Annotated in this window: 137 protein-coding genes and 2 pseudogenes; 95 read left to right on the top strand and 44 right to left on the bottom strand. The window is 60.5% G+C overall.

Features of this window, described 5'->3' with window-relative positions:
• Nucleotides 1-438 precede the first annotated feature (438 nt).
• The 5 genes from BHC62_RS10180 (at nucleotide 439) to BHC62_RS10160 (ending at nucleotide 5,160) form a co-directional block, all read left to right on the top strand.
• Entirely contained in the window at nucleotides 439-1,386 is a 948-nt protein-coding gene (locus BHC62_RS10180) for an AraC family transcriptional regulator (protein ID WP_070994936.1), read from the top strand.
• Between the two features lie 107 nt (nucleotides 1,387-1,493).
• Complete coding sequence (locus BHC62_RS10175; RefSeq protein ID WP_070994935.1) at nucleotides 1,494-2,870, top strand: Rieske 2Fe-2S domain-containing protein; 1,377 nt, start codon at nucleotides 1,494-1,496, stop codon at nucleotides 2,868-2,870.
• Nucleotides 2,867-3,355, top strand: a complete 489-nt coding sequence (benB, locus tag BHC62_RS10170; RefSeq protein ID WP_070994934.1) for a benzoate 1,2-dioxygenase small subunit — start codon at nucleotides 2,867-2,869, stop codon at nucleotides 3,353-3,355. The genes BHC62_RS10175 and benB overlap by 4 nt, the downstream gene beginning before the upstream one ends.
• Nucleotides 3,356-3,365: 10 nt before the next feature.
• Entirely contained in the window at nucleotides 3,366-4,388 is a 1,023-nt protein-coding gene (gene benC / locus BHC62_RS10165; RefSeq protein ID WP_070994933.1) for a benzoate 1,2-dioxygenase electron transfer component BenC, read from the top strand.
• 10 nt (nucleotides 4,389-4,398) lie between these two features.
• Nucleotides 4,399-5,160, top strand: a complete 762-nt coding sequence (locus BHC62_RS10160; RefSeq protein ID WP_029290639.1) for a 1,6-dihydroxycyclohexa-2,4-diene-1-carboxylate dehydrogenase — start codon at nucleotides 4,399-4,401, stop codon at nucleotides 5,158-5,160.
• A gap of 87 nt (nucleotides 5,161-5,247) precedes the next feature.
• On the opposite strand, the gene BHC62_RS10155 is transcribed toward BHC62_RS10160, so the two are convergent.
• Together BHC62_RS10155 and BHC62_RS10150 are read right to left on the bottom strand one after the other, a co-directional pair.
• A complete protein-coding gene (locus BHC62_RS10155) occupies nucleotides 5,248-10,128 on the bottom strand; it encodes an RHS repeat-associated core domain-containing protein (RefSeq protein WP_070994932.1) in 4,881 nt (1,626 codons plus the stop codon).
• Between the two features lie 288 nt (nucleotides 10,129-10,416).
• On the bottom strand, nucleotides 10,417-11,295 hold the full coding sequence (locus BHC62_RS10150) for a LysR family transcriptional regulator (protein WP_029290644.1): 879 nt from the start codon (nucleotides 11,293-11,295) through the stop codon (nucleotides 10,417-10,419).
• A 131-nt stretch (nucleotides 11,296-11,426) separates the two neighbouring features.
• On the opposite strand from BHC62_RS10150, the gene BHC62_RS10145 reads away from it, so the two are divergent.
• From BHC62_RS10145 to BHC62_RS10105, 9 genes are all read left to right on the top strand, one after another.
• Nucleotides 11,427-12,293 carry a hydrolase gene (locus BHC62_RS10145; protein ID WP_070994931.1) on the top strand — a complete coding sequence of 289 codons (867 nt, stop codon included), beginning with the start codon at nucleotides 11,427-11,429 and terminating at the stop codon, nucleotides 12,291-12,293.
• Nucleotides 12,294-12,418: 125 nt separating this feature from the next.
• Nucleotides 12,419-13,987, top strand: a complete 1,569-nt coding sequence (locus BHC62_RS10140; RefSeq protein WP_070994930.1) for an ABC transporter substrate-binding protein — start codon at nucleotides 12,419-12,421, stop codon at nucleotides 13,985-13,987.
• A gap of 11 nt (nucleotides 13,988-13,998) precedes the next feature.
• On the top strand, nucleotides 13,999-14,940 hold the full coding sequence (locus BHC62_RS10135) for an ABC transporter permease (protein WP_070994929.1): 942 nt from the start codon (nucleotides 13,999-14,001) through the stop codon (nucleotides 14,938-14,940).
• The gene (locus BHC62_RS10130) at nucleotides 14,937-15,806 is read left to right on the top strand and encodes an ABC transporter permease (RefSeq protein ID WP_070994928.1); all 870 of its coding nucleotides are present in this window, start codon (nucleotides 14,937-14,939) and stop codon (nucleotides 15,804-15,806) included. Before BHC62_RS10135 ends, BHC62_RS10130 begins: the two co-directional genes overlap by 4 nt.
• 2 nt (nucleotides 15,807-15,808) lie before the next feature.
• On the top strand, nucleotides 15,809-17,440 hold the full coding sequence (locus BHC62_RS10125) for an ABC transporter ATP-binding protein (RefSeq protein WP_070994927.1): 1,632 nt from the start codon (nucleotides 15,809-15,811) through the stop codon (nucleotides 17,438-17,440).
• A 129-nt stretch (nucleotides 17,441-17,569) separates the two neighbouring features.
• Entirely contained in the window at nucleotides 17,570-18,850 is a 1,281-nt protein-coding gene (locus BHC62_RS10120) for an OprD family porin (RefSeq protein ID WP_070994926.1), read from the top strand.
• A 67-nt stretch (nucleotides 18,851-18,917) separates the two neighbouring features.
• Nucleotides 18,918-20,435, top strand: coding sequence for a serine hydrolase (locus tag BHC62_RS10115; RefSeq protein WP_070994925.1), 1,518 nt, complete (start codon nucleotides 18,918-18,920; stop codon nucleotides 20,433-20,435).
• Nucleotides 20,432-21,757, top strand: coding sequence for an aminotransferase class III-fold pyridoxal phosphate-dependent enzyme (locus tag BHC62_RS10110; RefSeq protein WP_070994924.1), 1,326 nt, complete (start codon nucleotides 20,432-20,434; stop codon nucleotides 21,755-21,757). The genes BHC62_RS10115 and BHC62_RS10110 overlap by 4 nt, the downstream gene beginning before the upstream one ends.
• 14 nt (nucleotides 21,758-21,771) lie before the next feature.
• On the top strand, nucleotides 21,772-23,190 hold the full coding sequence (locus BHC62_RS10105; protein ID WP_070994923.1) for an aldehyde dehydrogenase family protein: 1,419 nt from the start codon (nucleotides 21,772-21,774) through the stop codon (nucleotides 23,188-23,190).
• A 22-nt stretch (nucleotides 23,191-23,212) separates the two neighbouring features.
• Here BHC62_RS10105 and BHC62_RS10100 read toward each other — a convergent pair whose 3' ends face one another.
• The 10 genes and pseudogenes from BHC62_RS10100 to BHC62_RS10060 form a co-directional block, all read right to left on the bottom strand.
• Nucleotides 23,213-23,788 (bottom strand): TetR/AcrR family transcriptional regulator, encoded by a 576-nt coding sequence (locus BHC62_RS10100; RefSeq protein ID WP_070994942.1) that lies wholly within the window; start codon nucleotides 23,786-23,788, stop codon nucleotides 23,213-23,215.
• 11 nt (nucleotides 23,789-23,799) lie between these two features.
• Nucleotides 23,800-25,440, bottom strand: coding sequence for an AMP-binding protein (locus tag BHC62_RS10095; protein WP_070994922.1), 1,641 nt, complete (start codon nucleotides 25,438-25,440; stop codon nucleotides 23,800-23,802).
• A 78-nt stretch (nucleotides 25,441-25,518) separates the two neighbouring features.
• Nucleotides 25,519-25,773, bottom strand: a pseudogene (locus tag BHC62_RS29300) (methyl-accepting chemotaxis protein); the annotation flags it as partial.
• Between the two features lie 30 nt (nucleotides 25,774-25,803).
• Nucleotides 25,804-26,784 (bottom strand): annotated as a pseudogene (locus tag BHC62_RS10090) (PAS domain-containing protein); the annotation flags it as partial.
• Nucleotides 26,785-26,812: 28 nt separating this feature from the next.
• Complete coding sequence (locus BHC62_RS10085; RefSeq protein ID WP_070994920.1) at nucleotides 26,813-28,063, bottom strand: GTP-binding protein; 1,251 nt, start codon at nucleotides 28,061-28,063, stop codon at nucleotides 26,813-26,815.
• The gene (gene nthB / locus BHC62_RS10080; protein WP_070994919.1) at nucleotides 28,060-28,722 is read right to left on the bottom strand and encodes a nitrile hydratase subunit beta; all 663 of its coding nucleotides are present in this window, start codon (nucleotides 28,720-28,722) and stop codon (nucleotides 28,060-28,062) included. The genes BHC62_RS10085 and nthB overlap by 4 nt, the downstream gene beginning before the upstream one ends.
• Nucleotides 28,723-28,761: 39 nt before the next feature.
• Nucleotides 28,762-29,364: a nitrile hydratase subunit alpha gene (gene nthA, locus BHC62_RS10075; protein WP_070994918.1), complete on the bottom strand. Its 603-nt coding sequence runs from the start codon at nucleotides 29,362-29,364 to the stop codon at nucleotides 28,762-28,764.
• An 80-nt stretch (nucleotides 29,365-29,444) separates the two neighbouring features.
• On the bottom strand, nucleotides 29,445-30,959 hold the full coding sequence (locus BHC62_RS10070) for an amidase (RefSeq protein ID WP_070994917.1): 1,515 nt from the start codon (nucleotides 30,957-30,959) through the stop codon (nucleotides 29,445-29,447).
• Nucleotides 30,960-31,076: 117 nt separating this feature from the next.
• Nucleotides 31,077-31,946: a transporter gene (locus tag BHC62_RS10065; RefSeq protein WP_070994916.1), complete on the bottom strand. Its 870-nt coding sequence runs from the start codon at nucleotides 31,944-31,946 to the stop codon at nucleotides 31,077-31,079.
• Nucleotides 31,943-33,010, bottom strand: coding sequence for a phenylacetaldoxime dehydratase family protein (locus tag BHC62_RS10060; RefSeq protein ID WP_070994915.1), 1,068 nt, complete (start codon nucleotides 33,008-33,010; stop codon nucleotides 31,943-31,945). The genes BHC62_RS10065 and BHC62_RS10060 overlap by 4 nt, the downstream gene beginning before the upstream one ends.
• Nucleotides 33,011-33,532: 522 nt before the next feature.
• On the opposite strand from BHC62_RS10060, the gene BHC62_RS10055 reads away from it, so the two are divergent.
• A complete protein-coding gene (locus BHC62_RS10055; protein WP_070994914.1) occupies nucleotides 33,533-34,468 on the top strand; it encodes a helix-turn-helix domain-containing protein in 936 nt (311 codons plus the stop codon).
• Nucleotides 34,469-34,518: 50 nt separating this feature from the next.
• Here the strand turns inward: BHC62_RS10055 and BHC62_RS10050 are convergent, their stop codons facing one another.
• Nucleotides 34,519-35,559: a zinc-dependent alcohol dehydrogenase family protein gene (locus BHC62_RS10050; RefSeq protein WP_070994913.1), complete on the bottom strand. Its 1,041-nt coding sequence runs from the start codon at nucleotides 35,557-35,559 to the stop codon at nucleotides 34,519-34,521.
• A gap of 195 nt (nucleotides 35,560-35,754) precedes the next feature.
• Here BHC62_RS10050 and BHC62_RS10045 point away from each other — a divergent pair, with 195 nt between their 5' ends.
• The 4 genes from BHC62_RS10045 (at nucleotide 35,755) to BHC62_RS10030 (ending at nucleotide 39,837) form a co-directional block, all read left to right on the top strand.
• A complete protein-coding gene (locus BHC62_RS10045; RefSeq protein WP_070994912.1) occupies nucleotides 35,755-36,237 on the top strand; it encodes an Lrp/AsnC family transcriptional regulator in 483 nt (160 codons plus the stop codon).
• Nucleotides 36,238-36,345: 108 nt separating this feature from the next.
• The gene (locus BHC62_RS10040; RefSeq protein WP_070994911.1) at nucleotides 36,346-37,548 is read left to right on the top strand and encodes a GGDEF domain-containing protein; all 1,203 of its coding nucleotides are present in this window, start codon (nucleotides 36,346-36,348) and stop codon (nucleotides 37,546-37,548) included.
• 77 nt (nucleotides 37,549-37,625) lie between these two features.
• Entirely contained in the window at nucleotides 37,626-38,246 is a 621-nt protein-coding gene (locus BHC62_RS10035; protein ID WP_029290660.1) for a TetR/AcrR family transcriptional regulator, read from the top strand.
• Nucleotides 38,247-38,565: 319 nt separating this feature from the next.
• The gene (locus BHC62_RS10030; protein WP_070994910.1) at nucleotides 38,566-39,837 is read left to right on the top strand and encodes an OmpP1/FadL family transporter; all 1,272 of its coding nucleotides are present in this window, start codon (nucleotides 38,566-38,568) and stop codon (nucleotides 39,835-39,837) included.
• Between the two features lie 103 nt (nucleotides 39,838-39,940).
• Here BHC62_RS10030 and BHC62_RS10025 read toward each other — a convergent pair whose 3' ends face one another.
• The gene (locus tag BHC62_RS10025) at nucleotides 39,941-40,726 is read right to left on the bottom strand and encodes an SDR family oxidoreductase (RefSeq protein ID WP_070994909.1); all 786 of its coding nucleotides are present in this window, start codon (nucleotides 40,724-40,726) and stop codon (nucleotides 39,941-39,943) included.
• Nucleotides 40,727-40,813: 87 nt separating this feature from the next.
• Nucleotides 40,814-42,274: an efflux transporter outer membrane subunit gene (locus BHC62_RS10020; protein ID WP_070994908.1), complete on the bottom strand. Its 1,461-nt coding sequence runs from the start codon at nucleotides 42,272-42,274 to the stop codon at nucleotides 40,814-40,816.
• 207 nt (nucleotides 42,275-42,481) lie between these two features.
• Between BHC62_RS10020 and BHC62_RS10015 the strand changes: the two genes are divergently transcribed.
• From BHC62_RS10015 to fabF, 3 genes are read left to right on the top strand one after another with little or no spacing between them, the layout of a single operon-like run.
• Nucleotides 42,482-43,591, top strand: coding sequence for an efflux RND transporter periplasmic adaptor subunit (locus BHC62_RS10015; protein ID WP_070994907.1), 1,110 nt, complete (start codon nucleotides 42,482-42,484; stop codon nucleotides 43,589-43,591).
• On the top strand, nucleotides 43,588-46,698 hold the full coding sequence (locus BHC62_RS10010) for an efflux RND transporter permease subunit (RefSeq protein ID WP_070994906.1): 3,111 nt from the start codon (nucleotides 43,588-43,590) through the stop codon (nucleotides 46,696-46,698). The genes BHC62_RS10015 and BHC62_RS10010 overlap by 4 nt, the downstream gene beginning before the upstream one ends.
• A gap of 10 nt (nucleotides 46,699-46,708) precedes the next feature.
• Entirely contained in the window at nucleotides 46,709-48,007 is a 1,299-nt protein-coding gene (gene fabF, locus BHC62_RS10005; RefSeq protein WP_029290667.1) for a beta-ketoacyl-ACP synthase II, read from the top strand.
• 395 nt (nucleotides 48,008-48,402) lie between these two features.
• On the opposite strand, the gene BHC62_RS10000 is transcribed toward fabF, so the two are convergent.
• From BHC62_RS10000 to BHC62_RS09990, 3 genes are read right to left on the bottom strand one after another with little or no spacing between them, the layout of a single operon-like run.
• Nucleotides 48,403-49,737 carry an MFS transporter gene (locus BHC62_RS10000; protein WP_029290669.1) on the bottom strand — a complete coding sequence of 445 codons (1,335 nt, stop codon included), beginning with the start codon at nucleotides 49,735-49,737 and terminating at the stop codon, nucleotides 48,403-48,405.
• A gap of 21 nt (nucleotides 49,738-49,758) precedes the next feature.
• Nucleotides 49,759-51,321: a class I adenylate-forming enzyme family protein gene (locus BHC62_RS09995; RefSeq protein ID WP_070994905.1), complete on the bottom strand. Its 1,563-nt coding sequence runs from the start codon at nucleotides 51,319-51,321 to the stop codon at nucleotides 49,759-49,761.
• Between the two features lie 2 nt (nucleotides 51,322-51,323).
• On the bottom strand, nucleotides 51,324-52,502 hold the full coding sequence (locus BHC62_RS09990) for an acetyl-CoA acetyltransferase (RefSeq protein WP_070994904.1): 1,179 nt from the start codon (nucleotides 52,500-52,502) through the stop codon (nucleotides 51,324-51,326).
• A 145-nt stretch (nucleotides 52,503-52,647) separates the two neighbouring features.
• Between BHC62_RS09990 and BHC62_RS09985 the strand changes: the two genes are divergently transcribed.
• From BHC62_RS09985 to BHC62_RS09970, 4 genes are all read left to right on the top strand, one after another.
• Entirely contained in the window at nucleotides 52,648-53,211 is a 564-nt protein-coding gene (locus BHC62_RS09985; RefSeq protein WP_029290675.1) for a LuxR C-terminal-related transcriptional regulator, read from the top strand.
• A gap of 239 nt (nucleotides 53,212-53,450) precedes the next feature.
• Nucleotides 53,451-54,356, top strand: a complete 906-nt coding sequence (gene gcvA, locus BHC62_RS09980; RefSeq protein WP_029290677.1) for a transcriptional regulator GcvA — start codon at nucleotides 53,451-53,453, stop codon at nucleotides 54,354-54,356.
• A gap of 74 nt (nucleotides 54,357-54,430) precedes the next feature.
• On the top strand, nucleotides 54,431-55,258 hold the full coding sequence (locus tag BHC62_RS09975; RefSeq protein WP_070994903.1) for a DMT family transporter: 828 nt from the start codon (nucleotides 54,431-54,433) through the stop codon (nucleotides 55,256-55,258).
• Between the two features lie 29 nt (nucleotides 55,259-55,287).
• Nucleotides 55,288-56,049 carry an SDR family oxidoreductase gene (locus tag BHC62_RS09970; RefSeq protein WP_070994902.1) on the top strand — a complete coding sequence of 254 codons (762 nt, stop codon included), beginning with the start codon at nucleotides 55,288-55,290 and terminating at the stop codon, nucleotides 56,047-56,049.
• Nucleotides 56,050-56,077: 28 nt separating this feature from the next.
• Here BHC62_RS09970 and BHC62_RS09965 read toward each other — a convergent pair whose 3' ends face one another.
• Entirely contained in the window at nucleotides 56,078-57,046 is a 969-nt protein-coding gene (locus BHC62_RS09965) for an AraC family transcriptional regulator (RefSeq protein ID WP_070994901.1), read from the bottom strand.
• Between the two features lie 102 nt (nucleotides 57,047-57,148).
• Here BHC62_RS09965 and BHC62_RS09960 point away from each other — a divergent pair, with 102 nt between their 5' ends.
• From BHC62_RS09960 to BHC62_RS09950, 3 genes are read left to right on the top strand one after another with little or no spacing between them, the layout of a single operon-like run.
• Entirely contained in the window at nucleotides 57,149-58,399 is a 1,251-nt protein-coding gene (locus BHC62_RS09960; protein ID WP_070994900.1) for an MFS transporter, read from the top strand.
• A gap of 47 nt (nucleotides 58,400-58,446) precedes the next feature.
• Entirely contained in the window at nucleotides 58,447-59,778 is a 1,332-nt protein-coding gene (locus BHC62_RS09955; RefSeq protein WP_070994899.1) for an MFS transporter, read from the top strand.
• Between the two features lie 14 nt (nucleotides 59,779-59,792).
• Nucleotides 59,793-61,457: a N,N-dimethylformamidase beta subunit family domain-containing protein gene (locus tag BHC62_RS09950; RefSeq protein WP_083335428.1), complete on the top strand. Its 1,665-nt coding sequence runs from the start codon at nucleotides 59,793-59,795 to the stop codon at nucleotides 61,455-61,457.
• Between the two features lie 640 nt (nucleotides 61,458-62,097).
• Here BHC62_RS09950 and BHC62_RS09945 read toward each other — a convergent pair.
• Nucleotides 62,098-62,478 carry a type II toxin-antitoxin system RelE/ParE family toxin gene (locus BHC62_RS09945; protein ID WP_070994898.1) on the bottom strand — a complete coding sequence of 127 codons (381 nt, stop codon included), beginning with the start codon at nucleotides 62,476-62,478 and terminating at the stop codon, nucleotides 62,098-62,100.
• 2 nt (nucleotides 62,479-62,480) lie between these two features.
• A complete protein-coding gene (locus BHC62_RS09940) occupies nucleotides 62,481-62,771 on the bottom strand; it encodes a type II toxin-antitoxin system ParD family antitoxin (protein ID WP_070994897.1) in 291 nt (96 codons plus the stop codon).
• A 301-nt stretch (nucleotides 62,772-63,072) separates the two neighbouring features.
• Between BHC62_RS09940 and BHC62_RS09935 the strand changes: the two genes are divergently transcribed.
• Entirely contained in the window at nucleotides 63,073-64,044 is a 972-nt protein-coding gene (locus BHC62_RS09935) for a 5'-nucleotidase (RefSeq protein WP_070994896.1), read from the top strand.
• Between the two features lie 74 nt (nucleotides 64,045-64,118).
• Here BHC62_RS09935 and BHC62_RS09930 read toward each other — a convergent pair whose 3' ends face one another.
• The 6 genes from BHC62_RS09930 to hxsD form a co-directional block, all read right to left on the bottom strand.
• The gene (locus tag BHC62_RS09930) at nucleotides 64,119-64,808 is read right to left on the bottom strand and encodes a DUF5710 domain-containing protein (RefSeq protein ID WP_218124024.1); all 690 of its coding nucleotides are present in this window, start codon (nucleotides 64,806-64,808) and stop codon (nucleotides 64,119-64,121) included.
• 140 nt (nucleotides 64,809-64,948) lie between these two features.
• The gene (locus BHC62_RS09925) at nucleotides 64,949-65,362 is read right to left on the bottom strand and encodes a hypothetical protein (protein WP_070994894.1); all 414 of its coding nucleotides are present in this window, start codon (nucleotides 65,360-65,362) and stop codon (nucleotides 64,949-64,951) included.
• A gap of 50 nt (nucleotides 65,363-65,412) precedes the next feature.
• Nucleotides 65,413-66,021 carry a His-Xaa-Ser repeat protein HxsA gene (gene hxsA, locus BHC62_RS09920; protein ID WP_070994893.1) on the bottom strand — a complete coding sequence of 203 codons (609 nt, stop codon included), beginning with the start codon at nucleotides 66,019-66,021 and terminating at the stop codon, nucleotides 65,413-65,415.
• A complete protein-coding gene (gene hxsC, locus BHC62_RS09915; protein ID WP_070994892.1) occupies nucleotides 66,018-67,253 on the bottom strand; it encodes a His-Xaa-Ser system radical SAM maturase HxsC in 1,236 nt (411 codons plus the stop codon). Before hxsC ends, hxsA begins: the two co-directional genes overlap by 4 nt.
• A complete protein-coding gene (gene hxsB / locus BHC62_RS09910) occupies nucleotides 67,253-68,740 on the bottom strand; it encodes a His-Xaa-Ser system radical SAM maturase HxsB (protein WP_070994891.1) in 1,488 nt (495 codons plus the stop codon). Before hxsB ends, hxsC begins: the two co-directional genes overlap by 1 nt.
• Entirely contained in the window at nucleotides 68,737-69,036 is a 300-nt protein-coding gene (hxsD, locus tag BHC62_RS09905; RefSeq protein ID WP_070994890.1) for a His-Xaa-Ser system protein HxsD, read from the bottom strand. The genes hxsB and hxsD overlap by 4 nt, the downstream gene beginning before the upstream one ends.
• A gap of 585 nt (nucleotides 69,037-69,621) precedes the next feature.
• On the opposite strand from hxsD, the gene BHC62_RS09900 reads away from it, so the two are divergent.
• Both BHC62_RS09900 and BHC62_RS09895 read left to right on the top strand, forming a co-directional pair.
• On the top strand, nucleotides 69,622-70,023 hold the full coding sequence (locus BHC62_RS09900) for a DUF3320 domain-containing protein (RefSeq protein ID WP_070994889.1): 402 nt from the start codon (nucleotides 69,622-69,624) through the stop codon (nucleotides 70,021-70,023).
• Between the two features lie 335 nt (nucleotides 70,024-70,358).
• Nucleotides 70,359-74,279, top strand: a complete 3,921-nt coding sequence (locus tag BHC62_RS09895; RefSeq protein WP_070994888.1) for a hypothetical protein — start codon at nucleotides 70,359-70,361, stop codon at nucleotides 74,277-74,279.
• Between the two features lie 360 nt (nucleotides 74,280-74,639).
• On the opposite strand, the gene BHC62_RS09890 is transcribed toward BHC62_RS09895, so the two are convergent.
• Nucleotides 74,640-75,554, bottom strand: a complete 915-nt coding sequence (locus tag BHC62_RS09890) for a LysR substrate-binding domain-containing protein (protein WP_070994887.1) — start codon at nucleotides 75,552-75,554, stop codon at nucleotides 74,640-74,642.
• 247 nt (nucleotides 75,555-75,801) lie between these two features.
• Between BHC62_RS09890 and BHC62_RS09885 the strand changes: the two genes are divergently transcribed.
• The 4 genes from BHC62_RS09885 (at nucleotide 75,802) to pgm (ending at nucleotide 82,144) form a co-directional block, all read left to right on the top strand.
• The gene (locus BHC62_RS09885) at nucleotides 75,802-76,824 is read left to right on the top strand and encodes a zinc-dependent alcohol dehydrogenase family protein (RefSeq protein ID WP_070994886.1); all 1,023 of its coding nucleotides are present in this window, start codon (nucleotides 75,802-75,804) and stop codon (nucleotides 76,822-76,824) included.
• A 700-nt stretch (nucleotides 76,825-77,524) separates the two neighbouring features.
• Nucleotides 77,525-78,937: a hypothetical protein gene (locus BHC62_RS09880; RefSeq protein ID WP_104912321.1), complete on the top strand. Its 1,413-nt coding sequence runs from the start codon at nucleotides 77,525-77,527 to the stop codon at nucleotides 78,935-78,937.
• Between the two features lie 43 nt (nucleotides 78,938-78,980).
• Entirely contained in the window at nucleotides 78,981-80,381 is a 1,401-nt protein-coding gene (locus BHC62_RS09875) for a PLP-dependent aminotransferase family protein (RefSeq protein ID WP_070994884.1), read from the top strand.
• 113 nt (nucleotides 80,382-80,494) lie between these two features.
• Nucleotides 80,495-82,144, top strand: a complete 1,650-nt coding sequence (gene pgm / locus BHC62_RS09870; RefSeq protein WP_029299995.1) for a phosphoglucomutase (alpha-D-glucose-1,6-bisphosphate-dependent) — start codon at nucleotides 80,495-80,497, stop codon at nucleotides 82,142-82,144.
• Between the two features lie 58 nt (nucleotides 82,145-82,202).
• Here the strand turns inward: pgm and BHC62_RS09865 are convergent, their stop codons facing one another.
• Complete coding sequence (locus BHC62_RS09865) at nucleotides 82,203-82,898, bottom strand: pirin family protein (protein WP_070994883.1); 696 nt, start codon at nucleotides 82,896-82,898, stop codon at nucleotides 82,203-82,205.
• A 227-nt stretch (nucleotides 82,899-83,125) separates the two neighbouring features.
• Here BHC62_RS09865 and BHC62_RS09860 point away from each other — a divergent pair, with 227 nt between their 5' ends.
• Entirely contained in the window at nucleotides 83,126-85,591 is a 2,466-nt protein-coding gene (locus tag BHC62_RS09860) for a UvrD-helicase domain-containing protein (RefSeq protein WP_070994882.1), read from the top strand.
• A 226-nt stretch (nucleotides 85,592-85,817) separates the two neighbouring features.
• Here BHC62_RS09860 and BHC62_RS09855 read toward each other — a convergent pair whose 3' ends face one another.
• The gene (locus tag BHC62_RS09855) at nucleotides 85,818-86,090 is read right to left on the bottom strand and encodes a DUF1652 domain-containing protein (protein ID WP_070994881.1); all 273 of its coding nucleotides are present in this window, start codon (nucleotides 86,088-86,090) and stop codon (nucleotides 85,818-85,820) included.
• 257 nt (nucleotides 86,091-86,347) lie between these two features.
• Here BHC62_RS09855 and BHC62_RS09850 point away from each other — a divergent pair, with 257 nt between their 5' ends.
• From BHC62_RS09850 to BHC62_RS09835, 4 genes are read left to right on the top strand one after another with little or no spacing between them, the layout of a single operon-like run.
• Nucleotides 86,348-87,172, top strand: a complete 825-nt coding sequence (locus BHC62_RS09850; RefSeq protein ID WP_070994880.1) for an AraC family transcriptional regulator — start codon at nucleotides 86,348-86,350, stop codon at nucleotides 87,170-87,172.
• 49 nt (nucleotides 87,173-87,221) lie between these two features.
• Nucleotides 87,222-88,628 carry an FAD-binding oxidoreductase gene (locus BHC62_RS09845; RefSeq protein ID WP_070994879.1) on the top strand — a complete coding sequence of 469 codons (1,407 nt, stop codon included), beginning with the start codon at nucleotides 87,222-87,224 and terminating at the stop codon, nucleotides 88,626-88,628.
• A gap of 27 nt (nucleotides 88,629-88,655) precedes the next feature.
• Entirely contained in the window at nucleotides 88,656-88,997 is a 342-nt protein-coding gene (locus tag BHC62_RS09840) for a cupin domain-containing protein (protein ID WP_070994878.1), read from the top strand.
• A 60-nt stretch (nucleotides 88,998-89,057) separates the two neighbouring features.
• Nucleotides 89,058-90,137, top strand: coding sequence for a polyamine ABC transporter substrate-binding protein (locus tag BHC62_RS09835; protein WP_029299982.1), 1,080 nt, complete (start codon nucleotides 89,058-89,060; stop codon nucleotides 90,135-90,137).
• Between the two features lie 214 nt (nucleotides 90,138-90,351).
• Here the strand turns inward: BHC62_RS09835 and BHC62_RS09830 are convergent, their stop codons facing one another.
• On the bottom strand, nucleotides 90,352-91,146 hold the full coding sequence (locus BHC62_RS09830) for a helix-turn-helix transcriptional regulator (RefSeq protein WP_029299980.1): 795 nt from the start codon (nucleotides 91,144-91,146) through the stop codon (nucleotides 90,352-90,354).
• Between the two features lie 298 nt (nucleotides 91,147-91,444).
• On the opposite strand from BHC62_RS09830, the gene BHC62_RS09825 reads away from it, so the two are divergent.
• The 10 genes from BHC62_RS09825 to BHC62_RS09780 all read left to right on the top strand — a co-directional run bounded on the left by BHC62_RS09825 (nucleotide 91,445) and on the right by BHC62_RS09780 (nucleotide 109,231).
• Nucleotides 91,445-92,809 carry an APC family permease gene (locus BHC62_RS09825; RefSeq protein ID WP_029299978.1) on the top strand — a complete coding sequence of 455 codons (1,365 nt, stop codon included), beginning with the start codon at nucleotides 91,445-91,447 and terminating at the stop codon, nucleotides 92,807-92,809.
• A 9-nt stretch (nucleotides 92,810-92,818) separates the two neighbouring features.
• Complete coding sequence (locus tag BHC62_RS09820; RefSeq protein WP_029299975.1) at nucleotides 92,819-93,913, top strand: P1 family peptidase; 1,095 nt, start codon at nucleotides 92,819-92,821, stop codon at nucleotides 93,911-93,913.
• 533 nt (nucleotides 93,914-94,446) lie between these two features.
• On the top strand, nucleotides 94,447-95,895 hold the full coding sequence (locus BHC62_RS09815) for a serralysin family metalloprotease (protein WP_070994877.1): 1,449 nt from the start codon (nucleotides 94,447-94,449) through the stop codon (nucleotides 95,893-95,895).
• A gap of 218 nt (nucleotides 95,896-96,113) precedes the next feature.
• Nucleotides 96,114-96,482: an AprI/Inh family metalloprotease inhibitor gene (locus BHC62_RS09810; RefSeq protein WP_071610022.1), complete on the top strand. Its 369-nt coding sequence runs from the start codon at nucleotides 96,114-96,116 to the stop codon at nucleotides 96,480-96,482.
• Between the two features lie 177 nt (nucleotides 96,483-96,659).
• Nucleotides 96,660-98,411, top strand: a complete 1,752-nt coding sequence (locus BHC62_RS09805; RefSeq protein WP_070994875.1) for a type I secretion system permease/ATPase — start codon at nucleotides 96,660-96,662, stop codon at nucleotides 98,409-98,411.
• Nucleotides 98,408-99,730: an HlyD family type I secretion periplasmic adaptor subunit gene (locus tag BHC62_RS09800; protein WP_070994874.1), complete on the top strand. Its 1,323-nt coding sequence runs from the start codon at nucleotides 98,408-98,410 to the stop codon at nucleotides 99,728-99,730. Before BHC62_RS09805 ends, BHC62_RS09800 begins: the two co-directional genes overlap by 4 nt.
• 2 nt (nucleotides 99,731-99,732) lie before the next feature.
• Entirely contained in the window at nucleotides 99,733-101,070 is a 1,338-nt protein-coding gene (locus BHC62_RS09795; RefSeq protein ID WP_029299966.1) for a TolC family outer membrane protein, read from the top strand.
• A gap of 93 nt (nucleotides 101,071-101,163) precedes the next feature.
• Nucleotides 101,164-104,088: an autotransporter serine protease gene (locus tag BHC62_RS09790; RefSeq protein ID WP_070994873.1), complete on the top strand. Its 2,925-nt coding sequence runs from the start codon at nucleotides 101,164-101,166 to the stop codon at nucleotides 104,086-104,088.
• A gap of 115 nt (nucleotides 104,089-104,203) precedes the next feature.
• Nucleotides 104,204-107,281 (top strand): autotransporter domain-containing protein, encoded by a 3,078-nt coding sequence (locus BHC62_RS09785; RefSeq protein ID WP_371128912.1) that lies wholly within the window; start codon nucleotides 104,204-104,206, stop codon nucleotides 107,279-107,281.
• 102 nt (nucleotides 107,282-107,383) lie between these two features.
• Entirely contained in the window at nucleotides 107,384-109,231 is a 1,848-nt protein-coding gene (locus tag BHC62_RS09780) for a polyurethanase (protein ID WP_070994871.1), read from the top strand.
• An 87-nt stretch (nucleotides 109,232-109,318) separates the two neighbouring features.
• On the opposite strand, the gene BHC62_RS09775 is transcribed toward BHC62_RS09780, so the two are convergent.
• Complete coding sequence (locus BHC62_RS09775) at nucleotides 109,319-109,543, bottom strand: YgdI/YgdR family lipoprotein (RefSeq protein WP_070994870.1); 225 nt, start codon at nucleotides 109,541-109,543, stop codon at nucleotides 109,319-109,321.
• A 188-nt stretch (nucleotides 109,544-109,731) separates the two neighbouring features.
• Between BHC62_RS09775 and BHC62_RS09770 the strand changes: the two genes are divergently transcribed.
• The 3 genes from BHC62_RS09770 to BHC62_RS09760 all read left to right on the top strand — a co-directional run bounded on the left by BHC62_RS09770 (nucleotide 109,732) and on the right by BHC62_RS09760 (nucleotide 114,645).
• Nucleotides 109,732-111,381 carry a VRR-NUC domain-containing protein gene (locus tag BHC62_RS09770; RefSeq protein WP_070994869.1) on the top strand — a complete coding sequence of 550 codons (1,650 nt, stop codon included), beginning with the start codon at nucleotides 109,732-109,734 and terminating at the stop codon, nucleotides 111,379-111,381.
• Nucleotides 111,378-113,630 carry an ATP-dependent DNA helicase gene (locus tag BHC62_RS09765; protein ID WP_070994868.1) on the top strand — a complete coding sequence of 751 codons (2,253 nt, stop codon included), beginning with the start codon at nucleotides 111,378-111,380 and terminating at the stop codon, nucleotides 113,628-113,630. Before BHC62_RS09770 ends, BHC62_RS09765 begins: the two co-directional genes overlap by 4 nt.
• A 79-nt stretch (nucleotides 113,631-113,709) precedes the next feature.
• The gene (locus tag BHC62_RS09760; protein WP_070994867.1) at nucleotides 113,710-114,645 is read left to right on the top strand and encodes an alpha/beta fold hydrolase; all 936 of its coding nucleotides are present in this window, start codon (nucleotides 113,710-113,712) and stop codon (nucleotides 114,643-114,645) included.
• On the opposite strand, the gene BHC62_RS09755 is transcribed toward BHC62_RS09760, so the two are convergent.
• The 3 genes from BHC62_RS09755 to BHC62_RS09745 all read right to left on the bottom strand — a co-directional run bounded on the left by BHC62_RS09755 (nucleotide 114,642) and on the right by BHC62_RS09745 (nucleotide 117,643).
• The gene (locus BHC62_RS09755; RefSeq protein ID WP_029299952.1) at nucleotides 114,642-115,073 is read right to left on the bottom strand and encodes a nuclear transport factor 2 family protein; all 432 of its coding nucleotides are present in this window, start codon (nucleotides 115,071-115,073) and stop codon (nucleotides 114,642-114,644) included. The two genes, BHC62_RS09760 and BHC62_RS09755, sit on opposite strands and share 4 nt — an antisense overlap.
• 207 nt (nucleotides 115,074-115,280) lie before the next feature.
• Nucleotides 115,281-116,231: an alpha-E domain-containing protein gene (locus tag BHC62_RS09750; protein WP_029299950.1), complete on the bottom strand. Its 951-nt coding sequence runs from the start codon at nucleotides 116,229-116,231 to the stop codon at nucleotides 115,281-115,283.
• 2 nt (nucleotides 116,232-116,233) lie between these two features.
• A complete protein-coding gene (locus BHC62_RS09745) occupies nucleotides 116,234-117,643 on the bottom strand; it encodes a circularly permuted type 2 ATP-grasp protein (protein WP_070994866.1) in 1,410 nt (469 codons plus the stop codon).
• A gap of 376 nt (nucleotides 117,644-118,019) precedes the next feature.
• On the opposite strand from BHC62_RS09745, the gene BHC62_RS09740 reads away from it, so the two are divergent.
• From BHC62_RS09740 to BHC62_RS28910, 3 genes are all read left to right on the top strand, one after another.
• Complete coding sequence (locus tag BHC62_RS09740) at nucleotides 118,020-118,565, top strand: hypothetical protein (protein WP_029299945.1); 546 nt, start codon at nucleotides 118,020-118,022, stop codon at nucleotides 118,563-118,565.
• 85 nt (nucleotides 118,566-118,650) lie between these two features.
• Nucleotides 118,651-118,869: a hypothetical protein gene (locus BHC62_RS09735; protein ID WP_029299943.1), complete on the top strand. Its 219-nt coding sequence runs from the start codon at nucleotides 118,651-118,653 to the stop codon at nucleotides 118,867-118,869.
• 4 nt (nucleotides 118,870-118,873) lie between these two features.
• Complete coding sequence (locus tag BHC62_RS28910) at nucleotides 118,874-119,005, top strand: hypothetical protein (protein WP_256324310.1); 132 nt, start codon at nucleotides 118,874-118,876, stop codon at nucleotides 119,003-119,005.
• 41 nt (nucleotides 119,006-119,046) lie between these two features.
• Here BHC62_RS28910 and BHC62_RS09730 read toward each other — a convergent pair whose 3' ends face one another.
• Nucleotides 119,047-119,490 carry an Lrp/AsnC family transcriptional regulator gene (locus BHC62_RS09730; RefSeq protein WP_070994865.1) on the bottom strand — a complete coding sequence of 148 codons (444 nt, stop codon included), beginning with the start codon at nucleotides 119,488-119,490 and terminating at the stop codon, nucleotides 119,047-119,049.
• Nucleotides 119,491-119,621: 131 nt separating this feature from the next.
• Between BHC62_RS09730 and BHC62_RS09725 the strand changes: the two genes are divergently transcribed.
• A complete protein-coding gene (locus tag BHC62_RS09725) occupies nucleotides 119,622-120,530 on the top strand; it encodes a DMT family transporter (RefSeq protein ID WP_070994864.1) in 909 nt (302 codons plus the stop codon).
• A 71-nt stretch (nucleotides 120,531-120,601) separates the two neighbouring features.
• Here the strand turns inward: BHC62_RS09725 and BHC62_RS09720 are convergent, their stop codons facing one another.
• Together BHC62_RS09720 and BHC62_RS09715 are read right to left on the bottom strand one after the other, a co-directional pair.
• Nucleotides 120,602-122,605, bottom strand: coding sequence for a U32 family peptidase (locus tag BHC62_RS09720; RefSeq protein ID WP_070994863.1), 2,004 nt, complete (start codon nucleotides 122,603-122,605; stop codon nucleotides 120,602-120,604).
• Between the two features lie 94 nt (nucleotides 122,606-122,699).
• Entirely contained in the window at nucleotides 122,700-123,080 is a 381-nt protein-coding gene (locus BHC62_RS09715; RefSeq protein ID WP_029291714.1) for a RidA family protein, read from the bottom strand.
• Nucleotides 123,081-123,236: 156 nt separating this feature from the next.
• Here BHC62_RS09715 and BHC62_RS09710 point away from each other — a divergent pair, with 156 nt between their 5' ends.
• Nucleotides 123,237-123,881 carry a dTMP kinase gene (locus tag BHC62_RS09710; RefSeq protein WP_029291712.1) on the top strand — a complete coding sequence of 215 codons (645 nt, stop codon included), beginning with the start codon at nucleotides 123,237-123,239 and terminating at the stop codon, nucleotides 123,879-123,881.
• Between the two features lie 181 nt (nucleotides 123,882-124,062).
• Here the strand turns inward: BHC62_RS09710 and BHC62_RS27345 are convergent, their stop codons facing one another.
• From BHC62_RS27345 to BHC62_RS09695, 3 genes are all read right to left on the bottom strand, one after another.
• Entirely contained in the window at nucleotides 124,063-124,497 is a 435-nt protein-coding gene (locus tag BHC62_RS27345; protein WP_083335431.1) for a hypothetical protein, read from the bottom strand.
• 610 nt (nucleotides 124,498-125,107) lie between these two features.
• Nucleotides 125,108-125,287: a hypothetical protein gene (locus tag BHC62_RS09700; RefSeq protein WP_070994861.1), complete on the bottom strand. Its 180-nt coding sequence runs from the start codon at nucleotides 125,285-125,287 to the stop codon at nucleotides 125,108-125,110.
• A 248-nt stretch (nucleotides 125,288-125,535) separates the two neighbouring features.
• Nucleotides 125,536-126,315: a FadR/GntR family transcriptional regulator gene (locus tag BHC62_RS09695; protein WP_070994860.1), complete on the bottom strand. Its 780-nt coding sequence runs from the start codon at nucleotides 126,313-126,315 to the stop codon at nucleotides 125,536-125,538.
• Between the two features lie 165 nt (nucleotides 126,316-126,480).
• On the opposite strand from BHC62_RS09695, the gene BHC62_RS09690 reads away from it, so the two are divergent.
• From BHC62_RS09690 to BHC62_RS09625, 14 genes are all read left to right on the top strand, one after another.
• Entirely contained in the window at nucleotides 126,481-127,791 is a 1,311-nt protein-coding gene (locus tag BHC62_RS09690; protein ID WP_070994859.1) for an MFS transporter, read from the top strand.
• A 15-nt stretch (nucleotides 127,792-127,806) separates the two neighbouring features.
• Complete coding sequence (gene denD, locus BHC62_RS09685; RefSeq protein ID WP_070994858.1) at nucleotides 127,807-128,781, top strand: D-erythronate dehydrogenase; 975 nt, start codon at nucleotides 127,807-127,809, stop codon at nucleotides 128,779-128,781.
• 19 nt (nucleotides 128,782-128,800) lie between these two features.
• Nucleotides 128,801-130,093, top strand: coding sequence for a 3-oxo-tetronate kinase (gene otnK / locus BHC62_RS09680; RefSeq protein ID WP_070994857.1), 1,293 nt, complete (start codon nucleotides 128,801-128,803; stop codon nucleotides 130,091-130,093).
• Nucleotides 130,090-130,728 carry an aldolase gene (locus tag BHC62_RS09675; RefSeq protein ID WP_070994856.1) on the top strand — a complete coding sequence of 213 codons (639 nt, stop codon included), beginning with the start codon at nucleotides 130,090-130,092 and terminating at the stop codon, nucleotides 130,726-130,728. The genes otnK and BHC62_RS09675 overlap by 4 nt, the downstream gene beginning before the upstream one ends.
• A 39-nt stretch (nucleotides 130,729-130,767) precedes the next feature.
• The gene (gene otnI, locus BHC62_RS09670) at nucleotides 130,768-131,574 is read left to right on the top strand and encodes a 2-oxo-tetronate isomerase (protein WP_070994855.1); all 807 of its coding nucleotides are present in this window, start codon (nucleotides 130,768-130,770) and stop codon (nucleotides 131,572-131,574) included.
• A gap of 132 nt (nucleotides 131,575-131,706) precedes the next feature.
• The gene (locus tag BHC62_RS09665; protein WP_070994854.1) at nucleotides 131,707-132,432 is read left to right on the top strand and encodes a molecular chaperone; all 726 of its coding nucleotides are present in this window, start codon (nucleotides 131,707-131,709) and stop codon (nucleotides 132,430-132,432) included.
• Nucleotides 132,433-132,455: 23 nt separating this feature from the next.
• A complete protein-coding gene (locus BHC62_RS09660; RefSeq protein ID WP_070994853.1) occupies nucleotides 132,456-133,442 on the top strand; it encodes a fimbrial protein in 987 nt (328 codons plus the stop codon).
• A gap of 64 nt (nucleotides 133,443-133,506) precedes the next feature.
• Entirely contained in the window at nucleotides 133,507-136,317 is a 2,811-nt protein-coding gene (locus tag BHC62_RS09655; protein ID WP_070994852.1) for an ATP-binding protein, read from the top strand.
• A complete protein-coding gene (locus tag BHC62_RS09650; RefSeq protein WP_029291689.1) occupies nucleotides 136,304-137,497 on the top strand; it encodes an EAL domain-containing protein in 1,194 nt (397 codons plus the stop codon). Before BHC62_RS09655 ends, BHC62_RS09650 begins: the two co-directional genes overlap by 14 nt.
• An 82-nt stretch (nucleotides 137,498-137,579) precedes the next feature.
• Complete coding sequence (locus BHC62_RS09645) at nucleotides 137,580-140,762, top strand: hybrid sensor histidine kinase/response regulator (RefSeq protein WP_070994851.1); 3,183 nt, start codon at nucleotides 137,580-137,582, stop codon at nucleotides 140,760-140,762.
• 40 nt (nucleotides 140,763-140,802) lie between these two features.
• A complete protein-coding gene (locus BHC62_RS09640) occupies nucleotides 140,803-141,450 on the top strand; it encodes a response regulator (protein ID WP_029291685.1) in 648 nt (215 codons plus the stop codon).
• A gap of 146 nt (nucleotides 141,451-141,596) precedes the next feature.
• Nucleotides 141,597-142,202: a fimbrial protein gene (locus BHC62_RS09635; RefSeq protein ID WP_070994850.1), complete on the top strand. Its 606-nt coding sequence runs from the start codon at nucleotides 141,597-141,599 to the stop codon at nucleotides 142,200-142,202.
• A 74-nt stretch (nucleotides 142,203-142,276) separates the two neighbouring features.
• Nucleotides 142,277-143,023 (top strand): molecular chaperone, encoded by a 747-nt coding sequence (locus BHC62_RS09630; RefSeq protein WP_029291681.1) that lies wholly within the window; start codon nucleotides 142,277-142,279, stop codon nucleotides 143,021-143,023.
• Nucleotides 143,024-143,112: 89 nt separating this feature from the next.
• Nucleotides 143,113-145,680, top strand: a complete 2,568-nt coding sequence (locus BHC62_RS09625; protein ID WP_083335427.1) for a fimbria/pilus outer membrane usher protein — start codon at nucleotides 143,113-143,115, stop codon at nucleotides 145,678-145,680.
• A 111-nt stretch (nucleotides 145,681-145,791) separates the two neighbouring features.
• On the opposite strand, the gene xerC is transcribed toward BHC62_RS09625, so the two are convergent.
• Nucleotides 145,792-146,706: a tyrosine recombinase XerC gene (xerC, locus tag BHC62_RS09620; protein ID WP_029291677.1), complete on the bottom strand. Its 915-nt coding sequence runs from the start codon at nucleotides 146,704-146,706 to the stop codon at nucleotides 145,792-145,794.
• 108 nt (nucleotides 146,707-146,814) lie between these two features.
• Entirely contained in the window at nucleotides 146,815-147,609 is a 795-nt protein-coding gene (locus BHC62_RS09615) for a M949_RS01915 family surface polysaccharide biosynthesis protein (RefSeq protein ID WP_070994849.1), read from the bottom strand.
• Between the two features lie 453 nt (nucleotides 147,610-148,062).
• On the opposite strand from BHC62_RS09615, the gene arnC reads away from it, so the two are divergent.
• From arnC to BHC62_RS09555, 12 genes are all read left to right on the top strand, one after another.
• Nucleotides 148,063-149,097 carry an undecaprenyl-phosphate 4-deoxy-4-formamido-L-arabinose transferase gene (arnC, locus tag BHC62_RS09610; protein WP_070994848.1) on the top strand — a complete coding sequence of 345 codons (1,035 nt, stop codon included), beginning with the start codon at nucleotides 148,063-148,065 and terminating at the stop codon, nucleotides 149,095-149,097.
• Nucleotides 149,094-151,097 carry a bifunctional UDP-4-amino-4-deoxy-L-arabinose formyltransferase/UDP-glucuronic acid oxidase ArnA gene (gene arnA / locus BHC62_RS09605; protein ID WP_029291671.1) on the top strand — a complete coding sequence of 668 codons (2,004 nt, stop codon included), beginning with the start codon at nucleotides 149,094-149,096 and terminating at the stop codon, nucleotides 151,095-151,097. Before arnC ends, arnA begins: the two co-directional genes overlap by 4 nt.
• Nucleotides 151,097-151,981, top strand: coding sequence for a 4-deoxy-4-formamido-L-arabinose-phosphoundecaprenol deformylase (arnD, locus tag BHC62_RS09600; RefSeq protein ID WP_070994847.1), 885 nt, complete (start codon nucleotides 151,097-151,099; stop codon nucleotides 151,979-151,981). The genes arnA and arnD overlap by 1 nt, the downstream gene beginning before the upstream one ends.
• The gene (gene arnT, locus BHC62_RS09595; RefSeq protein WP_070994846.1) at nucleotides 151,978-153,633 is read left to right on the top strand and encodes a lipid IV(A) 4-amino-4-deoxy-L-arabinosyltransferase; all 1,656 of its coding nucleotides are present in this window, start codon (nucleotides 151,978-151,980) and stop codon (nucleotides 153,631-153,633) included. The genes arnD and arnT overlap by 4 nt, the downstream gene beginning before the upstream one ends.
• Entirely contained in the window at nucleotides 153,630-153,977 is a 348-nt protein-coding gene (gene arnE / locus BHC62_RS09590; protein WP_070994845.1) for a 4-amino-4-deoxy-L-arabinose-phosphoundecaprenol flippase subunit ArnE, read from the top strand. The genes arnT and arnE overlap by 4 nt, the downstream gene beginning before the upstream one ends.
• Complete coding sequence (gene arnF / locus BHC62_RS09585) at nucleotides 153,974-154,387, top strand: 4-amino-4-deoxy-L-arabinose-phosphoundecaprenol flippase subunit ArnF (RefSeq protein WP_070994844.1); 414 nt, start codon at nucleotides 153,974-153,976, stop codon at nucleotides 154,385-154,387. The genes arnE and arnF overlap by 4 nt, the downstream gene beginning before the upstream one ends.
• A complete protein-coding gene (locus BHC62_RS09580) occupies nucleotides 154,384-155,757 on the top strand; it encodes a UDP-glucose 6-dehydrogenase (protein WP_029291660.1) in 1,374 nt (457 codons plus the stop codon). The genes arnF and BHC62_RS09580 overlap by 4 nt, the downstream gene beginning before the upstream one ends.
• Nucleotides 155,758-155,769: 12 nt before the next feature.
• Nucleotides 155,770-157,365, top strand: coding sequence for a glycosyltransferase family 39 protein (locus BHC62_RS09575; protein ID WP_070994939.1), 1,596 nt, complete (start codon nucleotides 155,770-155,772; stop codon nucleotides 157,363-157,365).
• Nucleotides 157,366-157,521: 156 nt separating this feature from the next.
• Nucleotides 157,522-157,740 carry a type VI secretion system contractile sheath small subunit gene (locus tag BHC62_RS09570; protein WP_032866388.1) on the top strand — a complete coding sequence of 73 codons (219 nt, stop codon included), beginning with the start codon at nucleotides 157,522-157,524 and terminating at the stop codon, nucleotides 157,738-157,740.
• Nucleotides 157,741-157,964: 224 nt separating this feature from the next.
• Nucleotides 157,965-158,669, top strand: coding sequence for an HPP family protein (locus BHC62_RS09565; protein ID WP_029291657.1), 705 nt, complete (start codon nucleotides 157,965-157,967; stop codon nucleotides 158,667-158,669).
• A gap of 159 nt (nucleotides 158,670-158,828) precedes the next feature.
• Nucleotides 158,829-159,935: an enoyl-CoA hydratase/isomerase family protein gene (locus tag BHC62_RS09560; RefSeq protein WP_070994843.1), complete on the top strand. Its 1,107-nt coding sequence runs from the start codon at nucleotides 158,829-158,831 to the stop codon at nucleotides 159,933-159,935.
• 3 nt (nucleotides 159,936-159,938) lie between these two features.
• Entirely contained in the window at nucleotides 159,939-161,090 is a 1,152-nt protein-coding gene (locus BHC62_RS09555; protein WP_029291653.1) for an acyl-CoA dehydrogenase family protein, read from the top strand.
• Between the two features lie 57 nt (nucleotides 161,091-161,147).
• Here BHC62_RS09555 and BHC62_RS09550 read toward each other — a convergent pair whose 3' ends face one another.
• The gene (locus BHC62_RS09550) at nucleotides 161,148-161,579 is read right to left on the bottom strand and encodes a hypothetical protein (RefSeq protein ID WP_143007517.1); all 432 of its coding nucleotides are present in this window, start codon (nucleotides 161,577-161,579) and stop codon (nucleotides 161,148-161,150) included.
• A 226-nt stretch (nucleotides 161,580-161,805) separates the two neighbouring features.
• Here BHC62_RS09550 and BHC62_RS09545 point away from each other — a divergent pair, with 226 nt between their 5' ends.
• The 10 genes from BHC62_RS09545 to BHC62_RS09500 all read left to right on the top strand — a co-directional run bounded on the left by BHC62_RS09545 (nucleotide 161,806) and on the right by BHC62_RS09500 (nucleotide 174,332).
• The gene (locus tag BHC62_RS09545; RefSeq protein WP_070994842.1) at nucleotides 161,806-162,255 is read left to right on the top strand and encodes an SRPBCC family protein; all 450 of its coding nucleotides are present in this window, start codon (nucleotides 161,806-161,808) and stop codon (nucleotides 162,253-162,255) included.
• A gap of 166 nt (nucleotides 162,256-162,421) precedes the next feature.
• The gene (locus BHC62_RS09540) at nucleotides 162,422-162,868 is read left to right on the top strand and encodes a DUF411 domain-containing protein (RefSeq protein WP_029291648.1); all 447 of its coding nucleotides are present in this window, start codon (nucleotides 162,422-162,424) and stop codon (nucleotides 162,866-162,868) included.
• A gap of 3 nt (nucleotides 162,869-162,871) precedes the next feature.
• Nucleotides 162,872-163,303 (top strand): YqaA family protein, encoded by a 432-nt coding sequence (locus BHC62_RS09535; protein WP_070994841.1) that lies wholly within the window; start codon nucleotides 162,872-162,874, stop codon nucleotides 163,301-163,303.
• A gap of 64 nt (nucleotides 163,304-163,367) precedes the next feature.
• Nucleotides 163,368-164,381 carry an alpha/beta fold hydrolase gene (locus BHC62_RS09530; RefSeq protein ID WP_029291643.1) on the top strand — a complete coding sequence of 338 codons (1,014 nt, stop codon included), beginning with the start codon at nucleotides 163,368-163,370 and terminating at the stop codon, nucleotides 164,379-164,381.
• Nucleotides 164,382-164,407: 26 nt separating this feature from the next.
• A complete protein-coding gene (locus BHC62_RS09525; RefSeq protein WP_070994840.1) occupies nucleotides 164,408-165,361 on the top strand; it encodes a D-2-hydroxyacid dehydrogenase family protein in 954 nt (317 codons plus the stop codon).
• Between the two features lie 560 nt (nucleotides 165,362-165,921).
• Complete coding sequence (gene glgA, locus BHC62_RS09520) at nucleotides 165,922-167,481, top strand: glycogen synthase GlgA (RefSeq protein ID WP_070994839.1); 1,560 nt, start codon at nucleotides 165,922-165,924, stop codon at nucleotides 167,479-167,481.
• 14 nt (nucleotides 167,482-167,495) lie between these two features.
• On the top strand, nucleotides 167,496-169,253 hold the full coding sequence (gene treZ / locus BHC62_RS09515) for a malto-oligosyltrehalose trehalohydrolase (RefSeq protein WP_070994838.1): 1,758 nt from the start codon (nucleotides 167,496-167,498) through the stop codon (nucleotides 169,251-169,253).
• Nucleotides 169,250-171,334 carry a 4-alpha-glucanotransferase gene (gene malQ / locus BHC62_RS09510; RefSeq protein ID WP_070994837.1) on the top strand — a complete coding sequence of 695 codons (2,085 nt, stop codon included), beginning with the start codon at nucleotides 169,250-169,252 and terminating at the stop codon, nucleotides 171,332-171,334. The genes treZ and malQ overlap by 4 nt, the downstream gene beginning before the upstream one ends.
• Nucleotides 171,331-174,078, top strand: a complete 2,748-nt coding sequence (locus tag BHC62_RS09505; protein WP_070994836.1) for a malto-oligosyltrehalose synthase — start codon at nucleotides 171,331-171,333, stop codon at nucleotides 174,076-174,078. Before malQ ends, BHC62_RS09505 begins: the two co-directional genes overlap by 4 nt.
• Before the next feature lie 23 nt (nucleotides 174,079-174,101).
• Nucleotides 174,102-174,332, top strand: coding sequence for a DUF2934 domain-containing protein (locus BHC62_RS09500; protein WP_029291629.1), 231 nt, complete (start codon nucleotides 174,102-174,104; stop codon nucleotides 174,330-174,332).
• Nucleotides 174,333-174,334: the final 2 nt, after the last annotated feature.

Raw genomic sequence — 174,334 nt, 5'->3', positions numbered from 1 at the left:
CAATAGCCTCACCACGGTCTGCCAGATATACCGGGATGGCTGGTTTTGGGGCTGCGTTGCAACCCAGCGGGGGACAAGCCCCCTAGCCACAGGGGGGGGCAGCTGGCTTTTCGTGGCGAGCGGGCTTGCCCCGCGCTGGGCGGCAAAGCCGCCCCAATAGCCTCACCCCGTTCTGCCAGATATACCGAGGTGGCTGGTTTTGGGGTTGCTACGCAACCCAGCGGGGGACCCCCTCTCCGCAAGTCGGCATCGGCCAACACGTATCAAGACGTGTCGCCATGCAGCCGGTGGCCCGCCGCCTGATGCCCGGGCTAGTGCGCATTATCAAGCCGCAATCAGCCCACCATACCTCCAGGGTATCCCTTTAGACCTTATCCATATTGGACGCTCGCCACGCCACGCCTCAGCCTGAGGCCAATAACTATAAAGAGGCGCACCATGACCGTGCTATTGAGTGAGCGCAGCCAGATTTTCCAGGGTGCCGATGCCTATGCCGTGTCGGATTACGTCAATCAGCATGTGGGCAGCCACTGTATCCGCCTGCCACCCAAGGGCCGGCCCATGGCGAGTATCAGCCACCGGACTTTTTCCAGCCTGGACCTGTGCCGTATCAGCTACGGCGCGCCGGTGCAGGTCACGTCGGTGGCGCTGGAAACCATTTACCACCTGCAGATCCTGCTGACAGGCCACTGCCGCTCCAATTCCCGGGGTGAGGAGCTTATCTTCGGGCCGGGCGAGATCCTGCTGATCAATCCCGATGACCCGGTGGACCTGACCTATTCCGCCGATTGCGAAAAATTCATCATCAAGTTGCCGGTGCGCCTGCTGGAAAACGCTTGCCTGGCGCAGCACTGGACACTGCCCCAAGCGGGTATCCGGTTTGCCGCGGCGCGCCATGCGTTGAGTGAAATGGACGGCTTCCTACAGTTGCTCGGGTTGATCTGCCACGAGGCGGAAAACGCCGCCGAGCCGCAAGTACAAGGCCTGTACGAGCGGATCGTGGCCAATAAGCTGTTGGCGCTGTTGGCCTGTAACGTGTTGCGGGTGGTGCCCCAGGCGGGTCAAGGCGGCGGCTTCGAGGCGGTGCGCGAGTTTATCGAGGAGCACTTGAGCGAAGACATCTGCATCGAGCAACTGATGGCCGTGGCCAAGGTCAGCGAGCGTTCGCTGTATAGCCTGTTCGAGCGCCAGGTCGGCCTGTCGCCCCGTGACTATGTGCGTCGGCGCAAGTTGGAGCGGGTGCATGCGCGCCTGCAACTGACCAGCGCGCGTAGCGTGACCGAGGTGGCGCTGGACCATGGCTTTGTGCACTTGGGGCGTTTTTCCGAGGCCTATCGCAAACGCTTTGGCGAGCTGCCTTCGCAGACCTGGAAGCGCCATCGCTGAGCCGCTTGCGCCAGCCGGATACAGATTTGCAGGAAGTGGATATTGGGGCAGGGGACGAACACGTACGGTGAGGGCGCCTGATACAAGAACAACGGAGGGCCTGCCCCATGACCAGTACACTCGACCGCCTCGCCGTACAACTGCGCGAGTCCGTCCAGGAAGACCCCGCGACCGGGGTGTTTCGCTGCCGCCGCGACATTTTTACCGACCCCGACCTGTTTGCCCTCGAGATCAAGCACATCTTCGAAGGCGGTTGGATCTACCTGGCCCATGAAAGCCAAGTGGCCGAGATCAACGACTACTACACCACCTGGATCGGCCGCCAACCGGTGGTCATCACCCGCGACAAACAGGGCACCCTGCATGGCCTGGTCAACGCCTGTGCCCACCGTGGCGCCATGCTGTGCCGGCGCAAACAGGGGAACAAAGGCTCATTCACCTGCCCATTCCACGGCTGGACGTTCAGCAACGCCGGCAAGCTGCTCAAGGTCAAGGACGGGAAGACCGGCACCTACCCGGACAGCTTCGACTGCGAGGGTTCCCACGACCTCAAGCGCCTGGCGCGCTTTGAAAACTACCGCGGCTTTTTGTTCGGCAGCCTCAGCGAGGCGGTGCCGGAACTGAGCGATTACCTGGGCGAAACCCGAGTCATCATCGACCAGATGGTCGACCAGGCGCCCCTGGGCCTGGAGGTGCTGCGCGGCAGTTCGTCCTATGTCTACGACGGCAACTGGAAGCTGCAGATCGAGAACGGCGCCGATGGCTACCACGTCAGCTCCGTGCACTGGAACTACTCGGCAACCATGGGCCGGCGCAATTACGAGGCCGAAGGCACGCGCACCGTCGATGCCAATGGCTGGTCGAAAAGCCTGGGCGGGGTCTACGCCTTCGATCATGGGCATATCCTGCTGTGGACGCGCCTGCTCAACCCCGAGGTGCGGCCGGTACATGCCCACCGCGCGGCATTGGCCGAGCGCCTGGGTCAGGAACGCGCCGACTTTATCGTCGACCAGACCCGCAACCTGTGCCTCTACCCCAATGTGTACCTGATGGACCAGTTCTCCACGCAGATCCGCGTGGTGCGGCCGCTGGCGGTGGACAAAACCGAGGTGACGATCTATTGCATGGCGCCGATTGGCGAAAGCCCCCAGGAGCGGGCGACGCGGATCCGTCAGTACGAAGACTTCTTCAACGTCAGCGGCATGGGCACTCCAGATGACCTGGAAGAGTTCCGTGCCTGCCAGACCGGCTACCAGGGCGCGAGCACCTTGTGGAATGACCTGAGCCGGGGTGCCAAGCAGTGGGTCGAGGGGGCGGACGACAACGCCAGGGCCATGGGCATGCAGCCGCAATTGAGCGGGGTGAAGACCGAAGACGAAGGCTTGTTCGTACGCCAGCATGCGCATTGGGCCCAGAGCCTGCAGCGCGCGATCGAGCGTGAACAGCAAGGCCTGATCGCCAGCGACCGGGAGGTGCAGCCATGAGCCTGTCCCGTGAGCGCCTGCTGGACTTTCTCTACCGCGAAGCGCGCCTGCTGGATGACCGCCAATGGGATGAATGGCTGGCGTGTTATTCCCCCAAGGCGCAGTTCTGGATGCCCGCCTGGGATGACTACGACACCCTCACCGAAGACCCGCACAGCGAAATCTCGCTGATCTACTACCCCAGCCGTGACGGCCTGGAAGACCGCATCTTCCGCATCAAGACCGAGCGCTCCAGCGCCAGCACGCCCGAGCCACGCACCGTGCACATGCTGTGCAACCTCGAAGTGCTGGCCGACGATGGCGCCCAGGTCGAGCTGCGCTTCAATTGGCACACCCTCAGCCACCGCTACAAGACCACCGACAGCTACTTCGGCACCTCGTTCTATGCCTTGGATATACGCGGCGAGCAGCCGCTGATCACGCGCAAGAAGGTGGTGCTGAAAAACGATTACATCCACCAGGTCATCGACATCTACCACATCTGAGGACACCGCCATGACGTATGCCATTGCCCTGAACTTCGAAGATGGGGTGACCCGCTTCATCGACTGCAAGGTGGGAGAGAAAGTGCTCGACGCCGCCTTTCGCCAACGCATCAACCTGCCCATGGATTGCTCGGATGGCGTCTGCGGCACCTGCAAATGCCGCTGTGAAACCGGCGCCTACGACTTGGGCGACGACTATATCGAAGACGCCCTGAGCGCGGACGAAGCCCAGGAGCGCCAGGTACTGACCTGCCAGATGGTGCCGCAGTCCGATTGCGTGATTGCCGTGCCCGTGCCGTCCAGTGCGTGCAAGACCGGCACCACGCAGTTTGTCGCGACGCTGGCCGGCATTACCCGCCACGCCGATGCCGCACTGCAGGTGAGTTTCGAACTGGATCAGGCTCCGGTGTTTCTCCCAGGCCAGTACGTGAATATCGGCGTGCCCGACAGCGGGCAGACGCGCGCCTATTCATTCAGCAGCCGCCCTGGCGATACCCACGCCAGTTTCCTGATCAAGCATGTACCGGGCGGGTTGATGAGCGGTTGGCTGGAGCGTGCCCAGCCAGGCGATAGCGTAGCGATGACCGGGCCGTTGGGCAGTTTTTACCTGCGTGAGGTGCAGCGGCCGCTGCTGCTATTGGCCGGCGGCACCGGCCTGGCACCGTTTCTGTCGATGCTTGAAGTGCTGGCCCTGCGCGGGGAAACCCGGCCGATCACACTGATCTACGGCGTGACCCGGGATCAGGACCTGGTGCTGGTCGAGGCCCTGGAGGCCTTCGCCGGGCGGTTACCCAACCTCACGCTTGTCACCTGCGTGGCCGACCCGCAGACCGCGCACCCGCGCCAGGGCTATGTCACCCAGCATATGGCCAGCGACGTTCTCAATGGCGGCGATGTGGACGTTTACCTGTGCGGGCCACCGCCGATGGTTGATGCGGTGCGCCAGTACTTCAAGCAGATGGGTGTGACCCCAGCCAGTTTTCATTACGAGAAATTTACCCCCAACGTTGTCGCCAGCTCTGATGCGGCCTGAGGAAATCAGCATGACTCCACGTTTTGACGCCAAGGTTGCGCTGGTCACCGGTGCCGCCCAGGGCATCGGCCGGCGCGTTGCCGAACGGTTGCTTGGGGAGGGCGCCTGGGTGGTCGCCGTCGATCGCTCGGAACTGGTGCACGAGTTGCAGCACGCCCGGCTGCTGGCCCTGACCGCCGACCTTGAGCAGCATGCCGAGTGTGCCGAGGTAATGGCCGCCGCCAAGGTACGGTTTGGGCGCATCGACATTCTGATCAACAACGTCGGCGGGACCATCTGGGCCAAGCCCTTTGAGTACTACGAGGTGGCGCAAATCGAAGCCGAAGTGCGCCGCTCGTTGTTCCCCACCCTGTGGTGCTGCCATTGCGTGCTGCCCTACATGCTGGAGCAGGGCAGCGGCGCCATCGTCAATGTGTCTTCGGTCGCCACGCGCGGGATCAATCGCGTGCCCTATGGCGCGGCCAAGGGCGGGGTGAATGCCCTGACTGCCTGCCTGGCGCTGGAAACCGCTGGCAGTGGCATCCGCGTCAACGCCACCGCGCCCGGTGGCACCGAGGCACCGCCGCGGCGCATCCCGCGCAATAACCAGCCGCAGAGCGAGCAGGAGCGCGTGTGGTACCAGCAGGTCGTCGACCAGACCCTGGATAGCAGCCTGATGAAGCGCTACGCCAACATCGACGAACAAGTGGGCGCAATCCTGTTCCTGGCCTCTGACGAAGCCTCCTATATCACCGGCGTGACCTTGCCGGTAGGCGGTGGTGACCTCGGCTGATTCGCGTTTTACCTGCAGACATTGACGCACAACACCAAGCGGGCAGGGCGTCAGGCCCTGCTCGCTTGAGTGCATCTGGGGCCTGCGTCAGCGGCCCCTGATCGTCAGCCATAACCCGCCCCAACTGCCGAAGGGCAGCCAGGTGATATCACCGACGAATGTGTCGGCCAGTTGAGCGGGTTCTGACTCCAGGAGCCCCAGATTTCCCAGGACGCCGGAGGTTACGAACGAGAGCGTATTGGCATCACCGAGGTCGAACAGTCCAGAAAGCCCCTTTTGTGACGTCAGTGAGCTTTCAATGTAGTAAGCACTCGTGGCGAGGGCGGGCTTGGGCAGTACTTTTACCCAAAAGCGTTCAAGTCCCCGGCCCAGGCTGGACTGCTTCAGCGGGCTGATCACCGCCCTGGATGCCTTGCTGATCAGATCCCTGGCGACTGCCGGTAACGACCGTCCCAGGTACCCGGTCAACTGCGCTGCTTTGCCTGCCAGTGTTCCCAGGCCGCCTAATGCTCCGGTGCCCAGTGACACCCAGGCCAGGATGCTTGACGCGTCGGGGTCATTGTCTGCGACCAGCACGGAGGTGACGCCGGTGGCAAGCGAGGTCGCGGCAAGCCCGACAAGGGCCGCTGTCAGCAACAGCGAGGTACCGCCTGTCATTACTGCGGTCATCACGCCGATCCCACCCCATAGCAACGTGTTAATCAACGCTCCTTCTCCTCCCTTGAACCCCAACGGCTCTGGCAGCGTGTCCCCCCAGATCTCCCGTAGCCGCTTGTCCACGGAAAAGTGCCCAGTGGGGTCCTGATAATTCACGGGATCGCCTTCGGCACAGTAGGCATAGAGATTAGGCCCACCTTTGCCGAACGGGCTCAGTTCATCGGGGGCGTTAAAGCGCATGCTGGCGGCGTCATACCAGCGCACGCCCATCCCCAGGGGGTACTGGACGTCACTGTATTCACCGTTGAAGCCCAGCAGCGAGTCGGGCTCATCGGAAAAGTGTTCGCCATAGGCGGTGTAGGCGTGGTGCTTGAGGGTTTGTGCCTGTACGTCGTAGCTGGCCAATACGCTGCCACTCCTGTCCCGCAGCTCGAACAGTGTGCGCTCGACGCCTGAGCGCTTGACCCGTTGCGCGGTACAGGCGGTGCTGCCAGGGTTGAGGTTGCGGCTATTGGCGTTGGTCCCAGGCGAATAGTCGCCGCAGGCCTTGAGTCCGTCGTAGAGCACCTGTTGGGGGCCTGTGCCCTCATCACGGGTCATCAGGCGGCTGGCCGGATCGTAACGATAATGTGTGCTCCCGGCCCGGATCAGCCGGCCCAGCCAGTCATAGCTGTAGGTCTTGCCCGACTGGTCCTGGGTTAGCCGCCCGGCGGCGTCATAACTCAACGTGGCAGACGCGGTGTAATCCCCATGGCTGTTCATGACTTTGACCAAACGGTAGCCATTAAGCGCGTCGTAGGTGTAGGTGGCGGTGTTTTTCGCGGTGCCAAAGGTGGTCACGCAGGTGAGGACGTCACCCAGTGCATTGTAAGTAAATTCCTGCTTGTCGATGGCTTTGTGCGCGGGCGTCTTGGGCCGCCAGACGCCGGTGGTGGTACAGGACTTGAGGCGGCCTGCGGGGGTATAGGTCAGGCTGCGCGAGCCCAACACAGTGGCGCCCTGTTTCAACTGCACCGACTTGAGTTTGTCGTCGGCGTAGTAGGTATTTTCCAGCAGAAGGTCGACTTGGCCGCTGAGGGTGAAGTGGCGGCGGGTTTCGCGCTGCTGGGAGTCGTGGGTGTACTTCACAAGAAAGGTGACGGGTGACGCGGGCGCGAGGTTATAGGGCCCAGCAATGATTTCTTCGTTAAACCGCCCCTGGTCATCGTAGGAATGACTGGTGGTGAAATGAAAGTTGTTGGCCGCGTAGCGTTGCCCGGTCGAGCTATACGAGAACAGGGTCTGGTTGCCCAGCGCATCGGTGCTGTTGAGCAGCCGCGAACCCAGCGAGTGGGTGTAGAGCAGGTCCTTGCTCTGGCCGGGCGCGGTTTGCACATGCTGTCGGCTGACCCGCAGATAGAGGTCATGGTCGTATTGCAGTAAGCGGTCACCCTCGCTGGCCGTCGCAACATCTTGCATGCCAAAGGCATAGGCAAAAGACGTGTGTGCACTGGCGTCTGCGGTGCTGGTCTTGGCCAGGCGATTGCCCAACTCCTTGATGTAGTCATGCTTCAGGGCCTGGCCATCGGCGGTCAGCGTCGTTGCCGGCACATGGTTGGTACCGTCGTAGGTATAGGTTTCGGTGCTACTGCCTCGGGTCAGCGAAGTGACTCGCCCCCAGCTGTCAACGCTGCGCTTGCCCAGGATCTGTCGAGTGCCGCCCGTCTCGATCTCGATCTGCGTCGCGTCCAGTAACAGCCAATGCACTGGGTAGGTGTAGTGATAGGTGTAGACAAAGGGAAGGTCGAGCAGGCCCCGGCCTTTTTCGCTGTGTCTTTCTTTCAGCAGGCGGCCGGCGCTATCGAAGGTGTAGTCGAGGGTGGTGAAACCGAACTCGTTGTCGATTTTCAGTTGCTTGACGCGCTTGGACGGGGTGTAGCCAAACGTCTGGGTCTGGTAGACCTGGCCGGCCTGGTCTTTCCATTCAATCTTTTTGATAGTCTCGTCCACGTTGTAGGACGTTACGATTGCATGCTTGTCAGTGGCCGTGCCGGTCCATTGGGCGCGAGTCAGGGCGATGGGGTCGTACAGGTTGAAGGTCTGCCGGCCATCGCTGTAACGCTGGCTGCTGACCTCGTTCCAGTCGTCATAGTGCGCTTGCTGCCAGTGCACCAGTTGATTCCCGGCAGCGTCGTAATCGAACTCGGACCGGCGCAGTTCACGGCCCAGGCTGTCATAGGTGACGGCCTTGGTCTGCTTGCTCTGGTTACCCTGCAGCAGGTGCTCGCTGACCAATTGGTCCTGGCCGTCGTATTGGCTCAAGCGCGTCTGGCCGTTGGGGGCGGTGATCTTTATCTGGCCGGGGGCGGGATAGGCATAGGTGGTGACCTGACGATAGGTGGTGCTTTGGGCGCAGACGGTCAGGGTAATCAGTTGACCGAAGTTGTTGTAGGCGTACTCAGTCCGGTTGCCGTCGGCATCCACCTGGCGCACCAGGCGCCCACTGAGGGTGCTCTGGGTTTGCGACGAGGTTCGGGTTTTGCCGGTTTCATCGGTGTCGGTGATGGTGGTGGTCAACTCGGTGTTACCGGCCCCGCCCAGTACATAGCCAAAGGTACGCGCGGGGTCGGAAGCAATCGGTCGCTGGTCACCTGTCCCCAGCGTGCTACGGGTCAGTGTCTTCACGCGGCCCTTGCGAAAGTCGTCGCCTTCGAAGTACTCGATACGCTGGCCGATCAGCGCGGCGCCAGAACGGGCTGCAAAGGTGAGGCTTCCTTGTAAAGTGCTGCTGATTTTCGACTCGCGCAAGCCTGGTATGTCTTTGTAGGCGTGATACTTGAAACTTGAGACGTTCAGAAGCTCAGGCAGTAAGCCGGGCAACAGTTCTGGAATGAGTGCCAGCAGGCCTGGGTTCTCGACGATTTCGGTGTCCAGATAAGTTGAAGGAAACAACTCATTAGGGATTAACTGAATAGGGGTCCATGAGGTGTCGACTTCTTGGTTGGTCTGCTGGGTTGACGCTGATCGGATCAAACTCAGCAAGCTCAGCAATGTATTTTCGCTGTCTGAGGGGCCGTGACTCGAGCCCCCTGGAATCGCCACTGGGGCAGGAATGTAATCCAGTGCCGTGGTGATTCTTTCTTGCCGGTTTTTGACCAGCATGGAGTGAGCATTGAAGCGGTTTTCATTTTTTTCCTCCCTGCTTGTACCCGCCTTTGTATAGGTGGTGGAAATCGTGCGGCTAAGCAATTCTTCCTGCACCTGCATCGTGTATCTTTTTTCGGTTTTAGCCGCCCCCTGAACCAGGACTTGCGATGTGACGTCGTGTTTTGCGTTGTAGTTATAAGTCGTCGTGCGAATCGTCGGATCGCCCTCACGCACGATGGTGCGGTAGTTGTCTTCATCCTGGCGCTCATAGACATACCGGGTAATGACCGGCGTCCCGCCACCATTGGGGGTGCGGGTATGGGTGCTGACACAGGGCAACGCCGACAACTGGGGGTTGTCCGGGAAGGTCAGGCCGTTGTCCTCGTATTGCACCTGCTCCTGGAGCCCCTCGAAGTGGGTGATTTTGGTCAACAGCCAGCCACAGGTGGGGTGATCGTCGTACTCGAAACTGCTTTTGATAGTCGCACCCAGGCTGACGGATTTGAGTGCGTAATTTTCGATGGCCAGGGCGTAGTCCAGGGTTTCACTTGCGTCATCGGGCCAGAACGTCAGGTTGGCTGCGCTGATGACCGTCGCGGCATCGGGGTCGCCGGGGGTGTATTGCACCTTGAGCAGGCTGCGGGTGGCGTCGCGGATTTCGCTCAACTGGATCTGGTAATAGGTCTTGCCGTCAATGACATGGGGGGTATGCATCCAGCTCAGGGTCAGGCTGTTGTAACCATCGGTGGTCAGTGATTCGGGCACATAAATCCCTGTGTTCCCCACCGCCGCCAACACCTCCTTGCGGCCACCTCTGCGCTGGACCGTCAACTTGCCTGCACTCCATTGCGCAATAATCGCGGACTGCTTGAGATCTTTATCTTTTTCCATTGCCAACACTTCACCGGAATGCAGCGTGAGCTTCTTGTGGTGCTCGCTGAAAGTGGTCATGCAATAGAACCAGCCATCCCCCAGCGCGGCCTCGTTATTGACCACCGGCGTATTGTGCAGGCTCATTTCAATGACCGGTCCATTGCCGGCGTTGCCGATCACCGAGGGCAAGGGCACATAGACTTCAAATAGACCGGTGCGTGGGTCGACGACATTGCGCTTCTGGGTCGTCGCATTGAAGATCGGATCGTTTTCGTCGTCGGTTGGGTCGGTGCCCATAGGGTTATGCGCCATCATCCTCTCCTTGTGTGGGGTAGCCCTGTTTTTACCCAGAAACTACGGGCTCGGCGCCGAGGATGTAACTGTCATATTTCACAGTCGTTTATATCGTCTGGTAATAAAAGCGGGCGTTTTTAAAGCTGGATTTTGGAGAGGGGGCTGGTCTGAGCACTGTATCGCCCGGTGGGGCTAGGCAGAGGATCGCAATGTTCCAGGGTGATCCTTTTCTCCCGGGCTACAGCAGCTTGCCTGGTCAAAAACTCGGCTTCTTCAGGTGAACCTCAGACCGCCGCCCGGTTACGGTCACTTCGCCACCGCCGACATCAGCAACTTGCGAATCTCCCCGGTAATCGCGCTTTTGGTGCCTTGCTCCAAAATCCCCACACGGCGTACCGCCAGATCACCCGGCAGCGGTAATACGCGCAGGCTGGGGTCTTTGTGCCAGTCAAAGTTCTTCAGCAGCGGCACGATCGCCACGCCAACTTGCTGGCGCACCAGGTCGGCGATGCCGATGATCGAGTTCAGTTCGAGGATTTCCAGCGGTTCGACCGATTCGCTCTTGATGATCGACTGCACCTTGCGGCCTACCGCGGTGGAGCGGTCATAGCGAATGAACGGCTGGGTCCTGAGCAATTCCACAGCGTCGTCGATGCCGGCGGTCTGGGCGGTGTTGGCGAGCATGACGATGGGCTCGTTGTAGAGCAGGGTCCAGCTCAATCCATCGAAGTTCTGCCGCGCCGTCTCGATCAGCAATGCCGCGTCGAGCTTGGCGGCGTGGACCAGGTTGACCACTTCGTCGGAGCGGGCGGTCATCAGGTTGACCGATATGCGCGGGTGCAGCTTTTTCAGTTGCACCAGGCAATTGGCGAGCAGGCCCATGCCGGAGGTAATGCCGCCGATGGACACTTCACCCTCCATGGCCATGCCATCGGGCGCCTCGGCAATCATTTGCTCGTAGTCCGCCAACAGGCGCTTGGCCTTGGGCAGCAACAACACGCCATCACGGCTCAGCTTGATCTGCCGCTGGCTACGGTCGAACAGCGGTCGGCGCATCTCTTCTTCGAGGGCGCGCATTTGCTGGCCGACGGCGGCGTTGGTGAGGGCCACACGGTCGGCGGCGGCGGCAAAGCTGCCGTACTCGGCGACGGCGATAAACGTCTTGAAGAAACGAATGTTGCTCATGGGTAGGCCCGCGCTCATGGGTACGCCGGCATCGTAAAGCTTTTGTTTACTCTGGTTAAAGTTAAATTAGTTTTTCTTTTTATAGTGCTCGACCAATACTCAAGTCCGAACTGACTCGGCGAACTTTCCAAATGAGCAATCCAGATATCAGCCCTGAAGACGCAGCATTACGTGCGGCAAAAAACGTGTATCACCTCGGCGCCACCACCGTGTACTCCCACTATGAGGACAGCCGGTTTGCCTACACCCTTTATGTGCCTGAAAGCATCGAGGACCGCACCCGGCCGGTAGACCTGGTGGTTTCGCTGCACGGCTCGACCCGCGCGATGGAGATTTACCGCAATGGTTTCGCGGAATTTGGCCGCTGGAACGATTGTGTGATCCTGTCGCCGCTGTTCCCGGTCGGCGTGTTGGGCGACGGCAATGGTGATGGCTACAAGCAGATGGTCGAAGGCGATATCCGTTACGACCAAGTGCTACTCGACATGATTGCCAGCGTTGGCAAGCGCTACGGTCGCAGCTTCGATACCTTTGCACTGTTCGGCTATTCCGGTGGTGGGCAATTCACCCATCGCTTCTGCTACCTGCACCCCGAAAAACTCTGGGCGGCGTCCATCGGCGCACCGGGTTCGGTGACCCTGCTCGATGCCGATCAGGACTGGTGGGTCGGCGTGCGGGACTTTGCCACGCGCTTTGGCAAACCGTTGAACCTGCCAGCCTTGCAGCGGTTGCCCGTGCATATGGTGGTGGGTGATTCAGACCTCGAAACCTGGGAAATTACCCACCGTGAAGGCGGTAAACACTTCATGGCCGGTGCCAACGCTGCCGGGCGTACGCGACCCGAGCGCCTGGCTACCTTGAAGGCCAGCTTCGAGGCCGCCGGTGTGCAGGTGCACTTTGACCTGCTGCCCAACGTCGCGCACCAGGGCATCAAGGCCATGCCGGCTGCCCAGGACTTTTTCGCCAAGGTGTTGCGCCACAAGCGCAGCCTGGGCTGATACACCGCAAGTGATGCACTCAGAACAGACCGCATAACAATAACCAAGGATTCACTCATTCTGATGCCGGTCCTGCCTTGGCTCCCGCCACTGACCGGAAAATTCCTTCAAGGAGTCTTTCTCCCGTGAATAGTTACGTAAAGACGGCATTGGCCGTCGTAATGTCGGCGTGCACCGTCTCCATGGCCGTTGCCCAGGACAAGGTCATCAGCGTTGGGATCAACGGTGATATCCGCAGCACCGACCCTGGCGTTAACCGCGACGACAACACCGACGCGGTGATGATGCATCTCGTCGAAGGGTTGGTGGCGTACCGTGAAGACACCAGCATCGCCCCGATGCTAGCCAGCGCGGTTGACGTGTCGGCGGATGGCCTGCGCTACACCTTTACCCTGCGTGACGGCGTGCACTTTCACAACGGCCAGCTATTGACGGCCAAGGACGTGCAATGGACCTGGCAGCGCTACCTGGACCCCAAGACCCAGTGGCGCTGCCTGGCGGAGTTCGATGGGCGCGGTGCGGCCAAGATCGTTGATATCGCCAGCCCCGACCCGAAAACCGTGGTGTTCACCCTGGATCAAGCCAATGGCTTGTTCCTGGCTGCCATGGCCCGCCCGGATTGCGCGGGCAGCGGCATCCTGCACCCAGACTCCCTGGCCGCCGATGGCAGTTGGCGCGCACCGATTGGCACTGGCCCGTTCACCCTGGGCAAATGGCAGAAGGGCCAGTACGTCGAACTGGATCGCTTCAAGCAATACACCCCACGCGCCGAAGACAAGGCGGACGGTTACACCGGCAACAAGCAGGCGTTTGTCGACACCGTGCGGTTTGAGGTGATCCCCGATTCGGCCTCGGCCAAGGCGGCGCTGCTGTCGGGTGGCGTGGACCTGCTGCCGGACGTGACCGCAATGGATGCCGCACAACTCAAGCAGGTCAAGAACCTGCAGATCCAGGTCAGCCCGATCATGACCATCAGCGGGCTGTTGTTCCAGACCCGCGACCCGCTGCTCAAGGACGTGCGCATCCGTCGCGCCGTGGCGTTGTCCCTGGATTACGCGCAGATGGTGGCGGCGTTGTCCGATGGTTTATCGGTGGTCAACAACTCAATCATTCCCACTGCGAGTCCGTACTACGACAGCACCGCGCACCAGGGCTATACCTACAACCTCGACGAGGCCCGGAGCCTGCTGAAGGAAGCCGGCTACCGCGGTGAAAAAATCCGCATGCTGGTCAACAAGCGCTACCCGCAGATGTTCGACATGGGCTTGCTCAGCCAGGCCATGACCCAGGCGGCAGGGCTGAACATCGAGATGGAAACCCTGGAGTGGGGCACACAGTTGGAGCGTTACCAGACCGGTAGCTACCAGATGATGTCGTTCTCCTACTCGGGACGTTTTGATGCGGCACAAAGCTACGAGTCGGTGATCGGCGACAAGGCCAAGGAACCGCGTAAGGTCTGGGACAACCCCCAAGCCCTGGCCATCTTGCGTGAGGCCCAGCGTGAAGTTGACCCAGCCAAGCGCCAGCCACTGTTCGACCAGCTGCACACGCTGATGCTCAAGGATGTACCCATGGTAGTTATCTACAACGGCACTGCCATCGGCGCCATGGGCAAGCGCGTCGAGGGGTATCGTTCCTGGCCGGTTGCCAAGCCGCGCCTGTGGGGCGTGAAGCTGGCCGACACTTCCAAGTAAGGCGTAGCGCTATGTTTCGATTCATATTGCACAGGCTCGGCATGGCGGTGCCGACCCTGTTGCTGATCTCGGTGATTGTGTTTGCCTTGATCCGCCTGATCCCCGGCGACCCGGCACTCTTGATGCTCGGCGACATGGCCGACCCGCAAAGCCTGGCCGATATGCGCAGCAGCCTGGGGCTTGACCACTCAGTGGTGACCCAGTACCTGATCTGGATCAAGTCGGTGCTCAGTGGCGACCTCGGCGTGTCCATCAGCAGCCGCCAGCCGGTGTTGGAGTTGCTGCTCGAGCGCTTCAGCGTCAGTGCAACCGTGGTGCTGGTGGCGGTATTGCTGGCGACCCTGCTTGCAGTGCCAGTGGGTTTGCTCGCAGCCTGGAAGCAAAACAGCGCGATGGACCTGGGCCTGGTGGCGACGGCAACGTTGTTGCTGTCGGTCCCCAGCTTCTGGTTGGGTCTGTTGCTGCTGTATGTCTTCGGCATTCAATTGGGCTGGTTGCCGGTGATCGGTTACGTCGGCTTTGCGACCGACCCGATGAAAGCGCTGACCTACGTGGTGCTGCCGATCATCACCCTGACGCTGGTGGAGTTCGGGGCCATTGCCCGGATGGCACGGGCCAGCACCATTGAGGTGCTACGCCTGGAGTACATCGCCCATGCCCGGGCCAAGGGGTTGTCGGAAGGCGCGGTGCTGTGCAGGCACGCCTTGCGCAACGCGTTTGCACCGACCTGGACCCTGATTGGCCTGATCCTTGGCAACTTGCTGGGCGGCATTGCGGTGCTGGAAACGGTGTTCACCCTGCCAGGTATCGGCCGGTTGATGGTCGATGCGATCTTCTCCCGCGACTACCCGGTGTTGCAGGGTTGCCTGCTGCTGGTCACCTGTATCTATGTGTTGGTCAACCTGTTGGTGGATCTGCTGTATCCGCTGTTCGATCCAAGGGTGAAGCTATGAACCTCAAGACTCCTGCCTTGCCCACCGTGGCAGCGGTTCCGCCCCGGCGGCGCCGGCGTTACCCGCCGCTGAACGCCCTGATCGGCACCAGCCTGCTCGCGGCACTGGTGTTGCTGGCATTGCTCGGCGTGGTGTGGACACCTTATGACCCGCTCAAATTGGACCTGCTCTCACGCCTGCACGCACCGAGCGCCGTGCACTGGCTGGGTACCGACGAATTTGGCCGCGATGTGTTCAGCCGCCTGATCATTGGTGCGCGTACCAGCCTGTGGATCAGCCTGCTCTCGGTCAGCGTAGCGGTGATCTGCGGCACGCTGATCGGCATGCTCGCCGGTTACCTGCGCGGCTGGACCGACCGGGTGCTGATGATGCTCAACGATGCGTTGCTGGCATTCCCCGGCATCCTTATGGCCCTGGGCATCATGGCAATTGTCGGCGCCAGCCAGTACGGCATCGTGCTCGCCCTGGGTATCGCCTACACCCCTTCGGTGGTGCGGGTGGTACGTGGCAGCGTGCTGTCGCTGCGTGAGTTGGAGTTCATCGAGGCCTCGCGGGTGATCGGCAACTCCGAGCTGTACACCATGTTCCGTCACATCACCCCCAACTGCCTGGCGCCGCTGTGTGTCTTGGCCACCAGCATGTTTGGCTGGGCGTTGCTCTCGGAGAGTGCGCTGAGTTTCCTCGGTCTTGGGGTTCCACCGCCGGCCGCCACCTGGGGCAGCATGCTCTCGGCCAGCCGCACTTATATCTCGACGGCGCCGTGGCTGGGGATCTTCCCGGGCATCTTTATCAGCCTGACGTTGCTGGCTATCAATCTGTTCGGCGATGCCTTGCGTGATCGTCTCGACCCGCGCATGAGGAAATGAGCATGAGCGCTCCAGTGCCTTTACTGGCCGTTGAAAACCTACAGATTCGCGTCGGCGTGGACGGTCCGCTGGCCGTCGATGACTTCAGCTTCACCATGGCCCCCGGCGAGATCGTCGCACTGGTGGGCGAGTCGGGCAGCGGCAAGACCATGGCCGCGCGCGCTGCCATTGGTTTGCTGCCAGCACCGATGCAGGTGTGCGGTGGGCGCATCATCTTCCAGGGCCAGGCCCTGGACAGCAGCAATGCCAAGGCCATGCGTGAAGTGCGTGGCGCACGGATCGGCATGGTGTTCCAGGAGCCGATGGTCTCGCTCAACCCCGCGCTGACCATTGGCCGGCAGATGAGCGAGGCACTCAAACTGCATACCACGCTGGATGCGGCGACGATCCGTGAGCGCTGCATCGCCATGCTGCAACGCATCGGCATCAAGGGCGCCGAAAAGTGTCTGGCGTCCTACCCGCACCAATTCTCCGGTGGCATGCGCCAACGCATCATGCTGGCCTCGGTGATGCTGCTGCGTCCGGCGCTGCTGATTGCCGACGAACCCACCACGGCCCTGGATTGCCTGGCGCAACTGGACGTGATCGAGTTAATGCTGGAACTGACCCGCGAGCAGGGTACCGCGATTCTGTTTATCAGCCACGACCTGTCTTTGGTCGCGCGTTATGCCCACAAAGTCGTGGTGATGCGCTCGGGCAAGGCGGTAGAGCAGGGCCGTATCGAAGACATCCTCTTTGCCCCCAAGGCCGAATACACCCGGCAATTGCTCGAAGCGCTGCCACGGCGCGGGGAACTGGTGCCCGTGCCGGCGGCCGACAGCGCGTTGTTGCAGGTCCGGGATGTGTGTATCGAACACCCGGGGCCGCGCAGCTTCTGGGGGCGTAGCGTGCCCAAGCGCGTGGTGCACTCGGTGAACCTGAGTATCGCGCCGGGCGAGACCCTGGCCCTGGTCGGTGGCAGCGGTTCGGGCAAGACCACCCTCGGGCGTGCGGTCGTCGGCTTGGTCAACCCCTGTGCCGGGGCAATCCTGTTCCAGGGCGTGGATATCCTCAAGGCCGCCAATCGGGCACATCGCCTGCAATGCCAGATGATCTTCCAGGACCCGTATTCGTCCCTCGACCCGCGCATGACTGTGGGCCAGATCCTCGCCGAACCGCTGCGCCATGAACCCGCCCTGACGGCTGCGCAAAAGCGCCAGCGGGTCACCGACACCCTGGTCGATGTGGGCTTGCCCGAACAGTTTCGCGAGCGTTTTGCCCACCAACTTTCCGGTGGTCAGCGCCAGCGCGTGGCGATTGGCCGGGCGTTGGTGCGCCGGCCCAAGCTGGTGATTGCCGACGAGCCGATTTCGGCACTGGACATGACCATCCAGAAGCAGATCCTCGAACTGTTCGAGCGCTTGCAACGCCAATACGGCTTTGCCTGCCTGTTCATTTCCCACGATCTTTCGGCGGTGGAACGCATCGCCCACCGTGTGGCGGTGATGAACCAGGGCGAGGTGGTCGAAATGGGCCCGCGTGACACGATTTTCGACGCCCCACAACACCCTTACACCCGTCGGCTACTCGCCGCGGCCAGCCCCTTGGAGAAACGTGCGGACGGCAGTTACCGCCTCCGTGCCAGCGTGATTTAGGTACTGCTGCACCCCAGGCCACGGCATTAAACCCAACCCTTCGCAAATCGACGATTTGCGAAGCGGGCGAAGCCATGGCCGAAGAAAACAAAAACAACCCCACTCAACCTGTCTGCCAGGAACCTACACATGAATAACCGCATCAACAAAGTTGTCGCCAGTGCCAGCGTCATGGGCGCCGGTTTCATGCCCTTGTTTGCCCAGGCCGACTTCGTCGCCGACAGCAAAGCGGCGCTGGAGTTGAAGAACTACTACTTCAACCGCGACTACCGCGAGTCCAGCGGGCAGAACAAGCGTGCCGAATGGGCGCAGGGTTTTATCCTCAAGATCGAGTCGGGCTTTACCGACGGTACCGTGGGTTTTGGCCTGGACGCGGTGGGTATGTTGGGCATCAAGCTCGATTCGAGCCCGGACAACTCCGGCACCGGGCTGCTGGCACGCTCCAGCATGGCCGAGCCAGGCTCCCCCAGCTACGCCCGCCGCGCCCATGACAACTACTCAAAACTGGGCCTCACCGGCAAGGCGCGCCTGGCCAAAAGCGAGTTGCGCGTGGGTTACATGGTGCCTGACCTGCCGACGCTGCAACCGAACCTGAGCCGCCTGTTCCCGCAGAGTTTCAGCGGTACCGCAGTGACCTCCAAGGACATCGACAAGCTGACACTGAGCGCGGGCCAACTGGACCAGGTCAAGCAGCGCGACTCAACCCATTACGAGGATATGGGGCTTACCAGCCAGTACGGCGCCTACAAAAGCAGCGCCAAGAGCGATGAGTTCCGCTACGCCGGCGGCGAGTACGCACTCACGCCGACGACCTTTGTGACCTATCAGTTCGCGCAACTGGAAAGCCTGTACCAACAGCATTACCTGGGCTTGAAAAACAGCTTCAAGTGGGGCCCGGGCACGTTCAAGACCGATATCCGCTACTTCAGCGCCAGTGAAGACGCTGCAGGCCTGGCCGGCAAGGTGGACAACCGGGCGTTGAGCACGCGCATCGGCTATGGCCTCTACGGCCACAACCTCAGCGGCGGTTACCAGGAACAGTACGGCTCGACACCGTTCACCTATGTGGACGGCACCAACACCTACCTGTTCACCGAGTATCAACTGGCCAACTTCTCCCAGACGGGCGAGCGCGTGTGGCATGCCCGCTATGACTATGACTTCGCCTCGCTGGGCATTCCGGGCCTGCTGTTCTCGACGCGTTATGCCAAGGGCGACAACGCCAAGGTCATCGGCTTCAACGGCGAAGGGCGCGAGTGGGAGAGGGACTTGAGCCTCGGCTATGTGGTGCAGAGCGGCACGTTCAAGGATGTTTCGCTGCGTTGGCAGAACGCCAGCGCGACGAGCAACTTCGCCCGTGACACCAACGAAAACAGAGTGATCCTGGGCTACACCGTGGCGCTCTGGTAGCGGTAATGGCGTGCAACAGGAACAGCCTGTTGCACGCCCAAGCAGTGGAAATGAGGGGATAGATCAGATGACGAGTTTGCCGTTGCGGCGGGCACTGCCCAGTCAACAACGCGTATCGGCGCGTGGCGTAAGTGATTTCATCGAAGCGGTGAACGCTGCGGACCTGGAGTTGCACAGCTTCATGCTGTACCGCGATGGCGCGGTGGTAGCTGAAGCGTTTTGGGCGCCTTATTGCGCCGAACGCCTGCATGTCCAGCATTCGGCGACCAAAAGCTGGGTGTCCATGGCCGTCGGGCTGTTGGTGGATGACGGCGTGCTGTCGCTGGACGCCAAGGTAGTGGATTTTTTTGCCGCCGATTGCCCGGCATCCATCAGCGCCAACCTGGCGGCCATGACCGTGCGGGATCTGCTGACCATGCGCACCGGCCATCGCCAGGGCATTTCTGGTGGCGCCTGGCGCGGGCGCAGTGACAGTTGGGTACGGTTGTTCCTCAATGAGCCGGTCGAAGACCCGCCAGGGCACCGGTTTATCTATAGCAGTGCGTCGAGCTTCATGCTCTCGGCGATTGTCAGCGTGGTCAGCGGCCAGACGGCGTTCGAGCTGTGCGACGCACGTATCTTCCAACCCATGGGCATGGGCCCCATCGAGTGGGACCTGGCTCCTGGCGGTTTCAACACCGGTGGCAATGGCCTCAGTTGCCGCACCGAAGACTTGCTCAAATTCGGCGTGTTGCACTTGCAACAGGGCAATTGGCAGGGGCAGCAATTGCTATCGCGCGAATGGGTAGCCGAAGCGACCCGTGGGCACGTCGATGATGTTTGGATGGGTGCCTTCGATGGCAAGCGCTACCTGAGCCGCGACGAGTCGAGCGACGCGGCTGTCACGCGCCGCGAAGGCTACGGCTACCAGTGGTGGATGACCCAGCACGGTGGGTATTACGCCTCCGGCGTGTTTGGCCAGCAGTGCATTGTGTTACCGCGCCATAACGCGGTGATTGCGTTTACCGCAGGCCTTGCCCTGGGCGAGCGGCGCTTGCACAGCCTGCTCTGGGAGCATCTTTTGCCGGCGCTGGACGTACCCAGCGAAGGCTCGGCGGATGCCGCGCTGGCGGCGCTGCTGGCCCATCAACAACGGCCGGTCATGTCTGGCGCCGCCAGCTCGCCGCGTCAGGCTGAATTCAGCGCGACGTTTGCCATGCAGGCCAACGAAGACCAGGTCAGCGAAGTGCGGCTGGAGTTCGGGCCTGAGCATTGTGACTTTTACCTCACCGACCCCCGTGGCACCCATTGCATCCGGGCCGGGCTGAGCGCCGGCATCGAAACCCAGACCAGCATGACCGGCCACTATCTGCATCACCAATACCAGCCGGCCCTCACCCCGGTGGTGGCGCAGGCGCGCTGGACCGAAGACCGGGTGTTGAGCATGACCTGGCAGTTTGTCGAAACGGCGTTTTGTGATCGGGTCACCTGCCGTATCGAACACGGCACCTTGTACCTGGACCGCAGCGTCAACGTAAACGCAGGCCCGTTGCAGCGCCCGACGCTGACCGGCCATCCAACCCTCGCTTTGCAGGAGTCGCCATGAACGATCTTTCCAACCCTTCAGTTTCCGCGCGCGGCGCGTTCTGGGCGCCATTTACCCCGATGCGCCAGTTCCAACAACAACCGATGATGTTCGCCAGCGCCGACGGTATGTACTACACCACCACCGATGGGCGCCGCGTACTCGACGCAATGGCGGGGCTATGGTGCGTGAATGCCGGGCATGGCCAGCCGAAAATCGTCGAAGCCATTCGCGAAGCGGCGGGGCGCCTGGACTTTGTCTCGTCGTTCAAGATGAGCCACCCCCAGGCCTTGGAAATGGCCGAGCGCCTGATCGACATCAGCCCCGCCGGTATGGAGCAGGTGTTCTTCACCAACTCCGGCTCTGAAGCGGTGGATACCGCGCTGAAGATCGCGCGGGCGTATCACCAGGCGCGTGGTGATTGCCGTCGGACCAAATTTATCGGGCGTGCCAAGGGCTACCATGGCATGGGCTTCGGTGGGCTGTCGGTATCCGGTATCGGCCGCCAGAAACGTGACTTTGGCCCACTGCTGGGGGAGGTCTCGCACCTGCCATTGCCCTATGACGCAAGCATGCGTTTCAGCGCCGGGCAGCCGCAGCAGGGCGCCAGTTACGCTGATGCGCTGACACAACTGCTGGATATCCAGGACCCGAGTACCGTGGCTGCGGTGATTGTCGAGCCGGTGACCGGCTCCGGCGGGGTTTATGCGCCGCCCCAAGGCTATTTGCAACGCTTGCGCGAGATTTGCACACGGCATGGCGTGCTGTTGATTTTCGACGAGGTAATCACCGGTTTTGGCCGCGTCGGCGCGCCCTTTGCCGCGCAAGCCTTTGGCGTGCTGCCGGACCTGATCACCACCGCCAAGGGCCTGACCAACGGCGCCGTGCCCATGGGCGGCGTGCTGGTCAGTGGCGCGGTGTATGAAGCGTTCATGGCCGGCCCACAGAATGTCATCGAACTGATGCACGGCTACACCTATTCAGCGCACCCATTGGCGTGTGCGGCCGGGTTGGCGACCCTGGAGGTGCATCGTGAATTGGGCATCAACCAGCACGTCAACGCGGTGAGTGGGCTGTGGCAGTCGACCGCACTCGCGCTGCAAGGTGTCGGCGCGGTGCTGGACGTCCGCGCGATCGGTCTGCTTTGCGCGGTGGAACTCGAGCCGCGCCCAGGTTTCCCCGGCGCGCGTGGCAGTGAGGTTGCGCAGTGGTGCTTCGACAACGGCGTGCTGGTGCGCGGCTCGGGTGACACCATTGTGATTTCGCCGCCGCTGGTCATCAGCCCGCAGGAGATCGCCCAGGTGTTCGACACCCTGGCGAGCGCCCTGAAACACGTCGCCTGAAGGGAGCCCAAGGTATGTCCGATCTGTTTGAGTTCTACATTGACGGTGCCTGGGTCAAGCCCCACGGCACGGCCGTTGAAACCGTGGTCAACCCGTCCACCGAGCAGGCGGTTGCGCGCATCATCCTTGGCGACAGCCACGATGTGGACCGCGCAGTCGGCGCGGCCAGGCAAGCGTTTGCGGGGTTCGCCGCCAGTTCGCTGGAGGCGCGTATCGAGCTGCTGCAACGCATAATCCAGGCCTACCAGCGCCACAGCGAAGCGCTGATCGAAGCGGTTCACCTGGAAATGGGCGCGCCGCTGTCCCTGGCCCGCAGCGCCCATGTGCCGGCAGGCCTGGGCCATCTGGTGCAGGCGTTGAATGTGTTGCGCGAGTACCGCTTCGAGCGTCGGGTGGGCAATACGTTGGTGGTGCGCGAGCCGATTGGCGTGTGCGCCCTGATCACGCCCTGGAACTGGCCGCTTAATCAACTCACCTGCAAACTCGCCCCCGCGCTGGCCGTGGGCTGCACCGTGGTGCTCAAACCCAGTGAGCGGGCGCCGTTGTCAGCCCGGATCATTGCCCAGGTGCTGCATGAGGCCGAGGTGCCAGCGGGGGTGTTCAACCTGGTCAACGGCGACGGCCCAGGGGTGGGTGCCGCGTTGGCGCGCCATGCCGAGGTGGACATGGTGTCTTTTACCGGCTCAACCCGTGCCGGCGTTGCAGTGGCCAAGGCGGCGGCGGATACGGTCAAGCGTGTGTCCCAGGAACTGGGTGGCAAATCCGCGAATATCCTGCTCGACGATGCCGACCTGCCCAGCGCGGTACGCCATGGGGTGTTGGGCTGTATGCGCAACAGCGGCCAATCGTGCAATGCCCCGACGCGGCTGTTGGTACCGCGTGCGCAGCAACCGGCGGTGATTGAGATCGCCCGGCAAGTACTTGCGCAGGTGTGCTACGACGACAGCAACCCCATCACCGCCATCGGCCCTCTAGCCAACGCCATGCAGTGGGAGCGGGTACAAGACATGATCGCCCAGGCCATCGCCGAAGGTTCGCGGTTGATCGCCGGTGGGCTGGGGCGGCCAGCAGGCGTTGAGCGTGGTTACTATGGGCGACCGACGCTATTTGCCGACGTCACACCGGATATGCTGGTGGCACGCGAAGAAATCTTTGGCCCGGTCTTGGCGATCATCCCGTATGACAGCGAAGCCGAGGCAATCGCCATCGCGAACGACAGCCCCTACGGCTTGTCCGGTTACGTCACCTCGGCCGACCTTGAACGCAGCCGCCAGGTCGCCCGGCAACTGCGCACCGGCATGGTCCACCTCAACGGCGCCCGCGCCGACCAGGCCGCGCCGTTTGGCGGCTACAAACAGTCGGGCAACGGCCGCGAGTGGGGGGAGTCCGGGTTTGACGAGTATCTGGAGAGCAAGTCGCTGTTTGGCTACTGATTTCACCGCTGGCGAGGGGCGCTCAAGGAAGAGCGTTTATTGCTCGTACTACCGCATCGGCGATGGTCTTTGTAATAACGCGACGCTGAGCGTTGTCAATCATGGGGCTTAACCATGCAGGCAGGCTGTTGAGCATCGGCAAAATGGCTACGAGCGCTCCCTCGCGCAACGGCCCGCCGGGCTGATGGCCTAGCTGGCCGACCAATTTCATGAATTCTGCCTCATAGGCCAGCCTCAACCGCTCGACGCTTGCCTGCATCGGGGCGCCCAGACAATGGGCATCCCTGACTGCCAACGTGAAGTGCCCGGTCATGTGTTCATGCAGTTGAAGATGACCTTCGATCAGCTTCGTCAGACGTTGTGCGGGCGTCAATCTTCGCGTTTTGACCAGCTCGACAAGGGACAGCAACGCCTGGTACAGCTCCATCAGCCATTCAAACAGCATTGCCTCCTTGCTCTCTACATGGTGATAAATCGCTCCCGGGCTGATGCCGACATGCGACGCCAGTTCACGCATGCTGACCTGACTGAAACTACGCTCCTTGAACAACTCCAGGGCTCTGCGCTGAAACTCCGATCGGCTCAGCACAGGCACCATCCGCCCATTGGTCATGTGTCGAGTGCCTGCTGTTTGGCTATTTCCTGATTGCGCAGAATGAACCGCTGCAACTTGCCACTGGGGGTCTTGGGCAGCTGTTCGACGAACTCGATTTCCCGGGGGTACGCATGTGCGGCCAGGCGCTGTCGGACATGCAGACGCAGGACCTCCGCCAGTTCGGCGCTGGGCTGGTACTGACAGTTGAGCATGACAAACGCCTTGATGAGTTCGGTGCGTTGCGGGTCGGGCTTGCCGATCACCGCGGCTTCGACGACTGCAGGGTGTTCGATCAGCGCACTTTCGACATCGAAAGGTCCGACGCGATAGCCGGACGTGGTGATCACGTCGTCGTTGCGGCCGACAAAACTGATACTGCGGTCGTCATTAAGCTCGACGATATCGCCGCTCAAATAATAGCGGTCGACAAACGCCTTGGTGGGCATGCCGTAGTAGCCATTGAACCAGCACAGGGGCGAGCGCTCACGATCCACCGCCAGCACGCCCGGCTGACCCGTCGGTAACTCCCGATGGGCATCATCGAGCACGACAATCCGGTACCCCGGCACCGCATAACCGGCTGAGCCCTCGCGTATCGCATGGCTTAGCCCGTGGTGGTTGCACAGCACCATGCCGATCTCGGTTTGGCCGTAATGATCATGAATGACCACGCCGAGCTGTTCGCTAAACCAACGAATGACTTGCGGGTTGAGCGGCTCGCCGGCGCTGCTGACGACACGCAGATGGCCGCGCACCGCGTCGGCGAACTCGGCCTGCGCAGCGATCAGCAGGCGATACGCTGTCGGCGAACCGGCCAGGTTGCTGATCGCATACTTGTCGATGACTCGGCAGGTACTTTCGACACTGAACGGGCCATCATAGAAGAGGGTGGCCCGGCCGCACGCCAGTGGCCCGGTCACTGCGTAATAAAGGCCGTACGCCCAGCCCGGGTCGGCGAGGTTCCAAAAACGGTCGTCCTCGCGCAGGTCGATGGCGTCGCGCATATAGCCCTTGAACGCCAGGATGGCGCTTAAAGGCACCTCCAGCGGCTTGGCCGGCCCAGTAGTGCCCGAGGTGCACATCAGCAGGAAAGGAGCGTTGGCGTCCAGCAACTCAGGCGCGCAATCCGCTGGTTGGCGCTCCAATGCGCTCCAGAAGTCGTAGTCGCCGGGGCGCTGCGGCGCACCGTCGGTCACGATGATGGACGGGCAGTCAGTGACGTCGTCCAGCTTGGGGCGGTTTTGGGCGTCGGTCACTATCCAGCGCGCCTCGGAGCAGCCCAATCGCTGCTCGATGGCCTTGGGACCGAAGGCGGTAAAGAGCGGCTGGTAGACCGCCCCGATGCGCCAGGTGCCCAGAATGGCAATCAACAGTTCAACCGTGCGTGGCATCAGGCCCGCGACACGGTCTCCCGGGCGCACCCCTTGCTCCCGCAGAAAATTGCCAAAGCGCGCAGCGTGTACCTGCAGCTCGCTGAAGGTGTGGTGCGTGGCACGGCCGTCCCGGGTTTCGCAGTACAACGCCACGGCATCCCCGTGGGCGTGCCGGTCGCAGCATTCGATGCACGCGTTCAAGGCATCCAGCTCGCCGTGCAAGTCCTGGGCGGCCAGTTGCAGATAGTCGAAGGAGGTCACTGCTGAGTCGTAATCGCGCATAACATACCTGATTGTTTTTGTTGAAATATGCTCTGCACCCGCGCCCATCGCGCAGGTGTCCGGGTGTGGCTAGCTGTCCATCATTTCGGCCGCTTGCTGGGTCGCCTGGCTGGTCCGGGTGGCCAGTTTGCGTACTTCATCTGCGACCACCGCAAACCCGCGCCCGGCGTCGCCGGCCCGTGCGGCCTCGATGGCGGCGTTCAACGCCAACAGGTTGGTCTGGCTGGCAATGCCCTGGATGGTGGAGACGATCTGCGTCAGCTTGCTGAGGGTTTCCTGCATCACCCGATGCTGCTGTGCCTGCGCCTCGCGCATCGTGCTTTCTTCATGGTGGGCATGGATATCGGTGATGGCGCCCACCACCCGTTGCGGGGACCCGTCCTGGGCACGGCGCGTTTGCCCACGGCCGCGAAACCAGCGGTAAGTGCCATTTTTGTGCTTGAGTCGATAGTCCACATCGAACGGCGTTTTACCGCTGCGGTCGTCGACGTGTGCCACAAACGCCGCAATGGCCCGTGCGCTGTCGTCGGGATGCAAGCGCGAGGTCCAGCTCTCCAGGGTGTTAGGAAACTCCTCAACGGTGTTGCACCCCAGTAACCGGCGCATTTGTGAAGACCACCAAATGGTGTTTTTCGGGTTCGCCGGGTCGCCGGCCACCACCTCGATATCCCAGAGCCCGTCATGCAGCATTTCCCGGGAGATATCGAAACGTGTGGCGGCCAGTTCGAGCGCTTCGTTGTGCAGGTGCTCTTCATGCACGTCACGCACGCTTCCGCCGATGGCCAGCGCCACGCCTTGCGCGTCGCGTCTTGAAGCACCGCTGATCCTGCACCAGCGATAGTCACCACCTGTTGCAGGCTTCATCCTCGCGAGCAGCGTAAAGGGGGTGCGTTCGCTGCGATCGGCCAGGTGCCTGGCGAGCGCCTCCAAGTGCGGTTGCCGGTCAGCCGGATGCAACCGTTCGCCCCAACTCCCCAGTTGATCTGGGCCTTCGCCCGTCCACGTCAGCGCAGATTCCGGCGCAGGTGCACCAGCCCCATTCAGCTCCAATGACCAAAACCGTTCGCCTGCGCCGTGGCTTATCAGCGCCCAATGCGCCTGCGCTTGGCGCAATGCCTTGTCGCTACCAGCAAGGCGCTCCTCCAGTTGACTGATTTGCAAGGTCTGCGCCCGGGCCTGCTCCTTGAGGTCCCGTCGCTCTTGCAGCAGGTGCTCGACGCTTGCCAGGATGGGGCGCAACAAGGGGTTGCTTGATGATAAAGGCGTGCTCGCCTTGTCAGGCTGCTCCAGCCTGTCTGCGAGTGACGCCAGAACCCAGCGGGTGGTTCGGCTAAAAAAAAGCATGGAACACCTCTTTCACGGTCAAATGGGGTCAGCTTGCAAGGCGGGACGTAGGGCGTGCTGATAAGGCCCGAGCGTCAAAAGCTTGCGCCCCCGGCAGGGCTTGCCAGGCCGAGGGGCCGTCGGCAATTTCCCGAGCACTCAGCAGGCAATTGTCGAGCTCGCGCTGCAACGCGTGGGTGTCCAGGTTCTGGCCAATAAAGACCAACTCCTGCCGGCAGTCGCCGACAACGCTGTCCCACTTGGCCATGATCCTGTGCAACCGATATTCATCCCGTGGCCATTGCGGCTGCTCGATGAAGTTCCACCAGTGCCCTACGTAATCCCATTGGAACTGTTTGCCGCTTTGTACCAGCAGGCCGGTTTCCAGGTGTCGGCTGGCGAGCCAGAAGTAACCTTTGCTGCGCAATAACTGCCCGTTGCGCCAGGGGCGCTCGAGAAAGTCGAGCAAGCGCTGTGGGTGAAAGGGCGCTCGTTCGCGGTACACCCAGGAAGTCACGCCATAGGTGTCTGATTCGGAGGCGGGTGCATCGCTGGCCTCCATGCTTTTCATCCAGCCCGGCGACGCCGCAAGGCTGGGTAAATCAAACAGGTGCGTACCGAGGATGGCGGGCAGCTCAACGTTGCCGTGGGCCATCGGCACGATCCGCGCACTGGGGTTGAGACCGGTGAGGATTGCGTGCAACGCCTGGTAACCGGCCTCGTCGATCAAGTCCAGCTTGTTGACAAGAATGACGTTGGCGTACTCCACCTGCTCAATCAGAAGATCGGCCAGATGGCGTTGGGGGGCGTCTTGCTGTGCGTCATCGCGGGCCACGGTATCCGGTGACTCCAGCAGCGCCTGGAAACGGCTGGCATCGACCACTGTCACCAAGGTATCGAGCCGCGCCAGTTCGCTGAGGCTGAAACCCTGGGCGTCAAGGAAGGCGAATGTCTCTGCGACCGGCATCGGTTCGGAAATCCCCGTGGACTCGATCAGCAGGTAATCGAAGCGCTGCTGACGTGCCAGGGCACTGATCTGCTCCAGCAAATCAGCGCGCAGCGTGCAGCAGATACAGCCATTGCTCATCTCGATCAATTCATCCCGGCCACGGTGCAGCGACACATCGCGCTGCACCTCTGCGGCATCGATGTTGACCTCGCTCATGTCATTAACGATGACCGCTACCCGCAGCCCTTCGCGATTGCGCAGGATATGGTTGAGCAGGGTGGTCTTGCCGGCGCCGAGGAAGCCGGAAAGCACGGTCACCGGCAGTCGGCCCGCCTGGGCGCCGTCCATCATACGTTCACCGCTCGATTGCCCTGGGCGTGGTCCAGGTAGCTTTCGAACAGGTCGACCACCACGAAGCCTTCGTCTGCCGCATCGCCCCACAGGTCTTTGGTGTGGAACTCGACATGGTAGGTGGGCTGATGCGCCGCGCTCGTATCGCCATGGCCAATGGCGTCCGGGAATGGCCATTTTTCTGATGTGCGATGCAATACCACGCCTTGCTTGCCGCGCACGTAGGCCGGCATGCGGATATGCCCGGCCACGTATTCGTCCCGCACCACCACTCGGTCGCCGACCTCAAAGGGGGCGCGACCGGTGATCGCCGCTCGACCTTGAGCGTGCGCCGGGTTCGCCAGCTTGAAGTGCGAACCCAGCGCCTGGTCGAGTTCAGCCTGGGTGATGACACCGGTTTCGACCAGCAGGGTGGCGGTCGCGATAACGTAGCGTTCGTAGTACTGGGTGCCGACATGTTGGCGAACATCCAGGCGTTCGACGGCGTGACGCACTTCGTCCACGCTGAACTTTTTCAAGTGATCGGCACCGATAAACATCAAGCTGTAGGCCAGGTGCTCCCAGTCCTGCTTGAACACCTGTTTGTAACTCAGGCTGTTGATGGTGTGAGGGACTGTGCCAAAGCCTTGGAAACCGCCGAGATCGTGAAAGCCATCCATAATAGAAACTCCGGGAATTGAACGAAGATGCGCTGTTTTTCAGTCAGCGCGGGGCAGGGCGACGCCGATCAGCACGTCTTTGGTCACCAGCGTCTGAAGCTGCTCCTCACTCATGTGCTCGCAGCCTTCAGGCCTTAGCGGCAACACCAGATAGCGGGTTTCGGCGCTGGTATCCCAAACCTTGACCACCACGTCACTGGGCAACTCGGTGCCCAGTTCGCGCAGTACGGTGCGGCCCTCCCGGACCAGGCGCGCACGGAACTCGAAGCCCTTGTACCACTCAGGTGGCAGGCCGAGCACAGGCCAATTGGTGCAGGAGCACAGGCTGCAGACAATGACGTTCTTAACCTCAGGCGTATCTTCCAGGGCGACGATGTATTCGCCCTGCGGGCCGGTATAGCCGAACTGGGCGCATGCAGCGGTGCCGTCCTTGAGCAACTGCGCCCGGAACTGCGGATCGACCCAGGCCTTGGCGACCACGCGGGCGCCGTTTTGAGGGCTCCAGCCGTGTTCCATCAGTTGCGTGAGCTGCTCGACGTAGCCCTGCGGGATGAGTTCCTTGCTCTTGAGCACTTGAAACAATGCCCAGGCCCGTTCACCGGGGGTTGAAGTGCTCGCAGGCGTAGAAGTGGATGCACTCATGGGGTATCTCCTATCAGTCAACGCGGTTGTGGTGTGATTGAAACGTGCCGGTCTTTGTTATTGTTTTTCAGGTAAGCCACTCAGAGCGTGCGCCAGTCCGCCGAGGCCTCAAATGCCGCCGCCGCTTGGTAAATCGTGCCTTCGGCATAGTGTTTGGCGACCAGCATCAACCCCACGGGCAGGCCGTCTACCAGGCCGCAAGGGATCGACATGGCCGGATGCCCGGTGATGTCTTGTGGCGCTGTGTTGCCGATCATTTCCAGTGCCCGCGCCACGTATTCGCTGATCGAACAACCTGCGGCCGGGTGGGGTTGGGCCGTGATGGGGGTGGTTGGCATCACCAGCAGGTCATAGGTTTGCAGTGCCTTGTCATAGCTTTGTCGGGCGAAGCGGGCGAGGTTTTGTGCCTTGGCGTAGTAACGCCCGTTGTAGTGGTTCAGTCCGTATTGGCCGACGAACATGCACAGCTTGAGCGATGCGGACAATTGGTCGGCCTGCTCGCGCCAACCGGCTTGTTTGTCCAGCAGGCCGACGTCGTACAGGCCTTTCCAGTTAAAGCCCGCGCCGTTGCCATGCATCATTTGCATGGTCAAGCCTTCGCAACCGATGGGGTGCCACAGCGCCCCGGCCAAGTCGTGTTCGGGAATGGATACCGGCTCGATATGCGCACCCAACGCCTCAAGGCGGGCGATAGCCTCACGCACCTTGTCCGCCACACGGGCATCCTGGTTGGCCAGCGCGAATCCCTCCTGCAGCACACCGATTCTGAGTCCGCTCACCCCCCGTCCCAGGTAGCTGCAATAGTCATCGACCTGAGGCGCCGCCTGGCGCGGGTCGAGACCATCCGAACCGGCCATGGCCTGCAACATCAGCGCGTTGTCGCGCACGTTGGCGGTGATGGGGCCGACATGATCGATGGTGGCTTCAATCGCCATGATGCCGGTGTAGGGCACCAAGCCATGGGTCGGCTTCATGCCGTAGGTCCCGCAGAACGCCGATGGGATGCGTATGGAGCCGCCCTGATCACCGCCTACGGCGATGTCCACTTCGCCGGCGGCGACCAGTGCGGCACTACCCGACGACGAGCCGCCCGCGGCATAACCGTGGCGGTAGGGGTTGTGCACCGGGGCGGGGTCGGAAGTGTGGCTGCCGCCTGACAGGCAGTAGTGCTCGCACGTGGCTTTGCCGAGGATGGTTGCGCCGGCATTGAGCAAACGCGTGACCACGGTGGCATCAAAACCCGGCACAAAACCTTCCAGCGGTGCGGCGCCGTTCATCATGGGCACGCCGGCCAAGGAGACGTTGTCTTTGAGCGCGACGGTTTTGCCCGCCAGCAGGCCGTCGCGGGCGCCATTGACTTCGGTGCGGTAATACCAGGCATTGAGCGGGTTCTCCCTGTTCGAGGGACGATAGCCCGCACTGCGGTCGTAACGGATGGGGGGCACGAAATCACACAGCTCGTCGACCAGGTCGTATGCATCGAAACTCGATTGCATCAGCTCCAGGTAGGACGCCGCCTGCTCGTGGGTCAGCTGCATGTTCAACTGCGCCGCGATGGCTAGCAGTTGATCAAGTGTGGGACGAATAATGGCCATGATTTTCCTGTCTTTTATCAGTTCAGTCCGGGTAGCAATAGCGACCAAATTAGGCATCTATTGCCGTATGCGCATGGTTGAGCAGGACACTCATTTGGCTGAGAAAGACATCGGGACTCAGAACACTTTCAACACGCGCAGATTCAAGCGCGCGCCTTCCTTGAAGCCTTGCTCAACCTCGATGTCCTTGCCCAGCTGGGCCTGGATCTGCAGGGTTGGGTCGATGAAATGAGTGACCGTGAAGCGGGCGTAGGAGGTCGAGACACCATCGTGCTGGTCAACACCGTCCACGGTGGTCGCGGCCCCGCTGACGTAACCCCCGCCGAGTGCGAATGTGGTGCTTGGTGTCCAGTTGTAGCGCACGGCCGCCTGGTACTCGTAGCGCGTGTTTTCTTCGAGTTTTGCGCGGGTGGCGCCGAAGTCGTTATTGGCCGAGACCCAGGACACGTCGGCGACGGTGTCCAGCGCCCACTGAGCGGAGAAGTGGTGGATATAGGCCGCTTGTAACGTCGCCCGCCAGCGGTTCTCGCCCAGGTTCAAGCCATCGTTTTTGTTGTAGCTGCCGACGGGGATGTAGAGGTAAGGGGCGATGGCAAACACATCTTTGTTTGCGGTAGGTAATGTCCACTTCAGAGGGGCGGTGATGATCGGGTCACCCACGCCATGGGTGTGGCCCAGCGCGCCGACATCGCCCGAGGCGTTCATATAGCCGAACGGCAGCAGAATCTGCGGTTCCCATGAAAGGTTCTCGGAAATCCCTATGGCATGGATATAACGCAGGATGCCCACGTCGGAGCTGAGCTTGGCGTTGTCGGAGGTTCGATGGCCGTTGCGATAAAGATCGGACCTGTCGGCGTGTTGGTAGTAAAACAGCACGGCATCGGCCCCTGCGGGCAGCGGTTCGAAATCCCCCGGCGATACTTCAAGGGCCTGGCTTTTTGCAAACGGCAACATCCCCAGCACAAGTACGAGTCGACTCAGTTTCATGGTCGCTCTCCTTGCGCGACAGCAGCATCGCGTAGCATTCCGGTGTGCGGGTGGCAGTTGATGTACTCGAAAATCTGGCTTTTGGCGTCCGATACCGACACTTCGTGGTACAGCCGCAACTTCTGCAAGCCCGCGGCCACGCGGAAGAACGTCACGAAGATACGCAGGTGGGTGGGGTGGGATTCGGCCCAGCGTTCGAGCTTCTCCACCGAGCGCCAGTGACCGATGTTGTAGCTGACGTCGAGAAAGTTGCCGTCCAGGTCGATATTGCGCACGAACCGGTTGCTGTAGCAGCCCAGCGCTTGGCCGTTGTCACGCAGGAAGTCCATGCCGTCCTGCAACGTCGGCAGGATCTCGTCGAGGTACAGTGAGCGCTCGTGCGCCTCGGCGTCGGCCCAGTCCTGGCCGGAACGAATCAGGGTGAGGTTGTCATGCCCCAGCACCACGACCCGTCCGCCTTTGGCAGGATCACCGGCGATCACTTGCAGCTCGCTCGTTGGCTTCATCCAGTCCGTTTGCGAGATGGGGAAACGGTCGCGCATCGAACCCCAGTAACCGTGCTCTTCGATTTCGCCGCTGGTTGTATCCATGACTGCGCCGACACCGGGCAGGTTGTCCTGGAAGGCGTAGAGTGTTTCGAACTGCTCAGCACGCGGTGCGCTGATTTCACGGAAATAGCCCAGGCCGTCGTTGAGCCTGTCCTGTGACGTCCACCAATCGTTCACCGGCGCGCAGCGCAACCAGCGGCAGTGGGCCGCCGGGCTCTTCCAGTAGCCGACCACTATCAAATTATCAAAGCCGCGGCTGTCGGTGTGGTGGGTCAAATCATGGGTCTGTGGACCATCGGCCAGGTCGAAACTGGCGACGATGTGCCGCATGGCCTGGAGTGCCGTTGCGCGCTGCGCCTCGCCTCGATACTGCACGCCGAGGTAGGCCATCACCACTTGTTCCAACTGCTCGTCGGCGCGTGCGACCCACATCGGGAACGGCGGTTGATACTCGTCGGGCACACGGCGCGATAGAGTGCGTGGGCATTTGAGATGTGTGTCGATTGCAGATTCCATCTTGAGCTCCTCGTTATTTTGGTTCAGGCCTACGGTTGGGCTTCAGTGCTTGCTTGATTGACCGCGCTTGGCGGTCTGGCGTCGGTGCAGCAGCTTCATGGACCCCCACTCAATCAACCAACAAGCCGACTCTTCGGGGGCCAGATCGCGCCTGTGCAAAAGCCAGGAGGAATCAGCCAATCGTTGTGAATAGTCTCGATGCATGGCGTGCCTCATCAGCGGGGAAGGGCTGCTGTGAGGAGAAAATTAGGCGTGACGGCGAGGGGCCGCTTGGTTCGTCGAGACAACCGCTTGGTTGGAAAAGACAACGCCGCAAGGGGCGCCACAGCGGTGATCGGCGTTGGTGCACCAGCCCCCAAAGCCAGGGTTCTGTGCCTCTTAATGGTGACGCAAAGGGGGCAGGGCGCCGCGATGCACACGTGAGCGCGACCCTGATTGTGCTTGGCCTGTTAATTGCTAGCGCTGACACGCCGGTTACACTTTTTCCAGCGCTTACTGCATTGCTGTACCGAGGCCAGTGCCATGAATCCAAGCACTCAATATTCAACCCTTGCCGTTGCTGCACCACGTCGCTTTGATTACTGGAAAGAAGTGGTCTGCCGCCACTGCCTGGCGGCCGATAGCAAACCCTTGTCCCAGAGCAGTTTCGATGGCGCGCTGGCGATCAACAGCCTGGGCGGTCTGGACATCTGTTCACTGTCATCGCCACTGCATTATTGGGAACGCTCCGAACGGCATTTGCGCAGTGGTCCCGCCGAAGATTTATGGTTGGGTTTCGTGCGAAATGGCCATGGCCAGATTGAACAGGGCGCAAGAAAAGCCAGCCTGGCAGTTGGCAATTTGTTTCTTTATGACGCAACTCAAGCGTTCCGATTCAGCTTCGGTGGTACCGAAAACCACCTGGTCCGTATTCCCCGAGCGTTGCTGACCGAACGCCTGCCGCGTATTGCGGAATACACCGCGATGGTCCTCGACGACCGCAGGCCAGGGGTGATCCCTTTGCGCGAAATGTTGCGCCAGGCGGCGAGTGCCCCGGCTTCGTTGCAGGATGATTCCATCTCCAATCGTTATTCAGAGGCGTTGCTCGACCTGCTGGTAATCAGCCTGGAGCTCCAGGACCTGAAGGCTACCCACCAGGAACTGGACCTCTATGGCCGCATCATGCAGTACATTCAACGGCACTTGACCGAGCCGGACCTGTCGATTGAAGTCATCGCCCAGGCCCACAATGTGTCCACCCGCACCGTCACGCGGGCCTTTGCGCGCTACCAGAAAACCCCCGTTGCAGAGATTTGGAAGGAACGCCTGAATGCTAGCCGTGAAGCGATCGAGCGCGGCCAGGTGCGCAGTGTCTCCGAGGCGGCGCTGGACTTCGGGTTTTCTGATTTCTCCCATTTCAGCCATGCGTTTCGCAAGGCGTTCGGTGTGGCGCCGAATACGCTTTTACGCCGCGATTGAAACTGCCAGACACTGACAATTTCCCTGTGGCAAGCGGGCTTGCCACTGCATTAAAACTCGGTAATGACCGTTACCCCAGCCGTCTCGAACCGGTCCATATTGGTCAACGCGTCGATAGATTGCTCCAGGCTGATGGTCTTACCCACGAGTTTTTCAGGCGCCAGCTTGCCTGAGGTGATCATCTCGATCATTGCCCCATAGCGATGCGCTTGCATCCCGTGGCTACCGTAGATTTCAAGTTCGTGCGCGATAACCTTGCTCATGGGGATTGCCGGCGTGGCGTGATCAGCCAGCATCAGCCCCACCTGGACGTGCTTGCCGCGACGGCGCAGGTTGTTGATGGAGTTGAAACACGTGGTTGGGTGACCCAATGCGTCCAGCGATACGTGGGCACCGCCCTGGGTGATTTCCAGCACGGCTTCGGTGACGTTCGCGACGCACTGGGCATTCAGGGTGGCGACAGCGCCGAGTGCGCGTGCCAGGTCGAGTTTATCCTGGGAAATATCGATGGCGATCACGTTCGCGCCGATGGCGTGGGCGATCATCACCGCAGACAGACCTACTCCGCCGCAACCGTGAACCGCGACCCATTGACCGGCGCTGACTTTGCCTTGGTCAACCACTGCACGGAACGAGGTGGCAAAGCGACAACCCAGGCTTGCAGCGGTAGCAAAATCCATGCTTTCGGGCAGCGCGACCAGGTTCAGATCGGCCTGATGGATACCGACGTATTCGGCAAAAGAGCCCCAATGAGTGAAGCCTGGCTGGAACTGCGTGTGGCACACCTGTTGATTGCCGCTGTTGCACTCGGCACAAGCACCACACCCGCCCACGAACGGCACGGTCACGCGGTCACCGACCTTCCATCGCGTGACATCGTTACCCACCTCGGCCACGATGCCCGCCAGCTCGTGCCCGGGTACATGCGGCAGTTCAATATCGGGGTCATGGCCTTTCCAGCCATGCCAGTCGCTGCGGCATACGCCGGTGCCAAGCACTTGAATCACCACACCATGCCGTTGCGCAGAAGGATCTGCCACGTTCATCAGGCGCGGCGGTTTGGCAAAGGCTTCGTAGACGACTGCTTTCATTCAAATTACCTATGTTTGGATGGGCGGTGCGACTCAACCGGCTGCTGGTCATCCTCGGTTCGCTTCGAAACGTGATGATCCAGGCATTGCCAATTATGAATGAACGCCTTGAAATTACCCTTCAAGTTGCAATTGACGGATCAACAAATCTGAAATTAATCTTCGTTTTTTGGCCTTAATATGAGGAGTTATTTCATGATCGAGCAGCTCGATAAGGCGGACATTGCAATAACGGAACGTTTGCAACGCGACGGCAAGCTGTCGAATGTCAAGCTGGCCGAGCAACTGTCCCTCAGTGAAGCATCCTGTTGGCGCAAGCAAAGACGGCTTGAGGAATGCGGTGTTATCGAGGGGTACCAAGCCATTCTCAATCGAAAAAAACTAGGGCTAGGCCTGAAGGCCTTTGTTCAGATCTCTTGCACTGATCACAGCGAAGAAGCCACGGCGACGTTCGAAAAGATTATTCTGGCGGCCCCACAGGTCCTGAGTTGCCACAACACGACGGGCGAGGCGGACTTTTTGCTTGAGGTAGTTGCCCGGGACCTGGACAGCTATAGCCGCTTTGTCGAAAAAGTGCTGAGAAAGCTCCCTGGCGTTTTAAGTATTCGCTCCAACCTCTCCCTGCGAGAGGTGAAGACCACCAATCGGCTGCCCGTCAGCGAGCTCTTGAGTATCTGAATGCTGTCAGGACAGGCGCGAAGATAATGCTGCAGGTGGCTGACAAACTGACAGCCGACTCAACTAAACTCCACCAGAGCTGCTCCCGACAGCGCCTGGTGAGACGTCATGATTGCCCATACCCCCACGCTATTTGCCTGCGTCGCCTTAGTGGCGACGATCATGGCGTTTTGTCTGATATTGGTCGGCCAGTTCAACCAGCGTGACGGCTTGCTGACCATTGGCTTTGGTTTGCTGGCACATGCCCTGGCCTATATTGGATATACCTTGTACGGCCACGCCCCGCTATGGTTGACCTATGGGGCTGCGAACACATTGTTGGCGGTCGCGCTGGCCTTTTACGGGGCCAGCGTATTTCGGATCGTTGAGTTGCGCGTCTGCTGGTGGCAGATATTTGCACCTGCCGCATTGATGCTTGTGTTGATGGTCAGTCTGATCGACACGCTGGAGCCGCGCATGCTCGCCGCCACGCTTGTGTTGATGGTGCAGTGCGCCCTGATCATCTATTGGACGCGTCGCTACATACCCGCTCAGGGGCGTGCGCGCATGCTGTTGATCATCGGCTCAAGCATCAGCCTGATCGGCCTGGGCATGCGGGTGATCGCCATCATCGGCGGAGGGGCTGCCGAGATGCGCTATGACGTCAGTAACCTTAAGCAAACCATCTCAGTCAGCATCGGCACGTTCACCGCGATGATGATCTCCCTCGGGCTGGTGCTGCTGGCCAAAGAGCGCAGTGAGTCGTTGTTCCAGCGCCTGGCGTTGCGTGACGTGCTGACCGGCATTCTCAATCGCAGAGCCGTCCTCGAGCAATTTTCCAAAGAACTGGAACGCGCGCGTCGAGACGCTTCTTACCTGGCAGTGGCGATGGTCGATATCGACCATTTCAAGCAGATCAATGATGTGTATGGGCACCTGGCGGGTGATGAGGTGATTTGCCACTGCGTCAATCAACTCACCCAGCGAATTCGTGAGTCCGACAGTATCGGGCGTTACGGTGGCGAGGAGTTTCTGGTGCTGCTTCCCCGCACCAGCCCCGAAAACGCCGTGGCAGTCCTGGACCAATTGCGCGCGTCGGTCGCTGAGTCACCGGCTCGGTTTGGCGAGGCAAGCATCTCATTGCGCATCAGTATCGGTGTTTGCTGCGTGGTGCCAAACGAAGATGACACCACGGCCAGCCTGCTTGCCCGTGCGGATGCCGCTCTTTATGAAGCCAAGGGTTTGGGGCGCAATACCTTGTGTTTGACACCGCCGCAGGAGCATCGCGAGAACACGGCCCCGTTCACGTCATTGAGTACTGAACGGGAGTAGAGGTGAAAATGCCTTGTAACCATGTTGAAAATCGGTCACAAGTTGTCAACTGCGACCTGGATCCGTAAGCTACGGACATGAACCAGCCATCTATTTCCTCGCCCGGCGTTCGGGGCCCAGCCGATCATGACATTCGAGATCAGATCGTCGCGGCGGCCAACGAACATTTCAGCCAGTACGGTTACAGCAAAACTACGGTTTCTGATCTGGCCAAAGCCATCGGATTTTCCAAGGCTTACATCTACAAATTCTTTGATTCCAAACAGGCGATCGGTGAAGCCATATGCGCCAATTGCTTGGCGGAAATTGTTGCTGCCGTTGAAAAGGCCATTGATGTCGAGAACATTTCGTCCACCGAGCGGTTTCGGCGTCTGGTCAGAACCCTGATCTCCACAGGTGTCGACCTGTTCTTCAATGACCGAAAACTCTATGATATCGCCGCGTTTTCGGCGTCGGAGAGCTGGCCCAGTTCACAGGTCTACGATGCACAGATCAAACGCTTCGTATTGCAGATCGTGCGTGATGGGCGCGAGAGTGGCGAATTTGAACGCAAGACTCCATTGGACGAGACGGTAGACTCCATCCATTTTGCGTTGCGGCCTTTCGTCAACCCTTTGCTGCTGCAATACAATCTTGACTTCGTTGAGACAGCACCCACGCTCACCTCAAACCTGATATTGCGCAGCCTCATGCCGTAATTCCAGGCTGCGCATTCTGCGCAGCTTTCATGTGAGCGTCGAAAAAATACCTTTTCAGTTTTAGCCATTGCATCGAGCAGTGGCGTATAGGCTTTTGTCTGGATAGTGACTATTGACATAAATGGTCACATGACTAAACATGACGCCTCAGCTTCGCAGGCATTGCCATGATTCAGCGCCGCTCTGTTACTTGCGTGGCGGTCGCCCGGTCCTTTGGGCGCGCCAGACAGTGGCCTTTTTACGTGATGCAAACGAACTGAACCCCCCAACAAAACTACGGCTAACCGGCTCTTTCCGGTGATCACGAAGAGTTCCAATAATGAAAAGAAAATTGCTCAAGCGTCCACTTGGACTGGCTGTCGTGCTTGCTTCCTCTAATGTGCTGGCGAGTGGTTTTGCGCTCAACGAACAAAGCATCAGCGGGATGGGCTCCGGGTTTGCCGGTCGCTCTTCTGCGGCTGAAGATGCGAGCACGGTCTTCGGTAATCCGGCGGGTATGGCTCGCTTGAAGGGCGAGCAGGTCAGCGTGGGCGGCGCGACACTGTTCGCGAAGTCGGATATAAGCCATACGCGCAGTACATTCGGCGGTCAGGAAGACGGCGACATGGTGCCAGTGACCACGGTACCGATGGGGTACTACGTCAAGCCTATTGATGAGCATTGGGCATTCGGTGTGGGGTTCTACGTGCCGTTTGGTCTGATGACCGATTACGGCAGCGGTTTTGCTGGCCGGTACTATGCCAACAAAAGTGAAGTCACGACCCTTACGTTTCAGCCCACCGTCAGCTATGCGTTTAACGAAAAAGTATCGATCGGGTTTGGTCCTACCATCAACCGCATCAGTGGTGAACTGTCCGGGATGGTGCCAAATCCACTGAGCCCCGGGCGCAATGACGGCAAACTCAAAAGTACTGGCGATGACACGGCTCTGGGTTTCAACGTCGGTATTTTGGTGCAGGCTACAGACCGAACCCGCCTGGGGATGACTTACCATTCCAAGGTCAGCTACCGTCTGGATGCCAAGACCAAGGTCACTGACGGTCTCTTTAGCGTGCTGGGGGTGAGTGGTCGCAGCTATGACGCTTCGTTGGAAGTGGATACTCCAGAGTCGGTGGACATGTCGTTGACTCATCAACTGGATGATCACTGGACCCTATACGCTGGGAGTACCTGGACGCGGTGGAGTCGCTTCAAGGAATTGACCAGCGAGACCAAAGGGTTGCCTCCTTTGTTGAATGCTCAGCTAGGTTCCGTCACCGAAGAACAGAACTGGCATGATACGTGGGCTCACGCGATCGGTGCGGCGTACAAGCTAAACGATCAGTGGGTGCTTCGTTCTGGCTTCTCGGTCGATCAGTCGCCGACTAATAACACCGATCGAGGGCCACGCATTCCTACGGGCGACCGGAAGGTGTTCAGCGTCGGCGCAGGCTGGACCCCGGTAGACAATGTCACGATCGATGTCGCTTACTCTTATCTGTGGGAAGAGAGTGTTCAGATCAACCACGTCTCCGCGACCAGAGGTACCTACAGCTCCAAATACAAGAACAGCGCAAGCGGTCTTGGAGCATCGCTCAGTTATCGGTTCTGATTGGCTGCGGTTCCACACATCGGCCGGAAGTCGCGCATTACTTCCGGCCGTTTACAACATTCCCAACGCTTCCCGTTGGTAAAGGCCATTTTTTATCTCGCGCTCAGACGCCCATCACGTGCTCCATAAGCCCCTGATGAAACCGACGAGGCGTGGCCCAGGTCAGGACGCTAATGGCCTTGTTGCCGAAACCCGGCACAACGCTCATTCGTCCCGCTTGCAGTGCGCGGATTCCTGCTTGTACCACGGGCTGGGGTTGCATCATCACCCTACGCAAGAGGGGTGTGATCTTTTGCTTGGCGTTTGATGCAAAGCCTGTGTCAGACATGCCTGGACACAGCGCAGTGACGACGACGCCGTCACGTTTGAGTTCGCGATGCAGCGCATCGGAAAATCTAAGCACATACGCCTTGGCTGCAGAGTAAACGGCAAAATTCTTGACGCCCTGATAGGACAACAAGCTGGCAACCATCAAAATATGTCCTTTTCGCCGTGCTCGCATATCCCCGGCAAAGAGGCGGGTCATGGCGGTCAGACTGGCGATATCCAAGTCGATCATAGCCAGGGAGCTTTCCAGGGGGGCGTCCAGGAATGCGCCCTGTAGGCCATAGCCGGCGTTGTTGATCAGTATGTCGACGACAATATTGCGGTCATGCAGATCCCGATGCAGATCGATAATCACATCAATGGATGACAGGTCCGCCTGTTGCACCAACACATCGACGGCGTAACGTGCGCGCAACTCTTCAGCGAGCATTTCAAGTTCATTCAGCCTGCGCGCGACCAGGATCAGTGATCTTCCTTCGGTAGCATATTGTTGCGCAAACTCTCTGCCGAAACCGCTTGATGCACCGGTAATGAGTACCCATGAATTATCGCTCGACTGCATAGTAATGTTCTCCGACGGATTACTGTTGTGTGGTTCGGCAACTCGCTGGCCTGGCCGCCCAAGGGCCGCCAGTCGCTCCTGCGTGGCTCATCGGGTCGCCACAGGCTTGGGTTCAGGCGCTTGCCAGCCACCGCCGAGCGCTCTGAATGCGGCGACCGCCGCCCGTGCCGATTCTGTTCGAGCTTGCGCGCGAGCATCGGAAGACCGCAGCAGGGTCTCGTCGGCGTGCAGAACATCGATCAGGCTGGCTGTGCCCTTTTCATAGGCTGTGAACGACGATTGGCGTGCCTGTGTCAGAGCGTCCTCGCCAGTGGTGAGGGTGGTGGCTTGAAGTTCCCGGTTCACCAGGGCAGAGAAGGCGTTTTCAACATCCTCGGTGGCGCGTAGTACAGACTGGCGGTAAGCAGCCAGGGCTTCGGCTTCCTGCCCCTTTGCCTGGTCAATCTGTGCGTTTATGCGACCGAAGTCGAAGAGCCTCCAGCGCAGGCCCAAGACGCCTGCCGACTGGCTGGCACCGCCGGTAAACAGGTTGCCGCCGGATACCGCCGTGGCACTGCCGAGCAATGCGCCAAGTGAAAACTTCGGGTAGTACTCAGCGCTGGCTTCACCAATGCGTGCGCTGGAGGCCGCAAGGCGGCGCTCAGCCACAATCAGATCTGGCCGGCGGCGCAGCAAATCGGCGGGTGTTCCTGTGTCCTTCAATTGTGGCGCCAGAGGAATCGTGCCCTGACTCGCCAATTGCGGTCGATGCGAGCCTGGAGGCGTGCCGAGGATCACATCGAGCGCGTTCATCGCGGCATCCAGGCCGATTTGCAGGGCCGGTACTGTCGCCTGGACCTGCGACAGCGCGCCCTCTGTTTGGCGAACCTCATAGCTGGCGGCGAGCCCTTTGCCGTAGAGCAGTTGGACTTTTTCCAACAGTTGCTCCTGGGTTTTGACTTGTCGGTTTGCGATGTCCAGCCGGGCCTGCAATCCACGGACCGTGATGTAGATATCAGCCGTCTGCGCAGCGATGGCCAGACGTGTGGCGGCAACGCCAGCCTCGCTGGCCTGGTACTCCGCCAGTGCGGCCTCGCGTCCGCGGCGCAGGCCGCCAAACACATCCGCCTCCCAACTCGCATCAAGGTTGAGCTCGTAGGAACTTCCGTATCGATCAAAGCCAGGGGTTGAATTCAGCACTTGGCCCAGGGGCGTCTCGATGGACTGATAGGAACGCGCAGCCTGACCACTGATGTTTCCCGAGGGCAGTAAAGCGGCATTGGCGGCGCCCAGTCCTGCGCGCGCTTGTGTGACTCGTGCCGCCGCTTGTGCCAGGTCCAGGTTCTGTGCAAGGGCTTTAGAAACGAAGTCGGCCAGCTGTGGATCACCAAAGCCTTCCCACCACGCGACAAGACTCGCCTGCGGCGCACCAGGTCGCTTTTCAACAGCGGCCTGGCCCATATATCCACTGGAAAGCGGCGCGTCAGGACGCTGATAGTCCGGACCGACCGCGCAACCTGCTATCAGGCTGGCGCTCACCAAAAGAGCGAGAGGGTGAAGGGAGGGCATTGAGATTCCTTGAATCGAATGTTGTTCGTGACCATATTACGACATGGTCACTTCCTGTCAATTGACACCGCTGGCCTACGTTCAAGGTGACTCGTAAAAAGCATTGCCCCTGGCTCCAAGGTGATAAATCAAGATTGTGACCATTGACAAAGATGGTCACGAGTCTAAAAATATGATTTCCATCCTATTATTGAATCAAGGGAATCTATGCGCCGGCTTCGACCTGTCCCTATTGCCGTTTGCTTGTTGCCTCTTGTCCTGACGGCATGTGGCGACTCATCCACCGCTCAAGATCCGCGCACGCAAGCCCCTTTGGTGAGGGCCGCAGCGGTTCAGGGTTCCTCCCATATCTCACGCTCTTTCACCGGAGTGGTCGCTGCCCGTACTCAGGGCGATTTGGGCTTTCGGGTGGCGGGCAAGATCCTTGAGCGTCTGGTTGACACCGGCCAGACCGTCAAGCGCGGCCAGCCGCTCATGCGCCTCGACCCGATTGACTTGGGTTTACAGGCGCGGGCACAGCAAGAGTCGGTCACAGCCGCTCGGGCCCAAGCCAAGCAGACTGCGGATGACGAAGCGCGCTACCGTGAGCTGGTGGCTGCAGGCGCGGTCTCTGCATCGGCCTATGACCAGATCAAAGCGGCGGCGGATACCGCGAGGGCGCAACTGGGCGCCGCGCAGGCACAGGCTGACGTGGCGCGCAATGCTTCTGGCTATGCGGTGCTGGTGGCCGATACCGACGGCGTCGTGGTGGAGACGCTCGCCGAGCCTGGGCAAGTCGTCAGTCCGGGGCAGCCGGTGGTTCGGCTCGCGAGGGCAGGGCAGCGCGAAGCGGTCGTGCACCTGCCGGAGACCGTACGCCCGGCAGCCGGGTCTTACGCGCAAGCGACACTTTATGGCAACACCACCGGTGCGGTGACCGCAAAGCTCAGGCTGTTGTCGGACTCGGCGGACCGTATGACTCGTACCTTCGAGGCGCGGTATGTGCTGGAGGGCGCACTGGCGAATGCACCGCTTGGTTCGACCGTCACGCTCAGGATTGCCGACGGCGCGGCGCAGGGGCCGGTGCTGCAAGTACCCATCGCGGCGGTTTATGACCCAGGCAAGGGGACGGGGGTTTGGGTCATCGCCGGTACACCGGCGAAAGTGAGCTGGCGGCCTGTACAGGTCCTGGGTTTAAGCGACGACGCAGCACGCGTCGCAGGCGACCTCAAGGAAGGCGAGCCTGTCGTAGCCTTGGGCGCACACCTGCTGCGCGAAGGCGAAGAGGTGCGGCTGGCTCAACAGGGTGACGTCAACGTTGCGGGGACTCATCCATGAGCGAGGGTCGCTTCAACCTTTCGGCGCTCGCCGTACGCGAGCGCTCGATCACGGTATTTTTGATCTTCCTGATTGCCGTTGCGGGCATCCTGTCGTTCTTCCAGTTGGGGCGCGCGGAGGATCCTCCCTTTACGGTCAAGCAGTTGACGGTGATCACCGCGTGGCCGGGGGCGACTGCCCAGGAGATGCAGGATCAGGTCGCAGAGCCGCTTGAAAAGCGCCTGCAGGAACTGAAGTGGTACGACCGCTCGGAAACCTATACCCGTCCAGGCCTGGCGTTCACGATGCTGTCATTGCTCGATAGCACGCCGCCGTCGCAGGTGCAGGAGGAGTTCTATCAGGCGCGTAAAAAGCTCGATGATGAGGCGATCAAGCTGCCGGCCGGTGTCATCGGGCCGATGGTCAACGACGAATTCTCGGACGTGACATTCGCCCTGTTTGCCTTGAAAGCCAAAGGTGAGCCACAGCGCCTGTTGGTACGTGATGCCGAGTCGTTGCGCCAGCGCCTGTTGCATGTGCCGGGTGTGAAGAAGGTCAATATTATCGGGGAGCAGCCCGAACGTATCTTTGTCTCGTTTTCCCATGATCGGCTGGCCACCCTGGGCGTATCGCCTCAGGACATCTTTGCCGCGCTGAACAATCAAAATGTGCTCACGCCCGCCGGCTCGATCGAGACCGAGGGCCCCCAGGTCTTCCTCCGCCTGGATGGCGCCTTCGACAAGCTGCAGAAGATTCGGGATACGCCTATTACGCTCCAGGGACGCACGCTCAAACTCTCTGACGTCGCGACGATTGAACGTGGTTATGAAGATCCCAAAACCTTTCTCGTACGTAACAACGGTGAAGATGCATTGTTGTTGGGGATCGTGATGCGCGAGGGCTGGAACGGCCTGGACCTCGGCAAGGCGCTGGACGCGGAGACGATCAAGATCAATCAGGGCATGCCGCTGGGCATGGCGCTTACCAAAGTCACCGATCAAGCGGTGAATATCGATTCGGCCGTCGGCGAGTTCATGGTCAAGTTCTTCGTCGCACTGCTCGTGGTGATGCTGGTGTGCTTTCTCAGCATGGGCTGGCGTGTCGGCGTTGTCGTGGCGGCAGCGGTGCCGTTGACATTGGCCGTAGTGTTTGTGGTGATGGAGGCTACGGGGAAGAACTTTGACCGGATTACCCTCGGCTCATTGATTCTGGCGCTCGGCCTGCTGGTGGACGACGCCATCATTGCTATCGAAATGATGGTGGTGAAAATGGAAGAGGGCTACGACCGCATCAAGGCGTCCGCGTACGCCTGGAGTCATACGGCAGCGCCGATGCTGTCTGGTACCTTGGTAACGGCGATCGGCTTTATGCCCAATGGCTTCGCGCAGTCGACAGCCGGCGAGTACACCAGCAACATGTTCTGGATTGTCGGCATCGCGCTCATCGCCTCCTGGGTGGTGGCCGTGGTCTTCACCCCGTATCTTGGCGTGAAGATGTTGCCGGACGTCAAGAAGGTCGAGGGCGGCCATGCCGCGATCTATAACACCCGTCATTACAACCGCTTCCGCCGGGTGCTGAAGCAGGTCATTGCGCGCAAATGGCTGGTGGCAGGTACCGTTATCGCTTTGTTTGTGGTGTCGATCCTCGGCATGGGCCTGGTCAAGAAGCAGTTCTTCCCGACCTCGGACCGGCCTGAGGTGCTGATTGAAGTGCAAATGCCCTATGGAACGTCCATTGAGCAGACCAGCGCCACCACCGCCAAGATAGAAGCCTGGCTGCAACAGCAGGATGAGGCAAAAATCGTCACGGCCTACATCGGGCAAGGTGCACCGCGTTTCTATCTGGCGATGGCACCGGAACTGCCGGATCCGTCATTCGCCAAAATCTTGGTGCTGACGGACAGCCAGGAGTCCCGGGAAGCCCTCAAGTTCCGGCTCCGCGAGGCGGTTGCCGAAGGCCTTGCCCCGCAAGCGCGGGTCAGGGTCACGCAACTGGTGTTTGGTCCGTACTCGCCATTCCCGGTCGCCTATCGGGTGATGGGACCTGACCCGGTAAAACTTCGCGAAATCGCCAGCCAGGTTCAGGACGTGTTGCAGGCCAGTCCGATGATGAGAACCGTCAACACCGACTGGGGCCCGCTGACGCCGACGTTGCATTTCACGCTGGATCAGGACCGCTTGCAGGCCGTGGGGTTGACGTCAAACGCAGTCGCGCAGCAACTGCAGTTTCTGCTGGCGGGCGTACCGATCACGGCGGTTCGCGAGGACATTCGCTCGGTGCAGGTGGTCGGGCGCGCGGCAGGCGATATCCGCCTTGATCCCGCCAGGATCGAAGGCTTTACCCTGGTCGGCACGGCGGGTCAGCGGATTCCGTTATCTCAGGTAGGGGAGGTCGATGTACGCATGGAGGATCCGATCCTTCGCCGTCGTGACCGTACACCGACCATCACTGTACGAGGCGACATTGCCGAGGATCTGCAACCGCCGGATGTTTCGAGTGTGATTGTGAAGGCGCTGCAGCCGATCATCGACCAACTGCCGGATGGCTATCGGATTGAGCAAGCGGGTGCAATCGAGGAGTCTGGCAAGGCCGGTACGGCGATGTTGCCGCTGTTCCCGATCATGATTGCCATGACGCTGCTGGTCATCATCCTGCAGGTTCGCTCAATCTCCGCGATGATCATGGTGTTCCTCACCTCGCCGCTGGGGTTGATTGGTGTAGTGCCGACCTTGTTACTGTTTCAACAACCCTTTGGTATCAACGCGCTGGTCGGGCTGATCGCGCTCTCGGGCATCCTGATGCGCAATACGCTGATTCTGATCGGGCAAATCCACCACAACGAACAAGAAGGGCTGGACCCTTTTCATGCGGTGGTCGAAGCCACGGTACAACGGGCGCGCCCGGTCTTGCTGACAGCGATGGCGGCAATCCTGGCGTTCATCCCGCTGACCCATTCGGTCTTCTGGGGGACACTGGCCTACACCCTGATCGGAGGCACGTTTGTCGGGACTATTGTGACGTTGGTATTCCTGCCCGCGATGTACTCCATCTGGTTCAAGATCCGTCCAGAGCCTGCGAGCAGCACTCATACAGCGAAACCCACCCAAGCACTTTCGACTGATAAATGAAGAGGGTTCAATGAATAAGCTCAACGGTCAAAAACGAATCGTAGTCACGGGCGTCGGCATTGTAGGGCCGCTGGGGTGCGGCGTTGAGGAGGTCTGGAAGCGCTTGTTGGCAGGGCGCTCGGGTATCCGCCAGTTACCAGACGAGGTGACCGAGGGGACGGGTGTTGCCGTCGGCGGTCAGGTGCCGTCACTGGCGGAAGACGCCATCGCGGGCTATGACCCCGAGCGCATCATTTCGGCCAAGGACCGCAAGAAGATGGATCGCTTCATTGAGTTTGCCCTCGTGGCGGCGCATGAGGCGCTTGAGCAGGCAGGCTGGCACCCGACTGAAAGCGCAGACCAGCAAAGGACCGCGACGATTATTGCATCTGGCGTGGGCGGGTTTGGTGTGATTGCCGATGCTGTGCGGACCACCGACACACGTGGCCCGCGCAGATTGTCGCCATTCACTGCACCGTCTTTTCTCGCCAACATGGCGGCCGGGCACGTTTCCATCCGGCACGGTTTCAAAGGGCCGCTCGGCGCGCCGGTAACAGCTTGTGCCGCCGGCGTACAGGCCATTGGCGATGCCGCCAGAATCATCAGAAGTGGTGAGGCAGATATCGCCCTTTGCGGCGGTACCGAAGCGGCGATCGACCGTGTGACCCTGGGATGTTTTGCGGCGGCCCGTGCGCTATCCACCGGTTTTTCCGAGCACCCGCAGCAGGCTTCACGGCCTTTTGATCGGGATCGTGATGGCTTCGTGATGTCCGAAGGCGCGGGGTTGTTAGTGATCGAGTCACTGGAGCATGCCCTTGCGCGTGGCGCCAAGCCACTGGCTGAACTGGTGGGTTATGGCACCAGTGCCGACGCCTATCACCTGACCGCAGGTCCCGAGGACGGTAGCGGCGCACGCCGCGCCATGGAGCAGGCACTGCGTCAGGCTGCTGTCAGCCCCGCGGATGTTCAGCACATCAACGCACATGCGACCTCCACACAGGTCGGTGACAAGGGCGAGTTGGCCGCCATTCGTTCGGTGTTCGGGAGTGGTTCTGGCGTGGCAATCAGCTCGACCAAGTCTGCCACCGGGCATCTTCTGGGTGCGGCCGGAGGTATCGAGGCGATCTTTACCGTATTGGCCCTTCGTGACCAGATCGTGCCTCCCACGCTCAACCTGAATCATGCCGATGAGGCTGCTGCTGGGCTTGACCTGGTAAGCCTCAAGTCCCGGGAGATGGTGATCACGCACGCACTCTCAAATGGGTTTGGTTTTGGCGGCGTTAACGCGAGCGTGCTGTTGCGCCGCTGGGCGCCTGAATCTGAAGTGTGAGGGGAGGTTGTTTTTCAAAAGGGCTTTGCTGGATCAATTGGACTGACAGCGTGCCGGTAAACACTAAGCACTGCTAGCGGCTTGCCTGAAACAGCACGCGACCATCGTTACCCTGGGGCGTGCCTACAGGAAAAATTACGTACCGCTGGGTGAGAGGTAAAGCGAAGAGCATTTATGACGTGGTGATTATCGGAGAGCGCTGCGCCAGGCTTCAATAAGCGTGATTGGGCTGCCGACGCAGTGTTGATGGCTGTGCGCCGTAGCGGTGCGCCAGGCGCGAGGCCGCCATGCCAGTCAACGTATGGGTAATGCATGTCAATGTGCAAGCAGAGCTTCATTCTCCGCAGGCTATGCAGTCATGAAGCTCTTCAATAACATCGTCACAGTAACGCTAGTTACACAAAGTCCCGAACACCCTCGCAAGCCTTCGAACGTGACTCCACCACCCCCGAGCCTGCTACAAAGTCTTCTTTGCGCAGCGCCGTCAGGGCAATCAACGACATCACACCGGTGCCAATGTAGAAATACCACGGTGAGGTAATGTCGCCGGTTTGCTGGATCAACCACGTTGAAATAAACGGCGCGCTGCCGCCGAATACGGCCACCGGAACGTTGTAGGCCACCGCGATGCCGGTCGAGCGGATACGCGTTGGCAACAGTTCGCTCATGGTTGCGTAGGTCGACGACGCGTACAGCCCGAACGTGATCGCAACGGCCATCAAGGGCAGGAAAAACGTCGCGGGCGTCGCGTTAGGCGCGGATTTAAAGAACCAGTACATCGCCAGCGTCGCCAACACCCCGACGACTATCAGGAACGGTTTACGCCCGTATTTGTCGGTGAACGCACCACCCAGCGGCATCACAAGGGCCGCCGACAGGCTGGCGATGAACACGTAAAACAAGGTGGTGCCGCTGTCGAATTTCAGGATGCGCGACATGTAGGTCGAGGCAAACGTCAGCACCAGGTAAAAGATCGAACTGTGCAAGGTGATGATGAAAAACACCAAGGTAATTGCCCGCTTCCACTGCCAGACTTCACGCAAGGGCGCCTTCGATGTTTCCCCGGCCTTTTGCAGCGCCAGAAATTCCGGGCTGTCTTCTAGCTTGAGGCGGATGTACATCGAAATCAGGCCCATGGGGCCCGCGATCAGAAACGGAATGCGCCAGCCTCCGGCCTGCATCGTTTCGGCGCCCAGCACCCAGGTCATGCCGTTGGCGACAGCGCCGCCCAACACCAGCCCCAGAACGGCGGTCACCATCAGCCAGCAGGTAGAAAACCCGCGCCGACCAGGGCCCGCGTACTCGGAAATGAAGCTGGTGATCGTGCCGATTTCGCCTCCGGCCGAGAAACCCTGCACGCAGCGGATCAGCACTAGCAGGATAGGGGCCGCGATGCCGATGGACGCGTAAGTGGGCAGCAAACCCAGCAAGCAGGTTGAGCCAGCCATCATTAACAGTACGGCAATCAGCGTTTTGCGCCGGCCGATCTTGTCGGCCAACGGGCCAAAAAACAGGCCGCCCAACGGCCGAATGAAGAAGCTCAACGCGAACGCGGCAAAGCTACTGAGCAAACTGGTGGCGGGATCATCCGACACGAAAAAAGCCTGGCCGATGTACACCGCCAGAAAACCATACACGCCGTAGTCATACCATTCGATGAGGTGCCCGGACGTCGCGCCGATAAACGCGCGGCGCCGCTGCCGTGCTGGATTGTGTTGTTGAGTAGCCATCGTTGTATTCCTGTCTTGTTTTTATTGATGGAAAGCACGCAGTTCACTGTTAACCGGCACGCTGGCGGCCTCCTTGAGCCATTGGCGCAGGTCGGTTTTGAGGATTTTTCCGTAACTGTTTTTCGGCAACTCGGTGCGAAACAGGTATTTCTTCGGTTTCTTGAACGACGCCATGCGCTCGGTAAACCATTGGTTGAGCTGACTTTCATCCAGGCTGCTCTGGTCACGAGCGACCACGAATGCCACCACCGACTCGCCCCAATCCGCGTCCGGCTCGCCCACCACGCACACTTCGAATACGTCCGGATGTGACGCCAGCACCTCTTCCACCTCACGCGGATACACGTTGCTGCCGCCGGTGATGATTACGTCCTTGGAGCGGTCGGTCAGGGTCAGATAACCCTGTGCGTCGAGGTAGCCGATGTCGCCGGTGAACAGCCAACCATCCACCAGGACCTCCCGCGTCGAGGCTTCGTTGCGCCAGTAACCGTGCATCACCGTTGCCCCGCGCACCGCGATTTCTCCGGCTTGCCCGGCGCCAAGGGGTTCGCGCGCAGTACCGACGATGCGAATCTCGATGCACGATTGCGCCCGTCCCACTGACGATGCCAGACGTGCCCAATCCCTATGGTTGCGATCAGCGATCAGTTCCCGTGGCAGGGCGCTAACCGTCATCGGGCTTTCACCCTGGCCGTAAATCTGCACCAGTCGAGGGCCAAAGGTGTCCACGGCATTCTGCAAGTCCGCCAGGTACATCGGCGCACCACCATAGACGATGGTTTTCAGGCCTTCACCGGCATAACCTTGCTGGCGCGCCTGCTCGACCATGCGCTTGACCATGGTCGGCGCGGCGAACAGCGTCACATTGCCAAGCGAAGTGGCCAGTTCGAATAGCTCGCCTGCTTTGAACCCGCGAGACACCGGCACCACATGCCGTGCGCCGCAACGCACATGAATGAAGTTGTACAGCCCGGCGCCGTGGGACATCGGTGCGGCGTACACCACCGAGTCATCTTCGCGCACGGGGTCGACATCGATCGGGTAACACAGCGACATTGCTATCAGGTTGCCATGGGACAACATCACGCCTTTCGAGCGCCCGGTGGTGCCCGAGGTGTAGAACAACCAGGCCAGGTCGTCGGCATGACGTGGGGCTGGAGTGTAAGCGGGCAGTAACTCAAGCGAGGACTCGAGAATATCGTCCAACCCCTCCCACTCCCTACACCCGTCAGGCAACTGGGCCTGATCAAACAGCCTGCCGTCGTCGGTGAAGATCAGCCGCGCTTGCGCGTTGTCGGCGATCCAGGCGGCTTCGTTGCGATGCAGTTTACAGTTGATCGGCACTGCGACTGCGCCGATCCACCAGATGGCGTACAGCAGTTCCAGGTATTGGCAGCAGTTTTTCATGAAGAGGGCGACACGGTCGCCGGCCTGAATACCGTGGTGATCGCTCAGCGCTAGGGCCCGCACCCGTACGTTTCTGGCGAAGTTCTGGTAGTCGGCCACTTGTCGATCACCTTCGAATAACGCAGGCCGCGTCGGCCAACGATGGGCCGCGTCGTTCAGCCAATTGGCAATGTTCATCGCTAGGCTCTCCGCGCCTGAAGCACCGAGGCGTAGTTGGCCACGGCCATTCCGCCCATGTTGAACAGCAGCCCGAACTCGGCGTCGGGTACAGCGATACCGACAGCCTCTGCGGTCAATTGTCGGAAGGCCATGGCGTGCATCGACACGCCCGTGGCGCCCACTGGATGCCCCTTGGCCTTGAGCCCGCCAGACAGGTTGACCGGAAGTCGCCCGTCGGCCTGCACGATGCCGTCATCCAGCGCGCGATGGCCTTCGCCTCTCGGCGCCAGCCCCATGGCTTCGTAGATCAGCAATTCGGCGATAGTGAAACAGTCGTGGACCTCGGCGAAATTGATGTCGCTCAACGTCACTTGCGCGCTGCGCAACGCGTTCTGAATGGCTCGCTGCGGGCCTTCGAAGGCCAACAGATCGCGCTGGGAGATGGGGAGGAAGTCGTTGACCTGGGACGTCGCGCGAATCAGCACTTCACGGCGAAACTGCTTGGCGCGCTCGGCCGAAGCCAACACGATGGCCGCGGCACCATCGGTGATCAATGAGCAATCGGTCAGGCGCAGCGGCTCGGCGATGTACGGGTTACTCTCGGACACGGTGTTGCAGTGCTCAAAACTCATGGCCTTATGCATCTGTGCCAGGGGATTGGTCAGTGCGTTGGCATGGTTCTTTACGGCGATCTTCGCCATCGACGCTAGCGGACTCTGGTAGCGCTGCAGGTATTGCTGCGCCGCCAAACCAAACAGTTGCGGGAAGCTGAAGACGGATTCCTCTGTGTCATTTTGATAACCCGCACCGGCAAGGGCCTTGGTCACTTGCGCGGTAGTGTTGGCGGTCATTTTTTCTGCGCCAATCACCAGCACCAGGTCTGCCGAGCCCGAAAGAATCGCGTTGATCCCGGCCTGAATGGCGGCTGAGCCTGACGCGCAGGCGTTTTCGCAACGGGTGGCTGGTTTGAAGCGAAGCGCAGGGTCCGCTTGCAGCACCAAGGAAGCCGGAAAACCGTCAGGGACCATGCCTGAATTGAAGTGGCCGAGGAAGATTGCGTCGATCTCAGACGCATCGACGGCCGCATCGGTGAGCGCTTCGCGGGTAACTTGCACGATCAGATCTTCGAGGGTCAAATCAGTCACTCGACCGAAGCGGCTGTGTCCAGCGGCGACGATGGAAACGGTATTTTTAGCCATTGTTATTTTTCCTTTGCGAGGCGGGCGTTCACTACAATGGCCCACAGCAAAGTCTGATCGCTAGTTCGTGCAACTACGTATAGGGGTGAGTAGCGGAACTGGCCGATACTGGGCTCATATCCATAAAAAGCAGCAGGACTGCACAATGAGAGATCAACTGGAAGACCTTGAACGGCTAGCGTTTCAAGTATCGCCGGCTCCCCAAGTGATCACCGGCAACCGTCGCATGCTTGATCTCAACGTGGCATTTCTCGACTTGTTCGGGTTCCAGCGCGACGAGCTGATCGGTGAGCTAATCCTCAAGCTTTATCCCTCTCAAACCGACTATAAAGCTATAGGCGAACGCAGTCTGAGCTGGCTACAGCACAGCAAGAACGGCTCCTATTCCGATGAGCGCTTTATGCAGCATCACAGCGGGGAAGTGTTCTGGACCAGGGCCAATGGCTACACGCTGACGCCCAATGATCCGTTTCAGTTGATGGTCTGGCATTTCGAGCGCATGGATCGCGTGTTCCACGCGACGGTCAACTTGACGCCACGGGAACGGGAAATCTCGGCGTACATTGTCAACGGCCTGACCTGCAAGGAAATCGGCCGCAAGTTGAACATTTCCCACCGCACTGTCGAAGTCCATCGGGCCCGGCTGATGAAAAAGCTGCAGGCCAAGAACAGCGCAGAGTTGGTTTCAAAGATCATTGTGTTGAACTGATAACGATGGGATCCCGAGCGCTACCTTGGACATAGCATGAACAGATGCCCCGGCAAGGCGATGCTTTCGCGTGCGATTACTCGCCTATCCAGCACACCGAAAATCCTTTGCGTCGTTGAACATCCAGTTTCAGTTGAGCCACTGCCTCGCTAGGAAGGCGATGTTTACAGTGAATTTGGCAGCTGCATGAGCTAACGTTCATGTATGTGCTTTTCCGATAACTGAATGAACTCCGCCTTATGAGAGACCTACCGCCCACCGCCACCTTACGCGCTTTTGAAGTTGCTACCCGCCATCCGACATTTACTGCAGCCGCACAGGAGCTACATGTCACTCAAAGCGCGGTCAGTCACCAGCTCAAGCACCTTGAGGCGCTGTGGGGCGTGCAGTTGTTTGAGCGTAGCAAGACGTTACGCCTCACGGCAGCGGGGGCTGCGCTGGCGCCGATCGTGCGGGAGTTTTTCATCAGCCTGGAAGCGACTCTGGGTGATTTGCGCGAGCAAAAAGACAGGGTTCGACTCAGCGTCAGCACCACCTATTCCTTCGCGCTCAAATGGCTGCTGCCACGCTTGCCGCGTCTCTCTCGTCAGTACCCCGAGCTGCTGGTCTCGCTGGACACCACGGATAAAATAATCCACTTCTCCCACGGCCAGGCGGATGTTGCGATCAGGCTCGGCAAGGGCAACTACCCCGGTCTGCATTCTGAGTTCCTGTTTGGGGAGCAGGTGTTTCCTGTGGCCAGCCCCGAACTGTTGCGGCGCGTCGGGACTCCGCAGAGCCCCGCAGACCTGTTGCATTTCCCGCTGCTGACGCGCGATGGTGCCGAGTTGGTGCCTAAATGGGAGGTATGGTTTCAAGCCGTCGGGCTGGCCTATTTGCCGCTCAAGGAGAGCGTCAGATTCGGCGATACCAACATGACGGTCGAGGCGGCCTTGCTCGGCCAGGGCGTTGCATTGGTGCGCAGTGGGCATGTCGAGAACGAAATCAGCGATGGCCGTTTGGTGCGGTTGTTTGATGTGCCGCTTCCATCGCCATTGGCTTACTACTTCGTATGCCCCAAGGGCATCGAATCGCAACCGCACATCGCCAGCTTTCGCCAATGGTTGGTCGGCGAGGCACTGAAAGTCCAACGGCTGGACGAGTGAATTATGAGCATCCGCTCATGCTCCGATGAGGAGACTTCGCTTTAGTCCCGGCGCGGCATTGCCTAAAGTGGCGCATGCCTATCCCTATCATCTTCCTCGTGCTTCTCGCCGCGCTCCTGCATGCCAGCTGGAATGCGCTGCTGCGTAGCGGTGCCGATCGGTTGTGGTCCATGACGGTGATGTGCATTGCCATCGCCATTACCAGTGTCGTCGCCGCAGCGTTCATGGTGCCCCCCGCGATTGAGAGCTGGGGCTACGCGGTGCTTTCGGCGTTGCTGCATGTGGGCTACAACCTGTTCCTGGTGCGCAGTTACCGGGTTGGTGACCTAGGGCAGGTCTATCCGATTTCACGGGGTTCGTCGCCGGTGCTGGTTACCTTGGGGGCCGCCGTTTTTGCCGCAGAAAGCATCACGCCCGGCCAATTGCTGGGGATTGCGCTGGTGTCAGGCGGGATTATTTCGTTGGCCTTCAGAGGGCGCAGTCTGTCGGTTCCCAGCTTGCCCTATGCGCTGGGTACGGGCGGCTTTATCGCGGCCTACAGCGTGGTCGACGGCATCGGCGCCAGGCTCTCCGGCGCGCCGCTTGCGTACACCGTGTGGATGTGCGCCCTGTGGGGCGTGCTGATGCCAGTGGTCTACATCGGCTTGCGTGACACCCGCAGCTTGTTCTGCGTGAGGCCCGGAACAGTGACCGCTTTGGTCGGCGGGCTGGTCTCTTTGCTTGCGTATGGAATGGTCATCTACGCCATGACCGAAGCGCCCTTGGGGGCGGTATCGGCATTGCGCGAAACCAGCGTGCTGTTTGCGGTGTTGATCGGCTATGTGTTTCTCGGCGAGACGCTCAGCGCGCGCCGGATACTGGCGTGCCTGGTGATCGCCAGCGGCATCCTCATCATCGGCTGATACAGCCAATAACGCAGGAGCTATATGTCATGGTCAACGTCTCGCAGGTACCGCTGATTCTAATCACGGGTGGAAGTCGGGGAGTAGGGGCGGCAACCGCCCGGCTGGCTGCGGCAAGAGGTTATGACGTGGCTATCAGCTACGTTGCCAACGAGCCCGCAGCGCGGGCGGTGGTTGCGGATGTAGAAGCGTTGGGGCGCAAAGCCTTGGCGATGCCGGCAGACAGTGCGGACCCCCAGCAGGTGGCCGATTTGTTCGCGGCCATCGATCGCACATTCGGCCGCATTGACGTCCTGGTCAATAACGCCGGGATGCTGGCGCCTCAGTCACGCCTGGAAGAGCTCGGCTTCGAGCGGATGCAGCGCATCTTTGCGGTCAATGCCATTGGGCCAATTCTCTGCGCGCAACAGGCGGTAAAGCGCATGGCTTACCGTCACAAGGGCCCGGGCGGCGTGGTGATCAATGTCTCATCGGCATCCGCGCGCCTTGGCAGCCCCAATGAGTACGTCGACTATGCGGCGTCAAAGGGGGCGTTGGAGACGTTCACCATTGGCTTTGCAAAGGAGGTGGCTCGGGAAGGCATACGCGTCAACTGTATTCGCCCCGGGCATATTTATACCGACATGCATGCCAGCGGCGGTGAGCCGGGGCGGGTCGATCGTGTCAAGGACTCGATCCCCATGGGGCGGGGCGGACAACCTGAGGAAGTAGCACGCGCGATTCTATGGTTGGCGAGCGCCGAGGCATCGTTCGTGACCGGTACGTTCCTGGACGTAACGGGCGGTAAATGAGTCAGAGGCGTGGATCATCGACTCGGTTTCAAGTAACAGCGGGCTGCCTCGCCTTACGACTTAACCCAGGTGTTTTGCCCGTGATGCGCTTGAATGCACGACTGAAAGCGGCCTGCGATGTATAGCCCAAACGCTGCGCTACCTCTTCAATCGGTAGCCTTTCGAGGGTCAGCCACTGGCTCGCCAGCCGCATGCGCAGTTCGGTGACATAGCGCAGCGGGGCCATGCCAATCGTCAGTTGGAAGCGGTCCGCGAAGACCGAGCGTGAGGTATTGCAGTGCTCGGCCAACTGCGCAACGGTCCAGTCGCGGCCCGGTTGCTGATGGAGCGCAAGCAGTGCTCCGGCCAAGCGTGGATCGCGCAAGGCGGCGACCAGGCCCGAGGCATTGCCGCAGGCGCACTCCACCCAGCCGCGCACGACCATGGCAGCCACCACGTCGGCCAAACGCGCGAGGATCCCGGCGAAGCCGACACGTGCGGCGCTAACTTCGCGTTCCATGGTTGTCAGGATCGGTACCAGGCCGGGGTAACGCTGGCCGCCGGCATCAATCAGCATCAGGCCCGGCATCAGCTTGCCAAGGCCATGGATACTGCCCAGTTCAAACTCCATACAACCACTGAACAAAATAGTGCTCGGCGTGGGGCTGGCATCGGCTCCGGTATCCACTGCGCTGACGGTGTCACCGAGCGGGGCGCCGTCTAGACGGTCGATGTCTAGAACAGGCGCGTGCGGATGTGAAAGCAGTTGATGGGCCGCGCCATGGGAGATGAACACGGCGTTGCCGGCAGACAGCTCGTAGGTGGTGCCATCCTCCATGCGCAGCACCGCATTGCCGACGGCGATGAAGTGGAACCAGGCGTGCCCAGGTTTTTCCGGGATGCCCAAACCGAAGGCGGGGCCTGCCTGGATACGCCGGTATTCGACGCCACGCAGGCGCATGCCACGCAATAGCTCGTTGATGAGGTCCGAGGAGAGAGCAAACTGGTCAGTAGGCATCGTTCAGGTGTTTCGGTCAAAAAGTAGAGATTTTCAATCATAGATCATCCGGATTACGACGCCTAGACTTCGGTTCGTAATGAAGATTGGGAGATCCGTACGATGACCGACTGTGTATGTAATGCCGTCCCTGAGCGCCATCCTGGCGCCGACTTGGATGTTGAGCCTGCGACCCCCGCGTGGATGGCCGTCTTTTCGTTGGCAATGGGGGTGTTCGGGTTACTGACCGCTGAGTACCTTCCGGCCAGTTTGTTGACGCTGATGGCGACTGACCTGGGGGTGTCCGAAGCGCTGGCTGGCCAGGCGGTAACGGTGACAGCCGTCGTAGCGCTGTTCGCCGGCTTGTTGGTGCCTGGCCTGACCCGTGGCATTGACCGGCGTTGGGTGTTGCTGGGGTTTTCCACGTTGATGGTCGCGTCCAATCTGTTGGTCGCCGTTTCCTCCAGCTTCGCGGTGCTGTTGTTGATGCGCATCTTGCTGGGTATCGCCCTTGGCGGGTTCTGGAGCATGGCGGCGGCGGTAGCAATGCGGTTGGTGCCGAGTGCGCTATTGCCCCGGGCGCTATCGATCATTTTCAGTGGCATTGCCATCGGGACGGTCGTTGCAGTGCCGCTGGGCAGCTATCTGGGCGGGCTGTATGGCTGGCGCAGCGCGTTCTTTGCAGCGGCGGCGGTAGGCATGGTGACCCTGGCTTTTCAGTCGTTCACTCTGCCGCGCCTCGCGCCGCGTCGGCCGGCAAGACTGCGCACTGTTTTAGAGGTGCTGCAGCGCCCAGGCATCGCCATGGGGATGTTCGGTTGCGTGCTGGTGCACAGCGGGCACTTCGCGATGTTCACCTATGTTCGGCCATTCCTTGAAGGGACTACGGGCATTGGCTCGCAAGGGCTGTCACTGATGTTGCTGGGGTTCGGTGTGGCCAACTTCGTCGGCACGCTGTTGGCCGGGAGGCTGTTGGAGCGCCACCCGCTGGCCACTCTGGTGTTGATGCCCGCCCTGGTCGGCGTTGCAGCACTGGCGTTGGTGCTGTTGCCGGCATCGTTGCCGGGGCAGGCGATACTCCTGGCGATCTGGGGCTTGGCCTTTGGTGGTGTGCCGGTAGCGTGGTCGAACTGGGTTGCCAGTGCGGTACCTGATCAGGCGGAAAGCGCCGGAGGCATGGTGGTGGCATCTGTGCAATCCGCCATCGCAACAGGCGCCGCCGCTGGCGGTGCAGTGTTCAGCCTCGGTGGCAGCGCAGGCGTATTCGTCGCAGCGGCCGTGCTGATGCTGCTGGCCGCGCTGTTGATTGCGCTGCGGGTCCGCGTCCCTTCTGCCCAGGGCGTTCGCCAGACCAAGACTGCGTTGCATCTTTGATCAGGTTTGCCAAATCGCTTCGATCCCATCCAATCAGGAATTAACCCATGAACAATACGACGTCTCACCAAGGACGCCTCAAATCGTTGCGCGCGGCAGGTATTGGCAATGCGCTCGAATGGTTTGACTGGACCCTGTACGCAACCTTCTCGGTGTACCTGGCAAGCAATCTGTTCGACAAGACCGATGCGCGCTCGGCGATGCTCGCGACCCTGGCTGTGTTTGCAGTTGGCTTTGTCGCGCGCCCTATCGGCGGATGGTTGTTTGGCCGACTGAGCGACCGGCTGGGGCGTCGGACCATCATGGTGCTCACCATGCTGCTGCTGGCGATCAGCAGCCTGGGCATCGCGCTTATTCCCGACTACCAGAGCATCGGCCTGTATGCCTCGGTCGCGCTGCTGTTTTTCCGGCTCATGCAGGGGCTCGCCCATGGTGGCGAGACCGGGGTTTCCTACACCTATGTCGCCGAGATCGCCCCAAGCAAACACCGTGGCTTATGGTCGAGTTCGGTCTATGTGGGGGTGACGCTAGGGGTGATGGCGGCGACGGCCGTGGCGGCAACACTCACCTGGTTGCTGGGTGCGCAGGCCATGAGTGACTACGGCTGGAGGATAGGCTTCGCCATGGGTGGAGTGCTCGGTATTTACGCGCTGTTCTTGCGTCGCGGCGCGCAGGAATCGCATGTGTTTGTAGCGCAGCAGGGGCAAGCGCGGCCGCCGCGCAAGCTGTCCACGGCGCAGATGCTGCGTGTCGCGCGTAACATCGTCATGCTTGCAGCGGCCGCCAATGTCACTTACTACGCTTGGGTCACGTTCGGCGCCGCGACGGCGATTGCCCAGGGCATGGACGCCACGGGTGCCTATGTTGCCAGTCTTCTCGCGCAGATCCTCTGTGTGTGCTGGTTGCCGCTTTGCGGGATGTTGTCCGATCGGGTAGGCCGCCGCCCCATGGTCATCGCCTGGGGCCTGGGCGTGATCGTTCTGACCTATCCCATCTCGATAATGGTGACCACTGAGCCCTACACGCTGTTCTTGGCCCAGGTGCTGGGGCTGGGCGCCTGGTCGCTGATCGCGGCGATTTTCCCCGCTGTGCTCTCCGAGCAGGTACCCACCCAGGCGCGGGCACAGGGCGTCGGCTTGGTCTCGTCGGTGTCAGTGGCGATCTTTGGCGGCACTGCCCCCTATCTGCACAACTATCTTAGCGGCGCCGACCTTGGCTATCTGTACGTCAGCTACGTCATCGGGTTGGGCGTAGTCACCGTCCTGGCAGGGTTTCTGATCGACGAAACGGCGGGCATCGACCTTGCGCACATCGAGGCGCCTGGCGCTCGAGTCGGGGTAAATGCCTTGGCTGGTCGATCCGCCGAATCAGCCGAATAAAGGAGTACGACTCAATGAATTCCACAGACCTCAAAACCCCCGCTGCACGAGGTGAGCGACCCGGCGCCAGCGTGACTGTCAGTCAGACTTCAGGGCCACGTCAGGCCGCACGCGAGACCTGGGTTGAAGTGCCTTCAGAGTCAGGCCCGGCGGCCGCCTGGTGCTATTCGGATCGCCGCGCCTATAGCCCGGGTGAATCGGTTTGCCTTTATCTGTCGTCGAACTGCCCGCAAGTGACGCTCAGGATCTATCGCGATGGAGCCATTGCCCGCACGTTGCATACCACCGACAGCCTGGATGCTCGATTCCACCCCATACCTGAACGTGCCTATGAGCATGGCTGCCAATGGCCAGTCTTCATGCAATGGTCAATCCCGGCTGATGCCGAGCAGGGTGGCTATATAGTGGAAGTACGGGACGGCGCTGGCAGCGTCCTCGGGCATCATCTGTTCATCGTCAAGGCGCTGCGCAAGCGTGCCGATGCCTTGGTACTCGTCGCGGCCACATCGACGTGGGCCGCTTATAACGACTGGGGCGGTGCCAATCATTACTTTGGCCTTCACCCCGGCACGCCGCGTGGCCGCTCACCGTTGCTGTCGGCGCAGCGCCCCTGGGCGCGAGGGCAGGTGTGGCTGCCGGACGATGCGCCACGTTGCGTCAACGCGACCCGGCCCCGCCAGCCAGGGCCAGCGCGCTATGAGTTCATCGAATGGGCTGGCCTTAATGGGTACGCCAAGTACTACGCGCTGGCGGGGTGGGCTTCTTACGAGAGACCCTTTGTGGTCTGGGCCGAACAGCAAGGATATACGGTGCATATCCTCACCCAGGACGATTTGCATCACGACCCGCACGCGCTTGAGGGCTACGCCTGCGCTGTCTTCGCCGGGCACGACGAGTACTGGACGCGGGAAATGCGCGACCATGTCGACGCCTTTGTCGAGGAGGGCGGCAGGGTCGCGCGATTCGCCGGCAATTTTATGTGGCAGATTCGCCTGGAGGATGAGGGGCGGCGGCAGGTGGCCTACAAGTACGATGCTGGCGCGCTCGATCCTGTGGCGGCTACCGAGCCTCATCGGCAAACGGGGGCCTGGGAAGATCCGCGGGTAAATCACCCTGGGGCATCGACGTTCGGGGTGAATGCTCTGCGCGGGATATACGGTAGCTTTGGCGGGATGGCACCGCGCAACCCGCGCGGGTACACGGTCTTCAGGCCTGAGCACTGGGCATTTATGGGCACGGGCCTCGGCTACGCGGACATGTTCGCAGACGAAGCCAACATCTTTGGCTATGAAGTGGATGGCCTCGAATACACGTTCGTCGACGGCCTTCCAGAACCGCTCGGCACAGACGGGGCGCCCAGCGGATTGCAAATTCTCGCAATGGGCTGGGCGACCAATGCCGAGCATGGCCGATCCGAGGATGCCTACTCATTCATGCTCGGCGACGGCGATGCCCGGTTTCGTGCGTCCATCCTGGCGCCCGACCTCAGCGACGGCAGCATCGCGTTGCACAGCCGTGGGGCGGGCATGGTAGTGCACTTCCACAAAGGTCGCGGCGAGGTCTTTACCGCCGCCACGTGTGAATGGGTGCATGGGCTGATGCAGGCAGACATTTACACCGTGATGATCACAAAAAATGTGCTCGATCGTTTCTTGGGCAATGCGCAGGAGGTGCGGTGATTTTCTAAAAAAGGAAATGTGGCGCTTGCGTCGATGCCGTGACACTACGGTGGCGAGCAGCGGTTGATTCTCCAAGAAGGGATTGCTGAGCGTTAGGCTGGGGCGTCCTTTTCAAACCATCCAAAGCATGCCCCCACTTTTGCCCCTGTTCGCACCGAGTACGCGAGTGGCGATCTCTGTCGAACTCCAGCATCGCCGTGGCTGGTATTCAGTGCGCCTGCGGACACTTGATCAGCGACCCGTATCTGGTAAACCCTCGGTCACTTGGAAGAGGATATGAGTAATGAGTCGACACCTTAAGCAGGGTTGTCGGGTCTTTCAGCATCTAACTTGAAATTAACTCGCGAGATACTCGTACTCTGCGTGATGTTGCCAGGGCTCTGGTCGCCTGGGGCATCGATATGCGTGTCCATCGACAACTGGAGCAATGCTAGGCGCCTGATCGCGGGAAACGCGTGAGAAGCGGTTGTTCTGCATTGAAAGTGGTGCGCAAAGTTGAAAGTAGTGATTCTGGTCGTGGGCCTCGATAGCCAGGTTGGCTCCGGAACCTCCCGCGTCAATTGGCCGCCAAGTCGGCTGATCACAAGGGCGCTCAGATTGAGATTTAGAGGAGGGGCTTACCTTTGCTATACCTGGCCAGTTAATCCGTTGGGCCAGGTCGCTGATCAATCGTAGGTAAGTGCAACTGCACTTCCATGGCGTCATGAAGGAGTCTTACGACCTCGATAATGTCGTCGTTTGCCACACGATAGAACACGATATGGCGTGGTTTTTTGACCATTCCATGGGTTTGTTTGGCCTGCTGGCGTGAATAGATGAGGTGATAGCTGCGAAGGCCCGGTGCAAGCTCATCGCGATCGTGGCTGCCAATGCGACAAGGCGTGTCGGCAAGCGCTTGCAGCGCCGCGAGGATCAGCGTCTGGTAGCGCTGGCGCGCTTGATCGCCGAACTGCGTCTGGGAGAGCCTGAGGATGTCGACAATGTCGGCGCGTGCTGTGTTGGAAACACGATACCGCGGCATGCTCAGTGTTTGCCTCTCGCGGGGAGGGTTGCTTCCAGGCTCAAGGCCTCGAGGTAGTGCTCCAGATCCCCTTCGTTTACCTGAGTAAAGCGCTCGTGCGCAAGATCCATGATGCCGATCGAGGTCGCGTGGCGTAGTGCCTCAATTTTGGCGGTGTCTTCGGCGACACGCTGTTCCAATAGCCGCAAACCTTCCCGCATCACTTCGCTGGCATTCTGATAACGGCCGGACTGCACCAGGTCGTGGATAACCTGATCCTGGTGAGGGGTGAGCACAACGTTTCGCGTCGCCATAACTGGCTCCAGTTCGATGCAAGCAGGTACTTTTGATTGTTGGCATATTATGCCATTTTCACTCGGGAGAATAGCTTGGGGCCGACATCCGGCGATCAGGTGATGGGTGACTCAGCGTAAATCAGCAAGATTCAAAGTGTTCCACTTCTAATAAAGCAACCTGCAGATTGATTTGAAGATTGATATGCCTGAGTGTTCATGCAGGAGGCGCGTGATGTGTGCTTCTCGATCCTCCCTGAAATCGATCGGCATGTTAGATGCCCATCAATATTTGCGTTTAGAGGCATCAAGAGAGGTTCCAATGCCCTACGAGTTAGAAAATCGCCTGGTGATCGGTGTCGCTTCCAGCGCTGTGTTTGATTTGTTGGCATCGGACGCAGTGTTTCAGAGTCAGGGGGAGGAGGAATACCGCAAGTTTCAGCAAAAAAATCTTCACGTCCCGCTTCCTAAGGGGATAGCGTTCCCCTTCATCAAGCGCTTACTGTCAGTGAATGACCTGAGCGTCGATCCTACGGATCCGCTCGTTGAGGTAATACTTCTTTCGCGCAATGATCCCGACACTGGGCTGCGCGTACTGAAGACTATCGAGCACTACGGGCTTGGGATGACAAGGGCGATTTTCATGCAAGGAAAATCCCCTTATGAATACATACCAGCACTGAATATCGCTTTATTTTTGTCGGGTGACAAAAAAGACGTGGAAGCGGCTATCAAGGCCGGGTACCCGGCTGGCCAGGTGCTCGATTCAAAATTTGAAGACGACGAAACTGATAAAACCCTACGCATCGCATTCGACTTTGACGGCGTACTCGCTGGCGATGAGTCCGAAACGATCATGCAGGCCTCTGGATTGTCTGAGTTCCATGCGCACGAAGTGAAGAACGTTATGCAGCCCCATAACCCGGGGCCGCTGAAGGAGTTCATGGTGCGGATATCCAAAATCCAGTCAGTCGAGGAGAAGCACAAAAAGCTCAATCCTAAATACGAAAACCGCATACGCGTCTCGATCGTCACAGCCCGCAATGCTCCGTCTCATGAGCGTGCGATGAATACACTCAAGAGTTGGGGGGTCATGGCTAATGACGCATTCTTCCTGGGTGGCATCGAGAAAGGCAAAATTTTAGGTGTATTGAAACCACACATCTTCTTCGATGACCAATCAGGGCACCTTAAATCGACTAGCGCAGTTGCTCCATCCGTGCACATTCCTTTCGGTATCACCAACCATGTCGCGACAGTGGTTGCGCTAGAGCCTGAAGCGGATCAGGTCTAGCAGGGGGTGTAACACGCAGGCTTGAGCGCGTAGTGCCATAGGAGTTCGTATTGGCTCCCCGGGCAGTCCGAGATTTAGGATTGCTCGCGAACCTGCATCCAGTCGAAAAAATCTTCGGATGCAAAGCCGACGCTGCAGTTGGCGTCGAACCGTTCGTTGATTCTGATGAGAGTCATCCGCTTAGCTTCTTGTGGTGAGGTCGGGAAGAAAGCTCCACCAGGTTCGCTGTGCATGAAGAAATCGCCGAGCTTTGCTCCGCAGTTTTCGCAGTGATTCATCAGGTAACGGCGGCCTACCGTTTTGCTGTAGGCCTCCTTGAACTTGTTGGTGAAATGATGGATCTGCTTCGCTACCAAGGGAGAGAGGCGGATGACGTTGGAGACCGTTCCGCGATACCCATGGCACTTCCATTCGCCGAGGTTCCTTGTGAGCGCGAAATCTTCGTCCTCATCCTCGTAGTAAACGAACTCTTCGTGTTGCTCGGGCAGCTTGAATGAGAACACGCGGGTCAAATTAGAGCATGCCCAGCAATCGGACACTGACTCTATTACGTAGTAATACGGTGCTCTGACGCTAAATTCAGGTCCATGCTCCAGTTCCGCGTGCTCTGTTACGGGCAGCCATTGAGCCAAGGGGCTGATGTCGACACCATCGGGGATGTACCAAGTCTTCAGGCTCGGGTCCCACTTGGCACCGAGTGATTTCGCTTCATCTTTTTCTGAGAAGGGGACTTTCAGATCAATCCTTGCCATTTCTGTATCCATACGTATTGCTCATCAGCAAGCGCCAGCATGCCACGCTAGAACTTATTGCCTTGCTGGGGGCCTTGGAGCTCTAGAAGAAGAGCGCCAAAGCAGGGAGCGGCCAAGTTTAGGCCTTAAAAGGAGCTATATCGCTGCTCCACTCAGGGCAGTAGCCAAGTCCTGTTCGGAGTGGATGACCTGATGCCGACTGCCTGGCACTGCTCCAGAATCGGCAGAATGTAGGTAATGTTGGTACGGCCCGGCTTGCCTTCTGCTCTGTAACGAGCCGCCTGGCAAAGTGGACCGGCTTTTTCGTACGTATGGTTGGAGCTGATTTCCACCGCTTGTGCTTGGCCGAAATGATTGTTGCCGGCGAGGTAGTCCAGCGTTTGTTGGAAAGCTGATCGAGTCAGAGTCAACTGCGAGTCTTGCGATCCGGTCTCAATCACCACGTGATCTGCATCAACGGTCGTGATACGGAAGCGGGCGCTACGCGACGGTGTTTGCAGCTCCTTGCCTTGCAGGCGGCTGATCAATGCCCAGAGAGTGTTGTCGACTTGAATGATGTGCTGCACGGGATAATTCCTTCGTTGCTGAACGGACGCTAGCCTTAACCTGAAGCGATTTATGGAATCTTGATCCCCAGCGCATTGAGCGATGGCGTATCCATCCGGCCATTCACTGTCAGCCCACTGTCCATCTGAAAGGCCATCAATGCACCCCGTGTCGCCTTGCCCATCACCCCGTCAATGGTGCCTTGGTAATACTGGCGTACCATCAGCGCGGTCTGGACACGGGTGACTAGGTTGTTCTTCTGCTCATTGGTCGCGCGGCTCTTTGAAGTGCTCGAACTAGCACCCCTGGTAGTGCCAGACGACTGATAAAGGCTGTTACTGCTTGGGGTGCTGCTCGAAGTACTCGGCGCGCTGTAGCTTCGGGTGCTGGTAGCGGGCGGACTGTAGTAGCGAGGCGCGCTATACCCACCCGAGCCGCTGTAGTGAGAACTGTGCGAGCTGTGGGACCGGTGTGAACTGTGCGAACGATGTGCCGCATAGATGTTGACGGTGTCTGGCGCATTGAGCGTATCGGCAAATACCGGCGGCTGTAGCTTGTCGTTGGGTTGCCAGTTTGCGTCGGCGAGCGGCATCTGGCCCGCCTGTACCAGAGTGGTGCCTGCGATTGGTAGCAGGCTGATCCCACTGATCAGGGCTTTCCAGCGGTCGAGCAATTTCACTGTGCGCTCCTTGCATAGGCGCTAAAGGCCTCGGTCGATAGAGGTTGTACGCCGCGGCTCTGCCAGCGGTCGGTGTGGGATTTGAAGAAACCAGAGCAATGTTTGACGCCCGCGCATTGCTGGCAGGTATCGATGAACAGGTTCTTCCAGTCCGAGATGCTCTGGCGGGCGAAACGCGAAAGGTGGGCCGGGATCAGGCACAGCGGCAAGTTGTAGATCGAAACCGGCACTCCGCGGTTGAACAGGAAATACACGGCCTGGCTCAACGACTCTTGATAGTCCAGCGGGTCAATCCACAGTTCTTCGTAGTTTTTTCTGGCCAGGCCGGTACTTTCGATACCCATCAACGCAACATGCCGCACGAAGGGCAGGTTCCTGAACACGTAGTGGGCGAGCTCTGGCAAGCGTGGCGTAGTCAGGCGATTGAGCACCACGCGTATCTCGATGATCTGGTTGGCGCGCGCCAGGTTGTAAAGACCTTGCAGGGTTTCGCTAAACGCGCCGGGAGCCTGCACCACATGGTCATGGTCTTCGGCATTGTCGGCATATAGCGGGATGCCCCAGCTCAACTGAGGGTGACCGATGGAAGAGAGCGCAGCGATCCAGTTCGGGTCCTGGAACAGACGCCCGTTGCTGAGCACATGAATGGATTTCTGCGGCAAAACGGCTTTGCACTTGGCCAGGATTTCGAGCAGGCCGTCGCGATAAAGCGTTGGTTCTCCGCCGCTGATTCCCAGATTTTCCTCACCCGGGTCCATCAGGTCGATCAGCCGTAGGTTCTCCTCGATGTGCCAACGGTCATCGATATCTTTGGGCGGCTGCGAGCACATCAGACAGAGGCTATTGCAACGATCAGTCATGAACAGCAGGTTGCTGTCTGAGCCTCGTCGATAGAGCACTCGCACCACCGCGTTGCCTGGTGTGATGGCAATGACATCGCCGGGCTGCACGACATCCGCATCTTTGGGGGTGTGCAGGTGTGGCCGCGCGCTGTCGAAGTCGCCGATCAATGGCTCCGGGATCAGGAATCCTCCCACTGGTAATGAGAGCAGATGCGGGCTCCGTAGTCGTTCTTCGTTTGGCAGCCAAAGCAGTAGGTCACCGAACTCAGCTCTTCCGGCACAAACAGCCAGGCCTTGTTCGATGAACTCATCCAGAGTGATGACCTTGAGCAGTTTCGGCTCATTCAGGTGATGGATTTCGAAGTGGGTATCTTTGCGCAGCATCGCCATCAGCCCCTGTAACCCGGGAACCGAACATCGCTGTAGGAGCGTCTGTTCAACCAGGACAACAGCACCCTCTGCGCGTTGTCGTCGCCATCGCGAAGCAGGTCGAATAAATGCTTCAGCAGTCCCATGTTCTTCTTGCAGAAGCTGCTGAACACCCGGTGTCCGATTGGGTCGCCTTGGCGCGCATAGTGTTCGATGGGGTCTGCGCCGCAGTAGGGGACCAGTGCGCAGTCCGAGCAGCCCGGCAGTGCCTCCGCAACACCACTGGCAAGCAATGCCTCCATGACGGGCGATGCCAGTAGTTCAGACAAGGGTTGCTGTACGGTGCCGAGCCTCAAGCCGTCTTCACCCATCTCCAGCAACATTCGGGCTTCGTCCGAGGGATAGACATAACCGTCATAGTTGTAAACCAACGCCGCAGTGCCTGCGCCAGCAGGGGAGCGCAGGTCCACATAGCCGGAGGAGAAGGGCGTGAGGATGTTCTTCAGCAGCAGGCTCGTGTAACTCTCCGACAGGTACACGCCCTGTTGGTTGATACGCAGCAAATAGTCCAGTGCCTTCTTGTAGAAGGCCAGGTATTGCTCAATCGGATAATCAAGTCGATGGGCACTCTTGGTGGCAAACCCATAAGGGCTCAGAGGCCGAAGCGAGATGCTGGAGAAGCCCTGGCTTACATACTCATCGACGATCGCTTCAGGTTGTTCGAGGCTTCTGGAAGTCAGCGTGGTCAGCGCTGAAACGGCATCATGGCCAAGACGCTCACGGACCCACTGGATACCTTTTACAGTGCGTTCGTAGGAGTCTCGTGACGGGGTAGGGCGGTTGGCATTGTGCAAGGGCGCCGGCCCATCGAGCGAGGTCGAAAACTGGATGCGATTTTGTTCTGCGAAGTCGAGTATTTCCTCCGTCAGATGGTGCAGCGTGGTGGTGATGACGAACTGGATATCCCGTTGTTCGACCACGTTCCGTTCAGCGACCCATTCGACAATCTGGCGGACGCGCTCGAAAGCCAGAAGCGGCTCGCCACCCTGAAACTCCACAGTGAGGGCGAGAGCGTTCGATTCGAACAGGCGATCGACCGCCGCCAGTGCATCCGCTTCCGAAAGGTCGTGGCCGGATCCACCTAGAGGGGCCCGCGATACCTGGCAGTACTGGCAGGTGTGGTTGCAGCGCAATGTAACCACGAACAAGTGCAGTGCAGGGCCCTGGAAGAGGAAGTCCTTGCGGCTGCGATACTGCGCGGCCATTTCCGGGAACGGGTCGTGGCGGCCTGGTTCGTAGATGAAGTGGCGGGCCAGCAGGTCCTTGTAAAAAGGTGTACTTGCTTGAACGTCGAAGTAACTGAGGGCTCGTAATTGCGCGTCGTTCACGTACATGTACTCACCGGTATCGGAGGTGAGCAGGATGTCACGGTCACGTCCCGTGTTCATGCGCATGAATCGAAGAGGCAGCAAGTGGTAGTGCTTGGCGTCTGTCGCAATCAGTGTCACTGCGAAACCCCACATCCAGCGAGGGCGGCTCGGGCCAGGATTTCACGTAACCCTGCTGTTTCGCGGTTGATATGGTCGCGTAGGGCGAAGTCGTTCAGATGCTGAAAGATCAGCGAGTGAGCCTGCGTCGGGGAAAGCGTTAGCTTTGCTTCAGCGGGGTGGGCCGTGAGGCTTATCTGATTGGCTTCAATACCGACCTGGATTGTGACAGTGTCGGCCAGGGAATAAGCGGTGCGTTGCACCACGCTGAGCGGGTAGGCTGCGCTGTCGAGCTTCAGCGTGACTGGCCATGTCATCGGAACCGCTCCTTAAAGCCCTTTGTGAATGTGTGGATACTGCCGCTTTCTTAGGCATTGTGCCATCATAATTTTTTACATTTGCACGCCTCCACCCCGCGTGGAGGCGAAGAATCAGTCAAATGATCAGTTGATCAGCCTATCCAACAACGCCTAAAGACTCTCAGGATCCCCGAAAAACATTTTGACAGGGCTCTAGGGCGGTGCTTTCAGCTAAAAAAAAGTTATGCCCCCATTTTTGCCCCAATTCGCACCGGGTGTTCAAGCGATCGCGAACGGCGATTCCTGATAAACACCAGTGTGGCTTTGGCTGTCTTTCAGTGTACGCCCTGAAGTCAGTATTTAATGTTCTTGTGACCGTCCTCATCCTGCCCCCGCGTTGCGTTGCAGTATTTTTATGCTGCAATGCGGCAGCAGCCTTCCATCTGCGTGCAATCGATTTGGTTCTTGTTTCGGATGAGAGCGGATGTTGCAGTGGCCGAGGTCATCAAAGTGGTGGAGCAGGTCAGTTAGGTGGTGGCAGGCGAGGAGGGGATGCCTGCCAATGATCAGGCTGGCTCTTTCCAGGAGCTAAAGTAAGCGAATGTGGCCACCGTAGATGCCGCTGCGGAGTACGTACCGTACGAACCCGTGCGCTATCCGGTTTATCGGGGTACGGATCCTGCTCAAGCGGTGGAAGGGATGAGCTCTGATCAGTTCTTCGATTCGGCCTCCATGATCTCCCGCGTCGTCAATGACGAAGGCCCAGTTCTGGCCCGACGTATAGCCCGTGCGCATGGCTGGGTGCGCACAGGTGCAGGTATCCAAGATCGCGTTTACCAAGTCGCGCGCGCTCACTTCGGTTCACATGACGAGGAGCAGTTCGGCACCTTCTTCTGGCCGACCCACTTGTCACCGGAGGCATCTCCATCGTTCCGCCGACCAGGCGAGGAACAGTTTCAGACAGTTCAGACCATAGATGTGAATCGAAACATTGGCGCGTGCTAGCTGTTGCGCATTGCCTGTGGCTACGATCAGGCCCGTGGGGTGCCGTGGAACCAGGCTATGCATCAAGTACGTGGCAGGATCATCCTCGCAAGGATTGATGAGTAGCGGCAGCTCTCTGGAAACGTCAGTCGTCTCTGCCGTGGCGCGCACGCCGTTGTCTTCCAGCGGGAAGCTATCTTTCTTACCTGCCTGGTTAGACACATCGCCTAGAGAGATGGCGGTGCGCTATCATCTGGGATCCTGAAAGCAGACCATCCGTTATCGGCTGTGTATTCCAGATCAGGGCTTTTGGCGGGGGTGCCCTCGGCAGATTTATCGTCAGATAGGAGACACGGATGCTCAGGCCTGTAGTGGCATTTTTCCATTCAGTTCATAAACGTGGCACTGCAATGATTTGCCAGGGCATTGGACAGTACCGGCGATACACCACGGCGTTGCGTAAGGCGCTGCAGGCCGCGCAGGATTTTTTGAGGGCTCCGAATGGCACCACGGTCTTCGAGCCGCTGACGCCTGTTCTGTTAGACCTGCCTTCGTCGCAACGCTATGAGCGTGAGCTGTTGAGTGCGCTGGCCAATGACCAAGTGCGTAATGTCGCGATCACCGGTGAGTATGGCGCTGGCAAAAGCAGCGTGATCCGTACGTTTGTGGACCGGCATCCGGAATTCAACTTTGCGTTTATTTCATTAGCCGCCTTTGGCAAGGAGCGCGACCAGGCTGGGGACAACCAAGACCCTTCGGTGCCCGCGGCTAATGGCCAGCCCACTGCTCGGCCGCCAGAAAAACTAACCTCAGTAACTGCAAACGACGCCGATCTTTCAACGCGAATCGAGGAAGCCATCGTTCAGCAGTTGCTTTATGCCGTGCCGTCAAAGCAACTGCCCAAAACCCGCTTGAAACGCATCGTTCAAGCCTCATTATCTGCGCTCTGGGGCTACACCGCGTTCTTCGTTTTACTGATGGTGTGCGCCCTAAGGCTATATGCGCCGGTGGCAGAGAAACCACTGATCATCATCCCTGAGTGGTTACGCGGCTGGCTGTTGCTACTTCCAGATTGGATGGCGGTCGCCGCGCTCGGTGTGGGCGGCGTGTACCTGGTGTTCTTTGGGCTAAGGTTGCTGTCCTCGTTCAGTATTGATGGCCTCACCATCAAGGGCGGTAAGTTGGAAACGACGCACCACGGTTCGGTGCTGCATAAAAATGTCGACGAGATTATTTACTGTTTTGAACGCAGCAACATCAATGTGGTGGTGATCGAAGACCTGGATCGCTTCGGCATTCAAGACGTGTTCACGCGCTTGCGTGAGATCAATTTCATCATCAAGCAGTCACCGCAGATTCGGCGGCGCGTGTACTTTGTGTACGCGCTACGCGATGAACTGTTCGCAGTGGGTGAGAAAACCAAGTTTTTTGACCTGATTATTCCGATCATCCCGGTGGTCAACTCGGAAAATTCACGCGAGAAGATGATTGAGCTGCTGGGGTTGAGAAAGCTCAACGGGGTGCCGTTAGACACCGGGCTGAATCCTCATCTGCTTGAAACCGTGTCATATTTTATTGATGACATGCGTTTGATCAAAAATATCGTCAACGAATTTGACATGTTCTCCAGCATCCTGAGAGCGGGTTCGGGCTTGAAGTTGGACCCCAATAAGCTCTTTGCGATTATCGCGATTCGCAACTTGCACCCGAATGAGTATGCCGAGCTGGTAAAGCGCCGAGGGCCTATTTACGAGACGCTTCATGGCTTTCGCGAATGGCGGAGTCAGCTGCACAAAAACGCTGAGAGCGTTTATCAGGCGCTGCGCGAGGAGCGCGAGCGGAAGGTGCAGGAAGTCGCGAAAAGTACGGCCGAACTACGCGCGTATGTCTGGCTTGAGATGTTAGAAAAATCTGGGGCTTCTTATGCGTCTCATGTTGATGTGTTGAACGCTAACCGATACACGTTAATTGAATTTGTTGTTGATGATGCGTTTAACCTGATTTTCTCTCAAAGTTCTCAGTTGGCCATGATCGCTATCGACAAGTATGGTCAAACTATCAGAAAGTCAGTGGTGCCCGGAGCACCAATAGAGTTTCTCGCTTCAACGACCTACCAAAAGCGTTATGACCGGCTCCAACAAACGATGGGCAGCATTGATAAAAAGATAGCCGAGCAGCGTTTGGAGTCCAGACTGATCAATCGCCTGACCTTTCGTGGTGCCGCCAAACAAGGTTATGGCGAAGAGATCCTGCAAAAGCTAGCGGGTCTGGAAATTGTCATCTACCTGATGCGCCACGGCTACCTTGATACCGATTACCCAGATTACTTTGGCTACTTTTACCCTGGCTCGCTCACCGCGGAAGATAAAAACCTGCTGCTGGGGCTCAGAGGCGGCGCCATTCCGGACGTGACGACCGTCATCAGCGCGCCCAAGACAGTGGTGGAAAAACTCGATGTCGACGACCTTGGCGATGGAAGGGGTATCATCGCAACGCTGATCGATTACCTGGTGAGTGACGCCTACTCCGCGCCCGATTGGAGCCACGCGCGCGAATTGCTCATGACTATTTTCAGGAGCGGATTGAAAGATCATCTGGGCAGGATGGCGGAGGCGGCCGAGTTACTGATTTCGGGGCCGAATTCACATCGTTTTGTTCGCGCCGTATTTGAATTTGAACCCGGTTTGTTCCGTGCACTGTTGACGGAGGCACCTCGCTTCGAGACGGTGATCCTGAAGCAGTTGCTTATTGGCGCCATCCTGGATGGGTTGACCGCCGACCAGTTGCAGGCACTCGATGTTCATCCGAACACTGAAATTCGCAGCGCCATTGAGGCGCTTGAAGATAACTCGCGCTTGATGCCACAACTCAAAGTGGGCGAGGGCGGGTGGAGCTGGTTGAAGACTTTACCCGTTCAGTTCAATCACTTGGGCGAAACCACGTCTCTGGATGATCTTGCGCAACTGATCGAATGGCGCTGTATCGATTTTAACCTGCACATGCTTACCCTAGTTTGTCAGAAGGGTGACCCCAAAACTGCCGATGATCTACAAAGCAAATCCGCTCACGGCAGCGCGAACGTCACTTACCGTCGTCTCAAGGCGCTAAATATTACGGGCCTTGATGAGCAGTTGCTTGAGTCGCCTGATGCGCTGGCAAATGTGCTTTTGAGTCAAACGGGTGAATTGGAGGAGTCAGCCGCGTCACTTTCAACGTTGCTGAAATTGCTCGACGTTGTAGCGGAAACCACCAGCATGCACCTGCTGTTTGCGCGCACGATTTGTGAGGTTGAGCGCTTGGAGGACTTACCTCAAAAACTGTGGGCGATTGTGCTATCAACTGATCGCGTCTCGATGCGAGTTGACGCCGTCTGGTCTTTCTTCAACAACGTCTTGCTGCCAGCCCTTACTGATAAAGGTTGCGAACCGGCAGACATGAAGGCCTTCGCGGATTTCATCAAGCACCACACAAAATTGCTGAACCAACATTTATGGGTAAGCAATCAGGCCCGACATATAGATTTGCAGAGTTATCTACTGAGCACACCAGCAGTCGACAACGAAACCGTTGTCGAGCTATTCGCTGGGCTGAACCTGAATAATCCGGTGATCCTAAGTGGTTCCTTAGGCAGATTGCCAGCAGAACGCTGGACGATGCTGGCGAGCGCGGATTTCTTGGCATTCACTCCTGAGATCCGAGACTGTATCCGCACATACGACCTCAACTTGGAGGTTCCTTATCTCCTTGCGCACTGGAGTCAGGCACGAGAGCATATCGACTTTACCCAACTGCCCACCGAAATGGTGCTCACGCTCAGCCAAAGCAGCGTGCCAACACTAGATGACAAAATCAACCTGTGGACTGCTGTACCGCACGAAACGTTTGATACCTCCAGCGTAGCCACTATGGAAATTGCCCGGCTCTGCAGTTGGCTCAACGCTGGTACGTCGCGTTTCCCCGCCTCGTTTGCCCCCATACTTAGAAAGCTCATGGCTGAGGATGGACTGTCGTCAGAACAGCGACAGGAAATGCTCGTCCAATGTTTAGCGTCCAGCACGTGGGTAGAGGTGACAGCCCTGCTTGGGCTGCTAGCGGAAGGTTTCGACCGGTTAGCGCCCAATGTGAGAAAGATTGAGGTGGCGTCCAGTGCAGCCAATCTACGATTGCTGGAGGCATTGCAAGCACGAGGTTTTGTTGGCGGCGTGACGGCGAAGGACGACGTTCTCACAGCGAACACCCGACCGAGTGAAATGAAGGACACGGCAAGCGCCGAATAGACAGCTTTGTTAGCTCGGTTACATCAGCGTGCTTCTTGAATGGCGCTGAGAGGGTTGCCTATACAGGCATCAATCACGGCGTCGGAGTGGGCGCGCCGCGTGAGGCTTTAAGGGAGTCTAGAAAACTCGGGCCGATTCAAATTGAGGTGATCGGATAGCGCTCGACGGCGGTTTGGGAGCAGCAGCGTATGACTTTTTCGTGAAGTGGCTGTTGGACTTCAGCCTGGGGGCATCCTTTTCAAACTATCCAAAGAATGCACCTAGATGTGCCCCCAATGTAGCAATCGTCTGGAAGTGAATGGATCTCCGTGGTTTGTGGAAAGCCAGAAATGATCAGATGAACAGCCTGCCCGACAATGCCTAAAGACTCTCAGGATCCCCGAAAAACATCTGAATCCGCGAACGCAACCACCGTTCCCCCGGGTCATTATCCTGCGACCCTCGCCATGCCATGTGCAGTTCAAAGCTGCGCACCGGCAACGGTGGGTCTTCGGCGCGCAGGCCGCCGGCGGCGGTCAGGGCTTCGGCGGTGTAGTCCGGCACGGTCGCCAGGATGTCGGTGCCGGCCAGCAGGGTGCCCAGGCCGTTGAACTGTGGCACGGCCAGTACTACGTGGCGCTTACGGTCGAGTTTTTCCAACTCTTCGTCGATAAACCCGCTGAGGTCGCCAGCGAATGAGACCAGGGCGTGGGGGCGGGCGCAGAAGTCATCCAGGCTCAGGGCGCCGGGTACGCTGTCGGCGCGCAGCAGCTTGGGCAGGCTGCGCCGCAGCAGTTTGCGCTTGGCGTTGGCCGGCAGGTCGGCGGTGTAGCTGACGCCAATGGAGATTTCCCCGGAGGCCAGCAGGCCGGGCATCAGGATGTAGTTGACGCGACGGATTACCAGCACGATGCCCGGCGCTTCGGCGCGCAGGCGTTTGAGCAGTTGCGGCAGCAGGGCGAACTCCACATCGTCCGACAGGCCGATGCGAAACACCGCGGTGCTGGTGGCTGGATCGAATTCGGCGGCGCGGCTGACGGCGGTGGAAATCGAATCCAGGGCCGGCGACAGCAAGGCGAAGATCTCTACCGCCCGTGCCGAGGGTTCCATGCTGCGCCCGGTACGCACGAACAGAGGATCGTCGAACAGCCCGCGCAGGCGTGACAAGGCCGCGCTGATGGCGGGCTGGCCGAGGAACAATTTCTCGGCGGCGCGGGTCACACTGCGCTCATGCATCAAGGTTTCGAATACGATCAACAGGTTCAGGTCGACACGACGCAGGTCGTTACGGTTCATCTTGTGTCCTGGCAGATTCAGCGAACTTGACGTGAGCGGCCACATGGGAACAATGGCCGGCATGAATCTTACGGGGAAAGGCTGGTACTCTGCACCGGCTAATTCAGATTTCCTACGCTGCCTGGCGTATTTTCCTAGGCAGTGGAATCAATGACAGACATGACGACTATTAATGGCGACCGGTGGCCTTGCCCCGAAAGCCCAGATAAAGTTCATGGCATTAGAGGTTACTTTGGCGAGGTTTGCGATGTCCCGCACGATCCGTTTTCACAAGTTTGGTCCGGCCGAGGTGCTCAAGTGCGAAGAGCATGAAGCCACGTTGCCCGCACCGGGCGAAGTGCAGGTGCGTGTCGAAGCGATTGGCATCAGCTGGTACGACATTCTCTGGCGGCAGAACCTGGCGTCCTCCCATGCCCGCCTGCCTTCGGGCCTTGGCCATGAAATGGCTGGCGTGGTGGTGGCCGTGGGTGAGGGCGTCGACGACCTGGTGGTAGGCGACAAGGTTGCCAGCTTTCCGGCCGAAAGCCCCAATGATTACCCGGTGTATGGCGAGGTGATTGTATTGCCTCGTTCTGCCTTGACCCGTTACCCGGACGTGTTGAGCGCGGTGCAGGCCAGCGTGCATTACACGCCGTTGTTGATTGCCTACTTTGCCTACATCGATCTGGCACGGGCCAAACCCGGGCAGTTCGCTCTGGTGACGGATGCCAGCCATTGTGCCGGGCCATCGTTCGTGCAATTGGGCAAGGCTTTGGGCGTGCGGGTGATCGCGGCCACCAAGTCGCCGGAGGAACGCGAATACCTGCTGTCCTTGGGCGCGGAAAAGGTCATCGTCACCGAAGAGCAGGATTTGCTGATGCAAATCAACAAGTTCACGGATGGGCGCGGCGTGGATGTAGTGTTCGACGGCCTGGGCGGCCCGCAGATGTCGCTGTTGGGCGATGTACTCGCGCCCCGTGGCAGCCTGGTGTTGTACGGCCTGCAAGGCGGCAACCAGACCCCGTTCCCGGCCTGTGCCGCGTTCCAGAAGAACATCCAGTTCTTTGTGCACTGCATCGGCAACTTCACCGGCAAGCCGGAGTTGGGTATTGCTCAGGATCAGGCCGCGCTGCAGCGGGCCCTGCACGAGATCAACCAGTTGACCGCAGATGGCCTGCTGGTGCCGCTCAAGACCCGGGTGTTTCCATTCAGCCAGTTCGTCGACGCCCATCGCTACATGGATGAATGCCCGTGCCGTGAGCGGGTAGCGTTGCAGGTTGAAGCCGTTTGATCTGTGGGAATGTTCGCAAACGGACATTCTGCGAGTGTTTGCCATGGGGCAAATACGCCATTTAGAAGGACTGGATCTACGTCCTTGCTGAGCCCCCTGCCGGGATTTCTTCCCTGCAAAACCTGCCCTTGATGCCGCCGCTGCCCTGAATCCCAGAGCGGCGGCGTTTTGTTTGGGCGCTGCGGTCAATCCCCGCCCACCGAACTGCACTGGTTTTTGCCCTGAGTCTGTATCTTTTAATCATCAATCAAGCGCTGATAATTGCCCGGTCACTTTCATCTCAAGGACTGAGCAATGAATACAGCAAACAACTCAAAACAACGGCTCGCCGAAACTAACAAGTCGCTTTGTATGCCGACCCAAGGATGTGGGTCTGCAGAAAGAGCCTTTAAGTGTGCGCGAACCAAATCCGATTTTTACCCTGCGCCGCATATGTCAGATCATTCTTTAATATTCGAGTTAAAGATTAGTAGGAGGTTGTAAGACCATTCCTAGGCCGGCCAGTGGGCCGCTGTAGGGGCTTTCCTCCGTAGGTGATGGCATCTTCGTCAGGATGTTCCAACTGGCGCTTTGTTGTGCGGTGCTAACATTTAGCTATCAGCCTTAATCACAACAGGCGTCAACTTTAAGTAAACGCAGATCGGACAGGCACGCCTAACTGCATGCCCGAAACTGCCAGTTAACCTCAGGTAGTAAAGCTATGAGCGCTATTCACGAACAAGCCATGAATTATGTTTATCAGCAAGTTTTGCAGCGATTGCTGGGTCACTTTTCGCGAGCGGAGCGCACGGCACTTCAGTTATTGATTCAGCGATTGATTGTGGCGGCCGGGGGCCTGGAGCAGATCGGCGACTACAAGGTACTGGTGGCTCATGGGGGCGGTAAAAGCAGCAGTTACGCATTGGCGTTCCTGCGGGCTGCCCAATTGACCATTGCGGGACGCGCGCCGAGGAGTTTCCAATTGCGCGTCGCGACCCTGCGCCATACGGGCATGACGCAAGCGGCGCTGGACAGCATTCACCGTGGTTACAGCGCGTTGTTTTTCCATGACGACCCCAGGGTTGAGTTGCTGATGGTGGAAAACCAGGAGGTTTTGCCTTTCAACCATCTGCGGCCGGCGTCCGCCGCGGGGCAGGATGCGGGACGGCGCAACATGCTGATGGTCGGGCATATGAGTTCGGGGGATATCCGCGCCAGTTTGTGCAACGACGGCTACCTGTCCCTGGGGGATTTCTACCGCCGCATCACGGCGTGGGACGGCGGGGTACACGCCTTGGCCAGCAGCGATTCACCGCGCAAGCAGAATCAATACCTGGCGTGGCTGGCCAGGACCACCCGCGCTGCGGGCATGAAAGGTCATTCCGGGCAGCCATTGGCGCTCAACGCGTTGTTCTCCCGCATGGACGATTGCAGTGCCGGTTATTACCGCAATGTGTATGGCGAGCATTACGCAGCACAGGATGCATCCGCCGCCAAGGAGGTGCACCGTCACCTGGCCTACATTGGCGTGGCTGACCTGTTACGCGCCACGGAGCATGGCTGCACGGCCTTGCTCAATGATTTCATGGGCTACAAGCAAGATGAGTTCGCCTTTCAGTTCAGCACCCCGGCCTACGCCAACCCGTTGCTGATGGCCCACCTGCATGGCCTGCATGCGCAAGTGCTGCAGGGCCTGGACTATCAGCAGGGTGTCACGCGGTTTATCGAGCAGGCCATCGGCTTCATGCGCCGTAAACAAATCCCTGACGTGCTGATTGCCCAAGCCGGGACGCGGGATGGCCGCGTATTGGCGGCGACGTACGCCCGCGAGTTCTTTGGCCTGGAGGAAAGCCAATTGGTATGCCTGCTGTTTTCACCGTTTATCCAGCAAGGGCAGCGGCTGGAAGCCTTCTTGCGCCGCTGTCATCCCGGCATGCTGGTGGCACTGCCCGAACTGCACAAAGTCCTTGAGGGCAAACCCTCGGCAGAGTTGATCCAGCACTGGATTGTCGATACCAGTGGCTTGCCCCTGGCGCTGTTGCAGCACCTGTACGGCGCCCATGTCGCGGCCAATGCGGCCTGTATCAACAGCGAGGATGGGGCCACGGTGCCGCATGGCATACCAGGGCACTGAGGGTGATTGTGCTACGCCAGCCAGTGCTGCGGCAGCCAAGGTCATGAAGGGGGATAAGCAGGCTGACTTCGCCTATCAGGCTGTCTACCGCTACATGATCAACCTGATCAACGAAGTGGGCACTGAGGCGAGGGTCAAGCTGCCGTCCCTGCGGCACTTGGCAGAGCGTTTGAATGTGTCGATTTCCACCATTCAATACGCCTACTCGCTCCTGGAAAAGGAGGGCAGGGTGTATTCGGTGGCCAAGTCCGGCTACTACGCCCTGCCCATTGCCAGCAATACGCCATGCTGCACCGCAGGCGATCTCCTCGAGCGCCTGTATGTCGGGGCACGCAGGCCGGGGATGCTGGTCCTCAGTGCCGATGAGCCGGCCCAGTTGTTGTCCCTGGACGCGCCGTTGCTGCAATTGGAGCGTGAGCTGGTGCGCCAGTACCCGCGCCAGTTGCAGCCTTATTCCCAGCCGTGCGGCATTTGGGAGCTGCGGGCGGCGCTGGCGGCGCGTTATACCCATTCGCCCACACGGTGCTGGCAGGCCGATGATGTGTATATCGGTGCTGACCTGCGGGGAGTGTTGGCCATCCTGATCGAGGTGTTGGCGCTCAGAGGGGCTGCCGTGTTGGTGGAGTCGCCATGTGACTGGCTTGTCCTGCGGTTGCTGCAAGATGCCGGGGTGCGCATGATCGAGTGGCCGTGTAACGAACAGGGCAGGCTCGACCTCGGTTACTTGCAGCAGCAACTGCGGAGCGAGGGCGTGCAACTGGCAGTGCTGTCTTCGACCCCGGGCATTGGCACGGGGGCGGCCTTGAGCTTGGCGGATCAGGCGCAGGTGGCGCGGTTGCTGGAACATGCCGGTTGCTGGGTGCTGGAGAATGACATCCACGGCGGGCTGGAATTCGAGGCGGGCACTCGCTACCTGCGCGATCTGGTGAACCCTGATCGACTGATGGTGTTTTCTTCCTTCGAAAAAGTCATGGGCCCGGAAGCGCCCTACGGCTATCTGCTGTCGCGGCACCTGAGCACGCAATTGCAGCGCCAGTTCCTGTTGCGCGCGTTCCGTTTGTCCTCGATTCGCCAGCGTGCAATCGCCCGGCTGCACCACAATCGCCGTTTTGACCAGCATCTTGAGCAGTTGCGCGACTTGCTCAAGGGGCACGCCGACGCCATGCACGTGCGCCTGGAGCAACATCTGGGCGGGCGCTTGACGTACCGTCGACCCCAGGCGGGTGCTACTTACTGGCTGCGCTCCACCGAGGCCGTCGATATGCGTCGGGTCTTTCAAAACATGCTGGCGCGCCAGGTGGTGATTGCCCCTGGCGAGTTGTTCAGCGTGAGTGGCCTGTACCAGCAACATTTTCGGCTGAGCCATGTGGCAAGCACTCATCACAGCCTGGACCTGGTGTTGGAGGAGTTGGCACAGGCACTCAAGCAGGGGCAGCACGGATGAATTGGCTTTGTGGGAAATATCGCTGATTATTGTGGGATAGATACCGGCCCGCGGCGGTCGAACACCCAGTAAACTGCATCCTTTTCCGAATCCTTCTTTTCAGAGGTTTTTGCATGACTCTCAGTCCTTTTGCGGGCAAACCGGCGCCGGCTCAGTTGCTGGTGGACATCCCGCGACTGGTAACGGCCTATTACACCGGCCAGCCCGATGCAGCCATCTCCACTCAACGCGTGGCTTTCGGTACTTCCGGGCACCGTGGCAGCTCTTTTGACTTGAGCTTCAACGAATGGCACGTGTTGGCCATCAGCCAGGCGATTTGCCTGTACCGCGCAGCACAAGGCATCACTGGCCCGCTATTCGTTGGCCTCGACACCCATGCGCTGTCCACGCCGGCGGGCGCCAGTGCGCTGGAAGTGCTGGCGGCCAACGGGGTGCATGTGATGCTTGCCGAAGGTGACGAATACACGCCAACCCCGGCGATTTCCCACGCCATCCTCTGCTACAACCGTGGCCGCACCAGCGGGCTGGCCGATGGCATTGTCATCACCCCGTCCCATAACCCGCCCCAGAGCGGCGGCTATAAATACAACCCGCCCAACGGCGGCCCGGCCGACACCCACGTCACCAAATGGATCGAAGCCAAGGCCAACGAACTGCTGGCAGCCAAATTGGCCGGGGTCAAGCGCATCACCCATGCCCAGGCATTGAAAGCCGATACCACCCATCGCCATGACTACCTCAACAGCTACGTGGCCGACCTGATCAATGTCATCGACATGGACGCGATCCGCAGCGCCGACTTGCGCCTGGGCGTAGACCCGTTGGGCGGAGCAGGGGTGCGCTACTGGTCGGCGATTGCCGAGCATTACCGTCTGAACCTGGAAGTGGTGAATACCGAAGTCGACCCGACATTCCGCTTCATGAGCGTGGATTGGGACGGCCAGATTCGCATGGACCCATCCTCCAGCTATGCGATGCAAGGCCTGATCGGCCTCAAGGAACGCTTCGACGTGGCGTTTGCCTGCGACCCGGACCACGACCGCCACGGCATCGTTACCCCGTCTGGTGGGCTGTTGGCGCCGAACAACTACCTGGCCGTGTCCATCGATTACCTGTTCCAGAACCGTCCCCAGTGGCGCGCTGATGCAGCCGTGGGTAAAACCGTGGTCAGCAGTGGCTTGATCGACCGTGTGGCGGCGCGCATTGGCCGGCGCCTGTATGAAGTGCCGGTGGGCTTCAAATGGTTTGCCGATGGCCTGTTCGAAGGCTCCCTGGGCTTTGGCGGCGAAGAAAGCGCCGGGGCTTCGTTCCTGCGCAAGGACGGCAGCGTGTGGAGCACTGACAAGGACGGCCTGATCCCGGCATTGCTGGCTGCGGAAATGACCTCGCGCAAAGGCCAAGACCCAAGCCAGATCTACCGTGGCCTGACCGATGCCTTGGGCGAACCGTTCGCCATCCGTGTGGATGCCAAGGCCACCCCGGCGCAAAAGGCGCTGCTGGGCAAGCTGGCACCGGAGCAGGTCACGTCCACGCAATTGGCCGGGGAGAGCATCCAGCAGATCCTCAGCCATGCGCCAGGTAACGACCAGGCGATTGGCGGGCTGAAAGTCATGACCGAAAACGGCTGGTTCGCCGCGCGGCCGTCGGGCACCGAGGATATCTACAAGATCTATGCCGAGAGCTTTATTGGCGAAGATCACCTCAAGCGCCTGGTGGAAGAGGCGCAGGTGTTGGTGGATGGTGCGATCACCAGCCAGCCGTAAAAAGTGAGGGAGCGGCGGTGCGACCTGCTCCCACATTGGGTTTGAGCCTGGCTTGAGATCAAGCCAGGTCCACCAGCACCACTTCGCTGTCTTCGATCGCGGTCACCCGCAGTACGCGTTCATCCTGCACCGCAACACCATCCCGCGCCCGCGCCTGCAAGCCATTGACTTCGATCACCCCGGTCGCCGGCACCAGGTAAGCCCGGCGTCCTGCATCCAAGTGATACTCGGCACTTTCCCCGGCCTTCAGGTTGGCCGCCACCAGGCGCGCATCGGCACGGATACGCAGGCTTTCATTGTCGCCAAGCTTGCCGCTGGCCAAGGTCACAAACCCTTCGCGGTCGCCCTTGGGAAAAGGCTTGGCGCCCCAGGAAGGGGGCAGGCCGGCTTCATTGGGGATGATCCAGATCTGGAAGATCTTGGTGGCCGTGGCTTCCAGGTTGTATTCGCTATGGGCAATCCCGGTGCCGGCACTCATCACCTGGACGTCGCCAGCCTCGGTACGGCCCTTGTTGCCCAGGTTGTCAGCGTGGCTGATGGCACCTTCGCGCACATAGGTGATGATTTCCATGTCCCGGTGCGGATGCTGTGGGAAGCCTGTGCCGGGAGCGATGATGTCATCGTTCCACACCCGCAGGTTGCCCCAGTGCATGCGCTGAGGGTCATGGTACTCAGCGAACGAAAAGTGGTGATGGGCATCCAGCCAACCGTGATTGGCACCGCCCAGGGAAGTAAAAGGTCGAAGTTCAAGCATGATCGTCTCCTATTGATGGGGCTATCATCCGCCAGGGCATAATCGATAAAAAGCGTAAAAAATACCTGATTCCCATCTGATTATTCGATTGGTTTGCGCGCCGCCGAACTCGACCTGATATTCACTTCATCGCCTAACTGCATGAAGCCAAAGCAATTGGCTGGAACTGTCGCGGCATAACGGCGACCATAGGCGCTCTGTCCGCTTAACCCCCCGCAGGAGTCCGCGTGTCGCAACACACCCCCGATCTGCCCCCCGAACTGCGTCCCCTGGCGCAAATGCCGCTGTTCAAGCGCCTGGCTGCCCGGCTGTTTGGCCACGGATTGACGCGCCTGCGGGCCCAGCACCGTTTTTCGTGGCTGCATGGCCAGGCGGATGGTTTTCGCAGTGGGCATGAAGCGGGTGTGGAGTATGGCTACCAGGAAGGCAAGCGCGACGGCATCGAGGAGGGGCGCCAGGTCCTGTTGATTCGTGACTTTCGCAGTGATGAGCACCGTGCGCCCGCAATTGATGACAGCCTATTCGACGATTGGCGCCTGCCATTGACCCTTGAGCTGAAAAAACGCATCAAGGCCGATGTGGCACGCTTGCTACCGGCCCATGCCCAGCCCAGCGCGGCCCAGTGGAAGATGATCTTCAGCGACACCCCGTCAACCTCGGTGATTGCCGGGGCCGGGGCCGGCAAGTCCACCTCGCTGGTCCTGCGCATCCTGTTGTTGACCCATTACCTGGGCTTTGAGCTGAGTTCCATGACCGTGGTGACCTTCACCCGTGAGTCGCGCAAGGACTTCATCGGCAAACTCATGGAGATTCTCAGCCTGTGGGGCCAACCCCTTGGTTTGAAAGAGGCCCAGGCCGTGGTGCGCACCTTTCATTCACGCATCCTGCCCATGGTCCGCAGCCTGCCGGGCTTCGAGCGCTTGCAGGCCTTCGAGAACCTGCACAACGGCACCTACGATGACGACGCTGACAGCAACCCCTTCGAGCTGCGCATCAACGATGCCCAGCGCCAGCAGCTCAATGCCTGTTACCACGGGCTCTACGGCCGGCACACACGCTTTCGCGAGCTGATTGCGCCGATGGCGCGCCACGCCTTGCAGCTCAAGGAGTTGGAGCGCGACCACCCGGATGTGCAGAAGCGCGTGGCGGTCACCGAGTTGGCGGCCAAGCGTGACGAAGAACTGTGCGATGTGATCGAGGACCTGTGGTTTCGCGCCGGCGCCTGGCCGATCAAGGGCATCGAGCCCAACCGTCAGAGCGTTGAAATCAATGGCGCGGCGTTCCACTGCCACGGCTACAGCGCCGAATTGGACGCCTGGGTGGTACTGGGCTTCGACGCCAGGGAAAACCCGCAGATCGCCCGCCCAGGGGCCAAGCTGTCGGTGCGCGCCGAATGGGCAGTCAAGCGCACCCTATTTCAAGCTTTCTGTCGCAAGCCTTTGATATGGTTGGATAACTACGAGTCTTCAAAGCGTCTTTTGAGCAGCCTGGCGGGCGATGCTAGCTCGGGGCCGGGGTTTGATTACAAGGTCAAGGGCGAGTTGGCTTCGGCGCCGTTGTTGGACTGCTTTGTCACCGCCGCCGGGTTTATTGAAAACCTCGGCCTGGACGTGCCTACGGCCGTAGGCCAGATGAGCTTTGCCAAGGATGACCCGGACCGCGCCTTCTTCGAAGCCCTGAGCATTTTCTGGAAGGCCCTGGAAGATCACCTGCTGGACCAGTCGCCGCCGATCATGACTTACAACCGCATGTTTTCGCTGTTTGGCGAGAACACCCCGGAGAACCTCAAGTTGCTCAGCGACGGGCTGTTGCGCCCGCTGTCGCACTTGATGATCGACGAGTTCCAGGACGTTTCGCCGCAGATCGTCTCGTGGATCCGCGCCAGCCTGCGCGAGATCCGCAGCCGTGGGCCGGCAATGCATGTGGGGCGCGGTGCCCAGCACTCCTCGCTGTTGTGCGTGGGTGATGACTGGCAGTCGATCTATGGATGGCGCGGCAGTTCGCCCAAGTACTTCATGGAGTTCAACAAGGAATTCCCGTCACCAAGCACCACCCGGGTAATGCTCGGGGAGAACTTCCGAAGCCACCAGCACATCATCGATGCCGCCGAGCATATCGTTAAAGCCGCACCGGCAATCAGCGGTAAAAAGGCCAAGGCCAGCGGCGCAGCCAAGGCGCTGATACCGGTGCAGGTGCTGGATCGAGATGAGGCCGCCTTGGCGCAGCAGTTGCTGGCGCACTATCAACGGGGCGAATCGGTGTTAATGCTGTATCGAAAAAGCAGCGATAAGCTGTTGATTCAGGAGCATATTCAGTCAATAGTTAACCTTGATTCTAGCTTGCCGTCGGCCCAGCGCCGCCTGAAACAACTGACCTATCACAGCGCCAAGGGACTGCAGGCGGATGCGGTGTTTTTGCTGGGCGATTGCCAGCACCTGACGCGCTCACCCTACAAGAACCAGGTGTACCGCATGGCCGGGCTTGGCAGGGACGGCGATGCCGAGCCCTATGACAATGCGCAAAAAGACGAGGTGCTGCGCCTGGCCTATGTCGGGATTACCCGGGCAGTGAGCCATTGCTACTGGTATGTCGAAGGGCAGGATGGCCAAGGCGCGAATGCGCCGAGGGCGTCGGACCGAGTGGCGGGGGGCAAAGTGTTCTTTGATGACCGCCGGGTGGCGAAGGTGAAGTAGAGGGGTTGCTGGGGCAAGTGGGCAAGTGGGCTTAGTGGGATTGCTGTGGCGAGCGGGCTTGCCCCGCGCTGGGCTGCGCAGCAGCCCTAGAACCGACGCCCTCGGTTTACCTGACTAAACTCAGTGAGCTTATTGGGGCTGCTGCGCAGCCCAGCGCGGGGCAAGCCCGCTCGCCACAAGAAGGCCGCTGCCACAACAAGCCCGCTCGCCACAGCAAGCCCTGCAACTACGCCTGCCGCAACTGCGGGCGTATAAACGATTCGAGCTCTGCCTCAATCGCTTCGATAATGCGTTCCACATCCGCGGCGTTCATCACCGTGGCACAGGGAATGCCAGCAATGGCGATCAGGGTTTCGCCACTCTCTCGGTCAAACAATCGCGCGATCATGCTGCCGGGCGCGTCCATGCTGCCTTCAAAGCCTACCGGGTGAAAATGCCAGCGCATCAACTGGCAGGCATTGGGGAATGTCACTTTGTTCATGTGACCAACCTTGTTCATTGAGCGCTTCCTTTAGCTCGCGGCAAGGGCGTCAGGTCCATCAATGGTCCTGACCGTGAAGCTTAAAAAATAGCACTCACTCGCAATAGGTATCGGGTTTTTTTCGGTCCGTTCGGCAGTTGCTTGCAAGAAGTTTGACGTGGGTCATGTCTTACAACTGCTTAGGCAAAAGGCCATTATTTGAAACTGTCACTTTGCCATTGAAGCACTCGGTAAAGTTGTGCAAGCTCCAGGCTTTAGCCGCTTGCGAGTGTTGTATGCCACAGACCGTCCCGGCCGATAGCCCGCAACAGACGCAAGCGACTGCCGACGTAGTGTTGCGCCATCACCTGTGCTGGAAGCACCGCGATCTGGACGGGGTCATGGCGCACTATCACCCAGATATCCAGTACCACGACTTCTTCCAGAACCGTGTGGTGTGCTTCGACCAACTGCGTGAGTACCTGCAAGCCAGCATGCCCCGCGACCCCGATGAGGCTATCGAGCACACTGATCGTATCCGCACCGATGGCGATACTGCATTTATCCAGTATCGCGTGACCTTGCGTGGCGGCCAGGGCCTGGTGTCGTTTCGTACCAGTGAGGCGATCACCGTGCGCGACGGGCTGATCTGGCGTGTCAACGAATACGCATCCCTGGTACACGAACCCGCCACCAGCCGCTCCCGGTCCCAGGCCACGCGACCGACCGTCAGCCGCCTGGGCTTGTCGCCCCAGCAACTGAGCTACCTGGCCAACGATTTGCAGCAGTACTTCCAGCGTCAGCAACCGTATCTCGACCCTGAACTGGACCTGCAACGGGTAGCCAAGGAGTGTGGCTACAGTCGCAACCAGATTTCCTACCTGCTCAACCAGGTGCTGGGGCAGAGCTTCTACCGCTACGTCAACCAGGCCCGTCTGCAGCATTTGCTCGCGGCACTGGATGGCGCCACGCCGCCGATACGCATTGATGAGCTGGCATTTTCCGCCGGATTCAACTCGTTATCGGCGTTCTACAGCTGTTTCCGCCAACACACCGGCCTGTCACCCAAGGCCTACGTGAAACAAATTTCTCTGCGTGCACGCGCGCAAGACGACGACTGAAGCCAGGCACTAGGATCACGCCATCGACGTTTGGTGGTGGAGTCTGGGCATGCCGGCATGGCGCAAGATCAGTTTGTGGATGGACCAGCTGCAAGAGCCGCTGGAGGCGCGCGCGTCCCTGGAGCATGACCTGGATGTCGATGTGGCCATTATTGGCGCCGGCTACACCGGGTTGTGGACTGCCTATTACCTCAAGCGCCACGCACCGCAGCTCAAGGTGGTGATCATCGAAGCCCAGACTGCCGGTTTCGGCGCTTCCGGGCGCAATGGTGGTTGGTTGATGGGCAACCTCTTGGGCGAAGACCGCTTGCTCGCCGGTTTACCTGCCGAGCAACGCCGGGCCTCGTTTGACCTGCTGCACGGCATCCCCGATGAAGTCGGGCAGGTGCTGCAGCGCGAAGGCATCGACTGCGACTACCGCAAGGGCGGGGCGTTGCACTGTGCCGCCCGCTACCCCGAGCAAGAAGCCAGCCTGCGCGAATACCTGGCCAAGCTCCACGGCCAAGGCCTGAGCGACGCTGACTACCGCTGGCTCAGCCCCGAGCAACTGGCCGGGCAGATCCGTATCGCCTCGGCTTATGGCGCGGTCTATACCCCCCACGTTGCGACGATCCATCCGGCCAAGCTGGTGCGCGGGTTGGCGCGGGTGGTCGAGGCCATGGGCGTGGCGATCTACGAGAACAGTCCGGTCACCCACTGGCAGGCCGCCAGCCTGCGCACCGCCAAGGCCCACGTCCGGGCCTCATGGGTGGTGCCAGCGGTGGAGGGCTATGCCCCGACGCTCAAGCCCCTGGGCCGCTATCAACTGCCGGTGCAAAGCCTGATCGTGGCGACCGAACCCTTGCCTGCCAGTACCTGGGAGGAAATCGGCCTGGATCAGGGCCAGGCTTTTGGTGAAAGCAGCCGCCAGGTCACCTATGGCCAGCGCACCGCGGATAACCGCCTGGTATTCGGGGCCCGCGGTGGTTATCAGTTTGCCGGCAAGTTGCGGCACAACTTCGACCTCACCGAAAGCGAGGTGGAGTTGCGCCGCTACCTGTTCTGCGAGCTGTTCCCGCAACTGCAGCATGTGCGCGTCACCCACTCCTGGGGGGGCAACCTCGGCATGTCGCGGCGCTTTCGGCCGCACATGCTGTGCGACCAACAGAGCGGCATCGCCTTGTCGGGCGGGTACGGCGGGGAGGGCGTCGGCGCCAGCAACCTGGGCGGGCGAACCCTGGCTGACCTGATCCTTGGGCGCGACACACCGCTGGTCCAGCAACCGTGGGTGCTGCGCGATGGCGGCCTGAACACCCTCAAGGGCTGGGAACCGGAGCCGTGCCGCTGGCTGGGCTACAACGCGATCATCCGCAGCTTTGTCCACGAGGACCAGACCCTGGCGGATCCGAACACCGCGCCCTGGCGGCGCAAGCTGGCCAGCGGCATGGCCGGCTTCATGGAAGGTTTCATGCACTAAGTCGCTTCAATCACCACAGGTATGACCATGAGCATTACCCAGTTCAAAGACACACTTAACCGCCACCTGCCGGACTCAAGCCCGGTCGCTGTGCCCCTCGGCACCCCGATTGCCGTGGCGTCCACCCTCAGCGTGGAGCGCAGCGATGGCGTCGAAACCGGCATCTGGGAATGCACCCCAGGCCGCTGGCGGCGCCAGATCGTGGCCCAGGAGTTCTGCCACTTTATCCGGGGCCGCTGCACCTTCACCCCCGATGACGGTGACACCCTGCAGATCGAAGCCGGTGATGCACTGATGTTGCCGGCCAACAGCACGGGGATCTGGGATATCCAGGAGACCGTGCGCAAGACCTATGTGTTGATCCTCTAATCTTTTGATCCTTGATCGCCTGCCATAAAAACAGCCCTATAACCGCCAGGAAATCGAACCATGAGACCCATTGCCCTGTTGCCCTTGATGCTGGTGGCGTCCCTGACCCAGGCCGCCGAAACGGTGAAGATCTACAACTGGTCGAGCTACATCGCACCGGATACCACCAAGAACTTCCAGAAGGAAACCGGGATCGGTTTCAGCTACGACGTGTACGACAGCAACGAGACCCTGGATGGCAAGTTGATGACCGGCAATTCGGGTTACGACGTGGTTTTCCCGTCCAACCACTTCATGGCCCGGCAGATCCAGGGTGGGGCCCTGAAAAAACTCGACAAGAGCCAGTTGCCGAACTGGAAGAACCTCAACCCGGTGCTGCTCAAGGCCCTGCAAACCAACGATCCGGGCAATGAACACGGCTTCCCGTACCTGTGGGGCAGCACTGGCATCGGCTATAACATCGACAAGGTCAAGGCCGTACTGGGCGACGATGCGCCGGTCGATTCCTGGGACTTGATCTTCAAGCCCGAGTACATGGAAAAACTCAGCAAATGCGGGGTGGCGATCCTCGATAACGGTCCGGAACTGCTGCCGATCGCCCTGAACTACCTGGGCTTGCCGCACCACAGCAAGAACCCCGAGGACTACAAAAAAGCCGAGGCGCTGCTGATCAAGGTGCGGCCCTACATCGCCTACTTCCATTCCTCCAAATACACCGGCGACCTGGCCAACGGCGATATCTGCGTGGCGGTAGGCTTCTCGGGTGACGTGCTGCAGGCCGAAAGCCGGGCCAAGGAAGCCAAGAATGGCGTGAAAATCGGCTACAACATCCCCAAGGAAGGCGCCGCGATCTGGTTCGACATGGTCGCCATGCCCGCCGACGCCCCGGATGAAAAAGCCGGCTATGCCTTCATGAACTACCTGCTACGCCCGGACGTGATGGCCGGTATCACCAACTTCGTGCACTACGCCAACGGCAACAGCGCTGCCGACAGCCTGGTAGACCCGGTGATCAAGAGCGACACCAAGGTGTACCCGAGCGAAGAGATGATGGGCAAGCTGTTCGCCCTCGAAGCCATGCCGATGAAGATCGACCGCATTCGCACACGGATCTGGAACACCATCCGCACCGGGCGCTAAGGCAGCAGGCTTACCCTGGTGGGGGCTGGAGTGTCAGGTTAGATAAATGTAACTGACACACCGCTATCGCGGGCAAGCCCGCTCCCACAGGGGTAACTCAGCGAGCAGAAAATTGTGACCACACCACAAGTCAAATGTGGGAGCTGGCTTGCCTGCGATGGCGGTAGGCCAGTCGACACATCCTTACTTGGTCCACCACTCCCACATGCCTGCCCTATGGGTTATCCAGGTCATGCCCCAGCGACTGGATGAACAACGAGAACAACTCCGGCTGCGACGAGATATCCAGCTTGGCGTAAAGGTGGCGTCGATGCACCTTGACCGTGTCCGGCGAGATGCTCAGGCGTTCGGCCATGGCCTTGGACGAGAACCCGCGCAGGACCAGGCGGGCGATTTCCAGTTCGCGCTCGGACAGCACCCCGCTGCCGAAATGGCTCAACGCATCGCGTATCTGGCTGGCCATTGCCTCGCCGGCCGGCGCGCGCTGGGTACTCTGCTGCCAATGCTGTTGCATCAACGGCAGCACCCACGCCGCCAGCAGCGACAGCAGCCCGGTTTCCGTCGCGCTAAATACCCGCTGCATCCCCAATGACAACGACAAGGTGCCCGCCCCAGGCAGTTGCAGGATGAATTGCACTTCATCCTCCAGCACGTTGTCGTGGAAGTAATTGAGGAAGTACTCGCTCTGGCGGAAATGGTCCGGCGCCACTTCTTCCAGGCGGTATACGCCACTGGCGTAGCCTTCGCGGCACGCCTGGAAGAACGGGTCGAGCAAGTACAAGCCATTGAGGTACACCAGCATCGACGCTGGTTTGCTGGTGGGCTGCGCGTCGTACTCTTCCAGCGCCTGGGGCGGGCCATCCACGGGGTAGAAGATCGCCAGGGCGTTATCAAAGGCGAGGTTCTGGTGCAGCAACAGCACCAATTGCTTCCAGAAGCGCTCGGTGCCAATTTGCGACACGGTACGGCCCAGGCCCGCATGCATGCTGATTTCCCTGAACAGGCTCATGTGATGGGTTCCGGTGGCTGAAAGATCGGCCAAGGGTTCGGTTTTTACCCAGCCCCGTCAAGGGGAGTACTCCAATAGGGGAATTGGCCGGTGCAGTGGCAACCCCTACATTCCCTGTAGGAGCGAGCTTGCTCGCGAAAAACCTGGGCGCGCTGCGGTTGCCCAGCCAGCACGCGTTTGCGTTGACGTCTTTCGCGAGCAAGCTCGCTCCTACAATAAAAAAATTGATCGCTCCTTCTTTTTCGTTTCTGCCTCAAACCAGCTTTCCAATAAAAAGAATAAACAAGAGGATAACGATATGAGCACCACCCCCACGCCTGATGGCGTGCTGAAACCAACCTTGAGTGTGTTCGATGTAGTGGCCATTACCGTTTCGGCGGTGACCCCAGCCAGTTCCGTGTTTGTCATTGCGCCGTTTGCCATCCAGCAAGCCGGCAGTGGGGTGTTCCTGGCGTTTGTGATGGCCGGGCTACTGGCGCTGATGTTCGCCTTTTGCTACGCCGAACTGGGGCGTGCCCATAACAGCGCGGGTGGCGAGTATGTGTACGCCAAGCGAGTGTTCGGCGGGATGGCGGGCTATGCCACCTTCCTCACCGTACTGGTAATGCTGCTGTTTATCCCGCCGGTATTGGCCACTGGCGCGGCGACCTACCTCAACAACGCCCTGGGCACGCAATTCGACTCACAAACCGTGGCCCTGGTGATCGTGGTCTGCAGTTACGCCCTGGGCATCCTCAATATCAAGCTCAATGCGTGGATCACCGGTACCTGCCTGCTGCTGGAAGTGGCGGCGTTGCTAGTGATTGTGTTTATCGGCTTTGGCAACCCGGTGCAGCCGGCCAGCGTGCTGTTCCAGCCGCAGATCGTCGAAAACGGCGTATTGCACCTGGCGCCCTGGGCCCTGGTGATCGGCGCCGTGGGCATCGGCCTGTTCTCGTTCAACGGCTATGGCCCGGCGGTGTTGTTGGCCGAAGACATGAAATGCGGCGGCAAGGGCGTGCACAAGGCGGTGCTGTGGTCCCTGGGCCTGGTGGTGGTGATCGAACTGGTGCCAATCACCGCACTGTTGATTGGCGCCCCATCCCTGCGCGAGATGATCAGCAGCCCGGACCCCATCGGTTACCTGCTGACCAGTCATGGCAATGAAACCCTGTCACGCCTGGTCAGTGCCGGGATCTTCCTCTCCGTGTTCAACGCCATCGTCGCCATCGTGATCCAGATCGGCCGGGTCGTGTTCAGCAGTGGCCGCGATGCGCTGTGGACACCGACCATCAACAAACTCTTCACCCGTATCCACCCGCGTTGGGATTCGCCATGGTTGGCCACGCTGTTCCTGGCGATCCCTTCGGCACTGCTCAGCTTCAGCTCCAACCTGGCGGACCTGACGTCCTTCAGCGTGTTGTTGATCATGCTGGTGTACCTGATCGTCGCCCTCAGCGCGCTGATGAGCCGGGTGCTGCTGCGTGACCGCGAGCACCCGTACCGCATGCCCCTGTGGCCTGTGCCGGCCTTGCTGGCTGTGGCGGGCGCGGGATATCTGTTGTTTACCTTGTTTATCGCCGCGTCCATGCGCGACATCATGATTATCATCGGCCTGCTGGCCTTGTCGGTGATCCTGTATTGCATCAGCGGCCGGTCGAGTCCGGCGTTCCAGAAACTGTAAGGAGTGGTTATGCGCGCACGTCAATTGGGCATTACGTTGGGGTTGGGCACACCCGGCGAATTGAATGCGATTACCGATGTCCCCGGGGTTCGGGTCGGCCACAGCACGCTCAAGGAGCAGATCGATGGCAAGCAGGTTCGCACCGGGGTCACGCTGATCCAGCCGCGGGCCGGTGCTGCGCGGCTGCAGCCGTGTTTTGCCGGGTATCACGTGCTCAACGGCAATGGCGACGCCACTGGCCTGGAATGGATCAGCGAAGCCGGGCTGCTGACCACGCCCATGGCAATCACCAACACCCACAGTATTGGCATTGTGCGTGACACCCTGATTGCCCTGGAGCGCGACAGCCTGGCTGACCCGGCGGTGTACTGGTGCATGCCGGTGGTGATGGAGACCTATGACGGCCTGCTCAACGATATCTGGGGCCAGCACATCGGGCCGGAGCATGTGCTCCAGGCCATGGCCAATGCCGAATCCGGCCCGGTGCAGGAAGGCGCGGTGGGCGGCGGCACCGGGATGATCTGCCATGAGTTCAAGGGCGGCATTGGCAGCGCTTCGCGCAAGTTGCCGGCGGAGCAGGGCGGCTGGACCGTTGGCGTGCTGGTGCAGGCCAACCACGGCAAGCGCCAGGAACTGCGGGTGGATGGGTATCCGGTGGGGCGCCATTTGATGGAAATTGCCTCGCCGTTTGCCGACCGTGGCACCCCGGGCATGGGCTCCATCGTGGTGATCATCGCCACCGATGCGCCGTTGCTGCCGCACCAATGCCAGCGCCTGGCACAACGCGCCTCCATCGGTATTGCCCGCACCGGCGGCGGCACCGAGGATTCCAGTGGCGATCTGTTCCTGGCGTTCGCCACCGGCAACCATGACCTGCCGCCTGCGGATTACGGGCGCAAGGACTTGCCCCTCAGTACGGCATTGAACATGGTCAACAATGATCATATTTCGCCATTGTTCAGTGCCGCGGCCGAGGCGGTGGAAGAGGCGATCATTAATGCGATCCTCGCCGGGGAAGACATGACCACTGCCGATGGCGTGCTGGTGCCGGGGTTGGATGGGCAGACGCTGCTGGAGGCAATGCGCCAGACGGGATGGCGCTAAAGGGTTGAGGGGGCGCCTGCGTCTGTGGCGAGCGGGCTTGTTGTGGCGAGCGGGCTTGCCCCGCGCTGGGTTGCGCAGCAGCCCCAATAGGACTTCCACGGACGTTCAGGTAAACCGCAGTGCCTGCTTTTAGGGCTCCTACGCACCCCAGCGCGGGGCAAGCCCGCTCGCCACAGGATGTATTGTGTTTAATGACACGGTGACACTTTTAAAATGCAACCCAATCAAATAATTGGATCCATTCAATATTAAAACGTGACCTGTCTGGCATTTAATTATTTAGCACTATTTAATATTTAAATAACCAACTTCCCGCCAAGCAGCCCAAAACAAATAATATAAACACTTCCTCCCCAATGTTTGCAGGCGTTATTCCTTTCGAGCACTTTCCCAGCAAAAAAAATACTGGACGTGTGATTTAAGTTTGTGTCAGTTTTCTTTCGCCTTCATAAGAGGCGAGTGATAGGACGATCTCGCCAGAGAGCGTCATATCGGACAAAAACTGTTCCACTTGCAAACAAGGAAGTACGTTTATGTCGAAAGTAAAAGACAAAGCTATTGTCTCGGCAGCTCAAGCAAGTAGTGCCTATTCACAAATCGATAGCTTTAGCCATTTGTACGACCGCGGCGGCAACCTCACGGTCAATGGCAAACCTTCGTTCTCTGTCGACCAGGCAGCCGACCATTTGCTGCGCGAAAACGCGGCATACCGGGACGTTGACGGCAACGGCAGGATCGATCTGACCTACACCTTCCTGACGTCGGCCTCTTCGGCGACCATGAACAAGCATGGCATCTCCGGGTTCAGCCAGTTCAGCAACCTGCAAAAAGGCCAGGCCGTACTGGCCATGCAATCCTGGGCCGATGTGGCCAATGTCACCTTCACCGAGAGAGCCTCGGGCGGCGACTTCCACATGACCTTCGGCAACTACAGCGCCGGCCAGGATGGTGCCGCTGCCTTTGCCTACTTGCCCGGCACCAATGAGAAGTACCACACGAGCGGCACGGATGGCACCTCGTGGTACCTGATCAACAACAGCTACACCGCCAACATCAACCCGGGCCTGAACAACTACGGGCGTCAGACCCTGACCCACGAGATCGGCCATACCCTGGGCCTGGATCACCCTGGCGACTACAACGCCGGGACCGGCAACCCGTCTTACCGAGACGCGGACTACGGCCAGGACACCCGTGGCTACAGCGTGATGAGCTACTGGGGCGAAAACAACACCAACCAGAACTTCACCAAAGGCGGGGTAGAGGCTTATGCGTCCGGCCCGCTGATCGACGATATCGCGGCGATCCAGAAGCTCTACGGTGCCAACTACAACACCCGTGCCGGCGATACCACCTACGGGTTCAACTCCAACACCGGGCGTGATCACCTCAGCGCCACCTCCAATGCCGACAAGCTGGTGTTCTCGGTATGGGACGGTGGTGGCAACGACACCCTGGATTTCTCCGGCTTTACCCAGAACCAGAAAATCAACCTCAACGAGACGTCGTTCTCCGATGTGGGCGGCCTGGTGGGTAACGTGTCGATCGCCCAGGGCGTGACCGTGGAAAACGCCTTTGGTGGTTCGGGCAACGACCTGTTGATCGGCAACGCAGTGGCCAACACCCTCAAGGGCGGGGCCGGCAATGACCTGATCTACGGCGGTGGCGGGGCCGACAAACTGTGGGGCGGCGCGGGCTCGGACACCTTTGTGTTCGGTGCCAGCTCCGACTCCCGCCCAGGTGCGGCGGACCAGATCCTTGACTTCACCTCGGGTTCGGACAAGATCGACCTGACCGGCATCACCAAAGGCAGCGGCCTGCATTTCGTCAACGCCTTTACCGGCGCTGCCGGCGATGCCGTGCTGACGTACGCCTCGGGTACCAACCTGGGCACGTTGGCGGTGGACTTCGCCGGGCACGGCGTGGCGGACTTCCTCGTCACCACCGTGGGCCAGGCGGCCTACAGCGACATCGTGGCCTGATCAAGGCGTAGGACCTGTGGTGAGCGGGGCTTGCTTGTTGTGGTAGGGGCTTACTTTGGTAAACGTTTGCTTTGGTGGTGGAGCTTGTCGTGGCGAGGGGGCTTGTCCCCCGTTGGACTGCGCAGCAGTCCCATTTTTCAGCTCCCGGCCAAGCCCGCTCGCCACAGCAACCCCCCACACAACAACAAGTGCTGCTCACCACAAACCGGGTACTGTTGATGACTATTTTTCGTAACGCAATCGCCTGGTTGATCCCGGCGTTGCTCGTGTCGGTAGGAGCCAACGCAATGGCAAGGATTCCTGTTTTACCCAGCACCGCCCAACTGGCCGGGCACTGGCAACTGCGCCGGCAAGAGCAGGTGTGCAAGCTGGATCTGATCGCTCAACCCAACAGCCTGGCCGGTGACATTGATTGTGCGCAGCAGTGGCTGGGGCAAACACCCCTGACCTGGCTGCCCACCCCGGATGGTATCTGGCTGATGAATGCCGAGGGCACCGGAATAACCCATTTGAACCGGCAGAAAGAAGGCGAATATACCGCGCGTTCTGCTACTGGGTTGGAGCTGTTACTGCAACGTACACAATAATAAAGTCATGCGGTTATAGATTTATAACCGCCGGATATAGGGGTATTTACTGGGCGTGACCTATCTCAACCTGTCACTTCCAACGTATTAAACACCTTATAAATAGTTGCCCGCCCCCTTTAGTGGGGCGCTCGGCAGACTATCGCACGTATTTCAGTCCAGGGAAGATCAGGCGACATGGCGAAGACCACTCCCACTGCACCACTGTTTAAAGCCCTCGGCGATTATAAAAGTATCCTGATCAGCGTCGGTTGTTTCACTGCGCTGATCAATTTGCTGATGCTGGTGCCGTCCATTTATATGCTGCAAGTTTATGACCGGGTCCTGTCATCGCAGAACGAAACCACCTTGGTGATGTTGACCCTGATGGTGGTGGGGTTCTTTGCCTTCATCGGCACCCTGGAAGTGGTGCGCAGCTTTATCGTGATCCGCATCGGCAGCCAATTGGAGCGCCGGTTCAACCTGCAGGTGTACAAGGCCGCCTTCGAGCGCAACCTGCAACGGGGCGAAGGCCACGCCGGGCAATCCTTGGGCGACTTGACCCATATCCGCCAGTTCCTCACCGGGCCGGCGTTGTTTGCGTTCTTCGATGCGCCGTGGTTCCCCATCTACTTGCTGGTGATCTTCCTGTTCAACGTGTGGCTTGGGGTGTTGGCCACGGCTGGGGCCGTGCTGTTGATCGCTCTGGCATGCCTGAACGAATACCTGACCAAAAAACCGTTGCGCGAAGCCAGCGGCTACTCGCAACAGTCCACCCAATTGGCCACCAGCCACTTGCACAACGCCGAGACCATCCAGGCCATGGGCATGCTGGGGGCGCTGCGCGCTCGTTGGTTCCAGGTGCATTCGCGGTTTCTCGGCTTGCAGAACCAGGCCAGCGACACCGGTTCGGTGATCAGCTCCCTGAGCAAGTCCTTGCGCCTGCTCCTGCAATCGCTGGTGCTGGGGCTCGGTGCCTTGTTGGTGATCAAGGGCCAGATGACCGCCGGGATGATGATTGCCGGGACCATTCTGATGGGGCGGGTGCTCAGCCCGATCGACCAGTTGATCGCGGTGTGGAAGCAATGGAGCTCGGCCAAGCTGGCCTACCAGCGCCTCGATGAGCTGTTGCAGGAGTTCCCGCCGGGGGCGCAGGCCATGGCGTTGCCGGCGCCCAAGGGCCAGGTGAGTTTCGAGCAGGTCAGCGCCGGCCCTCCGGGGCGGCGGGTGGCCACTTTGCACCAGGTCAGTTTCAACCTCGCGGCCGGTGAAGTGTTGGGGGTATTGGGGGCGTCCGGGTCCGGCAAATCGACCTTGGCGCGCGTGCTGGTGGGCGTGTGGCCGACCCTGGCCGGCACGGTGCGCCTGGACGGCGCCGATATCCATCGCTGGGACCGCGACGACCTTGGTCCGCACGTCGGTTACTTGCCCCAGGACATCGAGCTGTTCAGCGGCAGCATCGCCGACAACATCGCGCGTTTTCGCCAGGCAGACCCGGAGCGGGTGGTACAGGCCGCCCAGCAAGCTGGGGTGCACGACCTGATCCTGCGCCTGCCGCAGGGCTACGACACCGTGTTGGGCGACGACGGCAGCGGTTTGTCCGGAGGGCAGAAACAACGGGTGGCCCTGGCGCGCGCGCTGTATGGCGGGCCGCGCCTGATCGTGCTCGACGAGCCCAATTCCAACCTCGACACCGTGGGCGAGGCGGCTTTGGCCAGCGCCATCATGCAGATGAAAGCCCAGGGCAGCAGCGTGATCCTGGTCACCCACCGCTCTTCGGCGCTGGCCCAGGCCGACAAGCTGCTGGTGCTCAACGAAGGTCGCCTGCAAGCATTCGGCCCCAGCCAGGAGGTGCTGCGGGCGCTGTCCGGGCAAGCGGAACCACCCCGTGAAAAGGCCGGCGTCAGCCTCAGCCGTCAATATCCTGCGGCAAGGAATCCTGGCCAATGAGTACCGATAACAGCCTGCCAAACGAACAGATCTTCCCCGAGCGCGATGCGCGCTTTTTCGCCCGCCTGGGTTGGGTAATGACGGTGGTCGGCGCCGGAGGGTTCTTCCTCTGGGCCAGCCTGGCGCCCCTGGACCAGGGCATTCCTGTACAGGGCACGGTGGTGGTGTCCGGCAAGCGCAAGGCCGTGCAAACCCTGAGCCCCGGCGTGGTCAGCCGAATCCTGGTGCGCGAAGGCGAGGTGGTCAAACAGGGCCAGCCGCTGTTTCGCCTCGACCAGACCCAAAGCCAGGCCGACGTGCATTCCCTGCAAGCGCAATACCGCATGGCCTGGGCCAGCGTCGCCCGCTGGCAGAGCGAGCGCGACAACTTACCGGCGGTGGTCTTTCCCGCTGAACTAAGTAGCGCCGCCGATCCTGCGCTGGCCCTGGTACTTGAAGGCCAGCGTCAGCTGTTCAGCAGCCGGCGTGATGCCTTTGCCCGCGAGCAGTCGGGGATCCGCGCCAGTATTGAAGGCGCCAGCGCCCAACTCAACGGCATGCGCCGCGCCCGCACTGACCTGAGCGCCCAGGCGCAATCGCTACGTGATCAACTGGCCAACCTGCAACCCTTGGCCGACAACGGCTATATCCCGCGCAATCGCCTGCTGGAATACCAGCGCCAACTGTCCCAGGTGCAGCAGGACCTGGCGCAGAACACCGGTGAAAGTGGGCGTATCGAGCAAGGCATCCTCGAATCGCGCCTCAAGTTGCAACAGCACAGCGAGGAGTACCAGAAGGAAGTGCGCAGCCAACTGGCCGACGCACAGCTGCGCAGCCTGACCCTGGAGCAGCAGTTGACCTCCGCCGGCTTTGACCTGCAACACAGTGAAATCAACGCGCCGGCCGATGGCATTGCGGTGAACCTCGGGGTGCATACCGAGGGCGCAGTGGTGCGGGCCGGGGAAACCCTGCTGGAAATCGTGCCCCAGGACACGCGCCTGGAAGTGGAGGGGCGTTTGCCGGTGAACCTGGTGGACAAGGTCGGCAGCCATCTGCCGGTAGATATCCTGTTCACCGCCTTCAACCAGAGCCGCACGCCTCGGGTGCCGGGAGAAGTGAGCCTGATCTCCGCCGACCAGTTGCTCGACGAAAAAACCGGCGCGCCATATTACGTGCTGCGCACCACCGTCAGCGATGCTTCCCTGGAAAAGCTCCAGGGCCTGGTGATCAAGCCGGGCATGCCCGCCGAGATGTTTGTGCGTACCGGCGAGCGCTCGCTGCTCAACTACCTGTTCAAGCCGCTGCTCGACCGGGCCGGCTCGGCGTTGACCGAGGAATGAGCATGAAGCCCGTATTCATCGCCTTGCTCCTCGCCTGCAGCAGCGCCCAGGCCGCCATGGGCCCGTTCGATGTGTATGAACAGGCCCTGCGTAACGATCCGGTGTTCCTCGGCGCAATCAAGGAGCGTGACGCCGGCCTGGAAAACCGCACCATTGGCCGCGCCGGTCTGTTGCCGCGGCTGTCGTACAACTACAACAAGGGCCGCAACAACTCCCAGGCCAACCTGCCCGATGGCCGTGGCGGCCACTATCACGACGACCGCAACTACAACAGCTTCGGCTCGACCTTCACCCTGCAACAGCCGCTGTTCGACTACGAAGCCTATGCCAACTACCGCAAGGGCGTGGCCCAGGCGCTGTTTGCCGACGAGAGTTTCCGCGACAAGAGCCAGGCGCTGTTGGTGCGGGTGCTGACGTATTACACCCAGGCCCTGTTCGCCCAGGACCAGATCGATATCGCCCGGGCAAAAAAGAAAGCCTACGAGCAACAGTTCCAGCAGAACCAGCATCTGTTCCAGCAGGGCGAGGGCACGCGCACCGACATCCTGGAGGCCGAATCCCGTTATGAACTGGCGACCGCCGAGGAGATCCAGGCGCTCGACGAGCAGGACGCGTCGCTACGCGAACTAGGGGCGTTGCTCGGCGTACAGAGTGTCGATATTGCCGACCTGGCACCGTTGAATCAGAACTTTGCCGCTTTCACCCTGGCCCCGGCCAACTACGACAGCTGGCACGAATTGGCAATCACCAACAACCCGACCCTGGCTTCCCAGCGCCAGGCCGTGGAAGTGGCGCGTTATGAGGTGGAGCGCAACCGCGCCGGGCACTTGCCGCGGATCACCGCGTACGCCAGCTCGCGCCAGCAAGAGTCCGACAGCGGTAACACCTACAACCAGCGCTACGACACCAACACCATCGGTATTGAAGTCAGCGTGCCGCTGTATGCCGGGGGCGGCGTCTCGGCGTCCACCCGCCAGGCCGCCCGCTCCATGGAGCAGGCCGAGTACGAACTGGAGGGCAAGACCCGCGAAACCCTGATCGAGTTGCGTCGCCAGTTCAGCGCCTGCCTGTCGGGGGTGAGCAAGCTGCGGGCCTATCAAAAGGCCTTGGTCTCCGCCGAGGCGCTGGTGGTGTCGACCAAGCAGAGCATCCTCGGTGGCGAACGGGTCAACCTGGATGCCCTCAACGCCGAACAGCAGTTGTACAGCACCCGTCGCGACCTGGCCCAGGCCCGCTACGACTACCTGATGGCCTGGACGAAGTTGCACTACTACGCGGGCAATCTGCGTGACACCGACCTGGCCAAGGTCGACGAAGCCTTCGGCCCAGCCCAACGCTGACCCTGCGGGAGCCGGCTCCTACAGGGGATAACCCACACAATAAAAATGAGGAAGGTCACCGTGAATGCGAAACAACGAGGCTATCACTGCGTCATGCTGTGTGGGCTGGCCAGCCTGGGTACCGTCCAGGCCGCGCCCTACGTGGAAGTGGGCAAGCCGGGCGACGCCGCCAGTTGGCGCTCGGCGGAGTTCCAGCGCGACTGGGGCCTGGGGCGCATGCAGGCCGATCAGGCTTACGCCGCGGGAATCAGCGGTGCCGGGGTGAAGATCGGCGCCCTGGACTCGGGCTTCGATGCCAGCCACCCGGAAGCCTCCCCGGCGCGCTTCCACCCGGTGACCGCCAACGGCACCGATGTGGATGGCAGCCCGTTCTCCACTACCGGTGCGCTGAACCCCAATAACGACTCCCACGGCACCCATGTCACCGGCACCATGGCCGCTGCGCGTGACGGCACCGGCATGCACGGCGTGGCCTACAACGCGCAGCTCTATGTGGGCAACACCAACGCCAACGACAGCTTTCTGTTTGGCCCGACGCCCGACCCTAAGTACTTCAAGGCGGTGTACAGCGCCATGGTCGATGCCGGGGTGCGCGCGATCAACAACAGCTGGGGCAGCCAGCCCAAGGATGTCAGCTACCAGACCTTGAATGAACTGCACGCAGCCTATGCCCAGCACTTCAACCAGGGCACCTGGCTGGACGCCGCCGCCAATGTGGCGCGAGCCGGGGTGATCAATGTGTTCAGCGCCGGTAACAGCGGCTATGCCAACGCCAGCGTGCGCTCGGCCTTGCCGTACTTTGAGCCAGAGCTGGAAGGCCACTGGCTGGCGGTCTCGGGCCTGGACCAGGCCAATAACCAGAAGTACAACCAGTGCGGCATCGCCAAGTATTGGTGCGTCTCCACCCCCGGCGCGAAGATCGACAGCACCGTTCCCGGCGGCGGTTATGCGGTCAAGTCCGGCACCTCGATGTCGGCGCCCCATGCCACGGGGGCCTTGGCCCTGGTGATGGAACGCTACCCGTACCTGAACAACGAGCAAGCCTTGCAGGTGTTGCTGACAACGGCCACGCAACTGGACGGTTCACTGACCGATGCGCCGAGCGCCAAGATCGGCTGGGGCGTGCCGGACCTTGGCCGGGCGATGCATGGGCCGGGACAGTTGCTGGGCGCCATGGACGTCAATCTGGCGGCCGGGCAGGGCGATGTATGGAGCAATGGCATCTCCGACAAGGCGCTGCTGCAGCGCCAGGCCGAAGACAGCGCCGAGCACCTGGCCTGGCAACAGACCTTGCAGGACAAAGGCTGGGAAAATGGCATCGGCGCCGGCGCCAGCCAGCAGGAACAGACTGACTACGCCGTGGGCATGGCCCGGGATGCGGCCGCGGCCCAGCGCATTTACCAAGGCAGCCTGATCAAGTCCGGCGCCGGTAGCCTGGTGCTCAGCGGCGACAGCACCTATCGCGGCCCGACCACGGTCAATGGTGGGGTGTTGAAGGTCGATGGTTCGCTGGCATCGCAGGTCACGGTCAACAATGGCGGGACCTTGGGTGGTTCCGGGCGCATTGGCGCGTTGCAGGCCAACAGCGGCAGTGTGGTTGCGCCGGGCAATTCCATCGGCACCTTGAATGTGAGCGGGGATGTGAGCTTCGACGCCGGTTCCACCTATGCAGTGGAGCTGTCGAACGCCAGCAGTGACCGCATCGTCGCCGGCGGCAAGGCCAACCTCAACGGCGGCACCGTGACCCTGGCCCTGGAAAACAGCCCGACCTTGCTCAGCCAGCCCCAGGCGCAAAGCCTGATCGGCCGTCAGTACACCATCCTGCAGGCGGCGGGCGGGGTCACCGGCAGTTTTGGTGCGGTATTGCCCAACTACCTGTTCCTCGGTGGCGACCTCGACTACAGCGGCAACGGCGTGCAACTGGCTATCGCGCGCAATGACGCAAGCTTTGCCAGCGTCGCCGCAACCCGTAACCAGCGCGCCGTGGCCGCTGCGGCCGAGCAGCTGGGCGCTGGCAACCCTGTGTATGAAAGCGTGCTGAGCAGCGACTCCAGCGGGGTTGCCCGCCAGGCCTTCCAGCAGTTATCTGGCGAGATCTACCCGGCGGTGGGCGCCATGCTGATCAACGACAGCCGCCATGTACGCGATGCCGTCGGTGAGCGCCTGCGCCATGTGCCTGTGACGGGCGAAAGCAACCTGTGGATCAAGGCCCTCGGTGCCTGGGGCAAGGCCGACAGCCAAAGCGAATATGCCGGTTACACCCGCTCTATCGGCGGGATGTTGCTGGGCGTCGATGGCCAGTGGGACGAGCAGACCCGCGTGGGTGTGATGGCGGGCTATAGCGACAGTTCGCTGAACATGGGCGATGGCACGCATTCGTCGGCCGATGTCGACAGCTATCACCTGGGCACCTACGCCGGGCGTGAACTGGGCAACTGGCGCGTCAGCGTGGGCGGTGCCTATAGCTGGCATCGCGGCGATGTGCAGCGCGACCTGCAATACGGTGACGTCAGCGCCAAGCAAAAAACCAAACTGGATGCGCGCAGCCTTCAGGTGTTCACCGAGGCGGCCTACCGCCTGGACCTGCAAGCCCTGGCCCTGGAACCGTTCGCCAACCTGGCCTACGTGCACCTGGACAGCGAGCGATTGCATGAAAAAGGTGATGGCGCGGCCTTGCAACGCGGCAGTGATCGGCGTGACGCGACCCTCGGCACCCTGGGCCTGCGCGCGCTCAAAACCCTGTCTCTGAATGACCAGCAGCACGTGGAACTCTCCGGTTCCCTGGGCTGGCAGCACAGCCTTACGCCGGTTGAGTCCGAGGAACATCTGGCCTTTGTCGCTGGCGGCCCCTCGTTTGCCGTGCGCAGCACACCGTTGCAGCGCGACGCCGCGCTGGTGGGCTTGAAGGCCAGCCTGGCATTGAGTGACTCCACCCGGGTCAACCTCGATTACAGCGGCCAACTGGGCTCGAAGGAGAGCAACCAAGGGGTGGGCCTGAGCGTCGACTGGCAATTCTAAACTTGCGGCAGGAGCCGGTACGCCGGCTCTTGCTGGCGGGTGAATAAGAACAACAAACGCAACAAAACTAAGGAAGGTCACCGTGAACGCAAAACAACGAGGGTTTCACTCCGCCATCCCAACAGGCCCGGGCTACCCGCTCAAAGCCTTGAGTCGCGTGCCATACGGCGCGTTGCTGTGTTGCCTGGCCAGCCTGGGTACCGCCCAGGCCGCACCCTACGTGGAAGCCGGCAAACTGGGGGATGCCTCCAGTTGGCGCAGCAATGAGTTCAAGGCCGATTGGGGACTGGGGGCGGTCAATGCCGATGTGGCGTATGCCGCCGGTTACAGTGGCAAGGGCGTGAAGCTGGGGATTTTCGATCAGCCGGTATATGCCCAGCATCCCGAGTTCTCCAGCCCGGGCAAGGTGCAGACCCTGGTCACTGAGGGGATCCGCCAATACACCGACCCCTATATCCCGGTGAAGGCCGGTGACCCGTTCCGCTATGACGGTACACCGTCCCAGGGCTCCAACGGCAAGCTGGGCGACCACGGCACCCATGTCGGTGGCATCGCGGCTGGCGACCGCAACGGCGGGCCGATGCACGGCGTGGCCTATAACGCGCAGATCCTCAGTGCCGAGAACGGCGACCCGGGCCCCGAAGACGGCATCATCCTGGGCAACGACGGTGCGGTGTACCAGGCCGGCTGGGACAGCCTGGTGGCCAATGGCGCACGCATCATCAATAACAGCTGGGGGATCGGCATTGGCGAGCAGTTTGCCAAGGGCGGCAAAGACCCTGCGTTCGCGCATTTTGACCTGAGCGACGCGCAGGCCCAGTTCGACCAGATCAAGCCGTTGCTGGGTACCGCGCCAGGTGGCGCCTACACCGGGGCGATCAACGCGGCGCGCAGCGGGGTGCTGACGATCTTCGCGGCCGGCAACGACTACAACCTGAACAACCCTGATGCGATTTCCGGCCTGGCTTACTTCGTACCCGAGATCACGCCCAATTGGCTGTCGGTGGCCGCACTGCAACGCAACCCGGACACCAACAGCCCCAACCCTTATGTGATCAGCACCTTCTCGTCCCGTTGCGGCTATGCCGCCAGTTTCTGTGTGTCAGCACCGGGCACGGCGATCTACAGCTCGGTGATGGTGGGCACCACGGTCGATAACATGACCCTGGGCTGGAACAATAAAAACGGCACCTCCATGGCCGCTCCCCACGTGGCAGGCGCCGCCGCCGTCTTGATGGAGCGTTTCCCGTATATGAGTGGCGAGCAGATCTCCACGCTGCTCAAGACCACCGCCACCGACCTCGGTGCACCGGGCATCGACGCGCTGTACGGCTGGGGCATGATCAACCTGGGCAAGGCGGTCAGCGGGCCGGGCATGTTGGTCACCGCCGAGGACATCCCGGCCGAGTTCCGCGTCGAGGGCGGCTACGGCAGCGGCCAGTTTGTCGCGGACTTGCCGGGGGTAGGGGCGGTGGTCGACGCCGGCAAGCCCACCGAGCGTGTATGCGACGATCTGCACTGCGGGCGGGATGTATGGAGCAACGACATTTCCGGTCATGGCGGCCTGACCAAGCAAGGCATCGGCACGCTGGTGCTGACCGGCAGCAATACCTACAGCGGGCCGACCCTGGTCAATCAGGGCCTGCTGGCGGTCAATGGCTCGCTGGTATCCCAGGTCACGGTGAGCAACAGCGGCGTGTTGGGCGGCTCCGGCAGCATCGGCGCGCTGCACGCGAAAAGCGGCGGTACGGTAGCGCCGGGCAACTCCATTGGGACGTTGAACGTGGCCGGGGATCTCAACTTCGACGCCGGGTCCACCTATGCGGTAGAGCTGTCGAACAGCAGCAGTGACCGCATCGTCGCCGGCGGCAAGGCCACCCTCAACGGCGGCACTGTGACCCTGGCCCTGGAGAACAGCCCGACACTGCTCAGCCAGCCCGAGGCGCAAAGCCTGATCGGCCGCCAGTACACCATCCTGCAGGCGGCAGGGGGCGTCACCGGTAGCTTCGCGCAGGTACTGCCCAACTACCTGTTTGTGGGCGGCAACCTGAACTATGGCGCCAACGGTGTGCAACTGGATGTCGCGCGAACTGCCAACAGCTTCGCCAGCGTGGCATTGACCGATAACCAGCGTGCCGTGGCGGGCGCTGCCGAACAACTGGGCGCGGGTAATGGCGTGTATGAAAGCCTGCTGTTGGCGCCGAGTGCGGCTTCGGCGCAAGGGGCGTTCCAACAGTTGTCGGGGGAAATCTACCCGGCCCTGGAAACCGCCCTGGTCAATGACAACCGCTACCTGCGCGAAGCGGTAGGCGAGCGCCTGCAGCAGGGCGAAATGGGCTCCTCGCCACAGACCATCGACACCCGCGGCAATGTCTGGGTCAAGGCGCTTGGTGTCTGGGGTAAAACCGACAGCAGCAGCGACACGGCGGGCTACACCACTTCCATCGGCGGATTGCTCGCGGGTGTGGACGGTGCGCTGGATGAAGACACGCGCCTGGGGCTGGTCGCCGGCTACAGCGATACCTCGCTGAACATGGGCGATGGCACCCACTCGCGGGCATCGGTGGACAGCTACCACTTGGGCGCCTATGCCGGGCACGAAATCGGCGCCTGGCGCCTGAGCGGTGGGGCGACCTACAGCTGGCATCGCGCCGATGTAAAGCGTGAGCTGCAATACGGCGAAGTCGCCGGCAAGCAGAAAGCCAAGGTCGATGCCCGCAGCACCCAGCTCTTCACCGAAGCGGCTTATCGCCTGAACCTGCAACCGCTGGCGCTGGAACCATTCGCCAACCTGGCCTATGTGCACCTGGACAGCGATGGCTTCAGCGAGAAAGGCGACGCGGCGGCGCTCAAGGGCGGCGATGACACACGCGACCTGGTGCTGAGCACCCTCGGCGTGCGTGCCTTGAAGACCTTCAACCTCACCGACCATCAGGCTCTGGACGTTTCCGGCACCCTGGGGTGGCAGCACAACCTCAGCGCCACCGATTCCGCGCGCCACCTGGCGTTTGCCTCAGGCAGTAGCGCGTTTGCCGTGCAAAGCGCACCGATGGTACGCGATGCCGCATTGGTCGGCGCACGGGCCAGCCTGGCGCTGAGCAAGGATGCGCGGTTGAACTTTGACTACAACGGCCTGCTGGCCAGCAAGGAGAAAATCCACGGCGTGGGCTTGAGCCTCGACTGGGCGTTCTGAGTTTTACCCTGTAGGCGCCGGCTTGCCGGCTCCTACAAGGGGCGGTGTGATGTTCAGGATTTTTAGCTTTCTCGACAATTCCAACAAAAGAGAGGCAATACCATGGGTGTCTATGACTACAAAAACCTAACCACTGAGGACTCCAAAGCCCTGTTCGCCGACGCCATGGCGATCACGTTGTATTCCTACCACAACCTGGATAACGGCTTTGCCGTGGGGTATCAGCAAAACGGCTTCGGCCTGGGTTTGCCGGCCACCCTGGTGCAGGCGTTGCTGGGCAGCAGCGACTCCCAGGGGGTGATTCCCGGTATCCCGTGGAACCCGGACTCGGAAAAGGCCGCCCTGGACGCCGTGCAAAAGGCCGGCTGGACGCCCATCAGCGCCAGCACCCTGGACTATGGTGGCAAGGTCGATGCGCGGGGCACCTTCTTCGGCGAGAAAACCGGCTACACCAGTGCCCAGGCCGAGGTCCTGGGCAAATACGATGACGCCGGCAAGCTGCTGGAAATCGGCATCGCCTTCCGTGGCACATCCGGCCCCAGGGAGAACCTGATCGTCGACTCTATTGGCGATGTGATCAGTGATTTACTGGCCGCGTTCGGGCCGGCGGACTATGCAAAAAACTACGCGGGCGAGGCGTTTGGCACCTTGCTTGGCAAAGTCGCCGCGTATGCCAGCGCGCAGGGGCTGAGCGGCCAGGATGTACTGGTCAGCGGCCACAGCCTCGGTGGCATGGCGGTCAACAGCATGGCGGACTTGAGCAACCACACCTGGGCGGGGTTCTACCAGGACGCCAACTATGTGGCCTACGCCTCGCCGACCCAGAGCAGTGGCGACAAGGTGCTGAACATCGGCTACGAAAACGACCCGGTCTATCGCGCCCTCGACGGTTCGGCGTTCAATCTGTCTTCCCTGGGCGTGCACGACCAACCGCACGAATCCAGCGCCGATAACATCGCAAGCTTCAACGACCATTACGCCTCGACGCTGTGGAACATCCTGCCGTTTTCCATCCTCAACCTGCCAACGTGGATTTCCCATTTACCCACGGGGTATGGCGATGGCATGAGCCGCATCCTCGAGTCGAAGTTCTATGACCTGACCAGCCGCGATTCGACGATCATCGTCGCCAACCTGTCTGACTCTGCGCGTGCCACTACCTGGGTGCAGGACCTCAATCGCAACGCCGAGGTCCACCAGGGCAGCACGTTCATTATCGGCAGCGACGGCAACGACCTGATCCAGGGCGGGCGCGGCAATGACTACCTGGAAGGACGTGCCGGCAACGATACTTTCCGCGATGGCGGTGGCTACAACATCCTGCTCGGTGGCACGGGGTTCAATACCCTGGACTTGCAGCAGTCGCTGAAAAACGTCGAGGTGGCCAACGATGGCGCAGGTACCCTGTATATCCGCGACGGGCAGGGCGGCATCAGCATGACGCGCGACATGGGCGCGCTAGTGAGCAAGGAAAGCTATCTGTTGTTGTTCAGCAAGAACGTGACCCACAGCGTGACCGACAAGGGGCTGCTGGCGGGCAAGGACCTGACCGCCTACGCCGCGTCGCTCAAGGGCGATGCCGGCGCCAATGTGCTCAAGGCCGGCGATGGCGGGCAGTGGTTGTTTGGGCTGCAGGGCGATGATCACCTGATCGGCGGCAAAGGCAACGATGTGCTGGTAGGGGGCGCGGGCAATGACCTGCTCGAAGCGGGCGGCGGGCGCAATACCTTCCTGTTCGACGGCGACTTCGGCCAGGACCGGATCCTGGGCTACCAGTCGACGGACAAGTTGGTGTTCATGGGGGTGGCGGGGGTGGGCGGGCAGTACAACTACCTCGATCATGCCAAGGCAGTGGGCAGCGATACGTTGCTGACGTTCGGCGATAATTCCGTGACGCTGGTGGGAGTGGGACTTGGCAGCCTGTCGGCAGAGGCCTTCGTCATCACCTAAAACTGTAGGAGCCGGCTTGCCAGCGATGAGGCTCTTGGTTGCTTCCAAGGCCGCCATCGCCGGCAAGCCGGCTCCTACAGTGGTTGGTCATTTTTCCTTGCGGACGGTAGCGACATCCGCCGCCTTGACCCGTACGCGCTTGCCGGCGATATCGGTGAATTCGTAAAAACCATCAGGCGTATTGGCATTCGGCGTATCGGTGGTCAGGTACTGAGTACCGTTCTGCAAGGTCACGACGGTCGGCGTCGAGCAACCGGCCAATGCCAGAAACGTCAGTACAGCCAGCGGCAGGCCCCAGTTCTTCATGTTCATAACCTTTACTCTCATCCTTCGAAAACCCCGGGCTCAACGGCTGCGGGGCACAAATGTTACGCGGATCCACCCCCATCTGATCACTTTTATGCAAAAAGTTGCGTGTGCCACTGATCTATTAGCGATTGCAAGGCAGGCCTGGCGACGGCACTCTGTATGCATAACCAGTGTTTGCCCAAGTGCCCGTCATGTCCAACCCCCTCGAAGACCCGTTCTACTACCTGCATAACTTCCAGCAAGTGCTCGACTGGCTGGGGCAGCGCTATGCCGACGTGCTGGATGATGAAGAACAGCGCTTCATTGCGCAGTTCAGCCAAGTGCCGCAACCGGCCCAAGCGTTGCTGGTGCGCATGGTGATGCGCAAAGGGGTGCATTTTCGTGCGAGCAAGCTCAACTACCTCGAGATTGGCCCGGCTGACCAGGCCGTGCAACCATTGCTGGCCCTGGGCTGGGTCAGTGAGCAGGGCCTGCTGTCCCTGGATGAGGTGTGGGGGCAGTTGCAAAAAGGCGAGGCGCTGCAGGCGTTCAAGCCCTGGATCGAGCAGCCCAGGGGCAAGAAATCCGATTGGCTGCCCGGTTTATCGGCCCGGTTCACCGAGCCACGTACGTTTGCGCAATGGTGCCCGCAGTTGGACGAGCGTCTTTACAGCCTGGCGGTGATGGACCTGTGTGACCGCCTGCGCCTGATGTTCTTCGGCAACCTGTACCAGGACTGGTCGGAGTTTGTACTGGCGGACCTGGGGATCTACACCTACGAAAAGGTCGAGTTCTGTGCCGAGTCCCGAGGGCTGCGCCATCGTGACGATGTGTATGGCCTGCTGTTCCTGCATCAATGCCAGCAGGCCTTCGAGGCGGGCGAACCGCTGGAAGAGGTGCTGGCGCAGATCGCCACGCTGAGCACCGATAACCCCTGGCTGGAGAAGCGTCGGGCCAAGCTGCTGTTCCAGGTTGGCCAGCATTGCGAGCGGCTCGCCGAACTGGCCCTGGCCGAGGTGATCTACCGCGATTGTGCCTACCCCGGCGCCCGCGCCCGGCTGATTCGGGTGCTGGAGCGCCAGGAGGATTTCGCCCAGGCGATGGCCCTGGCCCAGGCGGCCCAGGCCGCGCCACAAAGCGCGGCCGAGCAGCAACACCTGTTGCGGGTCCTGCCGAGGTTGCGGCGCAAGCTGGGCGAGCCGGCGCTGCCCAAGCCCAAACCCCAGGTGATTCAGCGCCTGGACCTGGAACTGCCGTTCCCGGAACCGGTGGCCAGCGTTGAGTTCTGCGTGCAGGCGCACCTGGGGGATGATGGGGGGCCGGTGCACTACGTCGAGAACACCCTGATCAACTCGCTGTTCGGCCTGCTGTGCTGGCCGGCGATCTTCGCGCCGTTGCCCGGTTCGTTCTTTCACCCATTCCAGCGCGGGCCGGTGGATTTGCACAGTGAAGACTTCCAGCAGCGCCGCGCCGAGCTGTTCGCCGCCTGCCTCGACCAGTTGCACGACCAGCGCTACAAAACCACGATCCGCCAGCGCTACGCCGAAAAGTGGGGGATCCAGTCACCCTTTGTGTTCTGGAATGTATTGAGCGAAACACTGCTCGAGCAGGCGCTCGATTGCCTGCCTGCCGCGCACCTGCGGCACTGGTTCGACCGGCTGTTGCTGGATATCCGCGCCAATCGCGCCGGCATGCCAGACCTGATCCAGTTCTGGCCCGCGCAAAAAACCTACCGCATGATCGAAGTCAAAGGCCCGGGCGACCGCCTGCAGGACAACCAACTGCGCTGGCTGGAGTTCTGCAGCGAGCACCAGATGCCGGTTACCGTGTGTTATGTACGCTGGGCGGAGCAGGGCGCTTGAGCTACACCGTCGCTGTACGGGCATTGTGCGAGTTCACGGCCAAGGTGGGTGACCTCGATCTGCGGTTTACCCCCTCACCCAGTGCCCAGGAAGGCATGCTCGGCCACCGTACCGTGGCGTCCCGCCGCAGCGCGCACTACCAGAGTGAAGTGGCCCTGGAAGGCCTCTACCAGCAGTTGACCGTACGCGGTCGCGCCGATGGCTATGATCCGGATCGCAATGTGCTGGAAGAGGTCAAGACCTACCGTGGCGACCTGGATGCCCAACCGGCCAACCATCGGCAACTGCACTGGGCCCAGGCCAAGGTCTATGGCTGGCTGATGTGCAGCAAGCTGGGGTTGCCTGAGATCGCGCTGGCGCTGGTGTATTTCGATATCGTCAGCGAGCGCGAAACCGTGATCAGCCAGGTGTGTGCGGCGGATGACCTGGAGGCGTTCTTCAATCGCCAGTGTGCGTTGTTTCTCGGCTGGGCCGAGCAGCAGGCGCAACAGCGACTGGCCCGCGACGCCGCCAGCACCGCTCTGGCTTTTCCTCACGCGGCCTTTCGTCTGGGCCAGCGTACCCTCGCCGAGTCGGTGTACAAGGCCGTCAGCACCGGGCGCTGCCTGATGGCACAGGCGCCCACGGGGATCGGCAAGACCATTGGCACGGTGTTTCCGATGCTCAAGGCCATGGCGCCGCAGCAACTGGACAAGCTGTTCTTTCTGACGGCCAAGACCCCTGGCCGCAAGCTGGCGCTGGACGCGGTGCAGATACTGCACGCCAGTGCCGACCTGCCTTTGCACGTGTTGGAGTTGGTGGCGCGGGACAAGGCGTGCGAACACCTGGACAAGGCCTGTCACGGCGACTCCTGCCCGTTGGCCAAGGGCTTTTATGATCGCCTGCCGGCCGCGCGCGAGGCGGCAGCCAAGGTCCGGTTGCTGGACCAACGCAATCTGCGCGAGGTCGCGCTCGCCCACGGTGTATGCCCGTATTACCTGAGCCAGGAGATGGCGCGCTGGTGCGACATGGTGGTCGCCGACTACAACTATTACTTCGATTTTGGCGCAATGCTGTTTGGCCTGGCCCAGCTCAACCAATGGCGGGTCGCGGTGCTGGTGGACGAAGCCCATAACCTGGTGGAGCGGGGGCGCGCGATGTACAGCGCCGACCTCGATCAATTTGCCCTCAAGACCTTGCGCGATACCGCCCCCGAGCCGTTGAAAAAGCCGTTGCAGCGGCTCAACCGTGAATGGAATGCGCTGCACAAGGAGCAGGTCACGGTGTATCAGGCTTATGCCAGCAAGCCTGACAAGCTGTTGCAGGCCCTGGCCCTGTGTACCAGCGCCATGGGCGAGTATTTCAATGATCACCCGCAGGCGCTCACGGGCGAGCTGCAAGGCTTTTATTTCGAGGCGTTGCAGTTCGCCAAGGTGGCGGAGCTGTTCAACGAGCAGTTTATTTTTGATATCGCTCAGCGCGACCCCCAGGCCAAGCGTCGCTTCTCGCGCTTGAGCCTGCGGAACGTGGTGCCGGCCGAATTTATCCGCCCACGTTTGACGGCGGCCCGCAGCAGCGTGCTGTTTTCCGCGACCCTGAGCCCCCGGCATTACTATGCCGACCTGCTGGGCCTGCCGGCGGATACCGCGTGGGTGGACGTGGAATCGCCCTTCGATGCCGCGCAGTTGCAGGTGCACATCATCGACCGCATCTCCACGCGCTTTGTACATCGCCAGGCGTCCCTGGCGCCCATCGTGGCGTTGATCGCCGAGCAGTTTGAGCGTACGCCGGGCAACTACCTGGCGTTTTTCAGCAGCTTTGATTACCAGCAGCAAGTGGCGCAGTTGCTGGCCGAGCGGTATCCGTCGATTCCTACCTGGCATCAATCACGGGGCATGGCCGAGGCCGAGCGCCAGGCCTTCCTCGACCAGTTCACCCAGCACAGCCGGGGCGTAGGGTTTGCCGTGTTAGGCGGCGCGTTCGGCGAGGGTATCGATTTGCCCGGCGCACGCTTGATCGGGGCCTTTATCGCCACCCTGGGCCTGGCGCAACTCAACCCGGTCAACGAGCAGATGAAACTGCGCATGGGCGCGATGTTCGGTGCCGGTTATGACTACACCTACCTGTATCCCGGGATCCAGAAGGTGGTGCAGGCGGCAGGCCGGGTGATTCGCACCCAGCAGGACCAGGGGGTGGTGATGCTGATCGATGACCGTTTTGCCGAACCCAAGGTGCGGCCGCTGCTACCGCGCTGGTGGTCGGTGACCTGAGGTATTTGCCCCGTCAATGATGCTGGCGCGGGGGGCGCCGGTGGGGCAGTCTGCAGCAGTCCCCCCATGGAGCTGCGTGATGAGTGCTATCGAACAACAGACGATCCAGGTCAATGGCATTCAATTGAGCCTGCATATCGCCGGCCCCGAGAGCGGCCCGCCCGTGTGGCTGCTCCATGGTTTTCCCGAATGCTGGCACTCCTGGCGCCAACAGATCCCCGTGCTGGCAGCCGCCGGGTATCGCGTATTTGTGCCTGAAATGCGGGGCTATGGGCGCAGTAGCGCGCCCGCCGAGATTGCCGACTACGACCTGTTGACCCTATGCGCGGATATCCAGAGGGCCATGGACCTGTTCGGCCATCAACGGGTAGCGATGGTCGGCCATGACTGGGGCGCGGTGGTGGCGTGGCACCTGGCCTTGCTGGAGCCTACGCGTATCAACGCGCTGGTCACGATGTCGGTGCCGTTCGCCGGTCGTTCCCGCAGGCCGGTGATCGAGATCATGCGTGAGCTGTATGCCGAACGGTTCAACTACATCCTGTACTTCCAGCAGCCCGGCGTGGCGGAGCAGGAACTGGAAGCCGATATCGAACGCACCTTGCGTCTGTTCATGCAGGACCAGGATGTATTCCTGCAGCAAAAGCCAGCCACGGCCACCTTGCTGGACGGTGTCGCGCTGCCAAGCGCCTTGCCGGCCTGGTGCAGCCAGCACGACCTGGACATCTATGTGCAGACCTTTGCCAATGGCTTTCGCGGGCCGCTGAACTGGTACCGCAACTTCGAGCGCAATTGGCAGCGCACCGAGTTCCTGGCGGGCCGACAGGTGTTGCAACCGACGCTGTTTTTGATCGGCGACCGCGACCCGGTGGGGGTGTTTGAGGCGCATACGCTCAAACGCATGCCCGAGGTGGTGCCGCAGTTGGAGCAGCAGGTGCTGGCCAACTGCGGGCACTGGATCCAGGTGGAGCAGGGCGCGCAGGTCAACACGCTGATGCTGGAGTTCCTGCAGCGTTAGCCCTTGGCCTTGGCCAGGAACGGTGCCAGGCGTCGGCCCATTTCCTCACCGAGGGCCTGGAGACCGCTCAAGGGGCGGACCATCACTTCGAATTCGATGATTTGCCCCTCTTCGTTGAAGCGGATCAGGTCGATGCCCTTGAGCTGTTTGTCGCCCACTCGCGCGCTGAACTCCAGCACCACACTGTGGCCGTCGGCGCTGGCCAGTTCTCGGTGGTATTGGAAGTCCTCAAACACAGTAAACACGGTGTTGAGGATCATCGATACGACGGGGGCGCCGGGGTAGGGGGTGTGGGCCATCGGCGAGCGAAACACCGCGTCAGGTGCCAGCAGTTCGGGCAGGGCCTTGAGGTCGGCAGTGGCCAGCATGGTGTGCCAGCGCTTCAGGGTATGGGCGGCCCCAGGGGATAATTGCAGAGCTTCGGACATGGTCTGTACCTGTTCTTATGGGTGTTGAGCAACCATAAGAGCAGCAGTGAGGTGGGATCAATGATCCAAACTGACAGTTATATGTCTGGAGCAAACACCAGACCTGTGGGAGCGGGCTTGCCCGCGATAGCGGTGGGTCAGATGAACAATTTCCGACTGTTCCACCGTTATCGCGGGCAAGCCCGCTCCTACAGGGTGATGCGACGCTTACACCACTTCCAGGTAGGAACTGTGGATCGCCCGCGCCAGCTCGCGCACGGTGTCGATGAATTCGGTCAGCCGGCTGTGCAGGCCTTCCTCCAAGATCTCGTCAATGCCGGTATAACGCAGCCGCGCCTCGAATTCGGCAGCCAGGCGCTGGGCCGTGCGGCCGTAGCTACCTGGCAGGTCGGCGAGGATATGGCTCAACTCCTCGATACACGCATGCAACGAGCGCGGTACATCACTGCGTAGCAGCAGCAACTCCGACACCGAACGCGCGTTCAGCGCATTGGGGTACAGCTCGGTGTAGGCCTCGAATGACGACAAGGCACGGAGCAGGGCGCTCCACTGGTAGTAGCCGCGGGCGGACAGGTCGCTGACTTCCTCGGATTCTTCGCCAAACATCTCGTAGCGCGCATCCAGCAGGCGCAAGGTGTTGTCGGCGCGTTCGACAAAGGTGCCCAGGCGGATAAAACGATAGGCGTCGTTGCGCATGATGGTGCCGGAGGTGGCGCCACGGAACAGGTGCGAGCGCTGTTTGACCCAGTCGCAGAAATGGCTGATGCCATGGCGTGCCAGGCCGCCGGCGGCGATGCTGCGCATTTCCAGCCAGGTGGCGTTGAGGTTTTCCCACATGTCGGCGGTGATCCGCCCACGCACCGCATGGGCATTGCCCCGGGCAGCGCGCAGGCAGTTGTAGATACTGGCCGGGTTTTCTTCGTCGAGGGCGAAGAAGTGCAGCATGCGCTCGGCGTCCAGCTGTTGATGGCGTTCCAGATAGCTGTCCAGGGTGCCGCTGCTGAGCAGCGACATCGCCAGTTCGTCCAGGCCATCACTGCGTCCGGCCTGGGGCATCAACGACAGCGAATAGCTGACCTCCAGCATGCGCGCCAGGTTTTCCGCGCGTTCCAGGTAGCGCGACATCCAGTACAGATCTGCGGCGGTTCTACTCAGCATACTCAGCCCTCCACCACCCAGGTGTCCTTGGTTCCGCCGCCTTGCGACGAGTTGACGATCAATGAGCCTTCGCGCAGCGCCACCCGGGTCAGCCCACCCGGCACCAGGCGGGTCTCCTTGCCCGACAGCACAAAGGGCCGCAGGTCGATATGCCGTGGCGCGATGCCGTTTTCGACAAAAGTCGGGCAGGTGGACAGGCTCAAGGTCGGCTGGGCGATATAGGCGTGGGGCCGGGCCTTGATGCGTTGGCGGAAGTCCTCGATCTCGGCGGCCGAGGCGGCCGGGCCCACCAGCATGCCGTAGCCGCCGGAGCCCTGGGTTTCCTTGACCACCAGTTCGGGCAAGTGCGCCAGTACGTGGGACAGCTCAGCGGGATTGCGGCACTGGAAGGTCGGTACGTTCTGCAGCACCGGTTCTTCATCCAGATAGAAGCGGATCATCTCCGGCACGTAGGGGTAGATAGACTTGTCGTCGGCCACGCCGGTGCCGATGGCATTGGCCAGCACCACGTTGCCAGCGCAGTAGGCCGCTACCAGGCCGGGAACGCCGAGCATGGATTCCGGGTTGAAGGCCAGCGGGTCAAGGAAGGCATCGTCGATGCGCCGGTAGATCACATCCACTGCTTTGGGGCCGTCGGTGGTGCGCATGAACACCTTGAGGTCGTGCACGAACAGGTCGGCGCCTTCTACCAGCTCCACCCCCATTTCTCGGGCCAGGAACGCGTGCTCGAAGAACGCACTGTTAAAGCGCCCCGGGGTCAGCACCACGACATTGGGGTTGTCCAGGCGACTGGCGCTTTTCAGGGTCTTGAGCAGCAGGTTGGGGTAGTGATCCACTGGCGCGATGCGCTGCTTGGCAAACACTTCAGGGAACAGGCGCATCATCATTTTGCGGTCTTCGAGCATATAGCTCACACCGCTGGGTGTGCGCAAATTGTCTTCGAGCACGTAGTAGGTGCCGTCGCCATCACGCACCAGGTCGACACCGGAGATGTGCGAATAGATATCGCGATGCAGGTCCAGGCCGACCATGGCTTTTTGATAGCCTTCATTGCCCAGCACCTGCTCGGCGGGAATGATCCCGGCCTTGATAATGCGCTGGTCGTGGTAGATATCGGCGAGGAACATGTTCAGCGCATTGACCCGCTGGATACAGCCGCGCTCGATCACGCTCCACTCACTGGCCGGGATGCTGCGCGGGATGATATCGAAGGGAATCAGGCGTTCGGTGTCTTGCTCGTCGCCGTACAGGGTGAAGGTGATCCCGGCGCGGTGGAACAGCAGGTCGGCCTCGCGACGGCGTTGGGCCAGCAGTTCCGGCGGTGTGTTGGCCAGCCAGCGGGAAAAATCCTGATAGTGCGTACGGCACACGCCATTTGCGTCATTCATTTCATCAAAGAAAGATCGAGCCATTCCAATTACCTTGTCAGTGCCGGGTGAAACGTTGCAGGCACTGCCGCTTTAGAAAACGCATTGTTATGAGCCCGTGGCTTTTGGCGCCAACGGACCTTGTCCTTACTTTCTTTTGGAGTCGGCTCTGAGTCGGGGGGGTAACGTTTGCTCCTGTGTTCACCTGGGCAGGCAGGGGATTTAAGGAGTAAAGCAATGGCTGTGCCGAAACTGCGTTTATAGGGATTACACAGTGTGTAAGCCCGTTATCGGAGCGGCCTGCGCAAGTGCAGTGCGCCCCAGGCATACGCCATGCTCCATAACGGTGCAGGTAATTGACCTGAACTTCGGGCATCACCGGTTCTTCTAACGGGATTACGCACCGTAAGGATCACCGATCGTGCCCCGGATCATTTCCCCCCATAGCCCCGAATCGGCGCTGACTGACCATACCGAACACAATGCCAAGATCTTTGGCTCGCCCAAGGACCGGCTGGATTTCTATCGCCGGGAAATCCAATACGAAACCACCATCCTTGCCAACCGCACCGATGCTTACCTCACCGCGCAGTCGTTCCTGGTGATTGCCTTTGTGTCCTGCATGGGCAACCTCAACCCCGAGTGGGGCAAGCTGTTCACCCTGGTGGTGCCGCTGCTGCTGTCGATGCTCGGCGTGTTCAGCTCGCTCAACGCCTGGCCCGGCATACGTGCAGCCTACGACATCATTGACCACTGGCACTTCAAGCAGAGCGAGTTGTTGCGCAGCGAACCGGTGATGGGCATGGCCTACGATGAGTCGCCGCTGTTCTGCGAGACCGAGTCGTCGCACAAGGGCTATCGCAAGTCATTACTGTTTTCGGTGCGTACACCGTGGTTGTTCACGGTGTTCTGGATGCTGCTGGCGGCGTTTGCGTTTTATATCCAGGTGGATAATCCGGGGTCGTGACCATTGATCAGCGCGGTTCGTTTGAACTGAACTTCACCCATCTCCGTGGCGCCTTAACTGTACATCAGCTTGGAAGGAGGTCCCCATGAGCGCGAATCACAGTCAAGACCCGCAAGTCATTGGCAGGAATGATCCGGCCATCGATGACAACACGCATAAAATACCCGCTCCCGGTACGGCCCCCAAGGACCCACAACCCGCGACTGATGAGGTCGCCAAGGACAACGAGTACAGCCCGGACTTCAAGCCCGAGCGCGAGCCCAAGCCAGAAACGGACGCTGACATTGATACCCCGGGCGGCTAGGGCGATGCATACCCCAGCCGAAGAGGAGCCGATCAATGATCCCGGCAATGAAGACCCGGGATCGTTGATGGATGATGCGCAGGTGCCGCTGATCGAGCAGGATGATTTGGCTGAAGAAGGCGATGCTGACGCTTAGCGTAGGGCATCAGCCTGGGCGAGATAGCCATCAACAGAGCATCACTGGCCCGCCAAGGGCGGCAGCCGGCGCTTGACCGGGGTTTTCTTGACGATGGCGGTGTTGGTTTCGGCGTAAGCGTTGAGACGGTCGAGCAAGGTATCCAACTGGTCCATGGTGCGTACGTGCAGTCGGGCGATAAAGCAGTCATCGCCAGTGACCTTGTCGCACTCGGTAAACTCCGGGATCGCCTGGATCTGCCGTTCCACCTCTTGTAGCTGGCCGGGCAGGGGGCGGATGCGCACGATGGCTTGCAACAGATAGCCAAAGTGCTTGGGGTCGATATCCACGGTGTAGCCCTTGAGGACTCCGCGCTCCTCCAGGCGTCGCAAACGTTCGCCCACGCTGGGCGAGGACAGGCCGGTAATGCCCGCCAGGGTCTTGAGCGAGCAGCGCGAGTCGTCCATCAGGGCGGCGATCAGTTGTTGGTCGATAACATCAATCATCCTGGGCTCCTTAAGCAGATTTGCTGTTTTGCCTAATAAGAATAGGTAAGGACCACCTTTTACCTTCTGCAGGCGCTGGAGCCTGATTGGCGCAGGTTGCCATAATTTAGCCTCATTCGAGGAGCTAAATCATGGACATATCCATACGTCGCGGCTCATGGGAAATGGTCGGCGCCATGCTGATTTCCGGCACCATTGGCTGGTTTGTGCTGGTGTCTGGGGTGCCGGTCATCGAAGTGGTGTTCTGGCGTTGCGTCATCGGCGGCCTGACTCTGCTGCTGGTGTGCTGGCGGCTGGGGTATTTGCGGGGCGGATGGTTGAATTACTCGACACTCGGCTGGGCGATGTTGAGCGGCGTGGCCATTGTCGGTAATTGGCTGTTGCTGTTTGCGTCTTACGCCAAGGCCTCCATTGCGATCAGCACCGCGGTCTATAACGTGCAGCCGTTCATGCTGGTGATGCTCGCGGCGTTGTTTCTTGGCGAAAAGATCACCGCACAGAAGCTCGCCTGGTTGAGTGTGGCTTTCGTGGGCATGCTGGCGATCGTCAGTGCCCATGGCGAGCAGCAGGGCAGTGGTGATCATTACCTGTTGGGCGTGGTGCAGGCGATTGGCGCGGCGTTTTTGTATGCCGTCGCTGCGCTGATCATCAAACGTCTGAAGGCCGTGCCGCCGCACCTACTGGCACTGATTCAAGTGACTACCGGCGCGGTGTTGCTGGTGCCGCTGGTCTCGTGGCAAAGCCTATCGGCGCCCGTCGATGCCTGGGCCGCGCTGTTGACGCTGGGCGTGGTGCATACCGGCCTGATGTACGTGCTGCTGTATGGCGCGATTCAAAAACTGCCGACGGCCTTGACCGGGGCGCTGTCGTTCATCTACCCGGTTGCGGCGATCCTGGTTGACTGGATGGCCTACGGGCATCGCTTGGGCTGGGCACAGTGGTTGGGGGTTGCGGCGATATTGCTGGCGGCGGCGGGGTTGCAGCGAGGCTGGTGGTGGCGTGCTGAACACGAGCTGCCGACATCCAGGCGCCCCTTGTAGGAGCCGGCTTGCCGGCGATGGCGATCTGGAGGGCGCTATCGCTGGCAAGCGGGATCCTACAAGGGCGTGGGTCAGTGTGGCGCGCGGGGGATGGTCTTGAGCAGGTCGGCCGGGCTGATATGCCCCACGACCTGCTGCTGCACGCCGCTGCCCGGCAACGGCAAGTCGAGGATATGGCCTTTGATCTTGCCCACCACGTGCATTTCGCAAGGCTTGCAGTCGAACTTCAGGGTCAACACCTCATCGCCGTGAATCAGCTGCATCGGTGCAACCTTGGTGCGTACGCCGGTCACGCCCTTGGCCTGCTTGGGGCACAGGTTGAAGGAGAAGCGCAGGCAATGCTTGGTGATCATCACCGGCACTTCACCGGTTTCTTCGTGGGCCTCGTAGGCCGCGTCGATCAATTTCACGCCATGGCGATGATAGAAATCGCGAGCCTTCTGGTTGTAGACGTTGGCCAGGAACGACAGGTGCGACTCCGGGTACACCGGTGGTGGCGTGGTTTCAGCTTTGCGGCCTCCACGGGGATGGGCCTCGACACGGGCCACTGTCAGCGCTTCGATCACATCTCGGCGCAGGGCCTTGAGCTGTGAGTTGGGGATGAAATACGCCTGCGGCGCATCCAGTTCGATGGCCGTGGCGTGATACTGGGTGGTACCGAGTTGGCCGAGCAGGTCGCGCAAGGTATCCAGCGCCTGTTCCGGTTTGTTGGCCACGCCGAACGGGCCGGGCAGGGTGGTGCTGGCACTCACCCCCTCTTCACTGGTGGCGGTCAGTTGCAGTTGGTCTTCGCGCAGGCAGGCTTGCCAGGACACACCAATCCGGCGCTCGGCGGAGGTCTTGAGCAGCGCTTGCTGCCAGTTGTGGTCCAGGTTGCGGTTGAGCGGGTGATTGGGCCGCAACTGATGCAGGCCCGCCGGCATCTCGTTGGGCTCGACGCGGTAGCGGTAGCGCTTCTCGCCGTCTTCGTCGAACTCACCCTTGGGCTCGGCGATATTGGCGCGGAAACCCACGACTTCGCGCTTGATCAGCACGTTTAAGCCGTCACCGTTGGACAGCGGCTCATGGGTGATGACCTGCAAGTCGCGCTTGCCGGCTTTTTCCACCACGCCGACTGGCAGGCCGGTAAAGGTTGGGGTGTCGAAGGCACCGATATCGATCTTGCGATCACTGACGAAGTAGTCGGTACTGCCACGGTGGAAGGTCTTTTCCGGGTCCGGCAGGAAGAAATGCGCGGTGCGGCCGCTGGAGGCGCGAGCCAGGTCGGGGCGGTCCTCAAGGATCTCGTCCAGGCGCTGGCGGTAATAGGCGGTGATGTTCTTCACATAGCCCATGTCCTTGTAGCGGCCTTCGATCTTGAACGAGCGCACGCCGGCATCTACCAGGGCGCGCAGGTTGGCGCTCTGGTTGTTGTCTTTCATGGACAACAGGTGTTTTTCAAAGGCGACAACACGACCCTGGTCGTCCTTGAGGGTGTAGGGCAGGCGGCAGGCCTGGGAGCAATCGCCACGGTTGGCGCTGCGGCCATTTTGCGCATGGGAAATATTGCACTGCCCGGAGAACGCCACGCACAACGCGCCGTGGATGAAGAACTCGATGGCGGCATCGGTTTCATCGGCAATCGCGCGGATTTCCTGCAGGTTCAGCTCGCGGGCCAGCACCAGTTGGGAGAATCCGGCCTGATCGAGGAACTTGGCCCGGGCCAGGGTGCGGATGTCGGTCTGGGTGCTGGCATGCAGTTCGATGGGCGGGATATCCAGCTCCATCACGCCCAGGTCCTGGACGATCAGTGCATCAACCCCTGCATCGTGCAACTGGTGGATCAGCTTGCGGGCCGCCTCCAGTTCATCGTCATGCAAGATGGTGTTGATGGTGGTGAACACCCGGGCGTGATAACGACGGGCGAATTCCACCAGTTGGGCGATCTCGCTCACGTCGTTGCAGGCGTTGTGGCGCGCACCGAAGCTTGGGCCGCCGATGTACACGGCGTCGGCGCCGTGCAGGATAGCCTCGCGCGCGATGGCGACATCGCGGGCAGGGCTGAGCAATTCCAGATGATGCTTGGGCAAGGACATAGTTTTTTTAGTCAGGCTTGTCACGGTTGAGGTGCGCATTGTAGCCGTGAATCGCCGGGTGGGCACCCGCTGGATGCCCAATGGCGCGCAGGGCTCAGCCTTTGGCTGCCATCGCTGTGACTTCGACGCGCATGCCGTCGACCGCCAATGCGGCCACGCCAACCGCCGCGCGTACTGGCCAGGGTTTAGCGAAGACGCGCTTGTACACCTCGTTGAATGCGGCGCGGTCGGCCATGTCGGTGAGGTAAATGGTCAAGTGCATGACCCGGTCCATGCTGCTGCCGGCACGTTCAAGCGCGACCTTGAGGGCTTGCAGGGTGCATTCGCTTTGCGCGGTGATATCGCCCAGTTCCAGGCTGCCATCGGCGCGCACCGGGATTTGCGTGGAGACCAGGATGCCGTTGAAGCCGATGACATCCGAGGAAATGGAGTCCGGGTCGAGGTCGGGGGTATAGCTGAGGTCTTGCTGGGTCATGGGAGTTCTCTTGTACCAAAAATAATCTGGCGGGCAGTTTAGCCGGCCATTGAAACAGCCACACCTGGTTTAAGGCCGGCGCAGGCAAAATGCGGGGGTTGGCGCGGTGCCGGGCAATCAGGTTAGAGTGCTTGTTTATAACGTGTTGTACGAAGAATGAAACGTGCGCTGTTTGTTTCTCTCGATGGACCCAAGGGCACCGGCAAAACCACACTGTTGGAAGCCGTGACGACCGTGCTGAGGGGCGCGGGCAAAAAGGTGATCCGGCTGTGCGAGAAGAAAAGCGATCCCTACAGGGGTGACACAATGAACCTCGTCAACAGACTCGTCAGAAATCCCAGCCGGGATTTGGAGTGGGCGGTTTGTGAGCGCCTTGCTGATAGTCGAGCCTGGATTTCCCAACAGATTTTGCCTAAGCAGCCCGCAGACAGCATCGTCTTGATGGATCGCTGGTACCCATCCGATGCGGCGTTTCGCCGGATAGTCCCGTTTGCCGAGATTCTGCAGTTGAACATCGATCGACAGGTGCAAGTGCCAGACCTGCACGTGGGGGTTGTCACCAACCCAGAAGTTTCATGGGCAAGGGCCGCGGCAAGACGGCGTGGGTTGAACAGTACTGTGCTCCATACGCTGGCAGAACATGTTGCGTGTACCGAGGCATTCGAGCGCGTGATGACCGAACACGGCTGGATCGTATGCCGCAATGAGGGAACGATCGAAGACGCGACGATGCGGGTGGTAGCCGAGATCGATAGGGTTCTGATGACGAATGGAGGAAGTGGATGGGAGGGAAAGCGCTAGGAGCTTTGTACATACATAATTTAACATAATATACATTATGCGAACCAAGTGGGCTGTCCTTCAGGGGCTCTGTTCGGTGCATTTCACTAAGCGACATAGAACCAACCGCACCCCAGATTCAAAAGCAGCCACCGTCGCCCTCGTTGACCTGCCTTCGTTTGACCCTTGGGCCACCGGACGTTTACGGCGAGTCAGCACACCGTTCACCAACGCTGTGGTGAAATCGATAACGTTGCCCGTCGTAACGCAGTACTGGGAAACAAAAGCCCGGGCCGCCGACTTCGATATCAGGCCAACCATTACTGCCTTTGCTAGCGAGAAACTCAGCGACGCCGTTTTCTTTGAGCATGAGTTTCCAGTGACCGTCAGGTTGCTGGCTGACTAGATAAAATCCAGTACCTGCTTGCCCATAACAGTCAGTGCTGCCTTCGGTAATCAAGGCATCCGGCCGGCCGTCACCGTTCAGGTCTTCAACCAACTCCATGGTTGCCGGTGTGTAGCTACCTGTTGTTTCGATTTCGCACTCCGACGCCTCTTGGTTAAATCCAGCAGCGCGGAACGCTTTTATCTGCTCGCTACGCGGCAGTTCATCCGCCAGCGCCGTGGCACTGGTCACGAAACATGCCACCCATAGACCTGACGTAAGCATTCCCCGCATATAGACCGTCCCTTTATGATGCTCAAATGTTAAGTATCGTGCATGTGCCCACACTCGCGCGAAGGATGAGCTAGCTTTGCCCTTGTAATATAAGGAATAAATATAACTAAACTAAATATCCATTTAGTTTAGTTATAGTTCAACCGAGTCGGAACCGATTACCTACTCTATTTTTCACGGTGAAAAGCAGATCGAACGCCGGAGGAATCGACCTAAAATTTAGCGGCTAAATCAACAAGGTGTCAGGCGATAAATGCATCCCTCCTCCCCTATTTACCCTATGAATGTTGCCGTAGGATTGGTCAAGTCCTCGTGCTGATGCGCTGCAACCCACACCTCATGTTTGGCGATGGCCACCGATTGGACACGTGCTGCAGGACGCTCATTATTCCCAGAGGCCGCCGCAATACCGATCCAACCAAATCGCCCCAGGTGTTCCGTACGCAAAGAAACCCCGCCCGAATCTTATAGATCACCGGAGGTTTACTCTGCGTACGCAATATTGGCCAAGTTGCCGGATATTGGCGTGAATGCTTCGTGTGGCTCAACGCCGGATGGCGGCACCTTGTCACTCAATGGGTTTAACGGGAGTCGTTGTAACACCAGCCACGCTTGCACTATTCCCCATATCGGGACGCAGTTCAGCCTTGCCATTCAAGAAGTCCAACGCGCGTTGCCGCTCAACAGCCGTCATGGCAGCGAGCCTGGTCGAAATAGCCTTCAGTTCATCGTCGTAGATCTTATTCATGTTCGTTCTCCTCATAGGCACCACCAGGTGCTGGAAACCCGATGTTCCGGGCATTCCAGGGTTGTGGCTACTGTAGGAACTACTAGTTTTTTAGCGCTTTTGACGATAGTGGTTATTTCCATATTCAACAATCGCAGAGCTGGTAATGTGGGGTGTGCCCTACTCTTTATATCTCAATAGCTTATAAATGAAATTAATAACTATTTAGTTTAGTTATAATGCCCCACTCACATTCCCAAGCTCAACTACTAAACCTTCCTCGCCCCCGGACTCTGCCAAAACGACGGATCCGCACTTTTAAGTCGCTCTACCGCATTATTGATATGCTCCAGCGCCGCTTTCCTTGCGCCTTCTGGATCACGCGCGGCAATGGCCGCGTACACGGCAAAGTGCTCGGCCCGGACGGTCTTGGCCAAGTCTCGGCGCCGCTCTTCGTTGGAGCGTGTGATGCGGATCGCCTCTTTGATGAATTGCGCGATGAACTCGTGCAATGACGGGTACAACGGATTGCCGGTCGCCTTGGAAATAGAGTGATGAAACGCCAAGTCTTCCTCAACCCCATCGCGGCTCCCCTGCTCCGCTGCATCAATGGCCTTGAGCGCATGGTGGATGGCTTCCAGTTGCGCCGGTGAGTGTCGCTGGGCCGCCAATGCCGCCGCCTCGCCTTCGATGCCGCGGCGCAGTTCGGTGACTCTCAATACAGCCTCGATCGACCCGCCGACATCCAGGTCAATCGTGAATGCCTTGATGTGTGCCCCTTCGCTGACCACCGTACCGCTGCCCTGGCGGACCTCGACCAGGCCGGCCGACTTCAGGCGCGAAATGGCCTCGCGGATGACCGTGCGGCTGACGCCAAAACGCTGCGAAAGTACCGGTTCGGTGGGCAGGCGATGGCCTGGCAGCGCTTCGCCGCTGGCGATATAGGCCTTGAGGGCCGCCGTCACCTGATCGGACAGTGTGCCCTTGGCGGAGTCCTTCAGGGTACCCAGCGTATCGGCACTACAGGAGGATTTGTCAGGAGTGGGCATAGACGACTCTGGCTCAAATCTGTGAAAGGTACTGCATTTTAGACCCGCCGTCCTCTCTGGATTTAGTCGTTGAATTCGTATGACGTATTATGATAAAAAACGCCCCATCATGTAATCCGACACAAACAACGCCACCCACTATAAAAATAAGGATGGGGGAAACACATGACTGAATCAGTGATTCAAACCAGTGCCGTCGTACCCGCAGATCGCTTCGAGAACCTGGCGTATCGCAAAGTGGCGTGGCGGATCATGCCGCTGTTGTTGCTGTGCTACCTGGTCGCCTACCTGGATCGGGTAAACGTCGGTTTCGCCAAGTTGCAGATGTCAGACGATCTGCAATTTTCCGAAGCCGTCTATGGCCTCGGCGCAGGGATTTTCTTCATTGCCTACTTCCTCGTCGAGGTGCCCAGCAACCTGATCCTGCATCGCGTCGGCGCGCGGTTGTGGATCGCACGCATCATGATCACCTGGGGCATCATCTCCTCGGCCATGGCCCTGGTGACGACGCCGACATCCTTCTACATCATGCGTTTCCTGCTCGGGATCGCCGAGGCCGGGTTCTATCCGGGGGTCATCCTCTATCTGTCCTACTGGTTCCCGACCCACCGCCGCGGCAAGATGTACGCGCTGTTCGCCACCGCCGTGCCGCTGTCCGGGCTGATAGGCGCGCCGTTGTCCGGCTGGATCATGAGCGCCTTCAATGGGGTTCATGGATATGCGGGCTGGCAATGGTTGTTTTTCCTCGAAGGGCTACCCTCGATTGCTGTCGGCTTCCTGGTGGTTTTCTGCCTCAGCGACCGTATCTCCAGCGCTGGCTGGCTCACCCGTGAAGAAAAAACCCTGCTGCAGGCGCGCATTGACGCAGAAGCCGTCGGCCACCAGAAACACAGCCTCAAAGAAGTGTTCCTGCAGCCGCGTATCTGGCTGTTGACGGCCATCTACTTCTGCATGATCGCCGGTTTCTACACCGTCGGTTTCTGGTTGCCGACCCTTATCCGCCAGGCCGGTGTCAGCGATGTGTTCGAGGTGGGCATGCTCACCGCCATCCCTTACGCCGCCGCTGCACTGACCATGATCCTGGTTTCGCGCAGTGCCGACCGGTTGCGCGAACGGCGCTGGCACCTGGCGTTGACCGCCGTGCTCGGGGGCATCGGCCTGTTCATCTCTGCGACCTGGAGCGACAACTTCACGGTGTCGATGATCGGCCTGACCCTGGGTTCGATGGGCGCCATGAGCACCCTGCCGCTGTTCTGGAGCCTGCCGACTGCGTTCCTTGGCGGTACGGCGGCGGCTGCCGGGATTGCCCTGATCAACTCCTGGGGCAACCTGGCGGGCTTCGTTTCGCCCTACCTGATGGGCTTCCTCAAGGACCTGACCCACAGCACCACAATCGGCATGTATGTGATGGCAAGCGCACTGTTCCTCGGCGCCCTGCTGGTCTTCAGAATTCCCGGAAAACTCGTCAACCGCTGACGTTTGGAGTAACTCATGAATATTCTCGTGACCGGTGCAGCCGGATTCCTTGGCCGCCGCCTGATCGAAGCGCTGCTGCTGCGTGGTTCGCTCACCGACCGCACGGGCCAGTCCCGGCCCATCGAGCAGATTGTCGCGTTCGACATGGTCGAACTGACGGGGATCAATGACCCCCGGGTAAAAGTGGTGTGTGGCGATATCGCCAACGCCCATGTGCTGGAGCGCTTGATCGATGCCAATACCGACAGCATTTTCCATCTGGCTGCGGTGGTTTCCAGCCAGGCCGAAGCCGATTTTGAACTGGGCATGCGCATCAACTTCAGTGCGACCCAGCACATGTTGGAGCGCGTGCGCCAGCTTGGCACATGCCCAAAATGGGTGATGACCAGCTCCGTCGCGGTGTTCGGCGGGCAGTTGCCGGAACAGGTGCCAGATAACCAGGTATGGGCGCCACAAAGCTCCTACGGTACACAAAAAGCCATGAACGACCTGCTACTCGCCGATTACAGCCGGCGTGCATTCGTCGACGGTCGCAGCCTGCGCATGCCGACCATCGTCGTGCGCCCGGGCAAGCCAAACCTTGCAGCCTCCAGCTTCGCCAGCGGTATCATCCGCGAACCGCTCAGCGGCCAGACCAGCGTCTGCCCGGTACCACTGGACACCCGGCTCTGGCTGATGTCGCCTGCACAGGCCATTCGCAACCTGATCCATGGCCACGAACTGGGTAGCGAGCAGTTGACGGAGGGCCGAGTGATCAACATGCCGGGCCTGTCGATCACGGTAGAGCGCATGATCGAAGCCCTGCGCCAGACAGCCGGCGCGCAAGTGGCCGAACGCATTCGCCTGGAACCCAATCAGGCGATCGAGCGCATCGTCGGTTCCTGGCCGGGCGCGTTTTGTGCCACCTACTCCCGGGACCTGGGCTTCACCGCGGATGAGCGTTTCACCGATGTGATCGAGCAGTTCATCCATGAATACCAGCCCGGTTAAACCCGCTGAGGAGTTCGACATGTTGAATGCCCCTGCCCGGCCGCTGCTGGGTTGCATCGCCGACGACTTCACCGGTGCCACCGACCTTGCCAACATGCTGGTACGTGGCGGCATGCGCACGGTGCAAAGCATCGGCATTCCCGCTGCCGATGTTGCCGACCAACTCGATGCCGATGCGATTGTCATCGCCCTGAAATCGCGCACGGTGCCGGCCGCCGATGCCGTCGAGGAATCACTCCAAGCGCTGCACTGGCTGCGTGAACGTGGCTGTGAACAGATATTCTTCAAATACTGTTCAACCTTCGACTCAACGGCGGCCGGCAATATCGGCCAGGTCAGCGAAGCCTTGCTGCAGGCCCTTGGCAGCGATTTCACCCTTGCCTGCCCCGCCTTCCCGGAAAACGGCCGCACGGTGTTTCGTGGGCATTTGTTCGTTCAGGACCAATTGCTCAGCGAGTCGGGCATGCAGCATCACCCATTGACACCCATGACAGACGCAAACCTGGTTCGCGTGCTGCAAGCGCAGACCCAAGGCAAGGTTGGCCTGTTGCGCCACGACAGCGTGTCCGCCGGCGTGGAGAGCATACGCGCGCGCATTGCTCAACTGCGCGCCGACGGTGTCAGCATGGCTGTCGCCGACGCCCTGTGTGATACCGATCTCTATCTACTGGGCGAAGCCTGTGCGGACTTGCCGCTGCTCACCGGCGGTTCCGGGTTGGCGCTGGGCCTGCCGGGCAACTTCCGGCGTGCCGGCAAGCTGCGCGACCTGGACGCCGCGCACGTGCCCGTGGTCCAAGGCGCGGCGGTGGTACTTGCGGGCAGCGCTTCCCAGGCCACCCTGGGCCAGATCGCGAACTGGCTGCAGGCAGGTCGTCCGGCGATGCGGGTCGACCCGCTGGCGTTGGCGGCGGGAAAGCCGGTGGTTGAGGACGCGCTGGCCTTCGCTGCCGACCATGCGCAAACTGTGCTGATCTACGCCACCAACACGGCCGATGAGGTCAAGGCGGTCCAGCGCGAGTTGGGCGCCGAGCGTGCTGGGCATTTGGTCGAGCAAGCCATGGGGCGGATCGCCAGCGGTCTGCGCGAGGCCGGCGTACGGCGCTTTGTGGTCGCCGGCGGGGAAACCTCGGGCGCCGTGGTCCAGGCGCTGAATATCCAGCTATTGCAGATTGGCGCGCAAATCGACCCTGGAGTACCCGCCTGCGTCAGCACGCCCGGGGAACCGCTGGCATTGGCACTCAAGTCGGGCAATTTCGGTGGTGTGGACTTCTTCGACAAGGCTCTAAAGCAACTGGCAGGAGTTCCGGCATGAGCAACGAAAACACCCTGCGTGAAGAGATCTGTGAGGTTGGCGCTTCGTTGTATACCCGTGGCTACACGGTGGGCAGCGCCGGCAACATCAGTGCGCGGTTGGACGACGGCTGGCTGATCACCCCCACGGACGCCTGCCTGGGGCGCCTCGACCCGGCGGCGATAGCCAAGGTCAGCCTGGCCGGGGACTGGGTCAGCGGTGACAAGCCTTCCAAGACGCTGGCGCTGCACCGTCAAGTCTACGATCGCAACCCCGGGGTTGGCGGCGTGGTCCACACCCACTCCACTCACCTGGTGGCGCTGACCCTGGCCGGCGTCTGGCAGGAGGATATGATCCTGCCGCCGTTGACGCCTTATCAAGTGATGAAAGTGGGGCGCATTCCGCAGATCGCCTATGAGCGTCCCGGCTCCCCCAAGGTCGCCGAGCGCGTGGCGCAGTTGGCTAACCTGGTGCGCGGTGTAATGCTTGAACGCCTGGGGCCGGTGATCTGGGAAAGCTCAGTGTCCAAGGCCAGCTACGCCCTGGAAGAGCTGGAAGAAACCGCACGCCTGTGGTTGATGAACCAGCCACGACCGACTCCCCTGCCTCAGTCGGCATTGGATGAGTTGCACGAGGTCTTTGGGGTTCAGTGGTAACCCAGGCCATACGATTGATTTTTCACCGCAGGAGTCTTCATGCCTCGTTTCGCTGCCAACCTCAGTATGCTTTACCCCGAACATGATTTTCTCGACCGTTTTGCCGCCGCCGCTAGTGATGGTTTCCGGGCCGTGGAATACATGTTCCCCTACGCTTATCCCGCGCAGCAACTCAAGCAGCGGCTTGACGACAATGGCTTGGTCCAGGCCCTGTTCAACGCGCCGCCCGGCGATATCGCAGCAGGGGAAAAAGGCACCGCATCCTTGCCCGGCCGCGAATCGGAGTTTCGCGCAGGTTTCGATCAGGCCCTGGAATATGCCGCCGTCCTGGGCAACGCCCGCATTCACGTAATGGCCGGGCTGCTGGCAGACGAGGCCGATCGCGCCAGGCACCAGCAGACCTACCTGGAGAACCTCGACTACGCAGCGACCCAGGCCGCCAAAATCGGCGTCACCGTACTGCTGGAACCGATCAATACCCGGGACATCCCGGGCTTTTTCCTCAACCACCAGCATCAGGCGCACGCCATCTGCAAAGCGGTCGGCCACGCCAACCTGAAAGTCCAATTCGATATCTACCATTGCCAGATCGTCGAAGGCGATGTGGCGACGACGCTGCGCCGGGATTTCGCCGGTATCGGCCATATCCAGATTGCGGGCGTGCCGGATCGCCACGAACCGGACCTGCACAACGAGTTGAACTACCCCTATTTGTTCGAGCTGATTGACCAGTTGGGCTACACCGGCTGGGTGGGTTGCGAATACCGGCCACGGGGCAACACATCCCAAGGTTTGCAATGGCTGCGCGATTGGCAGGCGCGTTCGACTCAAGGCCGCCCAGGCTGACAGCGGTTCGTTAACCTGGCCCATGAACCTGATTGGGGCTTTTAAGAATCGCCTGAGAGAATCCCCGGCCCCCACCTCCTACCATGCACCCCGAAGCCACTGCGAACATACCCAGGAAAGCTACGGGCCCTCATGTCACCACTCAACCACTGGCCATTGTGCCGTCCCTTGCTCTGGATCAGCGCGCTGGTTGCAGCGCTGCTGGCCCTGGCGCCCTGCGCGCAGGCGGCGGTCAAGATTGAAGGCACGCGCCTGATCTACTTTGGCCAATTCAAAGAAGCCAGCATCAATATCGTCAATCAGTCCCCCAGCGAATTGGTGGTGCAAAGCTGGGTCACTCGGGACAACGATGATGCAACCCAGGCGGTGCCCTTCGCCGTGGTCCAGCCGCTGGTTCGCCTGGATGCTCAACAGCATCACCTGCTGCGCATTCTGTACGCCGGCGAGGGCTTGCCCGGCGACGTGGAGTCGATGTTCCTGCTCAACGTCATGGAAATCCCGCTGAAACCGGAGACCGCCGACAGTGTGCAATTTGCCGTGCGCCAGCGTCTCAAGCTGTTCTATCGCCCGCCAGGGCTTGCAGGAAGTTCGTCCGAGGCCGTGCAGCAATTGGTGTGGAGCCGCACCGATGCGCAATCGGTAACCGTCACCAATCCCAGTGCGTTTCATCTGTCCCTGGTGGATGTGCAGAGCGATTCCGGCGGCCAGGTTCAGGCGTTGGAGGACTACGTATTGCTCAAGCCCGGGGAACGCAAGGTCTTCAGCACCAAGGCTCCCATCAGCGCCGGGAGCCAAATCAACTTTACCGAAATCACCGATATCGGCTTGCAGGCCCGCCATCGCGCGGGCCTCAAGTGATGGATCGCGGGGAATACCGACCTATGTCACCTCTTAAATACCTGCTCGTGGCCACCCTGTTTGCCTGCGCCGCCCTCCCCGCTACCAGCTACGCGCTGGCCTGCCGGGTGGACGGTAGCGGCTCGATCGCCGACACCGCTCCCCTGGGCACCGCATTGGCCGTGGCGGCCGATGCGCCAGATGGCACGATTATCTGGGAGTCCGGCCCTCGCTCGGTCAATGTGATCTGCGCAGACGACTACTTGCATGGGCGCGAGGAAGTGTATTTCTACTTGAACCCCGCAAGCGTCAGCATCGGCCAGGGTATTCGCGCCGGGATTCGCTATAACTCGGTGCCCATCACCCAAAGCAGCGGCAAGTACGGTACTGGGTTCTACTCCGACCGCGGTTGCACCCTGTCAAGTTGCGTGGGTTGGGACAAGGCCCGGTTCACCCTCAACTTCAGCGTATTTATCGAGAAGTTTGGTACCACCCCACAAAACGGCCAGGCCAGTACCCTGTCGCAATACCGGGTGTTTCAACTGGACGGTATTACCGGTCTCAATAACCGCCCCAACAGCAACCTCAACTACATCGTCACCGGCGTGAACGACATACGCTTCGTGCCCTGCACGCCCGACCTGACGATCACGCCCAATGTGGTGAGCTTCCCCAAGCCCTCGCGCAAGGCGCAGATCGGTGAAGTGGCCAGCACCGCAGCCTTCAGCTTGAGCCTGCGCAAAGCCTGCGATACCCCGTATACGGTGAGCGCGCGCTTCGCCACCACCCCGGGCGGCGGGAACGTGGTCAATGGCTTGTTGGTGCCCACCAACAACAGTTCCGTGGGCATCGCGTTGTCCTGGGACTATACGAACCAGAACCTGCCCTTCAATGAGTGGTTCCCCCTGGCCCAGATGAAGGGGGCCAACCAGACCACCCGCCAGGACTTCAGGGCGGACCTGAAGTGGCGCACCCTGCCCGTTCCCGGCGCGTTCGATGCGGCGGTCGTGGTCGACATGTTCTACAAATAGATACGTGGCTGCTTTTAAGGATCGTCTTATGCCCAGGCGCTGGGTGGCCGATTAAAATCCGCCGATGCGATTTAAAAGTTATCTGCTGCAGATCAATCCCGTCCTTTCCCGCCCCGAAGCAGCCAGAAGGCTGCTTCGTCTTTTCGCCGCCGTGTTATTGGTCGGCATCTTGAGCGGTGTCTACACGTTCCTGCTGTCCACCTTCAACAATGACATCTCCCAGCGGCGTGGCTATATGAGTAGCGCCATTGCCGAGGCTCATACCTTCTTCACCACCCGTGAAGCACTGCTCGAAAGCCTGAGCCTGTCAGCGGTACGCAAATCCACCCAGGCCAAGGCCCAGGCTTACCCGGCCTCCAGCGAAGAGCAGCGCCTGCAACTGGGCAATGCCCCAGGCCATCAGTGGAGCATCTGGCTGACTTCGCGCATGCGCAGTTACCTGAAGACCAAGCAGGTCAACCTGCTCTACGTGACCGCCGGCCCCGATCCGCAACTGACCCGGCTCTATGACTCGACGCCGCAGGTACTGCCGTTTTCCAAGTGCATGCTCAACCGCCTCCGGGCGTTGAAGCAACACAACCCACTGGACCCCGGCGAACTCTGGCTCAGCGACCAAACCGAGGGGCACTCCCACCTCTACCTGTTCATTTTGCTGGATGAACGCGATCCCGACTCCGGCTGGCTGGGCCTGGAGATGGAAAGCCAGGAAGTCTCCACAACCCTCAATGACCAGAGCGCGGGCGAGTTCATGATGCTCAACTCCCAAGGCATGCTGGTATTTACCAATAGCCATGACCCAAGGCTGGACCAGTCCCTGCTCAAGCCCAAGGGCGAGAATTTTTTCGGGTTTGTCGGCGATGGCCTGGTGCCGGATCACCTGGTGATTCGCAAGCAACTGAAATCGTCGGACTGGCAACTGATGTACACGATCAACCTGCGCGATGTGGTGCGGGGGTTGTGGCGCGAGCTGCTCGGGTCGCTGGTGTTTTGCCTGTTCAGCGTCACGCTGATCTGGCTGGTGATGCGCCGGGTCAATCAACGCTTCATCATCCCGTCAATCAATGGCATCCAGGCGCTGATTGAAAGCGAAGCCTTCGGGCGCGATGTGATCCAGACCGCGCCGGTGGCCCTGTGTGTGCTGCGGCGCACCGACGGCCAGGTGGTACTGGAAAACACCCTGGCCCAGCAGTGGCTGGGCACCGGCCTGGAGCGTGAAACCCTCTGCGCCGGCTGGATCCGCCAGGCATTCGATGGTGAGCCCTCCGGGCACTGTGACTACTTCGAGACCCTCGACGGCCGCCACCTTTACCTCAGCAGTGCACCCACCCGCTATAGAGGCGAGGATGTGCTGTTTTGCGCATTCAGCGACATCAGCGCGCGCAAGCAGGTGGAAGCGGCCCTGGAAGAAGCCCGGCAATCGGCCGACGCTGCGAATGCCGCGAAAACCCTGTTCCTGGCGACCATGAGTCACGAAATCCGTACACCGCTGTACGGCGTGCTGGGCACCCTGGAACTGTTGGCCCGCACCCAGCTCGATGCCCAGCAAAAAGACTATCTGCATGCCATAGAGGGGTCTTCGGCCACCTTGCTGCAACTGATCTGCGATGTGCTGGATGTATCGAAGATCGAGGCCGGGCAATTGGCACTGGAACTGAGCGAGTTCTCGCCCCTGGACCTGGTCAATGAAATCATCCAGGGCTACGCGGCGGCCGCAATGGGCAAGGGGTTGCAGCTGTACGCCTGCTTTGACCCCAAGTTACCCGAGCGGCTGATGGGCGATGTTACCCGCCTGCGGCAGATCCTCAACAACCTGTTGAGCAACGCGGTGAAGTTCACCGACTACGGGCGCGTGGTGCTGCGCGTCAAGTTGCTTGACCGCGACGACGAGCGCTCCAGTGTGTTGTGGCAAGTGTCCGACACCGGCAAAGGCATTGCCCAGGAAGACCAGGCGATGATTTTCGAGCCGTTCTATCAAAGCGAAGGCAACACCAACGTCGTCGCCGGTACCGGGCTCGGCTTGCCGATTTGCCAGCGCCTGACGCAATTGATGAATGGGCATATCCGCATGGTCAGCGAACTGGGCCTGGGCAGCAGTTTCAGCCTCACCCTACCGCTCGAAGTGGCGCCCTGCGCGCCCATGAGCAGCTTGCTCGCCGAGACTGTCTACGTGGTTTCGCCCATTCCCGAACTCGCTCAATCGATCAGCGGTTGGCTGCGTCGCTGGGGCGCCCGGGCCCAGACCGGCCAGCCCACCCACCCCGACGGGCAACTGCTGCTGGAGCTGCATCCCGGCACTATCGAACAGCCCCTGGTGCCCGACTGGCCGGGGCCGGTGATCCTGGTCAGTGGCAACAGCAGCAATGGCCAGCATGCCGAGACCGGCGTGTGGCATGCCAACCTCAACCAGTTGAGCGCCATTCACCAGGCGGTCAGCCAGGCCCAGGGATTGTGGGTCGCCCGGGTCGACGAGCAGGTGCAAAAGCGTGAGTTGCGCAAGCTCGACCTGCATGTGCTGGTGGCTGAGGACAACGTTATCAATCAACTGATTTTGCGTGACCAGCTTGAGGAACTTGGGTGCACCGTGGAGTTGGCCTGCGATGGTCATGAAGCGCTGCAGTTGTGCAAGGCCTCACACTTCGATGTGGTACTGACGGATGTGAATATGCCCAGAGTCAACGGCTATGAATTAGCCAGGGAGTTGCGCAGCCAAGGTTGCGCGCTGCCCATCATCGGCGCAACCGCCAACGCCATGCGCGGCGAGGCAGACCTGTGCCTGGCCGCCGGAATGAACCATTGCCTGGTCAAACCCTTTGCGTTGCGGGCCCTCTTCAACTACCTGGAGCCCTACACACGGATCCCCCATGAAGCCCTATAGTATTTTGATCGTCGAGGACCATCCCCTGCAGCACCTGTACCTGCAGAACCTGCTCAATGAATTGGGCGACTTCATGCTGGAGTCCGCCCAGGATGGAAACGAAGCACTGGAGCGCTTGCGCCAGCGTGATTTCGACCTGGTGCTGACCGATCTGCTGATGCCGGGCATGGACGGTGTGCAATTTATCCAGAGCCTGGCGACCCTGCGTTGCAAGCCTGCCCTGGCCATCATGAGTGCCGCCTCCCGGCGTATGTTGATGGCGGCCAGTCTGGTGGCGAAAAATCTCGATGTGAAAGTCATCGGCCTGATTTCCAAGCCGGTCGCAGCCGACGCCTTGCGCAGCCTGGTCAGCCAGCTCAACCACAAGGACCGCAGCCCCTCACCCGCGCCTGCCACGCCGCCGGCGATTGACCGGCACACACTCCTCCAGGCCATGGGCAACGGGCAGATCCAGGCCTGGTTCCAACCGAAAAAATCCTTGGCCAACGGCCGGATTGTCGCCGCTGAAGCGCTGGTGCGGTGGATGAACCCCGAGCAAGGGGTGATGTTGCCCGCCGCGTTTCTGCCGGCGATCAAGACCTTCGACCTGGAAGAACGCCTGCTATGGCTGGTGCTCAAACAGGCGATCCTGGCCCAGGAACGCTGGCGCCAGCGCGGGTATGAGATTCCAGTGTCGATCAATTTGCCGACCCACCTGCTCAATAGCCATGACTTGGCAGACCGCCTGCTGGCGTTCGTCCTCGACCACCAAGGCATCCCGGGGATGATCTGCTTCGAGCTGATGGAATGCTCGGTGCCCCAGGACATCAGCAACTTCTACGCCGGCGCCTGCCGCCTGCGCATCAAGGGTTTCGGCCTGTCCCAGGACGATTTCGGCAAGGGCTACAGCTCTTACCTGAACCTGGTCTCGACCCCGTTTACCGAGCTCAAGATCGACCAGGCGCTGGTACAGGGCTGCCATGACAACGAAGGCATGACCTCGGCCCTGGCGAGTATCATCGCACTGGGCCGCAAGCTCGGGCTGACGGTGGTGGCCGAAGGTGTGGAGACGCCCCAGCAACTGGCGTTGCTACGCAAAATCGACTGCACCCAGGTGCAGGGTTTTCTGATCTCCCACGCGGTCTCCTCAGAACAATTTCAGCAACTGTTGAACAATGATGGCCCAGCGACATCTCATTAGCCCCCGGCTCGGATTTGTCTAACCTGTATAAGGAGTAAACTCCATCCAGCGCCGATTTCTCAGCCGCCTGCGAAAACCATCAATGAAGCACAACAACGCGATCCTGGAAGCATTCACCCGCAGCTCACTGCGCTTGAACAAAGGGCTGATGGGCGTGCTCGGCGTCGCGTTGTTGCTGGCAGGCACCAGTTACTGGGCGTTGCAGCGGATCATCGATGAGCAGCACGCTGCGGTGGGGTTTCATTTTGCCCGGCTGATGGAAAATATCCAGGAACAGGAAACCTTCCTCCGGACCCTGGCGCAGCCGGCGATCCAACGGGACTTGATCAGCGACAAGAACACCCAGGCCAGCCTCCAGAGCCATCGCCTGGACATGCACAACACCCGCTATGAAGGTCGTGAGTTCGCCTTTTCGGTGCCCTTCAGTGCACAGTTCGAGGCGCAACGGGTCACGCCTGGCGAGCAGCAGAAGATCTTTGCCCTGGGGGTGCATCTGGCCAGTTACTACAGCGCGTACTGGTCATCGTCGCCCTACGCATCGCCCCACGTCTTTATCCTCAACCGCCTGGTCAATTACCACATTGCGGTGCCTGCGGTCGGCTACCAGCGTGGCGGCAAAACCCCGTTCAACGGCCCCACGGCCGAACAGGCCGACGCGGTGCAGCAAAGGCTCGAGCAACTGCCCCGGGTAGACGACAGACTTTACTGGGAAACCTATACCCCAACCGGGAAGGCCTCCGGGGCTCCGCAGTTGTTGGCGTATATCGGCATCCCCCTGAACCCTCAGGTTTTGCGCGCGGGTCAAGGCACTAACCAGGTGATGGTTGCCACGCTGCTGGATATGGCACACGTCAACGATGTGGAACGCACCATGGAGTCGTCCATCTACGATCGATTCACCCTGATCTCCCCCGCCGGGCAGACGCTGACGGGGCCCCAGGTCCCCGCCTCTGCCTTGGGTGAAGGGCTGAATATTCGCGCCGATGGGCTGGAGTTCAAAATCACCCACGACGCCCAGTCGCAGTGGACTGCAATCTACGGGATCAGTTACAAGCATTTTTTCCGCTATGCCCTGTGGCCACTGACCAGCCTGGTGCTGTTTCTGTGTGCCGTACTGGCGATTGTCTGGGCCGGCAGCCGCTGGTACCGCAAGCAAGTGATCCGTCCGGCGCGCCAGGCCCATGAGCGGATTGCCGAAAGCGTGGCATTCAGTCGGGTGATTATCGACACCGCGCCTACCGGCCTGTGTGTGGTGGGCCGCGCGGACGGCCAGGTGCTGATCGAGAACCAGCGCGCCCAACAATGGCCGGGCACCGCCAGGTTGGTGGCGGCCCTCAGCCGCTTCCAGGACAGCGCCGACAGTGGCGAAACCCACCTGGAAATCGAAGGCCGGCACCTGCAGGTCGGTTTCGTGTCGACCCGTTATCAAGGCCAGGATGTGCGGCTTTATGCGTTCAACGACGTGACCCGGCATATTGAAGACGCCCTGGCCCTGGAAGATGCCCGGCGCGCCGCCGATGCGGCCAATGAAGCCAAGACGCTGTTCCTGGCAACCATGAGCCATGAAATCCGCACACCTTTGTACGGCGTGCTCGGCACCCTGGAATTGCTCGGGTTGACGACCCTGGACCCGCGCCAGAAAACCTACCTGCACACCATCCAACGCTCATCTGCCACGTTGTTCCAACTGATCAGTGATGTGCTCGACGTATCGAAAATCGAATCCGGGCAGATGGCAATCGAGTCCATCGAGTTTTGCCCCCTGGACATGCTCGAAGACACCTTGCACACCTACGCCGCCTTCGCCCAGCGCAAGGGCCTGCAACTGTATGGCTGCATTGATGCGCAGTTGCCCGACTGTGTGGTCGGCGACCCGATGCGGATCCGCCAGATCCTCAACAACCTGGTGAGCAATGCGCTCAAATTTACTGACATAGGACGCGTGGTGATTCGGGCCCGGGCGCTTCGCCGGGGGGCCGATAAGGTGGACCTGGAGTGGCAAGTGACCGACTCTGGCGTGGGCATCAGCCAGGCGCAGCAAGCCAAGCTGTTCGACTTGTTCTACCAGGCACCAGACACCGCTGGCCAAGGCGGTGCCGGGCTGGGCCTGCCGATATGCCGCTGGCTCGCCGAAATGATGGATGGCCAGATCAAGGTCGTCAGCGAGCCCGGCCTGGGTAGCAGTTTCACCTTGAAAATGAGCTTGCCGATAGGCCGTGGCGAGTTGCCCGGACTTCCCCTTCTTGAGCCGAGCGCGACGCCGGTCTATGTACAGGCGCCGGTGCGCGAGTTGGCCGAAGCGCTGTGCGACTGGCTCGGGCGCCTGGGTATCCAGGCCTCGGTGGCAACGCTGCCCCTGGCCTCACAGAATGCGCAGGCGGTACTGGTCGACATGTTGCCCGCCGGGCCGCGATTGTCCTGGGCCGGGCCGCGCGTCTTGTGTGTGCCGGGTGCACACAGCCCACCGCTGTATACGGCCCAGGGCTGGGAAGTGGATATGCATGATGTGCGTGCCATTGCGTCGGTGGTCTCGCTGGCGCAGCAGGGTAAGCAGGTGGCCGTACAGCACGCCGAACAACAGAGCGCCGGGCAGTTGCAACTGCGCATTCTGGTGGCCGAGGACAACCCGGTAAACCAGGCCATCATCCAGGAGCAACTGGAAGCGCTGGGCTGTACGGTTACCTTGGCAGACAATGGCGAGCAGGCCATGCACCTGTGGCAACCCCAGGCCTTCGACCTGGTGCTGACCGACGTCAACATGCCCTTGATGAATGGCTACGAACTGGCCCGCACCCTCAGGGAACATGACCCGCAATTACCGATCATCGGCGTCACCGCCAATGCCATGCGCGAAGAAGGCATGCGTTGCCTGGCAGTCGGGATGAATGCGTGGCTGGTCAAGCCCTTGAGCCTGCAAACCCTGCGCGCGCAACTGATCAAGCTGTGCCGGCCGACGGTACGCGTCTTGCCGGCGGTGATCGACACGGTGCAGATGTCAGAAAAAATGCGCCCACTGTTTGTCAGCAGCGTACAGCACGATCTGCAGCGCATCAGCGCCGCACTGGAGCAACGCGATTGCCGGCGCCTGGCCGAAACCTTGCACTCGGTGGCCGGGGCCTTGGGCGCGGTGCAGGCGCTGGACCTGGCCCAGGCGTGTGTCGAACTGGAAAGCCAGTTGGCCAGCGGCCGGCTCAATCCCGCGCTGGAAATGCGCATAAACCAGGTCAGCAGTAGGCTTTCAGCCTTGCTCAGCGTGCAGCCATGAGCCCTCCTCACTCACTGAACCAGCATTACGGGCAACCCTTATGAAAACCTTCACTGTGGTTATTGCGGATGATCACCCCATCGTGCTTTTGGGCGTGCGAGAACTCGTCGAGCGAGACGCGCGCTTTCAAGTAGTGGGCGAAGCGATCTGTTCGGCAGGCCTCATCGGGCTGCTTGAACAGCAGCCTATCGACATCGTGATTACCGATTACAACATGCCCGGCGATTCACCCTACGGCGATGGTTTGAAACTGGTGGAATACCTTAAGCGGCATTTCCCCCAGGTGCAGATTCTGATCCTGACCATGATCTCCAATCATCTGATCCTGACCCGTCTGCAAGAGATGGGCGTGGTGGGCGTCATCCAGAAAAGCCAGTTGCACACCGAAATCCAGGTAGCCCTCAAGTCTATTGTGCAGCAGGCGCTGTATCGCAGCCTGGAGCCCGCCAAGACTTCGGTGGTCGAGTCGATGACGGCTATCGATGCGCGTTTCTCGACCCTGTCGCCGAAGGAATTCGAGATACTGCGTTTGTTTATTTCAGGCAAAAGTGTCAGTGATATAGCGCGCAGCCAGAATAGAAGTTCAAAGACTATCAGTGCGCAAAAGATTTCGGCCATGCGCAAACTTGAAGTCAGTAGTGACCAAGACTTGTTGGCTTATTGCCTGGCGCAAAATATCTTCAACTAATCCGTGCCTTATCAACTAATCTTCTCCTTAACTAACTTGCCTTGCAGTGCTTTATAAGAATCGTCTTATTCTCTCTAAGGCCTAAAATCACTATTGTTCGTTGGCAGTTTCAACCCTCTCTACAACCAACACTAACGGACATCATCATGAAGAAGTTTTCCCTGGCCCTTATCGCTGTGTCAGTTATTGCCGCCAGCAGCAGTGCATTTGCCGAAGATCCCGTTGCGCCGACCCCGACCCTGGGTGGCAGCGGCAAAATCACTTTCACCGGTGTGATCAACAACGACGCGTGCTCGGTCGACGGCGCCAACTCCGATCGCGTGATCTCGGTGGACATGGGCTCGGTATCGATCAAAGACATGGGCACCGCTGAAAACCCGGCCTCGGGCCGTGTGACAGCCAAAGACTTCAACCTCAACGTGAACTGCAACCTGGGCACCAAAGTGGCCATGATCTTTGACGCCAACAGCGGCGGCTCGGGCCTGGTCACCGGCAAGAAAGTCCTCGCCCTGACCCCGGGCAACGGCAGCGCAAGCAACGTCGGCATCGCCCTGCTCGACAGCAAAGGCGCACTGATCGACCTCAGCTCCCCGGCCAGCGCCCGCATCGAAAGCAGCATGCACGGCCAAGGCACCGAAGGTGGCGATGCAACCTTGAGCTTTGCCGCAGCCTACGTCACCACCGGTGCAGCCGGCGCCTCCACCGCGGGTCGTGGTGACGCCACCCTGCCGTTCATCCTGCAATACGAATAACCCCCCAGGCTGTAAATGCCACGCGCGAGGCCCCAGGGCCTCGCCATTTATCCGACCCATAAACGGTAGACATCATGTTGCCTCGTTCCATTGCCGCAGGCCTGGGGTTGTTGACCCTGCTGATGGCGACCCAGGCTGGCGCCAGCATTTCATTGAGTGCCACGCGTATCGTCTTCGATGGCGAGCACAAAGAAGCCAATATCACCGTGCGCAACGGTAACCAGGATGTATTGATTCAATCCTGGGTCGATACCAGCGATGCGCAAGCCAGTGCTGCACCGTTCGCCGTGACCCCGCCACTGGCACGGATATTTGCCAAGGAGCAGCAATTGCTGCGCATTCTTTACCAGGGCAGCGGTATGCCGGCGGATCGTGAATCCGTGATCTGGCTCAATGTGCAAGAGATCCCGCAGGCCGCCGCCTCCGACAACACGTTGCAACTGGCGGTACGCCAGCGCATCAAGATATTTTTCCGGCCAGCCGGTTTGCCAGGTAGCGCCCTGTCGGCGCCGGCGCAACTGGAATGGCAACTGCAAAAGCGTGGCGCCGAGTCGTGGCTGAGCGTAAAAAACCCGACGCTGTATCACGTGTCCATGGCCGATATAAAACTTCAGGCCGGGCAACAAACGGAACTGGCTGCCGATTCGACAATGATTGCCCCGGGCGCCGAAAAACAGTTCAGCGTTAAACAACTCGGTGGTTACGAAACAGTGCAGTTGTCTTTTTCCAGCATTAACGACTATGGCGCACAAGATAAATACACCGCACAACTTTCCACGCGCCTGACGGCCAAGGCCACTGAGGCGCGCACCCGGCAATAAGCGTTTCCCTTAAACCCTCCAGGTTCGATTCGAGTGCGTACTCGCGTGCCTCGCCTGTCCGATAAACAGGGATGATATAGGTTCTTTGCATGTTTTTTATTTTAGGCAGCAGGCCCAATCATTACATATCAAGCGAGCGCACTTCACGCGTGTCTACAACGTGCACATCTCTGAAGTTGAGTACGCTGTCATTGGCCATTCTTGCCGGCTCGCCCGTTTGGGCCGTTGCCGATGAGCCGTCCCTGGAAGTGTTCAACACCACCTTTTTGCAGGGCGCTCAATCGTCGGTAGACCTGCAGCAACTGCTGTCGGCCAACAGCGTGCTGCCCGGTAACTACCGAGTCGACCTGTATAGCAATGAGGTCCTGGTGGGCCGTCGCGACATCGACTTCAAGCGCAACCCGCAGACCGGCCGGGTCGATCCGTGCCTGACCCTGGACTTGCTCAAGCAACTGGGGATCGACCTGACCCTCTTGCAAGCCCAAGGCAAGCTCGACGCCAGCCAACCCCAGGATTGCTACGACCTACCGACGCTGATCGACCAGGCCACCCTGCGCTATGACGCCAGTCGCCTACGCCTGGCGGCGAGCATTCCACAGGTTGCGATGCAACGGGGCATGCGCGGTTATGTCGACCCCCAGTTATGGGACGATGGCGTGCCCGCAGCGTTTATCAACTATCAACTCAATAGCAGCCGCACCGCTGGCGACTATGAAACCCGCATCAACAACAACTTGGGGCTGCGCAACGGCATCAACCTGGGCGCATGGCGTTTGCGTAACGAATCGAACCTGAGCAACGGCACGGGGCGGCCGAGCAACTTCACCAGCAACCGCAGCTATGTGCAGCATGACGTGACGACGCTCAAGGGCCAGTTCAGTGCCGGGGAGATTTTTTCCGATACCGACCTGTTCGACAGCGTGCGTTACCGCGGCGTGAAACTGGCGTCCGACGAAGGCATGCGCGCCGACAGCGAGCGCGGTTATGCACCGGTGATTCGTGGCGTGGCACAGACCAACGCCACGGTAGAAATCCGCCAGAACGACTACATCCTCTACACCGCCAACGTCGCGCCCGGGCCTTTCGAGATCAACGATATCTACCCCAGCGGCTCGAACGGCGACCTGGAAATCACCATCATCGAGGCCGACGGCCGTCGGCGCGTGACCACCCAGGCGTTCTCCAGCCTGCCGATCATGGTGCGTGAAGGCCAGGTCAAATACAGCGTTTCAGCCGGTAAATTCAGCAGCAATGCTGACGGCTTGGCGAGCCCGCAATTTGTCAGCAGCACCCTTGCCTACGGTCTCACCAGTAACCTCAGCGCGATTGTCGGCCTGCAAGTGAGCGAAGACTACAAGGCACTCTCCCTGGGGGTTGGCAAAAACACGTCGCTGGGCGCGGTGTCGATGGACGTCACTCACTCCTCAAGCGCCGCCCAAGGGCAAACGACCCAGGGCAACAGCGTGCGTGCGTTGTATGCCAAGACCTTTGCCGGCACCGACACCAACTTCACCCTGGCCGCCTATCGTTACTCGACCGAGGGCTACCGCACCCTGACCGACCACGTCGAGGACACCAGTGAAGGTGCCGTCAAGCGTACGGGCAACTCGAAAACCCGCACCGACCTGACGATCAACCAAAGCATCGGGCGCAACCGCGAGTTCGGCAGCCTTTACTTGAACGCCACCGACCAGCGCTATTGGAACCGTGGCGGCTCCCAGAGCTTTTCGGCGGGGTACAACAACAACTGGGGCGACCTGAGCTACAACCTGGGGGTGACACGCACCAAACAGATTGCCAGTTGGGGCGCACCGGACTCCGACACGCAGCTCAACCTGTCCTTTTCGTTCCCCTTGGGCAGCCAGCCCCGGGCGCCGCGTGCATTCGTCACCACCAGCACCCAGCAAGGCGATACCAGCACCCAGGCGGGTATCAACGGTTATGTGGCCGATACCAGCGATGTGTTCTATTCGGTCCAGGCCGGGCATAGCCGAACGGGTGGCCAATCGGGATCGGCCAACATCAATAGCCGCACATCCATGGCCGATATCAGCCTGGGGTATAGCCAGGGCCGTGGGTACGACGCACAAAACCTTAACGTTGCCGGCTCAGTGGTGGCGCACGCCGGTGGCATCAACCTGGGGCAGACCGTCAGCGAAACCTTTGCCTTGGTTCAGGTGCCGGGTATCAGCGGGGCTAAAGTCAGCAGCTACAGCGGGGTTGAAACCGGGCGCAACGGCTATGCCGTGGTGCCCTCGGCACAGCCTTATCGGGTGAACTGGATCAGCCTCGACACCCGCGACCTGGGCGGCGATGTTGAAATCACCCAGGCCACGCAGCAGTTAGTACCGCGCCGCGGTGCGGTGGTATTGGCCCGCTACAGCGGCAAAACCGGGCGGCGCGTGCTGTTTGAGCTGTTTGATGCGCAGCACCAGCGCATGGCGTTCGGCGCCTCACTGGAAGACGCCAGCGGCAAGCAGCTGGCCATCGCCGATCCCAGCGGCAATGCCTTGGTACTGGTCGAAGAGGACCAAGGCAGCCTGACGATCAAGTGGGGTGACCAGCAATGTACTGCGCCGTATGCGCTGCGTGCACAAAACAAGGCGCTGAACTACGAGCGCCAGGCGTTGGTGTGTCACAGCGTTCAAGGTCTTTAAAAAGCAGCTTTTGGCTCATGGTTAAATGGGAACGCTGTGGCAGAACTGGGTGAAGCTATTGGGGCGGCTTCGCCACCCAGCGCGGGGCAAGCCCGCTCGCCACAAGGGGTGTCAAAGGTCAAACCGGTCAATCGCGCGCCGCCGCTCGTTGTCATCACGCACATCGTAGCTGGCGGTGGTCTGGATATTGGTGTGGTGCGCCAGTTTCTGTGCAATCGACAAGTCATGCTCCTCGATCACCCGAGTAATAAACGAGCGCCGGAAATCATGGGGCATGATTTTCACACCCACCTGTTCGCCGCGTTGGCGGGCGATGTAGTAAATGGCATGTTTGGTAATGCGCTCGCGGGTGATATGACTGCCCCGGCGGATACGGTTGAACAGGAAATTATCGTCCTGTTCCCCTTCCTTCAAGTGCTCGCGGCGAAACTCCAGCCAGGCCTGCAACTTGGCAAACGCCCAGGCCGGCGCGTACTTGATCAACTCTTTATTGCCCTTGCCCATCACCCGCAGGCTGCGCTCTGCAAAGTTCACCTGGGCCAGGTCGAGGTTGACCGATTCTGACTTGCGCATCCCCGAGCCATACAGGATCCCGATGACTGCCGCATCCCGCAGCCCTTGCGGCCTTGGGTCGGCGGCGCAGACGTCCATCAATTCGCGGATCAAGGTGCGACGCAGGTTACGCCCCTGGCTCAAGCGCGTGCCGGCGGTGGCTTTGACCGAGCGCATCTTCAGCAAGTGTTCCTGGCTGATCAGGCTGATGCGCCAGGCTTCGTTCATCACCCCGCGCACCGCGTTGACATACAGCGACGATGTGTTGGGCGCATACCCGTCTTCACGCAGCACGGCGACCAAAGCCATCACGTGCTCCGGTTGCAGCAGGTGCCAGTCGATATCTTCGAGGTTGATCTCTTCGAAACCCAGGCGGTCGGCCGCATCTTGCAGCACATAGCGCATGGTCAGTTGGCTAGAGGGCGCCAGGCGCGCGAGATACAGGGTCAGGGGATTGCGGGAAATCTCGGTCAAAATAGATCAGCCTTGAGATTAAATATCGAGACTAAGCCTATGTTTCATCTCGGTATTTAGTGGTTTGGCGAGCGCCGAGTCTAACGCAGGTCGGCGCCGCATACCAAACTAGGGCTCATCCTCTGCGGGTGCCGGGCTTTGCTGCTGGCCCCAGTCCACGTCCTGTTTTTGCATCAGCGCAAACCACTGCTGGCGCATGAAAGCCAACAGCGTGGCGGGCGCCTTGGCGAAGTCATGCTCGTCGTTGTAGCAGCCTGGCAATGGCAGGTCGGTGCCCTGCTCCTTGTACTGACTGACCAACGCCTGCTGCCCGGCGACGCTGCAATCGGTGGGCAGCGGCATACCGCGCAGCGCACCGGCTTCTTCGTCCCACCAACTGGCTCCGTAGCGGTCGACACCACGCAGCCCGTACTTTTGCGACTTGCCGATGCGCATGATCAGCTTGAACTCCCGGGGGCTGACATCGCTGGTGCATGTACGCGAGTAGCCCACGGTCACTTGGCTCAGGCCGTCATCCAGCAGGTCGGTGACGCGGGTCGCGGCGTTATCGAAGTGCAGGCTGGCGTCGAATTCGCAGCGCTGCACATCGTCATGCAGCATCCACAGGCGCTTGGGGCGATCCCCCTCCAGCAGGTACTGGGCGGCATAGATTGACGCCGACTGCGTCCCGTCATCATCACGCTCGCCGGCTTCCTGCTCGGCCAACACCAGCAGGTTACGGCCCTGGCGATCATCCCAGCTATACGCGGCCACCTGCTTGCCCCGGACCTCGATCCCGAGCGGAACCTGGTTGAGCGGCGTCAGCTTCATTTCCTCGGCCGCCACAGCTGCATGGGCCGCCCCGAGCGCCATCACCATCAAGACCGGCCGTAACTGGCCGCGTAAAAACTGCACGCTATTCATCCGACTACCCAGGCAAGAGATCGCTTACTTTACCGGGACTTGCAGGGGGATGCAGAGAAGATTCGTCAGGCGGGACTGAGTGCAAACCCGGTTAATTCACCGTACATACGCACTAAAGCACTTACAGACTGGGACTACAGCGCAAACAGTTATCGTTTGTCTGGGTTCTTTATTGTCTAGCTGAACACTCGCTGTCTGCCCAACAAATAAACGAGTTTTTCATCCGCCTTTCATATTCGCTGGACACATTTGCGCTTAATCTTGGCCGCAGTACTTGGGGCAAACCGCGTTTTGCTGACTAACCCTTTGATAATGCTTTACCTTTGGTCGTTATGGGCTTTACTCAGGATGGCTATGCACACGGCTGTTTTTTATTCAGTTGCCCGCACTTTCATCCGCTGTTTGTTGTCATCTCTACGCTTGAAGTTGCTCTAAAACCGAGGTCATGAATCTTTGAAACCCTACCCTATTCATTGCGTGTCGATCGTTATCCCGGTCTACAACGAAGAACAGAGCCTGCCCGAACTGTTGCGCCGTACCCGTGCTGCGTGTGAGCAGTTGGCCTACGAATACGAAATCATCCTGGTGGACGACGGCAGCCGCGACACTTCCGCGCAATTGCTGGAAGACGCCGCAGGCGAACCAGGCAGCCATGTGGTGGCCGTGATCCTGAACCGCAACTACGGCCAGCATGCGGCAATCATGGCCGGTTTCGAGCAATGCAGGGGCGAGGTGGTGATTACCCTCGACGCCGACCTGCAAAACCCGCCCGAAGAGATCCCTCGCCTGGTCGAGCAAGCCGCGTTGGGCTACGACGTGGTTGCCACCGTGCGCAACAACCGCCAGGACTCGGCCTTCCGCCGCTGGCCTTCGCGCCTGATCAACCTGGCCGTGCAACGCTCCACCGGCGTGGCCATGAGCGATTACGGCTGCATGCTGCGCGCTTACCGGCGCACCATTGTCGACGCCATGCTCGCCTGCCGTGAGCGCAGCACCTTTATCCCGATCCTGGCCAACGGTTTTGCGCGCCACACCACCGAGATCCCGGTGCACCACGCCGAGCGCGAACACGGCGAATCCAAATACAGCGCCATGCGCCTGATCAGCCTGATGTTCGACTTGCTGACCTGCATGACCACCACGCCCCTGCGCCTGCTGTCCATCGTCGGCTTCAGCCTGGCGGCCCTGGGCATGCTGTTTGCGTTCGCCCTGATCGTCATGCGCCTGGCCTTTGGTGCCGATTGGGCCGGTGATGGCCTGTTCGTGCTGTTCGCCGTGCTGTTTGTGTTTACCGGCGGCCAGTTCATCGGCATGGGCCTGTTGGGCGAGTACCTGGGGCGCATGTACAGCGATGTGCGCGCGCGCCCACGCTTCTTTATTGAAAAGGTGCTGCGCAACGAGCCAGCAGCGCCCGCGCCGGTGGTCATCGTCGATGGCCTGCCCTCTTCCCAGCCTTCCACTTCACCTTCCAATCAGGTTCCGTCATGAGTTCAAAAGCTGTTGTCTTCGCTTACCACGACATTGGCTGTGCAGGCATTGAAGCCCTGCTCGCTGCGGGTTACGACATTGCTGCAGTGTTCACCCATGCCGACGACCCCAAGGAAAACACCTTCTACGGCTCGGTCGCCCAGTTGTGCGCACGCCACGGCATCCCGGTGCACGCGCCGGAAGACGCCAACCACCCCCTGTGGGTCGAGCGTGTCGCCAAGCTGAACCCGGATTTCATCTTCTCGTTCTACTACCGCAACCTGCTGGGCGAGGCACTGCTGGCCACCGCGCGCCAGGGCGCATTCAACCTGCACGGTTCCCTGCTGCCCAAGTACCGTGGCCGCGCGCCGGCCAATTGGGTGTTGGTCAACGGTGAAACCGAAACCGGCGTGACCCTGCACCGCATGGTCAAGCGTGCCGATGCCGGCGCGATCCTCGCCCAGCAAAAGGTCATGATCGAGCGCAGCGACACCGGCCTGACGCTCCACGCCAAGTTGCGCGAGGCCGCCACCCAACTGCTGCGCGATGCGCTGCCGCAACTGGCCAAGGGCACGTTGAGCGAAACTGCCCAGGACGAAAGCCAGGCTACCTGCTTCGGCCGCCGCACCGCGGCAGACGGCAAGCTGGTGTGGAGCAAGCCTGCTGAGGCGCTGTACAACCTGGTACGCGCCGTGACCCAGCCCTACCCCGGCGCCTTCTGTGCCGTGGGCGAGCACAAGCTGATCGTGTGGCAAGCCGAGGTGGTCAAGGGCAACGAAGGCCAGGCACCCGGCCGCGTGATCAGCGTCAACCCGCTGCGCATTGCCTGCGGTGAAGACTCCCTGGTGATCAACTTCGGCCAGCGCAACGACCACGGCCTGTACCTCACAGGCCCGGCCCTGGCCGATGAGCTGGGGCTGGTGGATGGCTCGGTGCTGCGTGGCGCCGAGTCGGGCCGCAAGCCACGGCGGACCCGTGTGCTGATCCTGGGTGTCAACGGTTTTATCGGCAACCACCTGTCCGAGCGGCTGTTGCGCGATGATCGCTACGAAGTCTACGGCCTGGATATTGGCTCTGACGCTATCGAACGCCTGCGCAGCCACCCCAACTTCCATTATGTGGAAGGCGATATCAGCATTCACTCCGAGTGGATCGAGTACCACATCAAGAAGTGCGACGTGGTCCTGCCGCTGGTGGCCATCGCCACGCCAATCGAATACACCCGCAACCCATTGCGCGTGTTCGAGCTGGATTTCGAAGAAAACCTCAAGCTGGTGCGCTACTGCGTCAAGTACAACAAGCGCGTGATCTTCCCATCGACCTCCGAAGTCTATGGCATGTGCCAGGACCAGAATTTTGACGAAGACACCTCCAACCTGGTGGTGGGGCCGATCAACAAGCAGCGCTGGATCTACTCGGTATCCAAGCAACTGCTGGACCGGGTGATCTGGGCCTATGGCGCCAAGGGCCTGAATTTCACCTTGTTCCGCCCGTTCAACTGGATGGGCCCACGCCTGGATCGCCTCGACTCGGCACGTATCGGCAGCTCCCGGGCGATCACCCAGTTGATCCTCAACCTGGTGGAAGGTACGCCAATCCGCCTGTTTGACGGTGGCGAGCAAAAACGCTGCTTCACCGATATCGCCGACGGCATCGAGGCCCTGGCGCGGATCATCGACAACGATAACGACGCGTGCAACGGCCAGATCATCAACATCGGCAACCCGGACAACGAAGCCAGCATCCGCCAGTTGGGCGAAGAGCTGCTGCGCCAGTTCGAGGCTCACCCATTGCGTGGCAACTTCCCACCGTTCGCGGGTTTTCGCGAAGTGGAAAGCAAGGCGTTCTACGGCGCCGGGTATCAGGACGTGGCGCACCGCAAGCCAAGCATCGCCAACGCCAAGCGCCTGCTGAACTGGGAGCCGAGCGTGGAGATGAGCGAAACCATCGGCAACACCCTGGATTTCTTCCTGCGTGAAGCGATGCTGGAAATCGCCCAGTCCAGCGAAGCAGGCAAATAATGAAGGCAGGTCTGCGCATTGACGTCGACACCTACCGAGGCACCCGCGATGGGGTGCCAAGGTTGCTGGAGTTGCTGGATGAGGCCGGCATCAAGGCGACGTTTTTCTTCAGTGTCGGCCCGGACAATATGGGCCGGCATCTGTGGCGCCTGATCCGCCCGCAGTTCCTGTGGAAGATGCTGCGCTCCAACGCGGCCGGGCTGTACGGCTGGGACATCCTGCTGGCCGGCACCGCCTGGCCGGGCAAGCCGATTGGCCGCGACCTGGGGCACTTGATGCGCCAGGCCAGGGCCGCCGGGCACGAAGTGGGCCTGCACGCCTGGGATCACCATGGCTGGCAGGCCAATGCCGGCCGTTGGAGCAACGCGCAACTGGTGGAACAGATGCGCCGTGGGCTCGACACCCTGAGCGACATTCTTGGTCAGCCCGTGGACTGTTCCGCCGCCGCCGGCTGGCGCGCCGACGAGCGTGTGGTGCAGGCCAAGCAAGGCTTTGGCCTGCGCTACAACAGCGATTGTCGCGGCACCAGCGTGTTTCGCCCGACGCTCGCCGACGGCAGTGCCGGCACCCCACAGATCCCGGTGGACTTGCCGACCTTCGACGAAGTGGTCGGTCCACAGGTTGCGGCCAAGGACTTCAACGGCTTCATTCTTGATCGATTCACCGAATCGACACTCAACGTCTATACGATCCACGCAGAAGTAGAAGGGATTCTGATGGCCAATGAATTTCGCCAGTTGCTTGCCCAGGCACGGCAGCGCGGCATTCAATTCCAGCCCTTGGGCAACTTGTTGCCGGCCGATCCGGCGAGCCTGCCCCAGGGGCATCTGACACGCGGCGTACTCGGCGGCCGCGAAGGCTGGCTGGGAGTGCAAAAGGCATGATCCGACGTTGGGCACTGCCCCTGCTCCTATTGGTCTTCGGCCTGTGTTACCTGTTGCCGATGGCCACCCATGGCCTGTGGATTCCGGATGAAAGCCGCTACGCGCAGATCAGCCAGGAAATGCTGCTGACGGGCAAATGGGCGTCCCCGCACTTTTTGGGCCTGCGTTACTTCGAAAAACCGGCGGCCGGTTACTGGATGATCGCCCTGGGCCAGGCCGTGTTCGGGCAGAACCTGTTCGGTGTGCGTGTGGCCTCGGCGCTGGCCACGGGCTTGAGCATCCTGTTGGTGTACTTCATGGCCCGGCGCCTGTGGAACGATCCACGCAAGAGCCTGGCCAGCGCAGTGCTGTACATGAGTTTTGTCAGCGTAGCGATGTCCGGTGGCTACGCCAACCTCGACCCGCAGTTCAGCTTCTGGGTCAACCTCAGCGGCGTGGCGCTGTGGCTGTGTATCGACAGCCACGGCCGGCGCGCCCGCCTGAGCGCCTGGGCATTGCTGGGACTGGCCTGCGCCATGGGCTTCATGACCAAGGGCTTTTTGGCGTGGCTGCTGCCGGTGCTGGTCGCCCTGCCCTACATGGTCTGGCAAAAACGCTTTCGTGAGTTGCTGACCTATGGCGTGGTCGCGGTGGTGGTGGCAATTGTGGTCAGCCTGCCCTGGGCGCTGATGGTGCATGCCCAGGAACCGGACTACTGGAACTTCTTTTTCTGGCACGAACACATCCAGCGTTTTGCCGGTGAAGATGCCCAGCACGAAGAGGCCTGGTGGTACTACTTGCCGTTGCTGGCCGCGTTCAGCCTACCGTGGCTGGCGCTGTTGCCCTCCACCCTGAAGCAGGCGTGGCAACAAAAGCGTACGCACAAGACCGGCTTCCTATTGTTGTGGCTGCTGATGCCCCTGGCGTTTTTCAGCCTGAGCAAGGGCAAGCTGCCGGCTTACATCCTGCCGTGCCTGCTGCCTTTGGCATTGCTGATGGGCAACACCCTGGCGGACAAACTGGCCCAGGCCCGTGGCCGAGTGTTGCAAATCAACGGCGGGCTCAACCTGATCCTTGGCGTACTGGGCCTGCTGGCCATCGTGTATTTCCAGTTGAAGAAGCCGATTTTTGCCCACCAGCAGGAACTGCTGAGCCTGGTGCTGGTGTTTATCGTGCTGTTGGGCTGGATCATCGCCAACCTGCTACAGGTGGCACGCCCGTTGCGCCTGTGGGCGGCGCCTGCCCTGGGCAGCTGGTTGCTGGTGGCCCTGGTGCCGGCGGCGTTGCCGCACTCGGTGGTTTATAACAAGACCCCGGACCAGTTCATCATTGACCACGTCGAAGAGCTGGCAGGCACCCAACGCTTGCTGAGCAACGACCTGGGCGCCGCCTCGTCCCTGGCGTGGCGGCTCAAGCGCCCGGACGTGACGCTGTACGACACCCTGGGCGAAGTCAAATATGGCCTTGCCTACGCCGATGCGGCCAATCGCCGGGTCGACACCACGCAAGTCCAGCAATGGATGACCGAGGCCCGCAAACAGGGCTCGGTGGGCGTGGTGATGCGCGTCAAGGGCGAGAGTGAAGTACGCGAGGTCGAGTTGCTGCCCAAAGATGGCAAGCGCTACGAGCAAGGCAACATGGTGATCCTGGTATTCCCACAGGTGGCGCCTTGATCACCCTGCTGCTGCTTCTGGCCGCGTGCCTGCTGACCTGCATGGGCCAGATCGCCCAAAAGTATGCCGTCGAAGGCTGGCGCAACCAGCCCGTGGGCTGGGCCTGGAAACTGCGCTCGCCCTGGCTGTGGCTGGCCCTGTTGTGTCTGGGCCTGGGCCTGCTGGTGTGGCTGCTGGTACTGCAACGCCTGGAGGTGGGGATTGCCTACCCGATGCTCAGCCTGAACTTTGTCTTGATTACCCTGGTGGCGCGCTTTGTGTTCCATGAGCCGGTGGATCGCCGCCACTGGTTTGGCGTGGCCCTGGTGATGGCGGGTGTGCTGTTGCTGGGGGGCCAGGTATGAGCCGGTTACGTGGTTTTACCTTGGCGTTATCCAGCGTCGCGCTGGTGAGCGCTGCCCAGTTGGGCATGCGCTGGAGCATGACGCGCCTGCCCTTGCCCGCCGACTGGCTCACTGCACTCGGTAACGCCACGGTGGATCCGCTGGCGTTGGGCGTAGTGATCATGGCGATTGTTGCCTATGCGCTGTCGATGCTCTGCTGGCTCGGCGCACTGCAGTACTTGCCCCTCGGGCGCGCCTATTCGTTGCTGAGTATCAGCTACGTGCTGGTGTACCTGTTGGCAGCCAGCCTGCCGGGCTTCAACGAACCCTTTTCCCTGTCGCGAACCTTGGGGGTGGCACTGGTCATCCTCGGCGTCTTGACAATCAACTCCCGTCGTATCGGCAACACAAGCCCCAGGAATGCCCCATGAAAATCAGCGTATTTGGTAGTGGTTACGTTGGCCTGGTACAGGCCACCGTATTGGCCGAGGTCGGTCACGATGTGATCTGCATGGACGTTGACGAGAACAAGGTGCGCCTGCTGCAACAGGGCCATGTGAGCATTTTCGAGCCGGGGCTTGCCAGCCTGGTGCGGGAAAACCTGGAAAACGGCCGGTTGACCTTTACCAGCCAGGAAAAACTCGCGGTCGAGCATGGCGAAGTGCTGTTTATCGCGGTCGGGACACCTTCGGACGAGGACGGTTCGGCCGATTTGAAGTACGTACTGTCGGTGGGCGATGCGGTGGCCCGTCATCGCGTCGAACCGGTGATCCTGGTGGAGAAGTCCACGGTCCCGGTGGGTACCGGCGACACCTTGCGCGCGCACATCGACAAGGCGTTGGCCGGGCGCAGCCTGGTGTTCGATATTGTCTCCAACCCGGAATTCCTCAAGGAAGGCTCTGCCGTGGCCGACTGCCGCCGCCCCGACCGGATCATCATCGGCTGCGAGCGCGAAGAGGTGCGCGAGGTAATGCGCGACTTGTACGCGCCGTTCAACCGCAATCATGACCGCATCATCTTCATGGATGTGCGTAGCGCCGAGCTGACCAAATACGCCGCCAACTGCATGCTGGCCACGAAAATCAGCTTTATCAACCAGATCGCCGAACTGGCCGAGCACCTGGGCGCCGATATCGAGTCGGTGCGCCTGGGCATCGGTGCCGATTCGCGGATCGGCTACCACTTTATCTACCCTGGCTGCGGCTACGGTGGCTCGTGCTTCCCCAAGGACATGCGCGCGCTGATCCACAGCGCCCGCCAAGCCAATTGCTCGAGTGATTTGCTCGAAGCGGTGGAAGCCATCAACCAGCGGCAGAAAAGCAAACTGTTCGAACGGATCCGCGCGTTCTACAAAGGCGACCTGCGCGGCAAGACCTTCGCCTTGTGGGGCCTGGCGTTCAAGCCCAACACCGACGACATGCGCGACGCACCGAGCCGGGTGCTGATGGAGTCGCTATGGGCCGCCGGCGCCAACGTGCGGGCCTTCGACCCCGAGGCCATGCAGGAAACCCAGAGGCTGTACGGCGATGACCCGCGCCTGATGCTGATGGGCACCCCGGAATCGACCCTGGGCGGGGCCGACGCCTTGATCATCTGCACCGAGTGGCAGCAATTCAAGGCGCCGGACTTCGACCTGCTGCACGCACGCCTCAAGGCGCCGGTGATCTTTGACGGGCGCAACCTGTATGACGCCGAGCGCCTGGCGCGCAAGGGCTTCCATTACTTCCCCATGGGCCGCGGGCAATCCTGCGACCTGCCGATCCCCCAGCAACAGTGGCTGCCACGGTTGCTGGAGGCCTGAGGCGTGGACAACATGCTCGGCGCAACCTTGCGCCGCCAGTCCTGGGGTATCGGGCTGCTGGCGCTGCTGCTGTTTGTCGCCGGCAACTGGGACCATGCAATTATCGGTTTCGACTCGCGCTTTGTGCTGTTCGCCCAGGAAATGCTGCGCCATGGGCCGGGATTTTTCCCCTCGACCTATGGCCAGCCGTATGCCGACTACCTGTCGACCTCAACCTTGTTGACCTGGCTGTTGTCGCTGCCCCTGGGGCGCGTCACCAGCCTCAGTGCCTGGCTGCCGACGGCCATTGCGTCGGCAGTGATCGTCGCCCTGGTCTACCGCCTGACCGCGCCCTACTCGCGGCGCTGGGCGTTGCTGAGTGTTGCGTTGCTGTTGCTGAGCAGTACGTTTATCAGCGAAACCCGCTCGGTGTCCCTGGACCAGATGTTGGCGGCGGTGACGCTGGCAGTGTTTTACCTGGGCTACGCCCACGATCACTTCGCCAGCCCCCGGCGCCTGCCGTGGCTATTGCTCCTGTTATTGCTCGGCTTTGCGATTCGCGGGCCCATCGGCCTGGTGATCCCTGCCGGCGTGTTGTGCAGCTTTTACCTGCTCAATCGCCAGTGGCGCCCGTTGTTCAGCTTCGGCCTGCTGGCCCTGGCGTTGCTGGTGGCCTGCGTAGGGTTGCTGTTGTTGCTGGCCAAGGTCAGTGGCGGCGAGGCCTTTATGCAGGATGTGATCCGCATGCAGTTCCTCGGGCGCATGGATGGCCGCGAAGGTTCAAGCAGCGTGTTGTATTACTTCACCAGCTCCCTGGGCAACTACGCCCTGGCATACCCGCTGGCCCTGCTGGCGCTGCTTGCGGTGCTGCTCAATGGCCGGCGTAAGGCTGACAGCGGTTGGCAATTGCTGCTGGGCTGTACGGCGGCGGGCTTGATCGTGATGCTCGGCCTGTCGATCCCCGAGGCGAAGAAAGCCCGCTATCTGTTGCCCATGATGCCCATGGTGGCGATCATTGCCGCGTACCCGTTCCATCGGGCAGATGGCCGTCTGTTCAAGGCGCTGCGAGGCTTGATGCTGGCGTTATGGGCAGTGAGCCCGGGGCTGTTGATGGGGGCGCTAGTGGTGGCGCGCCATCGCTTTGGTGCGCAGTTGGAGCATTTCCAGGGCGTGGTTGGCCTGCTGATTGGCTTGCAGGTCGTTGTCGCCGGGATGCTCCTCAAGTGGCACTGGCGCCCGGTCGGGCCGGCGTTTTGCGCGGTGCTGGCGGTGTGGAGCGTATATATCCTGGTGGTCGAACCCCTGGAACGGCGCCTGTATGACACCCGCACCTTTGCCCGCGAGGCTCATGCCCTGATCCGGCAGCACCCGGCGCCCCTGGTATTGCATGGCCTGGGTAAAGACGCCAAGGCCATCAAATTCATGGTCAATGTGGAATGTGACCGGGTGCCATTGTTCACCCAAGCCCCTGGCGACCTGGCAGCAGTGCCGGTGCCTGCATGGCTGGTGATGGACAAGGCGGATTTCATGCGTCTGGGCGAGCCACGCTGGCATGGCATGACGCCGGTTCTGACAGGGCAGTTCGATAAAAACACCTATGTGTTGCTGCACCTGGGTACGGATGACTGAGTGGTGGGTTTTTATCAAGAAAGCTCCTACGTTTGTATCCGTAAATGCCGGTAGCGGCGCCTCTACCGGCCCTATGACCCCAGCGTTACACTCGCTGCACATTGCGCTATTTAGTTACCGCCTGCGTTCAAAAACACCCCTAAGAGGACCGCTGCCGTGCCTGACGAGTCATTGCCTATCGAGCCGGTACACGTCGGCTATATCCCCCTGCCCACCCTGGCTCGGCTGATGGGGTTGCGCGACGCCCTTGTCGCCCTCAAGGGCCCCTTGGCCAGCGACCCACGGTTGCGGGAGAGCGTGCAGCAGTCGCTGAACAGCAGCGCCAACCACGACCGCGTACTGGGCAAGGTGAGCCCGGGGTATGAGCGGTTTTGATGCAAAATTACTGCACTTAAGCTGCATTAATATGCATTGGCGACAGTTTTGTTTGAACGGCACACTGCGCCGGTTCCTCCCCCAAATGTTGGAACTTTCGAAGGGCTTTGCGGCAAACCGCAAAGCCCTTTTTTTGCCCGATGTCACTCAGTCCTGCACAAACCTGCAGGTGTAGCTGAGCGGCATTGTTTTGTGATCGCCTTTCAAGATTGGACTGCCCCGCAATGCTCGCTCGCTGGTTACCCGCTGCCATCAACACCCGCCCCGCCGAATGGAGCCGTGCCGCCATCGGCATGGCCCTGGGCACTCTATTGACCGTATGGCTCTGCTCCCAGGTGTATGGCCTGGAAGTGGCCATGCACCTGTTGGGCCCGCTGGGCGCCTCCGCCGTGCTGTTATTCGCCGTGTCATCGGGTGCCCTCGCCCAGCCGTGGTCGATCATCGGCAGCTACCTGTGCGCCACCGTGGTGGCTTTGCTGGTGGCCCGCGTATTGGGGCGAACCCTGGGCAGCGCCTGCCTCGCGGCGGGCATGGCCTTGATCCTGATGTGCTGGCTACGCTGCCTGCACCCGCCTTCGGGGGGCCTGGCGATGACCCTGGTGCTGGCGGACCCGGCCACCATCGCCCTGGGCTGGCAGGAAGTCGCGCCGGTCATGTTGGGCGCCGCCACGTTGTTGCTCTCGGCCCTGGCCTATAACAACCTGACGCGCACTCGCTACCCCAAGGGCCCAGCCGAAGCGCCGGTCATGGTGCCGTCTGCGGCGCCGCAGGTAGATCCAAAAATCACCGCTGTGGACCTGGAGCAAGCGCTGGCGCAAATGGAGCAGTTTTTCGACGTCACCCCCACTGAGCTCGAAGAGCTGATCCATATCGCCGAAGACCACGCTCGCCGCCGCAGCATTGGCCAAGTACTGGCCAGTCGGGTCTAAGCACGCCTGCCCTGGTTTTTTATCGAACACCCCCCTGCATAAATGCAAAGATGACCTGCAGGATTCCGGGTTGTACTGGGCAAATTTGCACTGGTACGATCCGGTGATGGTTCGTCCGCGAACATTTTGATAAAGAACAATAAAAGCAGGGAGTTACAGATGACTGCTCAGGCTCAGTCCCAGGCGACATGCAGCACCGAGTCCCCCCAGGACAGCGTCCTGGCCGAGGTACGCAACCATATCGGCCACCTGACCCTCAACCGCCCCGCCGGCCTCAACGCCATCACCCTGGACATGGTCCGCAGCCTGTCGGCGCATTTGCACGCCTGGGCCGCTGATCCCCAGGTGCACGCGGTGGTTCTGCGCGGCGCCGGTGAAAAGGCCTTCTGCGCCGGGGGCGATATCCGCTCGCTGTACGACAGTTTCAAGAGCGGCGACACGCTGCATGAAGCCTTCTTCGTCGAAGAATACGCCCTCGACCTGGCCATTCATCACTACCGCAAACCGGTCCTAGCCCTGATGGACGGCTTTGTCCTGGGCGGTGGGATGGGCCTGGTCCAGGGGGCCGACCTGCGGGTGGTGACCGAGCGCAGTCGCCTGGCCATGCCGGAAGTGGCCATCGGTTATTTCCCGGATGTAGGCGGCAGCTATTTCCTGCCGCGCATTCCCGGTGAGCTGGGGATTTACCTGGGCGTGACCGGGGTGCAGATCCGCGCCGCCGACGCCCTGTATTGCGGGCTCGCCGACTGGTACCTGGACAGCGCCAGGTTGGCCGAACTGGATCAGAAACTCGACCACCTGCAGTGGCAAGACTCACCGCTCAAGGATCTGCAAGGCCTGCTGGCCAAGCTTGCGGTGCAACAATTGCCGGATGCGCCGCTGGCGGCCCTGCGCCCGGCCATCGATCACTTCTTTGCCCAGCCGGACGTGCCGAGCATTGTCGAGCAATTGCAGCAAGTGACCGTCGCCGACAGCCATGAATGGGCCGTGACTACCGCCCAGTTGATGCAGACTCGCTCGCCCTTGGCCATGGCCGTCACCCTGCAGATGCTGCGACGTGGCCGGCACCTGGCGCTGGAGGACTGCTTTGCTCTGGAACTGCACCTGGACCGCCAGTGGTTTGCCCGTGGCGACCTGATCGAAGGCGTGCGTGCGCTGTTGATCGACAAGGACAAATCCCCGCGCTGGAACCCGCCAACGTTAGCGGCACTGGACCAGAGCCACGTCGACAGCTACTTCCAAGACTTCGCAAAGAGCGGGAGATAAATCATGCAAGATATTGAATTTACAGAAGAACAGGTAATGATTCGCGACATGGCGCGCGACTTTGCCCGTGGTGAAATCGCCCCCCATGCCCAGGCCTGGGAGAAAGCCGGCTGGATCGATGACGCCCTGGTGGCCAAGATGGGTGAACTGGGCCTGCTGGGTATGGTGGTGCCGGAAGAATGGGGTGGCACCTACGTCGACTACGTGGCCTACGCCTTGGCCGTGGAGGAGATTTCTGCGGGTGACGGTGCGGTAGGCGCGCTGATGAGTATCCATAATTCAGTGGGTTGCGGCCCTATCCTCAACTACGGCACACCCGCACAGAAAGAGACCTGGCTGGCCGAACTCGCCAGTGGCCAGGCCATCGGTTGCTTCTGCCTGACCGAACCCCAGGCCGGTTCCGAAGCCCACAACTTGCGCACCCGCGCCGAACTGCGCGATGGCCAGTGGGTGATCAACGGCGCCAAACAGTTTGTCAGCAACGGCAAGCGCGCCAAGTTGGCAATCGTGTTTGCGGTCACCGACCCGGAGTTGGGCAAGAAAGGTATTTCGGCGTTCCTGGTGCCCACTGATACGCCCGGCTTTACCGTGGACCGCACGGAACACAAGATGGGCATCCGCGCCTCCGACACCTGCGCGGTGACCCTCAACCAGTGCAGCATCCCCGAAGCTAACCTGCTGGGTGAACGCGGCAAGGGCCTGGCCATTGCCCTCTCCAACCTGGAAGGTGGGCGCATCGGCATCGCCGCCCAGGCCTTGGGCATCGCTCGCGCGGCCTTTGAAGCCGCGTTGGCCTACGCCCGTGACCGGGTGCAGTTTGACAAGGCCATTATTGAACACCAGAGCGTGGCCAACCTGCTGGCCGACATGCAGACCCGCCTCAATGCCGCGCGCCTGCTGATCCTCCATGCCGCCCGTTTGCGCAGTGCCGGCAAGCCGTGCCTGTCCGAAGCGTCCCAGGCCAAGCTGTTCGCTTCGGAAATGGCCGAGAAGGTCTGTTCTTCGGCCATGCAGATCCATGGAGGCTATGGCTACCTGGAAGACTACCCGGTGGAACGCTACTACCGCGATGCGCGGATCACCCAGATCTATGAGGGAACCAGTGAGATCCAACGGCTGGTGATTGCCCGGGAATTGAAGAACTATCAGATCTGATAAAAAGTGATGATTGTTCTCTTGATCGGGAACATTCATCACTCAGTAGGCCTTTGATTAATTTCTGACATCGAAACTCACAAACGCTTCTAGAGTTTGTGTTCCACGCTCGGCGATAATTTGCAAGGCTCCGTGAGCACGTTTCCCATCTTCATCAAATGTGATAATGATCCCGCCATCTGTCACCTTCCATAAAAGTTCTCCACGCGGCGGGGAATAGCTCAGGCTGGTGATTTCACTCCCTCCAAATTTATAGGAGCCCGAAGGCGTTCCCGGCGTTAAATCTGCTGCGATAATTGTACTTTTCTCTGATTCCCCCTGTATGCCCATTACTTGGAGGGCTGAACGACTGTTGACGTAATTAACGCTATTCGACCGGAAGTAGTAGCTGCTCTTAGAATCAGAATCACTGATTGAAATGTCACCCTCCATCCTTCCAGTCGATTTAACGTCACCGTTCTTAATTTCTATGCGCGCGTCACTAGGCATTTTCTTCACCATTTCATGATTGCTAAGTTAATGGGAGGAGCCTGATCATTAGAGAGCGAAACTCAAAAAAAAGAACCTGTCAGATATAACAGTCTAAACGGGGCATTTTTAATTTCGGCTTACTCACACAGGCTTCAATCGGCGACACATCTTTGCGCGCACTGTCGCCAAGTACGACTATTCTGACAGCTCCTAATGCTCCGTCTCACCACACAGGAGGTGTGTCATGAACGCTGTCGAGCACCAGGCCCACGTCAGGCAGATTAGCCAGGAACGCTATATCCAAGCCCCCATCGAAGCCGTCTACGACTACGTCACCCAACCGGACCGCTGGCACGAATGGCACCCCACATCCCTGAGCGCCGACACCGGCACCAGCGGCTCGCTGCCTGCCGGCCAGCGGTTTACCGAGATGATCGACTTGCTCGGGGTGCGTGTGCCCATGAGCTACCGGGTGCAGATTGCCGAGCCGCCGCGGGAGTTCAAGACGGTTTTTACCTCGCTCGCGGTAGATGGCTGCATTCACTACTATCTACAACCTCGCGGCAGCGGCACCTTGTTCACTCGCGTGCTCAGCTACGAGACCGAACTGAAGCTCAACACCTTGGAAGCGCGCATGGTAGAGCTGTCGAATCAGGCCATGGACCAGCTCAAGCAGCGCCTGGAATCATCCTGAACTGACAAATTTGTCATCTTCCTCTCAGTTTGCTGAAAGCTGCGGACGATAAGCTTCGGGGTTGTGGCGTGCTCGTATAATTTCGAAACATAACCACCTCACCTGATGCGCAAAAGCGCGGACAATGCGCCCTCTTTGCGCACTCCGTAACCCATGGGACCTGTCTATGAAAACCACCCTGCGCCTGACTTTACTGTCCGCCCTGTTCATGACCACCCTGGCCCAGGCCGCCGAACTGATCCCGATTGACGTGCACCGTGATGCCAATTGCGGCTGCTGCAAAAAATGGATCAGCCACCTCGAAAGCAACGGCTTCAAGGTCAACGACCATGTTGAAGCCGACATGAGCTCGGTCAAACAGCGACTGGGCGTAGCACCCCGCCTGGCGTCTTGCCATACCGCCGTGATCGACGGCAAATTCGTCGAAGGCCACGTACCCGCCGATCAGGTACTGGCCCTGCGCAAACGTGATGACCTGCTGGGCATCGCCGCACCGGGCATGCCCATGGGCTCGCCAGGCATGGAAATGGATGGGATGAGCGACGCCTATCAAGTCATTGGCCTGACCCGTGCCGGCAAAGATGTGGTGGTAGCCGAATACCCGGCTCACTGAGCAATGCTTGCAGGCTATGCGGGGCTGTTTCTCAGCGCTTTTGGAGCGGCCACCCTGTTGCCGCTGCAATCGGAAGCGGTGCTGGTAGCGCTGCTGCTCAATGACCGCTATTGGGTAGGGTTACTGCTGGGGGTCGCGACCCTGGGTAACGTCCTGGGCTCGTGGGTCAACTGGTTGCTGGGGCGCTCGGTCGAACTGTTCAAGGATCGCCGCTGGTTTCCAGTGAGCGCCGCGCAGTTGGAAAAGTCCCGCCGCCACTATTCACGTTGGGGCCATTGGTCACTGCTGCTCAGTTGGCTGCCGATTATTGGCGATCCACTGACCCTGGTGGCCGGGGTGATGAAGGAGCCGCTGTGGCGTTTTTTGTTAATCGTCAGCCTGGCCAAGGCGGCTCGTTATGCCGTGGTGGCAATGCTGACGCTGCACTGGATGTAACCGGTTAATCCCCGCTTAATCCACCCACCACAGCATCCGGGAGCATCGCCCCTGGAGCTTTCCCATGCCATTGACACGCTCGTTTGTCCTTACCGGTCTGCTGGCCGCTTGCGCCCTGCCTGCCTTGGCAGCCACGCAAAGCCCAAGCTATGGCCCGCAGTTGCAAGGTTTCCAGTACCCCTATCCGGTCGAACATTTCGACTTCCAGTCCCAGGGCCAATCCGTGCAAATGGGTTATATGGACGTGCCCGCCAAAAGCCCTGCCAATGGCCGCAATGTGGTGTTGATGCACGGCAAGAACTTCTGCGGCGCGACCTGGGAGGCGTCGATCAAGGCCCTGAGCGAAGCCGGCTACCGGGTGATCGCGCCGGACCAGATCGGCTTCTGCACCTCCAGCAAGCCCGAGCACTATCAGTACAGCTTCCAGCAGTTGGCAATCAACACTCATCAGTTGCTGCAAAAGCTCGGCATCTCCACGGCCACTCTTGTCGGCCATTCCACCGGTGGCATGCTGGCTACCCGCTATGCCCTGCTCTACCCCACGCAAACCGAGCAACTGGCGCTGGTCAACCCGATCGGCCTGGAGGACTGGAAAGCCCTGGGCGTGCCCTATCGCAGCGTCGACCAATGGTATGAGCGCGAGTTGAAACTGAATGCCGACGGCGTGCGTGATTATGAGCGCAAGACCTACTACGACGGGCGCTGGAAGCCGGAATACGAGCGCTGGGTCGACATGCTCGTCGGCTTGAACCAGGGCCCTGGCCACAAACGGGTGGCGTGGAACTCGGCGTTGATTTACGACATGATCTTCACCCAGCCGGTGTACTACGAGTTCAAGGACCTGCAGATGCCCACCCTGCTGCTGATTGGTACGTCTGATATCACCGCCATCGGGAGTGATAACGCACCGCCCGAGGTCAAGGCCAGGATCGGCCGCTACAACGAACTGGGCAAGCAGGTGGCCAAGCTCATCCCCCATTCGACCCTGGTGGAGTTCCCTGGCCTGGGCCATGCCCCGCAGATGGAAGAACCCGCGCGCTTTCACCAGGCGCTGTTGCAAGGACTCAAGGCGCTCTAATTCCACTTAACCCGAGGCAGGTGTGTATGTCAGTACAGATCGCAGTCATTGACGATTGGCAAAATGTGGCACGTGACGTAGTGGATTGGTCCGCCCTGCAAGCGATCGGCAAGGTGCACTTCCTGCATGACTATCCCGCCGACACCGCGACCCTGATCGAGCGTTTGCAGGGTTTTGAGGTGATTTGCCTGATGCGTGAGCGCACAACCTTCGACAAGGCGCTGTTGCAGGGGCTGCCGGCCCTTAAATTGCTGGTTACCGGCGGCATGCGCAATGCCGCCATCGACCTTGTCGCCGCCAAGGCCCTGGGCATCCAGGTGTGCGGTACCGACAGCTACAAACACGCGGCGCCCGAGCTGACCTGGGCATTAATCATGGCATCCACCCGCAATCTGCTGGCCGAAGCGAACTCCCTGCGCGCCGGCCAGTGGCAGCAAGGGCTGGGCGTCGATCTGCATGGCAAGACCCTGGGCATCCTCGGGTTGGGCAGCATCGGCCAGCGGGTGGCGCAGTTTGGCCAGGTGTTTGGTATGTCTGTGATCGCGTGGAGTGAAAACCTCACCGCAGAGCGAGCCGCCGCAGTGGGTGTGACCCGGGTCAGCAAGCGCGAACTGTTCGAGCAGGCCGATGTACTGTCGATTCACTTGGTACTCAGCGAACGCAGCCGTGGCCTGGTGGACGCCCAGGCCCTGGGCTGGATGAAACCCGGTGCGCGACTGGTCAACACCGCACGGGGGCCGATCGTCGATGAGGCGGCGTTGGTCGATGCGCTGCGCCATGGGCGATTGGCGGGCGCGGCCCTGGATGTGTTCGGCCAGGAGCCGTTGCCGGTCGATCACCCGTTTCGCCATCTGCCCAATGTTCTGGCGACGCCCCATGTGGGTTATGTCAGCGAGCAGAACTACCGGCAGTTCTATGGGCAGATGATCGAAAACATCCAGGCGTGGGCCAGTGGGCAGACCTTGCGCAGCCTTATCTGATTATTTACTTCACATATTTCTTATAAAGCATTGATTTATATAGATATCAACTCTTAACAAATCACTTTAAGTAGCCGACTGCACTCCTATCGAGCAGCCCAGCCACGATGCCCCACGAAGAGGCACCCGCCCCGTAGGAGCCGGCTTGCCGGCGATGAAGCCCTGGGCAACGCGGCATTTCTCAAGGCCGCCATCGCCGCCAAGCCAGCTTCTACAAGGGGAGCGCCTGGCTGAAAAATATAATTGTCCTACAAAATTTTCCTACAACCCTTGCAGGCTCTGGGCTCTGTCCTAGACTCATGACCGATGGGTCACGATCAGAACAAAAGCCCCCGCAATAAATCGAAACTTTCCAACTCTGCCGTAGGTCAGGTTTAAGGTAGGACGCACGCTACCGGCGCCAGCCGGACGTCCGCCCATCCAATCTATTTATCAGTTCGGTGCAATTGGCATAAGCCTTGCCAGTCTGTGCAGTGCTAGTGCGCGTGACCGCAGGACGCGGTTGACTTTCGCTGAGGGCGCCAGGCCCTCAGCTGACCAACACATGGGAGAGAATAATTATGATCAGTGCCGCTTCGGGAATTCAGGGACAGCGTTTCAGTCAGCCGGTCGATGGGCCAACCGCCTTGGTTGACCTTCCCGGCGCAGTGCGGCCGGTCTCGTCTCAAAACCCCAATCGCAAGAAAGTCCTGTTTGTGACCTCGGAACTGGCCGACCTGGTGAAAACCGGTGGCCTGGGAGATGTGTCCGCCGCCTTGCCCCGTGCCATGGCGCACCTGCACGATGTACGGGTGTTGATTCCCGGCTACCGCCAGGTGCTCGACAGCGACAACCCGATCCATATCATCGGCGAACTGGGCGGCCATGCCGCGCTGCCGCCCTGCAAGATCGGGCGCATGGACCTCAAGGATGGCCTGGTCATCTATGTACTGATCTGCCCCGAACTGTACGAGCGTGAAGGCACGCCCTATGGCGCCAACAACGGTCGCGACTGGCCTGACAACCATATCCGCTTCGCCCGCCTGGGCCTGGCAGCCGCCGATATTGCCGCCAACCTCGCGCAAATCCACTGGTGCCCGGACCTGGTGCACGCCCATGACTGGCCGGCTGGCCTGGCGCCAGCCTATATGCACTGGCGTGGGTCACGCACCCCCACCCTGTTCACCATTCATAACCTGGCTTACCAGGGTGTGGTGAGCCTGGCCTCGTGCCCGGAGCTGGGGATTCCCGAACATGCCTTGCAACAGGAGGGCATGGAGTTCTACGGCAAGATGTCCTTCCTCAAGGCCGGCATGGCGTATTCCAGCCATATCACCACGGTCAGCGCCACCTACGCCCGGGAGATCACCACCCCCGAGTTCGGTTGCGGCCTGGATGGCTTCCTTGCCAGCAAGACCCAGCAAGGCCTGCTCAGTGGTATTCCCAACGGCATCGATGAAAGCTGGGAGTCGTCCACCGACCCGCACCTGGATCACCCGTTCAATATCGGCGATTGGCAAGGCAAGGCGGTCAACGCCAGCCACGTGCGCAAGTTGTTCGGCCTGGACGAGTCCACCGGCCCGTTGTTCGCCGTAGTGTCGCGCCTGGTGTACCAGAAAGGCCTGGACCTGACGGAAGCGGTCGCCGGCTTTATCGTGGAAAACGGCGGGCAGATCGCGATTATCGGCCGTGGCGAGCCGGAAGAAGAACAGGCCATGCGCGCCCTGGCCCTGCGGTTCCCCGGGCGCATCGGGGTGCGGATCGGCTTCAACGAAACCGATGCCCGCCGCATGTTTGCCGGCAGCGACTTTTTGTTGATGCCCTCACGCTACGAGCCCTGCGGCCTGAGCCAGATGTACGCCCAGCGCTTCGGCTCGTTGCCGGTGGCGCGTAATACCGGCGGCCTGGCAGACACCATCGAAGACGGCGTGACCGGCTTTTTGTTCGACGAATCCACCGTGCAGAGCTACGAAGCCGCCCTCGCGCGCGCCTTCAAGGTGTTTGCCTTCCCCGGCCTGCTCAACGCCATGCGCTGCAGGGCCATGGCCGCGCCGTTCAACTGGTGCCAGGCGGTGGAACCCTACGCCGAACTTTACGAACAACTGGTAGCGAAAGCGCTGGGAAAATCAGGGAAAGCATAAAGAGGTTGGGATAGATGCCGTTACGGACTCTGGAAACATGGCCCCACGGCGCGATCATGCAGGATGCGCAACATACCCGCTTCGCCCTGTGGGCGCCTGACGCGTCTGATGTCAGCGTCGAGCTGCACAATGGTCAGTCAGTGCCCATGCTGCCCCAGGCAGAGGGCTGGTTTGTCGCCCATGTACGCTGTGGAGCCGGCACCCGCTACCACTACACCATTGATGGTGAGCAGAAGGTGCCGGACCCTGCCTCACGCCTGCAACATGCCGACGTGCATGGCGACAGCGTGGTGGTCGATCCCCTGGCCTACCCTTGGCGCCACGCCACCTGGCAAGGCCGGCCCTGGCATGAAGCGGTGATCTACGAGCTGCATGTGGGGATACTGGGTGGTTACGCCGCAGTCGAGCAGCACCTGCCACGCCTGGCAGAGTTGGGCGTTACCGCCATCGAGCTGATGCCCTTGGCCCAGTGCCCCGGCGAACGCAACTGGGGTTACGACGGGGTCTTGCCCTACGCACCGCAGGCATCCCTGGGCACCCCCGAGCAGTTGCAACACCTGATCGACACGGCCCACGAGCATGGCCTGGCGGTGATTCTCGATGTGGTCTACAACCACTTTGGCCCCGATGGCAATTATCTAGGCCAGTATGCCAAAGGCTTTTTCCGCGAAGACAGCCACACCCCCTGGGGCGCCGGGATCGACTTTCGCCGCCGCGAAGTGCGCGACTTCTTTATCGATAACGCCCTGATGTGGCTCAACGAATACCGCTTCGACGGCCTGCGCCTGGACGCGGTGCATGCCATCAACGAGCCGGCGTTCCTCAAGGAGCTGGCGCAACGGGTGCGTGAGCAGGTAGAGCCCGGGCGCCACGTGTGGCTGGTACTGGAAAACGAATTTAATCAGGCCGACCTGTTACAGCAGGGCTTTGATGCGCAATGGAACGATGACGGGCATAACGCCCTGCATGTGCTGTTGACCGGCGAGACCGACGCCTACTACGCCGATTTTGCCGATGATCCCACCGCCAAACTCGCCCGCTGCCTGGGCGAAGGCTTTGTGTATCAGGGCGAGACCACCCGCCACGGTACTCGGCGCGGCGAGCCCAGCGCTCATTTGCCGCCCAGCGCCTTTGTGCTGTTTTTGCAGAATCACGACCAGATCGGCAACCGCGCCCTCGGTGAGCGCCTGCACCAACTGTGTTCGCCCCAGGCGTTGCAGGCGGCGACCACGCTGTTATTGATGTCGCCGATGATCCCCCTGCTATTCATGGGTGATGAAGTCAACGCCGAACAGCCGTTTCTGTTCTTCACCGACCATCACGGCGAACTGGCCGAAGCCGTGCGCGAAGGCCGGCGCAATGAATTTGCTGACTTCGCCGCCTTCAGTGACCCCGCACGTCGCGCGCAGATTCCCGACCCCAACGCGCTGCAGACCTTTGAGCGCTCTATTCCGCAATTTACCCAGGCGCCGGCCGCGCTGTACCGCCAACTGCTGGGCCTGCGCCAACAGCACATCGTGCCCCACCTGCCCGGCAGCACTGCCCTCGGCGCGCAAATCCTGGGCCAGGGCGCGGTGTCTGCACGCTGGCGCCTGGGCAACGGCAGCCTATTGCAGATCGATCTCAACCTGAGCCCGGCCACCCTGCATCACCCGGCCGGCCTCCGCGAACTGTTCAGCACCAGCAGCGACCTTAAGTCACTTACGCCCTTCTCTGCCCGCGTCAGCCTGACGCCGGGTGACACCTCATCATCTGTTGGAGAGCACTCTTGAGCGAAGCGCAATTGGAAATACTCGCCAGCCGTGCGGGCCTGGCGGTGGACTGGATCGACGCCAACGGCCGCCCGCAGCATGTCAGCGCCGACGCGTTGCGCGCCGTGCTCCAAGGCCTCGGCCACCCCGCCGACACCGACGCGGCCATCGCCGCCAGCCTGCAAGAACTGGAGCGCGTGCAGCAGGACAGGCACCTGGCGCCGCTGTTGACCGTGGACGTGGGCACCGGCCTTGACCTGGCCGCCTACTTTGCCCCTGGTACGGCATGCCAGGTTCACCTGGAGGACGGCAGCACCCAAGGCCTGGCGCTGGATGCCGACGCCAGCCTGCCCGGCGTCCTGCCCGTGGGCTACCACCGAGTGCAGATCGCCGACCAGTCCTTCACCCTGGCCGTTGCCCCCCATCAGTGTTTCAGCGTTGCCGAGGCAGTGGATAGCCAGCCCGCCCGCGCCTGGGGCCTGAGTGCCCAGCTATATGCCTTGCGCCGCGCAGGCGATGGTGGGTTCGGTGATACCCAGGCCCTGGAACAACTGGCTCGCGCTGCCGCGGAACGGGGCGTCGACGCCCTGGCGATCAGCCCGATGCACGCAATGTTCAGTGCCGATACCGAGCATTTCAGCCCTTATTCACCGTCCAGCCGCCTGTTCCTCAATAGCTTGTATGCCTCGCCCGGTTGCATCCTCGGCGAGCGCGCACTGCGCAGCGCCATCGAGTCCACCGGGCTGGCCGATGAACTGCAAGAGCTGGAACAACAAAGCCTGATCGACTGGCCCGCCGCCGCCAAGGCCAAGCAACGCTTGCTGCGGGCACTGTACGAGGATTTCCGCCAGGGTGAACACCCGCAGCAGGCTGACTTCATGAGTTTCCGTCAGGCCGGTGGCGAGGCCCTGGAAAACCACTGCCGCTTTGAAGCCGTGCAAGCCGCGCGCGCCGCCAACGGTGAAAGCCTCGACTGGCGCCAGTGGCCCGAGGACTGGCGCGACCCGGGCAGCGCCGCGCTGGCACAATTTGCCGCCGAACAGGCCGAAGCCATTGGTTTTTATGCCTTCAACCAATGGTTGATCGCCCGCTGCCTCGAGCGCGCACAACAAGCCGCACGCGGCAGTGGCATGGGCATCGGCCTGATTGCCGACCTGGCCGTGGGCGCCGATGGCGGCGGCAGCCAGGCCTGGAGCCGTCAGGACGAACTGCTGGCCGACCTGACCGTCGGCGCGCCACCGGATATCCTCAACCGTGCTGGCCAAGGCTGGGGCATCTCCGCGTTCTCCCCCGAAGGCCTCAAACGCAATGGTTTCCGGGCGTTCATCGAAATGCTGCGGGCCAACTTCGCCCATGCCGGCGGTTTGCGTATCGACCATGTGATGGGCCTGCAACGGCTGTGGGTCATCCCCAAGGACGCCTCGCCCAAACAAGGCGCGTACCTGTATTACCCGGTGGATGACCTGCTGCGCCTGCTGGCCCTGGAATCCAGCCGGCACCAGGCGATTGTGCTGGGCGAAGACCTGGGCACGGTGCCCGATGGCCTGCGGGAAAAACTCAGCGCCCGCGCCATGCTTGGCATGCGCGTGCTGTTGTTTGAACAGGACCATGGCGGGTGCTTCACGCCGATCCTCGACTGGCCGGACAACGCCCTGGCCACCACCAGCACCCATGACCTGCCGACACTCAACGGCTGGTGGCACAGCCGCGATATCGACTGGAATGTGCAACTGGGGCTGATCGATGCGCCCACCGTTGAGCAGTGGAGCGAGCACCGCCAGGGTGAGCGCGAGGCTCTGCGCCGGGCCCTGGCGCAAGACCCGCAGAATTTTCGCGATGAGTGGCGCAACGAAACCGACCATATACTCGATGCCAGCGTGCGTTACCTCGGCCACACCCGCGCACCGCTGGTCATACTGCCCCTGGAAGACGCCCTGGGCGTCGAAGAACAAGCCAACCTGCCCGGCACCATCGACACCCATCCCAATTGGCGCCGGCGCCTGCCGGGGGACGCTGCGCAATTGCTCGACAATGAGAACGCCGCCCGCCGCCTGGAGTTGCTGGCGGTGGCGCGCAATCAGGCCTTCGAGCGTGATCGATGAACGCCGTCTTGCTACGGGCCACCCAACGCCTGCAATTCCATAAGGGCTTTACCCTCGATGATGCGGTGCCGCTGGTGCCCTATTTCGCCAGCCTGGGCATCAGCCACCTGTACGCCTCGCCCCTGCTCAAGGCCCGCGCCGGCTCGATGCATGGCTACGATGTCGTCGACCCAACCACGGTCAACCCCGAGCTGGGCGGCGAACCGGCGCTACGTCGCCTGGTGGCGGCCTTGCGCGCGCACGACATGGGCCTGATTCTGGATATCGTGTCCAACCACATGGCCGTCGGCGGCAGCGACAACCCCTGGTGGCTGGACCTGCTGGAATGGGGGCGCCTGAGCCCCTACAGCGAATTCTTCGATATCCAGTGGCACTCGCCGGACCCGCTGCTCAAGGGCCAACTGTTAATGCCTTTCCTCGGTAGCGACTACGGCGAAGCCTTGCAAAGCGGTACGCTGCCCCTGCGTTTTGACCCGGCCCAGGGCAGTTTTTTTGTCGAACACTACGAACACCGCTTCCCGATCTGCCCCAGTGACTACGGCGATATCCTGCGCGCCCATCCTCCCCTCAAAGACCTGGCCGACCGCTTCAGCGCCCTGGCGTATCAGGCCGATGCCTGGCCTCAAGCCGCCAGCCTGAAACAGGCACTGGCGCAGCGCGCGCAGGCCCCACTGACCCTGGCGGCCATCGAACACGCCCTGGAAATGTTTGATGCGCGCCAACCTCAAGGTTTTGCCCGCCTGCATCAGTTGCTCGAACAGCAAGCCTATCGCTTGGCCAGTTGGCGCACGGCAGCGGATGACATCAACTGGCGGCGCTTTTTCGACGTCAACGAGCTCGGCGGCCTGCGGGTGGAGCGCACCACGGTGTTCGAGGCCACCCATAGCAAGATCTTCCAACTGATCAGCGAGGGCCTGGTGGACGGCCTGCGCATTGACCATATCGACGGCCTGGCCGATCCACGGGGTTACTGCCGCAAGTTGCGGCGGCGCGTGGATGGACTGTCGCCAAACCGCCACTTGCCGATCTTTGTCGAGAAGATCCTCGGCGCCGGCGAAACCCTGCGTGAAGACTGGCGGGTAGATGGCACCACCGGCTACGAATTCATGAACCAGGTGTCGCTGGTGCAGCACGACCCCCAGGGGTTCGAAGCCTTGGCCCGGCTCTGGCGCGAGGCCACTGAACGGCCTTCGGCGTTTATCGAGGAAGCCTGGCTGGCCCGGCAACAGATCCTCAACGGCTCCCTGGCCGGGGATTTTGAAAGCGTGGCCCAGGCCCTGCTGCAAGTAGCCCGCGCCGACGTGATGAGCCGCGACTTGACCCTGGGCGCGATCCGCCGTGCATTGCAGGAGCTGGTCGTGCACTTCCCGGTGTATCGCACCTATATCAGCGCCCGTGGCCGCAGCGCCGCTGACGAGAGCGTGTTCCAACAGGCCCTGGCCGGCGCCCGAGGGACCTTGAGCGAAGCCGACTGGCCAGTGCTCGACTACCTGCAACAGTGGCTCGGTGGCCAAACCTGGCGCGAGCGTCCCGTGGGGCAACCGCGCAAGATCCTCAAGCACGCCTGCGTGCGTTTCCAGCAACTGACCTCGCCCGCAGCCGCCAAGGCCGTGGAAGACACCGCCTTCTACCGCTCGGCGGTATTGCTCTCGCGCAATGACGTAGGCTTTTGCACCGAACAGTTCAGCGCGCCCCTGGCTGACTTTCATGCCGCCAACCAGCAACGCCTGCAGACTTTCCCCGATAACCTGCTGGCCACCGCCACCCATGACCACAAGCGCGGCGAAGACAGCCGCGCGCGCCTGGCGGTACTCAGTGAATGTGCGCCGTGGTATGTCGAGCAGGTGCAGCACTGGCGCCGGCTGGCCATGCCGTTGCGCGATGAGCCGGGCATTCCCTCGGCCGGCGATGAGCTGATCCTCTACCAGGTGCTGCTGGGCAGTTGGCCCCTGGACCTGCACGACATCGACGACTACCAGCAACGCCTCTGGCAATGGCAACAAAAAGCCCTGCGCGAAGCCAAATTGCACAGCAGTTGGAGTGCGCCCAACGACCTCTACGAGCAGGGTGTCGAAGCGTTCCTCACACGCCTGCTGCTCGACCCGGTCGGCCTGCCCTTGCGCACGGCGATCCACGCTGCCGCCGAGGCCATCGCCCCCGCCGGGGCCCTGAACGGGCTGGCGCAATCCTTGCTGCGCAACACCGTGCCCGGCGTGCCGGACCTGTACCAGGGCGACGAATTCTGGGACTTGAGCCTGGTGGATCCGGACAACCGGCGGGCGGTGGATTTCAGCGCCCGGCAACGGGCACTGGCGGCAGCACCGGGCGCCTTGCTTGAGCGCTGGCGTGACGGGCACCTGAAGCAGGCGTTGATTGCCCAGGTGTTGAACCTGCGCAAGGCCCACCCGTTGCTGTTTGCCAGGGGCCGCTATGAACCGCTGCAAGTGCTGGGCAAGCATGCCCAGCGGGTGGTGGCTTTCAGTCGCGAGTATCAAGGCCAATGGCTGTTGGTGGTGGTACCGCGCTGGACCCACGCCCTGCTTGAAAACAGCGCCCAACCCCGGGTAGATGCGCAAGTTTGGGGCGATACCCGGATCAAATTACCGTTCGACGCCACGATGCAAAATTGGAAGGGACTTTTGCAAACAGGCGCAGTCACACCCAACAAGGAGCTACTGATCAGCGCTGCCCTGGGGGATGTCCCGGTGAATGTCTTTATCCATTCTGACGATCAAGAAAGCTGAAATTTTCTGTGAGGAGCATTGCGATGAGCACCGAAGACAAGCGCGTCCGTGAATTCGCGTATCAGATCTGGGAGTCCGAAGGTAAGCCCGAAGGCCAGGAAGCCCGCCATTGGGAAATGGCCCGCAAACTGGCCGAAGCCGAGGCCCTGACACCCAGCAAACCCAAGGCCAAACCGGCGGCCAAGGCAAAACCGCCTGCGGAAAAACCCGCCGCCGCCAAAAAGCCCCGAGCCCCACGCAAGCCCGTCGGCTGACC

It is taken from the genome of Pseudomonas sp. 06C 126 (genome assembly GCF_001855215.1).
GTDB lineage: Bacteria > Pseudomonadota > Gammaproteobacteria > Pseudomonadales > Pseudomonadaceae > Aquipseudomonas > Aquipseudomonas proteolytica.
Note: the sequence above shows the minus strand (reverse complement) of the source record. Positions and strands in the feature narration are given on the sequence as shown.

Coding starts and splice junctions, on each gene's coding strand:
- BHC62_RS09970 (WP_070994902.1), top strand. CDS start 55,288: ATGGTCAACGTCTCGCAGGTACCGCTGATTCTAATCACGGGTGGAAGT.
- BHC62_RS10025 (WP_070994909.1), bottom strand. CDS start 40,726: ATGCAGTCGAGCGATAATTCATGGGTACTCATTACCGGTGCATCAAGC.
- BHC62_RS09755 (WP_029299952.1), bottom strand. CDS start 115,073: ATGTCCGAAGCTCTGCAATTATCCCCTGGGGCCGCCCATACCCTGAAG.
- BHC62_RS09805 (WP_070994875.1), top strand. CDS start 96,660: ATGGCGAAGACCACTCCCACTGCACCACTGTTTAAAGCCCTCGGCGAT.
- BHC62_RS09690 (WP_070994859.1), top strand. CDS start 126,481: ATGACTGAATCAGTGATTCAAACCAGTGCCGTCGTACCCGCAGATCGC.
- BHC62_RS10070 (WP_070994917.1), bottom strand. CDS start 30,959: ATGGCCATTATTCGTCCCACACTTGATCAACTGCTAGCCATCGCGGCG.
- arnA (WP_029291671.1), top strand. CDS start 149,094: ATGAGTTCAAAAGCTGTTGTCTTCGCTTACCACGACATTGGCTGTGCA.
- gcvA (WP_029290677.1), top strand. CDS start 53,451: ATGAGAGACCTACCGCCCACCGCCACCTTACGCGCTTTTGAAGTTGCT.
- BHC62_RS10175 (WP_070994935.1), top strand. CDS start 1,494: ATGACCAGTACACTCGACCGCCTCGCCGTACAACTGCGCGAGTCCGTC.
- BHC62_RS09830 (WP_029299980.1), bottom strand. CDS start 91,146: ATGAGCCTGTTCAGGGAAATCAGCATGCATGCGGGCCTGGGCCGTACC.
- BHC62_RS09530 (WP_029291643.1), top strand. CDS start 163,368: ATGCCATTGACACGCTCGTTTGTCCTTACCGGTCTGCTGGCCGCTTGC.
- BHC62_RS09880 (WP_104912321.1), top strand. CDS start 77,525: ATGAGCGCTATTCACGAACAAGCCATGAATTATGTTTATCAGCAAGTT.
- BHC62_RS09540 (WP_029291648.1), top strand. CDS start 162,422: ATGAAAACCACCCTGCGCCTGACTTTACTGTCCGCCCTGTTCATGACC.
- BHC62_RS09550 (WP_143007517.1), bottom strand. CDS start 161,579: ATGCCTAGTGACGCGCGCATAGAAATTAAGAACGGTGACGTTAAATCG.
- BHC62_RS09655 (WP_070994852.1), top strand. CDS start 133,507: ATGCGATTTAAAAGTTATCTGCTGCAGATCAATCCCGTCCTTTCCCGC.
- BHC62_RS10085 (WP_070994920.1), bottom strand. CDS start 28,063: ATGATGGACGGCGCCCAGGCGGGCCGACTGCCGGTGACCGTGCTTTCC.
- BHC62_RS10160 (WP_029290639.1), top strand. CDS start 4,399: ATGACTCCACGTTTTGACGCCAAGGTTGCGCTGGTCACCGGTGCCGCC.
- BHC62_RS10130 (WP_070994928.1), top strand. CDS start 14,937: ATGAACCTCAAGACTCCTGCCTTGCCCACCGTGGCAGCGGTTCCGCCC.
- BHC62_RS09710 (WP_029291712.1), top strand. CDS start 123,237: ATGAAACGTGCGCTGTTTGTTTCTCTCGATGGACCCAAGGGCACCGGC.
- BHC62_RS10015 (WP_070994907.1), top strand. CDS start 42,482: ATGCGCCGGCTTCGACCTGTCCCTATTGCCGTTTGCTTGTTGCCTCTT.
- BHC62_RS09990 (WP_070994904.1), bottom strand. CDS start 52,502: ATGGCTAAAAATACCGTTTCCATCGTCGCCGCTGGACACAGCCGCTTC.
- BHC62_RS09735 (WP_029299943.1), top strand. CDS start 118,651: ATGAGCGCGAATCACAGTCAAGACCCGCAAGTCATTGGCAGGAATGAT.
- BHC62_RS10155 (WP_070994932.1), bottom strand. CDS start 10,128: ATGGCGCATAACCCTATGGGCACCGACCCAACCGACGACGAAAACGAT.
- BHC62_RS09660 (WP_070994853.1), top strand. CDS start 132,456: ATGTCACCTCTTAAATACCTGCTCGTGGCCACCCTGTTTGCCTGCGCC.
- BHC62_RS09640 (WP_029291685.1), top strand. CDS start 140,803: ATGAAAACCTTCACTGTGGTTATTGCGGATGATCACCCCATCGTGCTT.
- BHC62_RS10110 (WP_070994924.1), top strand. CDS start 20,432: ATGAACGATCTTTCCAACCCTTCAGTTTCCGCGCGCGGCGCGTTCTGG.
- BHC62_RS10095 (WP_070994922.1), bottom strand. CDS start 25,440: ATGCGCGATTACGACTCAGCAGTGACCTCCTTCGACTATCTGCAACTG.
- BHC62_RS09555 (WP_029291653.1), top strand. CDS start 159,939: ATGCAAGATATTGAATTTACAGAAGAACAGGTAATGATTCGCGACATG.
- benC (WP_070994933.1), top strand. CDS start 3,366: ATGACGTATGCCATTGCCCTGAACTTCGAAGATGGGGTGACCCGCTTC.
- BHC62_RS09850 (WP_070994880.1), top strand. CDS start 86,348: ATGCCACAGACCGTCCCGGCCGATAGCCCGCAACAGACGCAAGCGACT.
- arnF (WP_070994844.1), top strand. CDS start 153,974: ATGAGCCGGTTACGTGGTTTTACCTTGGCGTTATCCAGCGTCGCGCTG.
- BHC62_RS09815 (WP_070994877.1), top strand. CDS start 94,447: ATGTCGAAAGTAAAAGACAAAGCTATTGTCTCGGCAGCTCAAGCAAGT.
- BHC62_RS09955 (WP_070994899.1), top strand. CDS start 58,447: ATGAACAATACGACGTCTCACCAAGGACGCCTCAAATCGTTGCGCGCG.
- BHC62_RS10030 (WP_070994910.1), top strand. CDS start 38,566: ATGAAAAGAAAATTGCTCAAGCGTCCACTTGGACTGGCTGTCGTGCTT.
- BHC62_RS09675 (WP_070994856.1), top strand. CDS start 130,090: ATGAGCAACGAAAACACCCTGCGTGAAGAGATCTGTGAGGTTGGCGCT.
- BHC62_RS09965 (WP_070994901.1), bottom strand. CDS start 57,046: ATGCCTACTGACCAGTTTGCTCTCTCCTCGGACCTCATCAACGAGCTA.
- nthA (WP_070994918.1), bottom strand. CDS start 29,364: ATGAGTGCATCCACTTCTACGCCTGCGAGCACTTCAACCCCCGGTGAA.
- BHC62_RS09695 (WP_070994860.1), bottom strand. CDS start 126,315: ATGCCCACTCCTGACAAATCCTCCTGTAGTGCCGATACGCTGGGTACC.
- BHC62_RS09580 (WP_029291660.1), top strand. CDS start 154,384: ATGAAAATCAGCGTATTTGGTAGTGGTTACGTTGGCCTGGTACAGGCC.
- BHC62_RS09950 (WP_083335428.1), top strand. CDS start 59,793: ATGAATTCCACAGACCTCAAAACCCCCGCTGCACGAGGTGAGCGACCC.
- BHC62_RS09935 (WP_070994896.1), top strand. CDS start 63,073: ATGCCCTACGAGTTAGAAAATCGCCTGGTGATCGGTGTCGCTTCCAGC.
- BHC62_RS09565 (WP_029291657.1), top strand. CDS start 157,965: ATGCTCGCTCGCTGGTTACCCGCTGCCATCAACACCCGCCCCGCCGAA.
- BHC62_RS09535 (WP_070994841.1), top strand. CDS start 162,872: ATGCTTGCAGGCTATGCGGGGCTGTTTCTCAGCGCTTTTGGAGCGGCC.
- BHC62_RS10045 (WP_070994912.1), top strand. CDS start 35,755: ATGATCGAGCAGCTCGATAAGGCGGACATTGCAATAACGGAACGTTTG.
- BHC62_RS10010 (WP_070994906.1), top strand. CDS start 43,588: ATGAGCGAGGGTCGCTTCAACCTTTCGGCGCTCGCCGTACGCGAGCGC.
- BHC62_RS10100 (WP_070994942.1), bottom strand. CDS start 23,788: ATGGTGCCTGTGCTGAGCCGATCGGAGTTTCAGCGCAGAGCCCTGGAG.
- BHC62_RS09790 (WP_070994873.1), top strand. CDS start 101,164: ATGCTGTGTGGGCTGGCCAGCCTGGGTACCGTCCAGGCCGCGCCCTAC.
- BHC62_RS09770 (WP_070994869.1), top strand. CDS start 109,732: ATGTCCAACCCCCTCGAAGACCCGTTCTACTACCTGCATAACTTCCAG.
- BHC62_RS09930 (WP_218124024.1), bottom strand. CDS start 64,808: ATGGATACAGAAATGGCAAGGATTGATCTGAAAGTCCCCTTCTCAGAA.
- BHC62_RS10055 (WP_070994914.1), top strand. CDS start 33,533: ATGAATCCAAGCACTCAATATTCAACCCTTGCCGTTGCTGCACCACGT.
- BHC62_RS09810 (WP_071610022.1), top strand. CDS start 96,114: ATGACTATTTTTCGTAACGCAATCGCCTGGTTGATCCCGGCGTTGCTC.
- BHC62_RS09625 (WP_083335427.1), top strand. CDS start 143,113: ATGTTTTTTATTTTAGGCAGCAGGCCCAATCATTACATATCAAGCGAG.
- BHC62_RS10000 (WP_029290669.1), bottom strand. CDS start 49,737: ATGGCTACTCAACAACACAATCCAGCACGGCAGCGGCGCCGCGCGTTT.
- BHC62_RS10020 (WP_070994908.1), bottom strand. CDS start 42,274: ATGCCCTCCCTTCACCCTCTCGCTCTTTTGGTGAGCGCCAGCCTGATA.
- arnD (WP_070994847.1), top strand. CDS start 151,097: ATGAAGGCAGGTCTGCGCATTGACGTCGACACCTACCGAGGCACCCGC.
- BHC62_RS09645 (WP_070994851.1), top strand. CDS start 137,580: ATGAAGCACAACAACGCGATCCTGGAAGCATTCACCCGCAGCTCACTG.
- BHC62_RS09865 (WP_070994883.1), bottom strand. CDS start 82,898: ATGCTTGAACTTCGACCTTTTACTTCCCTGGGCGGTGCCAATCACGGT.
- BHC62_RS10120 (WP_070994926.1), top strand. CDS start 17,570: ATGAATAACCGCATCAACAAAGTTGTCGCCAGTGCCAGCGTCATGGGC.
- denD (WP_070994858.1), top strand. CDS start 127,807: ATGAATATTCTCGTGACCGGTGCAGCCGGATTCCTTGGCCGCCGCCTG.
- BHC62_RS09845 (WP_070994879.1), top strand. CDS start 87,222: ATGCCGGCATGGCGCAAGATCAGTTTGTGGATGGACCAGCTGCAAGAG.
- BHC62_RS09750 (WP_029299950.1), bottom strand. CDS start 116,231: ATGCTGAGTAGAACCGCCGCAGATCTGTACTGGATGTCGCGCTACCTG.
- BHC62_RS09745 (WP_070994866.1), bottom strand. CDS start 117,643: ATGGCTCGATCTTTCTTTGATGAAATGAATGACGCAAATGGCGTGTGC.
- BHC62_RS10145 (WP_070994931.1), top strand. CDS start 11,427: ATGAGCAATCCAGATATCAGCCCTGAAGACGCAGCATTACGTGCGGCA.
- otnI (WP_070994855.1), top strand. CDS start 130,768: ATGCCTCGTTTCGCTGCCAACCTCAGTATGCTTTACCCCGAACATGAT.
- glgA (WP_070994839.1), top strand. CDS start 165,922: ATGATCAGTGCCGCTTCGGGAATTCAGGGACAGCGTTTCAGTCAGCCG.
- BHC62_RS09820 (WP_029299975.1), top strand. CDS start 92,819: ATGCGCGCACGTCAATTGGGCATTACGTTGGGGTTGGGCACACCCGGC.
- BHC62_RS09940 (WP_070994897.1), bottom strand. CDS start 62,771: ATGGCGACGCGAAACGTTGTGCTCACCCCTCACCAGGATCAGGTTATC.
- BHC62_RS09715 (WP_029291714.1), bottom strand. CDS start 123,080: ATGACCCAGCAAGACCTCAGCTATACCCCCGACCTCGACCCGGACTCC.
- BHC62_RS09840 (WP_070994878.1), top strand. CDS start 88,656: ATGAGCATTACCCAGTTCAAAGACACACTTAACCGCCACCTGCCGGAC.
- BHC62_RS10180 (WP_070994936.1), top strand. CDS start 439: ATGACCGTGCTATTGAGTGAGCGCAGCCAGATTTTCCAGGGTGCCGAT.
- BHC62_RS09505 (WP_070994836.1), top strand. CDS start 171,331: ATGAACGCCGTCTTGCTACGGGCCACCCAACGCCTGCAATTCCATAAG.
- treZ (WP_070994838.1), top strand. CDS start 167,496: ATGCCGTTACGGACTCTGGAAACATGGCCCCACGGCGCGATCATGCAG.
- BHC62_RS10050 (WP_070994913.1), bottom strand. CDS start 35,559: ATGAAAGCAGTCGTCTACGAAGCCTTTGCCAAACCGCCGCGCCTGATG.
- BHC62_RS09720 (WP_070994863.1), bottom strand. CDS start 122,605: ATGTCCTTGCCCAAGCATCATCTGGAATTGCTCAGCCCTGCCCGCGAT.
- BHC62_RS10065 (WP_070994916.1), bottom strand. CDS start 31,946: ATGAAACTGAGTCGACTCGTACTTGTGCTGGGGATGTTGCCGTTTGCA.
- BHC62_RS09525 (WP_070994840.1), top strand. CDS start 164,408: ATGTCAGTACAGATCGCAGTCATTGACGATTGGCAAAATGTGGCACGT.
- BHC62_RS09985 (WP_029290675.1), top strand. CDS start 52,648: ATGAGAGATCAACTGGAAGACCTTGAACGGCTAGCGTTTCAAGTATCG.
- BHC62_RS10135 (WP_070994929.1), top strand. CDS start 13,999: ATGTTTCGATTCATATTGCACAGGCTCGGCATGGCGGTGCCGACCCTG.
- BHC62_RS09775 (WP_070994870.1), bottom strand. CDS start 109,543: ATGAACATGAAGAACTGGGGCCTGCCGCTGGCTGTACTGACGTTTCTG.
- BHC62_RS10125 (WP_070994927.1), top strand. CDS start 15,809: ATGAGCGCTCCAGTGCCTTTACTGGCCGTTGAAAACCTACAGATTCGC.
- BHC62_RS09665 (WP_070994854.1), top strand. CDS start 131,707: ATGTCACCACTCAACCACTGGCCATTGTGCCGTCCCTTGCTCTGGATC.
- BHC62_RS09560 (WP_070994843.1), top strand. CDS start 158,829: ATGACTGCTCAGGCTCAGTCCCAGGCGACATGCAGCACCGAGTCCCCC.
- BHC62_RS09795 (WP_029299966.1), top strand. CDS start 99,733: ATGAAGCCCGTATTCATCGCCTTGCTCCTCGCCTGCAGCAGCGCCCAG.
- BHC62_RS10105 (WP_070994923.1), top strand. CDS start 21,772: ATGTCCGATCTGTTTGAGTTCTACATTGACGGTGCCTGGGTCAAGCCC.
- BHC62_RS09575 (WP_070994939.1), top strand. CDS start 155,770: ATGCTCGGCGCAACCTTGCGCCGCCAGTCCTGGGGTATCGGGCTGCTG.
- fabF (WP_029290667.1), top strand. CDS start 46,709: ATGAATAAGCTCAACGGTCAAAAACGAATCGTAGTCACGGGCGTCGGC.
- BHC62_RS09730 (WP_070994865.1), bottom strand. CDS start 119,490: ATGATTGATGTTATCGACCAACAACTGATCGCCGCCCTGATGGACGAC.
- BHC62_RS28910 (WP_256324310.1), top strand. CDS start 118,874: ATGCATACCCCAGCCGAAGAGGAGCCGATCAATGATCCCGGCAATGAA.
- BHC62_RS10040 (WP_070994911.1), top strand. CDS start 36,346: ATGATTGCCCATACCCCCACGCTATTTGCCTGCGTCGCCTTAGTGGCG.
- BHC62_RS09700 (WP_070994861.1), bottom strand. CDS start 125,287: ATGAATAAGATCTACGACGATGAACTGAAGGCTATTTCGACCAGGCTC.
- BHC62_RS09995 (WP_070994905.1), bottom strand. CDS start 51,321: ATGAACATTGCCAATTGGCTGAACGACGCGGCCCATCGTTGGCCGACG.
- BHC62_RS09885 (WP_070994886.1), top strand. CDS start 75,802: ATGTCCCGCACGATCCGTTTTCACAAGTTTGGTCCGGCCGAGGTGCTC.
- BHC62_RS09975 (WP_070994903.1), top strand. CDS start 54,431: ATGCCTATCCCTATCATCTTCCTCGTGCTTCTCGCCGCGCTCCTGCAT.
- BHC62_RS09895 (WP_070994888.1), top strand. CDS start 70,359: ATGCTCAGGCCTGTAGTGGCATTTTTCCATTCAGTTCATAAACGTGGC.
- BHC62_RS10060 (WP_070994915.1), bottom strand. CDS start 33,010: ATGGAATCTGCAATCGACACACATCTCAAATGCCCACGCACTCTATCG.
- BHC62_RS09500 (WP_029291629.1), top strand. CDS start 174,102: ATGAGCACCGAAGACAAGCGCGTCCGTGAATTCGCGTATCAGATCTGG.
- pgm (WP_029299995.1), top strand. CDS start 80,495: ATGACTCTCAGTCCTTTTGCGGGCAAACCGGCGCCGGCTCAGTTGCTG.
- hxsC (WP_070994892.1), bottom strand. CDS start 67,253: ATGGCGATGCTGCGCAAAGATACCCACTTCGAAATCCATCACCTGAAT.
- arnT (WP_070994846.1), top strand. CDS start 151,978: ATGATCCGACGTTGGGCACTGCCCCTGCTCCTATTGGTCTTCGGCCTG.
- otnK (WP_070994857.1), top strand. CDS start 128,801: ATGTTGAATGCCCCTGCCCGGCCGCTGCTGGGTTGCATCGCCGACGAC.
- BHC62_RS09630 (WP_029291681.1), top strand. CDS start 142,277: ATGTTGCCTCGTTCCATTGCCGCAGGCCTGGGGTTGTTGACCCTGCTG.
- BHC62_RS09835 (WP_029299982.1), top strand. CDS start 89,058: ATGAGACCCATTGCCCTGTTGCCCTTGATGCTGGTGGCGTCCCTGACC.
- benB (WP_070994934.1), top strand. CDS start 2,867: ATGAGCCTGTCCCGTGAGCGCCTGCTGGACTTTCTCTACCGCGAAGCG.
- BHC62_RS09875 (WP_070994884.1), top strand. CDS start 78,981: ATGAAGGGGGATAAGCAGGCTGACTTCGCCTATCAGGCTGTCTACCGC.
- BHC62_RS09890 (WP_070994887.1), bottom strand. CDS start 75,554: ATGAACCGTAACGACCTGCGTCGTGTCGACCTGAACCTGTTGATCGTA.
- BHC62_RS09650 (WP_029291689.1), top strand. CDS start 136,304: ATGAAGCCCTATAGTATTTTGATCGTCGAGGACCATCCCCTGCAGCAC.
- BHC62_RS10150 (WP_029290644.1), bottom strand. CDS start 11,295: ATGAGCAACATTCGTTTCTTCAAGACGTTTATCGCCGTCGCCGAGTAC.
- BHC62_RS09725 (WP_070994864.1), top strand. CDS start 119,622: ATGGACATATCCATACGTCGCGGCTCATGGGAAATGGTCGGCGCCATG.
- BHC62_RS09855 (WP_070994881.1), bottom strand. CDS start 86,090: ATGAACAAGGTTGGTCACATGAACAAAGTGACATTCCCCAATGCCTGC.
- BHC62_RS09760 (WP_070994867.1), top strand. CDS start 113,710: ATGAGTGCTATCGAACAACAGACGATCCAGGTCAATGGCATTCAATTG.
- BHC62_RS09945 (WP_070994898.1), bottom strand. CDS start 62,478: ATGCCGCGGTATCGTGTTTCCAACACAGCACGCGCCGACATTGTCGAC.
- hxsD (WP_070994890.1), bottom strand. CDS start 69,036: ATGACATGGCCAGTCACGCTGAAGCTCGACAGCGCAGCCTACCCGCTC.
- BHC62_RS09545 (WP_070994842.1), top strand. CDS start 161,806: ATGAACGCTGTCGAGCACCAGGCCCACGTCAGGCAGATTAGCCAGGAA.
- nthB (WP_070994919.1), bottom strand. CDS start 28,722: ATGGATGGCTTTCACGATCTCGGCGGTTTCCAAGGCTTTGGCACAGTC.
- BHC62_RS09960 (WP_070994900.1), top strand. CDS start 57,149: ATGACCGACTGTGTATGTAATGCCGTCCCTGAGCGCCATCCTGGCGCC.
- BHC62_RS09780 (WP_070994871.1), top strand. CDS start 107,384: ATGGGTGTCTATGACTACAAAAACCTAACCACTGAGGACTCCAAAGCC.
- BHC62_RS09615 (WP_070994849.1), bottom strand. CDS start 147,609: ATGAATAGCGTGCAGTTTTTACGCGGCCAGTTACGGCCGGTCTTGATG.
- BHC62_RS10115 (WP_070994925.1), top strand. CDS start 18,918: ATGACGAGTTTGCCGTTGCGGCGGGCACTGCCCAGTCAACAACGCGTA.
- BHC62_RS10035 (WP_029290660.1), top strand. CDS start 37,626: ATGAACCAGCCATCTATTTCCTCGCCCGGCGTTCGGGGCCCAGCCGAT.
- BHC62_RS09800 (WP_070994874.1), top strand. CDS start 98,408: ATGAGTACCGATAACAGCCTGCCAAACGAACAGATCTTCCCCGAGCGC.
- BHC62_RS09635 (WP_070994850.1), top strand. CDS start 141,597: ATGAAGAAGTTTTCCCTGGCCCTTATCGCTGTGTCAGTTATTGCCGCC.
- BHC62_RS09825 (WP_029299978.1), top strand. CDS start 91,445: ATGAGCACCACCCCCACGCCTGATGGCGTGCTGAAACCAACCTTGAGT.